At 46.1% G+C, this 230686-nt stretch carries 225 protein-coding genes, 3 tRNA genes, 2 other RNA genes, 5 pseudogenes and 1 riboswitch (1 of these 236 cut by a window edge); of the genes and pseudogenes, 86 read left to right on the forward strand and 149 right to left on the reverse strand.

The genetic code is table 11. The annotated features are described in order from the left end of the window. Positions 1-381: 381 nt before the first annotated feature. From ICN19_RS04990 to ICN19_RS05020, 7 genes are all read right to left on the reverse strand, one after another. Positions 382-1527 (reverse strand): hypothetical protein, encoded by a 1146-nt coding sequence (locus tag ICN19_RS04990; protein ID WP_216246052.1) that lies wholly within the window; start codon positions 1525-1527, stop codon positions 382-384. A 116-nt stretch (positions 1528-1643) separates the two neighbouring features. Further along, positions 1644-1883, reverse strand: coding sequence for a hypothetical protein (locus tag ICN19_RS04995; RefSeq protein WP_216246053.1), 240 nt, complete (start codon positions 1881-1883; stop codon positions 1644-1646). 136 nt (positions 1884-2019) lie between these two features. After that, a tRNA-Ser gene (locus ICN19_RS05000) sits at positions 2020-2109 on the reverse strand. Positions 2110-2160: 51 nt separating this feature from the next. Continuing rightward, entirely contained in the window at positions 2161-2568 is a 408-nt protein-coding gene (locus ICN19_RS05005) for a hypothetical protein (RefSeq protein WP_216246054.1), read from the reverse strand. Between the two features lie 11 nt (positions 2569-2579). After that, a complete protein-coding gene (gene serS / locus ICN19_RS05010) occupies positions 2580-3890 on the reverse strand; it encodes a serine--tRNA ligase (protein WP_216246055.1) in 1311 nt (436 codons plus the stop codon). Between the two features lie 53 nt (positions 3891-3943). Continuing rightward, positions 3944-4627 carry an outer membrane lipoprotein carrier protein LolA gene (locus tag ICN19_RS05015; RefSeq protein ID WP_216246056.1) on the reverse strand — a complete coding sequence of 228 codons (684 nt, stop codon included), beginning with the start codon at positions 4625-4627 and terminating at the stop codon, positions 3944-3946. Positions 4628-4633: 6 nt separating this feature from the next. Then, on the reverse strand, positions 4634-6946 hold the full coding sequence (locus tag ICN19_RS05020) for a DNA translocase FtsK (protein WP_216246057.1): 2313 nt from the start codon (positions 6944-6946) through the stop codon (positions 4634-4636). Positions 6947-6985: 39 nt separating this feature from the next. On the opposite strand from ICN19_RS05020, the gene trxB reads away from it, so the two are divergent. Beyond that, entirely contained in the window at positions 6986-7942 is a 957-nt protein-coding gene (gene trxB, locus ICN19_RS05025; RefSeq protein ID WP_068323588.1) for a thioredoxin-disulfide reductase, read from the forward strand. Positions 7943-8003: 61 nt separating this feature from the next. Here trxB and ICN19_RS05030 read toward each other — a convergent pair whose 3' ends face one another. The 3 genes from ICN19_RS05030 to ICN19_RS05040 all read right to left on the reverse strand — a co-directional run bounded on the left by ICN19_RS05030 (position 8004) and on the right by ICN19_RS05040 (position 10761). Further along, positions 8004-8345, reverse strand: coding sequence for a DNA-binding transcriptional regulator (locus ICN19_RS05030; RefSeq protein WP_216246058.1), 342 nt, complete (start codon positions 8343-8345; stop codon positions 8004-8006). Further along, complete coding sequence (locus ICN19_RS05035; RefSeq protein WP_370625176.1) at positions 8323-8631, reverse strand: BrnT family toxin; 309 nt, start codon at positions 8629-8631, stop codon at positions 8323-8325. The genes ICN19_RS05030 and ICN19_RS05035 overlap by 23 nt, the downstream gene beginning before the upstream one ends. Positions 8632-8700: 69 nt before the next feature. After that, positions 8701-10761: a sodium-translocating pyrophosphatase gene (locus ICN19_RS05040; protein WP_216246060.1), complete on the reverse strand. Its 2061-nt coding sequence runs from the start codon at positions 10759-10761 to the stop codon at positions 8701-8703. A gap of 183 nt (positions 10762-10944) precedes the next feature. Between ICN19_RS05040 and ppa the strand changes: the two genes are divergently transcribed. From ppa to glnK, 3 genes are all read left to right on the forward strand, one after another. Beyond that, positions 10945-11481: an inorganic diphosphatase gene (ppa, locus tag ICN19_RS05045; RefSeq protein ID WP_216193676.1), complete on the forward strand. Its 537-nt coding sequence runs from the start codon at positions 10945-10947 to the stop codon at positions 11479-11481. A 34-nt stretch (positions 11482-11515) separates the two neighbouring features. Next, positions 11516-13135, forward strand: a complete 1620-nt coding sequence (locus ICN19_RS05050) for an NAD+ synthase (protein ID WP_216246061.1) — start codon at positions 11516-11518, stop codon at positions 13133-13135. Between the two features lie 71 nt (positions 13136-13206). Further along, positions 13207-13545 (forward strand): P-II family nitrogen regulator, encoded by a 339-nt coding sequence (glnK, locus tag ICN19_RS05055; protein ID WP_068323619.1) that lies wholly within the window; start codon positions 13207-13209, stop codon positions 13543-13545. A 59-nt stretch (positions 13546-13604) separates the two neighbouring features. Here the strand turns inward: glnK and ICN19_RS05060 are convergent, their stop codons facing one another. Both ICN19_RS05060 and ICN19_RS05065 read right to left on the reverse strand, forming a co-directional pair. Next, on the reverse strand, positions 13605-14651 hold the full coding sequence (locus tag ICN19_RS05060; protein WP_216246062.1) for a helix-turn-helix domain-containing protein: 1047 nt from the start codon (positions 14649-14651) through the stop codon (positions 13605-13607). Between the two features lie 78 nt (positions 14652-14729). Next, positions 14730-15359, reverse strand: a complete 630-nt coding sequence (locus tag ICN19_RS05065) for a response regulator transcription factor (protein WP_216246063.1) — start codon at positions 15357-15359, stop codon at positions 14730-14732. 230 nt (positions 15360-15589) lie between these two features. Between ICN19_RS05065 and ilvD the strand changes: the two genes are divergently transcribed. After that, positions 15590-17281 carry a dihydroxy-acid dehydratase gene (ilvD, locus tag ICN19_RS05070; RefSeq protein WP_216246064.1) on the forward strand — a complete coding sequence of 564 codons (1692 nt, stop codon included), beginning with the start codon at positions 15590-15592 and terminating at the stop codon, positions 17279-17281. A 79-nt stretch (positions 17282-17360) separates the two neighbouring features. Here ilvD and ICN19_RS05075 read toward each other — a convergent pair whose 3' ends face one another. The 10 genes from ICN19_RS05075 to ICN19_RS05120 form a co-directional block, all read right to left on the reverse strand. Further along, complete coding sequence (locus ICN19_RS05075) at positions 17361-17855, reverse strand: copper chaperone PCu(A)C (protein WP_216246065.1); 495 nt, start codon at positions 17853-17855, stop codon at positions 17361-17363. Between the two features lie 32 nt (positions 17856-17887). After that, positions 17888-18379, reverse strand: coding sequence for a TlpA disulfide reductase family protein (locus ICN19_RS05080; protein ID WP_216246066.1), 492 nt, complete (start codon positions 18377-18379; stop codon positions 17888-17890). Further along, positions 18376-19638, reverse strand: coding sequence for a sialidase family protein (locus ICN19_RS05085; RefSeq protein ID WP_216246067.1), 1263 nt, complete (start codon positions 19636-19638; stop codon positions 18376-18378). Before ICN19_RS05085 ends, ICN19_RS05080 begins: the two co-directional genes overlap by 4 nt. Beyond that, positions 19638-21827: a TonB-dependent receptor gene (locus ICN19_RS05090; RefSeq protein WP_216246068.1), complete on the reverse strand. Its 2190-nt coding sequence runs from the start codon at positions 21825-21827 to the stop codon at positions 19638-19640. The genes ICN19_RS05085 and ICN19_RS05090 overlap by 1 nt, the downstream gene beginning before the upstream one ends. An 80-nt stretch (positions 21828-21907) precedes the next feature. Beyond that, positions 21908-22279, reverse strand: a complete 372-nt coding sequence (locus tag ICN19_RS05095) for a DUF2946 domain-containing protein (protein WP_216246069.1) — start codon at positions 22277-22279, stop codon at positions 21908-21910. 103 nt (positions 22280-22382) lie between these two features. Further along, positions 22383-23882: a tripartite tricarboxylate transporter permease gene (locus ICN19_RS05100; RefSeq protein ID WP_216211504.1), complete on the reverse strand. Its 1500-nt coding sequence runs from the start codon at positions 23880-23882 to the stop codon at positions 22383-22385. 41 nt (positions 23883-23923) lie between these two features. After that, positions 23924-24451: a tripartite tricarboxylate transporter TctB family protein gene (locus ICN19_RS05105; RefSeq protein ID WP_216246070.1), complete on the reverse strand. Its 528-nt coding sequence runs from the start codon at positions 24449-24451 to the stop codon at positions 23924-23926. 84 nt (positions 24452-24535) lie between these two features. Further along, positions 24536-25537 carry a Bug family tripartite tricarboxylate transporter substrate binding protein gene (locus tag ICN19_RS05110; protein ID WP_370625146.1) on the reverse strand — a complete coding sequence of 334 codons (1002 nt, stop codon included), beginning with the start codon at positions 25535-25537 and terminating at the stop codon, positions 24536-24538. Between the two features lie 297 nt (positions 25538-25834). Continuing rightward, positions 25835-26314, reverse strand: coding sequence for a DUF1854 domain-containing protein (locus tag ICN19_RS05115; protein ID WP_216211509.1), 480 nt, complete (start codon positions 26312-26314; stop codon positions 25835-25837). Next, positions 26311-28656, reverse strand: a complete 2346-nt coding sequence (locus ICN19_RS05120; protein ID WP_216246071.1) for an ABC transporter ATP-binding protein — start codon at positions 28654-28656, stop codon at positions 26311-26313. The genes ICN19_RS05115 and ICN19_RS05120 overlap by 4 nt, the downstream gene beginning before the upstream one ends. A gap of 204 nt (positions 28657-28860) precedes the next feature. Between ICN19_RS05120 and cphA (ICN19_RS05125) the strand changes: the two are divergent. Continuing rightward, positions 28861-31041, forward strand: a pseudogene (gene cphA, locus ICN19_RS05125) (cyanophycin synthetase); the annotation flags it as partial. A gap of 12 nt (positions 31042-31053) precedes the next feature. After that, positions 31054-33624, forward strand: a complete 2571-nt coding sequence (gene cphA / locus ICN19_RS05130) for a cyanophycin synthetase (protein WP_216246073.1) — start codon at positions 31054-31056, stop codon at positions 33622-33624. Between the two features lie 90 nt (positions 33625-33714). Here cphA (ICN19_RS05130) and ICN19_RS05135 read toward each other — a convergent pair whose 3' ends face one another. After that, complete coding sequence (locus ICN19_RS05135; RefSeq protein ID WP_216860645.1) at positions 33715-34713, reverse strand: class 1 fructose-bisphosphatase; 999 nt, start codon at positions 34711-34713, stop codon at positions 33715-33717. A gap of 169 nt (positions 34714-34882) precedes the next feature. Here ICN19_RS05135 and ICN19_RS05140 point away from each other — a divergent pair, with 169 nt between their 5' ends. After that, positions 34883-35086 (forward strand): type II toxin-antitoxin system VapB family antitoxin, encoded by a 204-nt coding sequence (locus tag ICN19_RS05140; RefSeq protein ID WP_216246074.1) that lies wholly within the window; start codon positions 34883-34885, stop codon positions 35084-35086. A gap of 2 nt (positions 35087-35088) precedes the next feature. Further along, entirely contained in the window at positions 35089-35472 is a 384-nt protein-coding gene (locus ICN19_RS05145) for a type II toxin-antitoxin system VapC family toxin (protein ID WP_216246075.1), read from the forward strand. A gap of 3 nt (positions 35473-35475) precedes the next feature. On the opposite strand, the gene pepN is transcribed toward ICN19_RS05145, so the two are convergent. The 5 genes from pepN to ICN19_RS05170 all read right to left on the reverse strand — a co-directional run bounded on the left by pepN (position 35476) and on the right by ICN19_RS05170 (position 42301). After that, positions 35476-38085: an aminopeptidase N gene (gene pepN / locus ICN19_RS05150; RefSeq protein ID WP_216246076.1), complete on the reverse strand. Its 2610-nt coding sequence runs from the start codon at positions 38083-38085 to the stop codon at positions 35476-35478. A gap of 45 nt (positions 38086-38130) precedes the next feature. Further along, positions 38131-38706 carry a TMEM165/GDT1 family protein gene (locus tag ICN19_RS05155; protein WP_216246077.1) on the reverse strand — a complete coding sequence of 192 codons (576 nt, stop codon included), beginning with the start codon at positions 38704-38706 and terminating at the stop codon, positions 38131-38133. Between the two features lie 87 nt (positions 38707-38793). Next, positions 38794-39912, reverse strand: a complete 1119-nt coding sequence (ald, locus tag ICN19_RS05160) for an alanine dehydrogenase (RefSeq protein WP_216246078.1) — start codon at positions 39910-39912, stop codon at positions 38794-38796. A 12-nt stretch (positions 39913-39924) separates the two neighbouring features. Then, a complete protein-coding gene (locus ICN19_RS05165; protein ID WP_216246079.1) occupies positions 39925-41307 on the reverse strand; it encodes an amino acid permease in 1383 nt (460 codons plus the stop codon). A gap of 244 nt (positions 41308-41551) precedes the next feature. Further along, the gene (locus tag ICN19_RS05170; protein ID WP_216246080.1) at positions 41552-42301 is read right to left on the reverse strand and encodes a ThiF family adenylyltransferase; all 750 of its coding nucleotides are present in this window, start codon (positions 42299-42301) and stop codon (positions 41552-41554) included. Positions 42302-42323: 22 nt separating this feature from the next. Here ICN19_RS05170 and pdxH point away from each other — a divergent pair, with 22 nt between their 5' ends. Beyond that, entirely contained in the window at positions 42324-42959 is a 636-nt protein-coding gene (gene pdxH, locus ICN19_RS05175; protein ID WP_216246081.1) for a pyridoxamine 5'-phosphate oxidase, read from the forward strand. 9 nt (positions 42960-42968) lie between these two features. Here the strand turns inward: pdxH and msrA are convergent, their stop codons facing one another. Beyond that, positions 42969-43541 (reverse strand): peptide-methionine (S)-S-oxide reductase MsrA, encoded by a 573-nt coding sequence (gene msrA, locus ICN19_RS05180; protein ID WP_216246082.1) that lies wholly within the window; start codon positions 43539-43541, stop codon positions 42969-42971. Positions 43542-43590: 49 nt separating this feature from the next. Between msrA and ICN19_RS05185 the strand changes: the two genes are divergently transcribed. Beyond that, positions 43591-44988 carry a coniferyl aldehyde dehydrogenase gene (locus ICN19_RS05185; protein WP_216246083.1) on the forward strand — a complete coding sequence of 466 codons (1398 nt, stop codon included), beginning with the start codon at positions 43591-43593 and terminating at the stop codon, positions 44986-44988. Between the two features lie 5 nt (positions 44989-44993). On the opposite strand, the gene leuE is transcribed toward ICN19_RS05185, so the two are convergent. Beyond that, positions 44994-45671 carry a leucine efflux protein LeuE gene (gene leuE, locus ICN19_RS05190; protein WP_216246084.1) on the reverse strand — a complete coding sequence of 226 codons (678 nt, stop codon included), beginning with the start codon at positions 45669-45671 and terminating at the stop codon, positions 44994-44996. A gap of 253 nt (positions 45672-45924) precedes the next feature. Between leuE and ICN19_RS05195 the strand changes: the two genes are divergently transcribed. Together ICN19_RS05195 and ICN19_RS05200 are read left to right on the forward strand one after the other, a co-directional pair. Next, positions 45925-47445 carry a DEAD/DEAH box helicase gene (locus ICN19_RS05195; RefSeq protein ID WP_216246085.1) on the forward strand — a complete coding sequence of 507 codons (1521 nt, stop codon included), beginning with the start codon at positions 45925-45927 and terminating at the stop codon, positions 47443-47445. Positions 47446-47447: 2 nt separating this feature from the next. Continuing rightward, positions 47448-48020 (forward strand): chorismate lyase, encoded by a 573-nt coding sequence (locus ICN19_RS05200; protein ID WP_216246086.1) that lies wholly within the window; start codon positions 47448-47450, stop codon positions 48018-48020. 16 nt (positions 48021-48036) lie between these two features. Here the strand turns inward: ICN19_RS05200 and ICN19_RS05205 are convergent, their stop codons facing one another. Beyond that, on the reverse strand, positions 48037-48861 hold the full coding sequence (locus ICN19_RS05205) for a uroporphyrinogen-III synthase (protein WP_216246087.1): 825 nt from the start codon (positions 48859-48861) through the stop codon (positions 48037-48039). 14 nt (positions 48862-48875) lie between these two features. Then, positions 48876-49841, reverse strand: coding sequence for a hydroxymethylbilane synthase (gene hemC / locus ICN19_RS05210; protein ID WP_216246088.1), 966 nt, complete (start codon positions 49839-49841; stop codon positions 48876-48878). A 43-nt stretch (positions 49842-49884) separates the two neighbouring features. Between hemC and argH the strand changes: the two genes are divergently transcribed. Genes argH through ICN19_RS05225 form a run of 3 tightly spaced genes read left to right on the forward strand, consistent with a single transcriptional unit; the run spans position 49885 to position 53386 of the window. Further along, entirely contained in the window at positions 49885-51303 is a 1419-nt protein-coding gene (gene argH, locus ICN19_RS05215) for an argininosuccinate lyase (protein WP_216246089.1), read from the forward strand. A gap of 5 nt (positions 51304-51308) precedes the next feature. After that, entirely contained in the window at positions 51309-51860 is a 552-nt protein-coding gene (locus tag ICN19_RS05220; RefSeq protein WP_216246090.1) for a TRAP transporter small permease subunit, read from the forward strand. Continuing rightward, the gene (locus tag ICN19_RS05225; protein WP_216246091.1) at positions 51857-53386 is read left to right on the forward strand and encodes a TRAP transporter large permease subunit; all 1530 of its coding nucleotides are present in this window, start codon (positions 51857-51859) and stop codon (positions 53384-53386) included. Before ICN19_RS05220 ends, ICN19_RS05225 begins: the two co-directional genes overlap by 4 nt. A 47-nt stretch (positions 53387-53433) precedes the next feature. Here the strand turns inward: ICN19_RS05225 and ICN19_RS05230 are convergent, their stop codons facing one another. The 4 genes from ICN19_RS05230 to ICN19_RS05245 are packed head-to-tail and all read right to left on the reverse strand — an operon-like array spanning position 53434 to position 58077. Then, positions 53434-55701, reverse strand: coding sequence for an arginine/lysine/ornithine decarboxylase (locus tag ICN19_RS05230; protein ID WP_216246092.1), 2268 nt, complete (start codon positions 55699-55701; stop codon positions 53434-53436). Beyond that, a complete protein-coding gene (locus ICN19_RS05235) occupies positions 55698-56615 on the reverse strand; it encodes an ion channel (RefSeq protein WP_216246093.1) in 918 nt (305 codons plus the stop codon). Before ICN19_RS05235 ends, ICN19_RS05230 begins: the two co-directional genes overlap by 4 nt. A gap of 12 nt (positions 56616-56627) precedes the next feature. Beyond that, entirely contained in the window at positions 56628-57194 is a 567-nt protein-coding gene (dcd, locus tag ICN19_RS05240) for a dCTP deaminase (protein WP_216186498.1), read from the reverse strand. A 40-nt stretch (positions 57195-57234) separates the two neighbouring features. Further along, a complete protein-coding gene (locus ICN19_RS05245; protein WP_216246094.1) occupies positions 57235-58077 on the reverse strand; it encodes a formate dehydrogenase accessory sulfurtransferase FdhD in 843 nt (280 codons plus the stop codon). 162 nt (positions 58078-58239) lie between these two features. Here ICN19_RS05245 and metG point away from each other — a divergent pair, with 162 nt between their 5' ends. The 5 genes from metG to ICN19_RS05270 all read left to right on the forward strand — a co-directional run bounded on the left by metG (position 58240) and on the right by ICN19_RS05270 (position 62827). Next, the gene (gene metG, locus ICN19_RS05250; RefSeq protein ID WP_216246095.1) at positions 58240-59910 is read left to right on the forward strand and encodes a methionine--tRNA ligase; all 1671 of its coding nucleotides are present in this window, start codon (positions 58240-58242) and stop codon (positions 59908-59910) included. A gap of 103 nt (positions 59911-60013) precedes the next feature. Continuing rightward, the gene (locus ICN19_RS05255) at positions 60014-60202 is read left to right on the forward strand and encodes a DUF3460 family protein (protein WP_068323839.1); all 189 of its coding nucleotides are present in this window, start codon (positions 60014-60016) and stop codon (positions 60200-60202) included. Then, on the forward strand, positions 60195-61070 hold the full coding sequence (locus ICN19_RS05260) for a ScpA family protein (protein WP_216246096.1): 876 nt from the start codon (positions 60195-60197) through the stop codon (positions 61068-61070). Before ICN19_RS05255 ends, ICN19_RS05260 begins: the two co-directional genes overlap by 8 nt. Continuing rightward, positions 61067-61918, forward strand: coding sequence for a pantoate--beta-alanine ligase (panC, locus tag ICN19_RS05265; RefSeq protein WP_216246097.1), 852 nt, complete (start codon positions 61067-61069; stop codon positions 61916-61918). The genes ICN19_RS05260 and panC overlap by 4 nt, the downstream gene beginning before the upstream one ends. Before the next feature lie 207 nt (positions 61919-62125). Continuing rightward, a complete protein-coding gene (locus tag ICN19_RS05270) occupies positions 62126-62827 on the forward strand; it encodes a hypothetical protein (RefSeq protein WP_216246098.1) in 702 nt (233 codons plus the stop codon). A gap of 1 nt (position 62828) precedes the next feature. Here the strand turns inward: ICN19_RS05270 and ICN19_RS05275 are convergent, their stop codons facing one another. The 6 genes from ICN19_RS05275 to ICN19_RS05300 all read right to left on the reverse strand — a co-directional run bounded on the left by ICN19_RS05275 (position 62829) and on the right by ICN19_RS05300 (position 69499). Continuing rightward, positions 62829-63761, reverse strand: a complete 933-nt coding sequence (locus ICN19_RS05275; protein ID WP_216246099.1) for a methionyl-tRNA formyltransferase — start codon at positions 63759-63761, stop codon at positions 62829-62831. A 1-nt stretch (position 63762) separates the two neighbouring features. After that, on the reverse strand, positions 63763-65010 hold the full coding sequence (frc, locus tag ICN19_RS05280; RefSeq protein ID WP_215346807.1) for a formyl-CoA transferase: 1248 nt from the start codon (positions 65008-65010) through the stop codon (positions 63763-63765). Between the two features lie 140 nt (positions 65011-65150). Next, complete coding sequence (locus ICN19_RS05285) at positions 65151-65579, reverse strand: PAS domain S-box protein (RefSeq protein WP_216246100.1); 429 nt, start codon at positions 65577-65579, stop codon at positions 65151-65153. A 90-nt stretch (positions 65580-65669) separates the two neighbouring features. Beyond that, on the reverse strand, positions 65670-66920 hold the full coding sequence (gene frc, locus ICN19_RS05290) for a formyl-CoA transferase (protein ID WP_215383651.1): 1251 nt from the start codon (positions 66918-66920) through the stop codon (positions 65670-65672). Positions 66921-66969: 49 nt separating this feature from the next. Next, positions 66970-68679: an oxalyl-CoA decarboxylase gene (gene oxc, locus ICN19_RS05295; protein WP_216246101.1), complete on the reverse strand. Its 1710-nt coding sequence runs from the start codon at positions 68677-68679 to the stop codon at positions 66970-66972. Positions 68680-68881: 202 nt separating this feature from the next. Continuing rightward, complete coding sequence (locus ICN19_RS05300; RefSeq protein ID WP_216186477.1) at positions 68882-69499, reverse strand: Crp/Fnr family transcriptional regulator; 618 nt, start codon at positions 69497-69499, stop codon at positions 68882-68884. A gap of 82 nt (positions 69500-69581) precedes the next feature. Next, positions 69582-69797: riboswitch (cobalamin riboswitch) on the forward strand. A gap of 142 nt (positions 69798-69939) precedes the next feature. Between ICN19_RS05300 and ICN19_RS05305 the strand changes: the two genes are divergently transcribed. The 5 genes and pseudogenes from ICN19_RS05305 to ICN19_RS05325 all read left to right on the forward strand — a co-directional run bounded on the left by ICN19_RS05305 (position 69940) and on the right by ICN19_RS05325 (position 73799). Further along, the gene (locus ICN19_RS05305) at positions 69940-72072 is read left to right on the forward strand and encodes a TonB-dependent receptor (protein WP_216246102.1); all 2133 of its coding nucleotides are present in this window, start codon (positions 69940-69942) and stop codon (positions 72070-72072) included. A 106-nt stretch (positions 72073-72178) separates the two neighbouring features. After that, positions 72179-72466, forward strand: coding sequence for a hypothetical protein (locus tag ICN19_RS05310; protein ID WP_216246103.1), 288 nt, complete (start codon positions 72179-72181; stop codon positions 72464-72466). Beyond that, a pseudogene (locus ICN19_RS10265) lies at positions 72447-72662 on the forward strand (cell division protein ZapA); the annotation flags it as partial. The gene ICN19_RS05310 and the pseudogene ICN19_RS10265, both read left to right, overlap by 20 nt. Positions 72663-72761: 99 nt before the next feature. Next, positions 72762-72980, forward strand: a non-coding RNA gene (gene ssrS, locus ICN19_RS05320) — 6S RNA. After that, positions 72981-73799 carry a sulfite exporter TauE/SafE family protein gene (locus tag ICN19_RS05325; RefSeq protein ID WP_216246104.1) on the forward strand — a complete coding sequence of 273 codons (819 nt, stop codon included), beginning with the start codon at positions 72981-72983 and terminating at the stop codon, positions 73797-73799. On the opposite strand, the gene ICN19_RS05330 is transcribed toward ICN19_RS05325, so the two are convergent. The 7 genes from ICN19_RS05330 to ICN19_RS05360 form a co-directional block, all read right to left on the reverse strand. Continuing rightward, positions 73800-75323, reverse strand: coding sequence for a malonyl-CoA synthase (locus ICN19_RS05330; protein WP_216246105.1), 1524 nt, complete (start codon positions 75321-75323; stop codon positions 73800-73802). Between the two features lie 40 nt (positions 75324-75363). Further along, positions 75364-76320 (reverse strand): tripartite tricarboxylate transporter substrate binding protein, encoded by a 957-nt coding sequence (locus tag ICN19_RS05335; protein ID WP_255536974.1) that lies wholly within the window; start codon positions 76318-76320, stop codon positions 75364-75366. A 191-nt stretch (positions 76321-76511) separates the two neighbouring features. Beyond that, positions 76512-77816 carry a malonyl-CoA decarboxylase gene (locus ICN19_RS05340; protein WP_216246107.1) on the reverse strand — a complete coding sequence of 435 codons (1305 nt, stop codon included), beginning with the start codon at positions 77814-77816 and terminating at the stop codon, positions 76512-76514. A gap of 136 nt (positions 77817-77952) precedes the next feature. Beyond that, positions 77953-78861 carry a LysR family transcriptional regulator gene (locus tag ICN19_RS05345; protein WP_216246108.1) on the reverse strand — a complete coding sequence of 303 codons (909 nt, stop codon included), beginning with the start codon at positions 78859-78861 and terminating at the stop codon, positions 77953-77955. A gap of 13 nt (positions 78862-78874) precedes the next feature. Continuing rightward, positions 78875-79663 carry a prolipoprotein diacylglyceryl transferase gene (lgt, locus tag ICN19_RS05350; RefSeq protein ID WP_216246109.1) on the reverse strand — a complete coding sequence of 263 codons (789 nt, stop codon included), beginning with the start codon at positions 79661-79663 and terminating at the stop codon, positions 78875-78877. 5 nt (positions 79664-79668) lie between these two features. Further along, positions 79669-80133: a DNA polymerase III subunit chi gene (locus ICN19_RS05355; RefSeq protein WP_216246110.1), complete on the reverse strand. Its 465-nt coding sequence runs from the start codon at positions 80131-80133 to the stop codon at positions 79669-79671. A 30-nt stretch (positions 80134-80163) separates the two neighbouring features. Next, positions 80164-81768 carry a leucyl aminopeptidase gene (locus tag ICN19_RS05360; RefSeq protein ID WP_370625178.1) on the reverse strand — a complete coding sequence of 535 codons (1605 nt, stop codon included), beginning with the start codon at positions 81766-81768 and terminating at the stop codon, positions 80164-80166. Positions 81769-81931: 163 nt separating this feature from the next. Between ICN19_RS05360 and lptF the strand changes: the two genes are divergently transcribed. The 3 genes from lptF to ICN19_RS05375 all read left to right on the forward strand — a co-directional run bounded on the left by lptF (position 81932) and on the right by ICN19_RS05375 (position 85202). Further along, a complete protein-coding gene (gene lptF, locus ICN19_RS05365) occupies positions 81932-83047 on the forward strand; it encodes an LPS export ABC transporter permease LptF (protein WP_216246112.1) in 1116 nt (371 codons plus the stop codon). Beyond that, a complete protein-coding gene (lptG, locus tag ICN19_RS05370; RefSeq protein ID WP_216246113.1) occupies positions 83044-84198 on the forward strand; it encodes an LPS export ABC transporter permease LptG in 1155 nt (384 codons plus the stop codon). The genes lptF and lptG overlap by 4 nt, the downstream gene beginning before the upstream one ends. Before the next feature lie 62 nt (positions 84199-84260). Beyond that, positions 84261-85202 carry a CysB family HTH-type transcriptional regulator gene (locus ICN19_RS05375; RefSeq protein WP_216246114.1) on the forward strand — a complete coding sequence of 314 codons (942 nt, stop codon included), beginning with the start codon at positions 84261-84263 and terminating at the stop codon, positions 85200-85202. A 63-nt stretch (positions 85203-85265) separates the two neighbouring features. Here ICN19_RS05375 and ICN19_RS05380 read toward each other — a convergent pair. Next, positions 85266-85350: transfer RNA gene (locus tag ICN19_RS05380), tRNA-Leu, on the reverse strand. A gap of 152 nt (positions 85351-85502) precedes the next feature. Here ICN19_RS05380 and ICN19_RS05385 point away from each other — a divergent pair. The 8 genes and pseudogenes from ICN19_RS05385 to rng all read left to right on the forward strand — a co-directional run bounded on the left by ICN19_RS05385 (position 85503) and on the right by rng (position 92208). Continuing rightward, complete coding sequence (locus ICN19_RS05385) at positions 85503-86222, forward strand: YebC/PmpR family DNA-binding transcriptional regulator (RefSeq protein ID WP_216246115.1); 720 nt, start codon at positions 85503-85505, stop codon at positions 86220-86222. 53 nt (positions 86223-86275) lie between these two features. After that, positions 86276-87553 (forward strand): phosphoribosylamine--glycine ligase, encoded by a 1278-nt coding sequence (gene purD, locus ICN19_RS05390; protein ID WP_216246116.1) that lies wholly within the window; start codon positions 86276-86278, stop codon positions 87551-87553. Between the two features lie 44 nt (positions 87554-87597). After that, the gene (hemF, locus tag ICN19_RS05395; protein WP_216246889.1) at positions 87598-88509 is read left to right on the forward strand and encodes an oxygen-dependent coproporphyrinogen oxidase; all 912 of its coding nucleotides are present in this window, start codon (positions 87598-87600) and stop codon (positions 88507-88509) included. A gap of 10 nt (positions 88510-88519) precedes the next feature. After that, positions 88520-89209, forward strand: coding sequence for a nicotinate-nucleotide adenylyltransferase (locus ICN19_RS05400; protein WP_216246117.1), 690 nt, complete (start codon positions 88520-88522; stop codon positions 89207-89209). A gap of 45 nt (positions 89210-89254) precedes the next feature. Further along, a pseudogene (gene rsfS / locus ICN19_RS05405) lies at positions 89255-89644 on the forward strand (ribosome silencing factor); the annotation flags it as partial. A gap of 23 nt (positions 89645-89667) precedes the next feature. Continuing rightward, positions 89668-90111, forward strand: a complete 444-nt coding sequence (gene rlmH / locus ICN19_RS05410) for a 23S rRNA (pseudouridine(1915)-N(3))-methyltransferase RlmH (protein ID WP_216246118.1) — start codon at positions 89668-89670, stop codon at positions 90109-90111. A gap of 13 nt (positions 90112-90124) precedes the next feature. Further along, a complete protein-coding gene (locus tag ICN19_RS05415; protein ID WP_216246119.1) occupies positions 90125-90748 on the forward strand; it encodes a Maf family nucleotide pyrophosphatase in 624 nt (207 codons plus the stop codon). Further along, positions 90745-92208, forward strand: coding sequence for a ribonuclease G (rng, locus tag ICN19_RS05420; RefSeq protein ID WP_216246120.1), 1464 nt, complete (start codon positions 90745-90747; stop codon positions 92206-92208). Before ICN19_RS05415 ends, rng begins: the two co-directional genes overlap by 4 nt. A 13-nt stretch (positions 92209-92221) precedes the next feature. Here rng and msbA read toward each other — a convergent pair whose 3' ends face one another. Continuing rightward, the gene (gene msbA / locus ICN19_RS05425; RefSeq protein ID WP_216246121.1) at positions 92222-93985 is read right to left on the reverse strand and encodes a lipid A export permease/ATP-binding protein MsbA; all 1764 of its coding nucleotides are present in this window, start codon (positions 93983-93985) and stop codon (positions 92222-92224) included. 10 nt (positions 93986-93995) lie between these two features. On the opposite strand from msbA, the gene ICN19_RS05430 reads away from it, so the two are divergent. The 3 genes from ICN19_RS05430 to ICN19_RS05440 are packed head-to-tail and all read left to right on the forward strand — an operon-like array spanning position 93996 to position 96705. After that, positions 93996-94757 carry a glycosyltransferase family 2 protein gene (locus tag ICN19_RS05430; RefSeq protein WP_216246122.1) on the forward strand — a complete coding sequence of 254 codons (762 nt, stop codon included), beginning with the start codon at positions 93996-93998 and terminating at the stop codon, positions 94755-94757. Next, complete coding sequence (locus tag ICN19_RS05435; RefSeq protein ID WP_216246123.1) at positions 94754-95533, forward strand: glycosyltransferase family 2 protein; 780 nt, start codon at positions 94754-94756, stop codon at positions 95531-95533. The genes ICN19_RS05430 and ICN19_RS05435 overlap by 4 nt, the downstream gene beginning before the upstream one ends. A gap of 14 nt (positions 95534-95547) precedes the next feature. Next, positions 95548-96705 carry a glycosyltransferase family 9 protein gene (locus tag ICN19_RS05440; RefSeq protein ID WP_216246124.1) on the forward strand — a complete coding sequence of 386 codons (1158 nt, stop codon included), beginning with the start codon at positions 95548-95550 and terminating at the stop codon, positions 96703-96705. 33 nt (positions 96706-96738) lie between these two features. On the opposite strand, the gene dnaE is transcribed toward ICN19_RS05440, so the two are convergent. Further along, positions 96739-100356: a DNA polymerase III subunit alpha gene (gene dnaE, locus ICN19_RS05445; RefSeq protein ID WP_216246125.1), complete on the reverse strand. Its 3618-nt coding sequence runs from the start codon at positions 100354-100356 to the stop codon at positions 96739-96741. 3 nt (positions 100357-100359) lie between these two features. Between dnaE and gluQRS the strand changes: the two genes are divergently transcribed. Continuing rightward, a complete protein-coding gene (gene gluQRS / locus ICN19_RS05450; protein WP_216246126.1) occupies positions 100360-101310 on the forward strand; it encodes a tRNA glutamyl-Q(34) synthetase GluQRS in 951 nt (316 codons plus the stop codon). Positions 101311-101372: 62 nt separating this feature from the next. Here gluQRS and ICN19_RS05455 read toward each other — a convergent pair whose 3' ends face one another. From ICN19_RS05455 to ICN19_RS05465, 3 genes are all read right to left on the reverse strand, one after another. After that, positions 101373-102830: a DEAD/DEAH box helicase gene (locus ICN19_RS05455; RefSeq protein WP_216246127.1), complete on the reverse strand. Its 1458-nt coding sequence runs from the start codon at positions 102828-102830 to the stop codon at positions 101373-101375. A gap of 6 nt (positions 102831-102836) precedes the next feature. Then, positions 102837-103244 (reverse strand): heme-binding protein, encoded by a 408-nt coding sequence (locus ICN19_RS05460; protein ID WP_216246128.1) that lies wholly within the window; start codon positions 103242-103244, stop codon positions 102837-102839. Positions 103245-103389: 145 nt separating this feature from the next. Next, entirely contained in the window at positions 103390-104574 is a 1185-nt protein-coding gene (locus tag ICN19_RS05465; protein ID WP_216246129.1) for an alanine--glyoxylate aminotransferase family protein, read from the reverse strand. A gap of 207 nt (positions 104575-104781) precedes the next feature. On the opposite strand from ICN19_RS05465, the gene ICN19_RS05470 reads away from it, so the two are divergent. Together ICN19_RS05470 and ICN19_RS05475 are read left to right on the forward strand one after the other, a co-directional pair. Beyond that, entirely contained in the window at positions 104782-105477 is a 696-nt protein-coding gene (locus ICN19_RS05470) for a GntR family transcriptional regulator (protein ID WP_216246130.1), read from the forward strand. Then, on the forward strand, positions 105474-108554 hold the full coding sequence (locus ICN19_RS05475; RefSeq protein WP_216246131.1) for an FAD-binding and (Fe-S)-binding domain-containing protein: 3081 nt from the start codon (positions 105474-105476) through the stop codon (positions 108552-108554). Before ICN19_RS05470 ends, ICN19_RS05475 begins: the two co-directional genes overlap by 4 nt. Positions 108555-108582: 28 nt before the next feature. Here ICN19_RS05475 and ICN19_RS05480 read toward each other — a convergent pair whose 3' ends face one another. From ICN19_RS05480 to queG, 3 genes are read right to left on the reverse strand one after another with little or no spacing between them, the layout of a single operon-like run. Continuing rightward, entirely contained in the window at positions 108583-108954 is a 372-nt protein-coding gene (locus tag ICN19_RS05480; protein ID WP_216246132.1) for an AzlD domain-containing protein, read from the reverse strand. Next, complete coding sequence (locus tag ICN19_RS05485; RefSeq protein ID WP_216246133.1) at positions 108951-109736, reverse strand: AzlC family ABC transporter permease; 786 nt, start codon at positions 109734-109736, stop codon at positions 108951-108953. Before ICN19_RS05485 ends, ICN19_RS05480 begins: the two co-directional genes overlap by 4 nt. A 26-nt stretch (positions 109737-109762) precedes the next feature. Beyond that, a complete protein-coding gene (queG, locus tag ICN19_RS05490) occupies positions 109763-110860 on the reverse strand; it encodes a tRNA epoxyqueuosine(34) reductase QueG (protein ID WP_216246134.1) in 1098 nt (365 codons plus the stop codon). 43 nt (positions 110861-110903) lie between these two features. Here queG and tsaE point away from each other — a divergent pair, with 43 nt between their 5' ends. The 3 genes from tsaE (at position 110904) to ICN19_RS05505 (ending at position 112963) form a co-directional block, all read left to right on the forward strand. Next, positions 110904-111437: a tRNA (adenosine(37)-N6)-threonylcarbamoyltransferase complex ATPase subunit type 1 TsaE gene (tsaE, locus tag ICN19_RS05495; RefSeq protein ID WP_216246135.1), complete on the forward strand. Its 534-nt coding sequence runs from the start codon at positions 110904-110906 to the stop codon at positions 111435-111437. Between the two features lie 17 nt (positions 111438-111454). Then, positions 111455-112801, forward strand: a complete 1347-nt coding sequence (locus tag ICN19_RS05500; RefSeq protein ID WP_068323967.1) for an N-acetylmuramoyl-L-alanine amidase — start codon at positions 111455-111457, stop codon at positions 112799-112801. Positions 112802-112887: 86 nt separating this feature from the next. Beyond that, a tRNA-Lys gene (locus ICN19_RS05505) sits at positions 112888-112963 on the forward strand. Between the two features lie 199 nt (positions 112964-113162). Here ICN19_RS05505 and infA read toward each other — a convergent pair. Together infA and ICN19_RS05515 are read right to left on the reverse strand one after the other, a co-directional pair. Beyond that, the gene (gene infA / locus ICN19_RS05510; RefSeq protein ID WP_216246136.1) at positions 113163-113423 is read right to left on the reverse strand and encodes a translation initiation factor IF-1; all 261 of its coding nucleotides are present in this window, start codon (positions 113421-113423) and stop codon (positions 113163-113165) included. Between the two features lie 86 nt (positions 113424-113509). Then, on the reverse strand, positions 113510-113713 hold the full coding sequence (locus tag ICN19_RS05515; RefSeq protein ID WP_216211860.1) for a cold-shock protein: 204 nt from the start codon (positions 113711-113713) through the stop codon (positions 113510-113512). A gap of 358 nt (positions 113714-114071) precedes the next feature. On the opposite strand from ICN19_RS05515, the gene ICN19_RS05520 reads away from it, so the two are divergent. Then, the gene (locus tag ICN19_RS05520) at positions 114072-114572 is read left to right on the forward strand and encodes a hypothetical protein (protein ID WP_216246137.1); all 501 of its coding nucleotides are present in this window, start codon (positions 114072-114074) and stop codon (positions 114570-114572) included. Between the two features lie 135 nt (positions 114573-114707). Here ICN19_RS05520 and ICN19_RS05525 read toward each other — a convergent pair whose 3' ends face one another. From ICN19_RS05525 to ICN19_RS05580, 12 genes are all read right to left on the reverse strand, one after another. Beyond that, positions 114708-115526 (reverse strand): hypothetical protein, encoded by an 819-nt coding sequence (locus ICN19_RS05525; RefSeq protein ID WP_216246138.1) that lies wholly within the window; start codon positions 115524-115526, stop codon positions 114708-114710. Next, positions 115526-115903 (reverse strand): carboxymuconolactone decarboxylase family protein, encoded by a 378-nt coding sequence (locus ICN19_RS05530; protein ID WP_216246139.1) that lies wholly within the window; start codon positions 115901-115903, stop codon positions 115526-115528. Before ICN19_RS05530 ends, ICN19_RS05525 begins: the two co-directional genes overlap by 1 nt. 169 nt (positions 115904-116072) lie before the next feature. Continuing rightward, positions 116073-116693: a DUF6803 family protein gene (locus tag ICN19_RS05535; RefSeq protein ID WP_216246140.1), complete on the reverse strand. Its 621-nt coding sequence runs from the start codon at positions 116691-116693 to the stop codon at positions 116073-116075. Positions 116694-116762: 69 nt separating this feature from the next. Continuing rightward, positions 116763-117116 carry a hypothetical protein gene (locus ICN19_RS05540; RefSeq protein ID WP_216246141.1) on the reverse strand — a complete coding sequence of 118 codons (354 nt, stop codon included), beginning with the start codon at positions 117114-117116 and terminating at the stop codon, positions 116763-116765. A gap of 95 nt (positions 117117-117211) precedes the next feature. Further along, a complete protein-coding gene (locus tag ICN19_RS05545; protein WP_216246142.1) occupies positions 117212-117850 on the reverse strand; it encodes a cytochrome b/b6 domain-containing protein in 639 nt (212 codons plus the stop codon). Then, positions 117847-118305: a diheme cytochrome c gene (locus tag ICN19_RS05550; protein WP_255536953.1), complete on the reverse strand. Its 459-nt coding sequence runs from the start codon at positions 118303-118305 to the stop codon at positions 117847-117849. Before ICN19_RS05550 ends, ICN19_RS05545 begins: the two co-directional genes overlap by 4 nt. Before the next feature lie 7 nt (positions 118306-118312). Continuing rightward, entirely contained in the window at positions 118313-118711 is a 399-nt protein-coding gene (locus tag ICN19_RS05555; protein ID WP_216246143.1) for a DUF1924 domain-containing protein, read from the reverse strand. Between the two features lie 125 nt (positions 118712-118836). Next, positions 118837-119706: an NAD(P)-dependent oxidoreductase gene (locus tag ICN19_RS05560; RefSeq protein WP_216246144.1), complete on the reverse strand. Its 870-nt coding sequence runs from the start codon at positions 119704-119706 to the stop codon at positions 118837-118839. A gap of 77 nt (positions 119707-119783) precedes the next feature. Beyond that, on the reverse strand, positions 119784-119975 hold the full coding sequence (locus tag ICN19_RS05565; protein WP_216246145.1) for a hypothetical protein: 192 nt from the start codon (positions 119973-119975) through the stop codon (positions 119784-119786). Positions 119976-119977: 2 nt separating this feature from the next. After that, positions 119978-120370 carry a VOC family protein gene (locus ICN19_RS05570; RefSeq protein ID WP_216246146.1) on the reverse strand — a complete coding sequence of 131 codons (393 nt, stop codon included), beginning with the start codon at positions 120368-120370 and terminating at the stop codon, positions 119978-119980. A gap of 16 nt (positions 120371-120386) precedes the next feature. Beyond that, positions 120387-121322, reverse strand: coding sequence for a hydroxymethylglutaryl-CoA lyase (locus ICN19_RS05575; RefSeq protein ID WP_216246147.1), 936 nt, complete (start codon positions 121320-121322; stop codon positions 120387-120389). Between the two features lie 20 nt (positions 121323-121342). Beyond that, the gene (locus ICN19_RS05580) at positions 121343-122536 is read right to left on the reverse strand and encodes a CaiB/BaiF CoA-transferase family protein (RefSeq protein WP_216246148.1); all 1194 of its coding nucleotides are present in this window, start codon (positions 122534-122536) and stop codon (positions 121343-121345) included. Between the two features lie 111 nt (positions 122537-122647). Here ICN19_RS05580 and ICN19_RS05585 point away from each other — a divergent pair, with 111 nt between their 5' ends. The 4 genes from ICN19_RS05585 (at position 122648) to ICN19_RS05600 (ending at position 125023) form a co-directional block, all read left to right on the forward strand. Further along, the gene (locus ICN19_RS05585; RefSeq protein ID WP_216246149.1) at positions 122648-123550 is read left to right on the forward strand and encodes a LysR family transcriptional regulator; all 903 of its coding nucleotides are present in this window, start codon (positions 122648-122650) and stop codon (positions 123548-123550) included. Between the two features lie 82 nt (positions 123551-123632). Further along, entirely contained in the window at positions 123633-123869 is a 237-nt protein-coding gene (locus tag ICN19_RS05590) for a hypothetical protein (RefSeq protein ID WP_216246150.1), read from the forward strand. A gap of 79 nt (positions 123870-123948) precedes the next feature. Then, positions 123949-124374, forward strand: coding sequence for a universal stress protein (locus tag ICN19_RS05595; protein WP_068324195.1), 426 nt, complete (start codon positions 123949-123951; stop codon positions 124372-124374). A 112-nt stretch (positions 124375-124486) separates the two neighbouring features. Then, positions 124487-125023, forward strand: coding sequence for an isochorismatase family protein (locus tag ICN19_RS05600; RefSeq protein WP_216246151.1), 537 nt, complete (start codon positions 124487-124489; stop codon positions 125021-125023). A 12-nt stretch (positions 125024-125035) separates the two neighbouring features. On the opposite strand, the gene ICN19_RS05605 is transcribed toward ICN19_RS05600, so the two are convergent. The 7 genes and pseudogenes from ICN19_RS05605 to ICN19_RS10210 all read right to left on the reverse strand — a co-directional run. Further along, positions 125036-125359 (reverse strand): P-II family nitrogen regulator, encoded by a 324-nt coding sequence (locus tag ICN19_RS05605; protein ID WP_216246152.1) that lies wholly within the window; start codon positions 125357-125359, stop codon positions 125036-125038. Then, positions 125356-128451 carry an efflux RND transporter permease subunit gene (locus ICN19_RS05610; protein ID WP_216246153.1) on the reverse strand — a complete coding sequence of 1032 codons (3096 nt, stop codon included), beginning with the start codon at positions 128449-128451 and terminating at the stop codon, positions 125356-125358. The genes ICN19_RS05605 and ICN19_RS05610 overlap by 4 nt, the downstream gene beginning before the upstream one ends. A gap of 4 nt (positions 128452-128455) precedes the next feature. Next, on the reverse strand, positions 128456-129802 hold the full coding sequence (locus ICN19_RS05615) for an efflux RND transporter periplasmic adaptor subunit (protein ID WP_216246154.1): 1347 nt from the start codon (positions 129800-129802) through the stop codon (positions 128456-128458). Next, positions 129799-131064, reverse strand: a complete 1266-nt coding sequence (locus ICN19_RS05620) for a TolC family protein (protein ID WP_216246155.1) — start codon at positions 131062-131064, stop codon at positions 129799-129801. The genes ICN19_RS05615 and ICN19_RS05620 overlap by 4 nt, the downstream gene beginning before the upstream one ends. Positions 131065-131359: 295 nt before the next feature. Continuing rightward, entirely contained in the window at positions 131360-131692 is a 333-nt protein-coding gene (locus tag ICN19_RS05625) for a hypothetical protein (protein WP_216246156.1), read from the reverse strand. Between the two features lie 158 nt (positions 131693-131850). Then, positions 131851-132456: a universal stress protein gene (locus ICN19_RS10205; RefSeq protein WP_370625179.1), complete on the reverse strand. Its 606-nt coding sequence runs from the start codon at positions 132454-132456 to the stop codon at positions 131851-131853. After that, positions 132445-133107 (reverse strand): annotated as a pseudogene (locus ICN19_RS10210) (TerC family protein); the annotation flags it as partial. The pseudogene ICN19_RS10210 and the gene ICN19_RS10205, both read right to left, overlap by 12 nt. Positions 133108-133241: 134 nt before the next feature. On the opposite strand from ICN19_RS10210, the gene ICN19_RS05635 reads away from it, so the two are divergent. Genes ICN19_RS05635 through ICN19_RS05645 form a run of 3 tightly spaced genes read left to right on the forward strand, consistent with a single transcriptional unit; the run spans position 133242 to position 135982 of the window. Beyond that, the gene (locus tag ICN19_RS05635; RefSeq protein WP_216246158.1) at positions 133242-134120 is read left to right on the forward strand and encodes a LysR family transcriptional regulator; all 879 of its coding nucleotides are present in this window, start codon (positions 133242-133244) and stop codon (positions 134118-134120) included. A 20-nt stretch (positions 134121-134140) separates the two neighbouring features. After that, positions 134141-135109, forward strand: coding sequence for a sodium-dependent bicarbonate transport family permease (locus ICN19_RS05640; protein ID WP_216246159.1), 969 nt, complete (start codon positions 134141-134143; stop codon positions 135107-135109). 30 nt (positions 135110-135139) lie between these two features. Then, positions 135140-135982, forward strand: a complete 843-nt coding sequence (locus ICN19_RS05645; protein ID WP_216246160.1) for a DUF6671 family protein — start codon at positions 135140-135142, stop codon at positions 135980-135982. Positions 135983-135999: 17 nt separating this feature from the next. On the opposite strand, the gene ICN19_RS05650 is transcribed toward ICN19_RS05645, so the two are convergent. Genes ICN19_RS05650 through ICN19_RS05665 form a run of 4 tightly spaced genes read right to left on the reverse strand, consistent with a single transcriptional unit; the run spans position 136000 to position 138570 of the window. After that, positions 136000-136602: a glutathione S-transferase gene (locus tag ICN19_RS05650; RefSeq protein WP_216246161.1), complete on the reverse strand. Its 603-nt coding sequence runs from the start codon at positions 136600-136602 to the stop codon at positions 136000-136002. Positions 136603-136614: 12 nt separating this feature from the next. Beyond that, positions 136615-136785: a DUF2256 domain-containing protein gene (locus ICN19_RS05655; RefSeq protein ID WP_370625148.1), complete on the reverse strand. Its 171-nt coding sequence runs from the start codon at positions 136783-136785 to the stop codon at positions 136615-136617. Continuing rightward, a complete protein-coding gene (locus ICN19_RS05660) occupies positions 136775-138310 on the reverse strand; it encodes a cryptochrome/photolyase family protein (protein WP_216246162.1) in 1536 nt (511 codons plus the stop codon). The genes ICN19_RS05655 and ICN19_RS05660 overlap by 11 nt, the downstream gene beginning before the upstream one ends. Beyond that, positions 138307-138570 carry a TIGR03643 family protein gene (locus tag ICN19_RS05665; RefSeq protein WP_216246163.1) on the reverse strand — a complete coding sequence of 88 codons (264 nt, stop codon included), beginning with the start codon at positions 138568-138570 and terminating at the stop codon, positions 138307-138309. The genes ICN19_RS05660 and ICN19_RS05665 overlap by 4 nt, the downstream gene beginning before the upstream one ends. A gap of 76 nt (positions 138571-138646) precedes the next feature. On the opposite strand from ICN19_RS05665, the gene ICN19_RS05670 reads away from it, so the two are divergent. Further along, the gene (locus ICN19_RS05670; protein WP_216246164.1) at positions 138647-138997 is read left to right on the forward strand and encodes an HNH endonuclease; all 351 of its coding nucleotides are present in this window, start codon (positions 138647-138649) and stop codon (positions 138995-138997) included. Positions 138998-139121: 124 nt separating this feature from the next. After that, positions 139122-139340, forward strand: coding sequence for a hypothetical protein (locus tag ICN19_RS05675; protein WP_216246165.1), 219 nt, complete (start codon positions 139122-139124; stop codon positions 139338-139340). Between the two features lie 8 nt (positions 139341-139348). On the opposite strand, the gene ICN19_RS05680 is transcribed toward ICN19_RS05675, so the two are convergent. Beyond that, positions 139349-139723 carry a hypothetical protein gene (locus ICN19_RS05680; protein WP_216246166.1) on the reverse strand — a complete coding sequence of 125 codons (375 nt, stop codon included), beginning with the start codon at positions 139721-139723 and terminating at the stop codon, positions 139349-139351. A gap of 312 nt (positions 139724-140035) precedes the next feature. After that, positions 140036-141265 (reverse strand): dicarboxylate/amino acid:cation symporter, encoded by a 1230-nt coding sequence (locus tag ICN19_RS05685; protein ID WP_216246167.1) that lies wholly within the window; start codon positions 141263-141265, stop codon positions 140036-140038. A 262-nt stretch (positions 141266-141527) separates the two neighbouring features. On the opposite strand from ICN19_RS05685, the gene ICN19_RS05690 reads away from it, so the two are divergent. Further along, positions 141528-142193 carry an alpha/beta hydrolase gene (locus ICN19_RS05690; RefSeq protein ID WP_216246168.1) on the forward strand — a complete coding sequence of 222 codons (666 nt, stop codon included), beginning with the start codon at positions 141528-141530 and terminating at the stop codon, positions 142191-142193. Here the strand turns inward: ICN19_RS05690 and ICN19_RS05695 are convergent. The 4 genes from ICN19_RS05695 to pmbA form a co-directional block, all read right to left on the reverse strand. Further along, entirely contained in the window at positions 142186-142971 is a 786-nt protein-coding gene (locus ICN19_RS05695) for a sulfite exporter TauE/SafE family protein (protein ID WP_216246169.1), read from the reverse strand. The two genes, ICN19_RS05690 and ICN19_RS05695, sit on opposite strands and share 8 nt — an antisense overlap. 9 nt (positions 142972-142980) lie before the next feature. Beyond that, positions 142981-144258 carry an NRAMP family divalent metal transporter gene (locus ICN19_RS05700; protein WP_216246170.1) on the reverse strand — a complete coding sequence of 426 codons (1278 nt, stop codon included), beginning with the start codon at positions 144256-144258 and terminating at the stop codon, positions 142981-142983. Between the two features lie 114 nt (positions 144259-144372). Then, a complete protein-coding gene (locus tag ICN19_RS05705) occupies positions 144373-145455 on the reverse strand; it encodes a TRAP transporter substrate-binding protein (protein WP_216246171.1) in 1083 nt (360 codons plus the stop codon). A gap of 99 nt (positions 145456-145554) precedes the next feature. Continuing rightward, a complete protein-coding gene (gene pmbA, locus ICN19_RS05710) occupies positions 145555-146901 on the reverse strand; it encodes a metalloprotease PmbA (protein ID WP_216246172.1) in 1347 nt (448 codons plus the stop codon). 26 nt (positions 146902-146927) lie between these two features. Here pmbA and mog point away from each other — a divergent pair, with 26 nt between their 5' ends. Then, entirely contained in the window at positions 146928-147551 is a 624-nt protein-coding gene (gene mog / locus ICN19_RS05715) for a molybdopterin adenylyltransferase (protein WP_216246173.1), read from the forward strand. Positions 147552-147628: 77 nt separating this feature from the next. Here mog and orn read toward each other — a convergent pair whose 3' ends face one another. Then, positions 147629-148225: an oligoribonuclease gene (gene orn, locus ICN19_RS05720; protein WP_216246174.1), complete on the reverse strand. Its 597-nt coding sequence runs from the start codon at positions 148223-148225 to the stop codon at positions 147629-147631. Between the two features lie 15 nt (positions 148226-148240). Between orn and ICN19_RS05725 the strand changes: the two genes are divergently transcribed. Together ICN19_RS05725 and rsgA are read left to right on the forward strand one after the other, a co-directional pair. Next, positions 148241-149494 (forward strand): M48 family metallopeptidase, encoded by a 1254-nt coding sequence (locus ICN19_RS05725; protein WP_216246175.1) that lies wholly within the window; start codon positions 148241-148243, stop codon positions 149492-149494. A 2-nt stretch (positions 149495-149496) separates the two neighbouring features. Further along, positions 149497-150510, forward strand: coding sequence for a ribosome small subunit-dependent GTPase A (gene rsgA, locus ICN19_RS05730; protein WP_216246176.1), 1014 nt, complete (start codon positions 149497-149499; stop codon positions 150508-150510). Here rsgA and ICN19_RS05735 read toward each other — a convergent pair. From ICN19_RS05735 to rpsP, 6 genes are all read right to left on the reverse strand, one after another. Beyond that, positions 150455-151414, reverse strand: coding sequence for a CobD/CbiB family protein (locus tag ICN19_RS05735; RefSeq protein ID WP_216246177.1), 960 nt, complete (start codon positions 151412-151414; stop codon positions 150455-150457). The two genes, rsgA and ICN19_RS05735, sit on opposite strands and share 56 nt — an antisense overlap. Continuing rightward, a complete protein-coding gene (locus ICN19_RS05740) occupies positions 151411-152148 on the reverse strand; it encodes a CoA pyrophosphatase (RefSeq protein WP_216246178.1) in 738 nt (245 codons plus the stop codon). The genes ICN19_RS05735 and ICN19_RS05740 overlap by 4 nt, the downstream gene beginning before the upstream one ends. 62 nt (positions 152149-152210) lie before the next feature. After that, entirely contained in the window at positions 152211-152606 is a 396-nt protein-coding gene (rplS, locus tag ICN19_RS05745) for a 50S ribosomal protein L19 (RefSeq protein ID WP_068324277.1), read from the reverse strand. A gap of 133 nt (positions 152607-152739) precedes the next feature. Beyond that, positions 152740-153486, reverse strand: coding sequence for a tRNA (guanosine(37)-N1)-methyltransferase TrmD (gene trmD / locus ICN19_RS05750; protein ID WP_216246179.1), 747 nt, complete (start codon positions 153484-153486; stop codon positions 152740-152742). A gap of 25 nt (positions 153487-153511) precedes the next feature. Beyond that, entirely contained in the window at positions 153512-154078 is a 567-nt protein-coding gene (gene rimM, locus ICN19_RS05755) for a ribosome maturation factor RimM (protein WP_216246180.1), read from the reverse strand. 92 nt (positions 154079-154170) lie between these two features. Beyond that, positions 154171-154416 (reverse strand): 30S ribosomal protein S16, encoded by a 246-nt coding sequence (gene rpsP / locus ICN19_RS05760; RefSeq protein WP_011902362.1) that lies wholly within the window; start codon positions 154414-154416, stop codon positions 154171-154173. A gap of 284 nt (positions 154417-154700) precedes the next feature. On the opposite strand from rpsP, the gene ICN19_RS05765 reads away from it, so the two are divergent. Both ICN19_RS05765 and ICN19_RS05770 read left to right on the forward strand, forming a co-directional pair. Then, positions 154701-155165 (forward strand): META domain-containing protein, encoded by a 465-nt coding sequence (locus ICN19_RS05765; protein WP_370625149.1) that lies wholly within the window; start codon positions 154701-154703, stop codon positions 155163-155165. Between the two features lie 26 nt (positions 155166-155191). After that, complete coding sequence (locus ICN19_RS05770; protein WP_216246182.1) at positions 155192-155638, forward strand: hypothetical protein; 447 nt, start codon at positions 155192-155194, stop codon at positions 155636-155638. Between the two features lie 51 nt (positions 155639-155689). Here ICN19_RS05770 and ICN19_RS05775 read toward each other — a convergent pair whose 3' ends face one another. From ICN19_RS05775 to ICN19_RS05795, 5 genes are all read right to left on the reverse strand, one after another. Then, a complete protein-coding gene (locus ICN19_RS05775) occupies positions 155690-157477 on the reverse strand; it encodes an acyl-CoA dehydrogenase (protein ID WP_216246183.1) in 1788 nt (595 codons plus the stop codon). Between the two features lie 62 nt (positions 157478-157539). Further along, positions 157540-158475 carry an electron transfer flavoprotein subunit alpha/FixB family protein gene (locus tag ICN19_RS05780; RefSeq protein WP_216246184.1) on the reverse strand — a complete coding sequence of 312 codons (936 nt, stop codon included), beginning with the start codon at positions 158473-158475 and terminating at the stop codon, positions 157540-157542. Next, positions 158476-159231 carry an electron transfer flavoprotein subunit beta/FixA family protein gene (locus ICN19_RS05785; RefSeq protein WP_216246185.1) on the reverse strand — a complete coding sequence of 252 codons (756 nt, stop codon included), beginning with the start codon at positions 159229-159231 and terminating at the stop codon, positions 158476-158478. 55 nt (positions 159232-159286) lie between these two features. After that, a complete protein-coding gene (locus ICN19_RS05790) occupies positions 159287-160939 on the reverse strand; it encodes an acyl-CoA synthetase (protein WP_216246186.1) in 1653 nt (550 codons plus the stop codon). 42 nt (positions 160940-160981) lie between these two features. Continuing rightward, the gene (locus ICN19_RS05795; protein WP_216246187.1) at positions 160982-161902 is read right to left on the reverse strand and encodes a histone deacetylase family protein; all 921 of its coding nucleotides are present in this window, start codon (positions 161900-161902) and stop codon (positions 160982-160984) included. A gap of 83 nt (positions 161903-161985) precedes the next feature. On the opposite strand from ICN19_RS05795, the gene ICN19_RS05800 reads away from it, so the two are divergent. Further along, complete coding sequence (locus ICN19_RS05800) at positions 161986-163239, forward strand: lytic transglycosylase domain-containing protein (protein ID WP_216246188.1); 1254 nt, start codon at positions 161986-161988, stop codon at positions 163237-163239. Here the strand turns inward: ICN19_RS05800 and cysM are convergent. The 16 genes and pseudogenes from cysM to gyrA form a co-directional block, all read right to left on the reverse strand. Beyond that, positions 163236-164147: a cysteine synthase CysM gene (gene cysM / locus ICN19_RS05805; protein WP_216186269.1), complete on the reverse strand. Its 912-nt coding sequence runs from the start codon at positions 164145-164147 to the stop codon at positions 163236-163238. The genes ICN19_RS05800 and cysM overlap by 4 nt on opposite strands. Before the next feature lie 41 nt (positions 164148-164188). After that, positions 164189-164617 (reverse strand): helix-hairpin-helix domain-containing protein, encoded by a 429-nt coding sequence (locus ICN19_RS05810; protein WP_216246189.1) that lies wholly within the window; start codon positions 164615-164617, stop codon positions 164189-164191. Positions 164618-164752: 135 nt separating this feature from the next. Then, a complete protein-coding gene (locus tag ICN19_RS05815; protein ID WP_216246190.1) occupies positions 164753-165487 on the reverse strand; it encodes a hypothetical protein in 735 nt (244 codons plus the stop codon). A 19-nt stretch (positions 165488-165506) separates the two neighbouring features. Beyond that, entirely contained in the window at positions 165507-166526 is a 1020-nt protein-coding gene (gene rfaD, locus ICN19_RS05820) for an ADP-glyceromanno-heptose 6-epimerase (protein ID WP_216246191.1), read from the reverse strand. After that, positions 166523-167452 carry a D-glycero-beta-D-manno-heptose-7-phosphate kinase gene (gene rfaE1, locus ICN19_RS05825; protein ID WP_216246192.1) on the reverse strand — a complete coding sequence of 310 codons (930 nt, stop codon included), beginning with the start codon at positions 167450-167452 and terminating at the stop codon, positions 166523-166525. Before rfaE1 ends, rfaD begins: the two co-directional genes overlap by 4 nt. A gap of 41 nt (positions 167453-167493) precedes the next feature. Next, a complete protein-coding gene (locus ICN19_RS05830; protein WP_216246193.1) occupies positions 167494-168858 on the reverse strand; it encodes a UDP-glucose/GDP-mannose dehydrogenase family protein in 1365 nt (454 codons plus the stop codon). Positions 168859-168877: 19 nt separating this feature from the next. Continuing rightward, entirely contained in the window at positions 168878-170089 is a 1212-nt protein-coding gene (gene lapB / locus ICN19_RS05835; RefSeq protein ID WP_216246194.1) for a lipopolysaccharide assembly protein LapB, read from the reverse strand. Positions 170090-170155: 66 nt separating this feature from the next. Then, positions 170156-170494 (reverse strand): annotated as a pseudogene (locus ICN19_RS05840) (integration host factor subunit beta); the annotation flags it as partial. Between the two features lie 52 nt (positions 170495-170546). Then, a complete protein-coding gene (rpsA, locus tag ICN19_RS05845; protein WP_068324328.1) occupies positions 170547-172220 on the reverse strand; it encodes a 30S ribosomal protein S1 in 1674 nt (557 codons plus the stop codon). Positions 172221-172363: 143 nt separating this feature from the next. Next, positions 172364-173026, reverse strand: coding sequence for a (d)CMP kinase (gene cmk, locus ICN19_RS05850; protein WP_216246195.1), 663 nt, complete (start codon positions 173024-173026; stop codon positions 172364-172366). A gap of 14 nt (positions 173027-173040) precedes the next feature. Continuing rightward, positions 173041-174360 (reverse strand): 3-phosphoshikimate 1-carboxyvinyltransferase, encoded by a 1320-nt coding sequence (gene aroA / locus ICN19_RS05855; RefSeq protein WP_216246894.1) that lies wholly within the window; start codon positions 174358-174360, stop codon positions 173041-173043. A gap of 8 nt (positions 174361-174368) precedes the next feature. After that, positions 174369-175250, reverse strand: a complete 882-nt coding sequence (locus ICN19_RS05860; RefSeq protein ID WP_216246196.1) for a prephenate dehydrogenase/arogenate dehydrogenase family protein — start codon at positions 175248-175250, stop codon at positions 174369-174371. Positions 175251-175265: 15 nt separating this feature from the next. Then, on the reverse strand, positions 175266-176384 hold the full coding sequence (hisC, locus tag ICN19_RS05865; RefSeq protein WP_216246197.1) for a histidinol-phosphate transaminase: 1119 nt from the start codon (positions 176382-176384) through the stop codon (positions 175266-175268). Positions 176385-176417: 33 nt separating this feature from the next. Continuing rightward, a complete protein-coding gene (pheA, locus tag ICN19_RS05870) occupies positions 176418-177497 on the reverse strand; it encodes a prephenate dehydratase (RefSeq protein ID WP_216246198.1) in 1080 nt (359 codons plus the stop codon). Next, positions 177497-178594 (reverse strand): 3-phosphoserine/phosphohydroxythreonine transaminase, encoded by a 1098-nt coding sequence (gene serC / locus ICN19_RS05875; RefSeq protein WP_216246199.1) that lies wholly within the window; start codon positions 178592-178594, stop codon positions 177497-177499. Before serC ends, pheA begins: the two co-directional genes overlap by 1 nt. Before the next feature lie 26 nt (positions 178595-178620). Then, positions 178621-181329, reverse strand: coding sequence for a DNA gyrase subunit A (gyrA, locus tag ICN19_RS05880; RefSeq protein ID WP_216246200.1), 2709 nt, complete (start codon positions 181327-181329; stop codon positions 178621-178623). 159 nt (positions 181330-181488) lie between these two features. On the opposite strand from gyrA, the gene ompA reads away from it, so the two are divergent. The 4 genes from ompA (at position 181489) to ssrA (ending at position 183954) form a co-directional block, all read left to right on the forward strand. After that, positions 181489-182061, forward strand: coding sequence for an outer membrane protein OmpA (gene ompA, locus ICN19_RS05885; RefSeq protein ID WP_216246201.1), 573 nt, complete (start codon positions 181489-181491; stop codon positions 182059-182061). Between the two features lie 96 nt (positions 182062-182157). Continuing rightward, positions 182158-182847 (forward strand): bifunctional 2-polyprenyl-6-hydroxyphenol methylase/3-demethylubiquinol 3-O-methyltransferase UbiG, encoded by a 690-nt coding sequence (gene ubiG / locus ICN19_RS05890; protein ID WP_216246202.1) that lies wholly within the window; start codon positions 182158-182160, stop codon positions 182845-182847. Between the two features lie 7 nt (positions 182848-182854). Beyond that, positions 182855-183535 (forward strand): HAD family hydrolase, encoded by a 681-nt coding sequence (locus ICN19_RS05895; protein ID WP_216246203.1) that lies wholly within the window; start codon positions 182855-182857, stop codon positions 183533-183535. A 60-nt stretch (positions 183536-183595) separates the two neighbouring features. Next, positions 183596-183954: a transfer-messenger RNA gene (gene ssrA / locus ICN19_RS05900) on the forward strand. A gap of 77 nt (positions 183955-184031) precedes the next feature. Here the strand turns inward: ssrA and ICN19_RS05905 are convergent. The 7 genes from ICN19_RS05905 to ICN19_RS05935 form a co-directional block, all read right to left on the reverse strand. Continuing rightward, entirely contained in the window at positions 184032-186110 is a 2079-nt protein-coding gene (locus ICN19_RS05905; protein WP_216246204.1) for a TonB-dependent receptor domain-containing protein, read from the reverse strand. Positions 186111-186195: 85 nt separating this feature from the next. After that, positions 186196-186375, reverse strand: a complete 180-nt coding sequence (hemP, locus tag ICN19_RS05910) for a hemin uptake protein HemP (protein WP_255536954.1) — start codon at positions 186373-186375, stop codon at positions 186196-186198. A 3-nt stretch (positions 186376-186378) separates the two neighbouring features. Then, positions 186379-186816 (reverse strand): energy transducer TonB, encoded by a 438-nt coding sequence (locus ICN19_RS10270; RefSeq protein ID WP_370625180.1) that lies wholly within the window; start codon positions 186814-186816, stop codon positions 186379-186381. Between the two features lie 283 nt (positions 186817-187099). Beyond that, the gene (locus tag ICN19_RS05920) at positions 187100-188272 is read right to left on the reverse strand and encodes a methyltransferase (RefSeq protein ID WP_216246206.1); all 1173 of its coding nucleotides are present in this window, start codon (positions 188270-188272) and stop codon (positions 187100-187102) included. Continuing rightward, positions 188273-189127: a pirin family protein gene (locus tag ICN19_RS05925; protein ID WP_216246207.1), complete on the reverse strand. Its 855-nt coding sequence runs from the start codon at positions 189125-189127 to the stop codon at positions 188273-188275. It lies immediately after the preceding gene. Between the two features lie 20 nt (positions 189128-189147). Continuing rightward, positions 189148-189699, reverse strand: a complete 552-nt coding sequence (locus ICN19_RS05930; RefSeq protein WP_216246208.1) for a carboxymuconolactone decarboxylase family protein — start codon at positions 189697-189699, stop codon at positions 189148-189150. Between the two features lie 22 nt (positions 189700-189721). Further along, positions 189722-190735, reverse strand: a complete 1014-nt coding sequence (locus ICN19_RS05935; protein ID WP_216246209.1) for a tripartite tricarboxylate transporter substrate binding protein — start codon at positions 190733-190735, stop codon at positions 189722-189724. A gap of 88 nt (positions 190736-190823) precedes the next feature. Here ICN19_RS05935 and ICN19_RS05940 point away from each other — a divergent pair, with 88 nt between their 5' ends. From ICN19_RS05940 to ICN19_RS05960, 5 genes are read left to right on the forward strand one after another with little or no spacing between them, the layout of a single operon-like run. Continuing rightward, positions 190824-191606, forward strand: coding sequence for a sulfurtransferase (locus ICN19_RS05940; RefSeq protein WP_216246210.1), 783 nt, complete (start codon positions 190824-190826; stop codon positions 191604-191606). Positions 191607-191629: 23 nt separating this feature from the next. After that, entirely contained in the window at positions 191630-192607 is a 978-nt protein-coding gene (locus ICN19_RS05945) for a D-2-hydroxyacid dehydrogenase family protein (protein ID WP_216246211.1), read from the forward strand. Positions 192608-192621: 14 nt separating this feature from the next. Beyond that, positions 192622-193167 carry a chromate transporter gene (locus ICN19_RS05950; protein ID WP_216246212.1) on the forward strand — a complete coding sequence of 182 codons (546 nt, stop codon included), beginning with the start codon at positions 192622-192624 and terminating at the stop codon, positions 193165-193167. Continuing rightward, on the forward strand, positions 193164-193685 hold the full coding sequence (locus ICN19_RS05955; protein WP_216246213.1) for a chromate transporter: 522 nt from the start codon (positions 193164-193166) through the stop codon (positions 193683-193685). Before ICN19_RS05950 ends, ICN19_RS05955 begins: the two co-directional genes overlap by 4 nt. A gap of 17 nt (positions 193686-193702) precedes the next feature. Beyond that, a complete protein-coding gene (locus ICN19_RS05960; protein WP_216246214.1) occupies positions 193703-194680 on the forward strand; it encodes a tripartite tricarboxylate transporter substrate binding protein in 978 nt (325 codons plus the stop codon). A 41-nt stretch (positions 194681-194721) separates the two neighbouring features. On the opposite strand, the gene crcB is transcribed toward ICN19_RS05960, so the two are convergent. Genes crcB through ICN19_RS05980 form a run of 4 tightly spaced genes read right to left on the reverse strand, consistent with a single transcriptional unit; the run spans position 194722 to position 196248 of the window. Next, positions 194722-195099: a fluoride efflux transporter CrcB gene (gene crcB, locus ICN19_RS05965; protein ID WP_216246215.1), complete on the reverse strand. Its 378-nt coding sequence runs from the start codon at positions 195097-195099 to the stop codon at positions 194722-194724. A gap of 10 nt (positions 195100-195109) precedes the next feature. Then, positions 195110-195889: a 4,5-DOPA dioxygenase extradiol gene (gene ygiD, locus ICN19_RS05970; RefSeq protein ID WP_216246216.1), complete on the reverse strand. Its 780-nt coding sequence runs from the start codon at positions 195887-195889 to the stop codon at positions 195110-195112. Positions 195890-195898: 9 nt separating this feature from the next. Continuing rightward, on the reverse strand, positions 195899-196036 hold the full coding sequence (locus ICN19_RS05975) for a hypothetical protein (protein WP_012358215.1): 138 nt from the start codon (positions 196034-196036) through the stop codon (positions 195899-195901). 44 nt (positions 196037-196080) lie between these two features. Continuing rightward, complete coding sequence (locus tag ICN19_RS05980; protein WP_161484716.1) at positions 196081-196248, reverse strand: hypothetical protein; 168 nt, start codon at positions 196246-196248, stop codon at positions 196081-196083. A 28-nt stretch (positions 196249-196276) separates the two neighbouring features. On the opposite strand from ICN19_RS05980, the gene ICN19_RS05985 reads away from it, so the two are divergent. Together ICN19_RS05985 and ICN19_RS05990 are read left to right on the forward strand one after the other, a co-directional pair. Beyond that, the gene (locus ICN19_RS05985) at positions 196277-196939 is read left to right on the forward strand and encodes a site-2 protease family protein (RefSeq protein ID WP_216246217.1); all 663 of its coding nucleotides are present in this window, start codon (positions 196277-196279) and stop codon (positions 196937-196939) included. Between the two features lie 68 nt (positions 196940-197007). Further along, a complete protein-coding gene (locus ICN19_RS05990) occupies positions 197008-197460 on the forward strand; it encodes a cytochrome c (RefSeq protein WP_216246218.1) in 453 nt (150 codons plus the stop codon). A 6-nt stretch (positions 197461-197466) separates the two neighbouring features. On the opposite strand, the gene ICN19_RS05995 is transcribed toward ICN19_RS05990, so the two are convergent. Further along, complete coding sequence (locus tag ICN19_RS05995) at positions 197467-198192, reverse strand: cytochrome b/b6 domain-containing protein (protein WP_255536956.1); 726 nt, start codon at positions 198190-198192, stop codon at positions 197467-197469. Between ICN19_RS05995 and ICN19_RS06000 the strand changes: the two genes are divergently transcribed. Beyond that, positions 198191-199396, forward strand: coding sequence for an MFS transporter (locus ICN19_RS06000; protein ID WP_216246219.1), 1206 nt, complete (start codon positions 198191-198193; stop codon positions 199394-199396). The two genes, ICN19_RS05995 and ICN19_RS06000, sit on opposite strands and share 2 nt — an antisense overlap. 28 nt (positions 199397-199424) lie before the next feature. Here the strand turns inward: ICN19_RS06000 and ICN19_RS06005 are convergent, their stop codons facing one another. Next, on the reverse strand, positions 199425-200366 hold the full coding sequence (locus ICN19_RS06005) for a 3-hydroxyacyl-CoA dehydrogenase family protein (protein WP_216246220.1): 942 nt from the start codon (positions 200364-200366) through the stop codon (positions 199425-199427). An 84-nt stretch (positions 200367-200450) separates the two neighbouring features. Between ICN19_RS06005 and ICN19_RS06010 the strand changes: the two genes are divergently transcribed. The 4 genes from ICN19_RS06010 (at position 200451) to ICN19_RS06025 (ending at position 205403) form a co-directional block, all read left to right on the forward strand. After that, complete coding sequence (locus ICN19_RS06010; RefSeq protein WP_216246221.1) at positions 200451-201380, forward strand: 2-hydroxyacid dehydrogenase; 930 nt, start codon at positions 200451-200453, stop codon at positions 201378-201380. Between the two features lie 15 nt (positions 201381-201395). Then, the gene (locus ICN19_RS06015; RefSeq protein WP_216246222.1) at positions 201396-202322 is read left to right on the forward strand and encodes a dihydrodipicolinate synthase family protein; all 927 of its coding nucleotides are present in this window, start codon (positions 201396-201398) and stop codon (positions 202320-202322) included. 33 nt (positions 202323-202355) lie between these two features. Beyond that, the gene (locus tag ICN19_RS06020) at positions 202356-203306 is read left to right on the forward strand and encodes a TAXI family TRAP transporter solute-binding subunit (protein ID WP_216246223.1); all 951 of its coding nucleotides are present in this window, start codon (positions 202356-202358) and stop codon (positions 203304-203306) included. Positions 203307-203390: 84 nt separating this feature from the next. After that, a complete protein-coding gene (locus tag ICN19_RS06025; protein ID WP_216246224.1) occupies positions 203391-205403 on the forward strand; it encodes a TRAP transporter fused permease subunit in 2013 nt (670 codons plus the stop codon). Between the two features lie 73 nt (positions 205404-205476). Here the strand turns inward: ICN19_RS06025 and ICN19_RS06030 are convergent, their stop codons facing one another. Then, positions 205477-206610 (reverse strand): mandelate racemase/muconate lactonizing enzyme family protein, encoded by a 1134-nt coding sequence (locus ICN19_RS06030; RefSeq protein WP_216246225.1) that lies wholly within the window; start codon positions 206608-206610, stop codon positions 205477-205479. A 105-nt stretch (positions 206611-206715) separates the two neighbouring features. Here ICN19_RS06030 and ICN19_RS06035 point away from each other — a divergent pair, with 105 nt between their 5' ends. Together ICN19_RS06035 and ICN19_RS06040 are read left to right on the forward strand one after the other, a co-directional pair. Further along, positions 206716-207642 (forward strand): 3-hydroxyacyl-CoA dehydrogenase NAD-binding domain-containing protein, encoded by a 927-nt coding sequence (locus ICN19_RS06035; RefSeq protein ID WP_216246226.1) that lies wholly within the window; start codon positions 206716-206718, stop codon positions 207640-207642. Between the two features lie 65 nt (positions 207643-207707). After that, complete coding sequence (locus ICN19_RS06040; protein ID WP_370625150.1) at positions 207708-209162, forward strand: M23 family metallopeptidase; 1455 nt, start codon at positions 207708-207710, stop codon at positions 209160-209162. Positions 209163-209253: 91 nt separating this feature from the next. On the opposite strand, the gene ICN19_RS06045 is transcribed toward ICN19_RS06040, so the two are convergent. After that, on the reverse strand, positions 209254-209694 hold the full coding sequence (locus ICN19_RS06045; RefSeq protein ID WP_216246227.1) for a universal stress protein: 441 nt from the start codon (positions 209692-209694) through the stop codon (positions 209254-209256). Between the two features lie 86 nt (positions 209695-209780). Between ICN19_RS06045 and ICN19_RS06050 the strand changes: the two genes are divergently transcribed. Together ICN19_RS06050 and ICN19_RS06055 are read left to right on the forward strand one after the other, a co-directional pair. Continuing rightward, the gene (locus ICN19_RS06050) at positions 209781-210182 is read left to right on the forward strand and encodes a DUF2177 family protein (protein ID WP_216246228.1); all 402 of its coding nucleotides are present in this window, start codon (positions 209781-209783) and stop codon (positions 210180-210182) included. Between the two features lie 18 nt (positions 210183-210200). Continuing rightward, the gene (locus ICN19_RS06055; protein ID WP_216246229.1) at positions 210201-211826 is read left to right on the forward strand and encodes a SulP family inorganic anion transporter; all 1626 of its coding nucleotides are present in this window, start codon (positions 210201-210203) and stop codon (positions 211824-211826) included. 7 nt (positions 211827-211833) lie between these two features. Here ICN19_RS06055 and ICN19_RS06060 read toward each other — a convergent pair whose 3' ends face one another. Next, positions 211834-212553 (reverse strand): sulfite exporter TauE/SafE family protein, encoded by a 720-nt coding sequence (locus tag ICN19_RS06060; RefSeq protein ID WP_216246230.1) that lies wholly within the window; start codon positions 212551-212553, stop codon positions 211834-211836. A gap of 76 nt (positions 212554-212629) precedes the next feature. Here ICN19_RS06060 and fnr point away from each other — a divergent pair, with 76 nt between their 5' ends. Next, complete coding sequence (gene fnr / locus ICN19_RS06065) at positions 212630-213400, forward strand: fumarate/nitrate reduction transcriptional regulator Fnr (protein WP_216246231.1); 771 nt, start codon at positions 212630-212632, stop codon at positions 213398-213400. Here the strand turns inward: fnr and ICN19_RS06070 are convergent. The 10 genes from ICN19_RS06070 to ICN19_RS06115 all read right to left on the reverse strand — a co-directional run bounded on the left by ICN19_RS06070 (position 213397) and on the right by ICN19_RS06115 (position 222593). Next, positions 213397-213657 (reverse strand): hypothetical protein, encoded by a 261-nt coding sequence (locus tag ICN19_RS06070; RefSeq protein ID WP_216246232.1) that lies wholly within the window; start codon positions 213655-213657, stop codon positions 213397-213399. The genes fnr and ICN19_RS06070 overlap by 4 nt on opposite strands. Further along, complete coding sequence (locus tag ICN19_RS06075) at positions 213654-213857, reverse strand: FixH family protein (RefSeq protein WP_216246233.1); 204 nt, start codon at positions 213855-213857, stop codon at positions 213654-213656. The genes ICN19_RS06070 and ICN19_RS06075 overlap by 4 nt, the downstream gene beginning before the upstream one ends. A gap of 25 nt (positions 213858-213882) precedes the next feature. Further along, positions 213883-215340 carry a cytochrome c oxidase accessory protein CcoG gene (gene ccoG / locus ICN19_RS06080; protein WP_216246234.1) on the reverse strand — a complete coding sequence of 486 codons (1458 nt, stop codon included), beginning with the start codon at positions 215338-215340 and terminating at the stop codon, positions 213883-213885. Positions 215341-215352: 12 nt separating this feature from the next. Beyond that, positions 215353-216279 (reverse strand): cytochrome-c oxidase, cbb3-type subunit III, encoded by a 927-nt coding sequence (ccoP, locus tag ICN19_RS06085; protein WP_216246235.1) that lies wholly within the window; start codon positions 216277-216279, stop codon positions 215353-215355. Beyond that, positions 216276-216443, reverse strand: a complete 168-nt coding sequence (locus ICN19_RS06090) for a CcoQ/FixQ family Cbb3-type cytochrome c oxidase assembly chaperone (RefSeq protein ID WP_216860658.1) — start codon at positions 216441-216443, stop codon at positions 216276-216278. The genes ccoP and ICN19_RS06090 overlap by 4 nt, the downstream gene beginning before the upstream one ends. Positions 216444-216461: 18 nt before the next feature. Then, the gene (gene ccoO, locus ICN19_RS06095; RefSeq protein WP_216246236.1) at positions 216462-217109 is read right to left on the reverse strand and encodes a cytochrome-c oxidase, cbb3-type subunit II; all 648 of its coding nucleotides are present in this window, start codon (positions 217107-217109) and stop codon (positions 216462-216464) included. Between the two features lie 10 nt (positions 217110-217119). Beyond that, positions 217120-218562: a cytochrome-c oxidase, cbb3-type subunit I gene (ccoN, locus tag ICN19_RS06100; protein ID WP_216246237.1), complete on the reverse strand. Its 1443-nt coding sequence runs from the start codon at positions 218560-218562 to the stop codon at positions 217120-217122. Between the two features lie 165 nt (positions 218563-218727). Beyond that, entirely contained in the window at positions 218728-218907 is a 180-nt protein-coding gene (gene ccoS / locus ICN19_RS06105; protein ID WP_068324457.1) for a cbb3-type cytochrome oxidase assembly protein CcoS, read from the reverse strand. A 9-nt stretch (positions 218908-218916) separates the two neighbouring features. Further along, positions 218917-221349, reverse strand: coding sequence for a heavy metal translocating P-type ATPase (locus tag ICN19_RS06110; protein WP_216246238.1), 2433 nt, complete (start codon positions 221347-221349; stop codon positions 218917-218919). Positions 221350-221357: 8 nt separating this feature from the next. Continuing rightward, positions 221358-222593 carry an MFS transporter gene (locus ICN19_RS06115; protein ID WP_216246239.1) on the reverse strand — a complete coding sequence of 412 codons (1236 nt, stop codon included), beginning with the start codon at positions 222591-222593 and terminating at the stop codon, positions 221358-221360. A gap of 86 nt (positions 222594-222679) precedes the next feature. Here ICN19_RS06115 and ICN19_RS06120 point away from each other — a divergent pair, with 86 nt between their 5' ends. Next, positions 222680-223663, forward strand: coding sequence for a tripartite tricarboxylate transporter substrate binding protein (locus tag ICN19_RS06120; RefSeq protein ID WP_216246240.1), 984 nt, complete (start codon positions 222680-222682; stop codon positions 223661-223663). 10 nt (positions 223664-223673) lie between these two features. On the opposite strand, the gene ICN19_RS06125 is transcribed toward ICN19_RS06120, so the two are convergent. Both ICN19_RS06125 and ICN19_RS06130 read right to left on the reverse strand, forming a co-directional pair. Further along, a complete protein-coding gene (locus ICN19_RS06125) occupies positions 223674-224429 on the reverse strand; it encodes a 2OG-Fe dioxygenase family protein (RefSeq protein WP_216246241.1) in 756 nt (251 codons plus the stop codon). A gap of 57 nt (positions 224430-224486) precedes the next feature. Beyond that, the gene (locus ICN19_RS06130; protein WP_216246242.1) at positions 224487-225788 is read right to left on the reverse strand and encodes a TAXI family TRAP transporter solute-binding subunit; all 1302 of its coding nucleotides are present in this window, start codon (positions 225786-225788) and stop codon (positions 224487-224489) included. Between the two features lie 117 nt (positions 225789-225905). On the opposite strand from ICN19_RS06130, the gene ICN19_RS06135 reads away from it, so the two are divergent. Beyond that, positions 225906-226667 (forward strand): SDR family oxidoreductase, encoded by a 762-nt coding sequence (locus ICN19_RS06135; protein ID WP_216246243.1) that lies wholly within the window; start codon positions 225906-225908, stop codon positions 226665-226667. A gap of 14 nt (positions 226668-226681) precedes the next feature. Here ICN19_RS06135 and ccmI read toward each other — a convergent pair whose 3' ends face one another. The 4 genes in view from ccmI to ICN19_RS06155 are tightly spaced (each overlapping or abutting the next) and all read right to left on the reverse strand, a layout consistent with a single transcriptional unit that may run on beyond the window. Continuing rightward, positions 226682-227881, reverse strand: coding sequence for a c-type cytochrome biogenesis protein CcmI (gene ccmI / locus ICN19_RS06140; RefSeq protein ID WP_216246244.1), 1200 nt, complete (start codon positions 227879-227881; stop codon positions 226682-226684). After that, the gene (locus tag ICN19_RS06145) at positions 227878-228348 is read right to left on the reverse strand and encodes a cytochrome c-type biogenesis protein (RefSeq protein WP_216246245.1); all 471 of its coding nucleotides are present in this window, start codon (positions 228346-228348) and stop codon (positions 227878-227880) included. Before ICN19_RS06145 ends, ccmI begins: the two co-directional genes overlap by 4 nt. Further along, positions 228345-228875 (reverse strand): DsbE family thiol:disulfide interchange protein, encoded by a 531-nt coding sequence (locus tag ICN19_RS06150; RefSeq protein ID WP_216246246.1) that lies wholly within the window; start codon positions 228873-228875, stop codon positions 228345-228347. Before ICN19_RS06150 ends, ICN19_RS06145 begins: the two co-directional genes overlap by 4 nt. Continuing rightward, positions 228872-230686: the 3' portion of a heme lyase CcmF/NrfE family subunit gene (locus tag ICN19_RS06155; protein ID WP_216246247.1), read on the reverse strand. Its footprint extends 105 nt past the window's final position; the window shows 1815 of its 1920 coding nt (coding positions 106-1920); its start codon lies beyond the right edge, outside the window; its stop codon occupies positions 228872-228874. The genes ICN19_RS06150 and ICN19_RS06155 overlap by 4 nt, the downstream gene beginning before the upstream one ends.

Here is a 230686-nt window from a genome sequence, read left to right on the forward strand (position 1 = left end):
CAAAAGCAATGGCTGCGCCAATCTTACTTAAGCTGCCGATCTCTTCAGTTGAGGCATTCGCAGTAATGCGATGACCAGTTAGAAATACTAGTTTTTGACGGATTGTTGACATGCATTCATCCAATAGTTGTAAGGATGAATGCAGTATTGAGTCTTAAAGGCTCATAGAATGAGCCTCATAAATTTATGGCAAATATTGGCCCATTTAATCAATTAGTACTGTATGTATGTACAGTATCATAAACCAGTTACTTTCTCAAGTCACTATTCTAAGAATTTCTGTCGCACCCTTAATTCGAAGCCCTCAACCGCCTGAATCAAGAAGTGCTTCATATCAACATAACAAATCCAAACCCATTAGCTTGAAACTCTCAGTTCGCTCTACTTCAAATTAAACCTTTGAATCCACCGCCCTGTGCGCTTAATGGACATATTTCGTGGGTCAGTTGAGTTCACCTGATGAATGGCCCACGCACGCCATTTTTTGTAGCCAGGAATCTCTTTGCTCGCAGCTTCAACCTTCTTATCTAGGGCATCAATTAATTCCTGAATTTTTTCAGCCCTTCTAATGTCCTTTAAGGCTTGACTCATTAATCTCAAACGATTTTCAATTATTCGATCAGTCTCCTGCTGACGGCGAAGTGTAGCTTTAGCCTTTCTTTCTGCAATATTCGCAATCGCTTCCTTTTTCTTATCAACTTGACGTTGATATAACCATTCGATATTACTTCTCTTACGCTCCTCAATATCCATCAATAGCTCAATAGCGAGGTCTCTTAAGATTTCCGGAGTGATATCTACATATTCTCGATAGTCTTTGTTCTCCGACATTCGATTTTGGTCGCTTGTCCAACTAAAGCCATAAGCCTTTCCGGGGGAGCTCTTCCTGCGATAAAAGTGATTGCCATCATCAAAGCAAACGAATCTGAAGTAGTGGTAGCTACCATCCATGTCGACGCTCATAGATTGCGTTCTAGGTCCGTGCACTTTTACCCTGAACCCCAACTTCTCGAAGTAAGTAAAGAAACTATTAAGTGCTGACAACAGTCTTAGTCCCGCAGGATGTTGATACCTAGGCTTATAAAAGCAGTATTTTTCTTTTGCGATATCAGCGTCGTAGCCCAGCAATCTCTCAGTAATTGGATGGGGCCTGCTAATGCTTTTGGGAATAGGGATTAAGGGAACGAGAGCCTCAATCTTCAACCTCACCTCATCAATCGTCTCATCGAATTTTGGAGGAGGTGGCAACTCCATTTGAGCCAACTCCTCATCCGTTTTCTCTGGTTCGTCGAAATAACCATACCGACTGCGAGAACCCCCGCCGATATGGACAAATTGAGATTGGAATGGATACAGCGTTGGCAACTCAGTCTTAATGACTTTCTTGCCATTTGCCAACTTTGCCCAATATCCGAGGCCAGGCGTGGGCACTTTTGCTGCTTTACAGATCTTTCTTAAGCCAACATCAGACAATTCAAATTCTGCCGCAAGCTGCGTCATTGGCTTTGACCATACTAGGTCATACATTTCCTGTCTGGTTAGCGTTCTGGGTGTCATATTCGCCTTTCAATCTGAAATCAAAATAAAGAATTGATATTCAAATTGTAGGAATATGATGTCGTTACAACAACCCTAAAGCTAGATCAATCTTCGTTAAAGCGCTCACGCGTCCAAAGTGCCCTGCCCTTGACCTTACCGGTGCAGATCTTTGTTTTTTGATGTGACTGCTCTGATTGGACCGCCTCTGCAAATGCTTTTTCTTGGGCCTCTTCCTCGGCCTTCATTTTTGCTAGTTCTGAGGCTGGCATTACCTCCTTACTCTCAATCATTTGCTTGAGAGTCTTCATGCCCATAATTTTCCCTACAAATTCAAGATCGTCCATAGCGATATCTTATCTAGAGACTAGGTTGTATTGATAGAAATTTAAAAGCAAGCAATGCTTTACTGGTGGGTAGGCTGGTGGGTAGAGAGCCATCAAATTAATAGAGCCATATAGATAAAGGCTTCCAGGTCAATACTGGCGGAGAGGGAGGGATTCGAACCCTCGGTAGGTTTGACCCTACGCCTGATTTCGAGTCAGGTACATTCGACCACTCTGCCACCTCTCCGGTGTATCTAGGCTAAAACTGAAACATTGATTCTGCCTACTGCTTTTTGATTTATTGGTCGCAAACGCCTGTCATTAGCAGTGCGCCAGAAAAGAATCCAAAAGGCTTCTTACCGTCTTTTGCAAATCCTTCAATACTCAGATAATCCACAAAGGCACCGTTCTTACCTGCAGACTTTTGCGTCCAAATAACTTTGTAAGCATTACCGCTACTTCCAGATGCGATGACTTTGGGCTTTCCCAAAGAATCCATCACATCACCAACCACTTCCCCTGTTTTCTTGACCACTGCAAATTCTTGGCCAATTCTGGGGCTATCTTTAACGATATCTAGCTCTCCATTGCTTTTGATATAAGCGTCACTCAAAACCTCGCATCGATAGGTTTTTTCAGTCGCTAAAACCCCTGGAGCAATCAATGCCGCACAAATAAGGGTTAGAAATAATGAGAGCTTATTCATTTGCTCAAACTTTAAATGGGCTTGAGCACTTCTAAGCCACCCAAGTAGGGTTGCAGCGCTTTCGGAATCGCAATGCTACCGTCTACTTGTTGCTTGTTCTCTAGCAGGGCTACCAATGCTCTGCCCACTGCTAAGCCTGAGCCATTTAAGGTGTGTACTAATTCTGGTTTGCCTTGGCCAGCTTTAAATCTAGCTTGCATGCGTCGCGCTTGGAAATCACCCATGCTAGAGCATGAGCTAATTTCTCTATAAGCATTTTGTGAAGGCACCCAAACCTCTAGGTCATACGTCTTAGTGCTACCAAAGCCCATGTCGCCGGTGCAGAGCAACACTTTTCTATAAGGCAGCTCTAGAAGCTCTAGGATTCTTTCTGCATGTCCTGTGAGATCTTCTAAGGCCTGCATAGAATCTTCTGGCTTAGTAATTTGCACCAATTCTACTTTGTCAAACTGATGCTGACGAATCATGCCGCGCACATCACGACCATAGCTACCAGCCTCTGAGCGGAAGCATGGTGTGTGAGCTACAAACTTCATTGGTAAGTTATCAGCATTCACGATTTCATCGCGGACTAAATTAGTCACCGGCACTTCTGCTGTTGGTATTAGGTAGAAGTTTTCTGTTTTGGCTTCGCCACCCTCATCCTCACCACCCATTTGGCGAGGAACTTTGAATAGATCCTCTTCAAACTTTGGCAGCTGGCCTGTGCCACGCATGGATGCAGCGTTCACCATGTAGGGTGCGTAGACTTCCTGGTACTCATGCTTTGTGGCATGCGTATCGATCATGAACTGCGCTAAGGCACGGTGCAATCTGGCGATTGGTCCTTTGAGTACTACAAAGCGTGAACCGCTAATCTTAGCTGCCACCTCAAAGTCCAGACCTAATGGACCACCGAGATCAACGTGGTCTTTAATCTCAAAATCAAAAATGGGCTGCTCACCCCAACGCTTTACTTCTTTGTTTTCAGTTTCGTCATTACCGATAGGTACGGATTCATCCGGAAGATTTGGGATGCCCATCAAGAAATCTGAAATTTCTGCCTGAAGTACTGCTAAGCGGGCAGAACCAGATTCCATGTCGGTGTTTACTTGTGCAACTTCAGCCATCTCAACTGAGGCATCCTCACCCTTACCTTTTTTCATACCAATCGCTTTAGATAATTGGTTGCGCTTGGCTTGTAATTCTTCAGTACGGGTTTGTAAAGATTTGCGCTCTGATTCCAGGGCGTTGAATTTCTCAACATCTAACTGGAACTTACGAGTAGCTAAACGCGCAGCAACTGCGGCGATATCTTTACGGAGTAATTGCGGATCAATCATATGTTGCTCTGGTTTGGTTTGTTCTGTTTTAGTGCTTAGTGAATATTGTGGCTCTAGTTTAAGCGCAAGACTTCCGCCCCTGCAGGCGGAGTAAAGGTAAAGCGATTGGCAGGCAAATTGACATTGAGCTGGAGCTTATCCAGGGTAACCAGGACCACACTTCCTAGCCCATCAGTTAACTCAAGAGCCTTTGGCAAGCCATTAGCCATGCCAATAGAGATCTTTGTATAAGGCAGATCATTTTTGCTCTTTACATTAGGATCTTTTTTGGGGGTCAGTGAAACCCACTTCATTCCCAAGCGCTCTTCACCTTCAACTAGATCAAAGTGCTGGTCTAGTGAAGTTTCGCCAAACAGAATGGCTGCTGGCGTTGATGCTAAAGCCTGCCCTGCCGGACGAAAGGTTGCCTGATTTAAATCTTTATCCCACAAGATTAATTGCTTGCCATCAGCAATCAACTTTTGCTCGTAAGGCTTTTGCGTTTCCCAAATAAATCGACCTGGACGCTGAAATACAAAATGGCCTTGCGTTTGGCGCAGAACTTTCAAGCCTTTATCTTGCGGCTCATTCGCTTTAGGCGCACGCAACTGCTGTTGCACAAAATCCCCTTCGGCAGTTTTAGAGTTACGTACAAATTGACGTAATTGCTCAGCACCACTCTCAGATTGTGAGAGCGCTGCACCTGCAAACAGAATGCTTGCAATCGCAAGAATTGCTGAAATTAGAAATCTTGGCATGGATTCTTACTCTGAAGGGCGATGCAAAATCTCGCGATTGCCACCGTTACCCATCTTGGATACGAGGCCTGCTTTTTCCATATCCTCAAGAAGGCGCGCAGCACGGTTGTAACCGATACGCAAATGACGCTGCACTAACGAGATGGATGGGCGCTTGTTTTCGAGAACGATAGCAACGGCTTGATCATAGAGTGGGTCGGCTTCACCACCACCCTCACCGGTCAATGCATCGACATTGGATTCATCAGCACCTTCGAGTACGCCATCAATATAGTTGGCTTCGCCCTTCTCTTTGAGCCACTCAACTACGCGATGTACTTCATCATCGGATACAAAGGCGCCGTGTACACGTACTGGCAAGCCGGTACCTGGTGCCATGTAGAGCATGTCACCCATACCGAGCAACGCTTCCGCGCCCTGCTGATCCAGAATCGTACGGCTATCGATCTTCGAGCTCACCTGGAATGAAATACGGGTTGGTACGTTGGCTTTAATCAAACCAGTAATCACATCAACGCTTGGACGTTGTGTTGCTAGAACCAAATGAATACCAGCAGCACGTGCCTTTTGTGCAATACGCGCAATCAGTTCTTCAATCTTCTTACCGGAGACCATCATCAAGTCAGCCAACTCGTCGATCACGATAACAATGACTGGCGCTTTGTAAATTGGCTCCGGATCATCCGGTGTCAAGCTAAATGGATTGGTGAGCTTCTCACCTTTTTCTTCTGCTTCTAAAATCTTTTTATTAAAGCCAGCTAAGTTACGCACACCAAACTTACTCATGAGTTTGTAGCGGCGCTCCATCTCATTAACCGCCCAATTCAGCGCGTTATAAGCCTGTTTCATATCCGTCACTACTGGACACAACAAATGTGGAATCTTGTCGTAGATTGCCATCTCCAGCATCTTCGGATCAATCATGATCAAACGCACTTCATCAGGCTTAGCCTTAAAGAGCAATGACAAGATCATGGCATTGATACCAACTGACTTACCAGCACCTGTGGTACCCGCAACCAAGCAGTGTGGCATCTTCGCTAAGTCAGCCACCATTGGGCTACCGGAAATGTCTTTACCTAAAGCCAGCGTCAGTAATGAGTGATTGTCGTTGTAGACCTGTGAAGTCAGAATCTCTGACAAGTAAACAGATTGACGCGTAGGGTTCGGCAATTCCAAAGCCATGCAGGTCTTACCAGGAATGGTTTCCACTACACGCATACTGACTACGCCTAATGAGCGGGCTAAGTCACGTGAAAGGTTCACAATCTGACTACCCTTCACGCCAACTGCTGGATCAATCTCGTAGCGCGTTACAACCGGACCAGGGTACGCAGCGATGACGGTTACTTGAACATTAAATTCGGCCAACTTGCGCTCGATCAAACGGGAAGTAAATTCCAATACTTCAGCAGAGATAGTTTCTTTTGCTTCTGGCACTGGATCAAGCAATGCGAGTGGTGGTAACTCAGAGTCGGGGATATCCACAAATAATGGTTGTTGTTTCTCACGCTCAACTCGAGCACTCTTTGGAATCTCAACAGGTGCACGCACAATTTGCACTGGCGCAGCAACTTCAACACGGCCACGGAATTCTTCTACAAACTCTTCGCGCTCTTCTGCGGCAGCTTCGCCTAACTTTCGATCCTCTTCGCTATCGCGACGCTCACGGATACGATGGAAAGACACCTCTAAGAAACGACCTACTTTTTCAGCGACATCCAACCAGGAAAAATGTAAAAACAATGAAAGGCCGGCACACAAGCCAAATAGCAAAACCAAGGTTGAACCGGTAAAGCCAAGGGACATTTGTAATGGGTCGCCAATCAGCTCTCCCAAAATGCCCCCAGGCGGTCTAGGAAGCTCCCAGGACAGCGAATGCATCCGAATAGACTCAAGACCCATGCTGCACGCTAATGTCAGGCCAAAGCCCAGCCAGCGCATTAATAAGGAGTCTGGCTTGGCTTCTGGATCCAGCGGCAGGGGAATGCTCCAAAGCTCACGCCAGCCATTGAGTACGCGGCGTCCAAACAGGGCTACCCACCAAAAGGCGGAAATACCAAAGACATACAGCATTAAATCGGCTAAATAAGCCCCAAAACGGCCGCCAAGGTTCTTGGGGGCCTCAAAACTGGCATGGGACCAGGCTGGATCTGCCTTTGAATAGGTCAGCAAAATGGCAAATAAGCCCAGGCAAAGGCCTAGAGAGATGAACCAGCGGGCCTCTAATAAGAGGCGGGGCATCCTGCCCTGCCCGCCGTTCTCTGGGGGCTCGGGGCTCAATGGAGCCTTGGACTTCGGATATGTGGTTCTTGCCATGTTCTACCGATTGTAATCAAGCAAATCTATAATTTGAATATGACTACAAATACCCCAAAACACTCCAAAGTTCTAATCCTCGGATCAGGCCCTGCTGGCTATACAGCCGCTGTCTATGCTGCCCGAGCCAATTTGAACCCTACCCTCATTACTGGGCTGGCTCAAGGCGGTCAGTTAATGACCACGACCGACGTGGAAAACTGGCCTGCTGATGCTGATGGCGTTCAAGGTCCTGAGCTCATGGATCGCTTTTTGAAGCATGCGGAACGCTTCAATACTGAAATCATTTTTGATCACATTCATACAGCAGCCCTAAAAGAGAAACCCATTCGTTTGGTTGGCGATTCTGGAACTTACACCTGTGATGCCTTAATTATTTGTACTGGCGCTTCTGCTCAATACATCGGCTTACCAAGTGAAGAGGCTTTCATGGGTCGCGGCGTTTCTGGTTGCGCAACTTGTGATGGCTTCTTCTACCGCAATCAAGATGTGTGCGTAGTGGGTGGTGGTAACACTGCTGTTGAAGAGGCACTCTACCTCACAGGCATTGCAAAAAAAGTAACTGTCATTCATCGTCGTGACAAATTCCGTGCTGAGCCAATCTTGAATGATCGCTTAATGGCAAAAGTGGCTGAAGGTAAAGTAGAGTTGAAATTGAACGCCACTCTTGATGAAGTGCTTGGCGATGAAAAAGGCGTTACTGGTGTACGCATCAAGAAACAAGATGGCAGCACTGAAGACATCGCTGTAACTGGTGCCTTTATCGCCATTGGTCACAAGCCAAACACTGAACTCTTTGTTGGTCAGCTCGACATGAACAATGGTTACCTTAAGACCCACTCAGGGCTTGAAGGTAATGCTACTGCTACCAACATCCCTGGCGTGTTTGCGGCTGGCGACGTACAAGATCACATCTACCGCCAGGCAATTACGAGTGCTGGCACAGGCTGTATGGCTGCATTAGATGCGCAGCGCTACTTGGAAACATTGGAATAAGTTTTCAGAGTTGCAATAATAAAAACGCCTAGCGATGCTAGGCTTTTTTATTTGAGATTTCTTATACGCTCAAGGCGAGTAAAGCCACCTCAGGCGCACGATCCAATATTTTTAGCAGCGCCTTTGCTGCGCCTGTTGGACTTCTTTTCCCTTGCTCCCAATTTCGGATAGTTTCCAAGGAGACTTCTATGCGATTTGAGAACTCTTGTTGAGACAAGCCAATCCGTTCACGAACTCGCTTTGCATACTTTGCAGCATCTTGCATAGCTTCGTCATCGTCTTGCTGTTGGTGCAACTTTATGAGGCGCTCAGAGGTTGCATCCAATAGCTTCTTATTTACAACTCCCTTGGGGAAACTTTTTGGGTTATTTGGATCAACGCTAACTCGTACTATTTTTTTCATATCGCTTGACCTCCCTGTTGTTAGCTTTCCTTGCTGAAATAATTCTGATGGCCCTAACTCTTCTAGTGAACACAACTACGAAGACCCTTTTATCAATTGCTCCTATTGCGCGATACCGCTCTTCCCCGTAATCCCACCTTTGGTCATGCTCAATAAGTATCGTAGGATCTTTAAAAATTGATATCACATATGCGAAATCAAAATTTCGAGAGATCTGGCATGAGTTACTTTTAGCCAAATCCCATTCAAAATCCATTAACACTATGGTAGGCCAATGGCCTACCATAGTCAAGTGCTTTCAAAATAAAAAACGCCTAGCATTGCTAGGCGTTTTTGTTTATTGCGTTTGTATTACTTAACGTGAGATCACTGGCAATAATGGCACGATGAGTAATGCCACAATGTTAATGATCTTAATCAGCGGATTAACAGCAGGACCCGCAGTATCTTTATAAGGGTCACCTACGGTGTCGCCAGTTACTGCAGCTTTATGCGCTTCAGAACCTTTGCCGCCGAAGTTACCTTCTTCGATGTATTTCTTCGCATTGTCCCAAGCGCCACCACCGGTACACATCGAGATCGCCACAAACAGGCCGGTCACGATCGTACCCATGAGTAAGCCTCCCAATGCAGCAGGTCCTAGTAAGAGACCCACTACGATTGGGGCAACCACTGGCAAGAGTGAAGGAATGATCATCTCTTTAATCGCTGCTGAAGTCAGCATATCTACCGCTTTACCGTACTCAGGCTTAGCGGTGCCCTCCATGATTCCGGGGATGTCGCGGAACTGACGACGCACTTCCTCAACCACTGCTCCTGCGCAACGACCAACCGCCTCCATTGCCATCGCACCGAACAAGTAAGGAATCATGCCGCCAATAAAGAGACCAATGATCACCATGTGGTTTGACAGATCAAATGACACTTGTTGACCAATGCCCTCTAAAGCATGGGTGTAGTCAGCAAACAGCACGAGCGATGCCAAGCCGGCAGATCCAATCGCATAACCTTTGGTAACTGCTTTAGTAGTGTTACCAACAGCATCCAATGGATCGGTAATGTCACGTACAGATTGTGGCAAACCTGCCATCTCTGCGATACCACCAGCGTTATCGGTAATTGGACCATAGGCATCAAGCGCAACCACAATCCCTGCCATCGACAGCATCGCAGTTGCTGCAATCGCAATGCCGTACAAACCAGCCAACCAATACGCTGCAAAAATCGCTGCGCATACAAATAGCACTGGATAAGCAGTCGACTTCATCGAAATACCCAAACCAGCAATGATGTTAGTACCGTGACCTTTGGTGGATGCTTCAGCAATATGTTGAACTGGCTTGAACTGTGTGCCGGTGTAGTACTCCGTAATCCATACCAAACCTGCTGTCAGTAACAAGCCCACTACGGTTGAACCAAACAAACGCCATTGGCTGCCTGGGATACCCAACGCATCGTCCGGCATGATGAAGTTGGTTACAAAGTAGAAAGCAATCAGCGATAGACCGCCAGCAATGACCAAGCCTTTATACAAAGCAGGCATCACGTTTCTCATGCCAGGCGTTGCTTTGACAAATGAGCAGCCAATGATGGAGGCGATGATTGAAACACCACCGAGTACTAATGGATAAATAATCGCAGCCACTGGTGCACCAGTCACCATGAGTGAACCTAACACCATGGTTGCAATCAAAGTCACTGCATACGTTTCAAATAAGTCCGCGGCCATACCTGCGCAGTCACCAACGTTATCGCCAACGTTATCAGCAATCACCGCAGGATTGCGCGGATCATCCTCCGGAATACCTGCTTCGACTTTACCCACCAAGTCCGCACCAACGTCCGCACCTTTAGTAAAGATGCCACCACCCAAACGAGCGAAGATCGAAATCAGTGAAGAGCCGAATGCCAAGCCAATCAGTGGATGCAATACAGAAGAGAGGTCCTGCCCTGCGCCAATCGATACGAGGAACATGAAGAACAAGCCAACACCCAAAAGACCGAGACCCACTACCAACATGCCGGTAATCGCGCCACCTTTAAATGCCACATTAAGGGCTTCGTTCATTCCTTTGGTAGCTGCTTCTGCAGTACGAACGTTTGCGCGTACTGAAACGTTCATACCAATGAATCCACAGGCGCCAGAAAGAACTGCGCCAATAACGAAGCCAATGGCAGTCGCAAAATCGAGGAAGAGTGCCATCAAAATAGTCAGGATTACCCCAACAACGGCGATCGTTTTATATTGGCGCGACAAATAAGCCGCCGCACCCTGCTGAATTGCCTCCGCAATTTCTTGCATCTTGGCATTGCCCGTACTTTGCTTCAAGATCCAGCCGCGCATCACAAAACCGTAAATTACGGCTAGGACACCGCACGCCAAGGCAAAATACAAGCCTAAAGTGACATTACTCATGCTTGAACTCCCTAAAATTAATCGTTTGTTAATCTTTATTGTTTTGCATATCCTGCACTTAGGTAGACCGGGATCACGAAAGCTTTAAACTATGGTCTTTAAGCAGTTCCAGTATGTAACAGAATCACCCCTGCGCCCCCTCTATAGGATCAGGGTATTTACTAATCATTATTCGGAGTATTTATGAGTCTCGACAAAGTCAAGCCAGGTAAAAAGATCCCTGAAAGCTTCAACGTCATTATTGAAATCCCAATGAATGCGGATCCAATCAAATATGAGGTAGATAAAGAGAGTGGCGCAATTTTCGTTGACCGTTTTATGGGTACTGCAATGCACTATCCATGTAACTATGGCTACATCAATAAAACGATTGCTGGTGATGGCGACCCTGTTGACGTTCTCGTGATTACTCCATTTCCATTGATCCCAGGTGTGGTTGTTAGCTGCCGCGCAATTGGTGTTTTGCAAATGGAAGATGAAGGCGGTCAAGACGCTAAGTTGTTAGCCGTCCCTGAAGACAAAATTTTACCTATCTACACTCACTGGCAAAAACCAGAAGACATCAACCCATTACGCTTGAACCAAATTCAACACTTCTTCGAGCACTACAAAGATCTCGAGCCAGGTAAGTGGGTAAAAGTTAAAGGTTGGGGTGGCATTGCGGAAGCTCATCAAGAAATTCTTGAGGGCATCGATCGCTACAACAAAGAGAACAAGTAATTTTTTAAATTATTAAAAGGCTTTGTGAATCGGAGTGAGCTCACAGAAAATTGCTTTAGCCCAAATCAACCCATTACTGGGTGATTTGGCTGGCAACGCGCAACTGATTCACAAGGCCGCTCTAGACGCCCATTCTCAAGGTGCCAAACTCGTAGTAACCCCCGAGCTATCGCTCACCGGCTATCCCCCAGAAGATCTATTACTCCGCCCTGCTTTTATTGAAGCAGCGCAGGAGCAGCTTGAACTCTTGATGAAAGAGCTCGCTCAGTACTCTGGTCTGACCGTTATCGTGGGACACCCCAAAAAGACATCGACTGGCTTGCAAAACTATGCGTCCGTTTTACAAAACGGCAACGTCATTGCAGGCTATGCAAAACAAGAATTACCCAACCATGAAGTATTTGATGAGGTGCGTTACTTCGTACCCGGCAATCAAACTTGTGTATTTGAATGCGACGGCATTCGTTACGGATTGATTCTGTGTGAGGATGCCTGGCATGCTGGCCCCGCTAAACAAGCGCATGCCGCTGGCGCACAAGTACTACTGGTACCCAATGCATCTCCATATCATTTGAAAAAAGAAGCGCTACGTATTGATGTATTGCGTGGCCATATTGCCCAAACTAAAATGCCGCTGGTCTATGTCAATGCTGTTGGCGGTCAAGATGAATTGGTTTTCGATGGTGGTTCATTTGCTTTGAATAGCAAAGGTGAAGTTGTGATGGCAATGCCCCAGTTTGAAACCGGCTTGGGTATGGTTACGACCTCTATATCCGGTGAACTGGAAAAGGGTTTGATTACCCCACCCCAGTCTGTTGAGGCGCAGGCCTACCAAGCACTGGTCTTGGGCGTACGTGACTATGTCACCAAAAATCGCTTTCCTGGCGTGATTATTGGCCTATCTGGCGGCGTAGATTCTGCTTTGGTACTGGCAATTGCCGTAGACGCCCTAGGCGCCGATAAAGTACGTACCGTGATGATGGCTTCACGCTATACAGCGGATATCTCTTGGATCGATGCGCGGGAGATGGCACAGAACCTAGGCGTGCAATACGATGAGATTCCGATTAGCGGACCAGTTGATGCTTTAGAGGCATCCTTAGCCGAGCAATTTAAAGGTTTAAATGTTGACGCTACTGAAGAGAACATTCAGGCACGTGTGCGCGGCACACTGCTCATGGCTCTGTCGAATAAAACTGGTCGACTCGTTTTAACCACTGGTAACAAAAGTGAAATGGCAGTTGGCTACTGCACTCTCTACGGAGATATGGCCGGTGGCTTTGCAGTCATTAAAGATATTGCCAAGACTTTGGTGTATCGCTTGTGCGCCTATCGCAATAGTATTAAGCCAATCATTCCGGAGCGTATTTTGACCCGCGCCCCTTCAGCAGAGTTGCGTCCTGACCAAAAAGATCAAGATAGCCTGCCTTCCTATGAAGTATTGGACGGCATTGTTGAACGATACATGGAACAAAACCAATCCATCGCCCAAATTATTGCTGCAGGCTTTGAGGCGGAAAGTGTTGAAAAAGTCACGCGCCTCATTAAACTTAATGAATATAAGCGCCGCCAAGCACCCCCAGGGGTCCGTGTGACGACCCGTGCTTTTGGCCGGGATTGGCGCTACCCAATCACATCACAGTTTAGAGCCTAGACAGCCTGAAAATAGCCATTTTTGGCAAGCTATTCAAGTTCTAGGTATGATTAACGCATTAGGGGGAATAAATGAAATTAATTACATCCATCATTAAGCCATTCAAACTCGATGAAGTACGCGAATCCTTGGCTGAAGTAGGCGTTACAGGCCTGACCGTGACTGAAGTTAAAGGTTTTGGCCGTCAAAAAGGTCATACCGAACTCTATCGTGGCGCTGAATATGTAGTCGACTTTTTGCCTAAGGTAAAAGTAGAGGCTGTAGTTGCTGATGACCGCGTTGAAGCCGCTATCGAAGCTATTACCAAAGCTGCACGCACTGGCAAGATTGGTGACGGAAAGATTTTCGTTACTGCAGTTGAACAAGTGATTCGTATTCGTACCGGTGAAACCGATAACGCAGCAGTTTAACGATCGATTAAATGCATTACCCAAACCAGCGGCTTAATTAGCCGCTGTTTTTATTTGGATTAACGTAATTGAGAGTCTGTAGAGGTAGAGGGAGCTACAGACTGAACAATTTCAGCTGGCTCCAAAACAATTGTCTTGCTGCTCGTATTGCCAGTGCGCACCTTTGCGCCTTGGAAATACAAATCTACCTGATTTAATCCACCAGTTAACACCTTGAACGGTGGCTTGCCATATACACTCGCTCCAACGCCAGGCTCAAGCAATTTGTTTTGAGTCTTACCGGCAGCATCGACCACGCAAACAGTTTGCGCAGTTTTAGATTGCAAATACACCATGTCACCTGATTTTTTAGGCGCGTCTGGTTTGTAGATCAGGGCTGAAGCATCCGCAGGCGGACACTCAGTTGAGACCGCTGCTGTGACAGGCTGCGCAGCAGGCGCAGGGCCGACAGCAGGAGCATTAGCAGGCGGCTCAGCAGGCGCACTGACTGACGGGGTCTCTGGCGCAACTTCTTGAATGATGACTACTTCTTCTTTAACTGGCTCAGGAAAAAATAGCGGGCGTAAGTTCACCACGGAAAAAATCACTGCTGCAGCAATTGCTAATAGCAGGATGATTTTCTTTTTAGGAGCTGCTGGAGCTTTTGACTTCACACTGTAGTCAAGAATACTTTCAGATATTTTATTAGAGCTGCTTTTTTCAACTTTAGGCTCTGCAACTTTCGCTACTGGAGTAGCTTCTTTTTCTTCTGGTTTTTCTTTTACTTCTTTTACTTTTCCAGGCTTTGCTTTTTTCTCTGCTGCAGAGGCCGCTGTCTCCTCCTGCAATTTTTCTTCCACTTCAACTGCTTTTACAGGTTGCGTCATGCCAGAAAAATCAAATGCCTCTTCTGGAGTGAGCTTTAATAAACCAGCAACTTTTTTTGCCGCCGTGAATTTAACTTGAGCACCGTAGAAACTGCTGCTCTCACCATTCTCAATCTGCTCAATTTGACGAGTAGATAAGCAAGCCATGCCAGACAAATCTTTCGCACTTAAACCAAGACTTTCTCTAGCCTTAGTAAATGCTTCTTTACGAATCTCTGGAAGTTTGTCTGATTTATTCACTGCGCAGCGAGCATCTCAAGTGGAAGTAACAAGATTGATATTAATACCAAAATGGTACAAGGGTAATTAGCCACAAAGCTAATTATTTAAAGGATGATTCTCAAGGTTGGACTCAAGATACTTCTTCACTAAAACCTGAACTGAATCCGCATGCATTTTGTCCATCACTCGGGCTTTATGAACCTTAATCGTGGCATCGGTTGTTCCCAGTTTTACTGCAATATCCTTGTTTAAAAGGCCTTTAACGAGCCATCCGCATACTTCACGCTCTCTCGGGGTTAGGCTTTCGTAATCCTTCTTGGCCTCCACATCCAAAGAAACGCGCTTGAGTTGGCGACTATCAAAGTCAATTGCATCTGCAACCGCTTTAAGGAGCTCTTCTAAGTTAAATGGCTTGAATAAGAAATCAACCGCACCCTTCTTCAGGCCCTGAACAATTTGATGGGGGTGACTTTGTCCGCTCACAAAGATGATGGGCGTCTTACGACCGAATTTGAGGAGCCTCTCCTGTAAGTCTAGGCCCGTCATATCCGGCATCTGCATATCCAAGAGAATGACTGCTGGGGATACCGGCACAGACTTCTCTAAGAACGAGGTTGCAGAGGCATAGTCTTCGACTAGATAGCCCAGTTCCCGCAGCATTCTTGAGAGAGAAATGCGCATGGATTCATCATCGTCAATTAGGTAGATATGGCCGACTTTAGTCATTGAATTCAAAGGAAAAAGTAATAGATGAGCTAATGTACTGCAGTGCTTTTCAGGAAGCTATTAGCTATCTAGCTAATATTTAGACCTAAATCAATGATTTCATTGGTATATTTGTATTGCATTGCAACATTTTGGGTCGATAGAGTTTAGCGCTCAATCTGGAGCACCCTCAAACCCATCTCACGGCACAATAGAGCCTTTCGACACCAACCTTTTCTGGAGTAATAAGCATGAAACGCCTAAATGAACGCTCGCGCATGGTCACCGAAGGGGTCGCTCGCGCACCTAATCGTTCGATGTATTACGCAATGGGTTACGAAGAAAAGGATTTCGTAAAGCCAATGGTTGGCGTTGCGAATGGTCACTCCACTATTACTCCTTGTAATAGTGGCTTGCAAAAATTAGCTGATGCTGCAGTTGAGGCTCTTGAGGCGGCGGGTGCAAAAGCACAAGTATTTGGTACGCCGACAGTTTCTGATGGTATCGGCATGGGCACTGAGGGTATGAAATATTCTCTCGTCTCACGCGAAGTCATTGCTGACAGTATTGAAGTTTGCGTCAATGGTCTTTGGCAAGACGGTGTAGTTGTAATTGGTGGTTGCGATAAAAATATGCCGGGCGGCATGATGGCTTTAGCCCGTACAAACGTTCCTGGCATTTATGTTTATGGCGGCACAATTAAGCCAGGCCATTACAAAGGCAAAGAACTCAATATTGTTTCTGCATTTGAAGCGGTTGGTGAATTTACTTCTGGCCGACTCAGCGAAGAAGATTTAAAAGGCGTTGAGCAGCACGCTTGTCCAGGTAGCGGCTCCTGCGGCGGCATGTATACAGCAAACACCATGAGCTCCTCATTTGAAGCTTTGGGTATGAGCCTTCCCTACTCCTCCACAATGGCTAACGTTGATGCTGAGAAGGTTGCAAGCGCAGCTGAGTCTGCACGTGTCTTGGTTGAAGCGGTTAAAAATAACCTGCGTCCACGCGACATCATTACTAAGAAGTCTATTGAGAACGCAGTGAGCGTCATCATGGCTGTTGGTGGCTCCACCAATGCGGTATTGCATTTCTTGGCTATTACTAGCGCAGCAGAAATCGACTGGACCATTGATGACTTCGAACGTATTCGTAAGCGTGTTCCAGTAATCGTGGATATGAAGCCATCTGGCACTTACTTGGCAACCGATTTACATCAGGCCGGCGGTATTCCACAAGTGATGAAGATTTTGCTCGACGGCGGATTGCTCCACGGTGATTGCATGACCATCACTGGTAAGACAATTGCTGAAGTACTGAAAGATGTGCCATCAGTGCCACGCGCTGATCAGAAAGTGATTCGTACTTTAGATAATCCTTTGTACAAGCAAGGTCACTTGGCCATCCTCAAAGGCAACATCTCTCCAGAGGGTTGTGTTGCCAAGATTACTGGCTTGAAGAACCCATCCATTACTGGCCCAGCCCGCGTCTTTGATTCTGAAGATGATGCGATGGCAGCTATCATGGCGCAGAAGATTAAAGATGGTGACGTTGTAGTGATTCGCTATGAAGGCCCTAAGGGTGGTCCTGGTATGCGTGAGATGCTCGCCCCAACCTCTGCCCTCGTTGGCCAAGGTCTAGGTGAGTCCGTAGGCCTCATTACCGATGGTCGCTTCTCTGGCGGCACATGGGGTATGGTAGTTGGTCACGTTGCCCCTGAAGCGTATGTCGGCGGCACAATCGCCCTGATTAATGAAGGTGACTCAGTCACGATCGATGCTCATAAGTTACTCATTCAACTCAACGTTGATGAAGCAGAAATTGCGAAGCGTCGCGCAGCTTGGGTTCAACCTAAGCCTCGCTATACACGCGGCCTGCTCGCTAAATATGCAAGCCTTGCAAGTAGCGCCAGCAAAGGTGCGGTAACGGATTTGGATTTAAAAATCTAAGTTGTTCGGCCAAAGAAAAAGCCCCTAAGTAAAACTAGGGGCTTTTTTATTACTTCAGCATTACTACTGAATACGAATCTTAGTGTTTCATTGCTCCGCCATGACCGGCGCCTGTGTTGCCCATGGCATTCACAGGCATTTTTACTTCAACTTCACCCGCTTTTGCGAATTTGAGTTTGACTGGAACAGTTTCACCAGCAGTCAATGGCGCCTTAATGTTCATAAACATCAGGTGCAAACCACCCGGCTTTAATTCCACAGCGCCACCTGCTGGCACGGCGATATCTTTTACTTGACGCATCTTCATCACATTGCCATCCATCGCCATTTCGTGCAACTGCACTTCACCAGCAACTGGCGAGCTTGCGGATACCAATTGATCGGCAACGCCCTTGTTTTCAATCTTCATAAAACCACCAGCCACTTGCTGTCCAGGAACAGTAGCACGGGTATAGGCGTTTTCGATCTTGATGTCATTAGTGGTGACACTCTTGGTGACGCCCTGCGCCCATGCACCTTCCAAAGAAGCTATGCCTAAAAAAACGCATAACGCTAGTAACTGTTTTGTCTTCATTTAAATTCTCCTCTTAATAAATAGGTAAAAAACTAATTTTTAGCGAATGATGATTTCGCCATTAACATCTTTTGTAGCTGTTGAAAATCAATCAATCCTGTCTTGCGGGTAACCTTGCCACTCTTATCAATCATGATTGTTGTAGGAGTCTCACCATGCCATTTAGGATCAATCTCATAACGCAAGCGCTCATCAAATGGGGCGGCCACATAAAAGTTATTAGCTTTTTCTAACCCTGCTTTGTTCAACATCTTTTTAATTGAATCAACAGATACATCATCCACCTGAATAAAAATTACCTTAGCAGTAGGATTGCTTTTTACGAAGCTCCCCCATTGCGGCATCTCCTTTACACAGGCCGGGCAAGTCACACCCCAAAAATGAACTGCTACGGGGGCACCATTAGCAGTCTTTACTAGAGAACTCCAATCCCCCGCTTGATATGGCTTCAGAGTATTGGTATCAGCCATCCCAATATTGACCATAAATAAACTCAGGAACAAAGCAATCCAATACTTTTTCATTTTTTATGCCCAACATTGATTAGCTGATAACCATCAGCACGCGTTAACCAAGACAGAAAGACTGCATCTCCATGAGACAGCAACAAGGGGTGATCGCTATACCCTTCAGTACTTGCTAATACTCTCGGTGAATTCCAAGAATTTCCATCATCAGATGACTCTTTTAAATATATAGATGACTTCTTGCCATCGAACTCTTTCCATACCAGCCATACATGCTTTCCCATCGCAAATAGATAGGGTCTTGCAACATTAGACCCCTCCGCGCCAATACGACTTGGCTTGGAATAGCTTGCGCCTTGATTGATTGAGTTGGCATAAAACACTCCTGAGCGCTTACTGCCTTGGGTGTACCAAGCGACATGGAGTTTTCCAGACCCAGATACCGCTATCGATGGCCCATGATGTGGGCAGGCATCTGTTTTCCAATCATCATCCGCAACCCTACGAACGGGGCCTGCCCCCTTACCCGAAATCACCTGGGAGGCCTGATCCCTGATGCCGCCAGCAAAGATAGCTCGATAAACGATGACCGGCCGACCTTGCGGATCAAGCGCAGCACCAATTCGGCAGCACTCACAACTACTTTCGTTTGCAAAACGCTCTGCCTCAAATGATTTACCGCCATCCTGGGAAAATGAATAGGCAATAGAACCACCTAAGCGCTTTTCACCACCCTGCTTTGCTGCAGCCACAAGGCGCTTATCGATCCACGAGATAAAAATATTGCCGTTAGGATTCATCAGAACCGATGGAAAGCGTTGACTAGAGCTATCTTTTACTAAGGATACTGGCGTTATAAATGTATTGCCGCCATCCGTAGATCGAGTGGTATTGATTTGCGCATTCCAGTTAGCGTCCTTAAAAAACGAGTAAGCTAAAAAGATATTGCCATTTGCATCGGAAGCAATTTGCGGACGAGCATCACTGCCTACATCAAGCGACTTTCCATGCTCAGCAATTTTGACTGCAGGTGAAAAGGTTTTGCCTAAATCCATTGATTGAGCTACAGAAACCACGCCATTAGCCGTCCATGCCAATAATAATCTTCCATCCTGAGCAAAGAATGGGGTAGCAGCATTTGCGCACTGCAATCCATCGCCCTGACAAACATCATTAGACTTAGTCTTCATGGCGCCTGCCATCCCTGAAGAATGGTCCATCTGCGCTTGCACTTGCCCAATAGCACCCAATGCACCTAAAAGAAGTGCGAAAAGCAATGCTGAGGGTTTAAACAAGAGATTTATTTTCATCATCATTAAAAGATAATACGCCCGCCGACTGAGATGGCTTGTGGCATACCTTGAGTATAGGAAGTTGAGCTACCTCCCGTACCAAAGGTAATGTACTGACGATTAAACAAGTTCACTGCGGAGGCATAAATCGTTGCATTTTTTGTGAGCTCATAGTTTGCGCGTAAACCCACAACCGCATAAGAAGCCACCGGCAAAGTATTGGAAGTATTTAACCAAGAGCTTCCTACATAACGTACTGTGGCTGTTAGGCTAGCTTGAGGTACCGGGTAATAAGTTAAGCCACCGCCTAGAATGTTTTGCGGAACACCGCCAACCTGCTTATTAATCGGATCACTTGTAGCGCTCATTGTTAACTTAGTGCTGGTAAATGCATAGTTTGCGTCTGTAGCCCACTTCGAGTTGATATCATGATGAAACTGAAACTCGATACCCTGACTTAAGAGGTTTTGATTATTAGTGTAGTAACTGATATTTTTTGAGTTACAAATTCCAACATTTCCAGTTCCAGCCAAAGGGTTGCCTGTAGCACCACACAGACTTCTAGCCAAGGCTACGTCGCTTGAACTTTGACTTGAAAGGCTATAGGTTGCAACTGCATTCTGAATATAGTTATTAAATGCAGTTAATTGCGCAAAGCCACCCTTCCATCGATAGTCAGTGCCCACCTCATAGCCTGTCATCGTTTCAGGCGTTAGATTTGGGTTGGCAAAACTGTAACCACTTGATGAGCCATAAGAACGTAAGGTGTTATTCATGCCTGGCGCATGAAATGCTTGATAAGCGGCAGAACGTAAATCCCAATCCTTACTCATCTTATATAGCAATCCCAGGGTAGGACTTAATTGCGTCTTGCTCTGGTTGGGCACATTTTGATATGAAGGGTTTGCGCCATTAGATCCTGCGTTGTAGTTGGTAGGAGTCTGACTATTCCATTGATCCACACGAGCAGCCAATGTTGTTTCTAGCGGGAAAGATTCGGCCTTAGACTTTAATTGCCCCATCAAACCATAAAATGTTTGTTGTCCTTGCGCATAATTCACGGCAGCTGAAGTGCCGTTGTTATTTAAATTATTTGTTAAATTTGATCCAGCAATATTGCGCGCATCAACACCTAAGACATACTGATTGATTAAACCTGTAACTTCTTGGGTGTACTGGGCTGACGCCCCCACTGTGCTGTACGGGTCCTTATAGGTTGCATTGATATATGGTGTATTGGCAGGAATATTATTTGACCTGCTAGTAGTAGTGGAGCCATTCTGCTTATTAAAGCCCGTGTTTTCGTAAAAGAAATTGACGTCTACTTTTGACTTATCGTCTAGGCGCGTTGTTGTACCGCCCGCCAAATCTGTTTCTTGCGTAATATTGGTTGCAAATGCATATCCCGAAGATAGATCAGACATCGTGTGATAACCCGCGCGGAAGAAGCCATTGGTATCTTGCGTCGCTTTAAAGTAACCCTGCATTCTGACGTTAGAGTTATGTGAAGATGCTGGCCCTTGGCCATTCTTAATGTTAGCTGGTGAGGCCGGTGAGATTGTTGCAATATTTTGATAGCCATCGGTATTGAAATAATCAGCTGAGAATCGCAGCTGAAGATTTTCAGAGGCGATCAAATCCTTTGAGGCAGCAACGTTACCAGCGCCAAACGCACCATAACTTGCAGAGACCTCCTGTTGGCTATTAACCGGGGTTTTGGTCTTAATATTAATTACGCCGCCCATGCCGTAGTTACCCCACAAGCTGGAAACACCACCGCGAATAAACTCCACAGAGTCAATTGAGGACATGGGCACTAAATTCCACTGTACCGTTCCATAAAAGGCGTCGTTAGCTGGCAATCCATCTATCAACACCAAAGTACGCGCATTACCAAGGCCGCGCACGTTAATACTTTGACCCGTTGGATCCTTTTGGTAATACGGCTGGTCATTCAAAATAACGCCAGGTACATTTTTTAAAATTTGATCAATGGTTTGATCTGGGGCTACTTCTAGAGCCTCTTTAGTGAGAACCGTTGTATTGAGAGGAATCTCATCCAATGGGGTACCTGAGCGGGTGGCTGTTACGGTCACACTCTTTAACTTCTGGTCGTAGTCTGGCGGTGGCGCAATTTGCGCCTGTGCATTAATAAGTACCGATCCAAATAGCATGCCAATACATGCACTGACTTTCTTTTGCTGAAACAACATTTACTGCTCCACTTGATAATGCGGCAACGTATTAAATGAATCGTTGCCAACTACATAGCTAGGCTATGCCCTAAATTTAATTAGGCGTTTACTGGTGGAGCTGCTGAGGGAGGCGTTACCCAAACTGCAAGTGGCTTGGGTGATTGATAGAAAAGTTGTGGCAACAATGCTAAAGTTTGCGGCGCCTGGAATGTAAGGTTGGTATTAAAGGCTGGTGTGATGCTATTTTGCGCTACGCAATATGGGCATGGCTGAGCTTGTTCTGCTACCTCTTGCTCATCGCCTTGCACTTGAATCTGAAGCTTATTGCCATCAGCAGAGCAAATCTCCATCGCAAAACCTTGACCATGTTTCGCAAGCGAGACTGCTTGAGAAACAGCTGGCGCAAGCGCACTCATTGCGATTGCAAAAGCAGCAATCCAGTGAATGAGGCGATTTTTGTAGAGATTCATGATGTAGGAATTTTATCGGAATTTTGTATTTCTTTCGTCTTTCCCATGAAAAAAGGGGCTGACGCCCCTTTTTCCTTTGAAATCGCTATTTCTAGCGAGTTACTTATGCTGCTGCAGACTTTTTCTTGCCTACAAACTTGCCAATCAATGGCCAGAAGAGGAGCAATAAAGCCAAAGATGTAATGCCGCCTACCAATGGGTTAGAGAAGAAAATATCTAAGCTACCCTGTGAGAACAACATGGATTGACGGAATGAATCTTCTGCACGGTCACCCAATACCAAGGCCAAGACCATTGGAGCCATTGGGTAGTCCAGCTTCTTAAAGACATAACCGAGAATACCGAAGCCCATCATCAACCAAACGTCAAACATGGCGTTGTGAACGGTATATGCACCAACCGCACAAATCACAATAATGACTGGAGCAATGATTGAGAACGGAATTCTCAAGATGGAGGCAAACAGTGGCACGCAAGTTAATACAACGAACAAGCCAGCCAAGTTACCCAAGTACATACTAGCGATCAAGCCCCAAACAAAGTCTGGCTTCTCTACGAAAAGCAAAGGACCAGGTTGTAAGCCCCAGATCAACAAGCCACCGAGCAATACCGCTGCTGTTGGTGAACCAGGAATACCGAGTGACAACATTGGGAGAAGTGCTGCAGTACCAGCTGCGTGAGCTGCAGTTTCTGGAGCAACGATACCTTCCATCTTGCCGGTACCAAACTTGTCGCCATCTTTGGATACGCGCTTAGCAACGCCGTAAGCCATGAAAGAAGCAGGTGTTGCACCGCCTGGGGTAATACCCATCCAGCAACCAATTAAGCAGCTGCGTAATGAAGTAGCCCAGTACTTAGGCAATTGCTTCCAAGTTTCCCAAACCACTTTGCCGCGAATCTTCGCTGCTGCACCTTGGAATGCCAAGCCTTCTTCCATAGACAGGAGAATCTCACCGATACCGAACAAGCCGATCACAGCGATCAAGAAGTCAAAGCCGCGCATCAATTCTGGGTTACCGAATGTCAAGCGCAACTGGCCAGTAACAGTATCCATACCAACGGTTGCCAAAGCGAAGCCCAACATCATTGCTGAAATGGTCTTAAATGGCGATCCCTTATTCATACCCACGAAACTACAGAAGGTCAGCAGGTAGACCGAGAAGAACTCCGGCGGACCGAATTGGAGTGCAAACTTCGCAACCAATGGTGCCAAGAAGGTAATCATCACGATCGCAAAGAAAGCACCTACGAATGAAGATGTGAAGGCTGCAGTCAATGCTTCGCCAGCTTTACCATTACGGGCCATTGGATAACCGTCAAAGGTTGTCGCAACAGACCACGGCTCGCCAGGAATATTAAAGAGCACCGATGTAATCGCTCCGCCGAACAACGCACCCCAGTAAATACAGGAGAGCATGATGATTGCGGAAGTTGGTGGCATTGTGAATGTCAACGGCAACAGAATCGCAATACCGTTTGCACCACCTAAGCCTGGCAACACACCGATGATCACACCGAGTGTTACACCAACCAACATTAACAGCAAGTTAAAGGGTGTCATTGCAACGGCAAAGCCGTTGAATAGAGCGCTAATTTCTTCCAACTTGAACTCCTTATTTAATCTTTTTTAATAGTTATTCTTTTTTATTGCACACCCAAGAATTCGAGCGGGTTAAACCATGCACCGTGTGGCAATGGAACTTGGAACCAGTACTCGAACATCAGGTAGAGGGCAGCGCTAACGCCTACAGACACAGCAACCGCCTTCCAAATTGGATACTTGCCTAACCACACCATAAAGATCGCGATGTAGAGGGCTGCAGAAACATAAATACCAATCAATTGCACGCCCAACACAAACACTGTTGCCGGCAAAAGTACAGCCATGACCTGCTTCAATGGCTCACGACCAACAAATGACTCGGTTTCTTTTTTCTTATTAACGATAGCAGCCTGGTAAAGAGTGACTGTGCTTGAAAGCAAAATAATCAAGCTAATGTAGAAAGGGAAATATCCCGCTTCTGGACCGTCAACACCCCAACTAGCGCCTAATTTCAAGCTACCAACCATCACGGTTATGCCAATTGCTAGGAAAACGAGCGCAGTAATGATGTCCATTGCTCTTACGCTGATAGCTGATTCTTGATTTGAATTATTTGTATGTTCAGACATTTTTATATTTTTAATAAAGTTGATTAACGCACTTGCTTAAAAAATAGGACCCCCTACTGGAGGTCCTATCTTATTTTCACAAAATTACTTAGCTAAGAATCCTGCCTCGCCCATCAGCTGCTTGTGCAAAGCTTCATTCAAAGTGAGCCAGTTTCTGAACTCTTTACCAGTCATGAATGTCTGATTGAATGCACCATCAGCCATGAACTTCTTCCACTCTGGAGTAGCGCGAACTTTCTTGAACAAATCGACATAGAAATCAACTTGCTCTTGAGTTACACCAGGAGCCATAAAGATGCCGCGCAACATGACATAGTCAGTTGGAACACCTGCTTCTTTACATGTTGGTACGTCGTACCATGATTGAGTATCAGTAACCTTCTCTTTGTATGGCATACGTGTGTCATCAAATACGCACAATGCACGTAATTTATTTGCACGCCATTGAGCAACCGCTTCAATTGGGTTGTTCACAGAAGAATCGATGTGATTACCAACCAACTGAACCGCTACGTCGCCACCCCCTTTGAATGGGATGTAAGTGAACTTAGCACCAGTTGCTTTTTCAATCGCTACAGTAATGATCTGGTCTTCAGACTTGGAACCAGTACCGCCCATTTTGAATTTGCCGCCTGCTGCTTTAGCGGCATCGATATATTCCTTGGCAGTCTTGTATGGCTTCTCAACGTTATCCCACAACACAAATTGGTCAAGCGCCAACATCGCTACTGGAGTAATGTCTTGCCAGCTAAATGGAATGCCAGTTGCTAAAGGGGTAGTAAACAAGTTGGAGAGCGTAATCACGATCTTATTTGGATCGCCCTTCGCTTCTTTCATTGCCAGGAAACCTTCTGCACCAGCACCTGCACCCTTATTCACAGGAATAACAGCTTGCTTCATCAAATTATTTTTAGTGATGATGCCTTGGATCATGCGTGCCATTTGGTCAGCACCGCCACCAGGGCCAGCAGGAATAATGAACTCAACTGGCTTGGTTGGCTCCCACGCTGCAAATGCAGGTGAAACGCCAGCAACACCAAGTGCCAAGGCAGTAGAAATCAAAGCACCTTTTAACTTCATCTTCATAAGTTATGTCTCCAAAATGGTTAACCAATTTAATTTGGCTTATTTGTTGTGTGAGTGATTTTTAAACAAGATGTGCCAGTAAAACTTGACTGCCATCAATAATTTCACAATCGAATCACACGGGCTTCTGAAATCTAGTAGAAACCCTGATAACTCAAGCCAAAGACCGTAGACAGTGTACTTACATCAGAGACAAAAAACTGCTTTTAATGCACGAAAAATGCACATTTTTGTAAGGTCTTTGCGGAAAATTAGAGTTAAGGGTTTTCCCTTAATTTGAAGGAAGATCAGCGTTGATTAACGGAAGCGATCTAGCAGTTTTTTACTGACTTTATCCAACTGTGTGGAGTCTTTAATTAAGAACTGCAAGCCATTGGAGTCGGCAATCAGCAAGGTATTGCCCGCAATACGTCGAATGTCTTCTTCGCCTTTGAGGCGTATACGTGTTGGACCGCGATCTGTTTCGATATCCCAAATACTTGGAGTGGCAAAAGTTGAGACCTTGGTAATTTTTTCAATGACGGGCATGAACTCACGCTCGGCCAACTCTTCTTCAATCAATCCAAGCTCTGCTTCAGAAATCGCAGCCATGTTTGGAAACCAGCAAAGCTCTTTGCCAGATTGATTCATGATGCCGATGCCTGCGCCAGGAGCGGTAATTGGAAAAGCTCTTACGGGATGAACGCCTACATGTCGCTCACCCTTCTTATCAATAAAGACTAGGCGGCCTAGGGCATCACGCTCGAGCTGATGAGTGGATTGATTGATTTGCGTCATACTCCACCCCCAATTTTTTTTTCAGCTTCTTCTAGCTTTTCTTCTTGCTGCTCCGCTTTCTCTTCTTCCAAGCTTTCGCCAATTGCACCACCCTCAACGAGCTCTGCTGCATGACGTAGCTGAGCTTGGTACAAGGTGTAATAAGCGCCCTGAGCTTCCATTAACTGCTCGTGAGAACCAATTTCAACAATCTCGCCTTTATCCAAGACGACTAAGCGATCCGCTTTTCTCAAAGTGGAGAGACGGTGAGCAATCGCAATCGTGGTGCGGCCTTTAACTAAGTTATCTAATGCGCGCTGAATTTCTTTTTCAGTGGTCGTATCTACAGATGATGTCGCTTCATCCAAAATCAAAATGCTTGGATTAATCAACAAGGCACGTGCAATTGAAATACGCTGACGTTCACCGCCCGATAAAGACTGTCCACGTTCACCCACTAAGGAGTCATAACCTAGAGGCAGGCGTAGAATAAATTCATGGGCATGCGCTGCGCGTGCCGCTTCAATAATTTCTTCACGAGTAGCGTCAGGCTTACCATAGGCGATGTTCTCAGCAATCGTGCCAAAGAATAAAAATGGCTCTTGCAGCACGAGACCAATGCGTTTGCGATAGTCGGCAATGGCAATGCTGCGAATATCGCGCCCATCTAAAGAAATGGAGCCCGAGCTCACATCGTAGAAGCGGCAAATCAAGTTCACCAAAGTACTTTTTCCTGAGCCACTATGCCCCACTAAGCCGATCATTTCACCAGGAGCAATATCTAAATCAATGCCTTTAGTGACAGCACGATTACCGTAGCGGAAACCCACGCCACGCATAGAGATGCGGCCTTTGACTTCACCCAATGGCGCCGGATTAATAGGTTCTGGAACGCTAGAGACGTGATCCAAGATATCAAAAATCCGTTTAGCGCCAGCTGCTGCTTTTTGCGTATGCGAAACAATGCGGCTCATCGAATCCAGGCGAATATAAAAACGTCCGATGTATGCCAAGAATGCAATCAAGACACCCACTGTGACTTTTTGATGCGCCACTTGCCAAATACCAAAGCCCCACACTACCAACAAGCCTGTTTCTGTCAGCAACGTCACCGTAGGAGAAAACAATCCCCAGACGCGATTCACGCGATCATTAATCTGTAGATTATGTTTATTGGAATCTACAAAGCGCTTGAGCTCACGATCTTCTTGTGCAAATGCTTTCACAACACGAATACCCGGAATCGTGTCAGCAAGAATATTGGTCACTTCAGACCAGATGCGATCAATCTTTTCAAAGCCAAAACGCAGGCGGTCACGCACTACGTGAATCATCCAGACAATGAATGGCAATGGCGCCAATGTAACCAAAGCTAGCAACGGATCGATAGATACCAAGATTGCTGCTGTCATGGTGATCATCAACACATCGGTTGCAAAATCGAGTGCGTACAAAGACAAGAAAACACAGATACGATCAGTCTCTGCACCGATACGCGCAATCAAGTCGCCTGTACGTTTGCCGCCAAAATATTCTAATGAGAGTTTGAGTAAATGCTCAAAGGTAGTGTTTCTTAAGTCAGCGCCAATACGCTCACTCACTAAAGCTAGTAAATACGTTTTCCACCAACCCAAACCCCATGCAACGATCGCAGCACCAAACAAAGCCAAGAGATACATGCTGGCCAAATGGAAATCGATCGGATTACCCTTCTCATATGGGATCAACACGTGATCCATTAACGGCATTGTGAGATACGGTGGAATTAATGTAGCGCCAGTAGATAACAGAGTTAATACAAAACCGAGCAGTAATTGCTTCTTGTATGGACGGGCAAAACGCCACAACTTGAATAATGTCCAGGTCGATGGCGGTGCGTCATCTTCGGGATCGCAAGTTGGGCAGCTCTCAGAGTTTGCTGGTTTAGGACTCAAGCAAGCTGGGCATACCTGCTTGTCGTACTCACTAACCTCGCCACTACTAATCTCTTCACCACGATTAAGCTGCTTAAAGCTAGATTGCAATCGAAGCACCTGTGGATTCACAGCTAAAGTGAAATTCCAAGACTTGAGTAACTTATCGGCAGTCTCCAACCTTAAATGCCCCACTCCTGCATGATCACCATGGACTAAATGGGCGCCTTGACCCAACTGCCAAGACTCAAATGCCTTGCCATCCGTCCAAAACAAGCCGTCTTCACTAAGCAAAAGCAGGCTTTTTTCAAAGTGTAAATCCGCATCCAGATCGAGCTCAACCCAAGCCAGCAGGGCATCGGGACTCTTTACTGGGGTGTTTTGATTCGCTAAAACAGCCTCCCAAGAGCTTGGTAGCGCGGGGGCAAAAGGTAAGATTTGTGGCTTCATTGACCTTAAAAGTATAGTGGAGCTGAATTATTTAGATTTATTGCTCCTGTCAACTTTAGGGGGTCAAAAGCCGTTAAATTGTCTGTATAGGCCTTTTTATGTATTTTTGCTACTTTTGTGAGTTTTTCAATAACTACTAGAAACAGAGAGACTGTCTGACGCGTCAACGCCAAATCCTTGGCTACGGCCATCGCAACACTGCATATGCCCCAATTACTAGATAAATCCATCGAGATTCTGAGCGTTAAGCATCTCCGTGGCCCCAATATGTGGACCTACCATCCCGTAATAGAGGTATGGGTCGATATTGGCGATTTAGAGGACTACCCCTCTAACCTCATTCCCGGCTTTTACGATCGTCTTGTCAAAGCCATGCCAAGCTTGGTTGAGCATCGTTGCAGCTATGGTGAAACTGGCGGTTTCTTAAAGCGCGTAGAGGAAGGTACTTGGCCCGCTCACATCATGGAGCACCTTACGCTTGAGCTACAAAATTTAGCCGGCATTCCTGGTGGGTTTGGTAAAGCGCGTGACGGTGATCGTCGTGGTGTTTATAAAGTGATGGTTAGTGCAATCAATGAAGAGGTCACCTTGACCGCCCTTAAATATGCACGCGACCTTTACTTAGCTTTAGCGCAAGACAATAGCGATTGCGTTGCTCTTGTACAAACCATCATTGAGAATTTACGTGACCTTGGCGATGATCTTTTACTAGGCCCTAGCACTGCTTGTATTGTGAATGCTGCCGAAGAGCGCGGCATTCCTTCGATTCGTTTATCCGAAGGCAACTTAGTGCAATTGGGTTATGGCGCTAAGCAACGTCGCATCTGGACAGCCGAGACCGATCAAACAAGTGCGATTGCTGAAACGATTTCGAGAGATAAAGATTTAACCAAGAGCTTGCTGCGTAGCGCCGGCGTACCAACACCTGAGGGCAGAACCGTAACCAGCCCAGATGATGCATGGGAAGCAGCACAAGATATTGGCCTGCCAGTGGTAGTGAAACCGATCGATGGCAACCATGGTCGCGGCGTATTTATTAATCTCTATACCCAACAAGAAATTGAAGCTGCCTATGCAGTTGCGATTGATGAAGGTAGCGAAGTCTTGGTTGAGCGTCACATTGTTGGTGATGAACATCGCTTGCTCGTAGTTGGCAATAAAGTTGTTGCTGCTGCAAAGGGTGAAACGGTTTGGGTTACTGGTGATGGTAAGCACACCGTTTATGAACTCATTCAAATTCAGATTAACTCTGATCCACGTCGTGGCACTGCTGAAGAGCATCCTTTGAATCCTGTTCGAATTGACTCTGCAGTAGAGCTTGAACTAGCGCGTCAACAATTAACTGGCGAAAGCATTCCTGCTATTGATCAAAAAGTATTGATTCAAAGTAACGGTAATGTTGCATTTGATGTCACTGATTTAATTCACCCAGATGTAGCCAGTCAAGTGGCTTTAGCAGCTCGTGTTGTTGGCCTAGAAATTGCTGGTGTTGATTTAGTAGCACAAGATATTGGCAAGCCATTAGCAGACCAAAATGCCGCTATTGTTGAAGTCAATGCTGGCCCTGGTTTACTGATGCACTTAAAACCCGCTAGCGGCAAACCCCAGCCCGTTGGTAAGGAGATTGCAAATCACCTCTTCCCTCCTGGCACTGATTTCCGGATCCCGGTAGTTGGTATTTGTGGCGAACGTGGCAAAACTCCTGTTGCAGAAATGATTGCGCACTTCCTGCGCCTAACCAACGTCTATGTTGGCATGTCTTGCAGCAAGGGCCTATTCTTTGGTAATCGCGCCATACCGAATTCCAATGCATCCAATTGGGAGAATGCCCGTCGCACCCTACTCAATCGCGCTGTAGAAGCGGTAGTCATTGAGAACAACCATTTATCGATGTTGATTGAAGGCTTAGCCTACGATCGTTGCCAGGTTGGTGTAGTACTTAATGTCGATCCCAAAGCCAACTTCCCGCAGTATGCAATCTACGATGAAGATCAAGTCTTTAGCATTGTTCGTACGCAAGTGGATGTTGTACTGCCGACAGGCGTAGCCGTTCTCAACGCTGATGATGCAATGTGCGTTCAAATGGCGGAACTGTGCGATGGCGAAGTGATTTTCTTTAGTGAGAATCCAGAATCTGAAATCGTCCAGACACACCTATTGAATGGTGGTCGTGCAGTGACGATTGGTAAACAACAAATTACTCTGAAGTCCGGCAAATTGGATCAGAAATCCATTCCTGTGCCACGCCACTCAGAGGCAAACAGCTCTACTCCTTGGAAGACTATGAATTTAGGTGCGGCTATTGCTGCAGCCTGGGCTTTAGACATTCCGTTTAATGTTATCGAAGCAGGTGCGGAAACTTTCGTACCTGACGCCACTACTGCTACAGGGGCTTAATTGGAAATTACCCGTATTCGCATGTTGCGCGGCCCAAATTTATGGAGCCGTCATACCGCTTTAGAGGCCATTGTTTCTTGTGACGCATCAGAGCGATCAATCGACTCCATTCCTCAGTTTGAAATCAAAATTCGTGAACGCTTTCCACAGCTTGGCAGCATGCGCCGCGGCGGCCACAATGAAGTACTTTCACTTGCGCATGCTTTAGAGCATGCAGCCTTAGGTCTTCAAGCACAAGCAGGCTGCCCGGTCACCTTTAGTCGTACTGTTCAAACCGTAGACACCGGCGTCTATCAAGTCGTTGTTGAATACACCGAAGAAGTCGTTGGCAGGATGGCTTTTGACTTTGGTTTTGCATTAATTCAAGCAACTCTCAACGATGCACCATTTGATCTGGCTGCAGCACTCTCCGAACTAGAAGCGCTATATGAGGATGTCCGTTTAGGACCTAGCACTGGATCTATCGTCGATGCAGCAGTACAACGCAATATCCCGTATCGCCGCATGACCGAGGGAAGCATGGTGCAATTTGGCTGGGGTAGCAAACAAAAACGTATTCAAGCTGCAGAAACCAGTGATACCAGTGCCATTGCTGAAGCGATTGCACAAGATAAAGAGCTCACTAAAAACTTACTCGCTGCTGCTGGCGTATCCGTTCCAATTGGTGAAGTGGTAACGACTGCTGACGATGCTTGGCGCGCCGCGCAAAAAATTGGTGGCCCTATTGTGCTTAAGCCAAAAGATGGCAATCAAGGTAAAGGTGTTGTTGCGAACATTCAAACAGAAGAAGAGGTACGCGCTGGGTTTATCGTGACTCAAGCCTTTGGTCGTGAAACCATTGTTGAGCGCTATCTGCCAGGTGCTGACTACCGCTTACTTGTAGTGGGTAATCGTCTTTCTGCGGCTGCGCGTCGCGAGCCGGCCCAGGTGGTCGGTGATGGCACTCATACCGTTGCCGAATTAGTGGAAATTGAAAACAAAAATCCATTGCGCGGCGATGGTCATGCCACCGCTCTGACAAAAATTCGTTTTGATGATATTGCACTGGCACATTTAGCAAGTTCTGGCCTTACTCCACAACACATTCCTAAAACTGGTGAACGCGTTCTACTGCGCAATAACGCCAACTTGAGTACCGGCGGCACTGCAACCGACGTTACCGATGATGTTCATCCAGATGTAGCAGCAAGTGCTGTAGCTGCCGCCCAAATGATTGGGCTTGATATTGCTGGTGTAGATATTCTTTGTGAATCCATCTATAAGCCACTTGAACAACAAGGCGGCGGCATTGTTGAAGTCAATGCAGCGCCTGGTTTGCGCATGCATCTGAAACCCTCCTATGGCAAGGGTCGTCCTGTTGGTGAGGACATCGTCAATATGATGTTCCCTCCAGGCGATGATGGACGCATCCCTGTCGTAGCGGTTACTGGTACCAATGGCAAAACCACAACTGTTCGCCTGATCTCCCACTTGATTACTGAGACAGGTTTGCGTGTTGGCATGACTGGCACAGATGGCGTTTACATCAACCATCGCTTAATCGATACTGGCGATTGCAGCGGCCCTAAGAGCGCGCGCAATGTATTGATGCACCCTGACGTAGATGCAGCAGTATTAGAGACCGCTCGAGGCGGCATGCTCCGCGAGGGCCTTGGCTTTGATCGTTGTGAAGTAGCGGTTGTGACCAATATTGGCGAAGGTGATCACCTAGGCCTCAATTACATTACCAGTGTTGAGGACTTGGCCATTCTTAAGCGTGTGATCGTGCAAAACGTTGCAACTACTGGAGCAGCAGTGCTCAATGCAGCTGACCCAATGGTTGCGAAAATGGGTGATAAATGTTCTGGTCGAGTCATTTTCTTTGCTCAAAACCAGCACCATCCAGTAATTGCGGCACATCGCGCTAAAAACAAAAAGGTTATTTACTTTGACGGCACCTATATCGTTGCCTCCAAAGGTGCACGTGTGATGTTCCGCTTTCCCGTCAGTGAAATTCCATTGACTCAAAATGGTGTTCTTGGATTCCAGGTGGAAAATGCGATGGCCGCAATCGGCGCAGCCTGGGCTTTAGGCTTGGATGCAGAAAAGATTGCGCGTGGCTTACACAGCTTTGAGAGCAATGCAAACTCAGTACCGGGTCGCTTCAATCAATTCCAGCACAATGGCGCAACTGTCATTGCCGACTATGGTCATAACCCAGATGCGATGCGCGCCTTGACCAGCGCCATCGAAGCAATGAAGCCGAACAAGAGTCATGTGGTGATTAGTGGTGCAGGCGATCGTCGCGATGAAGATATTCGCGATCTCACCCGTATCTTAGGTAATGCTTTTGACAACGTCATCCTCTATCAAGATGCCTGCCAGCGTGGACGCGAAGATGGCGAAGTATTAAAGCTACTTCAAGAAGGTCTTGTTGAAGCTACCAAGGCAAAACAAATTAAAGAGATTCATGGCGAATTTAAAGCCATTGATACCGCTCTTGATGATCTCTCTGCTGGCGATATCTGCCTCATCCTCATTGATCAAGTAGAAGAATCACTTGCCTACCTCAAAGAAAAGGTAAAACCTTAAGGGCAAAATAGATGGTCCTCTGAAATAACTGCAGAACAATAAAAAACCCAATCAGCTGATTGGGTTTTTTATTTGGATAGGTTGATCAACTTATGAGTGGTAGTGCTGAATACGATCAATCTCTTCTTTCGAACCCAACATCACAGAAACACGCTCATGCAAATCGGTTGGCTGTAAATCCATAATGAGATCTGTGCCATTGGTAGATGCACCACCTGCCTGCTCAACCAAAAAACTCATGGGGTTAGCTTCGTACATCAAGCGTAACTTACCAGGCTTATGTGGCTCACGCTGATCCCATGGGTACATAAACACACCACCTCGGGAGAGAACGCGATGAACATCTGCCACCATAGAGGCGATCCAACGCATATTGAAATCCTTATCACGCGCACCGCTCACGCCAGCAAGACACTCCTCAACATAACGACGTACTGGGTCAGCCCAGTGACGCATATTGGACATGTTGATTGCAAACTCTTTAGTTGAGTGGGAAATGGTTACCGAATCCTTGATCAATAAAAACTCGCCCGTGACTTTATTGAGCGTAAACATCACTACTCCATCACCTAAGGTTAATGCCATCGTGGTTTGTGGACCGTACACGACATAACCAGCAGCAACTTGATGGCGACCTGATAACAAGAAATCAGAAGTCTGTAAAGGAGTGTTAGGGTCTTGCTTCTTTAGAACAGAAAAAATCGTTCCAATAGAAACGTTCACATCAATATTGGATGAGCCATCGAGTGGATCAAACAAGAGCAAGTAATCTCCCGTTCCTTGAACGGGAACTGGCAACTCCATCTCTTCGGAAGCCAAACCAGCTAGAGACTTGCAACCCTTGACACCTTCAATCAGCAAATCGTTTGCAATGATGTCGAGCTTTTGCTGAACTTCACCTTGTACGTTGCCAGTGCCTGCTGAGCCGAGCAATCCAATCAACGCGCCCTGAGCCACTTCATGACTTAGTGTTGAGCAGGTATTGACTACAGCGGTCAGTAAATCTTGCAATCCAGCGGGAATGGCCGCACCCGCAGGTTTTGCAGATGTTAAATATTGCTTGAAATTAATATGGGTACTTGAGGACAAAGGTATCTCTCCAAAGCTCTATTGAAATTAGGATCTATTTTGCCCTGTTCTCAATGCCAATCTGAAAAACTGACTATTTCTTCAATAAACCACTCTCTTTACAACCAACCCCACTAACTTTGATGTTATTTTTGATGTTATAATGCATCATTATTGATGAGGAGTAACCATGAGAACTACTGTCACCATTGATGACGACCTTTACCAGAGGGGATTGGATCTTGCTGATCCCGAAATGGATAAAGCAGACCTCTTCAGGGAGGCAATTAATGTCTTCATAAGAGTTCAAGTAGCCAAGAGATTAGCAGCGCTGGGTGGAAAAGCCCCGCAGATGAAGAGTATTCCTCGTCGCAAAATGAAGGATGGTCAGTGATCATGACCATGGTTTTAGTTGATACATCTGTTTGGGTGGCCCACTTTAGAAAATCAAATGAATCGTTTGAATCCCTTTTGATAAACGACCAAATTCTTTGCCATCCCCTAGTTTTAATTGAATTAGCATGTGGTTCACCACCTGCCCCACGCTCTAATACCTTAAGTTATATTAAAAAATTGCAGCAAGCAACTGTGGCTACCCCTACTGAAATATTAGACTTTATTGAAAAGCATCAGCTTCAAGAATCTGGATGTGGCGCAATCGACGTTTCGCTTCTTGCATCAACCCTGCTCTCAAAAAACGCTCGGCTCTGGACTTTCGATAAGAGCCTAGAAAAGCTTGCGGTTCGCTTGGGTGTTTCGTACAGCAATAAGCTCCATTAGTCCTTAGTTACCCAGCGCCTTTCCTATCACCTCTCTCACATCCGGAGAGAGTGTCTGGCATGCCGAAACCCGCTCCAGAGCGGCTTTCATGCGATCTTGATAGGGTTGAGCAAATAAGCGCCAGCGATCCAGGGCTCTAGCAAGACGAGCGGCAACCTGAGGATTAATGGGATCAAGCGCCAAGACGCTATCGGCCCAGAACTCATAGCCACTGCCATCAGCCTGGTGAAAGCTTGCCGGGTTATTTGCGCAGAAGGCATGAATAACGCTGCGTACTCGGTTGGGATTATTCAACTTAAACGCAGGATGCTCGCGCAACTTCTTCACCTCTTCCAACGTAGAGTCAAGACCATCAACAGGCGGGCGACTTGATTGCAATCCAAACCACTTATCAATCACTAAAGCGTCATTGGCAAATCGGTTGTAGAAATCAATTAAACATTCTTTGGCTGGTTTTGCACCATGCACCACCAACGCAGCTAAAGCAGCGTAACGATCGGTCATATTGTCAGCAATTTGATACTGATTAGCAGCCATTGGCGCCCACACTCCCGGCGCCGCTTCAAGCAACATGCTTAATGCCAAGTTCTTAAGTGCGCGCTTTCCAGAATCCACTCCGTCTGACTTGAACGGTCCAGGTGTTTGCATCTGCTGATACAAAGCAGCCCACTCCAGTTGGAGTTGCTTAGCAATTTCTCTGCGGAAGGCGCGGCGTGCAGTAAATATCTTCTGCGGATCCACGCTCGTACATTGCTCATACAAATAAGACTCAGCAGGTAGCGTCAGGGCTAAATCTTTAAAGGCTGGATCCAAGCTAGGATCAAGCAGGATATTGCGATAGGCCTCAATGAGTTGGGCATCAGGCAAACGATTATTCAGAATCATTTGCATTGCTAACTTTTGGCCAGCCTCCCAGCGATTGAATGCATCGTCATCACTGGAGAATTGCGTTAAGAGATCTGCTTCAGACTGCTCAAAATCCAAGTTAATCGGTGCCGAGAAATTGCGATTAATCGATAGCACTGGACGCTCTTCAATACTGTCAAAGGTCCATGTCTGACTCTCTTGGGTCAGCTCTAGCAATTGCTCTTTTTGATCGTTCGCCTTGGTAATTAAGCGCATCTTCAATGGAATATGAAAAGGCTTCTTCTCGGGTTGACCTGGACTAGGCGCACAACTTTGCGTCAGCGTGAGTTGGTACTGTTTTTTGGCGGCGTCGTAATGCTCTTGCACTTTCACCCGTGGAGTGCCTGCTTGGCTATACCAATTCTTAAACTGAGTCAGGTCTTTGCCATTAGCATCAGCCATCGCCATCAAGAAATCATCGCAGGTCACTGCTTGCCCGTCATGGCGCTTGAAATACAAATCCATCCCTTTGCGGAAACCATCCCTTCCAAGCAGGGTTTGGTACATCCGAACTACCTCAGAGCCCTTCTCATACACGGTCACGGTATAGAAGTTATTAATCTCTTGGTACTCATCAGGACGAATTGGATGCGCCATCGGACCTGCATCTTCTGGGAATTGGAGCTGACGCAACAAGCGGACGTCTTCAATTCTCTTTACCGCCCTACCTGATTCACTGCCCATTTGGTCAGCAGAAAACTCTTGATCTCTAAATACCGTCAAGCCTTCTTTCAGAGATAACTGAAACCAATCCTGACAAGTCACGCGATTACCGGTCCAGTTATGGAAGTATTCATGCGCTACAACGCTTTCAATATTGGCAAAGTCAGCGTCAGTAGCAGTTTCTGGTTGCGCAAGGACAAACTTGGTGTTGAAAATATTCAAGCCCTTGTTTTCCATCGCGCCCATATTAAAGTCACTAACAGCCACAATCATGAAGCGCTCTAAATCCAATTCCAGACCAAAGCGTTTTTCATCCCAATGGATTGAAGCAATCAAAGAGTCCATGGCATGACGGGTCTTCTTCAGATCATGCGGCTCAACCCAAATCTGCAAGAGCTTCTTAGCGCCACTACTGGTAGTAATGGTCTCTTCAATACACTCCAACTTACCTGCCACCAAGGCAAACAAGTAAGAAGGCTTAGGAAATGGGTCTTCCCAGGTCGCACTGTGCCAACCATTTGGAAGTTTTTCCGTATTAATCAAGTTGCCGTTAGACAACAAGACTGGGCACTCTGCTTCACGAGCGCGCAGTATTACTTTAAATCGCGCCATGACGTCTGGGCGATCCAAGAAATAAGTAATCTTTCTAAAACCCTCTGCCTCACACTGCGTAAAGAAGTTGCCATTAGAAACGTACAAACCCATTAGGCTTGTGTTTTTCTCTGGCACACAAACACAAATAATTTCAACAATGAATTTATCTTTACCTTCATTTGGCAAAGAATGAATCGTGAGCGTTTCAGGGGTTAATTCAAAATGGCGGTGAGCTTCGCCGTTAATCCTCAAGCTGACGAACTCAAGTTCATGTCCGACCAATACCAAGGGAGCCCCTGGTTCAAAGCTTTTCCCTGGTAGAACTTCAATGCGACTTTTCACAATCGTTCTGGCTGGGTCTAGGGCAATATCAAGCTCGACCTGATCGAAAGTGTAGATAGGAGGATGGTATTCGAGCCGACGAAAGCTCTGCGGGAGATCAGTTTTCATAAGCCTATTTTAAGTCTAGGCTGGCAGACGGGTATGCTGCCTATATCAAGCCCAGATCAAGGTAGCAATGCCAATAGTAATAAAGGTAATGGCCGCTATGGCATGTACCCACTTGATAGGCATACGCTTAGTGAACTTCTGACCAATCCAAACAGCCGGGGCATTGGCCAACATCATCCCCAATGTGGTGCCAACCGTTACCGAGACTACATCCTCATAACGAGCACCCAGCGCAATAGTGGCAATTTGTGTCTTATCGCCCATCTCGGCCAAAAAGAACAGGCCCGTTGTTAGCAGAAATACTTGTAGAGCTTTATCTGCCACCTTGGATCCAGCGGCGTCATCAATATGATCAGGCACCAACAACCATAAACCAATACCCAAGAAACTCAATCCTAAAATCCAGCGCATGACATCGGGAGATACCAAAGTCGTCAACCAATGACCCAGCAATGCAGCACATGCGTGGTTAGCAATCGTGGCAATAAAAATACCGGCAATGATTGACATTGCTTGCCTTGGATAGCGAGCCGCAAGCATCAAAGAAAGTAGTTGGGTTTTATCACCCATCTCCGCTAAGGCAACTACCCCAGCAGAGAGGGTTAATGCTGAAAAATCCATGTCAGTTAGTCCAATCAGTTTCGCAATATTCTGCGTTTTAGGGATAGTTTAAATCCCGCACTCAATGGACCACCTTTTTAGACGTCCCTATGCCACCAATAACTCCTCAGCCGATGCACAGTCCAGCCCTTGAGCTTGTGCAACCGGCTCTGAAGTTAAAACTCCTTTATGAACGCTAAGGCCATTACGCAAATGGTGATCAATAGAAAGCGCCTTCATCAACCCACGATTAGCCAAAGCCTCGACAAAAGGATAGGTTGCATTGGTTAAGGCAAAAGTGGATGTTCTTGCAACCGCGCCCGGCATATTGGCAACACAGTAATGAAGCACTCCATCCACCACAAATGTTGGGTCTGCGTGAGTTGTAGGTCTAGAGGTTTCAAAACAACCGCCTTGATCAATTGCCACGTCAACCACCACCGATCCGGGTTTCATCTTCTTGATCATTTCATGTGTAACCAATTTTGGTGCTGCAGCGCCTGGAAGTAAAACTGCCCCAACCACAACATCAGCTTCACAAACCTCTTGCTCAATCAGCAAACTATCGGAGTAAAAAGTTCTCACTCGATTGCCATAGAACATATCAATTTGACGCAAGCGATCAATATCACGATCAAAGATGCACACATCTGCACCCATACCGACTGCCATTTGTAAAGCATTGCGCCCCACTACACCTCCACCGAGAATCACAATCTTTGCCGGGGAGACCCCAGGCACTCCCGCCATCAACACACCTAAGCCACCATGCGTTTTCTCAAGATGCGATGCAGCTGCCTGGATCGACATTCGCCCTGCTACCTCACTCATAGGCGCCAATAAGGGCAAGGCGCCATTCATAGCGGTGACAGTTTCGTAGGCAATACAAGTTGCACCAGATTGCAGCAAAGCTTTTGTTTGCTTTGGGTCGGGAGCCAAGTGTAAATACGTGAACAAAATTTGATCCTCGCGCAACATGGCGCACTCCTGTGCCTGAGGCTCTTTGACTTTCACAATCATCTCTGCCTTGTGAAACACCTCTGCTGCACTATTAATTAAGCTAGCGCCAGCAAGTCGATATGCTTCATCGCTCAGACCAATCTGCATCCCAGCCCCTCGCTGAATAAGGACGGAATGTCCCTGCTTACATAGCCCACTCACATTGCCGGGTGTTAGACCGACCCGATACTCATTATTTTTTACCTCTTGAGGCACGCCAATAATCATTGCTATCCCCTATTATTTAAAGTCACACTTAGTTGCTGTTTTGCGATGTAAACCCACGATATAAAACATCACGAGATACACGCACAATAAACACGGACCCACTATTAATGCGATCCGTGCATCCTCATGAAAGCCCATCAACACCACCACCAAAGCAATAAATGCCAAAGCAAACCACGAGGAATACGGCCACCAAGGAGCGCGATATGCCAACTGAGCTACTTGGGATTGAGATAGAGATCGACGGAATTTAATCTGCGTAATGAGAATGGCGATCCAGACCATCAAACCAATGAATGTCACTGCCGCCATCATGTATTGAAAGGCTTTATCAGGCACGAAATAATTCAGCACAACGCCAGTCATACAGACTCCGACCGTAGACATCACAGCACGATGCGGAACGCCATACTTGGAAAGCTTTGAAAATGATCTAGGGGCGTAACCATTCGACGATAAGGAATACAACAAACGTCCACCGCTAAAGATGCCCGCATTACATGAGGAAAGCGCAGCGGTGATGACAACAAAGTTAATTAACCCAGCTGCTTCACGTAAGCCCAATCTTTCAAACATCACCACAAATGGACTGCCTTGTTGACCCACCTGATTCCAAGGGAAGATTGCCAAAATCACAAGAATGGCACCCATGTAAAAAATCAAAATGCGCCATGCCAGGGAATCGATGGCCATGGGAATCGTTTTTTGTGGATTCTCAGCTTCGCCTGCAGACAAGCCAATCATCTCAATTCCAACATAAGCAAACAAAACCATTTGCAGTGACAGCAACATACCGCTGATGCCATTTGGGAAGAAGCCGCCGTGTTGCCACAGATTGCTTAAGCCGATGGGGTGCCAATTATTTGTAAATCCAAACAAGATGACTGAGCCGCCAAGCGCAATCATGGCAACGATGGCCACTACTTTGATGAGCGCAAACCAAAACTCAAATTCACCAAATACTTTTACGGCAATGAGGTTAATTAAGCCCATCATCACAATTGAGGAAAGCGCCCAGATCCACTGCGGCGTCTCTGGAAACCATATCCCCATATAAATACCTACGGCCGTGACTTCAGCAATGCCGACCACAATCCAATACGTCCAATAGCCCCACCCCACCATGTAACCGGCTAGCGGACCAACATAACTATTGGCATAGGCCGCAAAAGAACCTGCTACAGGTTCGTGTACCGCCATCTCACCGAGGGTACGCAAAACAATGAAGGCCACCAAGCCTGCGAGCAGATAACCCAAAAGAATAGATGGGCCAGCAATTTGTATAGCGCTAGCCGATCCAAGAAATAAGCCCACGCCGATCGTTGAGCCTAAGGCCATCAAACGAATGTGACGTACTTTAAGGTGGCGCTTTAAGCCATTGTGTTCAGTCTGCAAGAGAGACCTCCTTTCGATTTGTCGTTGGCGACTTACCAACGGAGCAAAGTCTAGGGAGGACTGATGATGAGCACTAGAGGCGAAAAATTACTAAAGTGACGAATTGAATAAATCTAAGCAGACATAAATAAAAATGTCTTTTAAATCAATGAGGGGTTTGCAATAAATAATTGGCGACTGCAAAAGAATCAGTAAATTCTTACAGGGAATCCCCTTAAGGATTTAATGTACTTTTTACAAAAAGCTACTGAGCAGCAATCAGATTGAGTATTTCCGCGGCAGCCGCTAAGCCACAAGCGGCAGTAACCATCACTGTAGAGCCGTAGCCCGAGCAGGCTAAGCCTCCGCTAGAGGCGCCAGCACGTGGTTCATGAGAGTAGATAGCGCGAATGCCAATCTTTTTCTTGAGATTCCTGGAGAAGCCGTGATCTTGTCTTAGTCCTTGGCGCACCTTTGCTAGCAAAGCATCTTGTTCGGTACGCGAGAGATCATCACAACGCACGGATGTGGGATCAGACTTTCCACCTGCAGCACCACACATCACTAAAGCACGCTGATTTTTAACAGCCCAAACAGATAAGGCAATTTTGGTTTGCACTGAATCGGTGGCATCCAATACCAATGCATTTTCTGGAATGAGTTGATCTAGATTTTCAGGCTCTAAAAATTCATCACAAGAAGTAAGTTTGATTTCTGGGTTGATTTGTAGAATGCGTTGTGTCATCGCCTCAACTTTTGCTTTACCGTACTGCCCTTCGAAAGCATGTAACTGTCGATTGGTATTGCTCTCGGCAATATGATCAAAATCGATTAAGACCAAATGCCCTATGCCAGTTCGCGCCAAAGCTTCAGCAGCCCAAGAGCCAACTCCTCCTAGACCTGCCACCACTACAGTCGCATTCAGAAAGCGCTCGCGCAGCTCCGGTCCATAGAGCCTGGAAACCCCGCCAAAACGACGATCTTCTAAACTGCCTTCTGCCTTGTCTTCTGCCATAGCTTCTCTTTATACTGAATAAATGGACTCCATTGCTCAACTCCGCAAAAACTATACCTTTGGTCAGCTATCAGAGACCGAAGTTCCTCAGGACCCCTTTCAGCTTTTTCAACTCTGGTTTGAACAAGCAATGAAGGCGGAGTGCCCAGAACCCAACTCCATGACCCTGGCGACAGCAGATCAAGCTGGAAATCCATCAGCCCGTATTGTCTTACTAAAAGGCGCAGATCAAAACGGGTTTACCTTTTTTACCAACTATGAAAGCCAAAAAGGCCGTGATTTAGCAATCCGCCCACAGGCAGCCCTCCTCTTCCATTGGCATGAACTGGAGCGCCAGGTGCGTATTCAGGGCATCGTTGAAAAAGTGAGTGCCGCTGAGAGTGATGAATATTTTCATTCCCGCCCGCCTGCTTCCAGAATCGGCGCCTGGGCATCCCCGCAAAGCGCTGCTATCCCCAATCGAGAATTCTTAGAAGAAGCGGAAAAGCGCTTCAAAGCAGAATTTGGTGACAAGCCCCCTCGCCCAGAGCATTGGGGCGGTTACCGCCTACGCCCTACTGAAATTGAATTTTGGCAGGGTCGCCCTTCCAGACTGCATGACCGCATGCACTACAAGTTAGAAGGAAACCAATGGCACGTAAATCGCTTAGCCCCTTAATAATTTTGTCTAAGAGTACTGAGGCGAGATCAGCGATTTAAATTTCGCTCTAAATTTAGCAAGCTTAGGGGCAACTACGGCCATGCAATACCCTTGGTTAGGGTGTTGCTGAAAATAATTCTGGTGATAATCTTCCGCCGGATAAATAGTTGGCGCAGCGTCAATCTGCGTGACCACTGGATTCGAATAAATTCTTGAATCCTCAAGCTCTTTGACTACCTCATGGGCGATCTGAGTTTGCACTTCGCTATGCGTAAAAATCACAGAACGATATTGTGTTCCATGATCATTACCCTGATAGTTCAAGGTGGTTGGATCATGAATCACAAAGAAAATCTCCAGTAGATCTCGGAATGAAACTATCTGTGGATCAAACAAAATATCCACAATCTCAGCATGCCCTGAAACGCCAGTGCAGACTGCCTCATAAGTCGGGTTAGGCCTAGCGCCACCGGCGTAACCAGAAACTACTGATTTCACCCCAGTAATTTGCTGATAAACCGCCTCAAGACACCAAAAACAGCCTCCGCCGAGGGTTGCACGCTCTAAAGGGGGTTCGTTTTTATCGATATTTGTTTCCATGGCTTTATCCTAATGCCTTATTTCAATGTCTGCCAACTAATAATCCCCTATGAATCGCTTCACAATCCAACTCGACGAAATTAAAGCCGCCTACGCCACAGAACCCAATCCATCACTTGAGGTGCGATTGGAGCGGATTAGTCGCATTGAAAAGATGATCGAAGCAAATGAAGAAAAAATCTGTAAAGCCCTGGCTGCAGATTTTGGTGTGCGTCACCCCATTGAATCTCGTCTCGCTGAATTCCAGATGGTTTACCAAGCCTGCAAATATACGCGCAAGCATCTAAAGGAATGGATGAAGCCCGTGCAAATGGAAACACCTTCTTTTATGGGATCGTCACAGGCTTGGATTGAAAGTCAATCATTGGGCGTAATTGGCATTATGAGTCCATGGAATTACCCAGTTCAGCTAGCGCTAATTCCAGCGATTGCTGCGTTTGCTGCCGGTAATCGCGTCTGGCTAAAACCTTCTGAGCGTAGCTCCCGCACCTCAGGATTTTTAGCAAGCTTGATTCAGGAATACTTTCACCCAAGTGAATTTTGTGTGAGCACTGGAGGCGTTGATGTGGCCGAACAATTTGCCGCACTACCTTTTGCCCATCTCTTTTTCACAGGATCAGAAGCGGTCGGTAAAAAAGTAATGCGCGCTGCTGCAGAAAATCTTACGCCCGTTACTTTGGAGTTGGGCGGTAAAACCCCAGCCATGATTGATGACTCAGCAAAACTTAAGGAAGCGGCCGCGGCCATTATTTACGGAAAACTACTCAATAGCGGACAGACCTGCATTGCGCCTGACTACGTACTGATCAACCAAGCCAATCGCGATGAATTTATCCAAGAGCTACAAACTGCAGCGCAAGCCCAATTTAGTAATCCCGAAGAACTCACGGGACCGATTGATGATGAACAATTGCAATACTGGCAACATTTGCTGGCTGACGCAATCGATCGTGGTGCAAAAGCAGTTGCCTTGCTAAATAATCCCTCCGCAGGCGCTAGAAGATTTGAGCCGGTCGCTCTCGTCGATGTTCCGCCTGAGGCACGCGTATTGCATGAAGAAATTTTTGGGCCGATTTTGCCAATATTGACGGCCAACAACACAGCCGAAGCCATTGATTACATCAACAACAAAGCGAATCCTTTAGCCCTTTACTGGTTCGGTAAAGACAAAAAGAATATGCAGCGTGTTTTAGAAGAGACTCGTAGTGGCGGCGTCACTATTAATGACACACTCTTGCATGCCACGGTAGAGTCTCTCCCATTTGGTGGGGTTGGTGCTAGCGGCATGGGCTCTTATCACGGTAAATCAGGCTTTGATACCTTTAGCCATCAAAAACCTATTCTTGAGGTGCGCGGTCTTCTGGGCACCAACCTTCTCAAGGGCACTAAACCCGCTCGCCCACCTTACGGCAAGAGCGCCGAGAGACTACTCAAGCGTCTTAGATAAGAAATTTAGATGTAAATCAGTCGTGCTGCGAATCCAATAAACAGGAAGCCGGCTGTAATCCATAGCACAGCGGCAGAACGAGGGTGACTCTCAAAATACTTTGAGAAAAATTGACCTGCACAAATCAGGCAACCTAAATATGTCATGCTCATAAGCTGCAAGACTATCGCCAGGTATAAAAATGTATAGGCCGGATTAGAAATATCTGGACGGATGAATTGAGAGAAGAAGGCAATAAAGAAAAATATTGCCTTCGGATTAGTTAACGATAAAGTCAATGCAGCCAACATAGGATGCATCTGCATGAGTCTCACTTGAATTTCATAAGTCTTCGCGCGGTGACCAAGTGACCAGCGCTGCATACCACTTCGCAATAAACCACATCCCATCCAAGCCAAATAAAGCGCGCCTGCAATACGAACTAGAGCGAAGACAATCGGGGACGCCATCAAAATCGATGTGGCACCTAATGCAACACCAATCATCAACATTGAATCACCAATAAAAATTCCGAACGCGCCCCAAGTGCCGGCGCGCCAACCTTTTTGTGTGGCAATCGTCAAAACATAAAGTGAGTTTGGGCCCGGCAATAAAATAATCAGTAAAGTCCCGAGCAAGTAGCCTGAGAAATCGACAATGCCGGCATTCGCTGGCGATAAGAGACCGTAAGGGAGCCATTCCATCACTCAATCATATAATTAATTCGGGAAAACCCTTGTAATTGAGCGCTCAAACTGTCATAATGAGAGGCTTTTTTAAGCAATTTGATTCATCGCCCCCCAGCTCTATTTCAGCGTACCGTTTAGAAGTCATAAACACAGAAGTCACAAAACGCGCTGCCGCTTGTCTGATGGTCGATGCCTTTGACCATCGCACCCTATAAAAAACCATGGGTGCAACATACGGAGACATCCCTTAAAGGGGATGTGTAATAGCATGACTTTTTCTAAAGAAACTAAACACGAGTCACACGACTCAAAGAGCGCTGGAAATGAATTCCAGAATTTTGCCCTAGCGGCATCACTCCTTAAAAACGTTGCTGAATTGGGCTATACCCAAGCCACTTCCGTGCAAGCTCAGGTTATTCCTGCAGCCCTAGCTGGTGGTGACTTATTGGTCAGCAGCCAAACCGGTAGCGGTAAAACCGCAGCCTTCTTATTGCCTTTGATTAATCAACTCATCGAAGACAACCCGAATAACTCACCTGTACCAGGTCGCGCACAACCTAAAGTGTTAGTGCTCTGCCCTACTCGTGAATTAGCTCAACAGGTTGCCGCCGATGCAGTGAATTTAGTTCGCGGCATGAAAGGTATCCGTATCGCAACTGTTATGGGTGGCATGCCTTACGGCAAGCAAATCCAGGCGTTAAAAGGTGCATTGTTAGTTGTTGCAACCCCAGGTCGTTTGCTCGACTTGTGCGACAGCAAGGCAATTCGCTTAGACGACGTAAAACAACTCGTTATCGACGAAGCCGATCGCATGCTCGACATGGGATTTGCTGATGACCTCGAGGCTATTGATAAGCGTTGTGCAGGCCGTAACCAAACTTTGATGTTCTCTGCAACTTTTGCGCCGAAGATTATGTCTTTAGCAAACGAGTTGACTACAGATGCCAAGCGCATTGAACTTGCTCACGCAGGTGAAAAGCACGCCAACATTGAACAGAAGCTGCATTGGGCTGACAGCATGTCACACAAGCATAAGTTGCTTGAGCACATATTGGCTGATGCCGATTTGGATCAAGCGGTTGTGTTTGCCAGCACTCAAGTTGAGAGTGAAAAAATTGCTGATACTTTGCGCGCCAATGGCTACGAAGCTACTGCCCTTCACGGTGCAATGCCTCAAGCTGTGCGTATGCGACGCCTTGAGTCTTTGCGTAAAGGTCATACCAAGATTTTGGTTGCGACTGACGTAGCGGCTCGCGGTATTGATGTACCACGTATTAGTCACGTGATTAACTTTGGCTTGCCAATGAAACCAGAAGACTATACGCATCGTATCGGTCGTACTGGTCGTGCAGGTCGCAATGGTGTTGCTATCACTTTGGTTGAACATCGTGATCGTGCGAAGATCCGCAATATCGAACGCTTTACACAGCAAGATATCGTTGCCTCAGTCATTGCTGGTCTTGAGCCACAAGCCAAGCCAAGCTTTGGTGGCGGCGGTGGTCGTCCTGGTGGCGGTCGCTCAGGCGGTGGTGGCGGTCGTTCCGGTGGTGGCTTTGGCGGTAATCGCTCTGGCGGTGGTGGCGGTCGTTATGGCTCAGGCGCTCGTTCAGAGTCTCGCTTTGGTGGCGGCGGCTCAGGCGATTCACGTCCAGCTCGCTCTGCTGACTCACGTCCTGCGCGTTCTGCTGACTCACGTCCTGCGCGTTCTGCTGACTCACGTCCAGCAGGTGGTCCGCGTTTTGCGAAGCCAAAGGCTGGTGGTCAACGTCGCAACTTTAGCGGTAGCTAAAAATGATTCACCGCAATCGTCTCCGTTCTGCATGGAATCGAGTCGGTTCCGGTGAAATCCATCGGGCGCCACGCGAGTGGCAACCATGGTTAAGCGATACCGGGTCTCTCACCCAAAAAATTGAGAAAGCAATTGGGCAAAAACTAGAAGTGCAGGTTTTGCGTGACTGCCCTCAATCACTTAATAGCGACGAAAGTCGCTATTTTCATTTCAAGATTAGGCGCTGTAGAGTGCGTGAAGTTCTTCTTTGCGCCAACGGAACCCCTTTGGTAATGGCGCATAGCGTCATTCCCACCTTAAGCTCTAGCGGCAGCAATCATGGCGTCCTGCGTCTAGGCACAAAGCCTCTAGGAGCTGTGTTATTTGCCAAAACCCGTAAGCACTCAAAAGCAAAACCTCCGCGAGATATTGCTCGTTTAGATAAAAGTAGTGAATTATGGAAAAAGTCTTCTAAACATTTTCCTGGTTTGAGTTCGCCTCTATGGGCACGACGCACCCTCTATCGATTAAAGGGTCACCCTATCTTGGTCAATGAAATTTTCTTACCTGCTTTATTGAATGCTGTGAAGTTTTAGTTCTTCGCTTTTGCTTTTAGATTGTTAACCAAGCTAAAGTAGATTTAATCAAAGCTTCATCACCAGGCTCACTGGTAAAGACTTCACCAAACCCAATTAACTCAGCTGCATCAGCAATATTGTGATGTGGGCATAGCGCGCTAGCACTATTTAAGTTTTGGATAAACTGGTCGTTCATCACCTCACCTAAATAACGCACCGCTTCAGAAGAAGTCAGCAGCCAGAGAGATTTACTCAAATCCATTTCTCGCACGAGATGCCAAGCGGGATTATCTAAATCTAAAGGTACACGACTGTATGTTGAAATGGCCTCTACAGCAGAGCCAGCCTTTGTTAATACATCAGCCAGCCAATCACGGCCACCCTCACCTTTAAAGATCACTACCTTCTTATTCTGCCAATTCCATTGAAGGGATCCAAGCTCCTGCCATAAACCCTCAGAGTCCCAATTTTCATTATCTTTAGGAATGATGATAGGCGTTGGGTTTTCTTCTAAACCAATACCGTGGTTTTTTAATGCTAGATGGCTACTGCCGCCCATCACACCAATCGGAATAATCTTTTTAGAAAAGTCTTGCCAGTCTCGCTCCAATAAACGCATCACGCTTTCAATGGCATTGGGACTAACAAAGATGGCCAGATCGGCATTACTCAATGTAGTTGCAATATGGTCAGCTAAATGCTCGTCTGACTTTGGAACGATGGTTAGCAAAGGTAATGACAGTATCTCTGGGAGACTGCGCTTTCCCACTCCACTCGCTTCGATTGCGCGAGTGAGCACCTCAATAAGCTGGCGCGCTTGGCCACTAGGTCTGGTAACGACGATCGTTTTAGTACTCATCGCTACTATTGGGTTTATTTAGAAATCTTTGGGATTAAGTCTGCAGCACCCTGCGATAGCAGATCTTTTGCAACTGCAAGACCTAGGGCTTCTGCATCCGCAACCGACTCTACTTGCGCACTGCCGCTAGCAAGGCAAATAGCTTTGCCATCGGTGCTTGCGACAAATGAGCGAATCTGCATTTGATTTTGATCCCAGACAGCATGAGCTGCTAACGGCACCTCGCATGAGCCACCCAACTGACGAGATACCATGCGCTCAGCAGAAACTGCAAACAAAGTGGGCAAGTCATTCAATGGAGCAAGCCACTGCTTGATATTGGGATGCTTACTGAGTGTTTCGATTCCTAATGCGCCCTGACCTGCGGCAGGTGTGTAAGGGTCGTAAGGTAGGAATGCGCGAATACGTGACTCCAATCCAAGGCGTTTTAAACCAGCAGCAGCCAAAATAATCGCTTGGTACTCGCCCTTATCCAATTTACCCATGCGGGTGTCTAAATTACCGCGTAAGGGTTGAATCTCGAGGTGAGGAAATTTCGCGCGCAAAACAGATTCGCGTCTTAAGCTGGATGTACCAACAATCGCTCCAGCAGGAAGATCTTCCAGGCTAGCGTAATCATTGGAAACAAAAGCGTCTCTTGCATCTTCCCTTGCCATGACACAAGAAAGATCAAACCCCTCTGGCATCACCATCGGGACATCCTTTAAGGAATGCACCGCCAAATCTGCACGACCATCCTCTAGGGCAGTTTCTAGCTCTTTTACAAAAAGACCTTTACCACCCACTTTAGAGAGGGCTCTATCCAAAATCTGGTCACCGCGGGTAGTCATCCCCAAAATCTGGACATCGCAGTCCGGATAGAGCTTTTTAAGGCAATCTCGGACGTGCTCAGCCTGCCACATGGCTAGGCGACTTTCACGGGAGGCGATTACGAGGCGCTTTGGGGCTGCCGAGGGGGTGGAATTCAGGGTTTGGGACATAACATTTAAAATAATCAAAGACCTACACCAATATACTGTGTTTATGAGCTCATCAAATAATTCCTTAGACAACAAAGCCCAAGCTTGGTCGGCCCGTTTTGCCGAACCCGTTGACGAACTAGTACAGCGTTATACAGCCTCTATCGGCTTTGATCAACGCTTTGCGATGGTAGATATCGCTGGATCCCTAGCCCATGCTGAGATGTTGGCGACCCAAAAAATCATTAGCGCCCAAGATTTGGCGGATATTCAAAAGGGAATGGCACAAATTAAGAGCGAGATCGAGTCTGGTCAATTTAATTGGCAACTCGCCCTTGAGGATGTTCACCTCAATATTGAGGCTCGTCTTACCGCCTTAGTCGGCGATGCCGGCAAGCGCCTGCATACTGGTCGTTCACGTAATGACCAAGTAGCAACTGATCTACGTCTTTGGTTGCGTGGTAGCGTTGATGACATTGCCGTGACTCTCAAATCTTTACGTGTGGCACTGTTGGATTTGGCTGAGAAGCATGCATCCACCATCATGCCTGGTCACACCCATTTACAAGTTGCACAGCCGATTACATTTGGTCACCACTTGATGGCCTACTATGAAATGTTTAGTCGTGATGCAAGTCGTTTGGCAGATTTGCGTGCTCGGTTTAATCGTTTGCCTTTAGGTGCTGCGGCTTTGGCGGGCACTACCTATCCAATCGATCGCGAGCAAGTAGCCAAGGCGCTTGGGTTTGATGGCATCTGCAATAACTCCTTGGACGCAGTATCTGATCGTGACTTTGCGATTGAGTTTTGCGCTTTTGCATCGATTTTGATGATGCATGTATCGCGCCTTTCTGAAGAGCTTATCCTTTGGTTGAGCCCACGCTTTGGCTTTATTGATCTACCTGACCGCTTTTGTACTGGCAGCTCAATCATGCCGCAGAAAAAAAATCCTGACGTTCCTGAATTAGCTCGTGGCAAGACTGGTCGTGTTTATGGTGATTTGATTTCTTTGTTGACTTTGATGAAAGGCCAACCGCTTGCCTATAACAAAGATAACCAAGAAGATAAAGAGCCTTTATTTGATGCTGTAGATACCGTGCAAGATACCTTGCGTATCTTTGCTGACATGGTTCCACACATTGAAGTCAAAGCTGAAGTAATGAAGAAGGCTGCTGAAGAAGGTTTTGCAACAGCAACAGACTTAGCTGACTACTTGGTTAAAAAAGGCTTAGCCTTCCGTGATGCACACGAAGCTGTAGCACATGCTGTTAAGGCCTGTGTTGGCAGAAACTGCATGCTCACTGACTTGAGCCTCTCTGAGCTCCGCTTTGCTTGTGGCTTAGATAATCGTCCTGAGCTCATTAGTGACGATGTATTTGCGTTGCTTACAGTGGATGGCTCCGTCCAATCACGCCAACATGCTGGCGGCACTGCCCCCGCACAAGTTCTTGCAGCCATCAAACGGGGTCGCGCAGACCTCTAAACTGCATGGGGTTTTGGTCCAAACTCTCTGCGGGTATTGATCGTGTAAACCAGCTTCTGGGTAAGGCAGCCAGCATTATGATTTTGCTGTCTTGCGTAGTGTCAGCAGCCAATGCACTTCTTCGCTATGGATTGGACGTCAGCAACAACTGGCCACTTGAGCTGCAGTGGTACCTCTTTGCTGCTGCAGTCATGCTTGGCGCATCTTACACACTGAGACGCAATGAGCATGTCCGGGTTGATTTAATTTATTCCCAACTTTCTGATCGTGGCCGCTTGTGGATTGACCTTTTTGGCTTAATCTTCTTTTTGATGCCAGCTTGTATTTTGTTTGCATGGCTATCATGGACCACTCTTTTTTATCCATCCTGGATAGTAATGGAGCATTCACTGAACTCTGGCGGATTAGCGCGCTATCCCATTAAGTTTGTGGTTCCATTTGGATTTTTCATGCTGAGCCTACAAGGCTTATCTGAAATCATTAAGCGTATCGGCGCACTTAAAGGTGAAATTACCCTACCCGCCGAAGACCTTCGTTATGAAAAGCCGATGCAATGATTCCATTAGAGTGGATGCCGCCCTTAATGTTTGCTGGGCTGATTGTCTTTATGTTAATCGGCTTCCCGGTTGCCTTCTCTTTAATGGCGGCAGGATTATTTTTCTCGCTGATTGCAATTGGTGAAGGCTTTTTTGGGATGGCGTTTCTACAGGCCATTCCTCAACGTATCTTTGGCAGCGTACTTGCCAACGATTTATTGCTAGCCATTCCCTTCTTTACTTTCATGGGCGCTATCCTGGAGCGCTGCGGACTTGCTGAAGAAATGCTGGACTCTATGGGGCAACTATTTGGGCGCGTACGTGGTGGCCTCGGATATTCAGTCATCATTGTTGGATTTATTTTGGGCGCAATCACCGGTACTGTAGCCGCTCAGGTGATCGCTATGGCCATGATCTCATTGCCGGTGATGATGCGCTACGGCTACAACATGCGCTACGCTACAGGCGTTTTGGCGGCTTCTGGAACCATTACACAACTAGTACCCCCATCTCTCGTTCTCATCGTGCTTGCTGATCAATTGAAAACCCAAAGTGGCAGCGCCGATGTGGGCAGCATGTATTTGGGCGCATGGGGTCCATCACTTCTACAGATCACCCTCTTTGCGCTCTACACCTTCTTCTTAAGTCGCATACACCCCGACTATTTGCCACCAGTTCCAGAGAGCGAACTCACCCTGAGGGGCTGGGCCCTTTGGAAAAAATGTCTCATGGGAATCATCCCGTCTGCGGTGCTGATTTTTTTAGTACTGGGGACCATCATGACTGGCATTGCAACACCGACAGAATCTGGAGCGATGGGTGCAATGGGCGCACTATTACTAGCGTGGATTCGCAGGGCGAGTATTCCGAATCTTAAAGGACTAATACAAGAGGCTTATCAAAACACCATGCGCATTACTGCCATGGTGGTCTTTATATTGATTGGGTCGACTTGTTTCTCTGTCGTGTTTCAAGGAGTGGATGGTGGATTCTGGGTTGAAGAGCTTTTCTCCAATCTTCCTGGTGGCTGGGTTGGCTTTCTAGTCGTAGTGAATTTATTTGTTTTCTTCTTGGCTTTCTTCTTAGATTTTTTTGAGATCGCATTCATTGTTGTGCCAATGCTGGCACCAGTAGCCGTCAAATTATTAGCCCCAGTGCTTTTGGCCTCCATGAATGGCAATCCACAAGCTGCAGCCAGCGCCGCTCTAGTTTGGTTTGGGGTCATGCTTTGCGTGAATATGCAAACCTCTTTTATGCACCCCCCATTTGGCTTTGCTCTTTTCTATCTCAGAGGCGTAGCGCCCAAAGAAGTCAAGAGTAGTGACATCTACTGGGGCGCCCTGCCTTGGGTAGCGCTGCAATTAGTGATGGTTGCGGTGGTGATTGCTTTCCCAGCCTTGGTGACAACCTTTTTGGATAAGCCTGCTGCAGCCATAGAAAGCCAGGACTTCAACTTCACGAGCGAAGACAATAAACCAGACACACCCTCAGCCAAAGTGGATGAAGATGCCCCGGTAACTTTTCAATTGGACAAGCCAGTCAAATAAAAATGCCCCACATTTGCGGGGCATCGTATTGCGAGATACAACCTGAATTAAAGAGTAATGTCGCGCTCTTGTCTGACACAATCGACGTAGTATTCGCTTTTTCCATCAACACTAGTTTTCACTAAACCGTGTATGTCCGTTTCAAATCCAGGGAACCGCTCGTTAAAGTCTCTAGCAAAGTAGAGATAGTCAACAATGCGCTTATTGAAACGCTCACCCGGGATAAGCAATGGAATGCCTGGCGGATACGGCGTTACCAACATTGCCGTTACGCGCCCTTCAAGTTGGTCTAACGGAACACGGTCGACTTGTTTGTGCGCCATCTTTGCCCATGCCTCTGAAGGCATCATCGCAGGAACCATGTCTGAGGTGTACATCTCTGTTGTCATACGTGCTACATCACGGCTCTTATAGAACTCATGTATCTGCTGGCAAATATCTTTTAAGCCAACGCGCTCATAGCGTGGGTGTTTGGCTACGAACTCAGGCAATACCTTCCACAAAGGCGCATTTTTATCAAAGTGGTCTTTGAACTGCTGCAACTCGGTTACAAGAGTATTCCAGCGACCCTTGGTAATGCCGATTGTGAACATGATGAAGAACGAATACAACCCACACTTCTCTACGATCACACCGTGTTCTGCAAGGTACTTGGTAACAATGCTGGCTGGGATACCCATAGAACCAAAGTTGCCCTCAATATCTAAGCCTGGCGTCACTACTGTTGCCTTAATAGGATCGAGCATATTGAAGTCTTTGGCTAACTTACCAAAGTCATGCCAAGCGGCAGAAGGCTCCAACACCCAATCTGAGCGCTCACCAATTCCTTCTTCTGCTAAATGATCTGGACCCCAAACCTTAAACCACCAGTCAGCCCCAAACTTATCATCCACTTCACGCATCGCGCGACGGAAGTCCATTGCTTCCGCAATGGATTCCTCAACCAGAGTTGTACCTCCAGGAGACTCCATCATGGCAGCAGAGACGTCGCATGAGGCAATAATCGCGTATTGAGGGCTGGTAGAGGTGTGCATCAAATAAGCCTCGTTGAAGCAATCACGATCTAGCTTCGCATCTTCTGCATCCTGCACCAATACCTGAGATGCCTGTGATAAACCGGCCAACAACTTATGAGTTGACTGGGTAGCAAACATCAAACTCTTTTTGGTGCGCTTGCGATCTGAACCAATAGCGTGCATATCCTTATAAAAAGGATGGAAGGCAGCATGCGGCAGCCAAGCTTCATCGAAATGCAAAGAGTCAACCTTGCCATCCAACATCTCTTTAATCATCTCAACGTTGTATACGATACCGTCGTATGTGCTTTGTGTGAGCGTCATGACGCGGGGCACCACATTTTTATCTTTGATAAACGGATTAGCATCAATTTTCTTCTTGATGTTTTTCCATTCAAACTCTTCTTTCGGAATCGGACCAATAATGCCCAGGTGATTACGGGTAGGCATCAAGAAGATAGGAATAGCGCCCATCATGGTGATGGAATGAATGACTGATTTATGGCAATTGCGATCTACCAGTACAACGTCGCCTGGCGCTACAGTGGAGTGCCAAACAATCTTGTTTGATGTTGAGGTTCCGTTGGTTACAAAGAACAAATGGTCGGCATTAAAAATACGGGCAGCATTACGCTCACTCTGCAACACCGGTCCTGTATGGTCCAAGAGTTGGCCCAATTCTTCCACGGCATTACAAACGTCAGCACGAAGCATATTTTCACCAAAGAACTGGTGGAACATTCGCCCCACTGGACTCTTTAGGAATGCAACGCCACCTGAATGGCCTGGACAATGCCAAGAATATGAACCTTCAGAAGCGTAGTTAGTTAACGCACGGAAGAATGGTGGCGCTAGAGAATCTAAATACACCTTTGCTTCACGAATAATGTGACGCGCAACAAACTCAGGCGTATCTTCATTCATATGAATGAAGCCATGCAACTCACGCAAGATGTCGTTCGGCATATGACGCGAAGTACGAGTCTCGCCATACAAGAAGATTGGAATATCTTCATTACGCTTACGAACTTCAGTAATAAATGCACGTAGGTTATTTAAGGCAGGTAGATCATGGTCTTCAGAATCGGAATCGAACTCTTCATCATCAATTGAAACAATGAAAGTGGATGCGCGAGAAGCCTGTTGAGCGAAAGAAGTAAGGTCGCCATAGCTAGTTAAGCCAATAACCTCCATACCCTCATTCTCAATCGCCTCAGCGAGGTCACGGATTCCCGAGCCCGAAATATTTTCGGAGCGGAAGTCCTCATCAATGATGATGATTGGGAAACGAAATTTCATAAATACTCCCCTACTAACTTGTCCGATATATTCGGAACCCACTTATCAAAATTGGTTAGATCAATTACTCGATCGCCGTCTGGTAATGCTGTGACTATATCGATGAATGTCGCATTTTGCTGCACATCTTTAGGCAAGTAAACATGGCGAGCATAGACCTGATTGGCCAAGCTCTCGTGATAACCCGTAAAGGTAATCAGTAAATGCCATTGACGCTCAATCGCCTCTTTGCCCAAGTAGTCCTTTAGGGCGCTTGTCTCATCAACACTATGCATTGCAGTCCAGGTTAATGAGAACACTGGGCTCTCAGAGCGGTGTAACTGCAATTCTACTGAGCGGCGATAACGCTCACCTTCGGCCGTCATGCTTTCAGCGATCAACCAAAGTCGCAACTGCGCTTCAACAATGTGTGAGCTGCGATCATTTGCCACTCGAAACTTAAATGTTTGTATGCCATCATGGCTGCCAACGACCGCCACTTTAGAGAAACGCACACCAGCAGTGGGTCTCGTAAAGCGCGCAAAAGCCAAGCCGGTGGTTAATGCAGAATACACAATCCCAAAGAAGGCTTCAAAAGTTACGATTGCATTGGGCCAGCTACCTATCGGCGTCATACGACCGTATCCAATCGTTGCCATGGTTTGCACGCTAAAGAAAAAGACATCTAGCAAAGAGCCGGGCTGAGCATGGGTAATTGCTCCATCCCCACAAGCCAAATAGGCAAAGGCGAATAGGAGATTGGCTCCAAGATAAACCAAGACAACCAGCAGCATGAAGCTGCCCCAGCTAGTGCCTAGTAGCCAGTGATAAAAATTGTTCTCTGGACGAGCAATTTCAGTACGCGAGAGTGTTGCGCGATATTCATCTAAGTTAATTCTCGCGGGACGGCGATTAAACGGAAATAATTTACGCACTGCCGTAATGGCTTAGGTCTTAGGCAGGGTAACGCCCCGCTGACCTTGATACTTACCACCGCGATCTTTATACGATGTACCACACACTTCATCACTCTCAAAGAAGAGTACTTGTGCGCAACCCTCGCCTGCATAAATCTTGGCAGGTAACGGAGTTGTGTTTGAGAACTCTAGAGTGACATAACCTTCCCACTCGGGCTCGAATGGCGTGACGTTCACAATAATGCCGCAACGCGCATAGGTACTCTTGCCAACGCAAACAGTAAGGACGCTTCGTGGAATCTTGAAATACTCCACCGTTCTTGCTAGTGCAAATGAATTCGGAGGAATGATGCAAACGTCACCCTTGAAATCAACAAAAGATTGTTCATCGAAATTTTTCGGATCAACAATGGTGCTATTGATATTGGTGAAGATTTTGAATTCGTCTGCACAACGAATGTCATAGCCATAGCTTGAAGTGCCATAACTTACGATTTTGTTGCCTGAGGCGTCTTGGCGAACTTGCCCAGGTTCAAATGGGCTGATCATGCCTTGCTCGCCCATGCGGCGGATCCAGTGGTCAGATTTAATAGTCATGGGCGAATTGTAAAACCTTCGCCCTTACCTGCCCACGAATTTATTGGGGTTTTTGGCTAAAAACGACCCTCTCCGGTGCGTTATAGATCTCGAAGTGTTTGCCCGAGCAGCGGGAGAGGATGGTGAGATTGGTTTTACGAGCCAGCTCCAACCCCATCAAGGTGACCCCTGAGCGGGTTAACAGGAAGGGAATGCCCATCTGAGCGCCCTTGATGACCATCTCCGAGGTCAGGCGGCCAGTGGTAAAGAAAATGAGATCCCTGCCCGGTTTATTGGCTAGCCACATTAAGCCCGAAATCGAGTCAACTGCGTTATGGCGACCAACGTCCTCAATGAAATGCAAAAGACGGACGCCCTCATTGCCATCGCGCTCAAAAACAGCACAAGCATGGACAGAGCCAGACTTCTTATAAATGGTGTCATGGATGCGGATAGAATCAATCAAGGCAACAATTGCCTCTTGGGATAATGAAGGCCCTTCGGGAAGCTGAATCTCGGACATCTCTTCAATTAAGCCGCCAAACATCGTCCCCTGACCGCAGCCAGTAGTCACTACCCGCTTGCTAGTTAAAGCGTCAATATCAACCGTGCTTCGGCGGGTTTTAACCGCAGCCGAGTCAGTTTCCCAGTCAACCTGAATACTTTCAATATCGTCTGGAGACTCAACTAGTCGCTGATTGCGTAAATAACCCAAGACCAAAGCCTCAGGAGCGCTACCCAAAGTCATAAGAGTCACCACTTCACGCTTATCTAAGTAAATAGTTAAAGGGCGCTCGCCAGGGATATGGGTCTTTTTAAGGCGCCCCATCTCATCCATGACCTCGACCTCATGCACCACGGGCACTGAGGCACAGGACATCTGAATGGTGGGTTTTGCTGCCATAAAATACTCTCTAAGGTCGGGCTAAATGAAAGTTTATCGGGATTTATCAGGACTTCACGGAGCTTTACTTTAACCGCAGACTAAAATCATTGCATAAGCCAGCATAATTGAGAGCTACACCCCAGTTAACCTTACCAACCTTCTTATTTAAGTTCGCATTACATGAGCAGTTCCCAACGCCGCCTTCTTGTTACCTCCGCCCTACCGTATGCCAATGGTCAGATCCATATCGGCCATCTGGTGGAGTATGTACAGACCGATATTTGGGTTCGCTTCCAAAGAATGCGTGGTCATGAAGTGCATTACGTTGGCGCTGACGACACTCACGGCACCCCCATCATGTTGCGCGCCGAAAAAGAAGGTCTTACACCAAAAGAATTGATCGCCAATGTTTGGAAAGAACATAAGCGTGACTTTGACAGCTTCCTGATTTCATTTGATAACTACTACACCACTGATAGTCCAGAGAATGAAAAACTCGCGCAAAGTATTTATATCAAGCTGCGTGATGCAGGCTTGATTGAAAAGCGAGCCATTGAGCAAGCCTACGATCCTGTTAAAGAAATGTTTTTACCGGATCGCTTCATCAAAGGTGAATGCCCTAAGTGTGGCGCCAAAGATCAATATGGCGACAACTGTGAAAAGTGTGGTGCGACATACTCACCTACCGATCTGAAAAATCCGTTCTCAGTCGTTAGCGGCGCAACACCAATTAAAAAGATTTCTGATCACTACTTCTTTAAGTTATCTGATCCGCGTTGCGAAGAGTTCTTGCGCGACTGGACCCAAGTCAAAACACCATTGCAGCCTGAGGCTCGCAACAAGATGAAAGAATGGGTTGGTCAACCCGGCGAAAGCAAGTTGGGCGACTGGGATATCTCCCGCGATGCCCCGTATTTCGGGTTTGAGATCCCCGATGCACCAGGCAAGTACTTCTATGTCTGGCTTGATGCCCCTATTGGTTACTACGCTAGTTTCCTCAATTATTGCCAGGCTAAAGGCCTGAATTTTGATGAATGGGTTAAGCCAGATACAACTACTGAGCAATACCATTTCATCGGTAAAGATATTTTGTATTTCCATACTTTATTTTGGCCGGCCACTTTGCAATTTGCGGGTTACCGTACGCCAACCAATGTATTTGCACACGGCTTCTTGACGGTTGACGGCGAGAAGATGAGTAAGTCACGCGGCACACTGATCTCTGCTAACAGCGTGATTGAGTGTGGCTTTAATCCAGAGTGGTTCCGCTATTACTTTGCAACCAAACTGAATGACAGCATGGAAGATTTAGATTTAAATCTTCAAGACTTTGTTGCGCGTGTTAACAGCGACTTATTAGGTAAGTACATCAATATTGCAAGCCGCAGTGCTGGCTTCTTGGTGAAGCGTTTTGGAGGCGTTGTTTCTGATGAAGCAATGGGTAATCCCCTCCTAAAAGAAATTGCATCCGCTAGCGAAAAAATTGCTGAACTCTACGAGGGGCGTGAGTACGCTAAAGCACTGCGCACTGTGATGGAACTTGCAGACAAGGTGAATGGTTTTGTTGATGAGAACAAGCCATGGGAAATTGCTAAAGATCCACAACGTGAAGCAGATCTGCAGCGCGTTTGCAGCATAACCCTGGAAGCATTCCGCATGCTCAGCCTTTACCTGAAGCCGGTTATTCCCCAAGTTGCTGCTGGAGTCGAGGAATTCCTCTCCTTGCCACCACTGTCCTGGGAGGACATCAATACCCCCCTTTCCAGCCAGAACCCTATCAAGCCATACAAGCACCTTATGACACGGGTTGAGGCCCCACAAATTGAGGCTTTGCTGGCTGCAAACTTGTAAAAAGCCCCCTAAAAAGCACCTATAATGGCGGTTGTAGTCCCTAGATAACTTTTCGAATTAATTTCATAAGTTATTGAATTTATTGAGTATTTTAGGAAATGCAATGGCAAGATATCAATCTGAATTCACCCAGTTCTTAAATGAACTCAAATCCGAGCACCCAAACCTCGAGGCTGAACAGCAAGCTGGTCGCGCCCTCTTGTGGGATAAAGAGCCTTTGAGCGTTGAAGATCAGCGTCGCGCCAAAGCAGCGAAATTGAAGCAGCGCGCTTACGTGTATTCGAATGACTAACTCTGGCAATGAGCCAAGCGCTCAGCCGATATCGGATTTACTAGATAGCACTCCATCAGTTACTGATGGCATGTCGGAAGCGTTCGCCAAACTTTATGGTGAACCGCTTTTTAAACTTCCTACCGACCTCTATATTCCGCCTGATGCACTAGAAGTTTTTCTAGAAGCATTTGAAGGTCCGCTAGATTTATTGCTGTACCTGATTCGCAAACAGAACTTCAACGTTCTGGATATTCCGATGGCGCAGGTTACTCAACAATATCTGAGCTATATCGATCAAATTCGTCATCACAATCTTGAACTAGCCGCCGAGTATTTGCTCATGGCCGCCATGTTGATTGAAATCAAATCTCGCATGCTTTTGCCAATGAAGAAGGCAGATAGCGAAGAGGAAGTAGAAGATCCACGCGCAGAATTAGTTCGCCGTCTCTTAGAGTACGAGCGTATGAAACTTGCCGCCCAAGAGCTCGATCAAATTCCACAGCAAGGACGTGACTTCCAGGTGGCCCATGGTTATGTGGATACCACCATTGCGATTGCATGGCCTGATGTCAATGTAGAAGACTTACAAGCCGCTTGGCGTGATGTTTTACATCGTGCTAAGCTCACGCAGCACCACACCATTACCCGTGAAGAATTGTCAGTACGCGACTTCATGACACGTATCTTGCGCCGCTTGCAAAGTACTAAATTCGTAGAATTCGGCGAGTTATTTGAAGACGCAATTAAGTCTGGTAAGGGCATTCCAGTGGTGATTGTGAACTTCATTGCAATGCTTGAGCTTTCACGTGAGGCTTTGGTAGAAATTACCCAAGCTGAGCCATATGCTCCAATTTACGTACGCCTTGCCTATACCCCTGTTGCATGAAAATCATTAGCGACATTCAGGAGTTGCGTGACCACTTGCGCGGCCAAAACCGCGCTTCATTTGTGCCAACCATGGGCAACCTCCATGAGGGCCACCTCTCTCTAATGCGCTTAGCAAGACAACATGGCGACCCAGTAGTGGCCAGCATCTTTGTGAACCGTTTGCAGTTTGGCCCTAACGAAGATTTTGATAGCTATCCTCGCACCATGCAGGCTGATATCGATAAGCTAGAAAAAGAAGGTGTGTACATCCTGTTTGCACCTACTGAGCGCGATCTTTACCCGCAGCCACAAGAGTACCGAGTTGATCCACCGCAACAGTTAGGCGACATCCTTGAGGGCGAGTTCCGGCCTGGATTCTTTAAAGGTGTTTGCACTGTTGTACTCAAGCTCTTTTCTTGTGTCCAACCTAAAGTTGCCGTATTTGGCAAAAAAGATTATCAACAGCTGATGATTATTCGTCAGATGGCCAAGCAATTCGCCTTGCCAGTCGACATCATTCCTGGCGAAACGATTCGTGCAGAGGATGGCCTCGCCCTCTCCTCACGCAATGGATACCTATCAGTTGAAGAGCGTGCTGAAGCGCCAGAACTACAAAAGGCTTTGAAAGAAGTACGTGAACGTGTTTTACAACTCAAGGATCGCAACAGCCAGTCCATCTCCGAGATTGAGAAAGCAGCTGTTGCTTCTTTAGCGAAACGTGGCTGGGAGCCTGATTACATCGCTATTCGTCAGCAAAGTGATTTAGCACCTGCAAGCAATGATCAACTACAAGCTGGTGAGCCACTTGTCATTCTGACGGCAGCCAAGCTTGGTAAGACACGCTTGATAGATAACCTAGAGATTTAGGCTTCAATCAAAAGGCTATTTGAGGCCTTGATTCACGGTATATTGACCTAGCAAAAATAAGTGGTATCTACCTCCCCACTTAAAGAGTAAGCTGTACCAAGATTAAGGCGGGCAACTGTTACTGCACTTAATTTTATTTACTCCATATAACAGTCGTCCTCTCTAGCGAATTAGAGCAGGTCTCACCCTCCATAGAAAATTTTAGTTATGTATATAAAACTTGCATTAGCAAGTTTGATGATCTTTGTATTCAACAAACCATATGCCCAAGTTACGATTGACACGACTGGCGGAACTACAGGCGGCGCCATAACAAGCACCCCTATTAGCAATTCTGTATCAACTACTGGCGCATCTACATCTCAAGGGGGTGCCGGTGGTCTTGGCGGCAGTGGCGGTCTTGGCGGCACATCAAACGCCGCAACAGGAGCGTCAACATCTGCTGGTAACACCTCAGGAAATACAACTGTTACATCAAATTACGCTTCACCCAAAATTCCAGTAGCGACTGCATTTGCTCCTTCAAACTTTCCAACAGCACCCTGCATGGGATCTACATCCATTGGTGGTTCAGCAGTTTTATTTGGATTTAGCGCTGGATCTTCTTGGGAAGCAACGGAGTGTATGACTTTTGAAGCAGCAAGATCATTTGATCAAGCAGGGATGCATGAAGATGCCCTGGCTATTAAATGCACAAGCAAATACTCAGCCGCCGCACCGAGCTGCATAAAACTTCGCCAACAAGAGGAGCAGCGAAGTCAATCAGAACGCCAAACCCCTTATGACCAAAAAATGATTTTGAACACAAGTTTAGCTAGGGGGATTTATAGCGAAACTATTGATCCAGTAAGCGGATTCAAAACCATCATTGATACACGCGACACAATCAGGCGTGCTGTCATACCCTAGGCTACAGCGCGAAGAACTGCCCTACTTCTAAATTCAGCTCTTTAGCTAACTCCGCACCAGTGACTTTACCGGCGGCGCCCTTGGCCTTGAGGACTTCAATCTGTCCGCCGTGGCAGGTGATGAAGAATGAATCTAAGGTTATCTGCGTGACTTCGCCTGGTTTGCCTTTAACGGCACCAAATGTAGCCGATACATGCTTGTGGCAATCGTAAATCTGAACCTTTTGCTCACCGAATTTAGTCCAAGCACCTGGCGCTGGATTACATGCGCGAATCAGGTTATAGATTTGACTGATGTGTGTCGCCCAATGAATCTGTGCAGCGTTCGCATCAAACCAACCTTCGTAGTTAGCTTGTGATTCATCTTGAACGATTTCTTGATGCTTGCCGGCGACCACGAGGTCAGCAGCTTCTAGTAATGCTTTAACGCCGATTGGGAAAAGATGATCAAAGTAGATCTTGCCTAATGTGTCATTCGGCCCAATGGCGACTTCTTTTTGCAAAATCACTTCGCCTTCATCTAAGCCATCGGATGGACGGAAGATCGTTAAACCAGTTTTCTCTTCACCTAGTGCGATTGCCCAGTTGATAGCGCTTGGACCGCGATACTTAGGTAACAAAGATGGGTGATATTGAATAGTGCCGTGCTTAGGAATCTTGCAGAGCTCTTGCGGTACAAATTGAATGACATAAGCCATCACACAGATGTCGGCATTGCTATCAATCATGGCTTGAGCAGCTTCAGGACCCTTCAGAGAGACGAACTGCAAGGGGGTCAAGCCCCTTGCTAACGCTGCTTCTTTCAAAACTTCCGGCTTGCTTGATTTGGGATTGTCAGGTGGACAGAAAACGGCAACCACTTCATCGCCGCGATCTAAAAAAGCCTCTAATGCCGCTTTACCAAAATCCGCACTCCCAATCAAAGCAACCCGCATCTTAAATCACCTTATCGTGACGGAGAGAAATCAAATCATCAGTGGTGTAACCCAACTCATGAAGAATCTCATCAGTATGCTCACCAAGCAATGGTGAACGAGTGACTTCAGTTGGGCTATCAGACATCTTGATTGGGTTACCAACAGTGAGGTACTTGCCACGAATTGGATGATCTACTTCAACCACGGTACCAGTGGCACGCAATGCAGGCTCTTCAGCAATTTCTTTCATAGAAAGAATCGGACCACATGGAATGTCGTATTGATTTAATACATCCATCACTTCAAACTTAGTCATCGTCATAGTCCACTTTTCGATCTCGCCGAAAATTTCCATAAGGTGTGGCAAGCGCGCCATTGGAGATGCAAAACGCACATCCGTAATCCAATCTTCACGACCGATTACTTTGCAAATCGCCTCCCAAACTGGGGCCTGAACGATGACGTACATGTAAGCATTTGGATCAGTTTCCCAGCCCTTACATTTAACAATCCATCCAGGCTGACCACCGCCAGAAGCATTGCCTGCACGGGGTACAGAGTCGCCGAACTCACCGTTCGGGAACTGTGGGTATTCTTGCATGAGACCTACGCGCTCTAAACGCTGTTGGTCACGCAACTTCACACGGCACAAGTTCAATACCGCATCTTGCATCGCTGCCAACACTTTCTGGCCACGGCCAGAGTGAGTGCGTTGATAAAGTGCAGTCACAATGCCTAATGCTAAATGCAAGCCAGTACCACTGTCACCGATTTGCGCACCAGTCACCATCGGAGGGCCATCATCAAAACCAGTAGTTGATGCTGATCCGCCCGCGCATTGCGCTACGTTCTCATACACCTTGCAATCTTCGTATGGGCCAGGACCAAAGCCTTTTACAGAAGCCATGATCATCATTGGATTGAGTTCTTGAATACGCTCCCAAGAAAAACCCATGCGATCAAGTGCGCCAGGTGCAAAGTTCTCCACCAAAACATCGCACTCCTTAATGAGGCGCTCGAGAATCTCTTTGCCTTTTTGGGTTTTGGTATTGACGGTGATGGAACGCTTGTTGTGGTTCAACATCGTGAAATACAAACTATCGGCATCAGGAATATCACGCAACTGACCGCGTGTTGCGTCACCTTCGCCAGATTTTTCCACTTTGATTACGTCCGCGCCAAACCAAGCCAGTAACTGAGTACAGGTTGGACCTGATTGAACGTGCGTAAAGTCGAGGATTTTGACCCCTTCTAGTGCTTTTGCCATGATTTAAGTCCTAATAAGAATGAAAATTTTGAATTGAGGCAATTTTACCAGCGGGGAATAGGGAAAAATGATGCGTGCCCAATATTTGGGCACAGATCCCGTCTAAACCTTTATTGGCGACACCATACCGCTATGTGAGGTTAAGTCTGGGGATTTTCAAGATCGGAAAGACGCTTTTTGAGGGCCCTTTCTTGGGCAAAGCGCTCGGTTTCATCACGAATGATTGCCGCCACTCCATTGGCCTTACCAGAGGCGTCAAATAGCATCCCTACAGTAAAGGCAATTGAAAGCGTACTGCCATCTTTATGTTTGGCAGGCACCTTCAAAAGTGATGTTCCATACCGAGTCGTACCGGTCTCCATGGAGTGGCTGTAACCCTCATTATGTTTTTGAAGTTGGCGCTCGGGAACGATGAGGTCGAGCGTATGACCAAGAGCCTCTTGCTCCGAATACCCAAAGATACGAGTGGCAGCAGGATTCCAAAGAACAATTTTTTCATGAGCATCAGCCACGATGATCGCATCACCTACACACCCTACTAGTTGGTGTAAATCAATACTTGTCTTCATGGGACCAGTCTATAGAATAAAAAAGGCGCCCACAAGGAGCGCCTTAAAGATAACTACAAGAAACTGCGGTTAAGCAGATTCTTATTTTTATTAAACTGCTTTAGCTGTGTGCAACTTAGCGATGTCATCAGCGCTATAGCCAAGGTCAGCCAACACTTCATCAGTGTGCTCACCCAATACTGGAGATGGCTTCACTTCGATTTCCAAATCAGAGAACTTGATTGGGCTACCGATTGTCAAATACTTGCCACGTACTTTGTGGTCAACTTCAACGATAGAACCGCTCTTACGCAAGTCTGGTGAAGCAGCCAATTCTTTCATTGAGAGAACTGGAGCGCATGGAATATCGAACTTGCGGAGGATGTCCACAGCTTCGTACTTAGTCTTGTCTTTGAGCCAGTCTTCAATAGTTGCGAAGATGTCAAAAATCTTGTCTTGACGAGCTTCAGCAGTCATATACGCTGGATCAGTTGCCCACTCTGGTTTGCCCAAAGCTTTAGTAATTGGCTCCCAAGCGTGACCTTGAATGGTGAAGTAGATGTAGGCGTTTGGATCTGTTTCCCAACCCTTACACTTCAATACCCAACCTGGCTGACCGCCACCACCAGCGTTACCGCCACGTGGAACTACGTCAGTGAATGAACCGTGTGGGTACTGTGGATACTCTTCCAAGTAACCAACTTTGTCCAAACGTTGTTGATCGCGCAACTTCACACGGCACAAGTTCAATACAGCGTCTTGCATTGAGCAAGATACTTTTTGACCACGGCCAGTTTTTTCACGTTGCATCAACGCTGTCAAGATACCGATTGCCAAGTGCATACCAGTATTAGAGTCACCCAAAGCAGCAGCAGAAACTGTAGGAGGACCATCCCAGAAACCTGTTGTAGAAGCAGCGCCACCAGCGCACTGAGCAACGTTCTCATACACTTTCAAATCTTCGTATGAGTGACCATCACTAAAACCTTTTACAGAGGCCATGATCATTTTTGGGTTCAATTCTTGAATACGCTTCCATGAGAATCCCATGCGATCCAAGGCGCCAGGACCAAAGTTCTCAACCATTACGTCAGAAGTTTTGATCATCTTCTCTAAAACTTCTTTACCTTCTTGAGTCTTAGTATCCAAAGTCAAAGAACGCTTGTTACCGTTCAACATAGTGAAGTACAAAGCATCAGCGCCTGGAACGTCGCGCAATTGGCTGCGAGTTACGTCGCCAGAGCCTGGACGCTCTACTTTAATCACGTCAGCACCATACCAAGCCAACAGCTGAGTACATGCAGGACCTGCTTGTACGTGTGTGAAGTCAATAATGCGAATACCGTCTAATGGTTTAGTCATGTTTGTTTCTCCTTAAGTCTTTCTTGTTTGCTTCTAAATTTATCTTGGATTACTTCTTAGCAGCTGCTGTGGATGGGTTTAAGTTTGTTAAACGTCCACTCTCAGTACCTGCAGTTTCATCAATAACAGCATTGATGAGGGCTGGTTTACCGGCAGCAATCGCTTCTGTTAACGCTGCTTCTAACTCTGCTGGCGTAGTTACGTAATAACCAACACCACCAAATGCTTCAATCATCTTGTCGTAACGAGCATCTTTAACGAATACTGTTGGAGCAACATCAGCACCGCCAGTTGGGTTCACATCAGTACCGCGGTATACACCGTTGTTATTGAAGATAACAGTTGTAATTGGCAAGTTGTAACGACAAACTGTTTCCAATTCCATGCCACTGAAACCGAACGCGCTATCACCCTCTACGGCTACTGTTGGCAAACCGCTAGTTACAGCAGCACCAATGGCGTAACCCATACCGATACCCATAATGCCCCAGGTACCAGAGTCGAAGCGCTTACGTGGCTTATACATATCGACGATTGCACGGCAATAGTCGAGTGTGTTTGCGCCCTCGTTTACCAAGTTCACATCTGGGTTCTTCTTGATCACATCACGAATCACACGCAATGCGCCATGGAAGTTCATTGGGTTTGCTTCTTTAGCCAAGGTCTCAGCCATCTTCGCTGTGTTCTTGTCTTTCTTCTCGGTGATTGCTGCAATCCACTCAGCACTTGGCTTAGGAACAGCAGAGATGCCCTTCAAAAGCTCACCTACGCAAGAGCCGATATCACCAATCAAAGGAGCGGCAATTTGTACGTTGCTATCTACTTCGTTTGCTTGAATATCAATTTGAATAAATTTCTTAGGCTCTTTGCCCCAAGTCTTACCCTTACCATGGGCAAGTAACCAGTTCAAACGTGCGCCAACTAACAATACCGCATCAGCCTCAGCCAATACAAATGAACGTGCTGCAGAAGCAGACTGTGGATGATTGTCTGGCAACAAACCTTTGGCCATAGACATTGGCAAATAAGGAATGCCAGATTTCTCAACCAAATCACGAATCTCTTTATCAGCTTGAGCATAAGCAGCGCCTTTGCCCAACAGGATCAATGGACGCTTAGCACCCTTCAACACATCCAATGCACGAGCAACCGCATCGGCCGCTGGGATCTGACGTGGAACTGGATCGATTACCTTGAAGATTGATTTCTTAGCTTCGTCAGCAGGCATAGTTTGCGCAAGCAACTGAGCTGGCAAGTCCAAATACACACCGCCTGGACGACCAGAAACTGCAGCGCGGATTGCACGAGCAAAACCGATGCCGATATCTTCGATATGGTTAATACGATAAGCAGCTTTGCAATATGGCTTAGCCGCATTGAGCTGATCCATCTCTTCGTAGTCACCTTGTTGCAAGTCAACGATTTCACGCTCGCTTGAACCAGAGATCAAAATCATCGGGAAGCAGTTCACAGTTGCATTAGCAAGCGCTGTTAAACCGTTCAAGAAACCAGGAGCAGAAACAGTCATACAAATACCTGGCTTTTGTGTCATGTAACCAGCAATCGCTGCAGCATTACCTGCATGCTGCTCATGACGGAAGCCAATGAAACGTAAGCCTTCAGCCTGCGCTAAACGACATAAGTCAGTAATTGGAATACCAACCAGACCGAAAATCGTATCGAGGTCGTTTGCCTTTAAGGCGTCAATGACGAGATGGAAACCATCCGTTAACTGTGTGTTTTGATTATCTGTTGTCATAGAAATTTTTCAAGAATCGCAAATTGCCCGATAAGAGCTAATGCAATTTAGCTTTCGCTAATGTCTCCAATTTAGTTATTAATCGCACTGCGGGATTTTTGACCCCGCTTAGGCTGAGATGAATATTAGGCTTGGGGAGGGGGTTCATCATTGACTTCGGTCAATTTCCCTCTAAATCCTGTAATTACAGGCGGGTAACAGCTTAAACAAAAAGCTCTTTATGCTTTGTTTTAAGGCGGCTCAAGGTCTCCGGGGAGAGATTGAGATATGCCGCCAGCTCCTTTTTAGGAAGGAGCTCAAACAAATCCTCATATTTACGCAGGAAACGTTCTACCCGGCCCGGGGCATCAAGCATATGCAAAGTAATCGTGTGGGCCATGATCTCGCTCATCAGGCGCATAACCTCAAACTCAAAACTCTCTTTAAGGATCTTGTGTTGATCCAAGAACTCCGCCCATTTCTTTAGGGGCATCCGAGCCACGCGGGCCTTGGTCACAGAGGCAATACTGTATGGGGCAGCCGTCTTTAGGCGCCATGCAGCATAGCTAGTTTCAATATCTTTTTCGATGGCAAAACGCAGAATCATTTCTTTTGCATCGGCACTAGAAACAATACGCTTCAGAATGCCATCCAAAACAAAGTACTGCTCCATCTGATGGTCACCCTGATGAAGCAAAATTTCGGACTTTTTGAGGTCGGAGATCTCTAAATGACGCTCCAACTCTGCCATTGCGGCCGGATCCAAGCTTTTTAAGACCGAGTTTTGGCTCAACTGCAGGCGAATCAGGTTCTTTTCGGGATGCTTATCTAATACGGTCATCAATGCTTGCTCCTAGACCTCATATTGTAGGCTTTTTTGCCTTATTAAGCGCGATATGGGGGCTTTGAGCCCCGCAGATCAGCTAGAATAGCGAGGTCGTGGTGCTTTGTTGCAATGCAATAAAGTTAAACGGGAAACACTAAACGTGTGCTGCCCCCGCAACGGTAGGTAAATGCGTCTTTTATTCATTTCAAAGGCGTCAGGAATCTGACAAAGCCACTGTGCGCGTCAATCGCATGGGAAGGCCAGATTCTGATATTTACTAGCCCGGATACCGGCCAAGACAGGTGGAATTTTGCGGACGGGGATCTTCGCGCGCCAAGAAAGCGCTTAGTTCTTCGATGCTGCGCCCTATTGACGCCTGAGCTCCTGCACGTGAAATTCTGTTCGACCCAGCTAACGGGGAAGTTAGCTAGGCAATCGATAACAGAAAGTCAATCATGAAGCAGCAGTTGCAACAGAAAAGAATTGCCATCGTTTGTGGCGCCCTTCTCTCTCTCAGTTTTGCCCACCAAGTATCCGCACAAACCAATCCATCAACAGTCATTGTGACGGGATCGCGCTTTGAAGAAAATCTGAATCAGGTTCCAGCGAACGTTAAAGTCATCACGCGCGATGAAATCGAAAACTCGACTTCCAACACAATTCCTCAGGTGTTATCTCAAATTGGTGGCTTAAGAGTTAGCGGCTTAAATTCAAGCGCCTTAAATTTAGATGCATCAGTCGATATGGGTGGATTTGGACCAACCGGCAACAGCACAACCGCAATTCTGGTTGATGGTATCCGAGTAAATCCTATTGATTCGGGCAGCGTCGACTGGGAATCCATTCCAATCGACTCCATTGAGCGCATTGAAATTCTCCAGGGAGGCGCCAGTGTTCAATACGGTAATGGTGCGGTAGGTGGCGTAATCAACATCATCACCAATGGCGGCAAGAAAAGCATTAACCAAGCATCTGCGACTTATGGCACTTGGGGTACCTCAATTAACAATGCCATCTTTAGAAATACAGTTGATAAAACAACCTATCAAGTCAGTGCCAATACATCCAACACCAACGGCTGGCGACCCAATACGGCAGCCAATGCTTATTCTATCGACGCAAAAATTTCTCAAGATTTAGGCGGCAAGGATCGTGTATTTGTGGACGCTTATTACGGCTACACCAATTCTCAGCTTGCCAGTCCTGTAGTGGGATTAGTTGGCTCCGGAAACCCCCTCTCTGTGCGTCCGCAAAATGCCGGCAATAACATAACAACCAATAATTCCGGTTTTCGCCAGGGCTTGACTAAGACCTTAAGTGAAAACTACGTAGTAGAGATTGACACCTCTTACAACAATAAATCTTCCTTTTTCTACGTGCCACAAGCTGATTACTTCGCCAGCTCTGCCTTTGGTTCCGCTGGTAGTCCAATGAATAATAAATTGCAGGGATGGCAACTCGCATTATCTCCGCGCATAAAAGCAGATTTTGGTGTTGTTGGAACCTCAATTTTTGGCTATGACTTCTCGAAGGCCAATCAAGCTGGTAGTAATGGCTACACGCCTCAATCCCAAGGAATCATTCTGGCGAATCAGTTTGATGCAATCAATAACCCGTTTGGAACCTATTACAACAATCTGACAAGCGACTCCCAGAATGCGTCTCAAATTAATAACTCGCTCTACCTGATTCAAAGGATTCCACTAACCCGCGTATTGGAGGCCAGCGGCGGATTTCGCCGACAAGTTCAGCAAGCATCCACCACAAGCTCCGCAATAACTGCAGCTAATGGAACCGTCTCTAGCAATCAGCAATATGCCGCTAATGCTGGTGATATAGCGCTGAATGCAAATTACTTACCCGGTCAACGAGTCTATGTAAAGTGGAACCAGTCATTCAGATTCCCCAACATTGATGAATACTGGGGCCTGCTCTATAACCCAACAACCCAAACTACTTCAACCGTGTTTAGTGGAATTTTGCAACCTCAAACTACTCAGACATATGAGGTTGGTGGCAACTGGGACGTATTGAACTCCAAAATTACATCGTCATTATTTAAATCAATGACACAAAATGAGATTAGCTACAACCCTGCTACCGGATATAACTACAACTCTATTTATCAAGTTAATCGTGGTGGCATCTTATTGGATGTTGCCTCTAATATTTCCCCTTCATTTAATATTGGCGCCGGCGGAAAGTATCAAAAGTCTTACTATGCCAATGGACCATTTTCTGGTAACGCCATTCCAGTGGTCCCAGACACACTACTGAACGCTAGAGCAAATTACCTTATTACAAGCAATTGGACTATCGGCGGAGTAGTCAATTACGTCAGCAGTCAACATTACGACACAGGTCCGAGTTACTACAGTGCGACACCAGTGATGCCTTCTTATGTCATTGGAGATATCTTCACATCATATAAATACCAGGGCATAGAAGCTCGCCTTACAGTCAAAAACGTTGGTAACGCGCAATATGCTACGTATGGCACTGCACCAAGCAATGTCTCAAGTAGGTACTCCTACTACCCAAGTGAACCGAGGTCCGTTTTTATAACGCTGAAATATAACTTCAATTAAGTGATTTAAGAGCAAACCGCCTCTTTTAGATACCCCCAAATTCCCAATCAAGCGATCTAAAAGAGGCCCCCAACCCATAGCCGGGAGCTGAGGCTACAATGCCAATATGAGCGAGCAAACATCCCTCCCCCAAAGTTTGGAAGCGCCTGATTTAGGCGCCCTAAGCGTATCTATTCAACGCTTATCCGAGAGAATTGCGTTAATTCAAGATGCCGTAAAAAATCTTGTTCAAGATCGTGCGCTACAAGAAAACAAAATTGAAGATGCGCAAAAGCGTATCCAGCACATATTGAGTCGCTTGCCAGAACAAAGTGATGGTCGCCAACTCAATCTACTAGGCGAGGCTGTTCCCCCAAACAATACCGAGGATGATAATGAGCCAACAACGCATTGAAGTAAGTCTCGCTGGTCAAAAAATCACCTTAGCAACTAGCGCGGAGCATGAGCCATTATTAAGAGCGGCCTGCGTCCTAGTTGATGAACAAATTCAACTTGCCATCAGTGGCGGCAACCGTAGTATTGAACGCGCCAGCATGATGGCGGCACTCAAAATTGCTGGCGACCTCATTACATTGCAAAAAAACCAAACGCCGCAAAGCACCTCCTCTAACGTGAGCTCCGATGAAGTCACTCGCCTACAAAGTGAAATTCGCGCTCTTGAGGATCAAGTCGATGCTTTGATGCAAACCCTTTCCCTGCCTGGTTCGCCAAGGCCAATAGTTCCTTGAACCGATGCGCAAGCATCCGGAACGATCTTTACCTTGTGGGCGTGAGCGTTTCGAAAGTTCACAGTGCCAACTTAGACTTGGTCACTCCCTGAGCCTCTTAATGCACCCGAAACAGAGTAGCCGTTCCACCTTGAACCTTAGGGTTCAGGATGACGGCCTAGCGGCTAAGGCGGGGAATTCATGTTACTAAGCGATATCGCAATGCTGATGCTGTGTGGCAGCATCTCCGGATTTTTAGCGGGTCTACTAGGTATTGGTGGCGGCATGATTCTGGTGCCCTTCATGATCTTGGTTTTTAATCATCAAGGATTTAGTCAAGAAGTCATTGTTCACATGGCCATTGCTACCGGTATGGCCACTATCTTGTTCACCACTACCTCTGCAATATGGGCGCATCACAAACATGGCTCTATTGATTGGAAGTTAGTTGCATCGCTGAGCCCTGGTTTAGTCATCGGCAGTTTGATTGGTGGCAGCGAGATTTTTGAAGCCTTAAATACTTCCTGGCTATCTCTCTTCTTCGCCATTTTTATCGTCTACACATCTATTCAGATGCTGCTCAATAAAAAACCTAAAGCCGGAAGAGATTTGCCTGGGCCCTTAGGTTTGTTTGGATTTGGATCCTTCGCCGGAGCCCTTGCTAGCCTGGTAGGCGCTGGTGGCGCATTCATCACCGTGCCTTTTATGCTTTGGTGCAATGTCAAACCGCACGTTGCTATGGCGAGCTCCTCTGGATTAGGTTTTCCGATCGCAGCAGCAGCCACGGTGGGCTATATGTACGGTAGTTGGGGTCACCCCAACCTACCATCTGGTTCCCTAGGGTTTGTTTACTTACCAGCAGTAGTGTGTATTGCAGTGGTGAGTATTTTCACAGCACCGCTTGGTGCCAAAATGGCTCGCAAACTGGATGTGGCACAACTCAAACGTATTTTTGGGGTGATGCTACTAATGCTTGCGGCCTTCATGTTTAATGAAAGCCGCAAAGCATTTGGCTATTAGTTAGCTAGTAAATTGCTGACGCAAAATATTCTTTTGCACCTTACCCATAGCATTACGAGGCAAATCAGAAACAATCTCTAAACGCTTTGGAATTTTGAAGTTTGCAATTTGCGTTTTCAAAGTCGCAATCATCGCTTCGGCATTTAATTTGGCTCCTGCCTTAGGTACAACTACCGCCATCACTGCCTCACCAAAGTCTGGATGCGGAATACCAATCACAGCACTTTCGTCAACACCAGGCATGTCATCGATAAAGCTTTCGATCTCTTTTGGATAAACGTTGTAGCCACCAGAAATAATTAAATCCTTGCTGCGACCAACAATGCACAAGTATTCCTTAGGTGCTTTGCCACCATTAGCATCTCCACCCCAGCGACCAACGTCACCAGTCTTGAACCAACCATCCTTAGTAAATTCTTCGGCAGTCTTCTCAGGCATACGCCAGTAGCCTTTGAATATATTCGGACCTTTTACCTGAATGCCGCCGATTTCATCGACCTTGCAAGGTTTATTGTCTTCATTCACTACACGTACTTTTACACCTGGCAGCGGCAGACCAACGGAGCCGCCTACTCGTTTACCTTTATAAGGATTGGAGACTAGCATCACAGTCTCGCTCATGCCATAGCGCTCCAAAATTGGCTGGCCAATAACTTCCTTGAAAGTATTAAAGGTTTCTGTAAGTAGCGGAGCAGAACCAGAAACAAAGAGACGCATATTGCGCGCTACTTTTTTATTGAAGCCTTTATCAGCCAATAAGCGCACATAGAATGTCGGCACACCCATCATCACCGTCGACTGCGGCATATGCTTGATGAGTTGCGCGGTATCTAAACGTGGCAACCAAATCATCTTGCTGCCATTAATCAATGCGCCATGCGCCGCTACAAACAAACCGTGAACGTGGAAGATAGGCAAAGCATGTAATAGAACATCGCCTTTTTTCCAACCCCAAAACTTTTGCAATACTTGAGCGTTGCTGCCCAAGTTCTTATGCGTCAGCATTGCACCTTTGCTGCGACCAGTAGTACCAGAGGTATACAAAATAGCCGCAAGGTCATCATCCTTAGCGGGTACAGTTTTGAATCTATCGCTTAATCCGGCCGCACGCTCCAACAAAGTACCGGTGCGGTTTTCGTCTAAGGTAAAGACATGCTTGGTACCAGCTTTAGCAGCAACCTTAGATACCCAAGATAGATTCTTGCTGCTGCATACGACTACCGCTGGCTCTGCATTTTCTAAAAAGTATTGGATTTCAGCGGACTGGTAAGCCGTATTGAGCGGCAAATACACATAACCAGCACGAATCGTTGCTAGATACAGAAAAAGAGCCTCAGGTGATTTTTCAACCTGAACTGCAACCCTAGAACCTTTTGGCAACTTCAAGCTAGCAAGTAAATTTGCCAACTTTGCCGTTGCAGACTCTAGGTCACCCCAGGAGTAATACAAACCATCATGCGTCTCGAGAGCGCATGCTTTTTTATCTTTTGGAAAACCTTTTTCCAATAGTGAATATAAATTCATTTGAACCTCAAACCCCAGGGGCAATGTTTAATAAAAATTCTTAATCTAATTTAGCGCCAGAAGCCTTAGCAACAGCAGCCCAGCGCTTGATATCAGCACTGACAAACTTTCCAAATGCATCGCCAGAAAGGGTTGGGGTATCAGAACCATTATTGGTCCAAATTGCTTTTAGCTCAGGAGTGTTAATGGCTTTTTGCACCTCAACAATCATCTTGTCGATGATTGGCTGTGGAGTGCCCTTAGGCGCAAATAATCCATACCAAGTTGAGACTTCATAACCCACTAAACCCGCTTCTGCAGCAGTTGGTACGTTCGGGAATCCTGGCGCACGCTTTTGGGAAGCAACTGCCAAAGCCACAATTGAGCCATTTTTAATTTGAGCCGCTGAAGAACCCAAGCCGTCAAACTCAATATCTACCTGGCCTGCAATCAGATCCTGCATTGCTGGACCGGCACCGCGATAAGGAATATGAGTAATAAAAGTCTTCGTCAACATCTTGAACTGCTCACCAGCTAGATGGTGAGAGGAGCCATTACCAGCACTCGCGTAATTGAACTTACCTGGGTTTTTCTTCAGAAGCGCAATAAATTCTTTTAGATCTTTAACTTGCACATTCTTTGGGTTGACCACGATCACTTGAGGTGGGTTAGCAATCATTGCCACCGGAATAAAACTCTTCTCAATGTCGTAATCTAAATTTGGATACATAGCCGGAGCAATTGCATGATGGGCAGCGCCCACGAAGAAACTATAGCCATCTGGTGCCGCCTTGGCAGCAATAGAGGCGCCCAAAGTTCCGCCAGCACCGCCACGATTATCAATAATGATTTGCTTGCCCAATTGCTTAGTCAATTGTGTTGCTAAAGGTCTAGCAAATGCATCTGTACCGCCACCCGCAGGAAAAGGCACAACAAAAGTAATTGGCTTGTTAGGCCACTCTTGTGCCATCACCACCAAAGGGGCGGCGCAAACCAAAAGAATTGCTTTCTTGATCATTACAGAAAGGCTTAATTGATTAAACATCTTCATCTCCTCCACTTGCCACTATTCATGGCTATGTTCATTATTAATACCGCTGAATCGCTCACATTACTACTTTCTGGGTCTTGATGCCCAGTTCGCTTATTAAACCCCAAAAGTGAACCTCTTTGGATTCCGCCTTGGGGCATCTCCTCCTCAATTCCTCATCACGGCGCCATCAAGCGCCCTACTGATCTCGAATACACAATCTCGCCGTTAGCAAATTTCTCATGGTTCTCTTCGACATTGCCCAGATCATAGAGGTAGTTGACCATCAAGCCAGCTGATTGACGCAAACCTTTGCGTGATAAATCGCCTGCCCAATTCACTAAATGCAACTTAGCGCCATTACCCAAATGGAATTTCGCAACCGGATTGCCATTGCGACCAGTAGAGCCCAGACCTAAATAGATAGATGCCAAACAAAGCAAGGATTCCTGCTCCTTTGGTGTTGCCAAATCAGGGTGCCATCCAGCGCTGAGTTTTTCCGTCCATGACTGAGCATCTAACTTGAGATTAGTCAACGCCTGATCTCGAGCCACTCTTAAGTTTGGCTTCAATCTCTCGGCAGGAACATCCTCCCCCAAGTTGGCACCAGCTGATACCCAATCCATAAATCCGGGGATCGGCGACAAGGTGACAAAGGTTTTAAGTCCAGGAAATTCGGCATGTAACTGCTCAGCAACACGCTTAATCAAGAAGTTGCCCATCGACACGCCGCGTAGACCTGGCTCACAGTTGCTAATCGAATAGAACACTGCTACCTTGTATTGCGATGGTTGATCTACTGTCTCAGCCTTCTTGTCCACCAAGGGCGTAATAACCGTTGGGATCTCAGGTAGCAGCGCTACTTCCACAAAGATCAAAGGCTCGCTTGGCAACTGGGGATGAAAGAAGGCAAAGCAGCGGCGATCTGGCTGCAGGCGGCGACGCAAATCATCCCAGCCATCAATGGCATGTACCGCTTCGTGCTGAATCAACTTCTCCAAAACCTCTGCAGGTGATTTCCAGTCAACACGATGCATCTTCAAAAATCCTGGATTAAACCAAGAGGACAAAAGATGGCGCATATCAAAATCTACTGCTGCAAGCTCTGGCTTCTTATCCAAGATTTGCAAAAGATCTCGGCGCATTTGCACTACAGCAGCAGTTCCATGTCCAGCGCGATTTAAGCGGCGAAATAATTCTTGCCTGGGCGATTCAGAAACTTTTTGCAATTGAATGTAGTTGCGCGCTGTAGATTCTGCTGCAAAGTTTTGCGCAGCTTTCAATACTGCATCTACTTGAGGATTTAATTTCTCAAACAAATAAGTAAAAAATGGAATGTGTTGATCTTTGGTCAGCTTGCGATAGTTATTCACAACATCGTCTGCCATGCTGACTGCATTAGATTCGCCTCGCTCAGAAATCAAGCGCTTGATAGCGTTGTTTGCCTTTGACAGGTTACGAGCTTTTGCTAACTTTTCGAGCATGGAGTCTTTTCAAAAAAAGAAAATCGACAAAATTTTGATCAGGTTCAATTTATTACTCAGAACATGCAAAATCAATTAAGTTAAATGAATAAACATTAACTTAAAGTTAAGTATATCTGTAAGGTATAAGGGTAAATCAGGGGTTTTTGCGATGCAGCATGCGGGCTTCAGCCGCTAAAGCCAAAATATTAGGATTGGATTCATTAGCCTGAAGGTACATTAAGCCGATTCGCTGAATCACCTGGTATTTCGGTAATAAAGGCGTAAATTCGATCGCATCACCCATTAGCGCTCTCACCCTACCGGGTAACAAAGAGTGGCCCAGATCGCCAGAAACCATATTCATTAGCGAGAAAATGTCACCCACCTTCATGATCACATTAGGCTTAAAGCCTGCGAGCTGAAAAGCCTCATAAAACCCTGAAGTGGTAGCAAAGCCATCCTGAAGGGTAAGAAATTTCTCGTGCTGATATTCGGACAAATCAATATTGGCCGCGGTAGGCTTACTGCCTTTTGAGGAGGCCAAAAATAACTGATCTTCAAAAAGGGAAACAACCTGAACGCCCTCAGGTAAGTCTTGCGCTGGGACAGCTATGACAACAGCATCAATGCTACCCTCAGATAGTCGTTTCATTAACTCTTCATTGGACCCAAGAAATAAATCAATATCCAAATCAGGTCTACGAATTTTGGTGCCCATGATCATGCGGGGAATGATGTTGGCAGTGAGAGAGTACATTGAGCCCAAGCGAATTTGTCCGCTCTCAACCCCCGCCTTAGCTCTCGTCTTTTTAAGAATACGGTCTACATCAGACAACAAGTCATTACTTGCTTCAGCCAAATAGATTGCTGCAGGCAAGGCCTTTAGTTGACGTCCTTCCTTAACAAACAAAGGGCATCCAATTCCAGACTCAAGAGAATGCAACGCTTTATGAATACTGACTGAACTTAAGTGCAACTCTTCTGCAGTTCGCGAAAGACTTCCCGTCCGCACAAAAGAACAAAGAATTTCTAACTTTCGCAGCGTTAATTCTTCATTCAACATAAGGAGTAAGGAGTTAAATACTTTTTGATTTAAATACGGTCATCAAATAGATGCCAAACATCATCATTGGCACACATAACCATTGACCCATCGATAAACCTAGACCAAGAAGACCCAGGAATGCATCTGGCTCTCGCGCATATTCAGCCAAGAAACGACAAATGCCATAACCGAATAAGAAGAATCCAGATACCTGGCCAACGCGCCTTGGTTTGCCTGCATAAATCCAGAGGGCAATTCCTAGCAATACACCCTCACCGAGCAGTTGATAAATTTGTGAGGGGTGGCGTGGTACAGAATCGACTAACGGAAATACCATTGCCCAAGGAAGGTCGGTTGGCCTACCCCAGAGTTCACCGTTAATAAAGTTACCCAGTCGCCCAAAAGCCAAACCAAAGGGAACGAGTGGAGCTACTAAATCACTAACGACAAAGAAAGTAGTCTTACGCTTTTTAGCAAACCAGTAAAGGGCAACCAATACTCCCAATAAGCCGCCGTGGAAAGACATGCCACCTTCCCAGATTTTGAAAATACTCAAAGGATTGGCCAAGTAAAAGCCCGGCATATAAAACAAGGTATAACCTAAGCGCCCTCCAAGCACAACACCGAGAACGCCCGCAAAAAGGAGATCCTCAAGATCTTTATAGGTCCATCCCAGAGTCTGATAACGAGGTGCTCGAATGCGTAAACGGCCTAAGAGTAAAAACTGCACAAAGGCCATCAGATACATCAAGCCATACCAGTGAATTGCAAAGGACCCAATACGAATCGCTGCAGGGTCAAACTGAGGATGAATCAACATGAATATTAGCTTTTGGATTGATCAAAGTTATGTAACTCGTGACCTAAATCCCGGTAGGCTTTATAGCGTTCGCGCCCAGCCAAACGCTCAGCTTCATTGACAGTGACTACCTCGACAATTCTAGGAAAGCGTGCTACTAAAGCAGGCACATCCGCAGGCATACGCATACCCAAATGAATCATCACATCAGCATGGGGTATGTTGTTTAAGACAGAGGAAGCAAAATCGTCCGTCAAAACAATCGGCGTTTCTGGTGCTGCTTCATCTTCAATGAAGCAGTGCGGCAAAAAGTCAGTGCTACTAAATGCCCACAACAGATCATTTAACTTTTGGAGATCAGCTTTCTCACCCACCATCACAATATTGCGAACAGGCTCGCCCTCTGGTGTAGCACTCCAAATCTTGCGCGTTAAACGACAAGCGTATTCCAGCTTGTCGTTCACGTTGCTATGAAAGTCGATTCGTGCCATTCGGTATTTATCCGGAGATCCGCAAGCCGCTTACTTGCGTTCAAGCAAGAAGTTCACCAATAAAGGAACTGGGCGTCCAGTAGAACCTTTGGCAGCACCACTCTTCCAGGCGGTTCCAGCAATATCCAAGTGAGCCCATTTATATTTTTCTGTAAAGCGTGACAAGAAACAGGCCGCGGTCACACTGCCCGCTGGACGACCGCCAATATTGGCGACATCTGCAAAATTCGATTTGAGTTGCTCATGATAAGCAGCGTCTAAAGGCAAGCGCCATACGGTATCCAAAGAAGCATGGCCCGCTTTAGTGAGCTCACTCACCAAGCCTTCGTCCTCTGAAAATAAACCGCTATGCACATGACCCAAGGCAATCACACATGCGCCAGTTAAGGTGGCAATATCAATCACTGCAGCAGGCTTAAAGCGCTCAACATAAGTTAATGCATCACACAAAATGAGACGACCTTCTGCATCAGTATTGAGAATCTCAATCGTCTGCCCAGACATACTCTTCACAATATCGCCTGGTCGCGTAGCTTGACCTGATGGCATATTTTCACAAGTAGGAATGACGCCAATCACATTCTTCTTTAACTTCATCAAAGAAACTGAATACATGGTGCCAATGACTGATGCAGCGCCACACATGTCGTACTTCATCTCATCCATGGCTTCGCCTGGCTTAAGTGAAATACCACCAGTATCAAAAGTAATTCCTTTGCCAACCAAGACAATCGGAGCCTCCCCCGCTTTACCGCCTTGATGTCGCATCACAATAAATTGTGGCGGAGTCTCAGATCCTTTAGCAACTGACAGGAAAGAGCCCATTCCTAAGGCTTCAATCTGTTTGCGTCCGAGCACTTCTACTTTCAAGCCAGTCTTCTTGCTCAAGCCTTGCGCTGTCTTACCTAGATAAGTAGGTGTGCACACATTGGGCGGAAGGTTGCCTAAGTCTTTTGCTAAGTTCATTCCCTCAACCATAGCTACGCCTTGCTCTACTGCAGCCTTTAACTCTTTTGAACAATCATCATTACCCGCAAACACTAATTGCTTAAATGTATCTGCTGTATCTTTGGCTTTAAATTTCATAGCGGGCTGACGAACACCAAATCGGTAGGCTTGATCACCGGCATACTGAACGGTAAGACGCACTTCTTCTGCGATGAAGTCTGCATTATGAGCAAGCGCAAAACTTGGAGTAAACCAAAGCGCACTTTCAATAGAGCCGCCACTCAGCACTTTTAAAGCTGCGCGAGCCACCTTGGAGTAAGTCGTCAAGCTACGCTCGCTGGCAAGATGAATGTCACCCAAAGCTACTAGTAATACGCGCTTTGCTTTAATGCCGCTGGCAGCCCAGGATTTTTCTGCTCGCAATAGACATACGGAAGCCTGCTTAGGATCCAAATCCCCAACCACATTAGCGTGATTGACTGAACCTCCAAGCAAAAGATCCAACTCTGACAGAAAGCCCGCTTTCGCCTTGGCGCCTTTAGCTCCAGAGAAGCTATCAAAATCGGCCTTCGAGTAGGCTAAAACCAAACAGTCAGTGTTATGGCCAAGCAAGGATTTGAGGCTAGATTTCTGGAGTTTTGGGCTCTGCAGGTCAGCTTGAGGGAAAATCTTGGTACTAAATTGAATTGTCATAATCTATTACGGTATTTTGGTCGATTCAAAAGAGAGGAAATTGCTAATCCGGGACGTTTATCCATTATCCTCCGACATGAGAATAGACTCCCTTGTCACTAGCAATATAAGCCATTTACAGCCCCAATAACCCCACGAATCCAAACCCTTATTTCTCATGATTTTTAAACAGGCCCTCCGCCGCGAACTCAGTTTTACGACTGGTGGGGTCTTTTTGGTCTTGGTCACCATCATGGTGACCACCCTGGTTATCCGAATTTTGGGCTACGCTGCAAACGGTGCAGTCAATCCCGAGGATGCGCTCGTTTTAATTGCGCTAGCTACTTTGGGTTATCTCGCGGTTCTTTTGACAGTTTCACTGTTTGTGGCGACCCTCATTGTTTTAGTCCGCTGGTACAAAGATTCAGAAATGATTGTTTGGTTTGCAAGCGGCTTAAGCGTCACCAACCTCATCAGACCCATCCTGCAATTTGCTACACCACTCATCATTGTTATTGCCTTGCTTGCTCTATTTGTTTGGCCATGGGCAAATCGGGAATCCACTTTAATTAGTCAACGCTTCCAACAACGGGATGATGTATCCATGGTGAGCGCTGGACAATTTAAAGAGTCTGCAAAAGCAGAGCGGGTTTTCTTTATCGAAGAGCTAGATGTAGATAAAAGCGAAGTCAAAAATGTCTTCGTAGCTGACTCCAAAAATGGCCGACTCAGTATTGCAGTTTCATCCACTGGGTACATTGAAAACTCAGAGGGCGGAGAAAAATCCATCGTGCTTCATAACGGTCGACGCTATGAGGGGCAACCCACGCAGCCCGACTTCAGAATTCTCGAGTTCAATGAGTACAGCACCAAGATACGCAGCAAAGATGCTTTAGCACCAGCGCCGCGCGATCGCGAGAAAACCATCATGGAACTGCTCGACGATACCGATCCTGTGGCCGCCAACCCCAATCGTGCAGAGCTCCTCTGGCGCATTGGACTGCCTTTAATGGCTTTAGGTCTAGTGCTAATTGCAATACCACTGGCTTATGTAAACCCACGCCTTGGTAATTACACCGCTATGTTTTATGCGGTCTTAATCTACTTAATTTATAGCAACCTACTTAACCTTACGCAAAATTTTGTGTCGCAAGGCAAGGTCAGTGTCTTTGTTGCAATCTGGCCGATTCATTTACTAGCACTCATGATTGCAACTGTCTTGATTCGCAATCGCATCAACCCTTCACTTAAGTGGTGGCGCCGTCAGTTGCCCGCCTCCATGGCTAGCAAATGAAGCTGCTCTTTCCCTTCATCTATGAGCGCTATTTAGCCAAGCAGATCTATGCGGCCTTTGGCTTCATTCTCTTTGCTTTAGTAGCTTTGTTTTTGTTCTTTGATATCTTGAGCGAGCTTGGTTCAGTACAAGGGGCTTACACACTTCCCTTAGCGCTACTGCACGTTGTCTTGAAAGCTCCAAGCCGCATCTCTGAAATTATTCCGATTGCAGGCTTGATTGGCAGTATCTATGTGTTTGCCATGCTTGCTAGCCAATCGGAGTTCACCATCTTGCGAATTGCGGGCCTAGACGTCAAACGCGGCCTCATTACGCTCACCAAAATTTCTATTCCTTTAATCGCACTCACGCTCATCATGAGTGAATGGGTTGGCCCTTATACCGAAGCGAAATCTGATCAGATCCGCATGAAGGCCTTGGGGTCCGCCTACTCCTCTCAGTTTAGAACCGGTGTTTGGGTAAAGGATCGCCTACGAGATGCCGATGGTAGCGGCCCAGTTCGCCCTGGCGTTCGTTATGTCAACGTTGGCAAAGTTGATAAAGATAATGAAATTCACAACATCCGCATGTATGAGTTTGATGATGCCTATCACCTCCTCTCCATTCGCAGCGCCGTCTCCGGACAGTTTGATGAGACAGGCGTCTGGGTTCTAAATGATGTAACAGAAACACGCTTTAAAGAAACCAAACAATCAGACCCTCTTAATCCTGTTTTTTCTGCGCAGACTTTTACTCACCCAATTCTGACTTTAGAGTCTGAAGTCACGCCACAAATTTTGAACGTACTTTTAATCAGCCCTGAAAAAATGTCGATTATGAGTTTGGGTCGTTTTATCTCCCATCTGCGTGATAACAAACAAGATGCGCAGCGGCATTCAATTGCTTTCTGGAAAAAAGTGATTTATCCGTTCACCATCTTTGTGATGCTGACATTGGCGCTGCCATTTGCCTACCTGAAGGTGCGCGCCGGTAGCGTTGGCATCAAAGTGTTCGGCGGCATCATGCTGGGTATGAGCTTCCAGCTCTTTAATTCCTTGTTCTCAAACGTAGGACTTTTAGGTTCATGGCCAGCACTGATTACTGCCCTCACCCCGCCATTGCTATATTTCCTATTGGCACTCGTTGGATTACGCTGGGTTTCTAAGGCTTAATACCCAAAAATCATTTAGAATGTGATTCCTATATCGTTGTTGATATATAGACAGGAATCCTCATGAATCTGCATCAATTCCGCTTTGTACGCGAAGCCGTTAGACAAAACTTCAATTTAACAACCGCTGCCAAAGCGCTGTTTACTTCCCAGCCAGGCGTATCTAAGGCCATTATTGAGCTAGAAGATGAGTTAGGCGTAGAGATCTTTCGTCGTCACGGTAAGCGCATTCGCTCACTTACAGAGCCGGGCAAACGGATTTTGAGCTCGATTGAGCGCATCCTGGATGAGGTGGAAACACTAAAACGAGTGGGTAAAGATTTTGCTAGCCAAGACCAAGGTAGTTTTGTAATTGCTACTACCCACACACAAGCACGTTATGCCCTACCTAAAGTGCTTACTGAATTTACTAAACGCTTTCCAAAGGTGAAGGTCAGCATTCAGCAAGGCAGCCCAGGACAAATTGCAGAATTACTCACGCATGATCGCGCAGATATTGCGATTGCCACGGAGGGTATAGCCAATACACCTGGCGTGCTCGCGCTACCAGGATATCAGTGGCATCACGTGTTGATGGTGCCACTGAGTCATCCACTACTAAATCAAGCCACGCTGACTCTTGAAGAGATCGCTAAATACCCCATCATTACCTATGACAAAGCATTTGCAGGTCGTAGCAAAATTGATGCAGCCTTTGCACAAAGAAATCTCACGCCTGACATTATTCTGGAAGCGATTGATGCTGATGTGATTAAGACTTACGTGGAGACTGGTATGGGCATCGGCATTGTTGCCGGCCATGCATATGATCCTGATCGAGACCGCAACCTTAAAGTCATTCCGGCAGGACATCTGTTCGGAAATAATGTTACTCACTTGGGAGTAAAGCAAGGTGCCTACTTGCGCTCTTTTGTATATACCTTCATCGAACTCTTCTCTCCAACCCTTACCAAGAAGATTGTTGAGCAAGCGATGTCGAACGAAACTGAGACGTACGAGATTTAACCAAATGTAGTTCGGTGATTGATTGTGATTTGGGGAATCCTCAAAAACAGACCCGTTTTTGAGTGGTGCCTCGGGGCGGACTCGAACCGCCACGCCTTGCGGCACCGGATTTTGAGTCCGGCACGTCTACCAATTCCATCACCGAGGCAGGTGTTTGCAGTGGAAATTCTGCTTACTTTGCTACTTTGTTACTGCTGAGACATGAGAGTGTAACAAAAAATGGGGGCTTACCCCCTACCTTGGGTCTAGAACCCCTTAAAATGAGGACTTCTAGCCAAATTATTAAAAGGACTTACCCGTATGGCCGGCCATTCGAAATGGGCCAATATTCAGCACCGCAAAGGTCGTCAGGACGAAAAACGCGGCAAGATTTGGACCAAACTCATTAAAGAAATTACCGTAGCTGCCAAATTAGGTGGCGGCGATGTTGCTACCAACCCGCGTTTACGCCTGGCGATTGATAAAGCTAAAGACTCCAATATGCCCAATGACAACGTGCAAAGAGCAATTCAGCGCGGCACTGGCTCACTGGAAGGTGTGAACTACGAAGAGATTCGTTACGAGGGTTACGGCATGAATGGCGCAGCCATCATTGTTGATTGTTTAACTGATAACCGCACCCGTACTGTTGCCGAAGTTAGACATGCATTTAATAAAAATGGCGGCAACATGGGAGCAGAAGGTTCCGTTGCTTTCTTATTCAAACACTGTGGCCAAATGTTGTTTGCTCCTGGCACCAGCGAAGATCAACTCATGGAAGTTGCTTTAGATGCTGGCGCCGAAGATGTGATCACGCATGATGATGGATCTTTAGAGGTGCTATGTCCTGTGCCAGATTTTTCAAAAGTGCAAGATGCTATTAGCAAAGCAGGTCTCAAACCTGAACTAGCAACCGTTGCCATGCGCCCGGAGACTGAGATTGCCCTAGAGGGGGATCAAGCTGAAAGCATGCAGAAATTGTTAGATGCACTCGAAAACTTAGATGACGTTCAAGAAGTCTTTACGAACGCAGAACTTTGATCTTTGAAATTCATTTCTTTTAATTACTTCATTTAAATACTAGATAGCTTGTTATGAAAATTCTACTTATCGGCTCTGGCGGACGTGAACATGCTTTAGCTTGGAAGCTGGCTCAATCCCCGCAAGTGCAAACAGTTTTCGTTGCTCCTGGCAATGGTGGTACAGCCACAGCTAAGCAAGCTGCTGCAGGTATCGAAAATTTACCAATTACTGGATTACAAGAATTGGCTGACTTTGCCAAGCGCGAGAAGATTCATTTAACTGTCGTGGGCCCAGAAGCTCCACTTGCTGCTGGCATCGTGGATGTATTCCGCAACAATGGTTTGCGCATTTTTGGCCCAACCCAATTAGCAGCGCAACTAGAGTCTTCCAAGGACTTCTCTAAAGCCTTTATGAAACGGCATGGCATTCCGACCGCGGATTACCAAACTTTTTCTAGCGCTTTAGAGGCGCACGCCTATATTGATGCCAAAGGTGCTCCAATTGTGATCAAGGCTGACGGACTTGCGGCAGGTAAAGGCGTGGTAGTTGCTATGAGTCTTGAAGAAGCACATGCTGCAGTGGATATGATGTTGGCGGACAACAAACTCGGTAATGCTGGTGCACGCGTTGTGATCGAAGAATTTCTCACCGGTGAAGAAGCTAGCTTCATTGTTTTAGTTGATGGTAAAAACGTTTTAGCTTTGGCAACGAGCCAAGATCACAAACGATTGCTTGACGCTGACCAAGGTCCAAACACTGGCGGTATGGGCGCTTACTCCCCTGCCCCAGTAGTTACTCCAGAAATCCATGCACGTGCATTACGCGAAGTAATCATGCCTACCGTAAATGGCATGAAAGCCGATGGCATTCCTTACACCGGCTTCCTATACGCCGGCCTAATGATCGCGCCGGATGGCAAGCTCAAAACCTTGGAATTTAATTGCCGCATGGGCGACCCAGAAACTCAACCCATCATGGCTCGCCTCCGCAGCGATCTCGTGAACGCTTTAGATCACGCTGTTGACGGCACGCTAAATGAAGTTAATCTGGAATGGGATCGTCGCACCGCTCTAGGTGTGGTGCTTGCTGCTCATAACTACCCAGATACCCCACGTGCTGGTGATGTCATTACCGGCATCCCTGCTGATACCGAAGATCAAATTACTTTCCATGCTGGCACAAAGCTACAGGATGGCAAGGTCGTAACTTCTGGTGGGCGTGTGATGTGTGTGGTTGGACTTGCTGATACTGTCCGTGGCGCACAACAAAAAGCATACGATGCAATCAATCACATCAAATTCGATGGCATGCAATATCGCAAAGATATTGGTTACCGCGCTATTAAATAAATATAACTATCGTTAGAACGCACTTGTCAGATCAACATACCCAAATTGATATTGCCGCCCTAAAAGATTACTTTTTAGGTTTGCAAGACCGCATCACCACTGCAATGAGCGCCTTGGATGGCAAAGTCTTTGTTGCTGATGAATGGCACAAGCCAGAAGACAGCAAACTCAAAGGGTATGGTCGCACCTGCATTCTGGATGGCGGCAATATTCTAGAAAAAGGTGGTGTAGGTTTCTCACACGTTCGCGGTGATCAAATGCCGCCCTCAGCATCACATCACCGACCAGAAGTCGCAGGTCGCAGCTTTGAAGCAATGGGCGTTTCTTTGGTATTCCATCCGAATAACCCTAAAGTGCCAACTACGCATATGAACGTGCGCTGCTTTATTGCGCAAGCGCCAGATAAAGAACCAGTGTGGTGGTTTGGTGGTGGCTTTGATCTCACCCCTTATTACGGCGTTGATGAAGACTGCAAACACTTTCATCAAACCGCCAAAGACGCATTGGATCCATTTGGTGAGGAGCTCTATCCACGCTTTAAAAAGTGGTGCGATGAATACTTCTACTTAAAGCATCGTGAAGAGCCTCGCGGTATTGGTGGAGTTTTCTTCGACGACTTTAATGAACTCGGTTTTGAAAAGAGTTTTGCAATGACTCGTGCAGTAGGTGACGCATTCATTAACGCTTACTTGCCGATTGTTCAGCGTCGCTATCAAGACAGCTTCACTCCGGAAGAAAAAGCTTTCCAGGAATATCGTCGTGGTCGCTACGTAGAGTACAACCTCATATTTGATCGAGGCACCATCTTTGGTCTGCACTCTGGTGGCCGCACCGAATCTATTTTGATGTCAATGCCTCCAGTGGTTCGGTGGTGGTACAACTGGCAACCTAAGCCTAGTACGCCAGAAGCTAAGTTGTATGACTACTATCTAAAGCCACGCGATTGGCTAGCCTGAGCATCCATCATTGAGTACGATAAAAAAAATTGGCATTCTGGGAGGTACGTTTGACCCCCCTCACGTTGGCCATCTCAAGCTAGCCACCCATTTTGCAAAGCTACTGCACTTAGATGCGCTGCTACTCATTCCCAGTGGTGAGCCATGGCAAAAAGGCAGCTGCATCACTTCTGCAGAAATGCGTTTTAGATTGACTGAAGCTGCTGGTATTGATTTGGCTCGTGCGTTTTTATATTTAAATATATCCACTCAAGTGGGAATCGATCGCATAGAGATTGATCGTGCTGGTCCAAGTTATGCCATTGATACTGTAAAAGCACTGCGTGAGCGATTTGGAGCGGATGCTAGTCTGACTTGGTTAATGGGAGCAGATTCATTGGTTGCACTACCTAGCTGGAACTCCTGGGAAAAACTGGGGCAATATGTCAATTTTGCGGTTGCCTCCAGACCTCACCATGACTTAAAGGAGCAAATCAGCCCCGAAGTGAGTCAATTTCTGCAAGAACATCAGACAAAAGATCCTGCTACCCTTGAAAAATGCGCTGCAGGCCTCATATACATCGATGAAAGTCTTAATGTCGATCTATCCTCTACCGAGTTAAGAGATCACCTTAAATCGAGCTCTAGAAGCGCCATAGCGTCTGAGCAAATTCCAACCCACACCCTAGAAATCATTACAAATCTGGGCTTGTATCAGTAATCAAGCTAAGATCACCCTAAATACAGAAATTATTGCCGAGAAAATATGGACTTACGTAAATTACAACGCGTCGTGATTGATGCTCTAGAAGATGTGAAGGCGCAAGATATTCGCGTCTACGACACAACCAAATTAAGTGAATTATTTGACCGGGTCATCATTGCTACTGGTTCTAGCAATCGTCAAACACGATCTTTAGCCATGTCTGTCAAAGAAGAGGTCAACGCCAAAGGTGGTGAAGTGATCTCTATTGAAGGTCTAGAAACTGGTGAATGGGTATTGGTAGATTGTGGCGATATCGTTGTACACATTTTGCAACCGATGCTGCGCTCTTACTATCAGCTAGAAGGTATGTGGGGTGCTAAACCTGTCCGCGTGAAATTGGCCGGCAGCAAAGGCCTTGCCAAAGCTAGCGAATCTGAAGACGACGACGAATAACTTCGTCGTTAATCGCATTAATGCGCCTCACCATTGTTTCGGTTGGTCATAAGATGCCTGATTGGGTTGCAACAGCGACCCATGACTACATCAAAAGAATGCCTGCTGATTGCAGCATTGAAATCAAAGAGATCAAACCAGACCTGACGCCTGCTAAAGAAGCCGTCAAAATTGCTGCTGCTATTCCGAAGGGCTCAAGGGTCATTGCTCTAGATGAACGCGGCAAAGACCAAACCACGCAAAACTTAGCCACTCAATTGGCTAGCTGGCGCCAAGAAGGCTTTGATATCACTTTCTTAATTGGTGGCGCGGATGGCTTGGATCCCAGCCTGAAAACCACTGCTCAAGCAATGTGGCGACTCTCCAGCCTCACCCTTCCTCACGCAATGGCTAGAGTAATGCTAGTGGAACAACTCTACCGAGCCTGGACGATCCTACAGGGTCACCCCTACCACCGCGAGTAATGAATTAAATCCTGTGAATTCGTTTATTTATCTCGCCTCTCAAAGCCCTCGTCGCCAAGAACTCTTAAAACAAATTGGGGTTCGCTTTGAAATGCTTTTGCCCAATGCCGATGAGGATAGCGAAAGCATTGAAATACCATTGCCTCATGAAAAAGCGCGCGTGTATGTTGAAAGAGTTACCTTAGCAAAAAGCGCAGCAGCATTGTCTCGCTGGCAAAAAAGTAATTTGCCTTGGGCCCCAATTCTCTGCGCAGATACTACGGTTAGTCTACCCAATAGCTCTGATGGTGAAATTTTAGGCAAGCCAAGCGATGCAGCAGATGCAGCACGCATTCTGAATATGCTCAGCGGCAAAGTACACGAAGTATTAACGGCGGTTGCGATTACAGCCACCCCAATTCAAAAGCCCACTGTTTTAGTACAGGTATCACGCGTTCAATTTGAGAGCCTCTCTCCAGAGAAAATTGCTTCCTACATTGCTAGTGGCGAGCCTTTTGGCAAGGCTGGGGCCTATGGCATCCAGGGCCTGGGCGCTGCCTTTATTCCCTCTATTGAGGGTAGCTATAGCGGTATCATGGGCCTACCGCTATATGAAACCCAACAATTATTTGAAATTGCCGGTCTGACTCGCAAATGAACGAAGAAATACTGATCAATATCACCCCGCAAGAAACGCGTGTTGCTTTAATTCAGCAAGGGGCAGTTCAAGAACTACAAATTGAGCGCACCCGCCAACGCGGTATTGTGGGCAACATTTATTTAGCAAAAGTAGTCCGAGTATTGCCGGGCATGCAATCGGCGTTTATTGAGGTTGGCTTAGAGCGCACTGCTTTTATGCACGTAGCGGATATCACTCAAAATAATCCTCAGGCACAAATAGAAAAGTTGTTGTTTGAAGGTCAAACACTTTTGGTTCAAGTTCTCAAAGATCCTTTAGGTACTAAAGGTGCACGTCTCACAACTCAACTCAGTATTGCCGGACGAAATCTAGTTTATCTACCACCAGCTGGCAGCGATACTGCCACTGAAAAATACATTGGCGTCTCTCAGCGTATCGATCAACCCGAAGAACGTGAAGCTATTAAATCCCGTCTTGCCAGCTTAATGGCGCCCGATGAAAAAGGCGGCATCATCGTACGCACGAGTGCTCAAGATGCTTCTGATACTGAGCTACAGCACGATATGCTTTACCTACGTACCACTTGGGAAAATATCCATTCGGCCATGAAGAACAATCCTGCGCCCACACTGCTCTATCAAGATCTGAGCCTAGCCGAACGGGTATTACGCGATGTTGCCGGAGAGGAAACTACTCAGATTCGCGTGGATTCTGCCGAGAATTTCGAGAAACTGAAAGCCTTTACCAATGCTTACATGCCCAATCTTCTGGGCAAGCTCACACTACATCGTGGTGAACGCGCCCTCTTTGATTTATTTGATGTTGATGCCGAAATTAATAAAGCCTTAGGTCGAAGAGTAGACCTCAAGTCAGGCGGCTATTTGATGATTGACCAAACGGAGTCTATGACAACGATTGATGTTAATACCGGCAGCTATGTTGGCGCACGCAATCTCGATGACACCGTCTTCAAGACAAACCTAGAGGCTGCTCAAGCAATCGCAAGACAGTTACGTTTACGCAATCTTGGTGGAATCATCATTATTGATTTCATCGACATGATTGGTAAAGACCATCAAGAATCAGTACTGCATGAGCTTAAGCGCAACCTTGAACGTGATCATGCTCGCACTTCAGTAAGCGACTTCTCAGCGCTAGGCTTGGTAGAGATGACCCGCAAACGCACCCGCGAATCCTTGGCGCATATCACCTGCGAGCCCTGTGCTACCTGCCTTGGCAAGGGTGAGGTTAAAACTGCACAAACCGTTTGCTATGAAATTTTGCGTGAGATTGTGCGCGAGCATCGCCAATTTAATCCGCGAGAATTTAGGATTGTGGCAGCGCCTGATGTGATTGACCTCTTCCTAGAAGAAGAGAATCAATTTTTAGCTCAGCTTGGCGACTTTATTGGCAAACCCATTACCCTCCAAGCAGAGGGCAGCTTTCGCCAAGAACAATACGATATTGTTCTGAGTTAAATTCGTTCGTTAATTAAGCGTTAGAGAATTGGATGCGATGCAAGCTTGCATACAAACCATCTTGCTTGATGAGATCTTCGTGTGAACCATTTTCAATAATCTGACCGTGTTCCAACACCACAATACGATCGGCATGTTCAATCGTCGATAGGCGGTGAGCAATTACCAAAGTTGTTCTGCCAGCCATCAAGCGCTCTAGAGCGTCTTGCACCTGTCGCTCAGACTCAGAATCCAAGGCTGAAGTTGCTTCATCCAAGATCAAAATTGGGGCATTTTTATAGATAGCTCGTGCAATAGCCATGCGCTGGCGCTGTCCGCCAGATAAGCGATTACCGTTATCGCCCACTACGGAATCAATGCCCTCTGGCAGCTCTTTGATGAGCGCACTCAGATTGGCGGCCTCTAAGGCTTCTATCACCCTGCCGCGATCTATTGCCTCTTGTGAATCCGCTCCATACGCTACGTTTGCTGCAATCGTATCGTTAAAGAGAACCACATCTTGGCTGACAAATGCTATTTGCTTACGAACATCAGACAAGACGATGTCCTCTAATGGAATATCGTCCAAGAAAATATGACCGCTAGTCGGCTTGTAGAATCTCGGCAATAAATTCACGAGAGTAGATTTTCCTCCGCCAGAAGGACCAACAAAAGCTACAACCTCACCCGGCTTAATATCCAGATTGATATTGCGCAGAGCATCTTTTCGCCCCGCTTCTTGTTGATACGCAAAGCCAACGCCATCAAATCGAATAGCGCCTTTAGCCTTTTCTAAAGATCGCATATTGAGTTTACGATCTTCATCCTCTTCAAAGGGTTGATCCATCATCCCAAAAATCATCTCGGCTGCAGTGAGCCCGCGTTGAAGCGGCTGATTGATATCCGCTAAATGCTTAAGTGGTGAAATGACCAACATCATCGCCGTGATAAATGCCGCAAAGCCCCCAACAGTAGTGCCTTCAGTCGCAGATTGCATCAAAGCAATCACCAATACTATCGACAGAGCCATAGAGGCAATAAGCTGAGTAATCGGCTGATTGAGACCTCCGGCTACTGCAGACTTCAAGGCAAACTGGCGTAAGCGCTCAGCCTTTTGCTTAAAGCGATCCATCTCATACGCTTCAGCGCCATGCACTTTGACAATTTTGTAGCCCGCAGCTGCTTCTTCGACTATGTAAGCCAACTCACTAGTGAGTGTCTGCTGCTCCCGATTAAGAGACCTTAAGCGACGATTGATTTTGCTCATGACAAATGCAATCACCGGGAAAATAATCAGAACTACCAATGTCAATTGCCAGTTCAGATAAATCAAGTACCCCATTAATCCAATGACGGTAAGTGAGTCGCGCACCAAGCTAATTAACATTCCCCCCATTACGGAAAGTACATTGTTTACTTCAAAGACAACAGCATTAATTAAATTAGATGCGGAGTTCTTTTGGAAAAAGCTAGTGCTTGCGTGCAATAAAGTTTGAAACATTTGTTCACGCAACTTCAATAACACTGCATTAATCACGCGGGTTAACAAATAATTAGAAAAGAATTGGGCCAAGCTACGAACTACAGCAAGACCCACCAAGAAAACCGGTACCTGCCAAAGCTTGCTATTGAGCTGCCCAGTAAAGCCACGGTCCAATAAGGGCTTCATTAAGGCCGGAATGGAGGTCTCGGCAGCAGCCACCACAGCCATAGCCAAAAGGGATCCAATAATCAGGCCAGTATGAGGCTTTAGGTAGGCAATTAAGCGATTTAAGGCAGTACGGTCTTGAGCATTCATATAATGAATTATGCCCACCTTATCAGTCATACTCATCACCCGCAATGAAGAGGCCAATTTGGACGATTGTCTGGCCTCCCTGGATGGGATCGCCCACCAGATCGTGGTGGTCGACACCAATAGCTCGGATCGCACCCTAGAAATAGCCAAAAACTACGGCGCAACGATATCCCAACCCCCTGACTGGCCAGGTTTTGGCCCCCAAAAGAACCGCGCCCTGGATCTTGCCACTAGCGAATGGGTCCTATCAATAGACGCGGACGAACGACTAACCCCAGCCCTGAAATCAGAAATTTTGACGGCCATTCACCATAGCGCCCATGTGGACTGTTTTGCCATACCAAGACTATCTTGGTATTGCGGGCGCTTCATCCGCCACTCCGGCTGGAGCCCTGATTATGTGGATCGTCTTTTTAAACGGGGTACTGCCCGTTTCTCAGATGACTTGGTGCATGAGCGCCTCATCCCCAATGGTCAGGTAGCTAAATTAGAAAATCCCCTACTTCATTACAGCTTCATGAACTACTCACAGGTTCTACAAAAGCTCGACCGTTATTCAACAGCATCAGCAGAACAAGCATTTGCTAAAGGCAAAACCAGTAGCCCCCTAAAAGCAGTGCTCCATGGTGTGTGGGCCTTTATCCGCACTTATATTATTCGCGCAGGATTTTTGGATGGCGCTCAAGGTTTTGCTTTGGCTATATCAAATGGTCAAGGTACGTACTACCGCTATATCAAGCTCTGGCACCTTAATCAGGAAGCCAATAAATGATTTCGATTTTGCTGGCTACTTATAACTGGCCACAAGCGCTCAAGCTTTGCCTTGAATCTCTAGCCACCCAAACAGACAAGAACTTTGAGATCATCATTGCCGATGATGGCTCAACCGAAAGGACCAAAACAGTCATTGAATCTTTTAAGCACTCATCACCATTTGCTATCACCCATTTGTGGCAAGAAGATATCGGATTTCGGAAAACTAAAATTTTGAACCAAGCTATTGCTGCTGCCCATGGTGATTACCTGATCTTTTTAGATGGCGACTGCATCGTTCAGCCTGACTTTGTGGCACGGCATCGCGAGCTTGCTCAAAAAGGCTATTTAGTTACTGGTAGCCGAGTGCTCTTAAATGACGCCCTCACCCAAGAATTACTCTCCTGGCCACAATGGAGCTTTCAGCAATTCTCTTCGGGTTTGTTAGGCAAACGACTGAGTGGTGGCATCAATAAATATTGGCCCCTCAAGATCAAACTTGGTAATGGCTCTTGGCGTGACTACAAAAAATTTGTTTGGCGACGTATCAAGGGCTGCAATATGGCCTGCTGGAAAGCAGATGCCGAAGCCATTAATGGCTTTGATGAAACCATGACTGGTTGGGGTCATGAAGATGCTGACTTTGTTTTTAGATTGCAGCACCATGCCATTCGCCGTAAGTCAGGATCTTGGTCTACCGAAGTTTTACATCTCTTTCATAAAATTCATGATCAAAGCAATGCGTCCGAGAATGCTCGTCGCGTTCGTGAAAAAATCATGGCAAAAGCTCTTTAAGCACCTAGATTGTCATGACTACTTTCTCCAAACTCAAGCCGAAAAAGGTTTTATTCATTGCCACAAGGCAAATTGGTGATGTGCTGGTAACAACTCCATTAATTAGCAAGGCCAGAGAGCTCTGGCCAGATGCCGAGTTTCATTTTTTAGGTTATCGGGGCAAACTAGAGATGTTGCATGGCAATCCGGACATTGCTGAAATCATCGAGACTTCAGATCGTCCAGGATTTGGAGAATACCTCTCCTTATTCAATCGCTTATTTCAGCGTTATGACTTAGCGTTTGTGACCCAACCCAGTGACCGCGCCTACCTGTATGGCTTGGTAGCTGCCTTTAGAAGGGTTGGCGTACTTGGAGGCCACCCCCAAGGTAAAGACGCTGAGGATCAACGTAAGCGTAGCAAAAGCGAAAAGCAAAATGCATGGAAGAAGTTCATCTGTATGCACACAGTAGATGTTGATTACTTCAAACAGCATGTCATTTCAGAAAAGCTGCGCCTTTTAGAATCATTCTTTAAAAATCCTACGGAGCTATTTTCTAAGCCGATTGCTGTGACGCCTCCTGCAGGCGAACCTTTGACCCCTGTCATCGCCGGCGAACTCAAGCAACCCTATGTCGTCATACATCCAGGACCTCTGACTGCTTATAAACGTTGGCCGCTCGCTTACTGGCAAGAGCTTATTACCTGGTTAGTTAATCAAGGTTTTCAGATTGTATTAAGCGCTTCACCCGCAAAACAAGATGTGCAACTTAATCACGACATCATGTCTTTATTGGCTAAAGAAATTAAGGACAAAGTGATCAACGCTGCGGGTAAGCTATCTATTCCACAGGCGGGAACTCTTATTCGAAGCGCTGCTTTGTACATTGGGGTTGATACTTCGATTACGCACTTAGCGGCAGCCTGCAATACACCCACTATCACCCTCTTTGGTGCCACCCCACCAACCAACTTTGGCCCATGGCCTAATGGCTTTATTGGCGAACAACCTTATCAATTGCGCGCCCGCTCACAAACTGTGGGCAATGTCACTATTTTGCAAGGTCCCGGTGAATGCGTGCCGTGTCGCAAAGCCGGTTGTCTTGATAAAGCCGATAGCTATAGCGAGTGTTTAGATCTACTAGAACCTAAACAAGTAATTGAAGCGATTCAAAAAGTATTACCGCACTAAGGCAATAAAAAATTACCACTGTAAGATAATTATTTAGTGGTACTGAACTTGTACGGGATCTTTTTGCTTAGATGCCAAGATTTGATTCAAGCTATGCAAACAAGCATCATCTGGATAGATACGCAGCTCTTCTGGGAACTGCATTAAGCAGGCGCCGCCACTTGTTGTCACTGCAGCAGTCAACATCAAACCCTTCATGCCGTCATTTGATCCCGGTACAGCTGGAGCAGCAGCTCCTAACTTAGGGTCTCTGACACGATTGGCCATCAAGTAAGGATTGATTTGACTACGCAGCATCTTGATATCAATAGCGTTATCAATACAGACGTGAACATTACGTGCAAAGCGCATGCGTGCACCAGTGATATCCATCACTGCCTCAGACACGATACGCATTCCGCCTGAGAACTTATCGGGAATCACATTGACTTTGGCGACCAAGAGCTCATCTTCCTTGAGCCAGGAGCGATTAGGTTCATATACTTCACTATATAAAGTGACTTCCAAGGCTGCGGTGCCATCATCAATCGTCGCAATCATCATGCGACCACGCTGGCCAGTTAACATCCGCGCAGAAGTAATAATGCCCGCGATCAGTTGATCTTTGCCCTCAGTAACTTTTGACAAAGGTTGACGAATAAAGTGGGAGGTCTCATCACGATAGGCATCAAACATATGGCCTGTTAGACAGAGGCCTAAAGCATTCTTCTCTTCTTGCAGACGCTTCTTTTCAGACCAAACAGGCTCACGTACCAACTCTGGTAAATGGCGATTTTCTTCTCCAGCCATTTCGAACAAGCTGACTTGATGAATAGAAGCCTCAGCTTGCTCAGCAGCTTCAATCGCTCTCGCTAAAGAAGCAAGCAAGGTAGAGCGAATGTCATAGAGATTGCCACCCGCAGGTACAGAGTCACGATAGAGGCTATCAAATGCACCAGCACGCATTAAGGCTTCAATCGCACGGCGATTCACCTGCCTGCGATCTACTCGTGCACAGAAATCAAACAGATCCTTAAATGGTCCGCCAGTCTCTCGCGCTTTAACTATCGACTCAATTGCAGCTTCGCCAGTACCGCGTACAGCACCTAAGCCGTAACGTACATGACTGATTGGGGAGTCCGGTGCTGCATCAGGCGCACGCAATGGCGTGAACTCATACACACCAGTATTAATGTCTGGCGAGAACACTCGAATGTTATTCACCAAGCAATCGTCGTACAGAATCTTCACCTTATCGGTGTCATCCATCGCGAGCGATAAGTTGGCCGCCATAAATTCTGCGGGGTAATAGGCTTTAAGCCAAGCGGTTTGATACGCCAAGAGTGCGTATGCAGCAGCATGGGATTTGTTAAATCCATAGCCTGCAAAGCGCTCCATTAAGTCATAGATTTCGTTGGCTTTACCTTCAGAGATACCACCAGCTTTTGCACCATCACTAAAAATCTTGCGATGCTGCGCCATCTCTTCAGGCTTTTTCTTACCCATCGCACGGCGCAACATATCAGCGCCACCTAATGAGTAGCCGCCAATCATCTGCGCCATCTGCATCACCTGCTCTTGGTAGACCATGATGCCGTAGGTCTCACGCAGAACCGGCTCAATACGTGGATCGGGATATTCGACTTTTTGGCGACCGTGTTTACGCTCAATAAAGTCTGGGATCAAATCCATAGGACCTGGGCGATACAAAGCTACCAAGGCAATAATGTCTTCAAAGCGGTCAGGCTTAGCTTCACGAAGCATGCCTTGCATGCCGCGACTTTCTAGCTGGAACACCGCCACCGTATTAGCGCGCTTGAGAACATCAAATGCTTTTTCATCATCAAGCGCTATCTCGCCGATATTCCAATCTCTGCGATCAGCGTGCAAAGTTTTAATCCAGCGCTCTGCTGCTGCCAAGATGGTGAGCGTGGTTAAACCTAAGAAGTCGAACTTCACCAAGCCGATTGCTTCTACGTCATCTTTATCAAACTGACTAATGACGGAGCTACTGTCCTGATCTTTGCTTTCTTGGGTGTAGAGAGGGCAGAAATCTGTGAGGCGCCCTGGGGCGATCAACACACCACCCGCATGCATACCGACGTTACGAGTCATACCCTCTAACTGCTGCGCCAAAGACAGCAATTGACGCACTTCGTCTTCATTCTTCTCGCGCTCGGCTAATTGCTTCTCTTCCTTCTTCGCCATTTCAATCGTCATGTACTGACCTGGCTTATTTGGCACCAGCTTAGCAATACCATCCACGAAGTTATAGCCTTGCTCAAGCACACGTCCCACATCACGAATCGCCGCTCTGGCAGCCATCGTTCCAAAAGTAGCAATCTGACTTACCGCATCTTTGCCGTACTTATCTTTTACGTACTGGATCACACGGTCACGACCGTGTTGGCAGAAGTCAATATCGAAGTCGGGCATTGATACCCGCTCTGGATTGAGGAAGCGCTCAAAAAGTAAGTTGTAACGCAGTGGGTCCAAATCGGTAATGCCAAGTGAATACGCTACTAATGAGCCAGCACCGGATCCACGACCCGGCCCTACTGGTACGCCATTGTTCTTAGCCCAGTTAATAAAGTCCGCCACGATTAAGAAGTAGCCTGGGAAACCCATCTGAGCAATCGTTTTCACTTCAAATACGAGACGCTCTTGGTAGCGCGCCATTTCTTTTTCGCGCTCTTCCACATCCGGGAAGTTGCGTTCCATATGGCGCTTCAGACCAACCTCGGATTGTTGCAATAAATAATCTTCCAAAGTAATTCCAGGCGGTATTGGAAAATCTGGCAAGCGTGGCTGACCTAAGACTAGAGAGAGATTGCAACGCTTAGCGATTTCAACAGAGTTCGCGATTGCCGCCGGCAAATCTGCAAAACGTTTTTCCATCTCTTCTTGGGTTAAGAAGTATTGCTCTTCATTAAACTTTTTGGTGCGACGCGGATTACCGAGTAATTCGCCTTCAGCAATACAAACACGGGCTTCATGCGCCGTGAAATCACTTCTCTGCATGAACTGCACTGGGTGGGTTGCGACCACCGGCAAATCGAGTTCACTCGCTAAATGGCAAGCGAGTTGCAGCTGCTTCTCGTCTTGTGGATTGCCGCCGCGCTGAACCTCAATGTAAAAAGAGTTTGGGAACAGCTTTTCATATCGTCTAGCAACAATCTTCGCTTGATCTTCTTGACCAGCTAGCAATGCTGTCCCTACTTCACCCATGCGCGCACCAGAGAGCGCAATCAATCCATAAGATAAGGTCCGCTTGGCTTTTTTATCTTCAGCTTTAGCAGCAGGCTCACTAAACCAAGCTGAATCCACTTCAGCACGACCGCGTGATTGGTTATCTAAGGAAGCTCTACTGAGCAGCTCGCATAAATTGAGATAACCGGAATGGTTTTGAACTAAGAGCAATAAACGATGGGGCTGGTCTGGATCCGCAGGATTACTAATCCAAACGTCGGCACCGGCAATGGGCTTAATACCGCCAGAGCGAGCAGCGGTATAAAAACGCACCAAACCAAATAAATTACTTAAATCTGTGATGGCTAGAGCGCCCATCTCGTCTTTGACAGCTGCCGCGACCGCATCATCAATGCGAACGACTCCATCCGTAATCGAAAACTCGGAATGGACGCGGAGATGTACAAAACGGGGTAAAGCCATGAGATGATTTTAGCTGTGTCGACACCTAAAAACCTTTCATCCCCAGCCGGCGGCTATCGCGGGCGATTTGCCCCTTCCCCTACCGGCCCACTGCACGCCGGATCCCTGGTTGCTGCCCTTGGAAGCTGGCTAGATGCCCGTAAACAAGGGGGTAAATGGCTGCTCAGAATCGAGGATTTAGACGCCCCTCGCTGCACCCCCGAAGCAACCCAGCAAATACAGTCCCAATTGCTCGCCTGTGGGCTTTCTTGGGATGAGGAGATCATCCATCAATCCCAGCGCCAAAAGGCTTACCAGGGGGCTTTAGAGCGCTTAAATGGCTTGGAATGCCTGTATGCCTGCACTTGCTCCAGACAGACCATTGCCAATACCCTAGCTAGTCTCGGAATAGAAACCCCCCGCAATCAAGAAATGGTCTATCCAGGCACCTGCCGCCCTGCCTCTTTAATAAGCAATCCCGCAGATACCTTTAAAGATCGAGGGAAAGCTTGGCGGATCGCTCTGCCCCCAAATTGCCATATTGAATTTGAGGATTTAGCACTAGGACACCAAAGCCAAAATCTCAATCAGGAAGCGGGCGATTTTGTACTGCGCAGAAGTGATGGATTATTTACCTATCAGCTAGCCGTTGTAGTTGATGATGCCGAACAAGGCATCACCCATATCGTGCGTGGCAAAGATTTGTTGAGCAATACCGCAAGACAAATTTATCTACAAAAGGCATTGGGATATCAAAGGCCAGAGTATTTACATCTGCCTTTAGTGCTTGATGAGCATGGTGAAAAGCTCAGCAAACAAACTCTAGCAACACAGATCAATACGCAAGATGAAAAACACTCGCTGATGGAGTTGCGTAAAGCAGCAAAGCATTTGGGATTGAAAAACTTGCCTGATGGCGAGAACACTACGATTGCTGAGTGGCTGTTAGCAGCCACTCATGCATGGAAAAGCTAAAGAACTTAGCTTTTCCTTTATTTCTTGTTTCTTTATTTCTTGTTTCTTTATTTCTTGTTTCTTTATTTCTTTTTAAAGCCGCCGAGTAAAGCACCAACGGCAGGCTTAGCAGGAGTAATACCTACTTTTTTCTCTTCGGGCTTTGCAGGATCTGTAGCAGAGGCTGTAGATGCAGATGGCTCGTAAGGCTTGTAGAAGAAAGGGTCTGACATCTTAGCTGGCGCGCTGCCATAGCTACTAGATGATGGGCGGCTTGCTGAAGGTGCACCTTCAGGCAAAGGCTTCACATCTAATTTACGCTTCATCAACTTTTCAATATCGTCGAGTAAGCGCTTCTCACTGGCATCAACCAATGCAATTGCATCGCCTTTACTACCGGCACGACCAGTTCGACCGATACGGTGAATAAAGTCTTCTGCGTTGTATGGTAGTTCGTGATTAATCACGCAAGGCATATCTGGAATATCTAAACCACGAGCTGCTACATCAGTTGCTACTAAAGCTTCGATGGCGCCAGACTTAAACGCATCCAAAGTTAAGGTGCGCTCACCTTGGCTCTTATCGCCATGAATCGCACCCGCTTTAATACCGTCACGCTCTAGGGCACGCGATAACTTTGCGCAACCCAAACGACTATTGGTAAAGATGATGCATTGACGTGATAAGCCTGCACGTGTGCGTGCTTCAAGCACTTTCACAATCGCACGTTGTTTATCGGCGGAGGAAACCATGTGCACTACTTGCTTAACTGTATCGGCTGCGGCATTTTGACGTGCTACCTCAACCGTTACTGGAGTACGCAAATAACTTTGTGCCAGTTTTTTGATTTCTGGGGAGAAAGTCGCTGAGAACAATAAGGTTTGTCTTTGCGCCGGAATTAAATCAATGATGCGTTGTAAGTCTGGCAAGAAGCCCATGTCGAGCATGCGGTCTGCTTCGTCTAAAACCAAGATCTCTACTTGGGAGAGGTTGGCCACTTTAGATCCAATGTGATCAAGTAAACGACCAGGAGTGGCAATCAATATCTCTACGCCATTGCGCAAAATACCTACTTGCTCTTTCATGTCCACGCCACCGTAGACTACTGCAGCGCGCAGATCAGTGTGCTTTGAATAGCTCGCAGCATTTTCAGCTACTTGCACGGCCAACTCACGAGTTGGCGTGAGAACCAATGCACGAATTGGATGACGTGCCGGTGACGCGCTATTGCTAGCGTGACGCAAAATCTTTTGAATGATCGGCAATACAAAGGCAGCTGTCTTACCGGTACCGGTTTGCGCAGCACCCATGAGGTCGCTTCCAGCCAAGACATGCGGAATCGATTGCGCTTGAATCGGAGTCGGAGTGTTGTAGCCCTGCTCCAGAACCGCTTTTTGAATTTTCGGATCTAAACCAAAGTCAGCAAAAGTGATTGTTGCCGGAGGTGAAGCAGTGGCAGCAGTGTCAGTGTTAGTAACACTAGGGGTAGCGGCTTCGCTAACCCCTGTAGATGAATTTATTTCAGTAGCAGTATTTGTCAAGGTAACTTACATGATGGCGGCAATGCCGGCCTTAGCGGTCTCAGCATCTTCCGCAGATTTAACGCCGGAAACGCCGACTGCGCCGATGGTAAACCCGTTTACCTCGATATTGACGCCACCTTCTAACATGCCTGATACGTGCGGGGCAGATAAGAAAGCATGGCGACCGTTATTAATAATTTCTTCGTAAACACGAGTCTCGCGTTTACCCATTGCAGCAGTACGCGCTTTTTCTTGTGCAATATAAGAAGACAAAGGAGCGCAACCATCACGACGAATTAAACCCAACATATGACCACCATCGTCACAAACAGCAATCGTCACTGCCAAATTATGTTTAGCAGCGTGCTTGTCTGCTGCGTCCAAAATCTTTTGAACATCAGCTTGAGTTAAGTAAGGTTTAGTAGCAGTCATGTTTAATCTTTCTGTCTCGAATTTGGTGTATTTGTTTAATGCACTTCTATATAAGTACTTGAATTATAAGGGGTGTAGCGCGATCCCATATACAGAATCAGGCTCCACCCCACTTAATGCGCTTCTGTGTTGCTCTAAGTCCTTCTTATTTAAGGAACTCTTGGGCTGCGACTACGCCGCTGGCCTTAGGTTTGTAACCCATAGAGCCCAAGCTCATCTCTACACCACTTAAAGCAGCCATCAAGCTCAATTCATTGCAATCGCCCAAATGGCCGATACGGAATGCCTTGCCTTTGATCTTGCCCAAACCAGTGCCCAACGAGAGATTGAATTTCTCAAGAGCATGTTTGCGCAATACATCCGCATCCATACCTTCCGGAGTAGCAATACAAGTAAGTACTGGTGAATAACAATCTTTGTCTTGACACTGAATTTCTAAGCCCCAAGCTTTCACTGCTTCACGACAAGCTGCAGCTAAACGTTGATGACGTGCAAAGATCGTATCCAATCCTTCAGCCATCATCATGTCCATTGCTTCATGCAAACCGTACATCAAATTGGTGCTCGGAGTTGTTGGCCAGTAACCTGTTTTATTGGATTCAAGAATTTCATCCCAAGCCCAATAAGCTTTGTGCATTTTGTTGCTTTTACTGACTTCAATAGCGCGTGGTGATAAAGCATTAAAGCCAATGCCTGGTGGCAACATCAAGCCTTTTTGTGAGCCAGAGATCGTGACGTCAGCGCCCCACTTGTCATGCTCATAATCGGCTGAACCCAAGCCAGATACGCTGTCTACGAGCAATAAGGCTGGATGCTTCAGGGAATCAATCGCTTTACGAACTGCTGCGATGTTTGATGTCACGCCAGTAGAAGTTTCGTTATGCACTACGCAAACTGCTTTGATCTCATGACCCGTGTCTTTACGTAAGCGCTCTTCGATGACTGATGCATCTACACCCCAACGCCAAGAATCTTGTCCAGTTTTACCAACCACTTCGACATCCAAACCAAGACGCTTACCAAGTGCACGCCACAAGTTAGCAAACTGACCAGTTTCATAGAACAGCACTTTGTCGCCAGGGCTCAGTACGTTTACCAAAGCACCTTCCCAAGAACCAGTTCCGGAAGCGGAATAAATAATCACAGGCTGCTCAGTTTTAAAAATCTTTTTGATGTTTTCTAAAACCTTCAGACCGAAGGCGCCAAACTCAGGGCCGCGATGGTCAATCGTTTGATAGCTGATGGCGCGCAGTACGCGTGGAGGAACAGGACTAGGGCCAGGAATATGTAAAAAGTGGCGTCCTGATGCGTGGTTATCAAGTTTCAACATGCTTTGTCTCACTTATGGGTGTGTTTATGGGTGTTATTTCTGGAGCTAGTGTATGACAATTTTTGGCAATTTTCCATTTTTGCATACAAATTATTTGAAATAATTACTTAAATAAACCCATAAATAGGCATTTAAAGCCTGTATTTATGCTTTATGATGGCTTATTGTTAATTTTGTATACAAATATAGGGTTTAGGGGATTCCAGCATGGTAGCCATAGAACAGCCTAATTCTCAGAATTTGCATGAGGCCACTTTTCAAAAGCTCAGATCACTCTTGGTCGAAGGCAAGATCGCGCCCGGCAGCAAACTCAATGAGCGTGAATTAGCTGAGAGCCTCAATGTATCTCGCACCCCTATTCGGGAAGCGATTCGTCGCTTAGCTGCAGATGGTTTGGTTGAACTTATTACCAATCGTGGCGCAATTGCAGTTCAGCTAACCCTTGAGGATGTGATTCACACTTTTGATGTGATTGCGGATCTCGAAGGATTCTCTGGAGAATTGGCTGCCAACAATATTAGTGATGCCACCCTCTCTGAATTAGAGGCCCTCCAATATGAAATGATGGCTTCATATGCGCGCCGTGATTTATCCAGTTACTACAAACTGAATCTGCGTATTCATCATCTGATTAATCAAGCTGCAAATAATCCAGTGCTCTCTAGACTCTTCACGCAAGTCAATGCCCGCATCGAAGCCCTGCGCTTTCGCTCTAACCAAGATGGCGTGAAATGGGAAAAGGCAGTTGAAGAACACCAAGAGATGCTCGATGCCCTCAAAGCCAGAGATACTGCACGTATGCGCAAGATCATGATCCAGCACGTACAAAACAAACGCGATGTTGTAGTGCAACTACTCAAATCTGAAGCAGAAATAAAAGACGTGGAGACAGCCAAGTCATGAATAAGCCTCTAGACCTCAAAGAACTCATGGTGGATCAGGCTGAGCTAGCCAAGCGCTTGCGTCAGGAGACTTCTGGCGAAGTAATGACCGATAGCGCGAGTCGTGGACGCTATGCAACGGATGCCTCTATCTATCAAGCAATGCCAGTTGCCGTGTTTGTACCAAAGACTGCACAAGATATTGCGAGCGCAATTCAGATTGCTGCTGAACTGGGCGTGCCTGTCCTTCCTCGTGGTGGTGGCACTAGCCAATGCGGTCAAACTACTGGCGCAGCACTGGTTATCGATAACACCAAATATTTCAGAAACGTTTTAGATCTCAATCTTGATAAAGGTTATGTTGAAGTTGAGCCAGGCATCGTGCTTGATCATCTCAATGGCTCTTTAAAGCAACATGGTCTCTGGTATCCAGTTGACGTTTCCACCGCAGGTCAAGCAACCATTGGCGGCATGGCAGGTAATAACTCCTGCGGCAGTCGCTCCATTGCTTACGGCAATATGGTGCATAACGTTTTAGGTATTGATGCGTGGTTAGCAAATGGCAGAATTGCCAACTTCAGTGATTACGCCAGCAGCACTGGAGCTGCAAAAGAATTGGGTGATTTTGTAAAAAACCTAGCTCATACTCTCCAACCAGAAATTGAGGCGCATTTTCCAAAAGTATTAAGACGGGTAGCGGGATATAACCTCGATATCTTCAACCCCCAAAGTGAATTACCTTACACCCAAGATGGCAGCGTCAATCTAGCCCATTTGTTAGTAGGTAGCGAAGGGACCCTCGCCTATTACAAGTCGCTCAAACTCAAACTAGCGCCATTGCCGCAACACAAAGTACTCGGTATCGTGAACTTTGCGAGCTTTTATAAAGCCATGGATAGCGCTCAGCATATTGTGAAGCTCGGCCCTACTGCTGTAGAGCTGGTGGATCGCACCATGATTGATTTGGCACGCGGCAACCCAAGCTTTAAGAAAACCATTGAAACCGCTTTAATCGATCACACCGCACAAACACCTGAAGCGATTTTATTGGTGGAGTTTTCGGGTGAATCCCATGCGCCACTCTTAGAAAAGCTCAAAGCTTTACAGGAACTCATGAGTGATTTGGGCTTGCCAGGTTCTGTAGTGACTATGCCTGATGCCTCTCTGCAAAAGAATTTATGGGAAGTGCGTAAAGCCGGTTTGAACATCATGATGAGCCTCAAAGGTGATGGTAAGCCAGTGAGCTTTATCGAAGACTGTGCCGTGCCTCTCGAGAGTTTGGCGGATTACACCCAAGCACTCACTGAAGTATTTTCTAAATATGGTTCACGTGGTACTTGGTATGCCCACGCATCCGTAGGCACATTGCACGTACGTCCCATCTTGGATATGCGTAGAGATGGCGCCCAGAAAATGCGCGCTGTTGCCGAAGAAGCCTCTGCCCTGGTACGTAAATACAAAGGCGCTTATAGCGGTGAGCATGGTGATGGTCTATGTCGTGGCGAATGGATCTCTTGGCAGTTTGGTCCAAAGATCACTGAAGCCCTCGCAGAAATCAAATACGCATTTGATCCAAAGGGGTTATTTAATCCAGGAAAGATTGTTAATCCGCCAAAGATGGATGACTCCATCAACTTTAGATTTCCACCAAGTTATAAGGTCATTCCACTGCAACCCGCACTCGATTGGTCAGCTTGGAACGTCCAAAACGATCCTGTCACAGAAGAAACTACGGCACCTGGTACTGGTGGTGACCCAGCGATGGGTTTAGCCAAAGCAGTAGAGATGTGCAACAACAATGGTCATTGCCGTAAGTTTGATGCGGAAGTGATGTGCCCTAGTTATCGCGTCACCCGTGATGAGAAACATCTGACACGCGGTAGAGCCAATACACTTCGACTTGCACTATCTAATCAACTCGATATCAAAGATGAATCTTCGCCGCTGGGTAGCGATGCCATTAAAGAAGTGATGGAGCTTTGCGTAAGCTGTAAGGCCTGTCGCCGCGAATGCCCTACTGGCGTTGATATGGCCAAGATGAAGATTGAGTTTCTTTCTGCTTACAAGAAGCGTGTAGGCCACTCGCTCAGGGATCTAGCAGTTGCCTATCTCCCCAAATATGCCAGCACGATTAGCACTACCCCACTGCTACCAACTCTTTTGAACTTACGTAATCACATTGCGCCGGTTGCTAAGCTACAAGAATGGATCATGGGTATCTCTGCGCAAAGAAGTCTGCCAATTTGGAAGAGTAAAACCTTCTGGAATCAAAAAACAGCTGACTCTTATCAGTACACACCAGAGCAACTAGCTAGCAATACCGATGGCAAAGGTGTTGTTTTATTGGCCGATACCTTCAATGCTTACTTTGAAGATGAAAATCTCCAGGCAGCATTAAAAGTACTCAAGGCTGCGGGCTATCGAGTGCATATCCCCAATAAGAATCAAAGCAAGAGTCAAAGTAAAGCAGCAAACCAAGCAGAAAGTTCATGCTCTAAAGAGTTTTGCTGTGGCAGAACCTATTTAGCTGCAGGCATGGTCGATAAAGCCAAGGAAACTCTTGGTGAATTAGTTGATCATCTTGCGCCTTATGCAGACAAACATATTCCGATTATTGGTTTAGAGCCTTCTTGCTTGTTTACCTTGAAAGATGAAGCATTGGTGATGGGCTTTGGTGAGCGCGCAGTGAGTGTTTCTAAGCAAGCGCAATTGCTAGAAGAATTCTTAGCGAGCGAAGCTAAGGCTGGCAAGCTCAAGTTAAACCTCAAAGCAGCCGATAAATCAGTGCTCTTTCATGGTCACTGTCATCAGAAGTCTTTTGCTGCCGTTACTCCTGCAATGGAGTTACTCAAACTCATTCCGAATGCAGAGCCTAAGTTGATTGAATCTTCTTGCTGCGGTATGGCAGGTAGTTTTGGTTACGAAGCCGAACATATTGAAGTGTCTAAGCAAATGGCAGAAGCTAGCCTATTGCCTAGTATTCGGAAGTCACCAGATAGTTGGGTAGTGGCTGACGGTACAAGCTGTCGCCATCAAATTGCGGATGGTACTCAAAGAGAAGCTGTTCATATCGCCAGAATTTTGGCGGCGCATCTATAAAAAAGATGGTCTAGCGTTATTTGGGTAGTTAACGAATAACGCCGTAACCCACCATCAATAAGGTTCCAGTTAATAAAGCCGGAACCAATCGTTTTGTGGGTTTAGAAATCATCACGCCAATCGCTAAGGCACAAATCAGAACACGGATCCATAGAGGCACGGTTGCCATCAGACCAAGCGGCATCACAATCAAACGCACTGTAAGTGCAGCAACCATTGCATAGGTCACCGCAGCCAACCAGCGAAAGATCTCGCTATCTTGGTTAATACTCTGTGATAGAAACACACCAATGGCACGACAGAAGTAAGTACCTAGACAGGCGCCAACCAAAGCGATCCATAGACCCCATCCAGTAAGTGCATCACTCATGTGATTGAAAGCATCTACTGCCCCGTTCATCCAAGCACTCCCGCTTTTTTGCGCAAGAACTTACGATCGATAAAGTAAGCCATGGTGCCCGCAACTAAACCAGCCGTTAACAAACTGGTATCGCGGTCAATGATGAAAAAGATCGGGCCAAAGATACATCCTAGTAATAGTGCAATACGATTAATCCAAGGCTTCACCTCGGTAAAAGTCAGCAAGAAGAACAATGGATTAATGAATACCAAACCTAAAGTAACTGGCTTTGGCACCATGCCAGCCAAGTAGTAACCTAAGACAGTTCCAGGTACAGAGATCAACCAACACAAGAGCCCTAGCCCAACAAAGTAACTGAGGCGGTGCTTAATCTCAATTGCATGAAACTCCCGCATCGAGATTGCCCATGCTGTCATTGCCAGTAAATGGACGGATGCATAGAGACTACGATTGCGATCTTTTTGATGAAACTGCGGAAAGAGTGTCACCGTCATGGTGATAAAACGTGTTGAGGTTAGCGTAACCGCTAAAGCAATCGCCAATACAGATGACCCTGTAATCGCCATCTCGAGCAAAACAACCTGGCCTGGTAAGGCGAACATGAAAAACGAAGTAAAGGTCGTGAACCAAACATCAAAGCCATTGGTTTTACCCATCGCTCCAAAGCCCACCATACCAGCAAAAAGTACCATCGCTGGCGCACCAGCAGCATCCCGAATGCCAGACCAAAAGGCGTGACTTGGGTTTTTAAAGCGTTGTACCGCAACTTCTTCTAGCGCGACTTCGCTAGGATCAATGTAGGGCTGGCCGTTAGATGACATAGAGCAATTGTAAAGCTTGTGAGTATTTATGCTGACTGCGCATTTTGACCTAAGGCCCACTCAATATGTTCAGCCACTAAAGGATCGGCACTGGGAAGTGCTGCCTTTAGTGCTTCTGTAATGGCGCCCTTCTCAAGTCCACTCGCCAAAGCATTACCCATGGCCACAGCCAGATTACGGCGCCAACGGCTGTAACCAATTCGACGAATAGCGCTACCTTCATGGCGTTGCTCAAACTCTGCTTCAGTCCAGGACCATAGCCGCAAGAGTGTCGCCTGCCCTAAGCCATGACGTCTTGCAAAATCGGGCAGCTCTGTACGTTTAGCAAACTTATTCCATGGGCAAATAAGTTGACAGTCATCGCAGCCATACACGCGATTACCCATAGCCTGTCGAAATTCCACAGGAATAGCATCAGGATTTTCAATAGTTAAGTAAGAGATGCATCTTCTTGCATCTAGTTGATATGGTGCAGTGATAGCTTGCGTAGGGCAAACGTCTATACAGGATGTGCAGGAACCGCAATGCTCTTCAATTTCTTCATCAATTGGTAGCGGCACATCTACTAAGATCTCACCCAAGAAAAATGTGGAGCCCGATTCACGATTGAGTAGGAGCGTATGTTTGCCACGCCAGCCTAAGCCTGCTTTGCGTGCCAACTCTACTTCCATCAATGGTGCTGAGTCTGTAAATACGCGATAGCCTAATTTGCCGATACGCCCTTCAATCAGCTGGGCAAATTCTTGTAAGCGGTTACGCAGCACCTTGTGATAATCGCGCCCTCTGGCATACATGGATATGACTGCTTGCGTAGGATCTTCTAATCGTTGCCACTCAGCATCAAAGTCCGTCTCGGGCGGTAGGTAGTTAACTGACACACAAATCACACGGACTGTGCCGGGAACTAAAAGCTCAGGATTGGAGCGCAATTCTGCATGGCGCTGCATGTATTCCATTTGACCGTGACGACCTTCTGCCAGCCACTCTTTCAAGCGCTCAGTCGCAGGACCTAAATGGGTGTCGGTAATGCGTAAGCCATCAAACCCCAAGGCCATAGCCTGGGTATTGAGCCAATCGCGCAGATTGGTCTCATCCAAGGATTGAGGGCTGGTAGGTAAAGGCATATGGAATACAGAATGTATCTTAATAATTGAATAAACTAGGGGAATGGCTCAAACACAGGCAATCCAGTCCCCGCTCACTGCAATTGATCTCTATTGTAGGCAGGAAGCTGACACTGCATCCCTTGCGAAGCAGCTAGCCGCCAGTTTTGAGCACTTTCTGAATCAGCAGTCAGGTTCGCATCTCAATATCTCCCTAGAGGGCGATCTCGGTGCTGGCAAAACGACTTTTGCGAGGTACCTCATTCAGGCAATGGGTCATGAGGGCAAAGTAAAAAGTCCGACTTACACTTTGTGCGAACCTTACCCGCTGCAATTAAAAGATCAAGCAATCACTGTTCACCATTTTGATTTATATCGCATGCGTGACCCACTGGAATGGCAAGAAGCAGGATTTGCAGAGCACTTTGATGTTCCAGGTATTTGTTTAATTGAATGGCCAGAAAAAGCTGAAGGCACACTGCCAGGTTTTGATATTCAGATTCAGTTAGCTGCAGGCGCAGATGAAAACGAACGGGCTATTAAGATCAATGCAATCACTGAATCTGGAAAAATGGCATTACAAGAGATTCAACAATAGTTATTTGCTATTAATACATGAGCAATCAGAAAACCAATCTCTCGAAAAGACAAACCCTCAAGACTTCAGCAAAGTTCTTAAGCTTTGCCTTGCTGTTGACTGAGGTCGATATTGCCTGGGGAGCCAAGATATTGGGCGTACGCGTATGGCCTTCAGAGGACTACACCCGCGTAACCCTGGAATCCGATACGCCGCTACCGATTACCCAACAGATTCTGACTAATCCAGATCGCTTGGTGGTGGACGTGCAGGGATTGGAACTCAATCCCACTCTCAAAGATTTAGTGGCTAAAGTAAAACCGAATGATCCGTACATCTCTCAAGTTCGAGTGGGGCAATTTCAGCCAGGCATTGTGCGTTTGGTATTTGACTTGAAAGAACCGATCAAGCCGCAACTCTTCACGCTTGATCCAGTGGCTGAGTACAACTACCGCATGGTGTTTGACTTGTACCCCACTACACCACCTGATCCTTTGATGGCTTTAGTGAGAAGCAGCGCTAAAAAAGAAACTGCTCTTGAGAAATCCAATGAAGAAATAGATTTGATTGCGCAGTTCGCCACTAAGAAAGAAAAAGAGCTTGCCAAGGTTCCGGCAGCCCCCGTTGCCCAAGCCATACCCGAAACCAAAGAGTTGCCGGCACCCGCCAAATACAAGCGCTTGATCACGATTGCGATTGATCCCGGCCATGGTGGCGAAGATCCGGGTGCCATTGGCGCAGCAGGCTCCAAGGAAAAGCATGTCGTTCTCGCAATTGCGAAGCGTCTCAAAGACAAGATTGAAGGCGAAGCCTACATGCGCCCTTTCTTGACCAGGGATGGTGATTACTTTGTACCTCTTCATGTCCGTGTACAAAAAGCACGCCGTGTTGAAGCGGATCTCTTTGTATCGATTCATGCAGATGCCTTCATTGAAAGAAATGCTAGGGGCGCCTCCGTATTTGCGCTTTCTCAAATGGGTGCTAGTAGCACTACCGCACGCTGGATGGCGAATAAAGAGAATGCCTCTGATTTAATTGGCGGCATCAATATCAAGACACAAGATAGGCAGGTTGCTAACTTGCTCCTAGATATGTCGACCACTGCTCAGATTAAAGATTCCTTACAGGTTGGTAACTCCATCCTGAAGCAAATCGGTGGATTTGCAGCTCTACATAAACCGAAGGTAGAGCAAGCCAGTTTTGCCGTTTTAAAAGCCCCAGACATCCCCTCAATCCTCGTAGAAACCGCTTTTATTAGCAATCCACAGGAAGAGGCCCGATTAAACGATGACAGTTACCAGGATCGCATTGCAGAGGCGATTTTGAGGGGAATTAAGGAGTATTTTTCCAAAAATCCGCCGGTTGCCAGACGGGTCAACTCCTAGGATCTTGTAGTTACAAGGCTTGAGGGGTAGACCCCGCAGACCAAGGGAAGAGCTACAAACTTCTTGCTATAATTTATGGCTTAACTGGGTCGGTAGCTCAGTCGGTAGAGCAGCGGACTTTTAATCCGTTGGTCGCGAGTTCGAATCTCGCCCGACCCACCAGTTATACAAAGGGATCACAGTAATGTGGTCCCTATTCTTTTGGCTATTTGGAATATGTCGATAACTTATGGTGGCAAGCGATCAAAGAAAAACCACCCGAAGGTGGTTTTAGTATTTATTACTTGCCTGGGGCAGCATCATCCAGGGCCTGAGATTCATTGCAAGCATTAATTTAACTTACGGCTTTAAACTTCAAAGATCAATATCGTCTTTTCGGCACACTAGCAAAAGATTGCTTCTTCTCAAGATGTCTAAATGTAATACGGCCTTTGCTCAAGTCATAGGGTGAGACCTCCAAAGAAACCTTATCTCCAGCCAATATACGGATGTGATTTTTTTTCATTCTTCCCGCTGTATAAGCAATAAGCTTATGGCCATTATCTAAAGTAATCCGATAACGAGAATCTGGCAGAATTTCATCAACAAGACCTTCCATTTCAAGCAACTCTTCTTTTGCCATTGAACATCCTTAATGAAAATAAAAAAGCCCAGTCATGCTGGGCTTTGGACCAGGCAAATAATTTCCGCCCGGCATTTGCTTCTGAATTAAACAGGTTGAATATTGGCTGCCAACTTGCCTTTAGGGCCAGTAGTAATATCAAAAGTCACCTTTTGACCTTCAGCTAAAGACTTAAATCCACTGCTATTAATTGCTGAAAAATGGGCAAATAAATCTTCGCCACCGAGTTCAGGGGTAATAAAGCCGAAGCCTTTTGCGTCGTTAAACCATTTCACAGTTCCGTTTGCCATATCTGACTATTCCTTAAAAAAATATAAAAAGGGCTATGCCCCAAATAGGGCGAAAGTCAAGAATGGCGGGGGAGATGCTAAGAAGAACTATCGCAGAACTGCGGTATTAATTACTAGTACAACAACACTATTAGCTTGGAAATCGCTGAATGTATTTTACTCTACTTTAGCTACAAAAGATTGCTTATTAACAAATTGCCTTTATAAGAGCCCTAGGTGAGGGTAAAAGTACTTTGCCAATCCGTTGGTCGCGAGCTCGAATCTCGCCCGACCCACCAGTCATACAAAAGCCACCTTCTGGCAGATTTTTCCTTGGAATCCAAGCACATGGCTTGCAGAAGCTAAATTGAGGTAATGTATGCCTAACGTTGCTTACTTTGGAGATGCGGTAGTGCCATTCAAAAAATTACTAAGTATTGCCTTCCCCATCCTCTTAGCAGGCTGTCAGGGCATGATGCCTCAAGAGGGTGCCGCCCCTGTAAATCCAGGTGGTGATGTCACCCTGATCTTCAATCGCACAAGTACAGTTTGGTTTGGAATTGTGAGAAACGCTCAAGTTTATGTGGATGACCTTAAAGTCTGCGTTATCCCCAATGCAGGCAATTGCACAGTAAATATACCTTCAGGAAAACATACTCTTAAGGTAGACAGTACATTTTCTGGCTCATTCGGTGTATTTTCTCAAAGCTATCAATTTGACAGTGGCAAGTCGTATCGCTTTGTAGTTTTGCCAAATAGATCTGAAATGGTTACGAACTACATGAGCCAATTGGGCGTAGCTGAAGCCACATACTATGAGGTCAATAAAACTGCTAACAGCAGTGATAATGGTGACTTCACTATGAGGCCCGCAAACTAGAAGCCAAGCTAGGCCATTGGTCGCAAGCTCAAATCCTATCGGATCCGGCGGTTATTTAAAAGCTATCTTCAGGTAGCTTTTGTATTTGAGTAAGTTTCTTAAAATCAAACGACATCTTGCGACAATTGGCCAATATTATTGCTGCTGTAGTCGGCCAGACTTATTTACTACCCCCGCAGATGGGTCAGGGGTTAGATTACTGCACTCAAGATTGTTTTCCTTTAGATACTGCTTTGACAACTTTACGCGATCATCAATTCCAGGGTGTGTATATAAATAAGTAAGCGCACTGGAAACAGCAGAATTTTTATCCATTACATATTTAATCTTCAGATACCCACATGGCGAGTAAGAAGCATCTAGAAGCCACTTCATACCCAGTGGATTTACCTGATCTTCAATCCCTTTATCCTGAACACGTTTTGCCTCATCAATCGCAGCACCCGCACCATACCCACCAGCAGCAGTTGCAAAAAGAGACACCCCGGTGCTGACAATTTCTTTGGTAACAAAGTACTTTACTTCCCTACTATCCTGAACATCTGCATTATCGCCAGCCGCTATATGAGCATATTGATGACTCAATGCAGCAGCTAAGGACTCCTCATCGGATCCAAAGATATTCAGAAAATCAAAACTCATCGCCACATAACTTTTGCCATCATGCGATAGTAAAAGTAAGGTGTGAAAATCCGAATCTACAAGAGCAATTTGCATATACTGACCCTGGACAGGAACAATCTTCTTTCTAACTGCCATCAGATTCTGGAAATGCTGTTGAGTGATTACATACGGCTTACCACTTACCCCATTAACACGCACATCGCCATCAGGAATTTGAGCAAATTGAGGGTCTGACAAATAGACAACATCATGTATTTGCGTTTTATAAAGATGTGCGCATCCAGAAAGAGCGAGAACTACTAATAACAAGCCTAAAACTACAGGCCTCATTAGATTCCTATCTCTTTAAAGACTTCTTTAGCTACACGGAAACTATCAATGGCTGCAGGTACACCGCAGTAAATGGCTACCTGCATAAATACTTCTCGAATTTCATCTTTAGTAATGCCATTGTTGATGGCGCCACGAACATGTAATTTCAATTCATGCGGACGATTCAAGGCAGCAATCATTGCTAAATTTAAGAAGCTGCGTGTTTTTCTCTCAAGCCCAGGGCGATTCCAGATCTCATTCCAACAGTACTCAGTGACCAACTCTTGCATTGGCATATTGAAGTCATCTGCATTTTTTAATGAAGTCTCTACATATTCAGCACCCAAAACTTCTTTACGTGTTTTTAAGCCTTTTTCAAATAGTTCGCGGTTCATATGTTCTCCTATTTTTATCTATGAATCAAAACTAATATACCTTAATCAAGGCTAGACTTTTCCGCAGAAAAAATGGGTAGTCATACTAATTAAAAAAAGCCCCCGAACTTTCATTCGAGGGCCCTATTGAGCAATCTAGTTATCTAGCGTCCATCGGAGCGCCTTGCTATTAGTGCTTATGGCTTTGGTTTCCCATAGGCATTGAAGAAGAAGGCGCACCTCCATTCATCATTTTTTGATGAACACCCATCATCTGTTGGTGCATTGCAGGATCACAATGCTCGTAGTCATTTGGCCCTCCCATTTGATGACTACCCGTACCCTTGTACCCAAAAATACTAGGGTCAGCCATACCGGCAATCATGGCAATATGCCCAAATACCAAAAATAGAGCTACACATATCGCATGGATTTTGAGTTTACCCATTTGATCAAGTGCTTTATTAACAAGCCCTAACTCTTGCAAGGCAATCCAAATTAATGGAAGACCAGCAATGACATAAGTAAATACTGCTATGACATCAATGATCGTTCTCCACTCACCCGCCTTGGTAATGGGGATGATGGCATTGGTCACGATGTAGTAAATGATGCCAATAAAGTAGATACCCACTGCGATTCCTGCAAATCGATTGAGGTAATAGACCGCCCCATCGAATTTACGGGTAAATAATAGGTATAACTCTGTAATAGCCAAGGTCTCCGCCAGAATGACCGGAATGGCCATAAAGATAATTAAATTCCAAGGCTGGTTAACAGCCAATAACTCCATGTAGTGAGTCATGTTCATTGTATTTCTCCAAAATAAGTGTGCGATTAGTAATCACAAATCAAGCTCATGCGTAATGCAAAAAAGAGCTTAGGATTTTGGAGGTTTATAGATGCAGTTGATCATCGGCTGAAGCGCCAATGAAGAATAATTTACGACTGGGCTTGCACTGAAATCTGCAGGAGCCAGTACTGCAAAGGGTGAAATTACCACCAATCCTAAGCAGCATTGATAGCTATCACCATGACAAGGCTGCTTGCTATTACTATCCGATGCATTGCTAGCCACATCATCACAATGATGCGCAGAGTTATCAACTACAGTAACTTGATGATGGACTTGGGTAACTGATGATTGAGAGGTGGGTTGCACAATAGGCATCACAGCAGCATGAATCAAGCTGGCAAAGAGACTTAGGCAAAGAGTAATACATATCTTTCTCATTCTTCAATTCTATGCCTATTTGGTGGCTTTGTCGCTTGAGGTGATATCGCCCAATATGGCAGATATAACCTACTGAGAGTATATTGCCAAAGACCTTACTGAGTAAGACTAGGAACAGCTCCTGTAAGAATCATATAAAAGCAGTAGATAGAGCCCAGAACAAGCAAGAGCCCGATCAAATACTGAGGAAACCGAATCACCTCTTCTGGTAGGCCCTGCTTTTTACCAGTGACCATAGATCTCACTAGATTCTCTTTTTGTAGCAAGCTCATGATGATCGCAGCGGCAACGTGAACCACAACTACCGCCAAGGCTAGGCTGACGATTGCTTCATGCGCCTCACCCATCAAGTCGCCTAAAAATTCTTTCACACTGAAGTAGCCGGTGAGACCTATTAAAAGTATCAATAGCATGAGGCCAACCATCACGATACCGCCTACTGGGTTGTGCCCAGTAGTGCTGTGCTGATTACCGCTCAAAAGGCCCTTAGCGTGCTTCATCATTTCTACTGGACCCTTTAGGAATTGGGCAAAGCGCGCGTATCTTGTACCCACAACCCCCCAAATCAATCTAAAGAGCACTAATGCACAAGCAGAATAGCCAAACGCATAGTGAATCATCTGCAGGAGCTCGCTCTCGGAAGTAAGCCATGCTCCTGCAAAGCAAATTACCAGCAGCCAATGAAAAACACGCGTAGGGATATCCCACACTAAGATGGTTTGTTTAGTACTCATTTGGCAGGTATCGATATATTCTTTTCACTAAAGATGCCTTCAGCTGCAGTGGTGTGACAGGCTCCACAGTTAGCTGGGCTTTTAACGCCCGCCCTCTTCCACACATCCGCTTTAATCTCATCATGCTTACGAATAAACCAAGAGGTTTTGGTAATGCGATTTTCCGGAGCTACTACGTTATATTTTTGCTTGGTGGCAGCATTCTTCTGTAGCCAGGCAGAGATTTCTTTTTGATCTTTTACATCAAGGCTAGCGTCGGTGCCAAAGTGTTTATTTAGTCCACCCATGACGTTTTGCCAACTCTTTTCACTCAACAGTCCTGGCGGGTAAGCCATGTGACAACTGGCGCATTCAGCCTCATAAGATTTAGGCATATCTGATGGCATAGGCATCTTTGCCGCAAAGGCTGGAGCAGCTACCAAAACAGCCGCCATTAACGTAAAGAAGTTTTTCATGAATGCCTCACTTAATAGTTATTAGCCAGGCAAGAACATCCGCCTTTTCTTGAGCGGTACAGTCACGCCCCAACACATCATTGCAGTTACGCTTAAACCACTTATCTGCCTTAGCTTCATCCGTAAATCGTGCTGGATTGGCGTTAGGCGACAAAGGCTTGATTACCTTGCTAGTAACAATGTGCTTAGTGTCGTGATTAGGCGGGTTTTCGTGGCAAGAAGCGCAACTCCACTCTTTACCGTGCTTGGTGTTGAAAAACTGCTCACCTCTGGCTGGAGATGCTTTACCAGACTGGGACTCATAGGTCTTTAAAAGATCCTGCGGAGTTGCTGCATTAACCAAACCAGACAAACCCAACGATGCGGTTAATAAACAAATTCTAATTACTATTAATTCTTTATTCATTCCTCAAGTATGCGCCCCTGCGGCGACCAAACCGAATACAACACTAAATTGCTCGGGTTTAACTGGTTTCAATAAAAAAGCCACCCGAAGGTGGCTTTATCTGACAACTAGATTACTAAATCTGACTACTTAATGTAGCGTGTATATATCACTTGCGTTCCATCACGTGAGCAACCTTTAGCAACTAATTCATCGTATAGCTTTTTAGCCAAGGCTAAGGCAGGCAATTCTAATTTCACTTTGTCCGCCTCTTCTAATGCAATACCTAAGTCTTTTAAGAAGTGCTCTACATAGAAACCTGGAGCGTAGTCACCAACAATCATCTTCGCACCTAGATTGAGCAACTGAAAGCCAGATGCAGCACCGCCGCCAATGGATTCCATTACTGTTTCGGGATTGAGACCTACTGATTTAGCGTAACCCAGGCCTTCGCCTACACCCATGATGGTTCCAGCGATCACTATCTGGTTACACATCTTGGTGTGCTGACCAGCTCCAGGGCCGCCCTGCAACACCACATTGGTACCCATGATTTTGAGAACTGGGAGTACCGCGTCAAAATCAGCCTGCTTGCCACCCACCATGATGGAGAGTTTTGCATTGCGTGCGCCGATATCGCCACCAGAAACTGGTGCATCCAAACTATGGCAACCACGCTTTTCTGCTTCTTCTGCAATCTTCTTAGCCAATGATGGGCTAGAAGTTGTCATATCGATGAGATACGCATTCTTGGCGCGATCCAAAATATTGCCAGCGCCAAAGTAAACATCTTCAACATCGGATGGATAGCCAACCATCGTGATGATGACATCAGACTCAGCAGCAAGATCGCCAATGGTGTCAAACCACTTAGCGCCTTTAGCAACCAAATCATCGGTCTTAGCTTTTGAACGATTAAATACATTTAAAGGGTGGCCAGCAGCCAATAAATGCCCTGCCATGCTTTGACCCATGATGCCTAGGCCAATAAAGCCTACTCTTAATTTATTGCTCATTTGTTTCGTCCCTTTTGTAGTATTTTTTAGGTAATTTCTGTACTTAGTGATTATATTGTTCTACAGGGAATTGGTGTTTATTCGTCCCAGGGGAATCTGGCGCGGGATAAGTCCTCCATGATTTCGCGCTTACTCTTAGCTGCTTTTCTGGAGCTATACGAGCTTTCTTGATTATCGCCCTGCTGGTCGGGGGCGCCTGCTTGCTCTTGCCCCAACTCTTCTGTCTTTGGAGCTTCTTTTTCGGGCTCTGAATTCGAGTGGTTGACCATGATTAAATAAGCTCAGAAATTTCAATGAGGTTTTGATCTGGATCGCGTACATACACAGAGTTAATCTTTTGGGTTGCTCCGGTACGGATCACAGGGCCCTCGATAATTGGCCAAGCTTCAGCTTTGAGCATTTCAATCACTTGCACCAGTGGGCGATCAGCAATAAAACAAAGATCCAACGCTCCGGGAGTTGGAATATCAGCCTTGGGCTCAAACTCTTTGCCTTTGATATGTAGATTGATCTTTTGATTACCGAATTTAAATGCTTTACGTTCCACTGGCGGCGTACCGCCAATAAAAGACTCTAGCTTCATACCCATAACGCGGGTATAAAAATCGACGCACTCCGCTTCCTTTGCGGTAGTGAGCACTAAGTGATCTAAATGATCAATCATGATTTATTCCTTCCGCTTATTGAGCGCGACGTAATTCATCTACGTAGCATGGCTCTGGATGTAATGTGTAAGTGCTACCCGCCTTAGCTACTTGGCCCGGCACATCATGTCCAACGATCTTTGGCAACTCTTTTGCCAGTTGTAATAACTTCGGAATATTCATTCCCGTGTCATAGCCCATCGCATCCAGCATATGAATGGCATCTTCACTAGAGATATTGCCACTTGCTCCCGGTGCATATGGGCATCCACCTAGGCCTCCTAAGGAACCATCAAAGCGCACAATGCCAGATTGAACCGCGGCCAGAACATTGGCTAAGCCCATGCCTCTGGTGTTATGGAAATGTAATGTCAGCTGCAAATTAGGAAAACGTTTTTGCAAAGCCTCACTCATCTTTTTAACTTGCTCGGGATTAGCCATACCCGTTGTATCGCAAATCGTTAGGCCCCTCACACCCAAATCGGCAAAGCGTTGTGCAAATTGCTCGACTACCGTTTGAGGAACCTCTCCCTCCATTGGGCAACCAAAGCATGTCGATAGCGAAACATTGATTGGTGTTCTGCCATCAACATATTTGATAACTTCAGCAAGCCCTGCAAAGCTTTTCTCCCTTCCCATTCTGAGATTCGCTAAGTTATGCGTCTCAGAGGTAGACATCACGAGATTGAATTCATCAGCCTTGGACTCGAAGGCACGCTCCGCGCCTCTTAAATTAGGCACCAATACGGTGTATTCGACCCCTGGAACTCGCTTAATACGTCCCATAACTTCCTCAGCGTCTCGCAGCATGGGGATTGCCTTAGGTGAAGTAAATGAAGTTACCTCAATCTTGGCGAAGCCGCACTCACTGAGCTCATCGACTAGCTTCACCTTGTCATCAGTCGGAATAAAGTTTGGCTCAATCTGAAAGCCATCCCTCATTACTACGTCATTGAAATAAATTCTGGTCATGTTTTTCTCTTTGCTTATTTTTACTTCGTAAATGCAATACCACGCTCTTTTAAGGATGCGACTTGGTCATTGCTTAGGCCAATGCTCTTGAGAATCTCATCGGTGTTCTGGCCGATATCTGGGGCAAGTGTCTTAATAGATCCTGGCGTGCGAGATAGCTTAGGAATAACTCCAGGCACATCCACCTTGGTTCCATCTTGCATCTGAATAGTCTGAATATTTTCTCTCGCTTTGTAATGTGGGTCATTAGCTATATCGGCAACGGTGTAAATCCTGCCGGCAGGTACAGCAACGGAGTCGAGGGCTTCTAATGCCTTCGTAGTGCTAACTGTCTTGGTCCATTGCTCAATTGCTTGATCTAGTTCAGCTACACGCCTTACTCGACCATCATTATTTTCTAGCTGGGGATCATTACCTAAGTCATCTCGACCGATGACTGTCATGAGGCGTTTAAAAATACTGTCACCGTTACCAGCAACCAATACATAACCACCATCAGCACATTGATAGGCATTGGTTGGCGCGATGCCAGGCAAGGCACTACCAGCAGCCTGGCGCACTTCACCAAAAGCACTGTATTCAGGTAGCAAACTTTCCATACAGTTAAATACCGCCTCATATAAAGCGATATCAATGATTTGGCCTTTACCGCTATTGTGTCGCTCTTGCAGCGCCAACAAAATACCAATCACACCATGCAAAGAGGCCAAGGTATCGCCAATACTGATACCTACGCGGACTGGAACTCTGCCGGGCTCTGCTGTGAGATGACGTAAGCCACCCATGGCTTCTGCTACAACACCAAATCCTGGTTTATCTCTGTATGGACCAGTCTGACCGTAACCGCTAATACGCAGAACAATCAGCTTAGGATTGAGCTCGAGTAATTTCGCTGGATCAAGACCCCAACCCTCTAATGTTCCAGGGCGAAAGTTTTCAATTAATACATCCGCTTCTTTAATGAGAGTTCTGACAATGTCTTGAGCTTCTGCCTCTTTTAAATCTAAAGAGAGGGAACGCTTATTACGTGACTGAACTTGCCACCAAATCGATGTGCCATCTTTTAGCAATCGCCACTTACGTAATGCATCGCCAACCTTAGGTGGCTCGATCTTAATGACATCGGCCCCAAAATCGGCCAATGTTTTAGCGGCAAATGGCCCAGCAATGAGCTGCCCCATTTCAATGACCTTTAAGTTTGATAACGGCTCCATAGATTCCCTTGAATTGCTTTTATGCCAATTTACCCTTCTTCATACTGGCAGAAAATTGCTATTTATGGGAGCATCCTTCTCATTTTGCGAAGGTATAGGTAGAATCACCCCATGAAATCCCCGCTAAACCCCGCCAGAGTCGACTTTGTTACCCTCAAGCTATTCTGCGCCATTGTTCAATCTGGCAGCATTACAAAGGGCGCAAGTGAATGCAACCTAGCGCTATCCGCAGCCAGTAGACGGATATCTGAGTTTGAAGAGACTGTCGGCATGGCACTCCTGGATCGATCTGTCAAAGGGGTCACGCTGACACATGCAGGTCACGCAGTGATGCAACATGCATTGCGATTATTTCAGGGCTTTGAACAATTGAGCAATGAGTTGGGCGAATACTCTAAAGGCGTCAAAGGTCACGTGAGGCTTTGGGCCAATATGTCAGCCTTAACGGAGTTTCTGCCGTCAGCATTAGCAAGCTTTTTAAAAGACTATCCAGAAATACAAGTCGAAGTGGAAGAGCAACTCAGCGGCGATATCGTGAGAGCACTTATGGATGGTATTGCAGACATTGGTGTATTTGCTGAAGGCCCCATGACTACCGGATTAGAAACTCACATTATGGGCAAAGACCAGCTGGTGATTGCTTGCAGCAAAGATCATCCTCTAAGCAAACGAAAAAGTATTTCATTTGAAGAGTGCCTTCAATATGATTTTGTAGGACTTAATCGAGGGAGCTCCCTACTAGAACTCACATCTCGTAGCGCTGAGAAACTCGGTAAACAAATGAGTTTACGTATTCAGGTGCGCAGCTACGATGCGATGTGTCAAATGATTGCCGTTAATTTGGGCATTGGCGTATTGCCCATCCAGGCTTGCGCCGCTCAAATCAAGGCTATGGGCTTGAAAGCAGTTCAATTAGAAGATGCCTGGGCAAAACGAAACCTGCTGGTAGCAACCAAGGCTGGAATTAACCATTCTCCCGCTACCAAACTGCTCAGCCAGCACTTGCTGGGGTAATAGCACTCCGTGTAAATGCTTGAGTGAATTTATCAAGCGCTATTTCAATGACACACCATATAAATAGGCATAAGATGAACTTATGACAATTTTATTTTTACTGCTCTCACCGGCGTTATTTGCTTTGTTTTGGATTGTTCGATTCCAGATCTGCAGCGCTCGTCGCAGACGCCTGATTGACACTTATGGCATTGACTCCAAAAAACTGAGAAAGTTGGGCTGTAAGGAAGTCACCAAACTTCGCAAGCAAATCCAAACACTTGAGGAAAAGAAAGATGCCCATGGACTGGAATCGATTGTTAGTCCTTACAGACCATAAGATAGTCTGAAACCATTGTTGACACACTGTATTTAACTTAAACTGATTAAAGAATTCATAAATAACGAAAGGGTTAAAAATGAAAGTACTACTTCCTGTAGATGGCTCCAAATCCTCATTGAATGCCGCTAAATATGTGGCCAAAATGGCTAAGAATTCTCGCAGCCCTGTAACCGTGACTCTAGTCAGCGTCCACGATGACATTGGTCTTGGCCACGTTAAACAATTCGTAGCCAAAAGCGTAGTAGATGATTACCTTCGTGAAGTCAGCGAAAAAGAATTAAAACCAGCGCAGAAAGTATTAGATGCTGCCAAGGTTAAACACAATATGGCTATTAAACGCGGTCAGATTTCAGAAGAAATCATTGCTTTGGCGAATAAAGACAAAGTTGACATGATTGTGATGGGTGTTAAAGGCCGTAGCGGCATCTTAGACGTACTGGTTGGCTCAGTTGCTCAGCGTGTTTCTAGCTCAGCAAAGCAACCTGTTTTATTGGTAAAGTAATTTCTGCATTTTTAGTATCCAGCTTAGTTGGTTGCTACTGGCAACCAACTCTTCTGATCACGCCATCATTCCAAAGCGCTAGCTCCTCGAGAGATTCTTGATCGCATAACAGATGGTAAAAATAACTCCAAATCGATCAAGCCTTGTACTCATCGACTTACAAAGTCGTTTGATGCCTTCTATTCATCAAGGAGAAGAGGTTCTTAAGCAATGCATCAAGATCTCTAAAATCGCCAGGCTTCTAGATATTCCTATTATTGCTACCGAACAAAGTCCGCAAAGCCTGGGGCATAACGTTGATGCAATCACCCAGTTTTGTGAAGCCACGGTAGCAAAAGATCATTTTGATGCCTGCCAAGATGGGCTTATCAATGCGCTATCTAAAAATAGAGAGCATCTGATTCTTGCTGGATGTGAGACTCACGTATGCGTAATGCAAACCGCTTTAGAGCTGGTGCGGCAGAACTTTAAAGTTTCTATTTTGGTAGATGCAGTTGGGTCACGTAGATCTCTAGATCGAGATATCGCCCTTCATCGCCTTGGCTCGTCTGGAGCAACACTTCTCACGGTTGAGATGATGGCTTTTGAATGGCTAGGAACTGCCTCTAATGAATGCTTTAAGGATGCATTAGAGATCATTAAATCCTAGGTTTGCGCTTATTTAGGTGGTTGATTTGGCAATAAAGAATGCCTTTGGTACTGGAGTACACCAAACCACACCATCGCCGACCTGCCCCGTCTGACATACCGTCACAATGCGATCCATCAGCACTTCAGCAACTTCATCATTACAAATAATTTCTACTCGTACTTTTGCTGAGTAGTCTGTCAATTCATCTTTGATGTTTGCTTTACTGGTTTTGGATGGCGCACTACAACCCTCCACCTTAGCGACTGTCATTCCCGGAAACCCTGGAGTCTCCATGAGCGCTGTTCGTAAAGCAGGTAATTTATTAGGGCGAATAACCGCCTTCACTTCCATCATGCTTCCACCTCTTTGTCTTCAAACCATCTATATAGAACAGGTAACACCAATAAAGTGAGTGCTGTTGAGGTGATCAATCCCGCAATCACCACAGCTGCCAGAGGGCGAGTTACCTCTGAACCAGGACCGCCGGAGAACAGCATTGGTACCAATGCCAACATTGCCACTGACGCAGTCATCATGACCGGCCTAAAGCGATGGCCGCAACCATGAAGGAGTGCATCCTCCATGCTGTATCCATCCTCACGCAATTGCTTAATAAAGGAGATCAGCACCACACCATTGAGTACGGCGATACCCCACAAGTTAATGAAGCCCACCGCCGCTGGCACCGAGAGGTATTCGCCTGTAATGAATAAACCAAACACGCCACCAATCGATGCAAAAGGCAGAACCAAAATAATGAGGCCAGCCAAACGAAGTGACTTAAACAACATAAACAATAAAAAGAAGATTGCTAAGACCGTCAAAGGAATGATGATCATAAGGCGCGCCATCGCTCTTTGCATGTTTTCAAACTGACCACCCCATTGCAAGGTATAGCCTTGAGGTAATTCCACATTCTTAGCAATCAGTTCTTGAGCTTCTTTTACAAAGCCACCTAAGTCGCGCCCTTCCACATTCACGCCAACTACCAAACGACGTTTACCAGACTCACGGGAGATCTGGGCTGGGCCCTCTACCAGGGAAATTTCAGCCAAGTCGCGCATTAGCACTTGAGCACCATCGGGAGAATGCAAAATAATATTTTCAATGGCATCAATATTATTTCTGTAAGGACTTGGGTAGCGTAAAACTAATGGGAAGCGACGCTCGCCCTCATAAATGGTGCTAGCCTGCTTACCGCCGATAGCCGTTTCAATAACTTCATTTACATCGGAAACGTTAATACCATAGCGTGCAATCGCATCACGATCAATTTTGATATTGAGATAGTTCTGACCAGAGGCTTGCTCAATACGCAAGTCGTTACTACCCTTCATCTTAGTTAAGACTTGACCAATTTGTGAGCCCAGTTTTTGCAATACTGGCAATTCGTCACCAAATATTTTCACCGCTACTTGTGAGCGCACACCAGAAACCATCTCATCCACCCTGGCTGCAATTGGTTGAGAAATCACCAATTCAATACCAGGTAAAGTTTTGAGCTTTTCACGAATTTGTTGAGCGATTTCTTCCTGGCTTAAATCTCTATCGCCTAAGGGTTTGAGCGTCACAATCGGATCAGACTCATTCGGTTGACCTGGGTCTGCAGGAGATTCTCCCTTACCCAGTCGAGAGACCGCCATCTCGACACCAGGAATAGTCATGATGCGTTTAATCGCTTCGAACTCTAATTTAATAGATTCGTCTAATGAAATATTAGGTGCACGAACAATCACAGGAGTGATAGAACCTTCTTGCATCACTGGAATAAAGGCTTTACCGAGCATTACAAACCCAACCAAGCTAATGCCTAGAGCAATAATGGCTCGCTTGACTACTAATTTAGGATTTGCCAAAGACCAATTCAACCAACGCTCATACGGGGCGCGCATTTTTTTGACTATCTTAGTGTCATCCTCGCCGCCACCCTTCAAGATGTAGGAGCACAAGACTGGCGAAAGCGTAAATGACAGAATCAAGGAGATGGTTAATGCGATAGCAATCGTAATTGCCATCGGAGCGAACATCTTTCCCTCCATACCCTCGAGTGAGAGCAGCGGCATAAACACCAAAATAATGATGCCCACACCAAAGAGCACAGGCTTACCTACTTCAGATGCCGCCTCTAAGATGATCCTGTTTTTGGATTCTCCACCCTTAAGGCGTTCACCCAATTTCGCAAAGGTGTTCTCCACCACTACAACAGAACCGTCCACCATAATGCCGATCGCAATGGCTAGACCCCCTAATGACATCAGGTTCGCTGAAATACCATAACGATTCATGACCAAGAAGGTGAGCAACGGCGTGAGGAGCAGCGTGGCAACCACAATCAAAGATGAGCGCACATCCCCCAAGAAGAGGAATAGCAAAATAATCACCAGAATCACGCCTTCAACCAGTACTTTTGCCACATTGAACATGGCCGCATTCACCAAATCAGTACGGTCATAGAAAGGTACGATCTGTAAGCCGTCTGGGAGCAGCTTACCTTCGTTAATCTCTTCAACTTTAAGTTTGATGCGATTGACTACATCCCGTGCATTACCGCCACGGATCATCTGAATAATGCCGGCGACACTTTCCGTATAGCCATTCTTAATAGCGGCACCCTGACGAATCTCGCTACCAATCGTCACTTCGGCTACGTTCTTCACATATACCGGAATACCTTTTACTTCTTTCAAAATAATCTTGCCAATATCTTCTGGCTTAGTAATTAAGCCTAAACCGCGAATGAGGTAGCGCTCTGCATAAGTTGGTAACTGACCACCACCGGAGTTAGCATTATTTCTAGCAAGCGCTTGATAGACCTCATGCAAGCTAACTTGATAGTGGCGCAAACGTTCAGGATTCACTAAGACTTGATATTCTCTGGCGTAACCACCTTGCGTATTAATCTCAGCAACACCAGGAATAGAACGCAGCATTGGACGCACAATCCAATCTTGCACTGCGCGTCGATCAGAGAGCTCATCCACCGTTAACTCACGATGTCGATCCGATGGATGATCCAGTGTGTACTGGTATACCTCACCTAAGCCGGTAGATGGTGGTGCCAATACCGGAGTAATTCCAACTGGCATTCTGGAAGCAACTTCAATTAATCGCTCTGTGACTAATTGACGAGCAAAGTAAATATCGGTTTTTTCAGTAAACACCAAGGTAATGACGGAAATGCCATTACGGTTTAATGAGCGCATCTCTGTCAAACCTGGCAAACCTGTCATCGCCAATTCAATAGGGATAGTTACAAAACGCTCAACCTCTTCAGGGGATTTTCCAGGAGCCTCCGCAGCAACCTGGACCTGCACGTTCGTTACGTCTGGAAATGCATCGACAGAAAGTCGCTTAGTCGCCAAAAGTCCGGCAACAAGCAATACGATGGCAATAATCACCACCAATAAGCGTTGCTGTAACGAGAGGCGAACGATTCTTTCAATCATCTGCTTATCCGCCGCTCAACTGACGCTTACGTTCTGTATTTAAGTGGTAAGCACCTTCTATAGCAATCTCCTGACCTTCCTTGAGGCCTGAAATCACAGGACGATACCCTTTACCCTCTGGTCCAAGCTTGACCGGCACCATGCGATAAGTGTCATCGTCTAAACGAACGAAAACGTGGTCGTGATTATCTTCACGAACAATCGCACCTAAAGGCACTACCAATTTATCAACCGGCTGGCTCTCAATCAACATCGTTGCCAACATACCGGGTTTAATTTGCCCCTCTGTATTAGGCAACTCCATGCGCACAACAACAGTACGAGTTTGCGGATTCACAATTGAATCTACGTGGGCCACCACACCTTCGATATCCTGATTACGTAGCGCTGGAATAATGACCGATGCTTTTTGACCCTTTCTGATCAAATAAGAGTTACTCTCTGGCACCTCTGAGATTGCCCATAGCGTACTGAGATCAGCAACCGTAAATAAGGCATCTGCTGGTTGTACCACCTGGCCTTTATTGATCTTACGCTCGACGATTTCACCAGGAATTGTGGCAATGACATTATTAATAGACTCAATCACGCCGGATTTGGCGAGGCGATCAATACTCGCTTGATCCATGCCCTGTACCCTGAGCTGATCATTCGTAGCACGAAACTCTGCCTTTGCGCTACTCGCCTCGGCCTCGCGTCTTTGCAGTTCTGCAAGCGCAATCACATCCTCTTTGTAAAGAATCTTTGCGCGATTCGCAGCTTGATCAGCTAACTGACTCGCGCTCTTCGCTTTTAAGTAAGCCAGCTGCGATTGGGTTAATTCAGTGGAGGTAATTTTGGCTAATACATCACCCTGCTTCACAATTTGACCAGGAACAGCCAGAATTTCCGAGACACGACCAGTTACGTTGGCGCCAATACGAGATAGATAGAGCTCATTGAAATCAATCCGACCAGAAGCCCGCAACTCCTCCACAAAAGGAGATACTTGAGCCTTGCCATCAGCAATCATCTTATGTAAATCTTCGTTAACTACAACCATATTCGGGTCTTGCACTGATTTAATTGCAGGACTTCTATCAAATACGTTGAAGTAATTCAGAATAATGACGAACACGCAAAACCAGGGCAGGTAGAACATACCCTTTTTAAACCAATGCGGCGATTTATCATAGCGACCAGTAACAGCAGGTACATGCTCTCCAAGCCATTGATGTGCTTGTGCATACAGTTGATTTTGGGTCTGTAAAATTTGGCCGACCAATTCCTTCTTATGGAATTTAAACTTTCGCACCAAAAAGGTCTTCCAGACTTTTACCTTTTTTAGCATGACTGCTAACTCTTGGTTCATTGCATTCCACTTTCTATCTTCGCAAGCCACTCAGGGCTCGCTCTTAATCTTTGAATCTCGGTCACCACAGAAGCCAAATCAAAACGCGCCTTAATTAAATCATTACGCGCTGCCCTAAAGGTTCTTTGCGCATCCAAATACTCCAGCATGCCGCGCTCACCATAGCGATAAGACACTTCAGCAATACGTTGTGCGCTGCCGGCTAACTGAACTACTTCTTGGCTCAATACTTTTACTTGATAGCTAGTCATTTGATACAGCTTATAAGCCGTTTCCATTTGCTGATCTAGAGTTTGGCTTTGAGCATTCAATTGATTTTTTGCTTTTGAAGCATTAGCTTCTGCCTCTGCAATCTGACCGCCCTTAAAGTCCCAAATTGGAATACTCACTTGCAAACCATAGAGTCGATCAGTGAAGTTAGGGTCGTTATATTGGGAGGCTTTGATAGCTAAGCGAGGTAAGCGAGAGTTCTTTTCAAAACTCAACTTGGATTCAGTAGCCTCAACTTCTGCTTTTGCTTTTTGCAACTCCGGGCTCTGGCTCTGAACCTCATTTAATAATTGGGTTAATGAAGGCAAGACCTCAGGCTTTGGCTGCTCAGCCACAACCGTAAAATCTGCCGGCACTTGATGGCCTACAACTTGGCGTAATTGGCTACGTGCCTGCTCTACCCGTAACTTACTAGACTCTGCCGCGATTTGCGCATTCAGAAATTCAGTTTGTACTCGAATGAGTTCGAAGCGCGCTGTTTCACCAACGTCATACCGAATTTGCATACGATCCCGAATCTGCTTCGTCAGACTCATATCCTCTTCTGCTGCTTTTTGCTCCGCTTCACGGCGCATGAGTTCATAAAAGCGCTGCTGCACTCTGGAAATCGTCTCCACCTCAAATGCAACGCGCGTTGCTTCAGCTGCACGTAGATTCGCCTCAGCAGCATTCACTCTAGGGAAACGGGTATAAGGCATATCCAATGGCTGAGTAACAGCCCATGATGAAACATTACCTACCGTCAAAGGGCCGGTAGCGGATCGCTGCTGACCAGTGCTCACCTCGAACTCTGGATTCGGAATAGCTCTTGCTGTCGATAACTGCCCTTTAATTGCTTTGGCTTGGTCGCGAGCCGCTAAAACTTGAGGGCTTGACTCTAGAGAGATAGAGATCAAGTCATTAATAGTGAATGACTTTTTTGATTGTGCACTGACATTTGCCACCATTAAGGCGCTAGCAAAAGTAATGGCCAACCATCGGTACCGCGTCATACGCCCAACTTGCAAAGTATCTAAAAGCAAATTATCCAACCACCTACGCGGAAGAGCAAGAAAACGTCCCCAATGAGGGGCGTAGCAGGGCAAAACAATGCCAGAACATAGGATTTTGGGGTGGAAAGTCAATATTTAGCCATTTAGAAAATAGTAAATGGTCTTGCCTTAAAAATTACTCACATACCGGGCCCAAAGGCCGTAATGACGATATGTGAGACCCATTGCTGGGCAGGCTACTCCCCGTTTATTCATCTTATTAGATCACAGTTAAGCTACAAAACTATGTGCGAATTCAAGCATATGCTCGGCCAGATAAGCGGCCATACTTCTGAGCTTTATGAAACGCCTTTTGCATGTGCTTGTAGACTTTCTTTAAACCCATCTCTAATGCCGTTCTTCGGTCTCTTGCTGTAAAACTTACCTCGATCTGGCGATTATCAAAAGTTTGTAATTCAATAATGCAATTTTGGTTGCAGCCTGTTTTTGCCTGATCTACAGAGGAATACTTCACTTTAATTTTTCTCACCAACCAAAAGAGCCTCTTTAGAGAAAATTTCACGCGATTCTCTGTAAATGTTTTAAATTCTGGCTCAATTTGTTCTTTTGTTTCTAATATGACATTCATGATTTATCTCCTTTGTTGAACATCTAGATTTCAATATAGAGCGATATTTATTCTTAATAAAGCAGATGTTTATTAATAATAATTCTGTTATTTACTGAGTATTTAGTTAAAAAAATGCCCTCGGGTAGAGGGCATAAAGAGAACCGCAGGATGTAAAACTAGTCGATTACTGCCGCCATTAAGGCGGTTGCTGCACCAGCGCCCAGTGCTGGGATACCCCAACGCTCAAGCGTAGATAAAGATTTGCCAGTGACTACCTCAACTGGAATATCACTGATTTCCAGCAACTTGGCTGTTGTGGAGTTTTCAAATAAACGGCTGAGAGTATTTTTCTTGGAGGTACCAATCACAATGCGATTGCACTCTAAGCGCTGCGCTTCGTCTCGCAAAGCCTCTCCTTTATCGCCCGTTACATAAGTGAAGGAGAAATTTGCGCCCGCTTTTTCCAGAAATTCGGATGCTGTCTTTGCAGCTGTTTTAGCGCGATCTGCTTGCCACTCATTAATCGTTTGCTTACTTAAAAACTTTCGTATGTGTGTGTACAGCGTGGGTTGCACATTGCAGATATGAAAGTGTGTTTGACGATCATTTCCATACATATTGACTGCATGTTTCAAAGCCATCAAAGCGTTACTAGAATCATCAACCGGGATTAGAACTTTGTTCATTACCTTTTCTCCTACGTTATAAGACTGCTTATCGGATACTTCTGTATCAACTACAGCTGGCGCAATTGTCTCCTCCAACGCCAACCTACTCTTCATAAAGCCACCAAACAGAACACCAAATATCACGAGAGCTTGGACGGCATAACCAAATGCTGGGTTCTGAAATAACTGCATTTCCTTAACCATTGGCTCGGACATCATCATCTTTGCAGCAGTCCATGCCAATACACCAGCACCTATATAGGTAATCGATGGATAGCGCTCAACCAGCTTCAGAATTTGTGTTGAACCCCAAATCACGATTGGAATACTAATCAGCAAGCCCAGCACAACCAAGACATAACTTCCATGAGATGCCCCTGCTACCGCTAAGACGTTATCCAAACCCATGACTGCATCAGCAATCACAATCGTCTTCATTGCACCCCAAAAACTAGTGGAAGCATTGCTGTGTCCATCATCATCATCTTTGGCTGGCGTTAAGAGTTTGTAAGCAATCCATACCAAGAGCAAACCACCAATTAACATCAGGCCTGGAATTTTGAGCAGATACACCACCACTAGCGTCATTGCGCTTCTCACTGCAATTGCGCCAACCGCTCCCCATACAATGGCTTTCTTTTGTAAGTGAGCTGGTAAATTTCTGGCGGCCATCGCAATCACAATAGCGTTATCGCCTGCTAAAACTAAATCAATCACCACAATCGCTAGTAGTGCCGAAAAAAACTCAGGGCTAAATAGTTCCAATTGAATACCTCTATCTGTTTAAATTAAATAAGCAGTACATGAAATGCCATGACTAACTATGGGGTTAATGTAGGCGCATTTGTATTTAGCTAAAAGCAGATATATATTGATAGTAATTTCGAAAAAAACTGAATATGGCCAATACCTATAACTATCGCCACCTTTATTACTTTTGGGTGGTTGCCAAAGAAGGCAGTATGTCTAAGGCGGCAGAGCGCCTGGATATGGCTATACAAACCATTAGCGCCCAAGTACATGATTTGGAGAAATCGCTGGGCTACATGCTCTTTAAACCAGCCGGGAGAGGAATCGCCCTCACCGAATCCGGGTTTGCAGCCCTAGAAATTGCCGATCAAATCTTCTCCATTGGCGAAAGACTGCCTGAGGCGGTGAGAGATGCGGCCAAGTCGCCTAAAACTAAAATTACCGTTGGCGTTTCTGATGGCCTACCTAAATTTGTTACCAGGCAAATGCTTGAACCGATCCTGAAGCACAAGGATGTTCAACTTATCGCACATGAAGGGGAGTTTGATGATTTGCTAGCCGACCTCGCATTGCATCGACTAGATATCGTATTGGCTGATCGCCCAGCCCCAAGTAATAAAAACCTAAATGTCTACAGCGAAGAGTTAACAAAAACAGTGATCGCCTGGTACGCACCCAAGCAACTCTCAAAAAAGGTAAAGGGGAAATTTCCAGAATGCTTAAAAGATTTGCCTGTTCTACTACCTACAGCACACTCTACCGTTCGGCCACTAATTGATCAGTGGCTGAAAAAACAGGACATCATTCCGAATATTGTTGGAGAGTTTGAGGATAGTGCTCTATTAAAAACTTTTGCCGCAAGTGGGCTTGGTGTCTTTCCTGCCGGTAAGCTGATTGAAAAAGATCTTAAAGATACTTATGGCATCGAATTACTCGGTAGCTGCGATGACATATATGAATACTTCTATGCGATTCGCTCGGAGAAGAAAATTCAACACCCACTTGTGCAAGCAATCATTAAACAGTAAAGCTGATAGATTCTTAAACTATGACTAATTTTCTAGACCCCGCCATACTATTTTTTATCTTTGGGGTTTTCGCTGGCTCCGTAAAATCCAACCTAGAAATTCCTCCACAAATTTCTCGGTTTCTATCCCTCTATTTATTAATGGCACTAGGACTGAAGGGTGGCTTCGCCCTTCACAAGTCAGGATTTACCAGTGAGATCGCTTTCTCCTTAGGGTTGGCGGTATTTCTTGCGATCATTATCCCCATCATTGGCTACTGGATTTTAAGAAGAAAGTTAAGCGCTTTTGATGCTGCTGCCATTGCAGCAACTTACGGCTCGGTTAGCGCTGTTACCTTCATTACCGCCACACAATATTTAGATCAATTTGGTATTGCTTATGGTGGTCACATGGCAGCAGCCATGGCACTGATGGAGTCCCCTGCCATTATTTTGGCAATTATCTTGGCAAACAAGGCGCGGGCATCGATGTCAACAGGCTCAAGCGTGAAGACCGAGCCCGCTGGAATTTCCAAAATACTCCACGAGTCTTTTACTGATGGCGCCCAACTACTATTGTTAGGATCAATGGCAGTGGCACTAGTGAGTGGCGACGCTGGAAATAAATTAATGGCACCTTTTTCAATTGATCTCTTTAAAGGGATGCTGTCCTTCTTCTTGCTAGATATGGGACTTATGGCCGCCAGAAACTTCAAGGGCTTAAGAGGTAAACCACCCATTACTTTGCTCTATGCCATTGGCTCGCCGCTCTCACATGCACTCTTAGCCCTAGTGTTTTGTAAATTAATTGGACTTCCTTTAGGAAATACCATTCTTCTCATGGTATTGGCCTCTAGCGCATCGTATATTGCAGTGCCAGCAGTTTTACGTCACGCCTTACCTGAAGTGAACCCAGCTCTGTATATGGGGATGTCTCTGGGAATCACGTTTCCGTTCAACATTATTTTGGGCATTCCGCTTTACACCCTTATTGCCACACAATTCCTGTAGAAATACTGTTATAGGTAAATAAGGTAAGCGATGGGCATCTTTTCTAAACGATCAGCCAGCTTATTAACCAAGCACGGTAAAGAAAAAGTGATCGGCGAAGTGCTCAATGCCGAAGTAGATTGTTTTGTAGAGCACACGGACATCTACGATACCGATTTATTGGGAACATTCACACAAGAAACACCTCGATACGGCTCGCAACTAGATGCAGCTCGCAAAAAAGCTGCAATAGGAATAGAGTTACTCAAAATTGACCTGGGCTTGGCCAATGAAGGTGCGTTTATGAACGATCCTTACACCGGCGCCATTCCCTGGAACAATGAATTGATTGTTTTGATAGATCAAAAATATCAACTAGAACTTACTGGATTTGCTAGTGGTCCGGCCCAAAATGAAAGTGGCTACGTATCGCATTGGGAAGAGCTCAAAAAATTTGCTGATTCCGCACTCTTTCCATCACATCACCTAGTCATTAAGCCGACTGATGAGTATCACCCGCAATCGAGAAAAGGAATTCAAGATTTAACGGAGCTAAAGGAAGCTTTTGATTGGGCAAAAAGCCTATCCTCAAAAGGTATTGTCTACGTCGAAAATGATTTACGCGCCTTTGCCAATCCAACCCGCATGGACAATATTCGTAATGCTGCGCTTGATCTGGCCAATAAGATGAATTCAGTCTGCCCCAAATGCAGCACTCCGGGATTTTGGATCACAGATGTAAAGCGTGGTCTGCCATGCAACGCCTGCGGGCTCGCAACAGATGAGGAGATTGCCAAAATCTGGAGTTGCATTAAATGCGAGCATAAACAAACCGAAGGCATGAAAGTATTTAAGTTTGCAGATCCTTCAAAATGTAAGCACTGCAATCCTTAGATCATCACTAAGTCGAGTTAATCGCGCCAGACTGGATGTTTCTGCATGACTGAATTAAATAATTCAGATTCAAGGTGTAGCGAGAGCCATTGCTTGACTGCGTTTATAGGCAAACTCTCAAATCTTCTCGGATCCACCATCGAAAACTGTCTAATAAATGGAAAGATCGCTATATCCACCCAAGACATCTGAGCACCCAGCAAGTATTGAGTCGCTTGCAAGGATTGCTCCATGGGCAATAGCATGAGCTGCAGCGCCTCTTCGAGAACTACCTCTTGATTTAGCTCTGGAAATCGATTGGGATACTTGTATTGATCTAGTAAGACTTTAAAAGGTCCATCATTTTTTTCAACCCAAGTTTGAGCAAGAGTATCGTCAACATCTCCCCAGCCAGCAGGGTCAGATTGATCGATAGCCCAACGCATAATGTCGACACTTTGGTCCAGAACCGTATCGCCCATACAAAGTACTGGCACAGTGCCCTTGGGGGATGCGAGCAACATTGATTGAGGCTTATTGCGTAACTCGATTTCACGATGTTCCAGCTTAATGCTCGCGTACTTCAAGGCCATGCGAGCGCGCATTGCATAAGGGCATCTGCGATAGGAATACAAAATCATTGAATGACGTTCTTATGAGATCTTTTTATTTCTACAAGCATCAGAGCAATACTTTACTGATTCCCAGTTTTTCGCCCAAGATTTTCTCCAAGTCATCTCTTTTTTGCATACTACGCAGACTTTTGTCGGGAGAAAGCTCTTATTACCCTTGAATGATGTCTTAACCATAGCTTTAAATGTCATTAAGCTGATTCAATATTTTCTGGGCATGCAGTGTAATTTCTTTTTGATCCTCGTCGCTAATGCGTTTCAGATTGGCCGTCATTAATCTAGTTCTTGGGCTTGCTTCAAACTGATCTCGGTGCTTGATTAAGAAATTCCAGTACAAAGTCGTAATGGGGCATGCGCTCTCTCCATGACGAACCTCCGGCTTGTACTGACAAGAGCCGCAATAGTTACTCATCCTTTTGATATAAGCTCCGCTGGCTATGTAAGGCTTGCTTGTAAACCTCCCGCCATTGGCAAATAAGGCCATGCCAGCCGTATTGGGAAGTTCCACCCACTCGATCGCATCCACATAAATAGCCAAGTACCACTCACATACCTCCTGAGGCAAAATTTCAGCTAAAAGTGCAAAGTTACCTGTCACCATTAAACGCTGAATATGATGTGCGTATCCATATTGCAGCGTTTGGCCTATGGCATCTTTCATGCAAGCCATTTGTGTCTGCCCATTCCAGTACCACTTTGGTAGTGGGAGTTGATGATGGTAGTAATTATCCTGTGCCATCTTTGGCATATCTAAGTAGTACATGCCACGCACAAACTCGCGCCACCCTAATATCTGCCGAATGAAGCCTTCAATAGTGGAAAGATCTAGAGAGTACTTTTTCCAAGCCACTAAAACCGCATCTACTACTTCGCGAGGATTAAGCAACTTGAGATTGAGCGCACTCGATAAAATGGAGTGCCATCCAAAGGGCGTATCAGTCCACATTGCGTCTTGATAAACGCCAAAGTTTCTTAAGCGATATTCAACAAAATATTCCAAAGCTTGAACTGCCTGCTCTCTAGTCACAGGCCAGTTAAACGACGCCAGGGATCCCGGATGATCTGAATAAGTCTTTTGAACCCAGTCCAGCACTTCTTGTGTAATGGCATCTACTGCGAATGATGCTGGGGCATCGATGATGCCTGGGCCCTTTTTAGGATAAGGTTTGCGGTTATCTTGATCATAGTTCCACTGCCCACCATCGGGATTACCATCTCCATCTATTAAGATTTGATGGGTCTTGCGCATCAAGCGATAGAAATACTCCAACCTAAACTCTTTTTTATTAGCCGCCCAATCCATAAACTCTTTGCGGGAACAATAAAAATGCTCATCCTCTCGCATTTCCAATTCAATATGAAGATCTTTTGCTAATGCCTCGAGCGCCTGCTTGAGACGCCACTCACCCGGCTCCACACACACCAAGCGTGTAACTTTCATTTCCAGGATTTGCTCTCTAAGAACCTCAACAATCGGCAATGGCGAACTTTTTACATAAGTCAGGGGATAACCTTGCTTTTCAAGCTCAACTGCAAAGTGACGCATTGCAGATAGAAACAAGGCAATTTTGGCTTTATGTGTCCAAACATACTGCGCCTCATTGGCCGACTCAATCATGATGATTTGATCCGCTTTTGGATCAATATCTCTTAAGGCTGAACTCTGTAAATCGAGTTGATCGCCCAGAATTAGAATGAGGCGCTCAGGATGCTTCATTTAGTTTTATATTGCGTTGGGCAGTAAGCCCTAGTGACATCTTCGCTGCGCAAAGCACTATGTTTAGTTGCTCGTCCGGTTACCCTTTTGCGCCAGAGTTCAAATGAGCTGCGCTTGAGCTCTTTGCGCATGATGGCAATAACCTGTGGCTCACCCAGGCCAAAGCTTTTCTCAATGGCATCAAATGGTGTGCGGTCTTCCCAAGCCATTTCTATAAGGCGAGATAAGTCAGGTTCGGAGAGGGTCGGGGATTTTGGCACTCAGCAAGTTTAAGACTTATTTACTAAACTAGCTTGAGCCCATGTCATTGTTCCGTAAAGTAGCCACACCCCTCGCATGATTGGAAAAATTCGTCAAAAACTGATTTCCCAGGTGATCCCAGCCATGCAAAAGCCGGTAGAAATCATTTGCCCCATCTGTGACCGCTCTATTCCACCGTCACAGAGGGATGCCCACCATCTCATTCCCAAGTCCAAGGGAGGGAAGACTACCGAGTACCTACATCGAATTTGCCACAAACAAATACACGCCCTGTTTACCGAAGTCGAACTCGCCCAGCAATATCATCATGCACAGATGTTGAGAGATCACCCTGAAATGAAAAAGTTTATACAGTGGGTTGCGAGTAAGCCGGATTCATTTTATGAAAAGACTCGTAAAAGTAGCCGCCTAAAATCAAGCAAATAAATATTGCACCGCTTCAGTGCAGTCTATTGCGCGAGGCTTAAAGTTCACTCCCCTTTTGGTGCATGAGATTTAGAAATTGTGCAATTCTAGAAATCGTTATAACTCTTATTACCTAATATGAGTCATGCGCATCAAAATTACAAAGAGCCTGGTATTGCCAGCTCAAATGCTCGAGACCGAAAGTATTCCTGAGGCACTGTTTCCGGAAGGGGACTATCTTGCCAACCTGACACCAGAAGGAAAAATTGAGGTCATTAACACCAGGAAAATTAAGGCGCTATTTTCTTTCTCGCAATTTAGAGACAGAATATCTCTAGGAGAATTTATTATGGTGGAGGCTTAAAAAAGATCTTAGTGAGCCAAGTCCAGACTTTCCACTACAGCTGTCAAGGCAGCCACAGATGTAAATGCCTTTGCACTCATCCCTTTTAAGTCGATATCCTCCCAATTAAATTCCAAAGAGAAGTGGGCAGACTCCACAATCAACTCGTAACTGGCAGAGGGCTTCACCCCAACTTCTTTTGGCTCTTCACTGACTGGCACCCTCAAAGATTCTATGGCAGCAATTAAGGTGCTCACCTCATTGCCCGATAACTCTCTTGATCGCAGCACATCATCTGTTCGTTTAATGGAAATCTTAGAAACCTCATCAATCGTTACTTCATATTGATTCAGCCCAAGATCCATCCAAACGGTGAGCTCTAGCGCTATAGGGTATGTTTTCATTAATCCACCTCATCAATAAGGGGTTCATCAAAATGCGTTTTTTGAGGCCTTAGACTTGCCTCTAGCTGGGTCCACCTACCTTGATGCGTTCGATAAACGCAATCTTTAGCATGATTCTCGAGCAATCCGAAAATAATCGTAGTGGGGATCTTGCAATGCAGGCACCGATAAGCATGCTGATGCTCTGCAATTTTTTCCTGGGGGTAATCGATATAAAACGGTCTCATCACAACCCTCTCTGTCTAGAGCAAGCTATGAAACCGATCTTACACCTGCATGCATCAAATTACGACTACATTTAAGGGGATTTACCTAGCCCTCCAATTCGCCTTCCCATTTAGAGATTACGGCTGTAGCTAAACCATTTCCTAAAACATTGGTTGCAGAGCGTGCCATATCCAGGAAATGATCAACCCCTAGAATCAATAGCACCCCAGCTTCAGGCAAGTTAAATTGCGATAAGGTTGCAGCAATTACCACCAAAGAGGCGCGCGGCACACCTGCAATACCTTTAGAGGTAATCATTAATACCAGCAACATTAAGAGTTGTTGGCTTAACTCCATCTCTACACCGTAGACCTGTGCAATAAAAATTGCGGCAAAGGTGCAATACATCATTGAGCCGTCTAAGTTAAACGAATAACCTACAGGCAAAACAAATGAAGCAATCTTGTTTTTACAACCAAAGCGCTCCACCCTCTCTAAAGTCATTGGGTACGCAGCTTCAGAGCTTGCGGTTGTAAAAGCCAATAATGCTGGCTCACGCAACATTTTTACTAGGTGCAAGGTGCGCTTTTTCAGCACTAGAGAGCTAATCAAAATAATGACTATCCAAAGCGCAAAAATGGATGCATAAAAGCTCAGCATGAACTTACCGTAGGTCATCAGTATCCCAACGCCATTCTCAGCAATTACCGAGGAGACAGCCGAGAATACCGCTATAGGAGCAAGCTTCATCACTGCCGTTGTAATCTTGAGCATGATGTGCGAGAGCATATCGAGATTACGAATAAATTCATCTGCACGCGACCCCATGCCGGCAGCGCCTACGCCAAAGAAGACGGCAAATACAACAATTTGCAGAATTTCATTTTTTGCCATTGCATCAAAGATGCTGACAGGAAAAATATGTCGCACAAACTCAGGAAGGTTCAGACTACTCTTATTTAGGCCAGTACTTGCAGCAATCTCTGGCAGGGTTAACTCCACTCCAACGCCTGGCTGCAAAATATTCACCATTACTAGGCCAAGCAACAGAGATACCAAAGACATAGAGATAAACCATGCAAAGGTTTTTAGACCTACTCGACCAATTGTTGAGGCATCACCCATTTTGGCAATACCAACAACTAGCGTTGCAAATACCAGTGGTGCAATGATCATTTTGATCAAACGCAAAAATACATCCGTCAAGATGGAGATATAGGTTACATACTGGACAGGAAAAGTGGTTCCAGCGCCATACAGATTTACCAAGTAACCTGCCAGCACACCCAAGACCATCGCCCCTAAAATGAAGTTGGTTAGCTTTTTGGAGTTCATGGATGGCCTATATAAATGGGATGTATAGAGAGATTCTACTCAGTTCCACACCCACCCTAGTGAAAGTGCCGATAGGTTTTATCTAGGTTTTAGTTAGACTGGGGCATTCACCTACCTGGGTAAATAGAGGCAATATGATTTGGTTGGGTCTAGCAGTCGCCATTTATCTGGAACGCTTTGGCCATACTGGGTGCCAAGCTACAACAAGGAGGCTTATATGAGTCGATAATGATCGATTCAAATTCCTTAAGAGAAAATTGATATGCTCCCTTGCATTGAACTAGAAACCAGTCCGAACCCAACAGCTGCCGTTATTTGGCTCCACGGGCTAGGCGCCGATGGCAATGATTTTGTACCCATCATTCCAGAATTAAAACTCACTGGCTGTCCCGGAATTCGCTTTGTTTTTCCTAGCGCGCCCAGCATGCCCGTCACTGTGAATGGAGGCTATGTAATGCCTGCCTGGTATGACATCATCGGCAGAAATCTAATGGACCAAGAAGATGCGGCCGGCATTCAGAAGTCAGCAGCAGCAATAGTTGAGCTTATAGAAAAAGAGTTGGGTCGTGGAATTGCTTACGACAAAATTGTGCTAGCCGGTTTTTCGCAAGGCTGTGCCATGGCATTACATATTGGCCTACGTTTTCCACACAGGCTAGCAGGCATCATTGCCTTGTCAGGATACCTGCCTCTAGCGATGAGTGCCAACATAGAAAAACATTCCGCCAACTCCAGTACCCCCATCTTTATGGCGCATGGCACGTATGATCCAGTGGTTACTTTAGATCGAGCCCAGGCTTCATATGCCCTGCTTGAATCCATGGGTTATCAAGTAGATTGGAACGAATATCCAATGGAGCACTCAGTGAATCATGAAGAGCTGATGGATATCTCACGCTTTTTACAGCAAGTACTGAAAACTACATAAGCCCATCAGAAATTAACTTGATGCTGGCAACTAGTAAAAAGAATCTCACTGTTCGGTAATAACATTTCATGGAGATTCTTTTGGCCAAGTAAAAGCCAAAGTAGACACCAATAGGCACACAAGGCAATAAGATGATTGAGGTTGCTAGCTGTTGGTAATTGAGAAGATCTAGGTAGGCATATGGTCCGAGCTTGCCAAAATTAATGACTGTAAAGAAGATCCCCAAGGTCGAGGTATAGGCCATCGGCAAAAGATTCTCTCGAAGCATATAAACGGTAATTGGGGGCCCGCCAATATGTGCCACAAAAGATGTGAACCCAGAGGTCAAGCCCATTGCGCGCCCAAGCCATGGATAAGACCTGGCTTCTTTTGTCGCCATACGTGACATGGCGAGATTTTGAATCAAAAACAGCAAAGTAAAAATACCAATAGAGAGTGTTAATACTTTTGGAGTAATAGCGGTAAAGAAAATCATCCCTAGAAGAAGACCCACAATTGCTGGTGGCGTAATAATTTTCAGAATGCGCCAGTTGGCGTTACGAATAAATCTGCGCATCCCGACCAAATCAATTGCAATCAAAAGTGGCAGCAAAATTGCTAAGGCTTCGTTAATACTGGATTGGCTTGCCATCAAGGGAAGCGACAGAATGCCGAGGCCCGCACCAAAGCCGCTTTTTGACACACCGACGATGATGACGCTAATCACCGCACATACAAAAAATATGAATGAATGCGCGTGAAAAGATTGTGACAAGGAGGTCGAGAGTAAATCCAACATCTTGGGATCTTACCAAGCTATAAACAAGTAGGCAGCGGCGACGGCCATAAAACCCGTTGCTAGCCAGCCAAAAAATTTCATTGGCAAAGAGGCGACATAAACCCCCATCACAGAGCTCTTAGATGATAAAACCATAATTGCAATCATAAGTGGAACGGCGACAACCCCATTAATCACCGCACTCCAAAATAATGCCTTCATGGGGCTAATAGGTGAGTACTGAATAGCCAAAGCGATAAAGACACTAAAGGCAATAATGGCGTAAAACTTCCGTGCTTGAGCGGCTGTATCTTCTAGGCTTGAGCGCCAACCAAATACCTCAGATAAAGCATAGGCAGCCGAGCCAGCAAGAATAGGCACGCCCATTAAACCAACACCCAAGATACCTAGCGCAAACAAAAGAAAGGCAAACTCCCCTGCAAGAGGTCTTAGCGCAGCAGCCGCCTCAGCGGCGGTATTGATGTCATTTACTCCTGCAACATGCAAGGTAACTGCAGTGGCCAAAATAATGCAATAGGCAGCTACATTCGAGTACAGCATCCCACTCCAAGTATCCCAATGAATTCTTCTAAGCTCCGCCTTTATCTCCGCCTCATTTTTACTCTCGAGAAGATTGATTTGCCCATGTAAATTCATATCCTCTACTTCTTGAGATGATTGCCAAAAGAATAAATAAGGGCTAATGGTGGTCCCAAAAATCCCAACCACTACCGCAGCTGATTCTGAGTTCCAGGTTAACCGCGGGAAGAAGGTGCTCCAGAGAACATCGCTCCAAGGAATCTGAACGGTAAATAATACTGCGCCGTAAGCGAGCAGGGAAAGCGATAGCCATTTTAAAAAGAAAACATAGTGACGATAAGGAATTAGTATCTGCAAAGCGAGAGTTAGCAGTACAAATATGCCAGTCATGATGTGCCAATTAATCCCCGTGACCAATTGAGCAACTTCACCCATCGCGGCTATATCAGCGGCAATGTTGAGAACGTTAGCAATCAGCAGCAGCAATACCAGGGTGATGAGCACTGCAGGTGGAAAGGCAAGCTTCATATTGGCTGATAAACCGCGCCCCGTTACCCTACCTATACGAGCACATAAGACCTGAATAGTCGACATCAGGGGATATGCGAAGGGCATAGTCCAAAGCATATTCAAGCCAAATTGCGCACCCGCCTGCGAGTAAGTCACTATTCCACTTGGATCATCATCTGCAACGCCCGTAACTAATCCTGGGCCAACTCGAGATAAAGGGTGTTGCTTAATTCGAGTCCATATTTGAGATAGATTCATGCGGACTGGAGAAGCATAGCGTTCATTTTTAATATAGTCCTTAATAACCTATTTGGGAGATCATGGGGGAAAGAATGGCCCACATGATGCCCCCTTAATGAAAGAGGATTCTCCTTAAAGTTTCTTATTAAAACTGTATTGTGAAAATGCTTGTTCGGCCACATTGAACCATTGGGCTTCCATATTTCTAAAGGCGCGATAGTCCTCAAAAATCTTTTTAAATTGTGGATTCTTGGCAGATTCCTCTGCATAGGTTTCTTGGCTAGCCTTAAAGCAAGCATCCAAAATGGTAGTGTTGAACTTACGCAATACCGCACCGCTCTGCAAAAGACGCTGCAATGCAGGTGGGTTGAGTGCATCATACTTGGCGCACATATCTGTATGGGCTTCAAAGCAGGCGGCTTCCCATGCAGCTTGGTAAGAAGGCGGCAATGAATCCCATTGCTTCTTGTTAACTAGGAAAGATAATCCTGCAGCACCTTCCCAAAATGCAGGGTAATAATAATTTTTGGCTACCTTAGCCAGACCCAACTTCTCATCATCGTATGGACCGACAAATTCAGCGGCGTCAATCGTGCCTTTTTCCAAAGCCGAATAGATCTCACCGGCCGGCAACTGCTGCGGAACGACGCCTAGCTTTGCAAGCACCTGCCCTGCAAATCCTGCGATACGAAACTTAAGACCCTTTAAATCTTCTGGAGACTTGATTTCTTTACGAAACCATCCACCCATTTGCGTACCAGTCTGTCCGCCTAGAAAATTCACAATGTTGTAGCTCGCATAGAGTTCACGCATTAACTTCATGCCGTTGCCATGCAGCATCCAAGCAGCTTGCTGTCTGGCCGTCATACCAAATGGAGCAGCAGTGTCAAAGATGAAGGCACTGTTTTTACCTAAGTAGTAATAGCTTGCAGTATGTCCACACTCTACTGTGCCATTTTGAACCGCATCCAATACTTGCAAAGCCGGAACTACTTCACCCGCAGCAAAAACTTTGACATTAAATTTGCCATCAGTTGCCTTGCGTAATGCACTCGCAAAAACCTCTGGCGTGCCAAATAAAGTATCCAATGATTTAGGGAAACTCGATACCAAGCGCCAATTTAAAGTTGGCAAGTTTTGCGCAAGTGACGGTGTAGCTAAAGCTGCAGCACTGGCGCCAATAGTGGCTTTCTTTAAAAATGAACGTCTTTGCATTACTGCCTCCTCCTTAAAAAATCATGAGTTTGTATATAGGTTTTGTATTTAGTTACTGCGCTTAATTACCGCATTTACTGACTGTCTTTAGCTCTTTAATTATTTGCCACCAACGGTCATCGAGCCAAGCAAGATAGACCCTGTTTCTTTGGTCCCACGGATCAACGTATCGCTACCTATAAGCTGAATATCCATCAGCATATCGCGCAAATTACCAGCAATAGTGACCTCTTCAACGGGATATTGGATCTCGCCGTTTTCAACCCAATAACCAAATGCGCCCCGAGAATAATCACCCGTCACATAGTTAACGCCCTGACCCATTAATTCTGTAACCAATAAGCCAGTACCCATTTCTTTCAATAAGGCAGGCAAACCACCCTTTGGCGTTTTCTTACTTTGTAAAGTGAGATGGTGAGAGCCGCCCGCATTGCCGGTAGTCTTCATGCCTAATTTACGCGCTGAATAGGTTGATAAAAAATAGCCTTCTAATATTCCTTTATCTACCACTGTGCGAGCGGATGTTTTTACTCCCTCTTCGTCAAATGGCGCACTGCCAGTCATTGACTTTAAGTGTGGGTCTTCAAACAAACTGACATGCTTTGGTAAAACTTGTTTGCCCAAGCTGTCTAGCAAAAAACTAGAGCGACGATATAAAGCACCTCCAGAAACGGCTTGCACCAAGCCACCTAATAAGCCCGCAGCTAAAGGGGCCTCAAAGATCACAGGGCAACGTCGAGTACTCAATGATCTTGCCTTGAGACGTGATAAAGCACGCTGAGCCGCATATCGCCCAATCGCAGCAGGATCAGCCAACTCCTCAGGAATGCGTGAACTGGAATACCAATCATCGCGCTGCATATGCGCTTTCTTACCGCCTGAACTTGCAATCGGAGCACAAGAAATATAGTGGCGAGAAAATGGATAGCCGCCCATAAAACCAAGAGATGTCCCCATCATAAAATGCGCATGATGAGCTGACACAGATGCGCCATCACTATTTTGAATTTGTTTACTCACAGAGAAAGCAGCACCCTCAGCAGAGCGAGCGATCTCTACGGCAGCAGCTGCATCGATATTCCATGGATGAAACAAATCTAAATCCAGTGGATGCTTTTCTAATAATTCAGCTTCCGCTGGTCCAGCGCACACATCCTCTGCTGTATGTTGCGCAATATGGAAAGCGGCATCTACCGTTGCCTTCAGAGACTCTTTAGAAAAGTCGCTAGTACTAGCGTTGCCACGATGGTGGCCCAAAAATAATGTAACGCCTACTTGCTTATCTAGGCTTTGCTCGATGGTCTCCACTTCCCCCTTGCGAACGGTTACAGAGAGACCCTGCCCTTCTGAAACCTCAGCTACGGCATCTGAGGCACCCCTTCTTTTGGCCTCTTTGAGCATGAAATCAATGATTTCTTGAAACTGATTTGATGTGTATGTAAACATACCCTAATAATAGCTAGAATAGAAACATGAAGCATACCGAAGCCCTAAAACGAAATAGCCCAAATGAGGTCAAAATTGGCCTGATTTCCATCTCGGATCGCGCCAGTAAAGGCGTCTACCAAGATGAGGGTATTCCTGCACTGCAAGCCTGGCTTATGAAAGCCATTAGCAATCCCTGCGCCTTTCATGAACGCCTGATTGCCGATGAATCGGAAGTGATTACCGAAACGATTGTTGAGCTGGTTGATGAGCTAGGCTGTGACCTAGTTCTCACCACAGGCGGCACAGGCCCCTCCAGAAGAGATGTCACCCCTGAGGCCACCCGTGATGCTGGAACCCGTGAAATGCCTGGTTTTGGCGAACAAATGCGTCAAATTAGCCTGAACTTTGTACCAACCGCAATTTTGTCTAGACAAACCGCTGTCTTGCGAGAGGTAGATGGTCATGCTGCACTGGTCATCAACCTACCAGGACAGCCTAAGGCCATTGCGGAAACACTTGAAGGCCTCAAAGATGAAAACGGAAAATCGATCGTTCCCGGCATCTTTGCGGCAGTACCCTACTGCATCGATTTAATTGGTGGCCCGTATATTGAAACTGACGAAGCGGTGATTAAGGTCTTCAGACCCAAGAGCGCAATTAAAAAGTAATGCGAAAATATCTGGCTGTTAGCAAATAAACAAAAGGTCCGTATTGCGGACCTTTTGTTTATGTGGCTTTTACCCAATCACTGCGGCAAGGGTACGATAAATTTCTCACGGTAGTACTTGAGCTCTTCGATCGACTCCTCGATATCGGCCAATGCTGTATGAGCCTGCTTCTTGGTAAAGCCTTTGACTAACTCGGGATGCCAACGTTTGCATAGCTCTTTTAAGGTAGACACATCGATATTTCGATAATGAAAGTAAGCCTCTAACTTAGGCATGTACTTCGCCATAAAGCGCCTGTCTTGACCAATCGTATTGCCGCACATGGGCGCAATACCTGCCTTGATGTATTTTTTCAGAAATGCAATGCATTGTGCTTCGACGGTAGCCTCATCTAAGGTGGATGCCTTCACTTTATCGATCAAGCCTGAACGCCCGTGAGTGCCCTTATTCCAGGCATCCATTGCATCTAAAACTGCATCCTCTTGATGCACAACCCAGACGGGCGCTGTAGCAATGGTATTTAGATGGGCGTCAGTAACGATGATGGCAATCTCCAAAATCCGCTCTGTTTCGGGGTTTAAACCTGACATCTCCATATCCACCCAAATAAGGTGCTCATTGACTGGTGCCGCCTTAACTGCCGGTGTTGCTGTTGTGTTAGTTTGCTCGCTCATATCTATAATGATCTCATGACATTCACAATTGTTTTTCTAATCGCCTTTATTGCTAGTTTTGGCTTACGCCACTGGCTGTCCCAACGTCAAATTCGCTATGTTGCAGACCATCGCGATGCCGTGCCTGCTGAATTCACTGAAAAAGTGACTTTAGCCGAGCATCAGAAAGCAGCTGACTACACTATCGCCAAATTACGCCTTGGCATTATAGAAAATGGCGTCAGTGCCATCATTTTAATTTGCTTCACCTTATTGGGTGGATTGCAGATCCTAAACATGGCGCTGCTGCAACTTCTGGGTGAAGGCATTCCCCAACAGATGGCCCTACTTGTTTCAATTGTGCTCATTTCTGGAGTGCTCGATATTCCATTTTCTTGGTACAAGCAATTCCATCTAGAAGAGCGCTTTGGCTTTAATCGGATGACCAAGAAACTATTCTTCTCAGATATGTTTAAAGGGATCTCAGTAGGTAGCGCAATTGGCGTGCCACTACTCTGGGTCATTTTGTCCTTGATGGAAAAAGCAGGAGATTTATGGTGGTTATGGGCATGGGCAGTATTAACAGTCTTTAGCTTGCTGATGCAGTGGGTTTTCCCAACTTTTATTGCGCCACTGTTTAATAAATTCCAAGCCCTGGATGAAGGTCCATTAAAGACGCAGATTGAAGCACTTCTAAAACGATGCGACTTTGCCAGCCAAGGTCTATTTGTTATGGATGGTAGTAAGCGTAGCGCCCATGGCAATGCATTTTTTGCTGGCATGGGTAAAGCCAAACGCATTGTATTTTTCGATACCTTAATTGAGAAACTCAATCCTGGCGAAGTAGAAGCAGTACTTGCACACGAGCTTGGTCACTACAAATGCAACCATATTCGTAAGCGCCTCCTGGTTTCCTTTGCCTTGAGCTTTGCCATGTTTGCTCTCTTAGGTTGGATTAGTACTAAGGTTTGGTTCTATACAGACTTGAGCGTAATGCCTAACCTCAATGGCTATAACGGTGGACTTGCATTAGCGCTCTTTATGCTGGTATCACCAGTGTTCAGCTTCTTCTTCACACCGCTCTCCAGCTTGGCATCACGCAAACATGAGTACGAGGCTGACGGCTTTGCTGCTGAAAAATCTTCCGCAAAAGATTTGGTTACGGCACTGGTGAAGTTATATCAAGATAATGCGTCTACTCTCACACCGGATCCAATCTATACCGCTTTTTATAGCTCCCATCCACCTGCGCCATTACGCATTGCTAACTTACAACGGTTTAGCTCATAACGATGGAACAGTTTCATGCGCTACTGATTGCCTCCTACGGAAGGCATTATTTAGCGCAGCGTTTGATTGCAGACACCCATGGCAACGAGTCACCTGATGGTCCGCTCATTCAGGTGAGCACTCCAGCTAAGCAACATATCGGCGCAGTGGGTGATCGGATGTTGCTTGAAATGACTTCGGCAGATCAAGCGCGCATCATCCAAATTGAGCCTCGAGAAAATCTTCTCTATCGCTCAGATGCATTTAAGAGCAAGCTCATTGCTTCAAATGTTGATCAAATCCTAGTAGTGCTCGCAACACAGCCAGCTTTCTCACCAGACCTTTTGGGAAGAGCAGTAGTAGCAGCAGAAGCCAATCAAATTGGATTGCATATTCTGCTCAATAAATGCGATCTCAAAGATAACCTGGAGCACGCTCGAAAAATCATCGCGCCCTATGCGCGCATGGGCTATCAGGTAAGCGAGGTCTCCGCCAAATTTGATCCGGCCTCAATTGACTCCTTGCGTAAAGCCTTACAAGGCAAGGTTTCTGTTTTTGTTGGTCAGTCGGGCATGGGTAAATCTAGCTTACTCAATGCCTGGATACCCAACGCCGCTGCGCTGACCCAAGAGTATTCAGTCCGCCTAGATACCGGTAAACACACCACTACTGCATGCCGTTACTTTGAATTACCAGAAGCCTGGGGTAGAGATGAAACCGGCAAGTTAGGTGCGCTGATTGATTCACCAGGCTTTCAGGAGTTTGGTTTAGCTCATATGTCTGTGAGTGAGCTACAGCATGCCTTTAGAGAATTTAAAGACTTGCTTGGCAAGTGCCGTTTTCATAATTGCGCGCATCTATCTGAGCCAGATTGTGCGGTGCGAGAAGCGGTAGACAGAAACGAAATAGCGCCAGAAAGACTGGCGCTATTTAGACAACTACACTCCGACTCAAAAACAGCGGATGTACAAATTCAGGGAATTAGCCAAGCCAAAGAGCGATGGTCAGCATTAGCAACAAAGCCATCCAAGCGATAACGAGGCGCCACACCAATCCCACTGCAGAGCGCATGGTGCGCTCAGTAGGCTCAAGACCTACCTCGTATACCACCGGCTCACCTGCCTCAGCCATGCGCAATGCTTCATCGCTATCAGGTTCACTCATAGGCTCACCCAAGCGAACGCCTAGCGCACCACTACCTGCAGCCAAAATCACTGCGGATAAAGAATCAGACCATTTTTGTGTCAGGTAACGCCAACCATAAACAGCACCTTCGAAGTTGCCAACAATCGCAAACCCCATTGCAGTAATGCGTGCAGGAACCCAATCCAAGACATAGAAGAAATGACGAGCAGCCTCACTTAGATTGAAGTCACCGCGCTCAGACCAACGTTGCGCAGCAATGTCTGCCAAGCGATAAAGTACAACGCCTGCTGGGCCCATTGGCATCATGAACCAGAACAGCACACCAAAGACATGATGATGCGAGCCAATAATGGCACGCTCAAGCGCTAAAGAAATCACTTCAGTCTCAGTCAAGTTAGAGGTATCTAACTCAGGACCGTACCACTCACCCAAGGCAGCACGAGCTCCAGGTAAGTCATGCGCTTCAATCGCTTCATGTACAGCAGTAAATGAATGGCTGAACTGACGAAAGCCAAAAAACAAATACGCGATGACGATGTTCCAAATAAATCCTAGGATGGGGTAAGTCACCATACAAACGACATACACCATGAAGACTAAGAAGGTTGGCAAGATGAAGGCAACCAAACAGGCCATACGCGCGCCCACAGGACTTGCACCATCTTCCGTCTTGCCTCCGAATTCAGCGGCAACCCAATCTAACCAGCGAGCACAAACACGCGCAATCCAATGATTCGAAGTTACTGGGCGATATTGCTCAGCAATGAGGGCGAAGAGAATAGAAAAGAAAGTCATACTTTTAATAAATGATAAAGGTTACGCAACATTCCCGCAGTGGCACCCCAAATAAAGCGGTTCTCATAAGGCATTGAATAAAAACGTCGTCCGCCCTGCTCACTTTGCCACAGTCTAACCTGATGGTTGGCAGGATCAAGCAAAAAACTCAAGGGCACTTCAAATACATCCGCTACCTCAAACTCGTCTAAGACATATTCTGCCTGAGCCTGAACCAATCCTACTACTGGCGTCACGCTATAGCCAGATACCGTTAAATACTGCGGCATGTGGCCAATAATCTCAACTCTCTTGGGATCTAGTCCAATTTCTTCCTGACTCTCACGTAAAGCAGTGTCATTTGGGCTTTGATCCTCGGGATCCATGCGACCCCCAGGGAAACTAATCTGCCCCGCATGATCATGCAAATGATTGGTTCTTTGCGTTAGCAGCACTGACAATCCCTCCTCTTTTAATACAAGAGGAATAAGCACTGCAGCTTTTGTAACCTTTCCAGCAGACTCACGTTTGGCAATAATATCTGCAGCAATCACATGACGGTTTTCATCAGTAATCTCTGGCTGCCACTCTGGTGGAGATTGCAAACGCAGCTTTAAACCGGCTGGCTCAAGAAATTCTTTTGCCACCTTTTTTTCATGTGCGCATGTCTCATGAATCGGAACTGCTTGCGCATCAAATCCTGGAGGCGCAGCAACATTCATTGCGTAGTCTTCAGTGTTTGGCGTCTTGGGCATCTTCATATTCTAAGGCAACAAAAAAGGCGACCGAGGCCGCCTTTTTTACTTCGTGCCGATATTTATTCTGCGGCTGGAGCAGCTGCTGCAGTCTTGCGTGCAGGCAACTTCTCTTTAATACGTGCAGACTTACCTGAACGATCGCGCAAGTAGTACAACTTCGCACGACGTACATCACCGCGACGCTTCACTTCAATACCAGCGATCAATGGTGAGTAAGTTTGGAATGTACGCTCTACACCTTCGCCAGATGAAATCTTACGAACGATAAAGCTGGAATTGAGTCCGCGATTGCGCTTAGCAATCACAACGCCTTCAAAGGCCTGGGCACGCTTACGTGTACCCTCAACTACGTTTACGCTAACTACTACTGTGTCGCCAGGAGCAAAACTTGGCAATACTTTGTTAGCACTTAAGCGAGCAATTTCTTCTTGCTCAATTTTTTCAATTAAATTCATTTTTAATCCTTAAACATCGTATTAGCGTTTAATCCCGAGATATAAATCAACGGACCTAATAGAGGATGCAGTTAAAACAATTTCACTAAACCAAAAACTAAACTACCTATTCACTACTGCACACTAAAAGTATTTACAGAGAGCGAAGAAATTGTTCATCTTCTCGGGTTAGCAACCCTTTGGCTCTAGCCGATTCAATTAAGTCCGGCCTTAACCTCAACGTCAGCTCCAAAGACTTCTGCCGACGCCAATCCGCTATTTTAGCGTGATGTCCGCCTAAAAGCACGTCCGGAACGGATAAATTTTCATATATTTCAGGGCGGGTGTAGTGCGGATAGTCCAAAAGGCCGTTCATAAAGCTATCCTGGGTGGCTGATTCGCCATCTCCAAGCGCCCCTGGGATAAGTCTAATAACCGCATCCATCACAGCCATAGCAGGGATTTCACCCCCAGAGACCACAAAATCGCCAATAGAAAGCTGTAAATCGACGTTTCGGTCCACAAAACGCTGGTCTACAGCCTCATATCGACCACAAATGAAGCTTAAATTGCCGTAATTGAGGATATCTGTCGCTATCTTCTGAGAAAATCGCTCACCTTGGGGTGCTAACAAGCAGATTGGACCGCTTTTGATTCCGGCTGCCTCATGGGATGCCTTGATTCCGGCAACGGTATCTTCCAATGGCTTCGCCATCATGACCATTCCTGGACCGCCGCCATAGGCGCGATCATCTACCGTTTTACGAGGGTCAGAACAAAAATCTCGAGGGTTCCACAAATGGACACTAGTCAAAGATTGTTCGCATGCGCGCCCAGTAATACCCCACTGCGTTAAAGCAGAGAACATTTCTGGAAATAAGGTCACAACATCAAAGCGCATATCTATCTCGAATTATCTTTGAGCTTTATTGCCAGTCAGATTGCCAGTCAAGCGTAATCACTTTATTTGGCAGATCGACGTTTTGCACCACCTCTTTTACAAATGGCACCAAATATTTGATTGTCTTTGTTAGTACATCGCCAATTGCGATCACACCATGCGCACCATTCTCAGTGACATCAATCACTTCACCAAGAACTTCATTTTGCAAGTTGATGGCGTTACATCCAATGAGGTCCACCCAGTAATAGGAATCGCTCTCGACCTTTGGAAAGGCATCGCGTGCAACCAATATTCTGGCGCCTTTTAATGCAAGCGCTTGATCGCGATCGCTAACACCATCAAGCGCCATCACCACATTGCCACTGTGCATCTTGGCACTCTTTACTTTGTATTGCGTCAATGAGGCCTGCTCTACAGACGCAGAGACGCCAGCATCCCTACGCGGGATCAGAGATAACCAAACGAATTTAGAAGAAAGAAGTGCTACAGGTTCTGAAGAGTGAGGTCTAACCTTCACTTGACCCTGTAAACCTTGTGCCTCAGATATGGCACCAAGTTCAATCAAATCATTTGGGGAAGGTGCGCTCATTTGTAAGACACCTTATTTTCCCAAAATAGAACTACTAGAAATTCTGTCACTAAAAGCTTCATCACATCGATGAAGCTTTTAGCAATCGAATATTAAACAGCTGGATTGTTTTTAATCAAACGCACTACTGTTGGAGAGATTTGCGCACCAACACCAGTCCAATAAGTCAAACGGTCTTGAGCAATACGCATTGCTTGCTCAGTTGCCGCTGCTTGTGGGTTGAAATAACCAATACGCTCGATAAAGTTCGAGTCACGACGGTTGCGCTTATCAGTAGCAACGATACTGTAAAAAGGGCGCTTCTTAGAACCGCCGCGTGCCAGTCGAATGACGACCATACTTATTCCTTAAAATCTAAAATGAAAACAGGTTGATTACAACCCAATGAAATTTCTACAAAAAATCTTGGGCTCCAGCTCACCAAATACAGACACGGTGGAGCGGAAAACCTCATATTCTAGACGAAAACCCCTACTTCTTCCACCTATTTAAGCAGACTAGCCAGTAGAATAGAATGCGGCTTTATACAAAAAGTATATTAAAAACAATAACTTAGACAAATATGATCCTTAAATCAAGCATTTCAGCTACATTCAGAAGCCGTTTAAATAGGCTATTTCTGGTGCTTTCTTGCTCGGGTCTCTGTCTGCTAACTGGCTGCGCTAACGTGATTCCACCTTGTGGCGCCAAAATCAGCCCGCCCAGCAGCGAGCTTAAAAATACCAAATGGGAGCTTACCCGCTGGAACTTACCGCCAAATAACAATGGCGAGGTTCGCGCTCGCCAGATCCCCCAAGGTGAAGCTAGCAACCCCATTCAAATCATTTTTGATGCCAATGGACAGCGCCTTAGCGGTTCAACAGGATGCAATCGCTTTACAGCATCGATCGATGAAGATGCGCGTGGTTTTACTCTCAAGCAAATTGCCAGCACCAAAATGGCCTGTAGTCCACAGCGCATGGAATTAGAAAATGATTTTCTCTATCAGCTAAATGACTATCGCAGTATTGTGCGTAACGGCGACCAGCTACTCATGATTGGCACTGATCGCGAAGTATTAAGCTTCACCCAAAAACTCAATAAATAAACATCAGCAAATTCACAGAAATACTTATGAAAAAATCCAAACTCCTATTTTGCGCACTCGGATTACTTCTTCCCGGAAGCGGCCTCAACTGCTTTTATCTGCAAGGGCTTAAATCCTTTTGGGCATGGGTTCAGTTGTTTGCCCTAATTGGTGGCGCAGCTGGTTGGGTTATTTTAAAAGGCGCGCATTTTCATTCTGCACCCGGCTGGATCCTTGTAACTTTTGGCTTTATTGCGATTGAAGCAAGCTGGCTAACAACGATTGCTTTTGGACTTCGCTTAGATGAAAAATGGGATGCTCAATTTAATCCCGGCATTGAAGATCATCGTCGCACTCGCTCTGGCTGGCTAGAAATTCTGACGGTAATTTTCTCATTAGTGTTGGGTGCTGGTGTGATGATGACTTTTTTAGCAGTCTCATTTGAGCAATTCTTTATCTCCCAAATCCATGAAGCAAAAAAGCTATCCCAGTAATTGCAGATAGCTTTTCTTTAGTAAGAGCCGCTCTTTTGAGCGGTTTTTTCTTTAGAACTGCTCTACTTCCAACGCATTGGTAGAATGGCCACTTTCCACAATTGATGTAGCGAGCGCCTGAGCCTGAGGCATCAGATTCTCCGCAAAGAAACGTGCAGTAGCAATCTTGGCATCATAGAAACTTGGGTCGCCATCACGCAAACGCTCAGCTGCTAAAAGTGCTCTAGCCATTTGCCAACCACCCAACACTAAACCAGATAAGCGCAGGTAGGCAAAGCTGCCAGCATAGACCGCTTTGATATCCGTCTTAGCATTTGCCACGATATAAGCTACAGCTTGTTCAAATGCAGCACGAGCTAGGGTAAGTTGCTTGAGCACTGCTTTAGCATCAGCTGAACCACTAGCAGCTAAATCTTTTTCAGTAGCATCAATTCTTTGCGAGAGCTCTTTTGCAATGGCACCGCCATCGCGCACTGTTTTTCTGCCAATTAAATCATTTGCCTGAATAGCAGTAGTACCCTCGTAAATCGTCAGGATGCGAGCATCGCGATAGTGCTGTGCAGCACCGGTCTCTTCAATAAAACCCATACCGCCATGCACTTGCACGCCTAAGCTTGCAACCTCAATGGACATCTCTGTAGAAAAGCCTTTAACGATCGGCACTAGGAATTCATAAATGGCTTGATTGGCTTTGCGCACCGCTTCATCAGATGCTGCATGTTGGGCATCATATGCAGAAGCAGCATAGTAAGCCAGGGCACGTGAAGCTTCTGTGTAGGCGCGCATTGTCATCAGCATGCGTTTCACATCCGGCTGATGAATAATCGCTACAGGACCTGGAGAACCTGCTAAGTCACGGCTTTGAACACGGTCTTTAGCATATTGAACTGCCTTTTGATAAGCGCGCTCTGCAACGGCAACACCTTGCATGCCTACTGCAAAGCGTGCAGCATTCATCATTACAAACATATATTTAAGACCGCGGTTTTCTTCACCAACCAAGTACCCAATTGCACCGCCATGGTCGCCAAATTGCAATACTGCTGTTGGGCTAGCCTTAATACCAAGCTTGTGCTCAATGGAAACACACTGCACATCATTGCGCTCGCCTAATGAACCATCAGCATTCACCAAGAACTTAGGCACTACAAATAAAGAAATTCCTTTTACACCTTCAGGCGCATCAGGCGTTCTTGCCAACACCAAATGGACAATATTCTTGGCCATATCGTGTTCGCCATAGGTGATATAAATCTTGGTCCCAAAAACCTTATAAGTACCATCACCTTCAGGAACAGCACGAGCTCGCACCATCGATAAATCAGAGCCTGCTTGCGGCTCGGTTAAGCACATTGAGCCAGTCCACTCACCAGAAATCATATTCGGCACAAAACGCTCTTGAAGCTCTGGGCCGGCAGCCGTCAGGAGCGCTTCAATCGCACCATCCGTCAACATTGGACACAGCGCAAACGATAGACTAGCTGAGTGAACCATCTCAAAGCACGCAGTAGCTATTAGTTTAGGCAGACCTTGACCGCCAAACTCTGCAGGATGCACAACACCTTGCCAACCTGCTGCGCCAAACTGTTCAAATGCCTCTTTAAATCCCTTGGTAGTACTGACAACACCATCTTTTAAAGAACTGGGGTTTTGATCTCCAGCCCAATTCAGAGGCGCCACTACATCTTGATTGAACTTAGCAGACTCTTCCAAAATGGCGGGGGCTAAATCTACATCTGCGCCTGCTTCCGCATAAGAGGGGTAGGCAACAACATCCGATAGCCCAGCTAGTTCATTCATTACAAACAACATGTCTTTCACTGGGGCTACGTATGGCATTACAACTCCTCTTGATTCAAATTGAATACTTCAAATGATTGGTTAGCATTACTGCTATCTACTTATCCCAAAGCTTTTGTTAATTCAGGAACCGCAGTATTTAAATCCGCAACCAAACCATAGTCTGCAACACCAAAAATTGGTGCCTCTGGATCTTTATTAATTGCTACGATCACTTTGGAGTCCTTCATACCAGCCAAATGCTGGATGGCGCCTGAAATACCAACAGCGATGTATAGCTGTGGAGCCACAATCTTGCCAGTCTGACCCACTTGATAGTCATTCGGAACGTAACCAGCATCTACTGCAGCGCGTGATGCACCTAAAGCAGCGCCGAGCTTATCGGCTAACGGTGTAATGAGCTCTTGATACTTCTCTCCAGAACCTAAGCCACGACCACCAGATACGATGATTTTGGCAGCAGTCAATTCAGGACGATCTGATTTGGTTAATTCGCGACCAACAAAAGCTGATTGATCTTTACTTTCAGCGACGGCAGCTTTTTCTACAGCAGCAGAACCGCCAGTTGCGGCCACGGGATCAAAGCCAGTGGTACGCACAGTAATCACTTTGATTGGATCAGCGGATTGCACGGTGGCAATCGCATTACCTGCATAAATTGGGCGCTCAAAAGTATCGGCCGAGACCACTTTAGTAATATCAGATAGCTGAGCTACATCCAACTTGGCGGCAACGCGTGGCAAGACATTCTTACCGTTAGCTGTTGCTGGAGCCAAGATATGACTATAGCCGTTCGCAATCGAGAGAATTTGCGCAGCCAAGGGTTCAGCTAATTGATCGGCCAAATTGGCAGCATCCATTTGAATCACTTTGCGTACACCAGCAATTTGAGCTGCTGCAGATGCGGCTGCGTCAGCGCCACTTCCTGCAACGAGCACATCCACCTCTGGTGAGCACTGCAAAGCAGCCGCTACCGCATTGAGGGTTGCAGCCTTTAAAGATTGATTGTCGTGTTCAGCAATAACAAGTGCGGCCATTTAGATCACCTTCGCTTCATTTTTGAGTTTTTCTACCAAGGCTGCCACATCAGCAACCATTACACCTGCGCTACGCTTAGGTGGCTCTTCAACTTTGATTGTTTTCAGACGTGGGGCAATATCAACGCCCAAATCTTCTGGTTTCACAATATCAATGGTCTTTTTCTTGGCCTTCATAATATTTGGCAAAGTCACATAACGTGGCTCATTCAAGCGCAAGTCAGTCGTTATCACTGCAGGCAATGTCAGCGCAATCGTCTCTAAACCACCATCGACTTCACGCGTCACTGTAGCCTTGCCATCCGCAATAACCACTTTAGATGCAAAGGTTGCTTGTGGAATATCCATCAGGCTTGCCAACATCTGACCAGTTTGATTGCTATCGTCATCAATCGCTTGTTTGCCAAGAATAATGATTTGCGCCTGTTCTTTATCAGAGAGCGCCTTCAGAATCTTTGCCACTGCCAAAGGCTGTAAGTCAGCATCAGGAGCAGTTTCAACCAAGATGGCGCGATCAGCGCCAATAGCCAAAGCAGTGCGTAGTGTTTCTTGGCATTGGGTTGCGCCAGCAGTCACTACTACCACCTCTGTCGCTACACCGGCTTCTTTAAGGCGTACCGCTTCTTCAACCGCAATCTCATCAAATGGATTCATACTCATTTTGACGTTGGCTAAATCCACACCAGAGTTATCTGATTTCACCCGAATTTTGACGTTGTAATCAACAACGCGCTTTACAGCTACTAAGATTTTCATTTGGAATTCTCAATAATGGTTAACGATCTATTTTATCCGCCCTGAAGAGCAATCTCTAGACATCAATAGCGGTGGCAGATCCAGCCTGCTTGCGCAACTCAAACTTCTGAATCTTGCCGGTCGAAGTCTTAGGCAGCTCGCAGAACACAATCGCTCTGGGAACCTTGAAGCCAGCTAAATGCTGCTTGCAATGTGCAATGATTTCTTCTGGGGTTACCTCTGAACCCGGCTTAATTTCCAAGAAGGCACAAGGAGTTTCACCCCACTTTGGATCGGGTTTAGCAACAACAGCAGCTGCATTCACTGCAGGGTGGCGATAGAGAACATCCTCTACCTCAACAGAAGAAATATTCTCTCCACCAGAAATGATGATGTCTTTGCTACGGTCTTTCATCTTGACGTAGCCATCAGGATTCATCACAGCTAAGTCGCCTGAGTGGAACCAGCCACCTGCAAATGCTTCTTGAGTGGCTTTCTCATTCTTCAGGTAACCCTTCATGGCGATGTTTCCCTTGAACATAATTTCACCCATAGTTTCACCATCAGCTGGAACTGGTTTCATCGTTTCTGGATCTAGCACTGCAATTGCTTGTTGCATGTGATAGCGAACACCTTGACGAGCATTCAAACGAGCACGCTCACCGATATCCAAATCATCCCACTCGTCTTGCTTGACGCACACTGACGCCGGGCCATAAACCTCAGTCAAGCCATATACGTGAGTTAAATCAAAACCTAATTTTTCCATGCCTTCAATAATGGATGCAGGCGGTGCAGCGCCTGCTATCAAGCCTTTAACGCCCGCAGGAACACCAGCCTTCAACTCATCAGGCGCATTGACCAAGAGGTTATGGACAATAGGAGCCGCGCAATAATGAGTGACACCATACTCTTTAATAGCCGCAAAAATATGCTGAGCATCAACCCGACGCAAGCATACGTTCACACCAGCTCGAGCAGCAATCGTCCATGGGAAGCACCAGCCATTGCAGTGGAACATTGGCAATGTCCACAGGTACACGGGATGCTTATTGATATCCCAGTCCAACACATTTGAAACGGCGTTGATTGCAGCGCCACGATGGTGATACACAACCCCTTTAGGGTTACCAGTAGTACCAGAGGTGTAGTTCAAGCAAATCGCTTGCCACTCATCGGCGGGCACTTGCCATGCAAAACTTGGGTCGCCTTCAGAAAGAAATTTTTCATAAGTCAGCTTGCCCAACTTCTCACCAGGAACATCAAACTCTTTTTCTTCTACATCGATTACCAATAATTCACGCCCTGATTCTTTCTTGGCAATCTCCAAAGCCTTCTTCATTACAGCTGAAAACTCCGGATCAACGATGACTACTTTTGCTTCACCATGATTGAGCATAAAAGCAATTGATTCTGCATCCAAACGGGTGTTGAGGGCATTTAACACTGCACCTGCCATCGGAATACCAAAGTGAGCCTCCACCATTGGCGGGGTATTGGGCAACATCACCGCAACTGTATCGCCCAAACCAATGCCGTGTTTTTGCAAAGCGCTAGCTAAGCGACGGCAACGCTCGTACGTTTGCTGCCAAGTCTGGCGTAGCTTGCCATGAATAACGGCTGTTTTATTAGGATAAATCTCAGCTGAACGCTCTAAAAATAGAAGCGGAGTAATTGGGGTGTAATTGGCTGGATTGCGATCCAAACCTTGTTCATAAATATTTGCCATCTTCAGCTTTCGATTTCGTTTTACCAAATTACAGTTACTGCGTTAAATATCCGCTAATGCCTTAACGTGAGCCACAACACTTCGTCCCAATGCAGAGAGGTTATAACCTCCCTCTAGACAACTCACAATGCGACCTTGCGCATAGTCATTTGCAATTTCTTTTAAGCGCTTGGTGATCCAAGCATAGTCATCCTCGACTAAACCCATCTGACCAAGATCATCTTCGCGATGAGCATCAAAGCCGGCTGAAATAATAATGAGCTCGGGCTCAAAGTTACGCAAAGCGGGTAACCATCTCTCCTCGACAATCGAGCGGACTACATCACCACGAGTAGAGGCTGGCAAAGGCACATTCACCATATTGTTAGCATGATCAAGGCCGCTGTATGGATAAAAAGGGTGCTGGAAAAAGCTGCACATCAAGACATTAGGGTCATTGAAAAAAGCGGCTTCCGTACCATTGCCGTGATGCACATCAAAGTCAATAATGGCTACACGCTCAATGCCATAGGTTTCCATGGCATATCTTGCGGCAATGGCAACGTTATCAAATAAACAAAATCCCATCGAGCGAGTTGGCTCTGCATGATGTCCTGGCGGCCGTACTGCACAAAAGACATTCTCAACTTCACCCTTCATTACGGCATCTACTCCAGCAATAGCAGCACCAGCGGCTCTTAGCGCCACTCTGTAAGTATGAGGATTCATGATGGTGTCGCCATCGAGCATGAAGTAGCCGCTCTCGGGAGCGCGATCCCGCACAAAAGAAACGTGATCAGGGCTGTGTACTAATTCAAGTTGATCTTCAGTTGCTAATGGCGCATCCAAGTGATGCAGCAGGCGATCGACGCCACTACGGATCAATTGGTCATTAATCGCCTGAATTCGTTCTGGACACTCTGGATGATGGCTTCCCATCTCATGTTTCAGAAAGTCTGGATGAGTTATGTATCCTGTTGTCATTACTCAAAATCCTTAATCACAAATTTATAATTTTTATAATCCGATAAAACGTGTTCAATATTCGAAAATCCAATACCTTCAGCATGAATCTTCGTATCCCCTTATTACTTGTGACTCTTGCGCTAGCGGCGTGTTCCAGCACCCCCACGCAGCCCACGCAATCTCAACAACCCATCGTAAACCAGACTGAAGATGCAGCCACAGAGGCGCGTTTTAGCCAGAACCTCAACGAACTACTCGGACAAGTCTCACAAACCCAAGAAATACCGCTTCCAGCCTTAGAAATGGGCTTTCTTGATGTTAAATCGATTCCCTCGATTCGAAAACTGGTATTACCCCCATCGGGAACGTTTAAGAAAAATTGGTTGGCATACCGGAAACGCTTTATTGAGCCAGTCCGACTCAAGGCTGGCAGGGCATTTTGGGATCAAAACCAGGCCTTTTTGAGCCAAGTTGAACAAGACTCAGGGGTTCCTGCCGAAATTATTGTGGCCATTATTGGGATCGAAACCATCTATGGACGCCAAACTGGCAACTTTAGGGTTAAAGACGTGCTCTCCACTCTAGCCTTTAGCTACCCAGAGACCCCTAACAAACCAGCGCGTGAACAGCTCTTTAAGGACCAACTCAAAGAACTCATTTTGCTGTGCTGGACTGAGGCAGGTGGCAAGCTGCCATCCAAGAATAGTAGCCAAGGCATCAATAGTGCAATTTTTAGCTCCTGCTTAAATCAAAACAGTTCTTATGCCGGTGCCATTGGCCTGCCGCAGTTTATGCCCGGAAGTATCCGTAGTTTTGCGGTAGATGGCGATGGAGATGGGCGGATTGATCTTAAAAATAGCCCGAAGGATGCCATTGCTAGCGTTGCTAGTTTTATGAAAAAACATGGCTGGCAACCAGGTATGCCGATTTCATTCCCAGTTCAAGCCAATGGCATTGAAACCGCCAAACAATTGGCTGATGGTGAGCCGCAATTGAAATTCACCGTTCAAGATCTGATTGATAAAGGCATCTTAACCAAACAACAAGGCGACCTACAAAGTGGTGGTGTAGAGCCTCAAAGCAAAGCCTTCATTATTGATTTGCCCTACCCTGATAAAGATGGCGCTGATCAAGTGCAATATTTTGTTGGCTTAAATAATTTTCTGACGATTGTTCAGTACAACCGCAGTTACTTTTACGCGCAAAGTGTTGCCGAATTTGCTGAAGCCCTTGGATACAAGAATCAAAGTGTTGTGCCGGTAGAGAGCCCAAGTAAAAATGGAGGAGCTAAAGCGGCTACTGATAAATCCAAATCTAAGAAATCAAGCCAAAAGAAAAAGGCTAAATCAACTTAAGCAGGAAAAACTCCGGTAGATAGGTAGCGGTCACCACGGTCGCAGACAATAAAGACGATCGTGGCATTTTCAACTTGACGCGCAATGCGCAAGGCAACAACGAGAGCGCCGCCAGCAGAGATGCCGCAGAAGATACCTTCCTCAACAGCCAAACGACGCGCCATCTCCTCGGCATCGGCTTGAGATACGTATTCGATAAGATCAACCTTATCGCCTTGATAGATCTTAGGTAAATACTCAGGAGCCCATTTACGAATTCCCGGAATTTGTGATCCATCCTCAGGTTGTGCTCCGATAATCTGAATCGCAGGATTCATAGACTTCAGGTAAGTCGACACTCCGGTAATAGTGCCCGTGGTTCCCATTGCAGAAACAAAGTGGGTAACCTGCCCATCAGTATCTCGCCAAATTTCTGGGCCAGTAGTTTCAATATGCGCCCTTGGATTATCTGGATTAGCAAACTGATCGAGCAATCTCCCTCGACCCTCTCGTTGTAATTGCAGCGCGTAATCCCTAGCAAACTCCATACCACCGGAAGCTGCCGTCAAAATAAGTTCCGCACCATAAGCAGCCATACTTTGACGTCGTTCAATGCTTTGATTTTCTGGCATAACTAAAATCATTTTGTAGCCAAGCATCGCCGCAGTCATTGCAAGCGCAATGCCTGTATTACCACTAGTTGCTTCAATTAAAGTGTCGCCGGGTTTAATTTCACCGCGCTCTTGTGCACGAGAAATCATCGACAGCGCAGGTCGGTCCTTCACCGACCCCGCTGGATTATTGCCCTCCAACTTACCCAGAATCACATTATTGCGATTCTCATTTTCCAGACCAGGAATGCGCTGTAAACGAACCAGTGGCGTATTGCCCACTGTCTGTGAAATAGTAAGGTAGGAAGGTTTGCTCATAAGGCCATTTTAGCCACAAGCTGCCTTACACGCGATAGGGCTTAATTTCTGCGACCTGCTCCCGCACGCTCCGGCTGATTGCGACTACCAGCTTGATTACGTGAATTGCGCCTACTAGAAGCCCCGCCTTCCTTTTTGGTGCGGCCATTGGGTTCACGAAAAGAGCTAGGGGCTTCAATAGTAAGGCCGTTATCCACCATTTTTTCTACGGACTTCATACCAATACCCCGAACACGCTTTTGCAAATCATTGGCATCCTGAAAATGTCCACCGTCTAAACGTTCAGCAATAATCGTTTTTGCTTTAGATGGGCCAATGCCTTTGATACTTTCCAGCTCAGACTGGGTTGCGGTGTTCACATTAATCGGTGAAGCATGACTCACGCCCGCGCTTGAGGTCAAGACAGTCAATGCCACCGCTACAGCCCTAATAAAACCTTGTACTTTCTCTAATTTTAAATATTGAGTCATTTTTTCTCCTCTAGAAAATAAAAAAATCCACGGACACAAAGTGCACGTGGATCATTCACAACGACTCAGAATGACAGGAGTTGACTAGCTTCTTGAGCGGTCAAACTAATCAGTAACTACTGATGGAACCCTTATCTATTGGCTCAAAATAAATTGGGCGGCCCGTTTAATGAACTCAGGCTCAGTCTGGTTAAAACCATGATAAGCAAAGGACTCGCAAACGTTCCCATCGCTGGCACCACCCTCAATAATCTCTAGACGTGAAATAGTATTTTTAGGCCTAGATGAAATAATATTTTCAGAAGCAGATGGTGGAGTGCCTGCACACTGATCGTTAATATGATGAATTGCCAATACCGGAAATTTCACATCATCATTCAAACTGGCAGTTCTAACAGTTCCAGCAATAATGATCCCAGAGAGTGAATTGGTTTTGACTTGATTTGCGAAATAGGTAGCTGTTGACGTACCCATACTGTGACCAAATATCCAAACGGGGAGATTAAATTTTTTCTTATAAAACTCAACCACTTCACTTACCCTTGCAAGGTGATCCGACCGATCGCGGCGGTCACCTCTTCTAAGGTCACCCAGATCATAGGGACTATCCACTAATACAGCATTAATTTGATATTGCGCCCACAAATCCATCGAACGTACAAAAGTATGTTTACTTCTAACTGTTCCATTCTCATAAATAACTGGCATGCCGCCGCCGCCAGGAAAGAGAAGGACTACTGCACGTGGTTTTGGAACGCCAATCAATAATGTTCTTGTCGGAGCCTCATTAAGATGAGGTAGATCGATAACCTGCGAAAAAACTGCAGTACTGACAAGATAAAAGAAAAGGGTTGCGAGGAGTCTGTTCATAGCCAGAACCCTCCGAATATTAGAGTGGATTAGCCAAGAAACCGGAATTGGCTTCCAACCACTCGATATATCTTCCTACACCCTGCTCCACATTTAGGAAGGGCTCTGAGTAACCGGCAGCTCTGAGTTTTGTTAGGTCGGCTTGTGTAAAGCACTGATATTTGCCTTTGAGCGCATCCGGAAATGACATGTACTCAATCGCTTTTTCCTTAACAAGCTCTTGTAAAGATGCTGGCGCCGCTTTATCGAGCTTACGCATTGCATTAGCAACTGCATGAGCAACATCATTAAATGGCTGCGCACGACCACTGCCCAAATTAAAGATGCCACTGATTTCTGGATGATCTAGGAAAAATAGGTTGACCTTCACCACATCTTCAACAGATACAAAGTCGCGACTTTGCTCACCAGGACCATAACCACCATACTCACCAAATAGCTTCACATGCCCATTGGCTTTGTACTGATGGTATTGATGAAATGCAACGGATGCCATGCGACCTTTGTGAGACTCGCGCGGACCATATACGTTGAAGTATCTAAAACCAACCACTTGAGCTGTATTAGCCTTCTCAGCAAAGCGCTTACGCATCACTTGATCAAATAAAAACTTAGAGTAGCCATAGATGTTTAGCGGCTTCTCATGCTCACGGCTTTCTACAAAGACGTCAGAACCACCATAGGTTGCAGCCGAAGAAGCATAAAGCAACTGTACTTTTTGCTCGGTGCAGATATCCAGTAAATCCATCGTATAGCGATAGTTGTTCGCCATCATGAAAATACCGTCTGTCTCCATGGTGTCGGAGCAAGCGCCTTCATGGAAGACCGCTTTAACTTTGCCAAAGCGACCGCTTCTGAATGCCTCTAGAAATTCGTCTTTATCGAGGTAATCAATGATGTCTAAGTCCGCCAGATTGCGATACTTATCAGCAGGACGCAGATCGTCAACAGCAATGATATTTTTCTCACCACGCGCATTAAGCGCTTGAACTAAGTTTGCGCCAATGAAACCAGCAGCGCCAGTTACGATAATAGTCACTGTAATTCCTCTGAAGTAACGGTTGCAGTACCTAGCTTACCAACTACGATGCTACCCGCACGGTTTGCAAGAGCCATCGCTCTCTCTAATGGCCACTTAGCAGCCAAAGCAACAGCCAAGGTCGCAATCACAGTATCGCCAGCACCCGACACATCAAATACTTCACGCGCCTGGGCCTTTACATGACTCACGCCTGCATCGGTGTACAAGCTCATCCCCTCTTCGGAACGGGTCAAAAGTAGCGCTTGTAAGTCGAGAGACTTTCTGAGGGCTTGAGCTTTCTTAGTTAACTCTTCTTCGCTAGTCCAGCTGCCAACCACCTGGCGCAACTCGCTACGATTTGGTGTTAATACGGTGGCACCACGATACTTTTCGTAGTCTTCACCTTTAGGGTCCACCAAAATCATTTTGTTTTGTGCTCTAGCTTGCTCAATCATATGAGCCACTTGACCCAAAGCGCCTTTGCCGTAATCAGACAGAATGACGACATCCGCATCACCAACCAGCTTTTCAAAACGCTCTAGCTTATGTGCAAGCGCTTTTGCGCTTGGAGTTTCTTCAAAATCAAGGCGAATGAGTTGTTGCTGACGCGCAATGACACGCAGCTTCACAATCGTAGGTACATCAGCATCAATCTCCAGCTGACTATCTACTCCGCCTGCTTTTAATAATTCAGCCACGCGTTTTCCGGGCTCATCATTACCAACAATACCTAAAATAGTTACTTTCGCATCTAGGGCTGCTACATTTCGAGCTACGTTAGCTGCACCACCTAGTCGCTCATCAATCTTACCCACCTGCACAACCGGCACGGGAGCCTCTGGAGAGATGCGATTAGTATCGCCAAACCAATAACGATCAAGCATCACATCACCTACAACTAGTAGACGGGCTTTAGAGAACTGCTCTCGATTAGCTTTTTCCATTTGAATACTTTATGTGCTTTTATCTTTATTTTTGAATCTACTTAATTATGTCGCCCAATACCATGGTACTCAATGCCTAATTCTTGCATAGATATCGGCTCATAGAGGTTACGACCGTCAAAAATGATGGCACGCTTGAGTTTTTGCATCAGAGAATCAAAGTCAGGAGTATGAAACACCTTCCACTCCGTCACAATCACTAGGGCGTCAGCATCATCTAAAGCAGACATCGGATCAGCGGTCATCGACACTTGCTTGAGTCCTTCTGGATCTCCTTCAAAATCTAAATCAAGGCAATGTTTCGCTTCTGGCATAGCCACTGGATCGTAGGCCACAATCGTTGCGCCACGCTTAACTAGCTCTTGAATAATCACGCGACTAGGTGCTTCACGCATATCATCAGTATTTGGTTTAAAGGCAAGACCCCACAAGGCAAACTTCATACCCTTCAAATCTTTGCCAAAACGCTTTTCGATCTTGTTCACTAATGTGTATTTTTGCAGCTCATTGACCGCCTCGACGGCATCGAGGATCTTCAAATCCCTGCCATGCTCTTTAGCGGTTTTGGATAAGGCAGAAACATCCTTAGGAAAGCATGAACCACCATATCCGGTACCCGGATACAAAAAGCCGAAACCAATACGGGAGTCTGAACCAATGCCTTGGCGAACATGCTCAATGTCAGCACCCACTAAATCAGCCAAGTTAGCCAACTCATTCATAAAGGAAATGCGAGTTGCCAACATTGCATTGGCTGCGTATTTAGTCAGCTCAGCACTTTTCACATCCATGTAGTAAGTACGCTCATGGTTACGATTAAATGGGGCATAGAGTTTGCGCATTTGCTCTTTAGCACGCAACCCTGCAGGCGAGCTTTCAGTGCCAATCACAATGCGGTCAGGGCGCATAAAGTCTTCTACGGCAGCGCCTTCTTTGAGGAACTCTGGATTAGAAACTACGGAACATAAGTCTGCAGGGAGCTTACGTTTTTCAAGCTCTTCGATAATGGCAGCATTTACTTTGTCAGCTGTACCTACGGGTACTGTCGATTTATCAACAATGACTTTAGGGGTAGTCATGTGACGACCAATATTGCGTGCGGCTGCAACAACGTATTGCAAATCAGCTGAACCATCTTCATCCGGAGGTGTGCCTACGGCAATGAACTGAATATCGCCATGGGCAACAGAAGCAGCTATATCGGTAGAGAACTGCAAACGACCGGCAGCTCTGTTACGCTCAATCATCTCTTTAAGGCCTGGCTCATAAATAGGCACGCCACCAGAATTGAGAATCTCAATTTTTTTAGGATCAACGTCTACACAAAAAACTTTGTTACCTTGCTCGGCTAAACAAGCGCCAGTAACAAGACCAACGTAACCGCTACCGATGATGGTGACTTTCAATCTTTCTCTCCAAATTTCTTTACATTGAAGGACCGCTTGGAGCGGCACCCTCACTACGTCTTGGGGAATACGCTTCCCAATGATTACAGCCAGGACACTGCCAATAAAATCTTCGCGCCCTAAATCCACAATTACCGCAAGTGTAACGAGCCAAACTAGTCGTGCGCTGACGCAATAGATTCAGAATAGACTGCAGCTCTAATAATCTCTCTGGATTAGCGCTACCCTCCTCCAATGCAAGACGGGTTTCAGCTAACTTTGACAAAGCAATTAAAGTCGGGGAATGCTGCATCACGTCAGACAACATGGCATTTGCAGCTTGGGGACCACGAATCTTCATAAGGTGCTTATGCACAATGTCTAATAACTCACCAGTAGCTTGAGTTTTAAGCAGCTCGCAAAGACGATCTAAACCTTCACTCTCTTTATTGATAGCCGCATGAGCCAACATCCAGCGGTCTGCCAATAAATGCATGTATGCAGGATGGGAATTGGCGACTATGCTCCAAGCCTCAATGGCTTGAGTGGGTCGATCCATCGCCATTAAATAATCACCTTGCAAAATTAAAGCGCGAGCGTGATTAGGAACAGCCTGTAATGCACGTTGTATTGATTGCTCAGCATCAACTAAATCCTTGCGACGCAAAGCTTCTTGGCCTAGCTCGCAATGAAATTGCGCAATCTCAGTATGGTGTGATTTACCCTGCAGACTTTCAAGCTCACTTGCAGCGATGATGGCTTTTTTCCAATCATGCTCAATTTGATACATCTCGAGCAAACTTTCTTTTGCTGGCTCGGCATATTTACCTGCGCCTACACGATTTAGCGATGCCTCTGCGCGATCAAGCAAGCCCGCTCGCAAAAAGTCACGACCTAATTCATAAGCAGCATGATCACGATCACGCGGCTTGAGATCATCACGATTGGCTAAATGTTGATGCACCTTAATCGCACGCTCAGTTTCACCGCGGCGACGGAATAAATTACCCAAAGAAAAATGCAGTTCAATCGTCTCTGGATCTAGTTGCGCAATTTTGACAAGTGTTTCAATCGCTTGATCAGGCTGCTCATTCAGTAACAGGCTTAGACCCTTAAAGGTAGAGCGCTGCTGACGCATGCGCTCACGCTCATCCATGCGATTCTCAAGACGCAAATCCCAACGCGCCGCCAACCAACCAATACCAAACATGACTGGTAACAACAACAGCCAAGATGTCGCTATCTGAATCATGATGTACAGAATTTAAATAAAAAAATGGCCCGAAAGGACCACTGAGGTTTAGCCTGAATCTTAGGCACCAGAACCCTCTTTGGGGCCCGCCTGCTTCAAAGGCTTGTAATCCACTCGCTCACGCAACTCTTTGCCAGGCTTAAAGTGAGGAACGCGTTTCTCTGGAATCAATACTTTCTCACCAGACTTTGGATTGCGACCAGTGCGCGCAGGACGGTGATGAAGTACGAAACTTCCAACGCCACGCAGCTCGATACGCTTGCCCTCAGCCAAGGCATGAGTCATTGTGTCCAGCAAAGTTTTTACCGCCAACTCTACGTCCCTAGGCAAAAGCTGCGGAAACTGTTCCGCAAGGCTCTCTACTAGTTCGGAGCGGGTAATTGCTTGTTGCTCTTGATCTGTCATGATCTATCAATAAAAAATCGCCGCTCTCCAAATGGAAAGCGGCGATATTGATTTAGCCTTGATTATCCAATTTTGCTTTTAACAAAGCGCCCAAATTGGTTGTGCCAGACTGCGCATCACCTTGGAGCTTGCTCATTGCATCTTGTTGATCAGAGCTGTCTTTTGCTTTGATTGAAAGATTGATAACACGTGACTTGCGATCAATGTTGATGATCATTGCAGTTACGCTATCGCCTTCTTTCAATACGTTACGTGCATCTTCAACGCGATCTGTTGAGATCTCAGAAGCACGTAAGTAAGCTTCAACTTCATCAGCCAAGTGAATTGTTGCACCCTTAGCATCAACAGCTTTCACAGTACCAGTAACGAGGCTACCCTTGTCGCTGACAGATGTGTAGTTATTGAATGGGTCGCCAGACAATTGCTTGATACCGAGAGAGATACGCTCTTTCTCAACATCGATTGCCAATACAGTGGCTTCAACTTCATCACCTTTTTTGTATTTCTTAACAGCTTCTTCGCCTGGCTCATTCCAAGAAAGGTCTGAGAGGTGAACTAAACCGTCGATACCACCAGGCAAGCCAATGAACACACCAAAGTCAGTAATAGACTTGATTGCGCCAGTTAACTTGTCGCCTTTTTGTTGGGCACGTGAGAACTCTTCCCATGGATTAGCTTTGCACTGCTTGATGCCCAAGCTAATACGACGCTTGTCTTCATCAATATCCAGAACCATTACTTCAACTTCAGTTCCTAATGCAGTAGCTTTGCTTGGAGCAACGTTCTTGTTAGTCCAGTCCATTTCAGAAACGTGTACCAAACCTTCGATACCAGATTCAATCTCAACGAATGCGCCGTAGTCAGTCAGGTTAGTCACCTTACCGAATAAACGGGTGTTTGGTGGGTAGCGACGAGCGATACCAACCCATGGATCATCACCAAGTTGTTTCACACCGAGTGAAACACGGTTCTTCTCTTGATCGAACTTCAAAATCTTGGCGGTAACTTCTTGACCAACAGTCAACATCTCGCTTGGGTGACGCACACGACGCCATGCCAAGTCAGTGATATGCAAGAGGCCATCGATACCACCGAGGTCAACGAATGCGCCGTAATCAGTGATGTTCTTAACAAGGCCAGTAACCACTGCACCTTCTTTAAGGTTAGACATCAACTTAGCACGCTCTTCACCTTGGCTAGCTTCAACAACTGCACGACGTGACAACACTACGTTGTTACGCTTACGGTCGAGCTTGATAACCTTGAACTCCATCGTCTTACCTTCGTAAGGGCTGGTGTCTTTGATTGGACGTGTATCAACGAGTGATCCAGGCAAGAATGCACGGATACCGTTAACCATAACTGTCAAGCCGCCTTTAACCTTACCAGTAACAGTACCGGTAACAATCTCAGCTTGCTCGAGAGCTTTTTCCAAGTTCATCCATGATGCCAAGCGTTTCGCTTTATCACGGGAAAGGATTGTGTCGCCATAGCCGTTCTCTAGAGCGTCAATAGCAACAGAAACGAAATCGCCAGGAGCTACTTCAATCTCGCCAGCGTCGTTATGGAATTCTTCAACAGGAATAAACGCTTCAGACTTTAAGCCAGCGTTAACAACGACGAAGTTATGGTCGATGCGAAGAACTTCAGCCGAAATAACTTGGCCGGTCTTCATATTCGATCGGGTTAATGATTCTTCAAATAGTTCTGCAAATGATTCAGACATGTGTATTCACTTTGTGCCGCCAGAAGGCCTGACGGGTTAGGTTAAAAAAGTCTCAGAGAAACACGCTAATGAAAAGGTCGCGTTGTGGAGTTTCTTAAGACGCCAAAACTACTACTTACAACTCACTACAACTACTTACAAAACTAAGCGATTGCAGATTGGTACCAATCTAAAACCGTCTTAACTGCTTGATCTATCGATAAATCTGAGGTTTCAAGCACTTTTGCACCATCTGCAACCAACAAGGGTGCGGTACCTCTACTACTATCTCTGGCATCGCGCTCTTGCAAATCTTGCAGCAAGTCCTCAAGTTTAGCAGAAATTCCCTTAGCTATCAATTGCTTATAGCGACGCTCGGCTCTGGCAGAGGCTGTTGCAGTCAAGAAAACCTTTAAAAGTGCATCCGGGAATATGACACTCGCCATATCTCTGCCATCAGCTACCAAGCCTGGAAATTGACGAAAACTGCGTTGCAGACCCACTAAAGCAGACCTAACCTCAGGGTGAACAGCCAAAGCGGAGGCTCTTAAGCCGATAGTTTCTGTACGAATAGCCTCAGTTACATCCTCGCTATTGAGAAAAATCTGACTATTTTTGAATGAAATCAATAACTTAGGGACTAAAAGGCCTAATTCTGGGCCATTTTTGACATCAATTCCCTGCTTTTCACTGGCTAAAGCCACTAGACGATAAAGGGCCCCGCTATCCAAATAATGAAATCCCAGTTTTTCCGCCACCAGGGAAGCTACCGTACCTTTACCTGAGGCGGTAGGTCCATCAATTGCAATGACTGGGGGAAGACTCATAAATGGGATTTAAATTAGCTCACGACTTTCGCGAACTCCGCGAAATACGTTGGAAAAGTTTTTGCTACGCAATTGGGATCGTTAATCTTGAGTGCATTCGGGCCAAATGCAGCAAGCGAAAAACACATCGCCATACGATGATCATCGTAAGTGTCAATGCCTTCAGCTGGTGACTTCCAATCGCTTGGTGAGGGTGGTGCTTGCACAACAATGTAGTCAGCACCTTCTTCAACGATAGCGCCAACTTTTTTCAATTCTTTTGCCATTGCTGCAATACGATCCGTTTCTTTTACGCGCCAACTTGCAATATTATTTAAACGCGTTGGGCCGTCAGCAAACAGAGCAGCAACAGCAAGCGTCATTGCTGCATCTGGAATTTCTGTGCAATCAATCGTGATGCCATTGAGTTTGCCATTGGCATTTTTCACGCCAGATACTTCAATCCAATCTTCGCCAGCATTAATCTTGGCGCCCATTAGCGAGAGTGCGTCTGCAAATGCCACATCACCCTGAATGCTGTCTTTACCAACGCCCAATACCTTCACAGGGCCACTGCCAATAGCGCCGAGAGCCAAGAAGTAGGAAGCTGAAGAGGCATCGCCCTCTACAGATAACTGGCCAGGACTCTTATAAACAGAGTCTGAAGTTTTTGCTGGAATAACAAAAGATTGCATATCAGGGCAAGCAACAATCACGCCAAAGCGCGCCATCAACTTCAAAGTGATATCAATGTAAGGGCGAGAAATGAGTTCGCCAACCACTTCAATGCGAACAGGCTCTGATGCCACTAAAGGCAAAGCCATTAGTAGAGCCGTTAAGAACTGGCTCGATACATCGCCACGCACCTTAACAACATCTTTGATTTGAATGTTCGCCGCTAAGATTTTGATCGGCGGATAGCCCTCTTGTAATTCGTAATCAATCTTTGCGCCCACTTGGCGTAAGCCATCCACTAAATCCCGAATCGGTCTTTCGTGCATGCGGGCAACACCAGATAATCGGTAGTTACCACCTTGCATTGCTAAAGCGGCTGTTAATGGACGCATCGCAGTGCCTGCATTCCCCATAAAGAGATCGGCTTCTTGCGCCGGAAACTTGCCACCACAACCCTCCACCACGCACACTTGATTGGGCTGATCAGTAACCGTTAACCCCAGCTGGCGTAAAGCACTGCGCATTACCTGGGTGTCATCGGCATCCAATAAGTTCTTTAAGGTGGTAGTTCCAGATGAGAGCGCAGCCAATAAGAGCGCTCGATTTGAGATGCTCTTTGAGCCCGGCAACACAATCGAACCTTGCGCCCGTTTAAATGGGCCAACAGTAATGTCTGGCAAGCTGCTCATTAAAGTGCGTCCAAGTCTTGACGTGCTTTGCTCGCCTTATTGAATAATTTCTCTAAACCTGCGCCATCGCTATCTGCAACGAGTTTACGTAGATGGTTCACGATGAGCAAATATTGATCCAACTCCTTCAGGATGGCAGTGCGATTGCCCAAGCAAATATCTCGCCACATCTCTGGGCTTGATGCAGCAATGCGCGTGAAATCCTTAAACCCAGCGCCAACATGACTTAACTTTTGATCGGCATCTTCAGAGTTCACAACACTAGCCATCAACGCATAAGACAGAATATGTGGGAGGTGAGATACGGCTGCATAAATCGCATCGTGCTGTACAACACCAATCTTTTTCACTTCGGAGCCAACAGACTCCCAGAACCCAATAATTAAAGCCGTATCTTCAGGTGAGTTTTCTTGAAGCGGGCAAATAATAGTTTGCTTGCCCTGAAATAAATCAGCCTTAGCAGCTGCTGCACCATGCTGAGCGCCACCAGCTATCGGGTGCGCCGGCACAAATTGGCACGCCTTTTTACCCAACACCTCTTTGGCGGCCAAAATAACATCGCCTTTAGTGCTACCAGCATCGGTAATCATCGTGCGTGGTTCAAGATGTGGTTCAAGTACCTCAAAGGCTGCGCGCATTTGTGCCACTGGCACACAAAGCACAATCACATCAGATTGTTTTGCTGCCTCAACTAAATCCACTACACCATCAATCGCACCTATCTTTTGCGCTTGATCTAAATTTTCTTTGCTGCGACCAACACCCAAAACTTTAGTAACAACACCAGCTTTTTTTAAAGCCAAACCCAATGAGGCGCCAATTAAACCAACGCCAACAATGGTGACAGTACCGTAATTACTAGCTGGATTAATAATGGTCATGAGTATTTTTTATTCTTAAGCCAAGATTGCTTTTAAGGCATCGATAAAGGCCGCATTCTCTTCAGGCAAGCCAATCGAGATTCTCAACCACTGCGGCAATCCATAGTTACCCACTGGGCGAACAATGATGCCGCGCTTGAGTAAAGCTAAATTGATGCGCGCGCCCGCTTGATCATCATCACCCACCTTCACCAGAACAAAGTTTCCAGCAGATGGTAAATACTTCAAGCCCAGCTCATCAAATGCTTTTGTCAGCTGACTATAGCCTGCACGGTTCAGCTCAAATCCTTGCTGCAAGAATTCTTTATCTTGGAACGCCGCAATCGCTGCAGCTTGAGCAAGGCTATTTACATTAAATGGCTGACGAATGCGGTTGAGCAAGTCCGTTAAGTGAGGTTGGGCAACACCATAACCAATGCGTAATCCAGCCAAGCCATAGGCCTTAGAAAAACTACGCGACAAAATCATATTTGGAAACCGCTTAACCCAAGCAATCGCATCGTAGCGCTGCTCTGGACTGAGGTACTCGTTATAAGCCTCATCAAGCACCACCACAACATTAGGTGGCACTGCTGCCAAAAAGTCTTCAATCTCTTTGGCGTGCAAATAGCTACCTGTCGGATTATTTGGATTAGCTACAAAGACAAGTTTCGCTTTATCGCCAGATGACTTAATTGCCGCTAACATCGCCGGTAAGTCATGTCCATAATTAGCAGTAGCTGCAACTTCAATTGCCTTTGCGCCAACTGCCTGTGTTGCCAACGGATAAACAGCAAAAGCATGTTTAGAGAAAATCACCTCATCACCAGCCTGCGCAACAGCACGTGCCGCTAACTCCAGAATGTCATTGCTACCGTTACCTAAGGTGATCCAATCTGTTGGAACACCTAAGCGTGCAGCTAAGACATTTTTAAGTTCAAAACCATTGGAATCTGGATAGCGACCCAAATCACTTGCCGCTTTGAGCATGGCATCTTGAGCAGACTTTGGCATACCCAATGGATTTTCATTGGAAGCCAATTTAACGATCTTGCTTTCATCCAAGCCATATTCACGCGCAACTTCACTAATCGGTCGCCCTCCAACATAAGGGGCAATCGCATGAATGTGTTTTAAACCAATCTTAGATGTCATTCGATTTACTAGTGAATTTGAATTTTTACGAAATCACGCAGAGTGTGGATAGGAGCCTAGATTCTTATAAAAAGCAGCGACGCCCTTCAGCTCTTCAAGCGCCTTCACTACTTTCTCATCATCCGTATGGCCGGCAATATCAATGTAGAAGTGATATTCCCAAGTGCCTTTGCGTGCAGGGCGAGACTCGAAACGATTCATCGAGACGCCATGCTTAGCCAAAGGCGCCAACAAGCGATGAACAGCACCAGGCTGGTTATCTACCGAGAGCACCAATGAAGTCTGATCTTTGCCAGTTGGCTGACATGCATAGCTACCAACCACTACGAAACGAGTGCGGTTATGAGGATCATCCTGAATTTGCGCAGCAACAGCCTGAAGGCCGTAAGCTTCTTGCGCAGGATCACCTGCAATAGCAGCTAATGATGGATCTGCGGCCGCCATGCGTGCTGCCTCAGCATTACTACTCACCGCTTGACGCTTAAGTTGTGGAGCATGAACACTTAACCACTGCTGGCATTGAGCCAAGGCCTGAGCATGCGCGCACACTGTTGTCACACCATCCAAATTGCCACTCTTCGTTAAAAGGTGATGACGAATCGGTAACACCACTTCGCCACTAATACGCATTGAAGAGTCCAGCAACAAATCTAATGTGCGAGAAATTGCACCTTCACTAGAGTTTTCTACGGGCACAACACCGAACTGTGCCGCACCTTTTTCTACCGCTTTGAAAACTTCATCCAAGCTCGCACAAGGCAAGCCAGCAATGGAGTGGCCAAAATAGGTTTGTGCAGCCTGCTCAGAAAATGTTCCAACTGGACCAAGATAAGCAATTGTTTGGCGAGCCTCTAAAGCCCTACAAGCCGACATCACCTCGCGCCAAATAGCAGCTATGCCATCCGGCAGCAATGGGCCTTTATTAATTTCTTGTAAACGCGCTACCACTTGGCGCTCACGTTCAGGACGGAAGACTGGCGAAGCGAATCCACCTTTGACGTGACCAACTTCTTGCGCAGCTTTAGCACGCTGAGTCAGTAAATCTAAAATCTGTGCATCGAGTGCGTCAATTTTTTCGCGCAAGGGAGCTAAACGCTGTTCTTCAGTACTCATTAAGCCCGCCTTTCAAAGTCACGCATAAATTCAATCAAGGCTTTTACACCTTCGATAGGCATGGCGTTATAAATACTGGCACGCATGCCGCCTGCAGCCTTATGACCACGTAAGGCAACCAAACCAGCTGCATTTGATTGCGCTAAAAACTCTGCATTTAAATTTTCATCTTTTAAGAAGAATGTCACATTCATGCGTGAGCGATATTCTTTGGTGACGCGATTTTCATACAGACTACTTTGATCTAAAAAGTTATAGAGTAATTCCGCTTTTTCTTGATTGCGTTTTTCAATCGCCTTCACGCCGCCTTGCTTGAGCAACCACTTGAAGCCTAGGCCAGCCATATAGATGGAGAACGTAGGCGGGGTATTAATCATGGACTGCGTATTGGACTGCACTGCCCAATCCCAAATTGTTGGGGTAATGCCCATGCTGTGACCAATTAAGTCTTTGCGCACAATCACAATCGTTACGCCTGACGGGCCAATATTCTTTTGGGCTCCACCAAACCAAACGGCGCACTTGTTCACATCCATCTCTTTAGACAGAATGTTGCTAGAGATATCGGCAACCAGTGGAATATTGCCGACATCTGGCACATCTGGAAATTCAACACCGCCAATAGTTTCATTGGCGCAGTAATGCACGTAAGCAGCATCGCTCGATAGTTGCCAAGTGGCTCTAGCAGGAATCGTATTAAATTTTTCAGCAGCAGAAGATGCAGCTAAATTTGCCGTTCCGTACTTCTGCGCTTCTTTAAATGATTTTTCTGACCAAACACCGGTTACCAAGAAATCTGCCTTGGGGCCGTTCTTAGCGAGAGGCATCAGATTCATTGGAATCGCTGCATTTTGACCAAGACCACCGCCTTGCAAAAGCAAGATCTCATAAGAGTCAGGAATGTTCATGAGCGTACGAAGATCCTGAATGACTTCTTCATACACTTCCATAAACTCTTTACTGCGATGGCTGATCTCCATCACGCTAGTGCCAAGTCCGCGCCAGTTGAGCATCTCATCGGCAGCCTGCTTCAACACCTCTTCAGGCAAAGTAGCAGGCCCCGCAGCGAAATTAAAAATGCGGCGGTCAAAAGTCATGATGTGGTCTAGCCTAAAGGTGACGCTTAAGCGTCACCTGCCGTGTCGTCAGTAGAGTCGGTTGCTGGATCCGCAGTGACATCACCTTCTTCTGCATCATCAGTCTCATCATCTGAGTCGCTTTCAGCAATGCGTTGCAAGCCAGATAAACGAGTGCCTTCATCCACGTTAATCAAAGTCACGCCTTGAGTAGCGCGACCCATCTCACGGATTTCAGAAACACGTGTACGCACCAAGACACCGCCAGTAGTGATCAACATAATTTGATCTTCTGGAGATACCAATGAGGCTGCTACAACTTTACCGTTACGCTCTGAAGTCTGAATAGCAATCATGCCCTTAGTACCGCGGCCATGACGGGTGTATTCAGCGATTGGCGTACGTTTGCCATACCCATTTTCCGTAGCAGTCAATACGCTGCTTGGAATAGCAATGCCGTTTGCATCAACTACAGCCGCCTCAACACCTTCCGCCGCTTCTGCTGGAGCAACTAACATCGCAATCACTTGATGACCTTCACCGAGGTTCATGCCACGCACACCGCGCGCGGTGCGACCCATTGGGCGAACATCGTTCTCATCGAATCGCACGGCTTTACCGGCGTCAGAGAACAACATCACGTCGTGTTGACCATCTGTAATTGCAGCACCAACTAAGAAATCGTTCTCATTCAAATCCACAGCAATAATGCCGGCCTTACGTGGGTTAGAGAAGTCAGACAAACGCGTCTTCTTCACAGTACCCAAGCTCGTAGCCATAAATACATACTGATCGTCTTGGTAACCCTTAATTGGCAGAATCACCGTAATCTTCTCGCCTTCAATCAGCGGGAACATATTGACGATTGGCTTGCCACGAGATGTACGACTTCCTTGCGGCACTTCCCAAACTTTGAGCCAGTACATACGACCACGATCAGAGAAGCAAAGAATCGTGTCATGTGTATTTGCTACGAAGAGCGTTTCGATCCAATCTTCATTCTTAGTAGCAGCAGCTTGCTTGCCGCGTCCACCACGTTTTTGCGCACGGTATTCGCTCAGCGGCTGACTCTTCATATAACCAGTATTTGAAAGTGTCACCACTAAATCTTGCGGCGTAATCAAATCTTCAGTGAAGAGTTCGGTTGCATTCATTTCAATAAATGAACGACGACCTGTATCGCCACCAGCAATACCAAATTCAGATTGAACTTCTTTTAATTCAGTTTCAATGACTTGAGTGACACGCTCTGGCTTCGCTAACAAATCGAGTAAGTCAGAAATCTCTGCCATTACTTCTTTATATTCGTTAACGATCTTGTCTTGCTCAAGACCAGTCAAGCGTTGCAAACGCATCTGCAAAATTTCTTGCGCTTGACTATCTGATAAACGATACAAGCCCGTAGTTTGCATACCGTACTCAGGCAACAATCCCTCTGGGCGATAAGCGTTACGACCGCCTGGGGTATCGGTCTCAGCACGAGCCAACATCTCGCGCACCATGGATGAATCCCATGCTTTGCCCATCAACTCTTGTTTAGCAATCACCGGGTTCGCAGCAGCTTTAATAATCGCGATGAACTCATCGATGTTTGCTAATGCAACTGCCAAACCTTCTAAGACGTGACCACGATCGCGCGCTTTACGTAATTCAAAAATCGTGCGACGTGTAACTACTTCACGACGATGTTGTAAGAAGTACTCCAGCATTTGCTTCAAGTTCAACAAGCGTGGTTGGTTATCTACCAATGCCACCATGTTCATACCGAAGTTATCTTGTAGTTGAGTGCTCTTATACAAATTATTGAGAACGACTTCAGGCACTTCACCGCGCTTCAACTCAATCACAACGCGCATACCGGATTTATCTGACTCGTCACGCAAATCAGAAATGCCTTCAACTTTTTTCTCGTTTACTAACTCAGCAATGCGCTCGAGCAAGTTCTTTTTATTAACTTGGTATGGCAACTCATCAACGATGATGGCTTGACGCGCGCCCTTATCCAAGTCTTCGAAGTGAGTCTTTGCACGCATAACCACGCGCCCACGGCCAGTGCGATAGCCCTCACGAACCCCTTGAACGCCATAAATAATGCCGGCGGTAGGGAAATCTGGGGCTGGAATGATCTCAATGAGCTCATCAATCGTGCATTCTGGGTTGTGCAGGACATGTAAACAGGCCGTAACAACCTCATCCAGGTTATGCGGAGGGATATTGGTTGCCATACCCACTGCGATGCCAGAACTGCCGTTTATGAGCAAATTAGGCACTTTGGCAGGCAGAATCAGGGGTTCTTTCTCGCTACCGTCGTAATTTGGCCCAAAATCGACCGTTTCCTTGTCCAAATCGGCCAAAAGCTCATGGGCGATCTTGCGGAGGCGGATCTCGGTGTACCGCATGGCGGCCGCGTTATCGCCGTCTACGGAGCCAAAGTTGCCTTGCCCGTCAACCAGCATATAGCGCAAGGAGAAGTCCTGGGCCATCCGAACGATCGTGTCATACACCGCAGAATCACCGTGCGGGTGGTATTTACCGATTACATCGCCAACTATACGGGCAGATTTTTTGTAAGCTCGGTTCCAATCGTTGTTTAATTCATACATCGCGAATAAGACCCGGCGGTGAACCGGTTTGAGGCCATCACGCACGTCTGGCAGGGCTCTGCCGACGATGACACTCATTGCGTAGTCCAAATAGGACCGCCGCATTTCGTCTTCGAGGGATATTGGTAGTGTTTCTTTAGCGGCTTGTTCCATCTGGAAATAATATCATTTTGATGACAGGTAGGCCCTATGCTAAGATTCTGTCAGTTTGTACGAAATTGAGATGTGTCGCTTTGCAGTTTTTGCATCAAGGTAGGGCGAATTACATTTAAGTTTGACTTTAATTAAAAAAGAGATTTTTGAGGACTAAAAATGAACAAAACCCTAAAAGTGTTGCTGGCTTCTGTTATCACTGTTTCAGCTACTGCTGTTTCTGCACAAAATGTTGATAACTGGGTAAACAGCTCAGGCTTGAATTGGAAAAACGGTGATGGCACATTGTGCTGGCGCGATAGCAACTGGACACCTGCAACTGCATCCAAAGGTTGTGACGGTGCTTTGACTGCTGCTCCTGCTTCTGGCGTTAGCCAAAGCAAGATTACTTTGCAAGCTGACACACTTTATGACTTCAACAAGTCTGATTTGAAACCAGAAGGTAAAGCTACTTTGGACAAGATCGCTGCTGACTTAAGCAAGATCAAGTTGGAAGTAATCATTGCTGTTGGTAACACTGACAGCGTTGGTACAGATGCATACAACATGGCCCTCGGTCAGCGTCGTGCGCAATCTGTTAAGACATACTTGGTAAGCAAGGGTGTTGACGGTAGCCGTATCTACACAGAATCTAAAGGCAAGAGCAATCCAGTTGCATCAAACGCAACTGCTGAAGGCCGCGCTAAGAACCGCCGTACTGACATCGAAGTTGTTGGTACAGCAGCTAAGTAATTCACTTTACTTGTAAAAAAGCCCGCTTCTAGCGGGCTTTTTTATTTCCGCTATATTCGTAAACTTCTTCAATAGCTTCACAGATAGCCAATCACTATGAACGTCGACCAGTCAGAAATCGCCAAATTTAGCGCCCTAGCCCATCGCTGGTGGGATCCTAATAGCGAATTCAAGCCCCTGCATGCCATTAATCCTTTGCGACTGAACTGGATTAAATCCTTTGTGGGTCTGAACGGCAAAAAAGTAGTTGATATTGGTTGCGGTGGCGGCATATTGGCAGAATCGATTTCTCAATCGGGTGCAGAGACCACTGGTATTGACTTATCTGAAAAGGCGCTCAAAGTAGCTGAGTTACATGCACTTGAAGTCGGTGCCAACCTCACATATCGCTCCATCTCTGCAGAAGCACTTGCAGAAGAGCAACCAGAACAATACGACGTAGTGACCTGCATGGAAATGCTTGAGCACGTACCTGATCCAGCATCTGTAGTTCGCGCTTGCGCCAAACTCTGCAAACCCGGAGGCACATTATTTTTTAGCACCCTCAATCGCAGCCCTAAGTCCTACCTATTTGCGATTATTGGCGCTGAATATATTCTTAAACTGCTTCCCAAAGGTACTCACGAATACGCTAAATTCATCAAGCCTTCGGAGTTAGTTGCGTTTACACGTCATGCAGGCCTAGAGATGGTCGGCATCAAAGGATTGAGCTACAACCCACTGACTCAGGTATATAGCCTAGGTGATGATGTCGATGTGAATTACATGATCGCCGTCAGAAAGTAATCGATAGATGAGCAAGCTTTTCAGTCCCTATGCAGGCATCTTTTTCGATCTAGATGGCACGCTAGCGGACACTGCCCCAGATTTAGTGGCAGCCACCAACAAATTACTGGTCGCCCGCAATCTCACACCTAAGCCCTATGAGTTTCTGCGTCCTTATGCCTCAGCTGGCGCTCGCGGCTTACTCGAAGGCGCCTTTGGAATCAGCCCAGATCATGAGGATTTTGTTGTGCTACGTGATGAGTTTTTCAGCAACTATGAAAAAGCTCTACTCGTTGATAGCAAGCTATTTGATGGAATAGATCATTTGCTCGATCAAATGGATGCTGCGAGGCTGCCCTGGGGAATCATCACCAATAAAAGCGAGCGCTTTACCAATCCGCTAACTGATCTCATGGGCCTACGTCAGCGTGCCGTTTCCACTGTTTCTGGCGATACCACCCCATATTCCAAGCCACATCCAGAGCCGATTCTGCATGCGGCCAGATCTAGCAACATTGATCCAAATAAATCAATTTATGTTGGGGACGATATTAGAGACGTTTTGGCCGGCAAAGCTGCCGGGATGAAGACTGTGGCTGCCGCTTATGGCTACTGCGGCTGTAAAGAGCCTCCAGAGGCCTGGGGTGCGGATTACATCGCTAACAATCCCCTCGATTTGCTGCAAATCATCTTTCCCAACAGGGACTAAAGATATTCAACAATTTAAAGCTAGCGGCTTTAAAATAAGAGGTTCCAATGCATGCAATCTGGGACCGACATGGTTTCGACGTGGATTACAAAGCATCAAGGGCATACCGAGGACCCGTTATCTCGTAAATCAATGGGAATGTAATAACTGCTAACGACGAACGTTACGCACTAGCCGCTTAATTGCGGTTGCCCCTGAACTGATTCTCTCTTGGGTCAGGTAGCGCAAGCTACATCAGGGTCATATACAAGAGATAAGACTATTTTGTGTCACGAAGAATAGTACGAAAACCTAGTGAATCGTCAGTGAGGAACGTGTCAGTCCGTGCCTAACTGGTTAAATCAAATGATATGACTAAGTATGTAGAACTTGTTGTGGAGGATTTGCGGACGCGGGTTCGATTCCCGCCGGTTCCACCAATTTGAAGTCAGTAACAAACAAACGCCACCTATCAAGGTGGCGTTTTGCTTTTCTTAAAACCAATTAATAAGTTTTATTAATTGAACTGATAACTCATGCCAGCCTGAAAGTTAAGTGGTGCTCCAGCAAAAATACCATCAGGACTGCGACTAGAAATATAGCGCTTATCAAAAACGTTATTAATTACTCCGAATACCTTCCAATCTTTATTAATAGCGTAGTTAGCACTCCAATTTACTGTCGTAAAGGCAGGTACCTCACCTAAAGTTCCAATGGTATTTGGAACAATAGTATTTGCTGAGTCAGCATACTGGGCAGAGACATAATTCAGACTAACCAAGGTATTGAAGCCATTCTTTTCATAACTCACACCAAGATTGGATGTGAGCTTGGGGGTATAAGGAATGCGATTGCCATCTCGCCCCAAAGAATTCGTCCCAACAAACTTTGCAACCGGTATGTAAGTGCCATTGGCATTAATAGCCCAACCATAACCCAACTCATAACCAAGGGATGCCTCAGCCCCCTGATGCAAACTCTTACCTCCGTTAGCTTTGGAAATTCCCGCGGCCAAACTTTGGTTCACAATTTGATTGCTAAAGTTCATGCTAAAGATAGCCGAATCATAGGAGAACGCTCCTGAGCGCCCACGCATACCTAATTCCATATTGGTGGAGCGCTCTGGAGCCAACTGCTGATCAACCCCCTTATCGTCAATTGCCGTAGCTAGTTGAGCTGGTGCAAATCCTTTGTAAATACTGCTATAGACTTGTGCTTGAGGGATGATCTGCCAGGTCGCCCCAATTTGTGGAATGGTTTCCACATTCTTAGCGCTACCCGATTTACCAGTGATGACATTTGAACGAGTTTGGTTGTAGCTTTCAACTCGCACCCCTGGAATTAAAGCGAAGTTATCCGTCAATAGAAATCGATTCTGACCATACAAGGCAATCGAGTTAGCCTTATTGTCCTCATGAAGCGAAACTCGCCCGGAATACGCCAATGTTTTTGAGCTCACCAACTGATTAATTTGAGATTCCGTATGTAAGCGCACTCCAAACTCTGCTTCGTTAGCGATTCCCAAAGCCTTATACGCATGATTTACTCGAGAATCCATACCCAGCATTTGAAACTCTCGATTACGGCCAACTAGACAGTCAGAGCCAACATTGCAGACCTTAAATATCGTAGCGTCTTGGGTTCGATTCGCGATGCTTTGTCGCCAATAGTCTCGGGATAACTTGCTCCAATACATCAAAGTATTTATTTTGGTATCTGAATTAACTTCTACAGAGTGATTGATATCTACGGCATTTCTTTGAGTAATAAAACGGTCATTAGGCGCCGGATTCTCTTTAGTGCGGTTGGTATATTGAGTGGGGCGCAGACCCACATAAGACGTATTGATATTATTATCGTAATGCGTGTACTTAATACTGAGCCACTGATTTTGCGCAATCTCAATGCCGCCCTTCATTAAGATGTCGTACATCTTAAAACCATTCCCCTGGTATCCGCTAGACTCTGACTGAATCAGGTTAATTCCGCCAATTGCACCATTTGTAGATGACTTGCCTCCAGCCTCTATCTCTGCCAAACGATACCCATAATTGCCAACCTTGCCGGTTAATTTAAAGCCATGTGACGGTGTTTTTGTAAGGTAATTAACTACCCCGCCAATATTGGATGGACCATATTGAAGACCAGATGCACCCTTTAACACTTCAATTCCACCAATGCGTTCAACTGGAGGGCTGTAGTAAGAGGCATTAGAAATAAATAGGCTGGGCTGAATTGGTGCGCCGTCCTCAAGCAATAGCACTTTCGAGCTACGACTTGGATTTAAACCTCGAATACCAATATTCGGAATGGCGCCAAACCCACCCTCATCACCTCGAATATTGACACCAGGAACTGTCCTTAAAACATCTTGCAATGATTGGGGCTGCAGCTCCTCCATCCTCTTTTGATCAATCACATCCACCGTCCCGGGAATTTTGCTCAAGGCATTTTGCTCGCGACCAACAATATCAATTCTGGGTAATTCAATATCTTGAGCTTTGACCCAGCTTGAAAAAGAGCTTCCGCACAATAATGCAATTGATGAAAACCAGGCGAGCCTATTTCGATAACACAAAACATCTTGATGCTTCATATACCATCTCCAGTGATAACAACAAAAAAATCGCTGGCTATATGCATATGAAGATGCTCTTGCTGGCTAGTAAGCTATTTCATTTTTACTTCGTCAGAATAAGTTTTCCCAATTTAGTAATGCGCAATTGATAAGTTTGTCCGTCATGTGTAATGAAGATTTGCTTTCTCTGACCAAGCAGAACGGAACTTGAAACAGTCTTTGGGAAAATCTCAGGTGCTCGCATGTATTTCAAATCAATATCTGTGGTTTTGTACTCGGTCAAGCGCTATCCTTCCAGACTAAAATGAACGGGGGCCTGAAAACACTGTGAAGAATGGCTGATTGTTGAGATAAGCGGGCGAAATCTCCATTGCGACAAGGTGGCGAGCGCCGACCTATCTAGACTCTGAAAGCCTGAACTCTTGAAAACACTGGCTTCATCCACAAAACCGGCTGGGTTAACGCACAACTTAATCATCACCAAGCCCTGCTCTCTCAGCTTTCTACTTAAGAATGGGTAGTTTGGCTTGGGATTATGTAGAACTTGCCTGGGAATTAAGCCCAATGAGCTACTACCCCCTGCCTCCCCATTGCTTACAGAAGGCCCCTCAGAAGGCCTGGGGTCGAGATTTTCCGCAGGGGTAATTGCGGTCGTTTTAGGCATTAACGCGTCTTTACGCTGACTGGGTTGTTGTGTGCGCTGATTCACTAAATTCACCATCATGGATTCTGAAGTGAGCGATCTTTCACTCTCAAAAGATGAAGGCGCAAACAATAGCCAGGCCAAAAGATGGATTGTGACTACACCTGAAATAATAAAAATATTTCTAGGCGGGAAACTACGGAGCAAATGACTTCCTTAAAAGTTAAATAAGTAAAGAGCAGGAAATTGAACTGATAAAACTTTCAGTAACTACGGACTCTTCACAAACATTTTAAGGATGATGCATTTGATAAACAACCACAATCCCAATGGGGACGGGGTTCGTAGGGATATTGTTGTGTTACTACTTTAGCGCTAAACGCCAAAGTGAAGTTACTTCTTTAGAGCGCGCCGCATGTAATGCATCTGTTTTATCAAACGCCTTATGATGCGTTGGCTTGGTATCAACGCGTGCGAGAACCTTTAAGTTTGCTTGCTCAATCCATTGAAGAAGTTCATTTCTCGATCTCAAACCCAAATGCTCAGCCAAGTCAGACAAAATTAACCAGCCCTCACCGCCATCGAGCAAATGATTCTTTAAGTTACTCAAAAAGCCTTTTAACATTTGACTCTCGGGGTCATATACCGCGTGCTCGAGAGAAGAGCTTGGTCTAGCTGGCAGCCATGGCGGATTGCAAACAATGAGCGCCGCCTTGCCCGATGGAAACAAATCAGTCTTGAGAATATCTATTTGAGATTGCAACTCTAGACGCTTAATGTTTTCTTGTGCACATGCGATCGCTCGCTCATCCAAATCCGTAGAAATAATCTTCTGAATTCCTCGCAAAGCCAATACAACCGCAAGCACACCGGTGCCCGCGCCAATATCGAAAGCAGTTGAATTTTTCTTGATGGCGGCTGGTAGCGGAGTCTTTAATACCAAATCAATATACTCACCGCGCACAGGTGAGAACACGCCATAGTGCGGGTGAATACGAATCTCTTCATCATCTCTAGTCAATACTTGAACGCCATTTTTTCGCCACTCATGCGCACTAATCACACCCAGCAATTCACGGAGGGAGATGACGTAAGACTCGGTCTGCTCGCCATAGGCCTCTAAGCAGGCTTGTGCTACATCAGGTGCACGCCTTAAAGAGATGCTGTGGTCTGCGTTTACTGGAATCAATATCATCCCCAAAATACGGGCACGCTGTGATTGGGCAAGACGGTGAAGGTTAAATGTATCGAGCGGGCTTTTGGTTTTTTCTTTTGCAACTCGATCGGCTCTAGAAGATTTCTTAGAGGGTTTATCCACTCTGCGCACCAATGCCTGTAAAAGCTGTCGGGCATTTTGAAAGTCACCCTTGTATAGCATTGCCGTGCCTTCACAAGCCAAGCGATAAGCAATATCAGCAGTCAGAGTGTCGTCTGCGATCTGAATCTTTTTATGGGGAGCAATACCATTTTCAGAATGCCACTTGGCGCTATGGACCTGTCCGCCATCTTCCCACTGAAGTGTTGTTGATGGGGTCACCTAGGAAACCACAAAACGGTTATTTTGATAATCATCAATTGCTTGTTCAATCTCGGCTCGTGTATTCATCACAAATGGGCCATATTGAACAATGGGCTCGTGCAATGGCAATGCAGCCAAGACAATAAATTGCGCGCCCACAGACCCTGCTTTCGCTTTTAAACGATCGCCATCTCCCAGAACAATGGCTGCCTGCCTTGGGGCCGACCTCATAGGCCCGCCAATTTCTAATTCACCCTCGTAAACATATACAAACGCATTGAGTTCTTTGGGAATACGGTGCTCAAATTCTGAATCAGGTGGCAAGCGGACATCTAAAAACAAAGGGGCTGTAGTTATGCCTTGAATTGGACCCTGCACTTCATTTCCTTCATGACTATAGGCGCCTGCAATGACTTTCACTGAGCCGCCGCTTTCCAAATCAACTTTAGGAATATCTTCTACCTGGATATCTTTATACCCTGCTGCCTTCATCTTTTCTTTGGCAGGTAAGTTAATCCATAACTGAAAGCCACGCATGGCGCCACTCACCTGTTGAGGCATCTCGGAATGAATAATGCCACGTCCTGCTGTCATCCACTGCACTCCACCAGTCTTAAGGTGGCCTTGATTTCCAAGGTGATCCTCATGCAGCATATGACCTTCAAGCATATAGGTCACTGTCTCAAACCCTCGATGCGGATGCGCTGGAAAACCTGCTACATAGTCATTAGGATCATTCGAAGAAAATTCATCGAGCATCAAAAAAGGATCCAACCTCACTTGATTCTGCCCACCAAGACTGCGACGCAACTTCACGCCCGCGCCATCAGAAGTGGCAATGCCAGGAATAATGGTTTGAATATTGCGGATCATGTCGAGGGCTTATATTTCTTTTAAGCGGGCGGATGATCTTCAGGATTGACGTCAAGCGCGATTAAGAAGCGGGACACCATGTTGTAAGCGGCAATGACCGTTACTAACTCTACCGTATCGGTACTTCCTAATGCCTTTTGTAAACGCTTCATCAACTCGGGATCCACCTTGATGTTGCGCGTCATCTGAAAAGTGAGTTCAGCGGCATCATTTTCCACAGGCGAATACAACTCTTTTGGGAAATTCGCTTGTCCAATGAGGCGTAGGCCTTGTACCTGCTCCTCTGTGCCACCCGCCTTCTTAAAGGGTGGTGCATGGTGAAAGAATTCATACTCGGCACCATTAAGCACCGCCACACCACACATAGCCAACTCACGCAACTTGGGATCTAAAGATAAATTGTTCCGAATTTCGCCAATGAAATGATTCCAACCTTCTGCAATCGGAACGCTATGCAAGAGCATGCGGTCTAAATTAATAAACTGACCGCCGCGTCTTTTGCGTATAGCAGCCACCAACTCAGCAGGCTCAGCCAAATCCATTGGCTGATAGGGAATTAAACGTTCTGACATAAATCTCTCTTATGAATACTGCTTACTGGGCAGTTTCTTTAATGTTGTTTTCAATGACGAACTTGCCCCAAATACCAATTTGCTTGCCAATAAATTCTTGCGCAGCTTCAGGTGTGCCACCAACAATTTGAATGCCTTGAGCCTTGAACTTTTCAGCAACAGTTGGGGTTTTCAGTGCCTTGTTTAAAGCCTTATTCATCGCAGCCACCACTGCTGGCGGAGTTTTACCGGGGGCTAATACGGCCCACCATGCAGGCGCACTAAATCCAGGGAAGCCGCTCTCAGAAATCGTTGGCACATTAGGCAAAGAAGGTGATCTCTTGGCAGTAGTAATAACCAAAGGGATAACACCGCCACTGTCGATATGCGGCTTCACTAAAAATTCTGAGCCAACAGCCAACTCTACTTGACCGCCTAAAGCATCTTGCATCAACGGACCACCGCCACGATACGGAATGTGGTTCCAATCAAAGCCCGCTTGTTTTGCTAAACGGGCCATTGCCAAATGGCCCAAACTACCAATACCGATAGAGCCGTAACTAAATTGTTTGCCGGTCTTCGAAAGATCTACCAACTGTTTAAAGCTTGTAATACCAGATTTTTTACTGGCCACCAGCACCATTGGTGACGTACCAATCAACACTACAGGTGCAATATCTTTAATCGTGTCGTAGGGAAGTTTGTCTTTAAGACTGGGGTTCACACCATGCGTATCGAACACCACTGCAAAGGTATAACCATCCGGGTCAGAGCGGGTCATTGCAGACGTACCAATCACCCCAGAAGCTCCACCAATATTCTCAACAATGACGTTTTGCTTCAGTTCGGCCTGCAAAGCAGGTGCCAATACGCGGGCAACCTGATCAACTGAGCCACCCGGAGGGAATACCGCGATTAAACGAATTGGTTTTTGGGTCGGCCAAGCCCCCGCTCCAGCGCTTTGGGCCAATGCAAAGCCGCTGAAGCCCAAAACCATCAATGAGCTTAATAAGATGTTTTTAAAGGCTCTTTTGGCCATTTTTGCTAAATCCAGCATGGATTTGTCTCCTCTAAATAAGACCTCAAGGTTAACACCCCTGCAGCCTATTTGCTCGATAATGCTGGGGTAGCTAAGTGAGAGAAAAATGAAGTCGATTTTAAATATTGCAGCCTATTTATTTGTTAGCCTAGATGGCCTACCAGAGCTTCGCGCCAAGATGCTCGATGAATGCAATGCGCGCCAGCTTAAAGGCACCATTTTGCTAACTGGCGAGGGAATCAACATGTTCCTTGCGGGCAAGACCGATGCGCTGCGCGGGTTCTTAGATTGGTTACGCCTTGATCCTCGCTTTAAGCCTCTCCAGGCAAAAGAAAGCTGGTCTGAAGATCAACCTTTCAAAAAGATGTTGATCAAGCTGAAAAATGAAATTATTCGTATGAACCATCCAGCCATCCGACCAGAGGAAGGTCGCGCCAATTTCATTAGCCCCAAAAAATTGCAAGAGTGGTTAGATCGGGGTACTGATGACCTTGGTCGCCCAGTCGTCATGGTAGATACGCGCAATGCCTTTGAAGTTGACTATGGCACTTTTGAGAATGCCCTACATTTTAATATCGAAAAATTTACAGAATTTCCTGCAGCTATTTCCGCTCACAAAGATGAACTTGCTGATAAGACATTGGTTAGCTTTTGCACAGGCGGGATTCGCTGTGAAAAATCTGGTCTCTATATGCGAGAGATTGGCATGCAACATAGCTACCAGTTAGAAGGCGGAATCCTGAAGTACTTTGAAGAAGTTGGCTCTGCTCACTACCAAGGAAGCTGTTTTGTTTTTGATGAGCGCGAAGCACTTGAACCTAATTTAGACTCCATTCCTGTAGAGAATTCTATTCGCAAAAAACTGCGCATGAACTCTTCCACAGATTAACCTACTGAAAGCATTTCTCATTCATGACCTCATTACCTAATATCGTTGTTCTCGGAGACTATGAGCGCGCACTGCGCCGATTTTCCAATTGGGATAAGTTGGATCAACAAGCCAACCTCACTATTCATCACGAGCCTTTACGCGATGAAGCCCTCTATGAAGCTGTTAAAGATGCAGATGCAATTGCCATCGTAAGAGATCGATCCCCTTTTAATGAGGCCATGATTGCGCGCCTGCCAAAGCTCAAGTTTTTAATGTTCACTGGTGAACGCAATGGCACTCTAGAAGCATCTGCCCTCGTTTCCAGAAATATTCCCATGGCTTGTACCCCTGGTGGCCCCTCTAAAGAAACTACTGCAGAACTTACTTGGGCTTTAATTCTCGGCGCATCTAAGCGCTTGATTGAAGAGAATAAATTGATTGCGTCTGGTGGCTGGCGTGATGCCATGTCCGTTTTACCGATGCTCTCAGGCGAACGTCTAGGCATCATGGGCTTGGGAGCCATCGGCAGTCGAGTAGCTCGCGTAGGTGCTGCATTTGGCATGGAGGTAGTTGCCTGGAGTCCACGCATGACTCCTGAACGTGCTGCGGCTGAGAATGCAAAAGCAGTCAGTCTTGATGAGCTTTTGAAAACATCCAAAGTGGTGTCCATGCATTTGGTAGCCGGCCCCGGCACAAAAGGTTTAATCAGTGCAGACCAATTAGCACTGATGCGTCCGGATTCTATTTTGGTGAATACCTCACGCTCAGCGCTGATCAACATGTCGGATTTACAAAAAGCGCTAGCTGTTGGCAGACCAGGTCAGGCTGCGGTAGATGTTTTTGATATTGAACCTCTCCCAGAAAAAGATGTGTTGCGTAACACCCCCAATTTACTAGTCACGCCACATCTTGGATTTATTGCTGAACCTATTTTTGCCACCTTCTCAAAAGGGATCACCGAGACCCTAGAGGCGTGGTTAGAAAACAAGCCTGTACCGCATCCCTTTAAGCCGCAATAAGCCTATACAGATCAATGTCATCTACTCGCTTGACCTCTCTTCAGCTGTTTATCAGCTTTAGCAAGATTGGTCTTTCTGGGTTTGGCGGCGTACTTCCTTGGGCAAGGCGGACTCTGGTTGAGCGTGAAAAAATTCTGACCTCGGAAGAATTTAGCGCCATCCTGGGAATATGCCAAATCGTTCCAGGTCCAAACGTTGTGAATCTAGCTGTCTGTGTTGGATCTCGCTTTGGTGGTGCTAGAGGGGCTGTCGCAGCCGTTCTTGGACTCACACTTGGACCGATAGCGATTGTGATGCTCTTAGCAACTTTGTATGAACACTATAGCCACCTTGATACCGTCCAAGGAATTTTGCGGGGCATATCTGCGGTAGGTGTTGGGCTGATTGCCTCTACTGGTTTTAAGATGCTGCGCGATGAGTTTCAGTATCCAGCGATGTTATTAGTTGTTTTGATCACCATCCTTGCGGCCACCTATTTTCATTTAGGCTTGGGTTGGGTAGTTTTAACAGCATCGCCATTGGCTATTTTCTTGGCGCGCAAAAAGGCTCGCAGAGTATGAGCATGCTCTTGAGTTTGTTTCTGAAGCTATCTGTGTTTTCGATGATTGCATTTGGTGGAGTCAATGCACTTTTGCCAGAACTATTAAATTTAGCAGTCAATCAAGAGCAGTGGATCGACCTGCAAACATTTTCCGATTATTTTGCTATAGCCCAAGCTGCGCCAGGACCCAACTTTATGACAGTGACCCTGTTGGGTTGGCACATCTACGGCATTATTGGCGCACTCGTAGCCACCTTTGCCATAGTATGGCCCTCTTCTATCTTGATCTTTTTCTTACAGCGCTTTATCTTGGGCATCAAAGATCCCGTTAAAAAGAAATCGATTCAATATGCAGCAGCAGCATTGGCAATTGGGCTAGTTCTATCTTCCGCATGGGAGATTGCTTTGCAAATTAACCACGGGGTTGCTGCATATCTCTTGACCATTGCCACTATCGGACTGACTTTATTTACTCGCTGGCATCCCCTCTACTTCATTGCCATAGGTGGAGTATTAGGCGTGCTGGGATTTATTTAATTACCTCAAGAAAAAATATGCGAATCATTCAAAATATTGCTGCTTCCCTGCTTGGTTTATTTGCTCTTTTCTCGGGTCCTGTTTTTGCCCAAAGCAATTACCCAAATAAGCCGATTAACTTTATCGTTCCCTACGGCGCTGGTGGAAGCGCAGATTCCAGAAGTCGTCAGCTCGGTCAAAAGATGAGTGTGATCCTCAAGCAGCCTATAGTGATTGATAACAAACCAGGCGCTGGAGGAAATATTGGTACAGAGGCTATCGTGCGCGCAGCTCCTGACGGATACACCATTGGCATGGGCAACTTTGCGCCAATGGCAGTAAACAAAACCCTCTTTGGTAATTTACGTTATGACCCTGAAACCGATTTAACGCCCATCATCCTGGTAGAAAAGGGCCCCTTGGTTTTAGTAGTTAATCCCAACTCACCATATAAAACAGTGCAAGATATTGTTGTTGCAGCAAAAGCAAAGCCGGGTGTTCTCACATTTTCCTCAGGCGGTATTGGTGGAAGCCATCAACTCTCTGCAGAGCTATTTGAGCTGAACGCGGGCATTCAGATGATTCACGTTCCCTATAAGAGTGGCTCAGCTGCTTTAACCGATCTAATGGCGGGCAATGTTGATCTCATGTTTGATCAAATGTATTCAGCGGTACCAAGCATTAAGGCTGACAAGATTCGGCCACTCGCCATTACTAGCAAAAAGCGCTCACCCTTACTCCCGAATGTGCCTAGCTTTGTTGAGTTGGGCTACCCCAAGGTAGAAGTTTTAAATTGGCAAGGGCTTATCGCGCCCAAAGGAACACCCAAAGCCATTATTGATAAGCTCAATGCTGCTGCAAATGAAGCACTCAAAGATCCTCAGCTGCGAGAATTGATGCTTGCACAAGGTAATGAGATTGGCGGGGGTAGTCCCGCAGAATTTGCGGCACTCGTCAAATCCGAGGCAAGCAAGTGGAGCGCTGTTGTGAAGAGCGCAAACATCAAACCAGAGTAAAAAAGATGTGCAAACAATAAAGGGGCCTAAGGCCCCTTTATTTATTTAAGGGCTTGGTAAGTCAGAATACCTAAAAAGGTAAGGACGAGTGAGCCAATCAAGTTCAGTAAAGCAGTACCCAAGGCCCAAGTAAATTCTCCGCGTTGCATAAAGCCAACCACCTCAGCAGAAAAGCTGGAGAAAGTAGTCAAGCCGCCCAAGAAACCCGTAACAACTAAAAGTTTCCACTCTGGAGACAGATGTGGGTTATTGCCAAAAAATGCTACCGCAAGCCCTATCAAATAACCGCCAACCATATTAGAAATAAAGGTTCCTAAAGGTAGTACAGCGCCAGTACCAACCGTTAGAAAATTAAAGGCCGCCCTTAACAGAGCCCCTAAACCGGCACCAAAGAAAATTGCAAAGATCGATAGCCACATAATCTGTTCTTTATTGAATGGAGAAACCCAGCATGCTAATTGAACTCATCTCGATGCCATCAGTATAGATTTTTACTTGCTCACCCTCTTCTTGTAAAGCAAGGGTGTATAGAGCTGGCCAATAGTGCTCAGCAGTCGGTATCGACATATGAGCTGCATCACCATAGCGCTCCCAGTCAATTAAAGCATCGTGATGATTAGAGTGCATCTCTGAGACAAAAAAATCATTAAAGTCTTTTGCCCAAGGATAGGGCTCGGCATCTTCCTGCCAATGAATGGTGCGCAAGTTATGCACCACATTGCCACTCGACAAAATGAGAATGTTTTCATCGCGTAATGGGCGCAACTGCTTAGCCAACTCGTAATGCTCGCGCGCTGACATTGATCCATCTAGACTCAACTGCACTACCGGCACATCCGCTTCTGGGTAAAGATATTTGAGCACTGACCAGGCACCATGATCAATACCCCATTCGTTTTCTTCAAGCACTACTGGGACATTTAATAATTCTTGCACGCGGTCAGCTAAAGCAGGGCTGCCTGGCGCAGGGTATTGAATATCAAAAAGAGCTTGCGGAAATCCACCGAAGTCGTGAATTGTTTTTGGTTTGGACATTGCGGTAACCCATACACCACGAGTTACCCAATGGGCCGAGATCACCAATATAGCGTCTGGGCGTTTGAATGTTTTTCCTAGAGCAGACCAGGCCGCTGTAAAGCGGTTGGGCTCTATGGCGTACATCGGACTGCCATGGCCAGCAAATACTGCAGGTTGGCGATGGCTAGTCATTAATACAGATTAACCGAATACGTAACCTGTGTGAGCTGCAACCAAAGCAAACAAAATAGCCAAGCTAGTAGCAGCGCCCAACATCACGATCAATGTAATGATCTTTTTGTTGATTTCTTCTTTTGATTCGTTATGCCATTCGTTCATGCTAAATCCTCTGTAAACACATTAATGAGTGGGGTAATTATCCACTATCGACCGCGACCAGCCTTGCGCATCATGCCTTTTCCCCCGCCAAAGCCTGCCTGAGGCCTTCCAGCCGGTCCAGATGGGCCTTTTGGAACAGGTGGGCGTGCTGGTGGCTTGGCGACTACTGCCTTAGCCGGGGTCTTTGAATCGGGTTTCTTTTCGTCAGTCACTTTGAGCTCCTATGGATATCATATTGCCATGATTACTGACTATTCTATCCAAGCTGTCGCAATTAATGCGATTCCCCTGATTTTTGCCATCACTATCCACGAAGCAGCCCATGGTTATGCCGCCCGTCGATTTGGCGACAACACAGCTTATATGCTGGGACGAGTCAGCCTCAACCCCGCTAAACATATAGACCCCGTTGGTACTATTTTGATCCCGCTGGTCTTACTTCTGACTGGCTCGCCTTTTTTGGTGGGATATGCCAAGCCTGTTCCAGTCAACTTTAGACGCCTCAGAAACCCACGAATTGACTCGATCTGGGTTGCCTTGGCAGGACCGGGATCCAATTTCGTGCAGGCGCTCATTTGGCTGATTGTATTAATTGGCTTGGTAGGCTTTGGGGTCAATGAGAAATTTCTGATCTCCATGTCTCAAGCGGGCATTACATGGAATTTAGGCTTATTGGTATTCAACCTATTCCCCCTTCCCCCTTTAGATGGGGGTCGAGTTCTGGCAAGCCTACTTCCCGCTCGTCAATCGATTGCTCTGGGCAAGTTGGAGCCCTGGGGCTTTTTTATTGTGTTGGGGCTCGTGTTTACTGGGGTCATTAGCGCTTTATGGATGAGTCCCCTGATGAGCTTTTTTGAATGGCTCATCCTATTAATCACCAGCCCCTTAAGAATGATCTTTTAAAACAAGCGAAAAAGGCCTTTCTGCGATATCCTGAAACACGTAGCGCACCTCACCCCAGGAGAACAATCATGAAACTACAAAAATTCGTTTTAGCAAGTACCGCAGCTGTTTTAGCGATTGGCGCAGGAGTAGCATTTGCGCAATTTCAGAAACCAGAAGATGCTATTAAGTACCGTCAAAGTGCATTCACAGTGATGGCCAATTCTTTTGGAAAGATTGGCGCGGTTGTTAAAGGCGAGGCGCCTTACAACAAAGATGAAGTTGCCAAGAATGCTGCAATCGTTGCAATGATGTCTACTTTGCCATGGCAAGCATTTGGTCCTGGTACAGAAGGCGGAAAAGCTGAATCAGCAGTTTGGTCCGATAACGCTAAATTTAAAGCAGCTGGTGAGAAAATGCAGCTAGCTGTTGCCAACTTGAATACCGCCGCTCAGTCTGGCGATCTTGAAAGTATTAAGAAAGCCTTTGGCGCAGCAGGCGCAACTTGCAAAGGTTGCCATGACGACTTCAAAAAGAAATAAGCACTCTTACTTTGAAATGAAATAACCCACTACTACCGCGATCAAGCTTAACAGCAGTAAAGCAAAACCGCGCTGTAGTCCTCCATCCTTGGAGGCCCGACCCAAGTCAGCAGGCAAGTATTTAGCCTCCTCGCTTGGGTCAATTTCTTTGTCGCCACTGATCATTGGCTTAATCAGATTTTCACCTTTATATTTTTTATAGAACCAGATCGCCGCAATATGAATAGTGATCAGCGTATAGATTACAACCTGATTGCCCTCATGGATCTGAGACAAAAATGAACTTACTGCGCTCGATACATATTTCGCCAGCGGTCCTTGAAACGCGATTTCATCATCTACAAACAAACCCGTTATAACTTGCACGCACAATACAAAAATTAATGCGAATACAGACATTGCACCTACTGGATTATGACCAAGCACGCGAGGGGCGCTTCCGCTTAAATAATCTAGGATAGCTTTTTTAGTTGGAAAGAAAGAGGCGAATCGCGCATGGGTAGATCCGAAAAATCCCCAAATTATTCTAAAGATCAATAAGCACAAAATGCTGTAGCCAAAATACGCATGCCATTGAATGGCATTGCCACCTATATTCACGCTAATGAAACTCCCCACAATGCAAAGCACTAATAGCCAGTGAAATAAACGAATTGGCAAATCCCAGACGCGAATAATTTTCTTCATGTTTAAAGGATAACTCGCTTCTCCCTTAAAATGCTGAGAATTCATGAATCCTGGCAAAGCCTTTAGAACCCTACTGCTGTACCGCATTGGTGCAACACTCAGCTACCAAATTACGATGGTGGCTGTGGGTTGGCATCTTTATGAAATCACCAATAGCGTAGTTTCACTCGGACTCATTGGTCTTGCAGAGCTTGTACCCTACTTTGCACTTGCCCTTTATTCAGGACATGCAGTTGATCACCATTCACGCAAATGGATTGCAGCCATCGCTTGCCTGATTCATATTGCAGTGGGCTTATTTTTAACCTGCATTGCGCTGGGTTGGCTTTCTCCACCAGTCCCATTGATTTACACCGCCGTTGCATTTATTGGTGTTGGACGAGCCCTCTTAAGGCCATCCTATCAAGCGCTGTTTGGCCAAATCATCCCCAGAGATCAACTGCCCAGATACACAGCCTACGCATCTTCCGCTTTTCAGATTTGTGTAGTGGCCGGCCCAGGACTGGGTGGACTCATGATTGGCTTTGCAGGCCTGGAATGGACTTACTTACTTGCTGCATTTTGTGGAGCAGTCGGCTTATACGGAATCACCTTTATTGCCGCCGCACAAGAAAAGTCGAGCAACTTATCTGGTCACTTCTTAAAAAGTTTTTTGGAGGGCTTTCATTACGTCAGAAAACATGAGCTCATTTTAGGGATCATGGCACTCGACATGTTTGCCGTTCTATTTGGCGTCGCTGTTTCTATCCTGCCAGCCTTTGTTAAGGAGGTGTTGAATGCGGGACCAGAGGCCTTGGGGATTTTGCGTGCCGCGCCCGCAGCAGGCGCTGTGATTACAGGCATCTACTTAGCCCGACGCCCGATTCTGACTGATTCCGGCAAACACTTGCTGATCTCTGTCGCTGGGTTTGGTGCGGCCATCATTGCCTTTGGTATCTCCAGTAATTTATGGCTGTGCGCCCTCTTCTTATTTATTTCTGGATGCTTTGATTCTGTGTCAGTCGTGATCCGAGGAAGCATCATGCAGCTAACAACACCGGATCATATGCGCGGCAGAATTAGCGCCATCAATGGAATCTTTATTGGTTCATCCAATGAATTAGGCGCACTTGAATCTGGCATTGCTGCCAGCATGATGGGCTTAGTACCGTCTATCGTATTTGGTGGGGTGGCGACGATTGCAATCGTTTTGATTACACATCGCCTCGCTCCACACCTCAGTAAATTACATTTAAAAGATATCTCTTAAACCCATTTACAGCATTGCTAACTTGCCACTATTTAATTTCAGGCAAGTCTTTCTGAATAATTTTTAGTCCAGCACGCAAGGCATCTTGATAGCGCTCACGTTCTGCTTTAATCGTTTCAGCAGTCCAAGTGAAAAAGCCTTCACCGGTTTTCATGCCAAACTTACCGCTAGCGATACGGTCGCTTAAACACTTTGCAATCGTTGGTGAATTATTCAAAGTCGGATAAATAGTTGCTCCGCCAGCGCCATGCACCTCAAGGCCAGCATGATCTCTTTGCATCGCTGGGCCAGCTGCGATATAGCGAAAGCCGAATCCAAAGCGTACGGCTTTATCAATATCTTCAGGTGTGCATATCCCCTCATCAACCATAGCAAAAGCCTCACGCGATAAAGCGTGTTGTAAGCGATTTGCCAAAAACCCAGGGAGATCTTTTTTCACAGTCACCGGCACCATGCCGCAAGCAGTCATTAGTCGCGAAAGACTTTCGCCAACCATTGGGGAAGTTTTTTGACCATAAACTACTTCTACACAAGGAACCAAATGTGCGGGCATAAAAAAATGTAAACCAATCATTCGGGCTGATGTTCTCAAGCCGCTCGCGATTTCACTGATAGGGAAACTTGTACTATTGCTAGCCAATACCGCCTCTGGCTTTGCATATTTTTCTAACTTAGCAAATAGCTCGCGCTTAATATCTAAGCGCTCTGGTACGCATTCAATGACTAGATCGATGTCAGTCCAATCTACCTCTTCTAGAGTGCCTGCAACAGTGAGTAAATGGGTGCGATGCTCGTATCCCAACTCAGCCATCGTATTAGCAAAGTAATCAGGCAACAGGGCGCGACGCTCGGTTGTTGGCTCGACCACCTGCACAGCACAACCACCGCGTGCGCATACTGCAGCAACGTCTGCACCCATTGTGCCGCCACCGACTATCACCACTTTGGTTTCAGCTGGTGTAAATAACATGAATACTCTCCTAAAGGGTGCCGACTTTTTCTGAAAATTCCACTTACAATGGGGTCATTATTTCAATAAAAAAGCTAGTGAGAAATGATCCCCGTCAATTCGGTGCTGCAGGTCGGCCATTTCCCTGAAATTATGCAGGCAGAGATAGATCGGCGCTTTACTCCTATTCATCATCCCGATCCGCAAGCTCCCGCTCCTGCCGGAAACTTTCAGGCAATTTTGATTCGCTCCAATACGAAGCTTCCGGAATCTCTGGTTCAACAAATTCCCAGCATTCGAATGGTTGCAACCTGCGGCGTTGGCTATGACAACCTTCCTCTGACCTATCTAAAAGCAAATGGCATTAAGGCAAGCAATACGCCGGGCGTCTTAAACGACGCAGTTTGCGAGCTAGCAGTGGGCATGATGCTTGCTCTTTTACGCCAACTTCCAGAGGCTCAGGCATACGTCAAGAGCACCGCTTGGTCAAAGGCACCCTTCAGAATCACCACTACTCTGGCTGGCAAGCGTGTGGGAATAGCGGGCATGGGCCGGATTGGCCAAGATTTAGCCGAACGCTTAAAGCCTTTTAAGGTAGAAATTGCCTATTCAGGGCCGAATAAAAAGGCGCTTCCTTACACTTACCATCGAGAAATCAAGGATTTAGCGAAAGATTGTGACATCCTATTTTTAGCCTGTCCTGCCACGCCTGAAACTAACAAGATGGTCAACGCTGAGGTGCTTGAGGCTCTGGGCACCAACGGTTACTTAGTTAATATCGCCCGTGGCAGCGTAGTCGATGAGAGCGCTCTTTTATATGCACTGCAACATAAAAAGATTGCCGGCGCCGCTTTGGATGTTTTTGAAAATGAACCCAATCCTAACAATGCTTTTTTAAATCTTGATAATGTATTGTTAACACCACATATTGGCAGTGCCACCACGGAAACACGGATAGCAATGACTCAATTAGCTGTAGATAATTTAGAAGCTTTCTTTAAACAACAACCACTTCCATCGGAAGTAAATAACTAGAAAAACGGAGCCAGCATGACGATTTCTCTGCACCCATCAACCTTACCTGCGGTGCTTTCCCCTGTTCTGACACCATTCAATGCAGACGGCACCCCAGATGCTCCTAAGTTATTAAAGCAATGTAAATGGCTAGAGGCTAATGGCGTTGGCCAAGCTATCTTTGGCACAAATTCAGAAGCCAACTCGATGTCAGCCCCACAGAAGATGAGCACCCTGACAACACTTATTGAGGGCGGCTTAAGTCCCGATCACCTCATGCCAGGTACTGGTGCTACATCAATTGATGCTACTGTCAACATGACACGTCATGCAGTAAATCACAAATGTGCAGGCGTATTAATGTTGCCGCCCTTCTATTACAAAGATGTTTCTGATGATGGCTTGTTTGCTTACTTCTCAGAAGTGATTCAAAAAGTCGGTAGCGCTGCATTACAGATCTATATCTACAACATTCCACCAGTCACCAAAATTAATTTAAGCCTTTCTTTGTTGGAGCGTTTAACAAAAGAGTATCCAAAGACCATTGTTGGTATGAAGGATAGCTCCGGTGATTGGGCTTATACAGAATCTGTCATTAAATTATTGGCGCCGCATGGCTTCCGCGTATATGCGGGTAGCGAAGTATTCTTAATGCGCGCCCTTCGTGCTGGTGGCGTAGGCTGCATCTCTGCAACTGCCAACGTGAACCCAAAAGCGATTGCCGACTTAGCGGCTCATTGGAGAGAGTCTGATGCCGACCAACGTCAGGCCAGCCTCGATCAAGTGCGTGGAATTTTTGCCAAATATCAAATGATTGCTGGCATGAAGACTGCTGTCGCTCATTACAGTAAAGATCCTGAGTGGCTCAGAGTTCGTCCGCCACTCATGCAGTTAACCGCCGAGCAACAGGCTCAATTACTCAGCGAGTTGCAACAAATTAATTTCAGCATGCCGGGCCTGTAATTTAAAAATATAAAAATCAATTAGGAGACAACAATGAAACTACTGAAAGTCATTGCTTTATCACTGAGTTTTTTATGCGCAAGCGTAAATGCTCAAAACATTTCTATTGCAACAGGTGGTACGGGCGGCGTTTACTACCCTATGGGTGGCGGACTCGCCTCAGTACTCTCTAGCAAAGTTCCCGGAATGTCCGCTACAGCAGAAGTCACCGGCGGCTCAGTCGACAACCTGAAACTCATTGGCACAGGCAAGCCTTATGTTGGCTTTTCAATGGCTGATGCTGCTAAAGATGCAACCAGCGGTGTTGATAAATTCAAGGATAAGCCAATTGAAGTGCGCACTTTGCTAATTCTTTACCCAAACCTGATGCACGTAGCGACAGTTGAGTCGACTGGCATCAAAACCATGGCTGACCTCAAAGGCAAACGCGTAAGCACTGGATCCCCTGGTAGCGCTACAGAAGTCATGGCATTCCGTCTTCTTGAAGCAGCGGGCATCGACCCAACCAAGGACATCAAGCGCGAGCGCTTAAGCGTTGCTGAATCCGTAAATGCAGTAAAAGATCGCAAGATTGATGCATTCTTCTGGGTTGGTGGCTTGCCTACTGCAGCAGTAACTGATTTGGCCAATAGCCCTGGCATGAAAATTGTCATGGTCGACACAGCAGCTGAAGTCCCAGCAATGAATAAGAAATACGGTAACTTGTATTTCCCATCCCTCATTACTAAACAAACCTATAGCGGTATGGCTAAAGACAATAATGTTGCTGCAGTTGCCAACTTATTGGTTGTAAATGCCTCCATGTCAGATGCTGAAGCTTACAAAATCGTGAAGGCTGTCTTTGACAACCAGCTCGAGTTAGTTCGTTCACATGCTGAATATCGCAATGTCAAACTGGAAACTCAAAAAGCAAATGCAACACCAGTTCCATACCATCCAGGCGCCTTAAAGTACTTTAAGGAAAAGGGTGTCAAAGTAAACTAAGCCAGCATTTGTAGTCAGGGGTGAGTCAAACTCACCCCTTTTTGTTTTAAAGTAGCGCATAAATATAAATATATAGGTTGAGACATGAATCAAAACGTTATCGATAACGAAACCCAGGAAAAATTAGACGCCTTCATCAAGCAAGAGGAAGGTGACTCTAACGACTACAAGGGTCTACTAGCCAAGTTCATCACCCTAGTTGCAGTAGGCATGTCTTTATTTCATCTTTATGCGGCCTACTCGATTGTTCCCACGCAACAGCTTCGCGTGATTCACGTTGCCCTCGTACTATTTTTGGTTTTCTTAAGTTTTCCGATAGCAGCTCGTTTTAAAAATCGACTCATGATCTGGGACATACTGTTCGCCCTTGGATCCGTAGCAATCGCCTATTACATTCTTGGTGGTGGCGATGATTTTATGGACAGAAACACTGCCCCTAACTCTACCGATGTGATTATTGGTATCGGTTTAATTCTGCTGATCCTAGAAAGCGTACGCCGAACCAATGGCATGGTGTTGGTGACCGTCACTGTTCTGTTCTTGCTCTATGCCTTATTCGGCAACTACTTACCAGCACCTTGGACACACAAAGGTTATGGCCTAGATCGCTTGGTGGGCTACATGTACATGACCCTCGAAGGCATTTATGGCACCGCTGTAGACGTATCTGCAACCCTCATTATTCTGTTCACCATTTTTGGCGCCTTCTTGCAGTTCACAGGTGCAGGTAAATTCTTTATTGATTTTTCATTTGCGGCAATGGGTGGCAAATCCTCTGGTGTAGGTAGAACCATCGTGATGTCCTCATTCTTATTGGGTGGCCCATCAGGTTCAGGCGTTGCTACAACCGTTACCGTTGGCTCAGTTGCAGCCCCAATGTTAGATAAAGTAGGTTACGAGAAGAACGCAGCTGGTGGTCTTTTAGCGGCTGGCGGGCTCGGCGCCATCATCTCACCTCCGGTGCTCGGAGCGGCAGCCTTCTTGATTGCAGACTTCCTAAAAATTTCCTATTTAGATGTGTTGCTAATGGCAACTATCCCAACGATTCTCTTTTATCTTGGCTTATTTGTCATGGTAGAGATTGATGTTCGTAAATATGGCATGAAGAGCATTCAGTTTTCATCAGCTGAAACTGCGTGGCAACTTACTAAAAAGTATTGGTTCCACTTTTTCTCACTGATCTCCATCGTCGTCTTTATGTTGATGGGCTTCTCTCCTGTCATGTCAGTATTTTGGGCAACCGTAGTTTCTGCACTATCCAGCATGTTGCGCGAAGATACTGCAATCATTCCTTGGGCATGGTTTAAGGGGAAAGAACCTATTCTTAAAGGACTCTACAACTCGAACCTCACGAAGGCCCTTGCCTCTGGATCAACCGGTGTATTAGCGATTGCTGCTACCTGTGCTGGCGCTGGTCTGATTGTCGGTACCGTTACCTTGACAGGTCTTGGTCTGAAATTTAGCTCGATTGTGATTCAGTATGCTGGCGGATCTCTTTTGCTAACAACAATCTTTACCGCTTTAGTGGTTTGGGTAGTTGGTCTGGCTGTTCCAGTTACGGCTTCTTACATTATTTGCGCCGTGATTGCAGCGCCTGCTCTCATTAATTTGGGAGTACCAGCATTTGCTGCGCATATGTTTATCTTCTATTACGCCGTGCTTTCTGAAGTTTCGCCACCGACTGCACTCTCCCCATTTGCGGCTGCTGCAATTTGCAAAGGCAATCCCTATAAGACCACTTTGCAAACTTGGAAGTATGTTGCGCCAGCCATCCTAGTGCCATTCATGTTTGTATTAGATAAGTCTGGTGTGAGCTTATTACTCATGGGATCTACTGCTGCCCTTGAGCAAGCAGACTGGATGCAAATCGCTTGGGTCTCCTTTACAGCCGTAGTCGGAATCATCTGCTTGGCTGGGGGGCTACAAGGCTGGTTCATCGAGAAAACCAAAATCTTTGAACGCGTGATTATGGTGATTTCTGGAGTTGCCCTTGCCTATCCTTCTACTGAGGCAGACTTGATTGGCTTCATCGGATTTGGCCTGGTTCTGATTACTCAAACTATTACGCATTTCAAACTGAATCCGCGGTCATCTTAAGAAAGTCTTTCTCGAAAACAATAAAGCCCGCAATAGCGGGCTTTATTTTTAGGCGAGAAGGTACAACTCTAACTTATGAGATCTTGGTCCAAGCAGCTTTGCCTGCGTACTTCTTTACAGCCGCTTCATCAAACTCAAATCCTAGTCCCGGGGTTTTATGCAATATCAGATCACCATTCTTAAAGGTGAGCTGCTTATTAATTAATCTACGGAAGTTGAGAACTTGGTCATCCAAGAAGAACTCAACAAAACGCGCATTAGGGGTGGCGGCTACCAAAGGTGCATGTAAATCATGCATCCAGTGCGGACAAACTATGACGCCTTTTAAATCTGCATAAGCGGAGATTCTTCTCCACTCAGTAATACCACCACACACTGCGGCATCAGATTGCAAAATAGCAGCGCCACCAGCATCAATAAGCTCTCTAAAACGCCAACGCCCTGCTTCCATTTCACCAGTAGCTACATTAATCTTAGTTTGACGTGCCAACGCAGCATGCAAATCGATCGCATCTGGTGAAAAAGGCTCTTCGATCCAGTAGGGGTTATAAGCTTCAAAGCGACGCACGTACTCAAGAGCAGTTGGTAAATCACGCCATGCATTGTTCGCATCTAAAGCAAGTAAAACATCGTCACCCACCGCTTTACGAGCAGCTTTAACTCGAGCTTCCTCTTCGGATGGAGACAAGCGCCCCACCTTCATCTTCACCGCCTTAAAGCCTTGCTTGACGTAAGACTCCATCTCTTTGCCGAGTTTTGCGGGAGTCTTGCCCTCCAGATAGTAGCCGCCACTGGCATAAGCTGGCACGCGATCATCCACTACTGATCCAAGGTACTGATGCAAGGGTAAGCCAACTGAACGTGCATTTAAATCCCACAGAGCGGTATCCAAAATAGAGATTCCACGCATCACTGCGCCTGCGCGTCCTTGCAAGATGGATTCGTTATACATCTCCATCCATAGACCTTCACTGCGGTGGCTATTTTGACCAATCAGTTTGGGGGCTAATAATTGCTCTACGGCAACCTTGGCGATATCTCCGCCAGCGCTGCCCACATAACAAAAGCCAATGCCTTCGTTACCATCTTTGCCGCGAACTTTCACTAAACAATAATGACGCTCAGAAACAGTGCGAGTAGAAAAAGAGGTGACTTTGTCTAAAGGCACAGCCACAGAAGCAACTTGGATGGATTCAATAATCGGCATCTAAACTCCTTAATCAAAAAATGATTGTATCCAGAATTTAAATTGCCGGCAGGACTCTAAATAAGGAATAATCGATCCATTCTTTACAGCATATGCAGGCTAAAAATGAGCAAAGTGGTTGTCATCGGAACGGGAACTATGGGGGTTGGCATCGCTGCTGGATTTTTAGCCAGTGGCGCCAATATTGTGATGCTGGGTCGCAACTCAGAGAAGGCCTTAGCCTGCCTTGACTCCATTAAGTCGTGTGCAGCATCAATCAACACTGAATGGTCCAAGGCAAACCCCACGTTACAAAGCGGGAGCATTGAAACCTGGCAAGCCTGGGGTGATGTGGATTTTGTGATTGAAACAGTTTCTGAGCAATTACAATTGAAGCAGGACATCTTTGCCCTACTAGATCAACGGGTCCCATCTCACATTCCCATTGGTAGCAATAGCTCTGGCTTTCCTATCAGCGATATTGCGAAGGATCTGCCAACAGCACATCGCATGTTCAATGCTCACTACTTTATGCCTGCCCACATCGTGCCACTGGTAGAGGTTGTTACAGGGCAGCATTCTGATTTAGCCTTGGCAGAAAAGCTCTGCCAGTTTTACCGCGCCCACGGCAAGAAGCCGGTACTAGTTAAAAAAGATATTCCAGGGTTTTTGGCAAATCGTATTCAGCATGCATTAATGCGTGAAGCGCTCTCGCTTGTAGAAGAAGGTGTCGCCACTCCTGACGATATAGATACCGCAGTTCGCTATAGCTTTGGGTTTCGCTATGCTGCAGTTGGGCCCATGACTCAAAAGGAAATCTCAGGCTGGGAAGGCATGACCTTAGCAGCAGAGTTGATATACCCCTCTCTATCTAATATCACCCAACCACCAAGCTGCGTGACCAATTTAGTGCAAAGTGGCAAAACTGGCATTGCTAAGGGCGCTGGATTTAAGGACTGGCCAGCACATGAGGCAGCTTTGATGAAGCAGAACTATGAACAAAGACTAAAGGCAGCCTTTGAAGTTCTCAAGGTCGCACCAGACCAAGATTAAATTCAATTTGTTGCAGTACAGCATATTTATTCACCTGAGCTTTCACATTATTAGATAATTGAGGGGTGAATACAAAAGCATCTTTTAGCTCCCTGTTCAGTAGGGCTGTCATTATTTTGTCTGGCTGCGCCTTTCTAAGCTCAACACCGGGCTTAGCTTATGCACAGAGCAATTCAACTCAAAGCACTAGCCAGGCTCGCAACAAAATCACAGTTCAAACCAGCAAACAAGTTGGATTGAAAGATAAATCTGCGGGCGCCAGCTCCAAAACTAGCAGCATGAGCCTGAATCCAGCCCTCTTTCAGCGCAAAGCACCAGATGAACTCATGCTCGATAGCGATGCCAATCTGGACTATCGTGTGGCACAAGGATGCTTACGACGTAGCTTTAGCGAAGATAGCCTCCCCGCAAGTATTGGGATCGATAACCGCCAGTTTGCTGAGTTCTTTAAAAACCAGACCAAAACATTTTTTGATCACATGCGTGGAGATTGCATTCCTTATGCAGTTGCTTTCGGTAGTCGCAATCGCTTTGACTCGCTGAGCATCATGAACGGCCCAATTCAAGATAGTAAGACTGAAGTATGGACATTTACACCTTCAGCAGTTGGTGGATTTTTGATTCAACAAGATATGCTTAAGAATGAATCTAAGCGCCTAACGGAGATTCGCATTCCCTTAAGAGATGTTTTATACGATCCTCGGAAAGTAAGTGACCAACTACCAGTTGAACTCGTTTGGGAATTGAACTCCCTGATTAAACAAATTTATCCAGAAGAAAATAATTCTCTCGAAAATACCAATAGCGTTGTGCGCTTGATTGTGGATTTTGGTGATCGTGAAAAATGGGCTCAAATTTGGGTGGCAGAGATTATTGATCCAACCACTAAAGAAGTTTATGCAAATGCCTTTTGGGTAGAACGTAATGACATCCCTGGTGGCTTTTTTACAGGGACAGGTGAATCTCTTGAACGCTCTTTCTGGACCAACCCCTTGAGCTATCGCCGCATCTCTCGGGGCGTTGGCATGGTAAGAGCTTCTTCAGGTAAGCGCAGTAAGACATCTGCGCCAGCAGCCAAAGCTGCACCTGCCACCCCTGCACCCGCCCCTAAGCAACGTTATCGCGCTCATATGGGCATTGATTACTCTGCGCCAACTGGTACACCCGTCTTTAGTGTTGCCAATGGCAGAGTTGCTCACATCGGTTACAGCGGCGCATTTGGTAACTTGATTATTTTGGAGCATCCAGGCAATTACCATACCTACTATGCTCACTTAAGTAACTACAACGTCGAGCTCGAATTAGGCAATGAAGTACGGCGCGGATTAGAGATTGGTTATGTTGGTTCTACCGGCCGATCAACTGGACCGCACCTTCATTTCGAACTGAGAAAAAATGGTATTTACGTTGACCCTTATGCACCCAAGACTCAACTTGATTTATGGTCTATGCGTGATGACGAAAGCGGCCAACTGACTAGAGAAATATTATTACTTGGCAGCCCCATCAAAAATAACTGAGGACCAACATCAACAAGTTATTTAGATCACATTAATCTCAGCCAAATAAAAAGGGTCCAAGCGGACCCTTTTTTACTAAGTGATGAATTAATTAACCCAAAACCAATACCGGTAACTTTGAGTGAACAATGACTTCGTGAGTCTCGCTACCCAACAAGATACCCTTAATACCCGTACGCTTATGGGAAGCCATCACGATCACATCTGCTTTCGCCTTTTTTGCACCATCCAAAATACCTTCGGATAAGTTGCTATTTGCAATATGAAGGCTTTTTACTTTGATTCCTGCACCAAGTGCAGTCGTCGCCTTCTTAAATACATCTTTTGCATAAGCCTCGCAAACTTTAGCGTGTTCTTTCTGTGAAATTCCATAGCCCATGGTGCTATCTGAGTAGACCATTGGAGGCAAGGGATCAGAAACATACACCAGGGTTACTGCAGCGCCATCTCCTTTAGCAAGTGCTGCAACCTTCTTTAAGGATTTTTTGCTGACATCCGAACCATCTACAGGTACCAATAAATGCTTAAACATATTTACTCCCCCTAAATTGAACTACTAATCTACTCTTTCCATCATAATGCTTATTATTAGCCTATAAAAGAATAAAGGTAACTTAATTGCTCAAGAATTTTGCTATCTACGCCTCATTTTTAGTCGCTCTAATCGCAATTGATTTAGTTTGGCTTTTGGGTATTGCAAAGAATCTCTACCGAGATCAGATGGGTGACCTGATGGCCAGCGAACCCAAGCTTCTAGCTGGACTTGCTTTTTACCTCCTCTATGCCCTTGGAGTCTGCATTTTTGTGATTGTTCCTGCGCTCTCAAAACAGTCCTGGATATATGCGCTGCAACATGGCGCTCTTTTTGGGCTGTTCTGCTACATGACGTACGACCTCACTAATCTTGCAGTCATCAGAAGCTTTCCAACACAGTTAGCATTGATTGATATTGCATGGGGCAGTTTTGTTACAGCCGTATGTTCAGGCATTGCCTACTGGGTTGGTAACCGCTTTTCATAGCGCATTTAATTTGAGCTTATGTTTTTTCGTCCACGACTACTAGACGCATTTAACGGATATAACCGCACCCTTTTCACAAAGGATGTATTAGCTGGCCTTTCGGTTGGTATTGTTGCGCTGCCATTAGCCATGGCTTTTGCAATTGCGAGCGGACTCAAACCAGAGGCGGGTATTTTTACCGCCATTATTGCTGGCGGTCTCATCTCACTGTTGGGCGGCAGCCGCGTTCAAATTGGCGGTCCAGCTGGCGCATTTATTGTGATTGTCTATGGCATCGTCGAACGCTACGGTGTGCCGAATTTATTGCTAGCAACCGCTATGTCAGGAGTATTTTTATTTCTGATGGGCGTGTTTCGTCTTGGAACACTAGTACGCTTTATTCCCATAGCAGTCATTATTGGGTTTACAAATGGCATTGCTTTTTTGATTGGTTTATCTCAAATCAAAGACTTCTTCGGGCTCCAGATTGAAAAAATGCCTGCCCAATTTTTTCAATCTGTTCATACGCTCTATTTAGCTGCGGATACTTTTAATCCTATAGCGCTTGGCTTGGCCTGTGGCAGCCTTGCTTTGTTGGTTTTTTGGAAGATATTTCAGAGTCGCCTAGGATGGCTATCTCACCTTCCGGGCACGGTAGTAGCAATGGTTTTGGCAACTATTGTTACAAGCGCTCTCAACTTGCCAGTAGATACTATCGGCAGTCGATTTGGAGGCATACCCTCCGGGCTTCCTTCTTTTGAATGGCTACCGGTTAGCTGGGATAGCGCTCAATACATGGTTGCACCAGCCCTAACCCTGGCGCTACTAGGCGCAATAGAATCTTTGCTTTGTGCTCGCATTGCTGATGGTCTAATTCACGATCGCCACGAATCAAATCAAGAATTAATGGCACAAGGCATTGCCAATTTCACCATTCCATTTTTTGGCGGTATGCCAGCAACTGGCACGATTGCGCGTACCGTTACTAATGTTGAAAGTGGCGCCACCACCCCGATTGCCGGTCTTGTACATCCCGTAACCTTACTTCTCATCGTCTTGTTTGCTGCACCGCTTGCTAAAAATATTCCACTGGCTAGTCTTGCCGCCATCTTGATGTATGTCGCCTGGAATATGGGTGAATGGAGAAAGTTCATTGATCTCAAGCAGTTCCGCCTACCATATCGAGTCACCATCCTCAGCGTCTTTACTCTTACGGTTGTCTTAGATCTCACCATCGCTGTTCAGGTTGGCCTGCTATTGGCTTTTATCACTTTTATTTACCGGATCTCCAGCCTATCGCGCTGCGAGATTGCTTTATCGAGCGACTTCCCAGGACTGAGCAATCAACACGGTCGAATTGACGCTTACCGCATTCATGGGGCCATCTTTTTTGGTGCCGTCAAGCTGCTAGAAAAGATTGAAACAAACTTACCGTCTCACACTCTCTTGCTTGATTTAAAAAATGTAATCTACATTGATACTTCAGGCATGGATACGATCATGGAGCTTGCACACCTTTGCAAGATTCGTAATATCCGCTTGCTAATTTGTGGCTTGGCACATCAACCACTTGAGATGGCTGAACGTAGTGACTTCATTTCTATGCTTCCGCCAGAGTCTTTCTATCCTGACCTGATTTCTGGAATTGAAGCAGCGACAGCGTAAAGGCGGCTTAAGAGATACAGAAGCCGCCTTTTAATAAAGCTTCTGGCAAAACCCAAGCTCGATATAAGCCGAAGCCACCCGTAATCAGCAGAAGTGATGCTGCTAAATAACGCACCCATCGATATTGCCCAAACTGAGTGAGCGCCGCAGAAAATTTAGAGATTAATAATAAGTTAGGCAAAGTACCCAATCCAAACGCCAGCATCAGCCCGGCACCAGTGAGAACATCGCCTGATAAAAACGCCAGCGGCAAAACGCTGTAGACCAATCCGCACGGCACTAAACCCCAAAGCATGCCGCTAAACCAACGCGATGGACCGCTAGCCATACGCCCCAAGTATTTAGCCCAGTAAGCGGCAATCTTGGAGCTGATCCACTTACCTCCCAGCAAGCCTTCTGAAGAACCCGCTTTTAAAAGACGAATACCCATCAATATCAATATGAGCGAAGTTAACGCAAAGAGAGGACGCTGAATAGGTATGAGGCTTTGCTGCCAAACCACAACCCCCACAGCAGCGGCAATAACACCCAAAAGAACATAAGTCGTCACACGCCCAAAATGCATGATTAACTGCAGGTAAAAAAGCTCGGATTTAGCCCTTAATGGGGTCTCCAAAGCGACGGGCCTCTCGATGGCTGCCGCTATACCCCCACACATCAGGGCGCAGTGCCAGCCGCTCACAAGAGCGCCCAAAAATACGGCAAGTAGTAGGCTAGAAGTTAGCATCCGCTATCGAAATAAAGGTTAAAAAACGGGATTCACTACCCATATAGAATAAACTGACTGCATAATTAGTTCCAATATGAATTACAAACCTACCGATACCCCAACCAGCAAATGCTCAGTATGTGTACTGGGTCAGTTTTGCCTGCCGGTTGGTCTAAACAGTAGCGAAGTCTCAAAAATTGACAGCCTGGTTAAAGAGCGCGTCCACCTGCAAAAAGGGGAAAGCTTATATCGCCATGGCGATCTACTCAGTTCTGTATACAGCGTCCGCTTTGGCACTCTCAAAACTGAATTTTGCCTCCAAGATGGTCGCCAGCAAGTCATTGGGTTTCATCTTCCCGGTGAAATCTTAGGCTTAGATGGAATTGGCGAAGGTCATTACCAATCGGATGCAATTGCATTAGAAGAGAGTGAAGTTTGTATTATTCGCTACGAAGCCTTTGAAGATTTAGCGCGTCAAATTCCGGTACTACAAAATCAGTTTCATAAAATCATGAGTCGCGAACTGACTCAAGATCAACGCCACTTACTTTCTCTTGGCACAATGCGCGCTGAAGAAAGATTGGCTGCATTCTTATTAAGCCTCTCTCAACGTTTAGCAGCGCGCGGATATCTAAATAACGAATTTGATTTACGTATGAGCCGCAATGACATTGGCAGCTATCTTGGCATTCAAATTGAAACTGTCAGCCGCATGCTCTCACGCTTTGCTGAGTCAGGTCTGATTCAAATTAAGCAACGTCATATTAAACTGATCGATATGAACGGTCTATATGAATTGGCAGGCATTCCAAACCCTGACCGCCAGAGCTGCTCTACCCCAGAAATCCCAATCAAGCAGGCTTAAATTAAGCCGCGATCTACTTCCTTGCTATCTGGTGAGTCAATACCAGGCAGGATATAAGCTGTAAGCGCACTAGATGCAGCGCAAAAGATCCAAATCGCAAAAAATCCAATGGTATAGATACCCTCATCCGAGATATCTGGATGATGGCCAAAAAATAGCAAGTCCTGTGGGTGAATTATGGTGAATAACAAGCCTTCTGCCATGCCAGCCACCAAAAAGGAAGGCCACAAAATCCAGATCAGTAGGCGGTATTTCATTTTTGAGCCTGCGTATCTTTAAGCTGCTCAACTTTTAATCCCTGCTTCATTACACCGTCACGCAAAGGCTTATCAGCATGCATATTAATTGCCAAATAGATAGTAATGATGCAACCAATCATGGCTACTGCAGGGCCACTAATTAATAGCCATGGCCAAAGTTGCTTGAACCAAGGTTTAGTGGTTTGCTGTTCTGTCATATACATCCTCTCCATTGCTCTTAGCTTAACGGGGAATAATAAAAGTAGATTTTTCTTCGCGGGTTCTAGTAACTTCTTTATCACCCACCAACTCTTGCGCCGTTACATCAAAATGTATTGGATAATTTCCGGAATTATTTTGTCCAATAGTAGTGCTAACTTTAATTGGCATCAACTGATTGCTTGCTGGTGCTACTTCGATTTCGTGAATTTCTTTGCCTTGAGAATTCAGAATTTTTAAGTCATCCAAACCTGTAGCCTTAACTTGCACCTTCATTGGATGCTCAGAGGCATTCATAATCTGAATGCGATAAATATTCTCAATCCTGACACCCTCAACCTCGCGTGCCAAAGCTCCACGATCACGCATTACATCGACCCTCAAGGGGTTTCGGGTTGCTAAAGAGAATAGAAAAGCAGAAGTTAGGACTGTAATAAAAGCTGTATAAATCAACACACGCGGGCGCAGAATATGACGGATAGCACTTTGATTAGATTCTTTATCTTCAATCGCACGTTCCGTTGTGTAGCGAATTAAGCCCTTGGGATAGCTCACTTTTTCCATCACCTGATTACAAGCATCAATACAGGCGCCACAACCAATACACATATATTGCAAGCCATCACGAATATCGATACCAGTTGGGCATACCTGAACGCAGATGCTGCAATCAACACAATCGCCCAAACCCAAGGAAGTATGGTCAGCAGACTTACTACGACTCCCTCTAGGCTCACCACGTACTTTGTCATAGGTAACTAAGAAGGTATCTTTATCTACCATCACACTTTGGAAACGTGCATATGGGCACATATATTTACAAACTTGCTCACGCATAAAACCAGCGTTACCCCAAGTGGCAAAGCTATAGAAACACAGCCAAAAGGTCTGCCATGGCCCAAGCGAGAGATGCAACAATGCAGCGCCTAAAGTTTCAATCGGCGTGAAATAGCCAATAAAAGTAAAGCCAGTCCAGAATGCAATCAATAGCCACAAAAAATGCTTAGTGATCTTCAAGCGCCATTTGCGGAAACCCCATGGCCACTCTTCACCATCTAAACGAATACGAGCAAAACGGTCACCCTCCACCTTGCGCTCGATCCACATAAATATCTCGGTATACACCGTTTGTGGGCAAGCGTATCCACAGAAAAGACGACCAGCAACTGCCGTAAACAGAAACAAAGCTAACGCCGAGAGAATTAATAAGAGCGTCAGATAAATAACATCTTGTGGCCAAAGTACGAGACCAAAGATATAAAACTTACGCTGGATTAAATCAAAAAGAACCGCCTGACGATCATTCCAACTTAGCCATGGCAAGCCATAAAACAATAATTGGGTTGCAAGGACTAGGATGAAACGCCAGCGGGCAAAGAGGCCCGAAACGGAGCGTGGATAAATCTTTCGCCGAACCTCGTAAAGAGACTCCTCAATAACTTCTATTGGAACAGGTTTCCCACCCGGCGGAAGATCTGACACTAAATACTTTTCTTACTTCGCTACTGTTGGCTGCTTATTATTAGATAAGCCCCAAACATAAGCTGTTAACAACTGGATTTTCTCAGGACTTAATACTTTATCTTGAGCGGGCATTTGTGCCATACGACCCTTGGTGACAGTCTCAACAATAGTTGCTTCTGAAGCACCATATAACCAAGTCTTATCAGTTAAGTTAGGTGCACCTAAAGCGATATTACCTTTGCCATCAGGACCATGACATGCAGCGCAATTTGCTTTAAATACATCAGCGCCACGAGCTGCTTTGAGGTCATCTGCTGGCAAACCGGAAAGGCTACGAACATAATTAGCAACATCAACAATTTGTTTGCTATCTAACTGCGGAAATGGAGGCATGACACCAGCGCGACCATTCACAATAGAAGCCTTAATATTTTCTGGTGAGCCACCATAGAGCCAGTCGCCGTCAGTCAAATTAGGGAATCCTTTAGCGCCGCCCGCATCTGATCCATGGCACTGCGCACAAGAATTTAAAAACAAACGTTGACCCATCTCGCGTGCCTTTGGATCAGCAGCAACTTGCTCAATATCCATCTTCACATACTTAGCGTAAACAGGCTTGAGCTCATCATTGGCATTGGTCATGGACTGCATTAAGGCGCCGTCAGTGCTGTAACCCAATACGCCTGGGTACGAACCTAGACCTGGATAAAGAACTAGGTAAACCAAAGCAAAAATGCAAGAAATTAAGAACATCCACATCCACCAACGTGGTAATGGATTATTCAGCTCACGCAAATCGCCATCCCAAACGTGACCAGTGTCATCCACTTGGCCGTCCGGCTTAAGTGTTACCTTGGTCTTGCGTTGAGAAAATAATAACCAGATGCACCAAAAGATACCGACCAATGTTACTAAGGCGATATAGGCACTCCAACCGGCACCAAGAAAGTCACTCATGATTTATCCTTACTGAATTCATCGGGTAGATCGAACGGAAGTTCGGCGGATTCTTGATTGGCAGACTGTCTTTTTGAAGACCAAGCCCACCAAACGATTCCAATAAAAAATACCAAGCCAAGCACGGTAGATATTGCTGAGAGGTAAGGTGCAATAGTTTGCATAGTTCTCATCGCTAAGAATTACTTAGCGACTACCTCATCAACAATGATGTATCTACGATTCACGCCAAGACCCTGAAGATATGCAATCAATGCATCTTCTTCAGTTTTACCTTCCAACTCTTTAGGTGCATTTGCAATTTGCTCATCGGTGTATGGAACACCTAAGCGACGCATGGCAGCCATATGAGAAGAGATCGTATTTGCAGCGGCTGGCTTTTGCAAATATGGATAGGCAGGCATATTGGACTCAGGAACCACATCACGCGGATTACGCAAGTGAATCCGATGCCAATCATCGGAATAGCGACCACCTACGCGAGCCAAATCTGGGCCGGTACGCTTGCTTCCCCATAAGAATGGATGATCAAATACAGACTCGCCAGCCAAAGAGTAAGGGCCATAACGCTCTACTTCTGAACGTAAAGTGCGAATCTGTTGCGAATGGCAACCTAAGCAGCCTTCACGTTGATAAATATCGCGACCAGCTAAACGTAAAGCAGAGTATGGCTCAACACCTGGACTAGGCTCAGTGGTTGAGTGCTGGAAAAATAAAGGAACGATCTGCACTAAGCCTGCAATCGAAATTGCAGCGATAGTGGCAATGATCAGCCAACCAACATTACGCTCAAGCGTTTCGTGGGAGAAAAATCGACGTTGTTCTGACATGTTCTTATCCTTAATGAGCTGCTACAGATGCTTGTGGAATCGCAGCGTCGATGAATTTTTTACCGACCACAGTCTTGTAAACGTTGTAGGCCATAACAAACATGCCGCTTAGGTAGCATAAGCCGCCTAATAAACGAATTACATAGAATGGATAAGTAGCTTTTACAGACTCAACAAAGCTATAAGTCAAAGTACCATCTGGCTCGAATGCTCTCCACATCAAGCCTTGCATTACACCGGCAATCCACATAGCTGCGATATAAATCACCACGCCAATAGTAGCGATCCAGAAATGCACCTCAATTAACTTCGTGCTGTACATATCCTTTTGACCAACTAAACGTGGGATTAGGTAGTACAGGGAGCCGATAGTAATCATGGCAACCCAACCTAAAGCGCCTGAGTGAACGTGTCCGATGGTCCAGTCTGTGTAGTGAGACAAGCTATTAACAGTCTTAATCGACATCATGGAACCTTCAAAGGTAGACATGCCGTAAAAGGACAGAGCTACAACTAAGAATTTCAGGATAGGGTCACGACGGAGTTTGTACCAAGCGCCAGACAAAGTCATGATGCCGTTAATCATGCCGCCCCAAGATGGCGCCAACAGGATCAAGGAAAACACCATCCCCAAAGACTGAGTCCAGTCTGGCAAGGATGTGTGCTGCAAATGATGAGGGCCTGCCCACATGTAAGTGAAGTTCAAAGCCCAGAAGTGGACGATTGATAAACGATATGAGTAGATTGGACGTTCTGCTTGCTTTGGGATGAAGTAGTACATCATGCCCAAGAAGCTAGTAGTCAAGAAGAAGCCCACCGCATTATGACCATACCACCACTGAATCATGGCATCTTGTGCTCCAGCGTATGCTGAGTAAGACTTGAAGAGGCTTGCTGGCATCTCTACGTTATTAACAATATGCAATACAGCAATTGTCAAAATATATGCGCCGAAGAACCAGTTTGAAACATAGATATGCTTTGTTTTGCGCTTAATCACAGTACCAAAGAACACAACTGCATAAGCCACCCAAACTACAGTGATCAATAAATCGATTGGCCACTCTAATTCCGCATATTCTTTTGAAGTCGTAATACCTAATGGCAAAGTAATAGCTGCAGAAACAATCACTGCCTGCCAACCCCAGAAGGTAAACGCCGCCAATTTGTCACAGAAGAGTCGTACTTGGCATGTGCGCTGGACGATGTAATAAGACGTTGCGAATAACGCCGATCCACCAAAAGCAAAAATCACCGCATTGGTATGTAGCGGGCGCAAACGACCGTAGCTCAACCAAGGAATATTAAAAGTGATTTCTGGCCAGATTAACTGAGCTGCGAGGATAACCCCCACAAGCATGCCAACGATTCCCCAGAGCACAGTAACAATGGCAAATTGGCTGATAACCTTGTAGTTGAAGTTATCTTGATTACTCCCCACGGTAAGTCCCATGGTTTCTCCTTTTTTGTGACCAAACAGCGACATAATCCAAATAGACTGGATTGATTATCAAAGTAAGGATGTTGAGGGAGTTTGATCTATATCAAAAAGGGTGGGGCAAATTCAGGAAGCAGGGAAAGAAAGTTGCTTATTTCCTAGATCTCTTTAAATATATGTCTATTTTTGAGAGTGCTTACTAACTTCTTTGGGTCTAGGCACATCGTCATCCATCAAAATAGCTTGGCCCGGGCCATCCAAATCATCAAACTGACCACTCTTAATTGACCAGTTCAAAATCCAAACCAAAAGACCAATGAGGACTAGTGACAAAGGGATGAGGAGATAGAGACTTTCCATTCCTATAGTCTAAGCCTTTCGTAAACGCCAGGCATTTAAGGTCACCGCAAGCGAGGAAAGTGACATGCCGATTCCTGCGACCCAAGGATTGACCCAGCCCATCATCGCCGCCGGAATGGCAAGTAGGTTATAGATCAGAGCCCATAATAAATTCTCTTTAATGATTGCCTGGGTTTTATCCGCCAATAACAATGTTTTTGCCAAAGGCTCTAATGAGGCAGCGGTAAGAATGGCATCAGCTCCAGCTGCAGCTAATGGCGCACCCGCTCCAACAGCTATTGAGATATCTGCGCGCGCAAGTAAAGGCGCATCGTTAACTCCATCGCCAATAGCCCAAATAAAGCGCCCTTCCTTTTGTAAGCGCTCAATGTAATCATATTTATCCTCGGGGGTGCAGCCACCTTTATGGTGCTCTATACCAACATGATGAGCCCACCAAGCAACCGTCTCACGATCATCACCTGAAACCAAATGAATCGAAATATTTCTAGACTTCACTACTTTTAAGAATTGCTCTAGCCCCACCCTTGGTGTATCCAAGAAAACAAAGCTAGCGATTAACCCTTGTTCATCAGCTAAATGCACCTGACCATATTGCCCCTGTTGAGCACCTTGATCTACGCCCAACCATAGCGCGCTTCCCAGCCGATAGGATCCAGAACTTAAACCTCTACCCAAAAGATTAATAACGGGTTCGCTTAACAAAGGTAGGGTGAGCGCTTCATTTTCTGCAGCACGTAACAATGAGAGCGCTAGTGGATGTCTCTGCCCAGCCTCTAGCGCTGCCGCCAGAGCTAATGCATCCTCGCGTCGATAGTCCTGACGAAGATTAATAATCTCTTGTAACTCTGGCTGCCCTATCGTTAAGGTGCCGGTTTTATCTAGCACTAAATCAGTTACTTTTACCAGGCCCTCCATCACATGACCACGCACGATCAGCAAACCCAATTTAGTCACAGCACCTTGAGCAGCTGCCATGGCAGTGGGAACTGCTAGCGATAAGGCACAAGGACAACTAGCAACCAAAACTGAAACTAAAACTGTCCATGCGCGACTAGGATCAAAGTAAAACCAAATTGCTGAGGAAGCAAATGCACTTAGCAATAGGAAGGCGACAAAGTATGCTGTCCATTTTTCTGCAAGACTCACCATTATCGGCTTTGCAAGCAATGCTTGATCCAGGAGGGATGCAATTCCAGCAATACGAGTAGATTGCCCTACTGCCTCAATACGCATAAACAATGGATTGAGAATATTGTGTGTTCCTGCATATACGTGATCGCCAATTTTTTTCTCTACCGGCTTAGATTCACCGGTGAGTAATGACTCGTCTAATGCACTTGCATTTTCAATTAAGACGCCATCAGCAGGTACGACTTCACCAGGGGATACTCGCAATACTTCACCCGGGTTGCAGTTGACCACTGGCACAACTTCGATTTCTTGTATTGCAGGGTAATTAAATGCGCGCTCACAGGTAGCGGGCAATTGTTTTGCTAACGCCTCTGCACCGCCTTGTGCATCCTGTCTTGCCAATAACTCAACATATCTTGCAGCCAATATAAACGCTACAAACATTGTGATGGAATCAAAATAGCTTTTCCCCGACCCCGTTACTAAATTAATAGTGCCTGCAATAAAGGCCAAGGCTAAAGCTAAGGCTATAGGAACATCCATGCCAAGCATATGCGTCTGCTTGACCGACTGAATACTGCGCCAAGATGCCTGGAATATGGGTCCAGCTGAGTAAACGATTACAGGGACAGTGAGAGCCCAACTTGCCCAACCCATCAACAACTCAAACTCAGGTGTAATGTCAGCACCAGTATAGGTTGGCCATGCATACATCATGACCTGCATCATGCCAAGCATCGCAACGCCAAGGCGCATGAGTAATTTACGCCTCTCAACTTTTGCCCTATCCAAAGATTGAGATGGCTCGAATGGCCAAGCCTCGTATCCAATGCGCTCAATTTCAAATAGCAATCGCGCTAAGCTTGTTTTAACTGGAGAAAAGCGCACCATCACTTTTTGAGTGACGTAATTAATTTGTACGTCCTGCACACCCGCGTTACGACGCAAATGCTGTTCGCATAACCATACACAAGCTGCGCAACGAATTTTCTCTAAACGTAGAGTGGTCTCTAAGCTACCCTCATCTCCAGATGGTCGAGTGAAGCGACCACGCAAAGATGGGTCATCGTAAGGCTTAAGTTTTTCTGGAATTTCATTGCTCGCAAGATAGGCCGCTGGCTTGTCACCAGACTGCGAGCGCCTGGCATAGAAAACCTCTAAGCCCTCACCGTGAATGGTTTGGGCAATAGCCATACAACCCGGGCAGCAAAATGATCTAATCTCACTGCCTAATTCTGCTTCGATTAAATCGCCTGGAAGGATCTGGCTTGAGCAGTGATAGCAAACTAAAGAATTTGATTTATTCATTCAATTACTCATGCACGCACTGCGCTACCCCAACCTCTTCGACGCTCGTAAATGACGAACAACACGCCCCATATCACCACGGCAACATATGCCCAAACCCAAGCTACTTGAGAAGAACGTGAACCCGATATATCCAACACGAAGCCAAATATTGCGGGGCCCAATAAACCGCCGCCAAATCCCATTAGCGAGTGCAAACCCATCGCCGCGCCCTTAATATTTTCCTGAGCACTAATGACCAAGCCTGCGGTAAGTGTTGATGAATCTGCCATGATGAAAATAGCATGTCCAATAGCAAGAGCAACAATCAACCACCATGACTGCCCTGTTGAACAAGCAAATGCAATGCCCAATACAGCGCTAGTCAGCATCACAATACAAACCCACTTCTGGCGCCCGACTCTTAGAGCAATCTCATTACCTAATATTGAGGCAGGTACGCCAAAGAAATTAATCACTCCAGCCAAGGTCGTTGCTGCTAAAAAAAAGGATTCTCCTGATGCCACTGCACAAAAAGCGAAAAAGGCAACAATCCAGCTTCTAGATGCAAAGAGCTCCAATGTATGAGCGGTATAGCCAAAAATAAATCCAGAGGCATTTTTATCTTGCAAAACCAGCTTCCATTTACTCACTGGGAAGATGTCGTGCAGACGTATATTGATTGGCCCCTTCCACTTCTCATGCTGCAATGCTGGAATAAAAATCAAGACAATCAAAAATGCAGCCAATGGGCCTAAAGCAATCAGGCTAAATACATAATGCCAACCTAACGCACTCAAAATCCAACCGGAACATAAGTAAGAAAACCCTGTACCAATCCCAAAGAAGGCTGTGTAAAAAGCAATGTGTCGTGTTAGCTCGCCAGACTGAATCCGATCGGACAAAATTTTAAGACCCGGCATATAGGTGCCAGCAAGACCAGCTCCGTTTAATGCCATAAACAATAGTGCGGTCCAAAAGTTATACGCCAACAAACCCATACCAAGAAGTCCGCAAGTAGCAGTAAGACCGCCCACCAAGTAAACCTTGCGTGCATCAACCCGATCGGTCAAGGCGGTTGCCAATGGAACCGCCAGCATGTAGCCAAAGAAAAATGCACTGGCGATTAAGCCTGACTGCAAATTACTGAGGTGCCACTCCTCTTGAAGAGCGGTTAGCACTACCGCGTAGCAAGCAAAGCCCAATAAGGCACAGGTTTGTGCCAAGAGCATAAGGGGGGTATAACCAGCTGAACGGAAGCGCATAAGTAGTCAGTAGAAATGTGAACTCATTCTACTCGCCCAGAACATAAATGACCCGTTACACTAATAAAAAACAAGGCGGAGGCAGTATGAATACCAAGTCACCAATCAACAGAATCCTGCAAATCGGCGCCAGCCTATTTATTGGACTTACTAGCACCTTGGCGAATGCCGATATTTACCCATCTAAACCCATTAAAGCAATTGTCCCCTTTGCCCCGGGAAGCACTACAGATCAAATTGGGCGCGCGTTTGCAGCAAAGATGTCAGAGACCCTGGGTCAACCTGTTGTCATCGAAAATAAGCCTGGAGCGAATGGCTTAATAGGCGCTGATTTTGTAGCAAAAGCACCTGCAGATGGTTATACCATTCTGATTGGGACCAATAGCACCAATGCTGCACTTAAAAGCTTAGTTAAAAACTTACCGTACAACCAAGATACGGCATTCACTCCGATTGGATATTTTGGGTCGGCTCCACTCATTGTTGCAATCAACAATGATGTTCCTGCAAAATCACTGAATGGATTCGTCTCACTTGCCAAAGAAAATCCTGGAAAAATGACTTTTGCTTATGCAAGTACATCGCAGCGCGTTTCTTCAGAAATGCTCGCAAGCTTTGCCGATATCAAAATGACTGGTGTGTCTTATAAGAGTGGACCCAATGCCATGACAGATTTAATCGGCGGCCAAGTCAATATGTTTACATCTGACTTTGGGGTCTCCTTGCCTCAAGTCCAATCAGGCAAAATTCGGGGTCTCGCAGTGACCTCCTTGAAGCGCTCGCCTGTCATTCCAGAATTACCTACCGTGAATGAGGCGCTAGGCATTAAAGGTTATGAGCTGATTGCCTTCTTTGCAGCATTCGGACCGGCTGGCATGCCAAAAGATGCCGTCCTCAAACTCAATCAATCCATTAACAATGCCGCTAAATCCAAGGAGTTAGTCGAAAGACTTTCTGCCAATGGTTTTGAAACTCAACCTGGCACGCCTGAGGCGCTAGGTCAAAAAATTAAACTCGAAACTGCTAAGTGGGCTAAAGCTATAAAAGAAGCAGGAATGCAACCAGAGTAAGTCCTTAGACTTATTGCTGACTACGATTAGGAGAATCCTGAAAACCGTTAGAGCGATAGGTTAAGACTAAGGTATCTCGATAACCATAATCCGCCAATGGCTGAATAGGTGTGGATTCATGGATCATGCGCTGATCATTCATTAATAACAAAGACCAAGGCTGCGTGAGAGTAAAGCGTAGACCCGCAGAACCGGCAGCATCAAATATTCTCGTCTCACCGCCTTTGATGCCTGAACGATCAAGCAAGAAGACTGCTACAAAATCTACGCCATCACGATGAGCGCCCTCAGGCGTAGGACGCCCAATGCCGTCAGTTGTATCAATCCGAAATTGATGCGCCTCAACAAACCAAGTATTGACTTGCTTTAAGCCATTCAAAATATGCGCAAGTCCCAGCAATACCGATTGCCAAGCAGGATCACTTAACAATTCCTTCTGAACAGGCTCAAACCAACGCTCAATACCGCCGTGAAGCGCGTTGTAATCAAGTGATTGCCAGTGCGCTCGATGAGGAACTAAGGTCAATTCATCGCCCTTAATTTCATAACTGGCATGGCGACGGAAGCGATATCGACCACCATCTTTTAAGTATGGATCGCGTGGCAAATCCCCCCAGAACTTTACGAGGCTTTGAAGGTTGGCCAGTTGAACATGACTAAATTGAGCGACGGTCTCGGCGGATATAACCGCGAAACCATCATCACGCAGGGCTTGGTCAATCTGCTTAAGAGGGGTGAGTGGAGGCGCAAGGCCGGCGATGGTCATTCGCTTATTTTAGGGCAGTTAGCACAATCGGGTTTGACCTGTTATCTAGTATTTGAATCAATGAACTAGATTTAAGCGCCCGCGTACTTCACCCACATGCCCTTTAAGGTCATAAAGCTCTTTTGCATCTAGCATGGACACCTTGATATTGCCAACCCGCTTTTCAATAGCCTCAAGATCTTTAAAGTTCTTTTCCTTAAGCTCAGGGTTTTGGGCATTTCTTTCAATCACCTTAAGCTCTTCGTATACCTGGGCTAACTTCAGTCGCAAAAAGAAATTCTTGGCTGATGGGATGTAAGTAAATAACGGAATCAAAATTACCAATAATGGAATAACAATTTTGACGAAACGGCCCGCCCAAACAGCAGTCCAAAATGGCAGGTGACGATGCAAAAATGAAGGCCCATCTTTTAAATAAATTTCTGCATCTACATGCAAGGGAAAATCTAATCCGGCGCTTGATGGAAACTCACCTACTTTTTGTAAGCGCGAATACGATTTTAAAATATCGTATGAAGCACCAAGCACCAGCGAAACCAATGCTGGATTGATATCTTCATGCGCAACTAATGTGGCGGTAGCAGCCATGACTTGAATGTCTTGACGTGGCTGATCATGCTGAATGCTCAATAACCCCCTAGGTACCGTCACTTTAGATAAATACGTGAGGTTGCGGGTATATGCATCTGCCTGATCAAAGTTCATCAAACGAATCCCTGGAATGGAGTAAAACTTCCTCAGGATTGGGGCCTCTGCTGCAGCCACAATAAACACCGCATCTAATTGACCGCTACTTAATTTAGCAATGGCTTCATCAGGTTTTAGTCTCTGCGCGCCAATTTCCTTTTCGGTAATGCCGCTGGCCTGTAATAAATCCTTAGTCAGAGCTAAGGTACCACTACCCTCATTCCCAATGGAAACATTTTTTCCTTTTAGTTGACCTAGTATCTTGAGTTGGCCGCCATCACTTTTAAAGGCGCCATCGCGATACCAAACCCAAATAGGCTCATAAAACATGCCTGCAATTGAGACCAATTTAGGATAATCACCAACGTTAGCTACACCACCCTGAACCATCGCAAAATCTACTCCAGATTTTGGATCATTCAAGAGAGCCAAGTTATCAATAGTTCCGCCAGTAGAGCGGACCTTAAGATTGACACCCTCCTTAGCCAAATCAGCCTTTAAACGCTCTCCGAACTGATAATACAAACCAGTCGGAAATCCCGTAGCCATTTCAATCGATTTGGGTGGCGGTGGAATTAAGATCCAAAGCACACCAAAAAGGATAATTAAAAGCGCAAAAAAGGCTGCCACTAGAGCCAGGGGGTTATAGATCTGTCTTTTGATGAAATTCATTAAAGTCTCTTCATGTTTTTTTGCATTATGCCTCGGGCATGACATAAGGAAAAGCTTTCAAATCCAATCATCTAAATCAAGATAAGATGATGCTTTTTAGAAGCCCTAAAGACCATTATGAATTCAGCAAAAACCAAGGTAGCCCTGGTGACAGGCGCAGGAACGGGAATTGGGAAGGCGGCCGCCAAGGCCCTGCTCAAAGGGGGCTACCAAGTGGTACTGACGGGGCGCAATCTCGATAAATTAGAAAAAGCCATCGCTGATATCGGCGGCGACCAGAGTAACTGCCTTGCCGTATCTTGCGATGTTGGCAAACCCGATGAGGTCAAAAAATTGTTTACCGCACTAAGCGATCGGTTTGGTCGCATAGATGTTTTATTCAACAACGCTGGTATGGGTGCCCCCGCCATTCCCATGGAAGACCTGAGTTACGAGCAGTGGATGAATGTGGTTAATGCCAATCTTTGTGGCGCATTCCTATGCTCACAGGAAGCGATTCGCATGATGAAAGCGCAGTCCCCTCAAGGTGGCAGAATTATTAACAACGGCTCTATCTCTGCTCATGCACCACGACCCATGTCTGCACCATATACCGCAACAAAACATGCGATCAGCGGTTTAACTAAAACAATTGCATTGGATGGGCGTCCATTTAATATTGCCTGCGGTCAAATTGATATCGGCAATGCCGCCACCGAAATGACCGAACGTATGGCTGCTGGCATTATGCAGGCTGATCAATCCATTAAAGTAGAGCCGCGCATGGATGTTGATCACGTCGGAGAAGCCGTGCTTCATATGGCTCAACTCCCACTAGAAAGCAATATTCTATCGATGACAATTATGGCTACCAACATGCCATTTGTAGGCAGAGGCTAAAGCAGTCTTTTGGACTATTGGCGCACTTGATCGATCAGCAGGCGAGCATTATTTGCGCCCACTTTAACCGTCTGGGCTGATGAGATTAAGTCTCCCGCCTCTGGTTTGGCCATTCCAGTTTTGGAGATGCGCACTTCGATACTCGCCTCAGATAATTGAGAGAGCGGCGCGCTTGGATTCATTGCCAATGAATCATTCAAGGTAAAACTCATTGGGAAATCACTAGCAGCAACTTTTAAAACTGCTACCGGCATACGTTCACCAGGCTTGCGAGCAATAACCATCACGATATCGCCCTGCTTAATCTTAGATTTCAGGTCGGGTGACAATTCAATCTTTCCGCTAATCGCCTTGCCCGCCACTGAAGCAGGGGCTTGCGAAGAAAGACCGCCCTTAGAGCGAGCCTCAGCAATCGAACCCTGGATAGCGCGCGCTTCATCGCTATCTGCTGGTATCTGTTTTGCTAATTTCTCCCAAGTCTGAACAGCAGCTTTGTAATTACCAGAGTTATACGCAGCAGTACCCGAAAGCCACAACGCCATCAAATTATCGGGATCAAGCTTTAAAGCCTGATTAATTAACCGCAAAGGCTTACCAGCAAAGTTACCGTCAGCGTTGGTAGCCAATACATCTGCGTAGTCGGCTAATAACTGAGGATCGGAATTAATAAAGTCGCCAGCACGTGCATATGCTTTAGCGGCATCCTCATTGCGACCCAGGATACGATAAGAGCGAGCTAACATCGCCCAACCCTTCAAATTACCAGGATCTTTTTCCATCTTGATGGCAAATTCAGCCACCATTTTTTCAACACCCTCTTGCGTAACCGGCGTCTCAGAATTTTTTTGCGCTATACGGACTGCATCTCCCAAAGAAAAATAGAGCCCCGATGAAAGCACAACAATAAAAATACATAAGCCAATAGCAGTCTTTTTCGTGGAACCTGCAACTTCACGATCATCCTCTACGATCGTATCTTGGAAAAGACGTTGACGCATCTCAGCATGGGCAATTTCGTAGTCAGCAGAATTGATTACACCAGCCTGATGCTCCGCTTCCAATTTATCAAGTTCTTCTCGATAAATGGCAGCATTCATCTGGCGACGTGATGTAGCCGCGCTCTTTGCTGGAAATATAAAAGGTCGTAGCACCAGCACCAATACAAGAACCAAGAGTAGAAAGGCGGGAATCAAAAAGCTAGTCACTAAATTCATCCTTCTTTCTTATCGGCCGCATTGAGCAATGCATCAATTTTTTGATTGTCTGCATCAGTTAGGACAACATTCGGAACACTGCTGTTGCGACGACGTAAATACATTAAGAGGCCCGCAATACCAATACCCAGGATAACGAATGGGCCAATCCAAAGCAACCAGGTCACCGGTTTAACTGGCGGACGATAGAGCACGAAATCGCCGTAACGCTCAACCATGAATGAGCGAATTTGATCGTCCGATTTACCTTCACTAATCAAAATGCGAATTTCACGGCGCAAATCATTTGCTAAATCTGAGCGCGAACCCGCTAAAGATTCGTTCTGACATACCAAGCAGCGCATTTCTTCTGAAATACTAATCAAGCGCTGCTCTGTTACAGGATCATCCGCAAGAGGCGCAGCATCCTTAGCAAATACACTACCAAGACTCAGCGCAATGAATACGGCCAGAAAAATCTGCTTCATGATTTTTTAAGCTCGCTCAACATTGGATAAATTTTTTGATTCAATAAATTCATAGTCAATGGACCGATATGCTTAAAGCGAATTACGCCCGCTTTATCAATAATGTAGGTCTCGGGAACCCCATAGACTCCGTAATCAATCCCAACCCGGCCATTGCCATCAAAAGCAGAAAGAACGTAGGGATTGCCTTGCTTTGCCAACATTGCGAGAGCGTCCTCACGCTTGTCTTTGTAGTCCAATCCAATCACTGGGGCCATTTGAGATTTGGCCAACTCCACCAATACTGGGTGCTCTTCACGACAAGCTACGCACCATGATGCCCAAACGTTGAGGACCCACACTTGGCCCTTCATACTTTCCGGGGAAAATGTTTTATTAGGCTCAGCTAATTGAGAAACCTCAAATGCCGGAGCAGCCTTATTAATTAATGGCGATGGTACTTCATGAGGATCGCGATTAAGGCCAATAGCTAAAAAAACTACTAGCCCCACAAATAAAATGAGTGGAATTAAAAATTTTGCCTTCATGCGAGCTTGCTCTTTAATTTCATTCGATAACGCTTATCTGACATCGCCAACACTCCGCCCAAGGCCATTAGCAGGCATCCGCCCCAGATCCAATCAACAAAGGGTTTGTAGTAAACGCGTACAGCCCATGACTTGTCGCCCAACTCCTCGCCTAGGGACACATAAATATCTCGGGTGAGTCCTGCATCAATAGCTGCTTCAGTCATTGGCATGGTTGATGAAAAATAACTTCTCTTTTCAGGATAAAGACTGGTTTGGGAACCACCATCTTTTGATAATAAGAATGTACCGCGCATTGCTTGGTAATTTGGGCCGCGAGCAGAGTTAACGCCCTGCAATTGAATTTGATAACCACCAACCGTCACCGTATCACCTGCTGACATGCGGACATCTTTTTCTTCTTGGTAGGCACCCACCATCGTGACACCAATGACAAATACCGCAATACCTAGATGGGCTACCTGCATACCAATAAAGGAGCGAGTAGGCTTACCTGCCTTTGCTTGGCGAACAATTTGCATACAGCCTGATGCAATCACCCAAAAAGCCAACATGAAGCCCATGCCAGCAAGCCAAGTAAATTGACCCATGATTAGCGGAATTGCAACTCCTGCAACCAAAGCAACTGCACCGGCGAGCCATAAACGCTTAATGATGCTGATTAAGTTGCTCTGCTTCCAGCTTGCCCATGGACCAATACCCATTAGTACCAACAAAGGAACCATGATGGGTACAAATACGCTATTGAAATATGGGGGACCTACAGAAATCTTGCCAAGATGCAAAGCATCTATCAATAAAGGATAGAGTGTGCCGAGCAGAACGGATCCCGCTGAAACAACTAAAAATACATTTCCAAGCAAGATGAATGTTTCTCTAGAGCTCAAATTAAATTTACCGCCCATCGAACTCTTCGGTGCACGCCAAGCGTAAAGCACCAAAGACGATCCAACCACTAACGATAAAAAGATCAGAATAAAAATACCGCGTCTTGGATCAGTTGCAAATGCATGTACTGAGGTCAATACACCGGATCGAACCAAGAAGGTTCCGAGTAACGACAAGGAGAATGCGGTGATCGCTAATAGTACGGTCCAGCTTTTAAAGCCACCGCGCTTTTCAGTAACGGCTAATGAGTGCAATAAGGCGGTACCCACAAGCCAAGGAATAAATGAAGCATTTTCAACGGGATCCCAGAACCACCATCCACCCCAACCTAACTCGTAATAAGCCCACCAAGAGCCCAGAGCAATGCCAAGAGTCAAGAAAACCCAAGCAGCTGTTGTCCATGGACGTGACCAACGCGCCCATGCCGCGTCTAATCTGCCAGACAGCAAAGAAGCAATTGCAAAAGCGAAGGCCACTGAGAAACCGACATAGCCCATATACAGCATTGGCGGATGAAATACCAAGCCAGGATCTTGCAAAAGTGGATTTAAAGATCGACCATCTTGAGCTGCCGGTAATAAACGCTCAAAAGGATTTGAGGTTGTTAAAACAAATAACAGCAAACCACTAGTGACTAATCCTAAAACACCAATTACCCTGGCCACCATGAAATCATCTAATGCTTTTGAAAGTTGCGCCACCAAGATAGTCCAAGTAGCCAGCAAGAAAATCCACAACAACAGTGATCCTTCATGACCACCCCATACCGCACCTAATCGATAGATCACCGGCATTTGCGAATTGGAGTGCTCGGCAACATAGAGCACAGAAAAATCGTTACTGTAAAAACTCCAAGCCAATATCCCGAAGGCGATCGCTAACAATAAGAAAGCAGTTTGCGCGGTAGGCCTTGCCAGAACTAA

The sequence above is a fragment of the Polynucleobacter sp. AP-Capit-er-40B-B4 genome (genome assembly GCF_018882245.1).
In the GTDB taxonomy this organism is placed as follows: domain Bacteria; phylum Pseudomonadota; class Gammaproteobacteria; order Burkholderiales; family Burkholderiaceae; genus Polynucleobacter.

Bases quoted from the DNA above. Each gene is read 5' to 3' on its own strand.
- serS (WP_216246055.1), bottom strand. From the start codon at position 3,890: ATGATTGATCCGCAATTACTCCGTAAAGATATCGCCGCAGTTGCTGCG.
- ppa (WP_216193676.1), top strand. From the start codon at position 10,945: ATGAGTCTCGACAAAGTCAAGCCAGGTAAAAAGATCCCTGAAAGCTTC.
- ompA (WP_216246201.1), top strand. From the start codon at position 181,489: ATGAACAAAACCCTAAAAGTGTTGCTGGCTTCTGTTATCACTGTTTCA.
- ICN19_RS06125 (WP_216246241.1), bottom strand. From the start codon at position 224,429: ATGACCATCGCCGGCCTTGCGCCTCCACTCACCCCTCTTAAGCAGATT.
- rplS (WP_068324277.1), bottom strand. From the start codon at position 152,606: ATGAATTTAATTGAAAAAATTGAGCAAGAAGAAATTGCTCGCTTAAGT.
- panC (WP_216246097.1), top strand. From the start codon at position 61,067: ATGAAAATCATTAGCGACATTCAGGAGTTGCGTGACCACTTGCGCGGC.
- ICN19_RS06115 (WP_216246239.1), bottom strand. From the start codon at position 222,593: ATGCGCTTCCGTTCAGCTGGTTATACCCCCCTTATGCTCTTGGCACAA.
- tsaE (WP_216246135.1), top strand. From the start codon at position 110,904: ATGGCTCAAACACAGGCAATCCAGTCCCCGCTCACTGCAATTGATCTC.
- msrA (WP_216246082.1), bottom strand. From the start codon at position 43,541: ATGGAAACAAATATCGATAAAAACGAACCCCCTTTAGAGCGTGCAACC.
- lgt (WP_216246109.1), bottom strand. From the start codon at position 79,663: ATGTTGATTCATCCTCAGTTTGACCCTGCAGCGATTCGTATTGGGTCC.
- ICN19_RS05515 (WP_216211860.1), bottom strand. From the start codon at position 113,713: ATGGCAAACGGAACTGTGAAATGGTTTAACGACGCAAAAGGCTTCGGC.
- ICN19_RS05275 (WP_216246099.1), bottom strand. From the start codon at position 63,761: ATGCGGGTTGCTTTGATTGGGAGTGCGGATTTTGGTAAAGCGGCATTA.
- ICN19_RS05640 (WP_216246159.1), top strand. From the start codon at position 134,141: ATGACTAATTTTCTAGACCCCGCCATACTATTTTTTATCTTTGGGGTT.
- pepN (WP_216246076.1), bottom strand. From the start codon at position 38,085: ATGAAAACTGATCTCCCGCAGAGCTTTCGTCGGCTCGAATACCATCCT.
- ccmI (WP_216246244.1), bottom strand. From the start codon at position 227,881: ATGAATTTAGTGACTAGCTTTTTGATTCCCGCCTTTCTACTCTTGGTT.
- ICN19_RS05945 (WP_216246211.1), top strand. From the start codon at position 191,630: ATGACCTCATTACCTAATATCGTTGTTCTCGGAGACTATGAGCGCGCA.
- dnaE (WP_216246125.1), bottom strand. From the start codon at position 100,356: ATGGCTTTACCCCGTTTTGTACATCTCCGCGTCCATTCCGAGTTTTCG.
- ubiG (WP_216246202.1), top strand. From the start codon at position 182,158: ATGAACGTCGACCAGTCAGAAATCGCCAAATTTAGCGCCCTAGCCCAT.
- cysM (WP_216186269.1), bottom strand. From the start codon at position 164,147: ATGAGCAAACCTTCCTACCTTACTATTTCACAGACAGTGGGCAATACG.
- ICN19_RS05115 (WP_216211509.1), bottom strand. From the start codon at position 26,314: ATGACGCAAATCAATCAATCCACTCATCAGCTCGAGCGTGATGCCCTA.
- ICN19_RS05200 (WP_216246086.1), top strand. From the start codon at position 47,448: ATGATTCACCGCAATCGTCTCCGTTCTGCATGGAATCGAGTCGGTTCC.
- ICN19_RS05725 (WP_216246175.1), top strand. From the start codon at position 148,241: ATGACATTCACAATTGTTTTTCTAATCGCCTTTATTGCTAGTTTTGGC.
- ICN19_RS05960 (WP_216246214.1), top strand. From the start codon at position 193,703: ATGCGAATCATTCAAAATATTGCTGCTTCCCTGCTTGGTTTATTTGCT.
- ICN19_RS05570 (WP_216246146.1), bottom strand. From the start codon at position 120,370: ATGATTGATCATTTAGATCACTTAGTGCTCACTACCGCAAAGGAAGCG.
- ICN19_RS05140 (WP_216246074.1), top strand. From the start codon at position 34,883: ATGAGAACTACTGTCACCATTGATGACGACCTTTACCAGAGGGGATTG.
- ICN19_RS05305 (WP_216246102.1), top strand. From the start codon at position 69,940: ATGAAGCAGCAGTTGCAACAGAAAAGAATTGCCATCGTTTGTGGCGCC.
- ICN19_RS05345 (WP_216246108.1), bottom strand. From the start codon at position 78,861: ATGTTGAATGAAGAATTAACGCTGCGAAAGTTAGAAATTCTTTGTTCT.
- ccoS (WP_068324457.1), bottom strand. From the start codon at position 218,907: ATGGAAAGTCTCTATCTCCTCATCCCTTTGTCACTAGTCCTCATTGGT.
- ICN19_RS05310 (WP_216246103.1), top strand. From the start codon at position 72,179: ATGAGCGAGCAAACATCCCTCCCCCAAAGTTTGGAAGCGCCTGATTTA.
- ICN19_RS05955 (WP_216246213.1), top strand. From the start codon at position 193,164: ATGAGCATGCTCTTGAGTTTGTTTCTGAAGCTATCTGTGTTTTCGATG.
- trxB (WP_068323588.1), top strand. From the start codon at position 6,986: ATGACTACAAATACCCCAAAACACTCCAAAGTTCTAATCCTCGGATCA.
- ICN19_RS05735 (WP_216246177.1), bottom strand. From the start codon at position 151,414: ATGACTTTCTTTTCTATTCTCTTCGCCCTCATTGCTGAGCAATATCGC.
- lapB (WP_216246194.1), bottom strand. From the start codon at position 170,089: ATGATTCAGATAGCGACATCTTGGCTGTTGTTGTTACCAGTCATGTTT.
- ICN19_RS06075 (WP_216246233.1), bottom strand. From the start codon at position 213,857: ATGACAGAACAGCAAACCACTAAACCTTGGTTCAAGCAACTTTGGCCA.
- ICN19_RS05905 (WP_216246204.1), bottom strand. From the start codon at position 186,110: ATGAAGCATCAAGATGTTTTGTGTTATCGAAATAGGCTCGCCTGGTTT.
- lptG (WP_216246113.1), top strand. From the start codon at position 83,044: ATGAAGCTGCTCTTTCCCTTCATCTATGAGCGCTATTTAGCCAAGCAG.
- hemC (WP_216246088.1), bottom strand. From the start codon at position 49,841: ATGTCCCAAACCCTGAATTCCACCCCCTCGGCAGCCCCAAAGCGCCTC.
- ICN19_RS05975 (WP_012358215.1), bottom strand. From the start codon at position 196,036: ATGAACGAATGGCATAACGAATCAAAAGAAGAAATCAACAAAAAGATC.
- ICN19_RS05620 (WP_216246155.1), bottom strand. From the start codon at position 131,064: ATGACGCGGTACCGATGGTTGGCCATTACTTTTGCTAGCGCCTTAATG.
- ICN19_RS05530 (WP_216246139.1), bottom strand. From the start codon at position 115,903: ATGAACCGCGAACTATTTGAAAAAGGCTTAAAAACACGTAAAGAAGTT.
- ICN19_RS05580 (WP_216246148.1), bottom strand. From the start codon at position 122,536: ATGGAGCCGTTATCAAACTTAAAGGTCATTGAAATGGGGCAGCTCATT.
- ICN19_RS05650 (WP_216246161.1), bottom strand. From the start codon at position 136,602: ATGATTTTGTATTCCTATCGCAGATGCCCTTATGCAATGCGCGCTCGC.
- ICN19_RS05550 (WP_255536953.1), bottom strand. From the start codon at position 118,305: ATGAAAAACTTCTTTACGTTAATGGCGGCTGTTTTGGTAGCTGCTCCA.
- ICN19_RS06020 (WP_216246223.1), top strand. From the start codon at position 202,356: ATGAAACTACTGAAAGTCATTGCTTTATCACTGAGTTTTTTATGCGCA.
- gluQRS (WP_216246126.1), top strand. From the start codon at position 100,360: ATGATTTTAGCTGTGTCGACACCTAAAAACCTTTCATCCCCAGCCGGC.
- metG (WP_216246095.1), top strand. From the start codon at position 58,240: ATGAGCAGTTCCCAACGCCGCCTTCTTGTTACCTCCGCCCTACCGTAT.
- ICN19_RS05270 (WP_216246098.1), top strand. From the start codon at position 62,126: ATGTATATAAAACTTGCATTAGCAAGTTTGATGATCTTTGTATTCAAC.
- ICN19_RS05985 (WP_216246217.1), top strand. From the start codon at position 196,277: ATGATTACTGACTATTCTATCCAAGCTGTCGCAATTAATGCGATTCCC.
- ICN19_RS06110 (WP_216246238.1), bottom strand. From the start codon at position 221,349: ATGAATAAATCAAATTCTTTAGTTTGCTATCACTGCTCAAGCCAGATC.
- glnK (WP_068323619.1), top strand. From the start codon at position 13,207: ATGAAATTAATTACATCCATCATTAAGCCATTCAAACTCGATGAAGTA.
- ICN19_RS05935 (WP_216246209.1), bottom strand. From the start codon at position 190,735: ATGCTGGATTTAGCAAAAATGGCCAAAAGAGCCTTTAAAAACATCTTA.
- ICN19_RS04995 (WP_216246053.1), bottom strand. From the start codon at position 1,883: ATGGACGATCTTGAATTTGTAGGGAAAATTATGGGCATGAAGACTCTC.
- serC (WP_216246199.1), bottom strand. From the start codon at position 178,594: ATGACTTTTGACCGCCGCATTTTTAATTTCGCTGCGGGGCCTGCTACT.
- ICN19_RS05435 (WP_216246123.1), top strand. From the start codon at position 94,754: ATGATTTCGATTTTGCTGGCTACTTATAACTGGCCACAAGCGCTCAAG.
- ICN19_RS05080 (WP_216246066.1), bottom strand. From the start codon at position 18,379: ATGAAAAAGTATTGGATTGCTTTGTTCCTGAGTTTATTTATGGTCAAT.
- ICN19_RS05375 (WP_216246114.1), top strand. From the start codon at position 84,261: ATGAATCTGCATCAATTCCGCTTTGTACGCGAAGCCGTTAGACAAAAC.
- ICN19_RS05655 (WP_370625148.1), bottom strand. From the start codon at position 136,785: ATGACATTTAAAGCTATGGTTAAGACATCATTCAAGGGTAATAAGAGC.
- ICN19_RS05675 (WP_216246165.1), top strand. From the start codon at position 139,122: ATGCGCATCAAAATTACAAAGAGCCTGGTATTGCCAGCTCAAATGCTC.
- ICN19_RS05520 (WP_216246137.1), top strand. From the start codon at position 114,072: ATGCCTAACGTTGCTTACTTTGGAGATGCGGTAGTGCCATTCAAAAAA.
- ICN19_RS05225 (WP_216246091.1), top strand. From the start codon at position 51,857: ATGATTCCATTAGAGTGGATGCCGCCCTTAATGTTTGCTGGGCTGATT.
- ICN19_RS05705 (WP_216246171.1), bottom strand. From the start codon at position 145,455: ATGCAAAGACGTTCATTTTTAAAGAAAGCCACTATTGGCGCCAGTGCT.
- ICN19_RS05145 (WP_216246075.1), top strand. From the start codon at position 35,089: ATGACCATGGTTTTAGTTGATACATCTGTTTGGGTGGCCCACTTTAGA.
- frc (WP_215346807.1), bottom strand. From the start codon at position 65,010: ATGGCAAAAGCACTAGAAGGGGTCAAAATCCTCGACTTTACGCACGTT.
- ICN19_RS05020 (WP_216246057.1), bottom strand. From the start codon at position 6,946: ATGGCAAGAACCACATATCCGAAGTCCAAGGCTCCATTGAGCCCCGAG.
- ICN19_RS05680 (WP_216246166.1), bottom strand. From the start codon at position 139,723: ATGAAAACATACCCTATAGCGCTAGAGCTCACCGTTTGGATGGATCTT.
- ICN19_RS05930 (WP_216246208.1), bottom strand. From the start codon at position 189,699: ATGTCAGAACGTTTAATTCCCTATCAGCCAATGGATTTGGCTGAGCCT.
- oxc (WP_216246101.1), bottom strand. From the start codon at position 68,679: ATGACAACAGATAATCAAAACACACAGTTAACGGATGGTTTCCATCTC.
- ICN19_RS05555 (WP_216246143.1), bottom strand. From the start codon at position 118,711: ATGAATAAAGAATTAATAGTAATTAGAATTTGTTTATTAACCGCATCG.
- ICN19_RS05340 (WP_216246107.1), bottom strand. From the start codon at position 77,816: ATGCTCGAAAAGTTAGCAAAAGCTCGTAACCTGTCAAAGGCAAACAAC.
- ICN19_RS05940 (WP_216246210.1), top strand. From the start codon at position 190,824: ATGAAGTCGATTTTAAATATTGCAGCCTATTTATTTGTTAGCCTAGAT.
- ICN19_RS05525 (WP_216246138.1), bottom strand. From the start codon at position 115,526: ATGAGGCCTGTAGTTTTAGGCTTGTTATTAGTAGTTCTCGCTCTTTCT.
- ICN19_RS06060 (WP_216246230.1), bottom strand. From the start codon at position 212,553: ATGCTAACTTCTAGCCTACTACTTGCCGTATTTTTGGGCGCTCTTGTG.
- ICN19_RS05285 (WP_216246100.1), bottom strand. From the start codon at position 65,579: ATGAAGACAAGTATTGATTTACACCAACTAGTAGGGTGTGTAGGTGAT.
- ICN19_RS05810 (WP_216246189.1), bottom strand. From the start codon at position 164,617: ATGACTCAATATTTAAAATTAGAGAAAGTACAAGGTTTTATTAGGGCT.
- rng (WP_216246120.1), top strand. From the start codon at position 90,745: ATGAACGAAGAAATACTGATCAATATCACCCCGCAAGAAACGCGTGTT.
- cmk (WP_216246195.1), bottom strand. From the start codon at position 173,026: ATGAGTCTTCCCCCAGTCATTGCAATTGATGGACCTACCGCCTCAGGT.
- orn (WP_216246174.1), bottom strand. From the start codon at position 148,225: ATGAGCGAGCAAACTAACACAACAGCAACACCGGCAGTTAAGGCGGCA.
- ICN19_RS05770 (WP_216246182.1), top strand. From the start codon at position 155,192: ATGAAAAAATCCAAACTCCTATTTTGCGCACTCGGATTACTTCTTCCC.
- rpsA (WP_068324328.1), bottom strand. From the start codon at position 172,220: ATGTCTGAATCATTTGCAGAACTATTTGAAGAATCATTAACCCGATCG.
- ICN19_RS05090 (WP_216246068.1), bottom strand. From the start codon at position 21,827: ATGTTGTTTCAGCAAAAGAAAGTCAGTGCATGTATTGGCATGCTATTT.
- ICN19_RS06120 (WP_216246240.1), top strand. From the start codon at position 222,680: ATGAATACCAAGTCACCAATCAACAGAATCCTGCAAATCGGCGCCAGC.
- ICN19_RS05110 (WP_370625146.1), bottom strand. From the start codon at position 25,537: ATGAAGATGAAGTTAAAAGGTGCTTTGATTTCTACTGCCTTGGCACTT.
- ICN19_RS06090 (WP_216860658.1), bottom strand. From the start codon at position 216,443: ATGCAAACTATTGCACCTTACCTCTCAGCAATATCTACCGTGCTTGGC.
- ICN19_RS05065 (WP_216246063.1), bottom strand. From the start codon at position 15,359: ATGACTAAAGTCGGCCATATCTACCTAATTGACGATGATGAATCCATG.
- ccoO (WP_216246236.1), bottom strand. From the start codon at position 217,109: ATGTCAGAACAACGTCGATTTTTCTCCCACGAAACGCTTGAGCGTAAT.
- hisC (WP_216246197.1), bottom strand. From the start codon at position 176,384: ATGACATCTAAGATTGGTTTAAAACACATTCATGCGATTGCCCCTTAT.
- dcd (WP_216186498.1), bottom strand. From the start codon at position 57,194: ATGACTATTAAATCTGACCACTGGATCCGCCGCATGGGCGAGCAAGGC.
- mog (WP_216246173.1), top strand. From the start codon at position 146,928: ATGAAGCATACCGAAGCCCTAAAACGAAATAGCCCAAATGAGGTCAAA.
- ICN19_RS05815 (WP_216246190.1), bottom strand. From the start codon at position 165,487: ATGAACAGACTCCTCGCAACCCTTTTCTTTTATCTTGTCAGTACTGCA.
- ICN19_RS05325 (WP_216246104.1), top strand. From the start codon at position 72,981: ATGTTACTAAGCGATATCGCAATGCTGATGCTGTGTGGCAGCATCTCC.
- ICN19_RS06035 (WP_216246226.1), top strand. From the start codon at position 206,716: ATGAGCAAAGTGGTTGTCATCGGAACGGGAACTATGGGGGTTGGCATC.
- pmbA (WP_216246172.1), bottom strand. From the start codon at position 146,901: ATGTTTACATACACATCAAATCAGTTTCAAGAAATCATTGATTTCATG.
- ilvD (WP_216246064.1), top strand. From the start codon at position 15,590: ATGAAACGCCTAAATGAACGCTCGCGCATGGTCACCGAAGGGGTCGCT.
- ICN19_RS05330 (WP_216246105.1), bottom strand. From the start codon at position 75,323: ATGAATTTATATTCACTATTGGAAAAAGGTTTTCCAAAAGATAAAAAA.
- msbA (WP_216246121.1), bottom strand. From the start codon at position 93,985: ATGAATGCTCAAGACCGTACTGCCTTAAATCGCTTAATTGCCTACCTA.
- ICN19_RS05185 (WP_216246083.1), top strand. From the start codon at position 43,591: ATGAATCGCTTCACAATCCAACTCGACGAAATTAAAGCCGCCTACGCC.
- ICN19_RS06015 (WP_216246222.1), top strand. From the start codon at position 201,396: ATGACGATTTCTCTGCACCCATCAACCTTACCTGCGGTGCTTTCCCCT.
- ICN19_RS05335 (WP_255536974.1), bottom strand. From the start codon at position 76,320: ATGATCAAGAAAGCAATTCTTTTGGTTTGCGCCGCCCCTTTGGTGGTG.
- ICN19_RS05500 (WP_068323967.1), top strand. From the start codon at position 111,455: ATGAGCAATCAGAAAACCAATCTCTCGAAAAGACAAACCCTCAAGACT.
- gyrA (WP_216246200.1), bottom strand. From the start codon at position 181,329: ATGGAACAAGCCGCTAAAGAAACACTACCAATATCCCTCGAAGACGAA.
- ICN19_RS05485 (WP_216246133.1), bottom strand. From the start codon at position 109,736: ATGTCATCTAACGGCCAGCCCTACATTGATCCTAGCGAAGTCGCGCTA.
- ICN19_RS05085 (WP_216246067.1), bottom strand. From the start codon at position 19,638: ATGATGATGAAAATAAATCTCTTGTTTAAACCCTCAGCATTGCTTTTC.
- pheA (WP_216246198.1), bottom strand. From the start codon at position 177,497: ATGAGTACTGAAGAACAGCGTTTAGCTCCCTTGCGCGAAAAAATTGAC.
- ICN19_RS06030 (WP_216246225.1), bottom strand. From the start codon at position 206,610: ATGCCGATTATTGAATCCATCCAAGTTGCTTCTGTGGCTGTGCCTTTA.
- fnr (WP_216246231.1), top strand. From the start codon at position 212,630: ATGAATTACAAACCTACCGATACCCCAACCAGCAAATGCTCAGTATGT.
- ICN19_RS06145 (WP_216246245.1), bottom strand. From the start codon at position 228,348: ATGAAGCAGATTTTTCTGGCCGTATTCATTGCGCTGAGTCTTGGTAGT.
- ICN19_RS05075 (WP_216246065.1), bottom strand. From the start codon at position 17,855: ATGAAGACAAAACAGTTACTAGCGTTATGCGTTTTTTTAGGCATAGCT.
- ICN19_RS06055 (WP_216246229.1), top strand. From the start codon at position 210,201: ATGTTTTTTCGTCCACGACTACTAGACGCATTTAACGGATATAACCGC.
- rfaE1 (WP_216246192.1), bottom strand. From the start codon at position 167,452: ATGGAAAAAGCTAATCGAGAGCAGTTCTCTAAAGCCCGTCTACTAGTT.
- ICN19_RS10270 (WP_370625180.1), bottom strand. From the start codon at position 186,816: ATGATGGTGAATTTAGTGAATCAGCGCACACAACAACCCAGTCAGCGT.
- ICN19_RS05950 (WP_216246212.1), top strand. From the start codon at position 192,622: ATGTCATCTACTCGCTTGACCTCTCTTCAGCTGTTTATCAGCTTTAGC.
- ICN19_RS05895 (WP_216246203.1), top strand. From the start codon at position 182,855: ATGAGCAAGCTTTTCAGTCCCTATGCAGGCATCTTTTTCGATCTAGAT.
- ICN19_RS06010 (WP_216246221.1), top strand. From the start codon at position 200,451: ATGATCCCCGTCAATTCGGTGCTGCAGGTCGGCCATTTCCCTGAAATT.
- ICN19_RS05700 (WP_216246170.1), bottom strand. From the start codon at position 144,258: ATGAATCTATCTCAAATATGGACTCGAATTAAGCAACACCCTTTATCT.
- ICN19_RS05565 (WP_216246145.1), bottom strand. From the start codon at position 119,975: ATGGTCAACCACTCGAATTCAGAGCCCGAAAAAGAAGCTCCAAAGACA.
- ICN19_RS05195 (WP_216246085.1), top strand. From the start codon at position 45,925: ATGACTTTTTCTAAAGAAACTAAACACGAGTCACACGACTCAAAGAGC.
- ICN19_RS05205 (WP_216246087.1), bottom strand. From the start codon at position 48,861: ATGAGTACTAAAACGATCGTCGTTACCAGACCTAGTGGCCAAGCGCGC.
- ICN19_RS05470 (WP_216246130.1), top strand. From the start codon at position 104,782: ATGGTAGCCATAGAACAGCCTAATTCTCAGAATTTGCATGAGGCCACT.
- ICN19_RS05300 (WP_216186477.1), bottom strand. From the start codon at position 69,499: ATGACCGTATTAGATAAGCATCCCGAAAAGAACCTGATTCGCCTGCAG.
- ICN19_RS05230 (WP_216246092.1), bottom strand. From the start codon at position 55,701: ATGAAATTTCGTTTCCCAATCATCATCATTGATGAGGACTTCCGCTCC.
- ICN19_RS05155 (WP_216246077.1), bottom strand. From the start codon at position 38,706: ATGGATTTTTCAGCATTAACCCTCTCTGCTGGGGTAGTTGCCTTAGCG.
- ICN19_RS05800 (WP_216246188.1), top strand. From the start codon at position 161,986: ATGAATCTTCGTATCCCCTTATTACTTGTGACTCTTGCGCTAGCGGCG.
- ccoN (WP_216246237.1), bottom strand. From the start codon at position 218,562: ATGGGACTTACCGTGGGGAGTAATCAAGATAACTTCAACTACAAGGTT.
- ICN19_RS06045 (WP_216246227.1), bottom strand. From the start codon at position 209,694: ATGTTTAAGCATTTATTGGTACCTGTAGATGGTTCGGATGTCAGCAAA.
- ICN19_RS06130 (WP_216246242.1), bottom strand. From the start codon at position 225,788: ATGAATTTCATCAAAAGACAGATCTATAACCCCCTGGCTCTAGTGGCA.
- ICN19_RS05015 (WP_216246056.1), bottom strand. From the start codon at position 4,627: ATGCCAAGATTTCTAATTTCAGCAATTCTTGCGATTGCAAGCATTCTG.
- ICN19_RS05460 (WP_216246128.1), bottom strand. From the start codon at position 103,244: ATGACTGCTACTAAACCTTACTTAACTCAAGCTGATGTTCAAAAGATT.
- ICN19_RS05385 (WP_216246115.1), top strand. From the start codon at position 85,503: ATGGCCGGCCATTCGAAATGGGCCAATATTCAGCACCGCAAAGGTCGT.
- ICN19_RS05535 (WP_216246140.1), bottom strand. From the start codon at position 116,693: ATGAACATGACTCACTACATGGAGTTATTGGCTGTTAACCAGCCTTGG.
- ICN19_RS05990 (WP_216246218.1), top strand. From the start codon at position 197,008: ATGAAACTACAAAAATTCGTTTTAGCAAGTACCGCAGCTGTTTTAGCG.
- trmD (WP_216246179.1), bottom strand. From the start codon at position 153,486: ATGCGCTTTGATGTTGTGACCTTATTTCCAGAAATGTTCTCTGCTTTA.
- ICN19_RS05780 (WP_216246184.1), bottom strand. From the start codon at position 158,475: ATGGCCGCACTTGTTATTGCTGAACACGACAATCAATCTTTAAAGGCT.
- ygiD (WP_216246216.1), bottom strand. From the start codon at position 195,889: ATGACTAGCCATCGCCAACCTGCAGTATTTGCTGGCCATGGCAGTCCG.
- ICN19_RS05605 (WP_216246152.1), bottom strand. From the start codon at position 125,359: ATGATGGAAGTGAAGGCGGTTATTCGCCCTAATAAATTACCTGCTTTA.
- ICN19_RS05260 (WP_216246096.1), top strand. From the start codon at position 60,195: ATGACTAACTCTGGCAATGAGCCAAGCGCTCAGCCGATATCGGATTTA.
- argH (WP_216246089.1), top strand. From the start codon at position 49,885: ATGAGCTCATCAAATAATTCCTTAGACAACAAAGCCCAAGCTTGGTCG.
- ICN19_RS05790 (WP_216246186.1), bottom strand. From the start codon at position 160,939: ATGGCAAATATTTATGAACAAGGTTTGGATCGCAATCCAGCCAATTAC.
- ICN19_RS05685 (WP_216246167.1), bottom strand. From the start codon at position 141,265: ATGAACTCCAAAAAGCTAACCAACTTCATTTTAGGGGCGATGGTCTTG.
- ICN19_RS05615 (WP_216246154.1), bottom strand. From the start codon at position 129,802: ATGAACCAAGAGTTAGCAGTCATGCTAAAAAAGGTAAAAGTCTGGAAG.
- ICN19_RS05595 (WP_068324195.1), top strand. From the start codon at position 123,949: ATGAAAGTACTACTTCCTGTAGATGGCTCCAAATCCTCATTGAATGCC.
- crcB (WP_216246215.1), bottom strand. From the start codon at position 195,099: ATGTGGCTATCGATCTTTGCAATTTTCTTTGGTGCCGGTTTAGGGGCT.
- ICN19_RS04990 (WP_216246052.1), bottom strand. From the start codon at position 1,527: ATGTATGACCTAGTATGGTCAAAGCCAATGACGCAGCTTGCGGCAGAA.
- ICN19_RS05170 (WP_216246080.1), bottom strand. From the start codon at position 42,301: ATGGCAGAAGACAAGGCAGAAGGCAGTTTAGAAGATCGTCGTTTTGGC.
- ICN19_RS05545 (WP_216246142.1), bottom strand. From the start codon at position 117,850: ATGAGTACTAAACAAACCATCTTAGTGTGGGATATCCCTACGCGTGTT.
- ICN19_RS05120 (WP_216246071.1), bottom strand. From the start codon at position 28,656: ATGAAGCCACAAATCTTACCTTTTGCCCCCGCGCTACCAAGCTCTTGG.
- ICN19_RS05560 (WP_216246144.1), bottom strand. From the start codon at position 119,706: ATGAGCAATAAATTAAGAGTAGGCTTTATTGGCCTAGGCATCATGGGT.
- ICN19_RS05095 (WP_216246069.1), bottom strand. From the start codon at position 22,279: ATGAATCTCTACAAAAATCGCCTCATTCACTGGATTGCTGCTTTTGCA.
- ICN19_RS05005 (WP_216246054.1), bottom strand. From the start codon at position 2,568: ATGAATAAGCTCTCATTATTTCTAACCCTTATTTGTGCGGCATTGATT.
- ICN19_RS05475 (WP_216246131.1), top strand. From the start codon at position 105,474: ATGAATAAGCCTCTAGACCTCAAAGAACTCATGGTGGATCAGGCTGAG.
- ICN19_RS05355 (WP_216246110.1), bottom strand. From the start codon at position 80,133: ATGGCACGAATCGACTTTCATAGCAACGTGAACGACAAGCTGGAATAC.
- ICN19_RS05600 (WP_216246151.1), top strand. From the start codon at position 124,487: ATGGTAAAAATAACTCCAAATCGATCAAGCCTTGTACTCATCGACTTA.
- ICN19_RS10205 (WP_370625179.1), bottom strand. From the start codon at position 132,456: ATGAAGAGTAGGTTGGCGTTGGAGGAGACAATTGCGCCAGCTGTAGTT.
- ICN19_RS05590 (WP_216246150.1), top strand. From the start codon at position 123,633: ATGACAATTTTATTTTTACTGCTCTCACCGGCGTTATTTGCTTTGTTT.
- ICN19_RS05465 (WP_216246129.1), bottom strand. From the start codon at position 104,574: ATGTTGAAACTTGATAACCACGCATCAGGACGCCACTTTTTACATATT.
- ICN19_RS05785 (WP_216246185.1), bottom strand. From the start codon at position 159,231: ATGAAAATCTTAGTAGCTGTAAAGCGCGTTGTTGATTACAACGTCAAA.
- ICN19_RS05030 (WP_216246058.1), bottom strand. From the start codon at position 8,345: ATGAAAAAAATAGTACGAGTTAGCGTTGATCCAAATAACCCAAAAAGT.
- ICN19_RS05540 (WP_216246141.1), bottom strand. From the start codon at position 117,116: ATGAGAAAGATATGTATTACTCTTTGCCTAAGTCTCTTTGCCAGCTTG.
- lptF (WP_216246112.1), top strand. From the start codon at position 81,932: ATGATTTTTAAACAGGCCCTCCGCCGCGAACTCAGTTTTACGACTGGT.
- ICN19_RS06000 (WP_216246219.1), top strand. From the start codon at position 198,191: ATGAATCCTGGCAAAGCCTTTAGAACCCTACTGCTGTACCGCATTGGT.
- ICN19_RS05860 (WP_216246196.1), bottom strand. From the start codon at position 175,250: ATGACCATTATTAATCCAGCTAGTAATTACGGTACTGTCACCATTGTT.
- ICN19_RS06070 (WP_216246232.1), bottom strand. From the start codon at position 213,657: ATGAAATACCGCCTACTGATCTGGATTTTGTGGCCTTCCTTTTTGGTG.
- ICN19_RS05430 (WP_216246122.1), top strand. From the start codon at position 93,996: ATGCCCACCTTATCAGTCATACTCATCACCCGCAATGAAGAGGCCAAT.
- infA (WP_216246136.1), bottom strand. From the start codon at position 113,423: ATGGCAAAAGAAGAGTTGCTTGAAATGGAAGGTCTTGTTGATGAAATT.
- ICN19_RS06150 (WP_216246246.1), bottom strand. From the start codon at position 228,875: ATGAAGGCAAAATTTTTAATTCCACTCATTTTATTTGTGGGGCTAGTA.
- frc (WP_215383651.1), bottom strand. From the start codon at position 66,920: ATGACTAAACCATTAGACGGTATTCGCATTATTGACTTCACACACGTA.
- rlmH (WP_216246118.1), top strand. From the start codon at position 89,668: ATGCGCCTCACCATTGTTTCGGTTGGTCATAAGATGCCTGATTGGGTT.
- ICN19_RS05480 (WP_216246132.1), bottom strand. From the start codon at position 108,954: ATGAACGGGGCAGTAGATGCTTTCAATCACATGAGTGATGCACTTACT.
- ICN19_RS05625 (WP_216246156.1), bottom strand. From the start codon at position 131,692: ATGAATGTCATATTAGAAACAAAAGAACAAATTGAGCCAGAATTTAAA.
- rimM (WP_216246180.1), bottom strand. From the start codon at position 154,078: ATGAGCGCACCTTCCCCAAATGATTTGATTGAACTTGGTGCCATATCT.
- pdxH (WP_216246081.1), top strand. From the start codon at position 42,324: ATGGACTCCATTGCTCAACTCCGCAAAAACTATACCTTTGGTCAGCTA.
- ICN19_RS06135 (WP_216246243.1), top strand. From the start codon at position 225,906: ATGAATTCAGCAAAAACCAAGGTAGCCCTGGTGACAGGCGCAGGAACG.
- ICN19_RS05440 (WP_216246124.1), top strand. From the start codon at position 95,548: ATGACTACTTTCTCCAAACTCAAGCCGAAAAAGGTTTTATTCATTGCC.
- ICN19_RS05635 (WP_216246158.1), top strand. From the start codon at position 133,242: ATGGCCAATACCTATAACTATCGCCACCTTTATTACTTTTGGGTGGTT.
- queG (WP_216246134.1), bottom strand. From the start codon at position 110,860: ATGCCTTTACCTACCAGCCCTCAATCCTTGGATGAGACCAATCTGCGC.
- ICN19_RS05035 (WP_370625176.1), bottom strand. From the start codon at position 8,631: ATGGTAGGCCATTGGCCTACCATAGTGTTAATGGATTTTGAATGGGAT.
- ICN19_RS05585 (WP_216246149.1), top strand. From the start codon at position 122,648: ATGAAATCCCCGCTAAACCCCGCCAGAGTCGACTTTGTTACCCTCAAG.
- ICN19_RS05775 (WP_216246183.1), bottom strand. From the start codon at position 157,477: ATGCCATACGTAGCCCCAGTGAAAGACATGTTGTTTGTAATGAATGAA.
- ICN19_RS05740 (WP_216246178.1), bottom strand. From the start codon at position 152,148: ATGCCCAAGACGCCAAACACTGAAGACTACGCAATGAATGTTGCTGCG.
- rpsP (WP_011902362.1), bottom strand. From the start codon at position 154,416: ATGGTCGTCATTCGACTGGCACGCGGCGGTTCTAAGAAGCGCCCTTTT.
- ICN19_RS06025 (WP_216246224.1), top strand. From the start codon at position 203,391: ATGAATCAAAACGTTATCGATAACGAAACCCAGGAAAAATTAGACGCC.
- ICN19_RS05925 (WP_216246207.1), bottom strand. From the start codon at position 189,127: ATGATCCGCAATATTCAAACCATTATTCCTGGCATTGCCACTTCTGAT.
- ICN19_RS05670 (WP_216246164.1), top strand. From the start codon at position 138,647: ATGATTGGAAAAATTCGTCAAAAACTGATTTCCCAGGTGATCCCAGCC.
- ald (WP_216246078.1), bottom strand. From the start codon at position 39,912: ATGATTATTGGCGTGCCTCAAGAGGTAAAAAATAATGAGTATCGGGTC.
- ICN19_RS05690 (WP_216246168.1), top strand. From the start codon at position 141,528: ATGCTCCCTTGCATTGAACTAGAAACCAGTCCGAACCCAACAGCTGCC.
- ICN19_RS05610 (WP_216246153.1), bottom strand. From the start codon at position 128,451: ATGATTGAAAGAATCGTTCGCCTCTCGTTACAGCAACGCTTATTGGTG.
- ICN19_RS05645 (WP_216246160.1), top strand. From the start codon at position 135,140: ATGGGCATCTTTTCTAAACGATCAGCCAGCTTATTAACCAAGCACGGT.
- leuE (WP_216246084.1), bottom strand. From the start codon at position 45,671: ATGGAATGGCTCCCTTACGGTCTCTTATCGCCAGCGAATGCCGGCATT.
- ICN19_RS05695 (WP_216246169.1), bottom strand. From the start codon at position 142,971: ATGTTGGATTTACTCTCGACCTCCTTGTCACAATCTTTTCACGCGCAT.
- ICN19_RS05795 (WP_216246187.1), bottom strand. From the start codon at position 161,902: ATGACAACAGGATACATAACTCATCCAGACTTTCTGAAACATGAGATG.
- ICN19_RS05040 (WP_216246060.1), bottom strand. From the start codon at position 10,761: ATGAGTAATGTCACTTTAGGCTTGTATTTTGCCTTGGCGTGCGGTGTC.
- ICN19_RS05660 (WP_216246162.1), bottom strand. From the start codon at position 138,310: ATGAAGCATCCTGAGCGCCTCATTCTAATTCTGGGCGATCAACTCGAT.
- ICN19_RS05105 (WP_216246070.1), bottom strand. From the start codon at position 24,451: ATGTCTGAACATACAAATAATTCAAATCAAGAATCAGCTATCAGCGTA.
- ICN19_RS05575 (WP_216246147.1), bottom strand. From the start codon at position 121,322: ATGACCAGAATTTATTTCAATGACGTAGTAATGAGGGATGGCTTTCAG.
- ccoP (WP_216246235.1), bottom strand. From the start codon at position 216,279: ATGAGTGACTTTCTTGGTGCCGGTTGGAGTGCCTATATCGCCTTAGTA.
- ICN19_RS05995 (WP_255536956.1), bottom strand. From the start codon at position 198,192: ATGAATTCTCAGCATTTTAAGGGAGAAGCGAGTTATCCTTTAAACATG.
- ICN19_RS05255 (WP_068323839.1), top strand. From the start codon at position 60,014: ATGGCAAGATATCAATCTGAATTCACCCAGTTCTTAAATGAACTCAAA.
- ICN19_RS05220 (WP_216246090.1), top strand. From the start codon at position 51,309: ATGGGGTTTTGGTCCAAACTCTCTGCGGGTATTGATCGTGTAAACCAG.
- ICN19_RS06005 (WP_216246220.1), bottom strand. From the start codon at position 200,366: ATGTTATTTACACCAGCTGAAACCAAAGTGGTGATAGTCGGTGGCGGC.
- ICN19_RS05245 (WP_216246094.1), bottom strand. From the start codon at position 58,077: ATGGCAGCAAAACCCACCATTCAGATGTCCTGTGCCTCAGTGCCCGTG.
- rsgA (WP_216246176.1), top strand. From the start codon at position 149,497: ATGGAACAGTTTCATGCGCTACTGATTGCCTCCTACGGAAGGCATTAT.
- purD (WP_216246116.1), top strand. From the start codon at position 86,276: ATGAAAATTCTACTTATCGGCTCTGGCGGACGTGAACATGCTTTAGCT.